This window comes from Pseudomonas koreensis (assembly GCF_025447595.1).
Lineage (GTDB): Bacteria > Pseudomonadota > Gammaproteobacteria > Pseudomonadales > Pseudomonadaceae > Aquipseudomonas > Aquipseudomonas koreensis_H.
On the sequence record NZ_JAOEJU010000004.1, the window covers coordinates 1 to 226,971 of the forward strand.

The following is a 226,971-nucleotide window of genomic DNA, read 5'->3' on the forward strand; positions in this document are numbered from 1 at the left end:
TGCGGGAATAGCTCAGTTGGTAGAGCACGACCTTGCCAAGGTCGGGGTCGCGAGTTCGAGTCTCGTTTCCCGCTCCATATTCAACAAAAACGCCGCTCAGTGATGAGCGGCGTTTTTGTTTGTGCGTTTTTTGTCGCGCAATAAAAAAGGACCGCGAGGTCCTTTTTTGTGGGCCCGCCAATGTGGCGGACCCGATACATGATCAGAGCTTCGGCAATTGCCCGATGCGTCCCATCATTTCGGTCACGATCTGCAGGTCCAGCAGGAACTGGTCAACGGTCTTGAACTCGCCGTCGGTGTGACCGGTGTACTTGACCTCAGGTCGCGCCAGGCCGAATTGCACACCGTTCGGCAGTTCATGCACCGAGGTGGCGCCGGCCGAGGTGCCGAATTCGTGTTTCATGCCGAGGTTTTCGGTGGCCACGGCCAGCAGCGCCTTGACCCATTCGCCTTCAGGGTTGCGGTACATCGGTTCGGCGATCGAATAGTCGAAGTTCACCGCGACATGGTTTTTCTTGCTCCAGGCTGCCAGTTTGTCGGCGATTTCTGTCTTGAGCGCTTCCGGCGACTTGCCCTTCGGCACGCGCAGGTTGACCGCGAGTTTGAAGGTTGTGTCGTCCATGCCAACGTAGGTCAGCGACGTGGTCAGCGGGCCCATGAAATCGTCGGCGAAACCGACGCCCAGCTTGCCACCCTTGTAATCCAGACCCCAGTTGTCAGCGGCGTAGTGCGCAGCGTCGGTGATGTGGTTGTGCTTGAAGGCGATTTTGCCGTCCACGCTGTGGATGAAGTCGAGCATGCGAGCGACCGGGTTGACGCCGGACTCTGGTTCGGATGAGTGCGCAGAAACACCGGTGACGGTGAGTTTGACGTCTTTGCCATCGACCTTGGCGTTCACTTCGAAATCGCCGCCATTGCGCTTGGCATATTCAGCGCCGGCCTTTTGCAGGCTGGCCGCCAGCTCGGCGGGTTTGTCGGTCACCAGGGTGACGACCGACACCGATGGAATCTGGTTGGTCGCCAGGCCGCCGGTCATCGAGGTGATTTCCGCGCCTTTGCCCTCGGCCTTGCGCTTGGCGAACTTGGCCATGACGGTGCCGTAGCCTTTCTCGGCAATCACCACCGGGTAGCCGCCGTCCAGTGCCAGGTTGTACTCCGGCGTCGGGTTGCGTTCGAAGTAGTAAGGAATTGCGTCGCCGGTGGTTTCTTCGGTGGTGTCCACCAGCAGTTTGAAATTGCGCGCCAGTGGCAGTTTCTCTTCCTTGATCACCTTCATGGCATACAGCGTCACGACGATGCCGTTTTTGTCGTCCTCGGTGCCACGGCCGTACATGCGGTCGCCGATCAGCGTGACCTTGAACGGATCAAGTTTGGTGCCGTCTTTCAGCACCCAGTTCTCCGGCGTTACCGGCACCACGTCGGCGTGTGCATGAATGCCGACGACGTCCTTGCCGCTGCCGTCGAGGGAGATTTCGTAAACGCGGTTGTCGATGTTGCGGTAGTTCAGGCCGAAAGACTCGGCCAGATCCTTGATCTTGGCGGCGATCTTGATGAATTCGGGGTTGTCGTGCTGATCGACACCGTCCTTGCGGAAGGTCGGGATTTCCACCAGTTCGCGCAGGGTTTCCAGAGCGGCTTTGCCGTACTTCACGCGGGTATAGAGGCCGAGCAGGCGATGGATTTCGTTCTGTTGTTCGGCGGTCAGCGTCTTGTTGTCGAGGAAGGCGCTGATGGCCGGACGCAGATCGTCGGCCTTGCTCAGGTCGTTCTTGGCCAGATCGCCGAGAAACGCTCTGAAATCACTGACCTTTGCCTCATTGAATGTCTTGAGGATGGTCGCGCTCTGCTGCTCGGTGAGGTTGGCGTGGGCTGGCAGTGTGACGGACGAAAGGCTGGCCAGAATCAGCGTCGAGGCGGCCAGTTGCTTGAGTGAAAAGTCCATTGCTAAGGGCATTCCTTTGCAGGCAGTGAGTAGGAAGTGTCTGATCGAAGCGTCAGACGGTTTCGCAAACTAACACCACCAGCGAGTGATAGGGGAGCCCCCGAAGTGGGACGCGTCGCACAGAAATGCAAAAGCGGCGCAGAATCGAAAAAGCCCGCCCAATCGGTCTGGGTCGGGCTTCTCCGAACAGCGTGCTTACATCGACAGCACCAGACGCCCGGCAAACAGGATCAGAATCACCCCCATGCTGCGCTCGAACCAGTGCCCCATGTGCATGAACAGCACGCGCACTTTGTTGCTGGAAAAGAACAGTGCGACGATCACGAACCACAACGCATTCACCCCGCACATCCACAACCCGTACAGGGCCTGGATTTGCAGCGGCGTGCTGGCGCTGATGATCGTGGTGAAGATCGCCAGGAAAAACAGCGTGGCCTTGGGGTTGGTGGCGTTGGTCAGGAAACCGGTGGAAAACGCCTTGAACAGCGATTGCTCGACCAGCGGTTCGTCGCTGCTCTTTTCACCTTCCATTGTCGTCTTGGGTTTGCTGCGGATCAGGCTGACGCCCAGGTAAAGGATGTAAGCACCGCCGACCACTTTGGCGACGGTCAGCAGCCAGGGCGTGGTGTGCATCAAGGCGCCGACACCCAGCAGGGTGTACAGCACGTGCACGGAAATTCCCGCGCCGATGCCCAACGCCGTGCAGATGCCGACCAATCGGCCGAAACGCACACTCTGGCGGATGGTCACGGCGAAGTCCGGTCCGGGAGCGACCACGGCCAGAAAGTGGATGGTGGCCAGCGCCAGAAACTCGCCCAGGTAATTCGATGTCATTTCAGCTCCAGAAAGTCAGGGGTGAAGCATTGCCGCGATAGCCGACAAAAAACGAAAGGCTCAAGCGCGGATCGGCCACGCCCGGTGTCACCGAGTGCATGCGACGCGAATTGAACATGATGAAATCCCCCGGTTCAGGGCGTACTTCGAGGGCGGGCGGGCCGAGCAGCACCGGGTCGATGCCGTAGCTGTCGCCGCGCATTTCGTCGAACCGGTCCGGGGAAATGTCGTCTTCCCACATCTGCAACGCGCCGCCCTCGGTCGGCATGTTCAGGTAGACGTTGCAGGCGAACTGCGCCTCGAGGCTGCGTGCCTGAAAACTCTCCGGGGCGTCCTTGGCGAAGATGTCGTGATGGGCCAGAAAGCACACCCCCGGTTTCACTACCCGGGACAGGCCGACATACATCTTGCGACCGTAGAGGTTTTCCAGATGGGCGCCTGCGGGCCAGGATTCGTCGAGCATGCAGCGCAATGTGTCGACCGGCGACGAGTAGGGCGCGCAGCGGTTGCGCAGTTCGGCGATGTTGCTGGTGGCGCGCTCGAAGTAGTCTTCGATCAGCAACGGCTGGTTTTCCGCCTCGTAGAACGCCATGCCGATGCGGCCGATGCTGGGGGCGTTGATGTAGCCCTCGAAGCCGGGGGCGAGAATCTTGTCGCCAATCTGGATCGCCTGCGCCTGGGGCAGAAAGCCCTTGACGCGGATGGCGAGGACTTCTTCGTTGGCCAGTTTTTTTATGCACGTCTCATCGAGACGCTCGACGTCAAGCATCATGGTTTCAGGTCCATCTATCGAATAGTCAACGGAACCGGCGAGCGCGGTTCCCCCGGCGTCGGACGCTGCATCTGGCAGCGCCCGAAATCCTCAATCCACGCTGTAGTGGACGGACAACGTGCCTTTCTTCTGCGAAAGGGACGCGATCGTGACTGTGCCCAGATCCTTCAGGCTGCGTACATGGGTGCCACCGCAGCCATAGGCTGGCAGTTCACCGAAACCGATTTCCCGCGCGCCTTCGCGCAGGGATGTCAGGCGTGGCAGATCGTGTTCGATCCATTGCCCGATGCCGTATTGAACGGTTTGCGCATCGACTTCCTGGGCCGAATCTCCGGGCTTGAATTGCACTCGGCCTTCGTCCGGCCAGTGGTGGGCCTTGATCGGCATCCAGCCCATGGCCTGGACAAAGTGGCCGATCAAATGCCCGGCAGAGTGCATGCGGGTGTTGAAGCGGCGGCGTTCTTCGTCGACGCGAATCTGGGTCATGCCCAGCGGAACCGGTTGATCGACGAAATGAATGATCCGGTCCGGTTCCTGGATGACGCGAAGAACCTGGCTGTCGCCAATCCAGCCGGTATCACAGGGTTGGCCACCGCCCTGAGGATGAAAAAGTGTGGCGCGCAACACAACGGCGAATTCGTTCTCGTGGGGCGTGCAGTCGAGGACTTCCACATTGGCCTTGAGGTCATCACTATGGAAAAAGAGGCGAAGCGTCATATTCCATGCCCTTATTAAAGTTTCTTTTTTAATTATATGAATCGTGCAATAACGTGATAATCCGTTCAAACATCAAAGGACTGTTGCGCTGTGAGCATAAATCTTCCCCTGCCGCTGCTCGGTGAAATGGCGATTTTCGTCAAGGTCGTCGAGACCGGCAGCTTCTCCGAAGCCGCTCGCCAATTGGGCTCATCGCCGTCGGCAGTCAGCCGCAGCATTTCCCGGCTGGAGAAGGCGCTGGCCACGCGGCTGCTGCAACGCACCACGCGCAAGCTGCGCTTGAGTGATGGCGGAGAAGAGGTGTTCAAGCGCTGTCAGGAAATGGTCAGCGCAGCGAAGTCGGTGATGGAGATCAGTGGCCAGTTCACTCACGAAGCCGAAGGTCTGGTGCGGGTGAGCGTGCCGAAAGCGGTGGGGCGCTTCGTGATTCATCCGCACATGCCGGAGTTTCTGCGGCGCTATCCGAAGGTCGATGTGGAGCTGTTGCTGGAAGACCGCCAGGTGGACTTGATCGACGACCATGTCGACCTGGCGATTCGCATCACGGATCGTCCACCGGCCGGACTGGTGGGGCGACAACTGCTGACCATCGACCATTTGCTCTGCGCGACGCCGCAATACCTGGCCGAACACGGGACGCCGACTCATCCCCACGACTTGCTCAACCACAGTTGCATTTACCTGGGCGAAAACCCGAGCGATGCGCGCTGGAAATTCAAGAAAGGCACGAAAGCCGTCACCGTCGGCGTGCGCGGTCGGTATGCCGCCAATCACACCGGCGTGCGTCTGGGCGCGGTGTTGCAGCACATCGGTATTGGCAGCCTGCCGTATTTCACCGCGCGCTATGCCCTGGAACAGGGGCTGATCGTGCAGGTCTTGCCGGACTGGACATTTCTGGCGTCGTACCACGGCGGATTGTGGCTGCTGCACTCGCCGACGCGCTATCTGCCGCCGAAGCTGCGGGTGTTCATCGACTATCTGGTGGAGTGCCTGGAGAAAGAGCCGACATTGAGTAAACCGGGAAAAACCACCGGTTCAAAAGCGTTGGCTGAATATGAATTGCCCGAGAGTGAAGGGCTGCTTTAACAGATCAAAAAAAGGCCCGCATGGATCACCATGCGGGCCTTTTCCTTACCGGGCGAAAATCAGTGCTTGCTGTCCTGGGCGGACATCGCCATCAACTGCTTTTCCTGATTCCAGTCGAACGGTTCGTCGTTCTGTTCGGCTTCGTAGCGACGTTCTTCCAGTGCCTGATACATGTCGATTTCTTCATCGGACAGGTAATGCAGGCAGTCGCCGGCGAAGAACCACAGCAGATCCCGCGGGATCAGGTGGGCAATTTGCGGGTAACGGGTAATCACTTGAGTCAGGATGTCCTGGCCCAGATATTGGCTTTCGATCGGCTCGATCGGCAGTGACGCCAGCAGTTCGTCGAAACGCTCCAGGAACAGGGCATGGCTTTCTTCGGGAACCTGATCGGCCTCACCTACGGCGACCAGGATACTGCGCAGGTGGTCGAGCAAAACCAGATGATCGGCAACGACGTTGGACACGAGATAAGTCCTCAAGAGCAAAACGGGCGCGGGAGTATAAAGCCCCTGCGCCCGTTTTTCACTGATTGAAGGGATCAGCGGATTTTGCCGTCCGCCGGTTTCAGTTGCTCCTTGTCGAAATCATCGACATCGATCACCTTGCGCCGCGCCGCTTCGGCATCACGCAGGGCCTGGGCTTCCACGGCTTGCAACACTCCGGCCTCCAGTGCGGCATCGATGGCGTGTTCGCCGGCAACCGGTTTGACCTGACCGCTCTTGAGCGACGTGTGCAGTTTCTTGTGCAGCGGTTGCGCAGCGTTCAGTTGATCGCAGGCGTGTTGCAGCGCACCGACCGCATCGTCCGCCGATTGCGGGCGATAGCAGCCGGCAAGCAGTTCTTCCAGCGCCGGATCGCCCTTGGCCCGGCCGATGACTGCTGCCACTTCGGCGCCGAGTCTGTCCGACGGGCCTTTGTGACGGCGACCGAACGGGAACACGATCACTCGCAGCAGGCAGCCGAAGAGCCGGTTCGGGAAGTTGGTCAGCAGTTCATCCAGCGCTTTTTCCGACTGGCCGAGGCTTTCTTCCATGGCCCACCTGAACAGCGGTTCCATGTAGGCCGGAGAATCGAGGTCGTGATAACGCTTGAGCGCCGCCGAGGCCAGATACAGGTTGCTCAGCACATCACCCAGACGCGCCGACAGACGCTCGCGGCGCTTCAGTTCGCCGCCCAGCAGCATCATGCTCAGGTCGGCGAGCATGGCAAACGCGGCAGCCTGTCGGTTGAGGGCGCGGAAGTAACCCTGGCTGAGTTTATCTCCCGGCGCATGTTCGAAATGGCCGAAGCCAAGGTTCAGCACCAGCGTGCTGGCGGCGTTGCTCACGGCAAATCCGATGTGCTTGAGCAGCAGGCCATCGAATTCCTTGAGTGCCTGATCCTTGTCCTCGCGCCCGGCGAGGGCCATTTCCTTGAGCACGAACGGATGGCAGCGGATCGCGCCCTGGCCAAAGATCATCAGGTTGCGCGAAAGAATGTTTGCGCCTTCTACGGTGATGAAGATCGGTGCGCCGTTCCAGCTGCGGCCCAGGTAGTTGTTCGGGCCCATGATGATCGCCTTGCCGCCGTGCACGTCCATCGCGTGGCTGATGCACTCGCGACCGCGTTCGGTGAGGTGATACTTGAGGATCGCCGACAGCACCGATGGCTTCTCGCCCAGATCCACTGCATTGGCGGTCAGCATCCGTGCGGCGTCCATCATCCACGCGTTGCCGCCGATCCGCGCCATCGCTTCCTGAATGCCTTCGAACGCTGACAGCGGCACGTTGAACTGCTCGCGAATCTGCGCGTATTGCCCGGTCACCAGACTGGTGAACTTGGCCGCGCCGGAACCCACCGCGGGCAGGGAGATCGAACGCCCGACCGACAGGCAGTTCATCAACATCATCCAGCCTTTGCCGAGCATGTCCTGGCCGCCGATGAGGAAGTCCAGCGGGATGAACACGTCCTTGCCGGAGTTCGGGCCATTCATGAACGCGGCGCCCAGCGGCAGGTGGCGTCGACCGATTTCCACGCCGGGAGTATCGGTCGGGATCAGCGCGAGGCTGATGCCGAGGTCTTCCTTGTCGCCGAGCAGGTGATCCGGGTCATAGGCCTTGAAGGCCAGGCCAAGCAAGGTCGCGACCGGGCCGAGGGTGATGTAGCGTTTTTCCCAGTTCAGGCGCAGTCCCAGGGTTTCCTGGCCTTCCCATTCGCCCTTGCAGATGATCCCGGTGTCGGGCATGGCGCCGGCGTCGGAACCGGCGAGCGGGCCGGTCAGCGCGAAGCACGGAATGTCGTCGCCCCGTGCCAGCCGTGGCAGGTAATGATTGCGTTGTTCGTCAGTGCCGTAATGCAGCAGCAGTTCGGCCGGGCCGAGGGAGTTGGGCACCATCACGGTGGAGGCGAGGTCGCCGCTGCGGGTCGCCAGTTTCATCGCCACCTGGGAGTGCGCATAGGCGGAGAAGCCCTTGCCACCGAACTCCTTGGGAATGATCAGGGCGAAGAAACCGTATTCCTTGATGTGGGTCCAGGCTTCGGGCGGCAGATCCATCGACTGGCCGATCTGCCAGTCGGTGACCATGGCGCAGAGCTCTTCTGTCGGGCCGTCGATGAATGCCTGTTCTTCTTCGCTCAGTTGCACCTTGGGATAGGACAGCAGTTTGTCCCAGTCCGGGCGACCGCTGAACAGTTCGCCGTCCCACCACACGGTGCCTGCGTCGATCGCGTCGCGTTCGGTCTGCGACATCGGTGGCAGGGTTTTCTGGAACCAGCTGAACAGCGGCGCGGTGAAGTGTTTGCGGCGCAGGTCAGGCAACAGCAGCGGGGCGGCCACCAGCGCCAGCACGACCCAGAAAATCAGCAGCAACCAGCCCGGTGCATGGCTGAAAATCCCCATCGCCAACAGGTAAGCGGCAACGATGCCCAGTGCCGGCAGCGGGGCGATGCGCCGGTGAGCCAGATACGCCACGCCGACGATCAGAACCAGTATCCACAACAACAGCATATTTAATCCTCCGTGAACCAGGGCGAACCGACCCAACAGAGCTTAGACGGCATCTGCAAAACGGGCAGGTCAGAGCAAGGTGATTGAAATCGTGGGAAACCCTGGATGTCTTTTGTAGGTTCGGTGGGCAACACGCGTGGGAAATCGTTCGGTGATCCCGCATCTTTGCGTGCATGTTTGGCCGAAACGTCGTTATCTCTGTGCTGAACCTCTCGCTAGACTCGGGGCTCAATCAGGAGAATGTCGTCATGCACGAGTATCTGAGCCCCGGCCGCTTCATCGATAGTGACCACCCCTCGGTGGTGGAGTTCGCCGAGCAGCACCGTGGTGCCAGCCGCGACCCGCGCGCGCAGGCGATCAGTCTTTATTACGCCGTGCGCGAGGCGGTGCGTTACAACATGTACACCTTCAGCCGCGACCCGCAGACCTTGCGCGGCAGCTACGCGCTGGCGGCGGGTGAAAGTTATTGCGTGCCCAAGGCCACGTTGCTCGCCGGTTGCGCGCGCCATTGCGGGATCCCCGCACGCATCGGTCTGGCGGATGTGAAAAATCATCTGTCGACGCCGCGTCTGCTTGAACTGCTGAGAAGCGAAGTGTTCGCCATGCATGGTTATACCGAGCTGTTTCTCAATGATCGCTGGGTGAAAGCCACACCCGCGTTCAACCAGAAACTCTGCGAAATGTTCAACGTTGCGCCGCTGGAATTCGACGGCGTAAACGACAGTGTTTTCCACCCGTACAACAGCGATGGCGCGCTGCTGATGGAGTACCTGGTCGATCACGGCCAGTTCGCCGATGTACCGGAATCTTTTTTCTTCGAACATCTGCAGAAATGTTATCCGCACCTGTTCAACGACCAGCAGACGCCACTGTCCAGTGGCATGCGCGGTGATTTCGGCAACCTCTGATCCGGCGTATGCTGCCTGCCCATTTACTGGAAAAGAGGCAGTCATGCTGAAGATCTGGGGTCGCAAGAATTCGTCGAATGTCAGAAAACCGTTGTGGGCTGCCGAAGAGCTCGGACTGGCCTACGAGGCCATCGATGCCGGTGGCGCGTTTGGAGTGGTCGACACGCCGGAGTACCGGGCAATGAATCCGAATGGACGAGTGCCGGTCATTCAGGACGACAGTTTCGTGCTGTGGGAATCCAATGCCATCGTGCGTTACCTGCTGGCAAAACATGCAGCTAATACCTCGTGGTACCCGGCGGATCCGCAGACCCGCGCCATCGCTGACAAGTGGATGGACTGGACGACTTCCAGTTTTGCAGGACCGTTTCGCACGGTGTTCTGGGGCGTTCTGCGTACTCCGGCAGACAAGCAGGACTGGCCGGCGATCCATGCGGCGATCAAGGAATGTGACGGCTTGCTGGCGATGGCCGATCAGGCGTTGAAGGATCAGCCGTATCTGTCCGGCAATGAAATCGGCATGGGCGATGTCCCGCTTGGCAGTTTCATTTATGCCTGGTTCGAGATGCCGATCGAGCGCGCGTCACAACCGAATCTTGAGGCCTGGTACGCGCGGTTGAAGCAGCGTCCGGCGTATCAGAAAGCTGTCATGACCGCGTTGACTTAATACCTACTATCGACACACTTGACTGTACTTGTGCGGCGACGGCAAGCACCATTGCGCTCGAGCGCTGCGGTTGTCTTCCTCGCCGCCGGCCTTTTATCAGTCCTTTTTTCTTCACTGGGTGCGTAAATCCGATATGAGTTCCGCTCTGTCCATCCGGCAGCTAACCAAAACCTACGGCAACGGGTTCCAGGCCTTGAGTGGTATCGATCTGGACGTCGCCGAAGGTGACTTCTTCGCCTTGCTCGGCCCCAACGGCGCCGGCAAATCCACGACCATCGGCATTCTCTCGACCCTGGTCAACAAGACCAGCGGCACTGTGAATATCTTTGGCCACGACCTGGACAAGAACCCGGCGGCGCTCAAGCGCTCCATCGGCGTGGTGCCCCAGGAGTTCAACTTCAACCAGTTCGAAAAGACCTTCGACATCGTCGTGACCCAGGCCGGTTACTACGGCATTCCGGCGAAGGTCGCCAAGGAACGCGCCGAGCAGTACCTGACCCAGCTCGGCCTGTGGGACAAGCGCGATGTGCCGTCGCGTTCGCTGTCCGGCGGCATGAAGCGTCGTCTGATGATCGCCCGTGCGCTGGTGCATGAACCGCGTCTGTTGATCCTCGACGAACCGACGGCCGGGGTGGATATCGAGCTGCGTCGTTCGATGTGGACGTTCCTCACCGAACTGAACCAGAAAGGCATCACCATCATCCTCACCACCCACTACCTCGAAGAGGCTGAGCAGTTGTGCCGCAACATCGGCATCATCGACCACGGCACCATCGTCGAGAACACCAGCATGCGTCAGTTGCTCGGGCAACTGCATGTGGAAACTTTCCTGCTCGATCTGAAGGGCGATCTGGCGGTCGCGCCGCAACTGGTCGGTTACCCGGCCCGTCTGGTGGATGCGCATACGCTGGAAGTCCAGGTCGACAAGTCCATGGGCATCACTGCGCTGTTCGGCCAACTGGCCCTGCAGAACATCGAAGTGCTGAGCCTGCGCAATAAAACCAATCGCCTCGAGGAGCTGTTCGTGTCCCTGGTGGAGAAAAATCTGTCGAAGGTGGCGGTATGAGTTCCGAGCTGCGCCCCAACCTCGTTGCCCTCAACACCATCGTTTACCGCGAAGTCAGACGCTTCACCCGGATCTGGCCGCAAACCCTGCTGCCGCCGGCGATCACCATGGTTCTGTACTTCGTGATCTTCGGTAACCTGATCGGTCGGCAGATCGGCGACATGGGTGGCTTCACCTACATGGAATACATCGTGCCGGGTCTGATCATGATGTCGGTGATCACCAACTCCTACGGCAACGTGGTGTCGAGCTTCTTCGGCAGCAAGTTCCAGCGCTCCATCGAAGAACTGATGGTCTCGCCGGTGTCGCCGCACACGATTCTGATCGGTTACACCATTGGTGGCGTCCTGCGAGGCCTGATGGTGGGTGTGATCGTGACGATCCTGTCGCTGTTCTTCACCCATTTGCAGGTACACCATCTCGGAGTGACGGTGCTGGTGGTGGTGCTGACCGCGACGATCTTCTCGCTGCTGGGCTTCATCAACGCGGTGTTTGCGCGCAACTTCGATGACATCTCGATCATCCCGACTTTCGTGCTGACCCCGCTGACCTACCTCGGTGGCGTGTTCTACTCGATCACCTTGCTACCGCCGTTCTGGCAGACCGTGTCGCTGGCCAACCCGGTGCTGCACATGGTCAACGCCTTCCGTTACGGCATCCTCGGTGTGTCGGATATCCGTATCGGTATCGCGATCACCTTCATGCTGGTGGCGACTGTGGTGTTGTATATCGGTTGTTCGCGTTTGCTGGTAAGCGGGCGCGGAATGCGCACCTGATCCCTTCGATACTGCAATAAAAAACGGCCTCCCACAGTGGGGGCCGTTTTGCATTCACGCCTGACGTCTTTTCTTGCGCCGCGCCCATTGCCTCGCCACCCACCAGCGCCAGTACATCATCACCAGGCAATAGGCGAGGGCGCCCAGTGCCAGCCCGACCACCACGGAGCCCAGCAGAAACGGTTGCCACAAGGTCGAGAGCTCGCCGCTGATCCATTCCCAGGTCAATTCGTCGGGGAGCGTGCGTGCGGGCACATCCATCAGCCAGGCCCCGGCCTGATACGTGCAGAAGAACACCGCCGGCATGGTGATCGGGTTGGTCAGCCAGACCAGGCTGACGGCAATCGGCATGTTGCCGCGCACGGTGATCGCGAGGACGGCGGCCACCAGCATTTGCGCGGGAATCGGCAGGAACGCGGCGAACAGGCCAACGGCCATGGCGCGGGCTACCGAATGACGGTTTAGGTGCCAAAGGTTCGGGTCATGCAGCAACGTGCCGAGAAAGCGTAAGGATTTGTGTTCCCTGATGCTCGTCGGGTCGGGCATGTAACGTTTGAATAAGCGCCGGGGCATAAGGCTTCTCGGTCGATTAAGGCGGCAAGTATGTCTGGATTCTACGAACCGCCCATTCAGACTTTGTGACAATTGATAACGACGGTCGTGCCCCGCAACCGCTATGCCTGAAGGTGGGACTCTCAAGGACGGGCTTATGCGCACAGGGATGATGGCGCTGGCGGTCGGTCTGCTGGCTCCGGTTTTTTTACCGGCCTTGCCGCCGGTCGGGTTATTGCTGGTGTTGCCGTGGGTGGCGCTGATGCTGCTACCGTTTCGCAGCTATCCACTGGCGTTTTTGCTGTTTGGATTTACATGGGCGGGATTCAGCGCGCAGTTGGCGTTGGATGATCGACTGCCTTCCCGGCTGGATGGCGAAACGCGCTGGGTGGAAGGGCGGGTCGTCGGCTTGCCGCAGAATGCCGAGGGCGTCGTGCGGTTCGAACTGGCCGATGCACGCTCGCGTCGCGAGAAACTGCCATCGCTGATGCGTCTGGCCTGGTACGCCGGGCCCGAGGTCAACAGTGGCGAACGCTGGCGACTGGCGGTCAAGCTCAAGCGCCCCGGCGGGCTGCTCAATCCGGATGCGTTCGATTACGAAGCCTGGCTGCTGGCGCAACGCATCGGCGCTACCGGGACGGTGAAGGATGGCCAGCGTCTGGCGCCGGCGCAGTGGGCCTGGCGCGACAGTATTCGCCAGCGCCTGCTTGCAGTGGATGCACAGGGGCGTAACGGCGCACTGGCTGCGTTGGTACTCGGCGATGGTTCGGGACTCAGTCGTGAGGACTGGCAGATCTTGCAGGACACCGGCACCGTGCACCTGCTGGTGATTTCCGGTCAGCACATCGGGCTGTTGGCGGCGCTGATGTACGCGATGGTCGCCGGACTGGCACGGGTCGGTATTTGGCCATTACGTTGGCCCTGGCTGCCCTGGGCGTGCGGTCTGGCATTCGCGGCGGCGCTGGGTTACGGCCTGCTGGCCGGATTCGACGTGCCGGTGCGGCGGGCCTGCGTGATGGTGGCGCTGGTGTTGTTGTGGCGATTACGTTTCCGTCATCTTGGTGCCTGGTGGCCGTTGCTGCTGGCCTTCAACGGCGTGTTGTTGATGGAGCCGCTGGCCAGTCTGCGTCCGGGGTTGTGGCTTTCATTTGCGGCGGTGGCTGTGTTGATCTTCACCTTCGGCGGCCGTCTGGGGCCGTGGCGCTGGTGGCAGACCTGGACGCGTGCGCAGTGGCTGATCGCGATCGGATTGTGCCCGGTGCTGGTGGCGTTGAGCCTGCCGATCAGCCTCAGCGGGCCACTGGCCAATCTGCTGGCGGTGCCGTGGGTCAGTTTTGCGGTGCTGCCGCCGGCGCTAGTGGGCACATTGCTGCTGCCGATCCCCTATGTCGGGGAAGGGCTGCTGTGGCTGGCCGGTGGACTGATCGATGGATTGTTCCGGGCACTGGCCCTGATCGCCGGGCGCTGGCCAGCGTGGGTGTCGACGACGATGGAGTGGTGGGTCTGGGCGCTGGGAGGTCATGGTGCAGTGCTATTATTACTGCCACGAGGTGTTCCCTTGCGTCCTTTGGGCTGGCCGTTGCTGCTGGTGCTGGCATTTCCACCCCGGGAACGACTGGCCGAAGGCGTGGCCGATGTCTGGCAACTGGATGTCGGCCAAGGGCTGGCGATTCTGATCCGTACCCGGCATCACACCTTGCTGTACGACAGCGGCCCGCGGTTCGGCGATTTTGACCTCGGTGAGCGAGTGGTGCTGCCGGCATTGCGCAAACTGGGGGTGGAAAACCTCGATCTGATGCTACTCAGCCATGCCGATGCCGATCACGCGGGTGGCGCACTCGCGGTGGCGAAAGGATTGCCGGTCAGCCGGGTCATCAGTGGCGATCCGCCGGGCCTGCCCGAAGAACTGAACGCCGAGGCCTGTGAAAGCGGCCGGCAATGGCAGTGGGACGGCGTTGCCTTTCATCTATGGCAGTGGACCGACGCCCATGACAGCAACCAGCGTTCCTGCGTGTTGCAGATCGAAGCCAACGGCGAACGGTTGTTGCTGACCGGCGACATCGACAGCGCTGCCGAACGGGATCTGCTAAACAGCGCGCTGGCAGTTCAAACCCAGTGGCTTCAAGCCCCGCATCACGGCAGCCGCAGTTCCTCATCGATGGCCTTGCTCAAGGTTTTGCAGCCACAGGCCGTGCTGATTTCCCGAGGGCAGGGCAATTCATTCGGCCATCCGCACCCGACGGTCATTGCCCGCTACCGCAAACAGGGAATGCACATCCATGACAGCGCCGAACAGGGCGCCATTCATCTGCAACTGGGGCGGTTTCAGACGGCCCGGTCGATGCGTCAACAACGCCGCTTCTGGCGCGACCCGCCGTTGCCGGGGGCGGAGTACCGTTGAGCACGGTCGTCGGGGCGACGGGTCTTTATCGCGAACCGGTATGGTAAAGTGGCGCACTTTTTCGAGGGGGCTGTCACTGTGTGGGAATTGGTCAAATCCGGCGGCTGGATGATGTTGCCGATCATTCTGAGTTCCATCGCCGCCATGGCGATCGTCGCCGAACGCCTGTGGACGCTGCGCGCCAGTCGCGTCACCCCTGAGCATCTGCTGGGTCAGGTCTGGGTCTGGATCAAGGACAAGCAGCTCAACAAGGAAAAACTCAAGGAATTGCGCGCCAACTCGCCGCTGGGTGAAATCCTCGCCGCGGGCCTGGCCAACTCCAAGCATGGTCGCGAGATCATGAAAGAGTGCATTGAAGAAGCGGCCGCACGGGTCATCCACGAGCTGGAACGCTACGTCAACGCGTTGGGCACCATCGCTGCCATGTCGCCGCTGCTCGGTCTGCTGGGTACGGTGCTGGGCATGATCGACATTTTCAGCGCCTTCACCGGTTCCGGCATGACCACCAACGCTTCGGTGCTGGCCGGCGGTATTTCCAAGGCACTGATCACCACTGCTGCGGGCCTGATGGTCGGTATTCCGGCGGTGTTCTTCCACCGTTTCCTGCAACGCCGCATTGATGAGCTGGTGGTAGGTATGGAGCAAGAAGCGATCAAACTGGTGGAAGTGGTGCAGGGCGACCGTGACGTCGATCTGGCCGGGGGCAAAGCGTGAAATTCCGTCGCAAGCCTCGGGAAACGATCGACATCAACCTCGCGTCGCTGATCGACGTGGTGTTCATTCTGCTGCTGTTTTTCGTCGTGACCACCACCTTCACCCGCGAAACCCAGTTACGTGTCGACCTGCCGGAAGCGGTCAGCGGCTCGCCGGCCGAGGATCAGCAGGTCAAGCAACTGGACGTGGCCATCAGTGCTGAAGGCGTGTTCTCGGTGAACAACAAGATTCTGCCGAAGAACGACCTGGCGACCCTGATGGAAGCCATGCAGAAAGAAGCCAACGGCGACACCAACATGCCGTTGTCGATCAGTGCTGACGGCAAGACTCAGCACCAATCCGTGATCACCGCCATGGACGCGGCCGGCAAGCTCGGTTTCAGCCATCTGCGCATGACCACGGTCGAGGCGGCGCCCAAATCCTGATGGCCATGTCCGATCGTCTGCTCGCCGCGTGGTATCAGGGGCACCCGGCCCTGACGCTTTTGCGGCCGCTGGAGTGGCTGTACCGCCGCGTCGTGGCCGGCAAGCGCCAACGTTTCCTCGATGGCGAGGGCGAGATCTATCAGTCGCCTGTGCCGTTGATCGTGGTCGGCAATATTACCGTCGGTGGTACTGGAAAAACGCCGATGATCCTCTGGCTGATCGAACACTGTCGGCGTCGCGGACTGCGGGTCGGTGTGGTCAGTCGTGGTTATGGCGCCAAGCCACCGCAACTGCCGTGGCGGGTCGAAGCCTATCAAGGCGCCGGCATTGCCGGTGACGAACCACTGCTGATCGTGCAACGCACCGACGTCCCGCTGATGATCGACCCCAACCGCAGCGCTGCCGTCAAAGCCTTGCTGGAAAGCGAGCCGCTGGACCTGATCCTGTCCGATGACGGCATGCAGCATTACCGCCTCGCGCGGGATCTGGAACTGGTGCTGATCGACGCCGCTCGTGGTCTTGGCAATCAGCGTTGCCTGCCCGCCGGCCCCCTGCGTGAACCGGCCGAGCGCCTGCAAAGCGTTGACGGTGTGCTGTTCAACGGCGCCCTTGAGGATCGCGAGGGCGGATTCGCTTTCCGCCTCAAGCCGTCGGCGCTGGTCAATCTGCGCAGCGGCGAACGCCGGTCGCTCGATCATTTCCCGCCCGGTCAGTCCGTGCACGCGGTCGCCGGGATCGGCAACCCGCAACGTTTCTTCAATACCCTCGAAGCGCTAGACTGGCGGCCTGTGCCCCACGCGTTTGCCGACCACGCCGAATACAGCGTGCAGGCCTTGAGTTTCAAGCCGTCATTGCCAGTGGTGATGACTGAAAAGGACGCGGTGAAGTGCCGTGCCTTCGCCGCCGCCGACTGGTGGTACCTGGCGGTCGATGCGGTGCCGTCGCCGGCCTTCGTGGCCTGGTTCGACACACAGTTGATGCGCCTGTTGCCGGATCGTCTTTTGCCTTAATCCGTTTTTATCCAGGGAATGTTCATGGACACCAAATTGCTCGACATCCTCGCCTGCCCGATCTGCAAAGGCCCGCTCAAGCTCAGCGCCGACAAGACCGAACTGATCAGCAAGGGCGCCGGCCTGGCGTACCCGATCCGCGACGGCATCCCGGTGATGCTGGAAAGCGAAGCCCGCACCCTGACCACCGACGAGCGTCTGGATAAATGACCACCGCCTTCACCGTTGTCATCCCGTCGCGTTTCGCCTCGACCCGTCTTCCGGGCAAGCCGCTGCTGGACATCGCCGGCAAGCCGATGATCCAGCACGTCTGGGAACAGGCCAGCAAAAGCAGCGCCAGCCGTGTGGTCGTGGCGACCGACGATGCGCGCATTGTCGAGGCCTGCAAGGCTTTCGGCGCCGAAGTGGTGCTGACCCGTGAAGATCACAACTCCGGCACCGATCGTCTGGCTGAAGTGGCTGCGAAGCTGGGTCTGGAACCGGATGCCATCGTGGTCAACGTGCAGGGTGACGAACCATTGATCCCGCCGAGCGTGATCGATCAGGTCGCCGCCAACCTCGCGACCCACACCGAAGCGCGCATGGCCACCCTGGCCGAGCCGATCGAAGACGTCGAAACCCTGTTCAATCCGAACGTGGTCAAGGTCGTCAGCGACCTCAACGGTCTGGCGCTGACCTTCAGTCGCGCGACCCTGCCATGGGCCCGCGACGCGTTCGCCAAGAACCGCGACGTGCTGCCGGAAGGCGTGCCGTATCGTCGCCACATCGGCATTTATGCCTACCGCGCAGGCTTTCTTCAAGACTTCGTGAGCTGGGGGCCGTGCTGGCTGGAAAACACCGAATCCCTCGAGCAACTGCGTGCCCTGTGGCACGGCGTGCGGATTCACGTGGCTGACGCGTTGATCGCGCCGCCGACCGGTGTCGACACCGCCGAAGACCTCGAGCGCGTCCGTCGCCTGCTGGAGGCCTGATGCGCGTTCTGTTCGTGTGCCTGGGCAACATCTGCCGTTCGCCCACCGCCGAAGGCGTGTTGCGCCACAAGTTGCGCGAAGCGGGGCTGGCGGATCAGGTCGAAGTGGCCTCCGCCGGCACTGGCGACTGGCACGTCGGCAACCCGCCGGACAAGCGCAGCCAGGCTGCGGCCAAACTGCGCGGTTATGACCTGTCGGCGCAACGCGCCCAGCAGGTCAGCCGCGCCGATTTCGCCAGCTACGACCTGATCCTCGCCATGGACAACAGCAACCTGCGCAACCTCAAGGCCTTGCAACCGTCCACCGGCAGGGCCGAACTGGACTTGTTCCTGCGTCGTTATGAAGGCGTGGTCGACGAGGTGCCGGATCCGTATTACGACGGCGACCAAGGCTTCGAGCAGGTGCTGGATCTGATCGAGCGTGCCTGCGATCAGCTGTTGATCGAAGTGAAGGGGCGGTTATGAGTTTGCAGGTGCAACCGCAGGTTTCCCTGAAACCCTTCAATACCTTCGGCGTTGATGTTCGCGCGCAGTTGTTTGCCGAAGCCCACAGTGACGCCGACGTGCGCGAAGCTCTGGCTTACGCGACTTCCCACGATGTGCCGTTGCTGGTGATCGGTGGCGGCAGCAATCTGTTGCTCACGGCGGACATCCCGGCGCTGGTGCTGCGCATGGCCACTCGTGGCATTCGCGTCCTCAGCGACGACGGTAATCGTGTGGTGATTGAAGCCGAAGCCGGTGAGCCATGGCATCCGTTCGTGCAGCACACGTTGGCGCAGGGTTTTTCCGGTTTGGAGAATCTCAGTCTGATCCCCGGCACTGTCGGCGCCGCGCCGATGCAGAACATCGGTGCCTACGGGGTCGAGATCAAGGATGTGTTCGCCGGCCTGACGGCGCTGGATCGTCAGAGCGGTGAGTTGCGCGACTTCAGTCTGGAGGAGTGCGACTTCGCTTACCGCGACAGCGTGTTCAAGCAACAACCGGGTCGTTGGCTGATCCTGCGGGTGCGCTTCGCACTGGACCGTGTCGCGCATCTGCACCTTGAATACGGCCCGGTGCGTCAGCGCCTGACCGAGCAGGGCATCGAGCAGCCGACGCCGACGGATGTCAGTCGAGCGATTTGCAGCATCCGCAGCGAAAAGTTGCCTGACCCGGCGGTGCTCGGCAACGCCGGCAGCTTCTTCAAGAACCCGCTGGTGTCGGCGGCCGTGGTCGCCCAGATCAAGGCGCAACATCCGGATCTGGTGGCCTACGCGCAACCGGACGGGCAGATGAAACTGGCGGCCGGCTGGTTGATCGAGCGCGCCGGTTGGAAAGGTTTCCGTGAGGCCGATGCCGGCGTGCATAAATTGCAGGCGCTGGTGCTGGTCAACTACGGCGCGGCGACCGGGCTGCAATTGCTCGATCTGGCCCAGCGCATCCAGAAAGACATTTCAGAACGTTTCAATGTCGAGCTGGAAATGGAGCCCAATCGCTATTGAGGCTACGCTTTCAAGGCTGAACCCAAAGCCCTGCACTATTTAAAAAGTGCAGGGCTTTTTTGTTAATCGCGGGTTAACGTAGCCAGCTAACGATACCAGTCATTTGCTCCACCAAAGGCCCGGTGCAGACGTTCCCGTCGGCACAAGAGAGCCTGATTAGCCTGAGCCGATCTGCGCGAACCACCACCGTCCCTGCGGTGGCAGATGGCTCGACCCCATAACCTCCATGAATATGCGGGCGTGCCCATGATTACCCTGAAACTCAATGGTCAAGACCATCCACTCGATGTCACCGAAGACATGCCGCTGTTGTGGGCGATCCGTGACGTTGCCGGTTACAACGGCACCAAGTTCGGCTGCGGCATGGGCTTGTGTGGTGCGTGCACCATTCATATCGACGGCGCTCCGGCGCGCAGTTGCATCACCCCGATCGGTTCGGTGGTCGGACAGAACGTGACCACCATCGACAACCTGCACGCCGATCCGGTCGGTCAGATCGTCCAGCAAGCCTGGCTCGATACCGCTGTGGCCCAATGCGGTTACTGCCAGGGCGGGCAGATCATGTCCGCCACTGCGTTGCTCAAGACCAACCCGAACCCGAGCGACGAGCAGATCGAAGAGGCGATGGTCGGCAACATCTGCCGCTGCGGCACCTACAACCGGATCAAGACCGCGATCCGTCAGGCCTCCACTCACCTGAAGGAGGCCAAGGCATGAGCCGTCTACCGAACGATTTCGCCCTGAGCAACCTGAGTCGCCGGGGCTTTCTCAAGGGCGTCGGCGCCACCGGCGCGTTGGTGCTGGCGGCGAGCTGGGGCTGGCAGGATGCGCTGGCCGAAGACAAACCGAAACAGTTCGGCGCCGACGGCATGCCCAACGGCTGGATCGACGATCCGAAGGTTTACGTCAGCATTGCCGCCGACGGCACGGTGACTGTGGTCTGCAACCGTTCGGAAATGGGCCAGGGCGTGCGCACCAGCCTGACCATGGTGGTCGCCGATGAGCTGGAAGCCGACTGGGCGCACGTCAAGGTTCAGCAGGCGCCGGGTGATGAAGTGCGCTTCGGCAACCAGGACACAGATGGCTCGCGCAGCATGCGTCACTGGTACGAACCGATGCGCCGTTGCGGTGCTGCCGCGCGGACCATGCTGGAGCAGGCCGCCGCTGCGCAGTGGAAGGTGCCGGTCGGTGAATGCCGCGCGCAACTGCATAAAGTCATTCACACGTCGTCCGGGCGCGAGCTGGGTTACGGTGAGTTGGCCGCTGCGGCCAGTGCGCTGACAGTGCCGGCCCGTGACAGCCTGCGGCTCAAGCAACCGTCGAAATTCCGCTACATCGGCAAGGAAGGCACCAAAGCCATCGACGGTGCCGACATCGTCAATGGCCGCGCGGTGTACGGTGCCGATGTGCATTTCGACGGTATGCTGTTCGCGGTCATTGCGCGTCCGGCGGTTTACGGCGGCAAGGTCAAATCGGTGGACGACAGCGCCGCGCTGAAAGTGCCGGGCGTGCTCAAAGTCATCCAGATCGAACCTCGACCATTACCTTCGGAATTCCAGCCACTGGGCGGCGTGGCCGTGGTGGCCAGCAACACCTGGGCGGCATTGAAGGGCCGTGAAGCGCTGAAAATCGAGTGGGACGATGGCCCGAACGCCACTTATGACTCGGTCGCCTATCGCAAGGAGATCGATGCCGCCTCGCTGAAGCCGGGCAAAGTCGTGCGCAACACCGGCGACATCGAGAAAGCCATCGGCATTGCCGCCAGCACGCTCGAGGCCTCTTATTACTTGCCGCATCTGGCTCAGGCACCGATGGAGCCTATGGTCGCCATCGCCCGTTACAAGGATGGCACCTGCGAAGCCTGGGCGCCGAGCCAGGCGCCACAGGTCACCCGCGAGCGGATCGCCGAACGCCTGGGGTTGCCGTTCGATAACGTCACTTTCAACGTCACGCTGTTGGGCGGTGGTTTCGGCCGCAAGTCCAAACCGGACTTCGTCGTTGAAGCTGCCGTTCTTGCCAAGGAATTTCCTGGCAAAGCCGTGCGCGTGCAGTGGACCCGGGAAGACGACATCCACAATTCGTATTTCCACACCGTGTCCGCCGAATACCTCAAGGCCGGCGTCGGTAAGGACGGCTTGCCTTCTGCCTGGCTGCACCGCACGGTGGCGCCGAGCATCACCGCGCTGTTTGCGCCGGGCATGAATCACGAAGCTGCGTTCGAACTGGGCATGGGCTTTACCAACATGGCCTATGCGATTCCCAACGTGCGTCTGGAAAACCCTGAAGCCACGGTGCATACGCGAGTCGGCTGGTATCGCTCGGTGTCGAACATTCCCCATGGCTTCGCAATCCAGAGCTTTGTCGACGAACTGGCGCACAAAGCCAAGGAAGACCCGCTCAAGTACCAGATCAAGCTGCTCGGCCCGGATCGGCAGATCGACCCGCGCACGCTCAGTGAAGAGTGGAACTACGGCGAATCCCCAGAGCGTTATCCGATCGACACCGGCCGTATGCGCACCGTACTCGAAACCGCGGCCAAGGCGGCGGGTTGGGGCCGTCAACTGCCCAAGGGTCGTGGCCTGGGGCTGGCCGTGCATTACAGCTTCGTCACCTACGTGGCGGCGGTGATCGAAGTCGAGGTCAAGGACGACGGCACGCTGATCGTGCACAAGGCCGATATCGCCGTGGATTGCGGCCCGCAGATCAACCCCGAGCGCATTCGTTCGCAGTTCGAAGGCGCCTGTGTGATGGGACTGGGCAACGCCGTGTGGGGTGAAATCAGCTTCAAGGACGGCAAGGTGCAGCAGGACAACTTCCATATGTATGAAGTGGCGCGCATGTCGCTGGCGCCGAAGGAGGTCGCGGTGCATCTGGTGACGCCGCCGGGCGAGGTGCCGCTGGGCGGTGTCGGTGAGCCGGGCGTGCCGCCGATTGCGCCGGCGCTGTGCAACGCGATCTTCGCCGCGACCGGTCAGCGCATCCGTAACCTGCCGGTGCGTTACCAGTTGCAGGGCTGGCAAAAGGCGCAAGCGTGATGGACAGCGCCGATCTCAATGTCCTGCGCAGCGTGCTCGAATGGCGCCGCGCGGGGCAGCGGGTAGTGTTGTTTTCGGTGGTGCAGACCTGGGGCACCGCACCCCGGGCGCCCGGCGCGATGCTGGCGCTGCGTGAAGATGGCGTGGTGATCGGCTCGGTGTCCGGCGGTTGCGTCGAGGACGATCTGATCGCCCGGTTGCACGATGGGCGGATTCCCGCCAACGGGCCGCCGGTGCAGTTGATCACCTACGGCGTGACGCAGGAAGAAGCCGCGCGCTTCGGCCTGCCTTGCGGCGGCACCCTGCGCCTGACCGAGGAGCGGGTCGGCGATCCGGCGTGGGTCGCCGAGTTGCTGGCCCGCTGCGAGGCTCACGAAATCATCGCTCGCGAGCTGAATATCGGTACCGGCGAAGTGGTGTTGCGACCGGCCGGCAAGACCGACGTCTTGAGCTTCGACGGCCAGACCCTGCGTGCCATTTACGGTCCGCGCTGGCGACTGCTGTTGATCGGCGCCGGGCAGTTGTCGCGGTACGTGGCCGAGATGGCGCGGCTGCTGGATTTCGAAGTGCTGATCTGTGATCCGCGCACCGAATTCGTCTATGGCTGGGAAGAGCAGCATGGGCGGTTTGTGCCCGGCATGCCGGACGAGGCGGTGCTGAATATCCAGACCGATGAGCGCACGGCGATTGTCGCGCTAACTCACGATCCACGGCTGGACGACATGGCGCTGCTCACGGCGCTCGACTCCAAAGCGTTCTATGTCGGTGCGCTCGGCTCTCGGGTCAACAGCATCAAGCGTCGGGAAAATCTCGCTGAGCTAGGCTTGTCAGAAGCGGCCATCGCCCGTTTGCACGGGCCGATCGGTTTGCATATTGGCAGCCATTCCCCGGCGGAAATCGCCTTGTCGCTGTTGGCGGAAATCGTCGCGATCAAGAATGGTGTCGAGCTCAAGCAGAAGAAAACAGTGGAGAGTGTATGAGCCGATCCATCGGAGTGATTGTGCTGGCGGCGGGCGAGGGCAGCCGCTTTCGCGAAGTGGCGGGCACCGACAAGGACAAGCTGCTGGCCGATTGCACCGGGCGCGACGGTGCGGTGCGTTCGGTGATCGAGCAGGTGCTGGTGAATCTGCCGGCGAGTCTCGACCAGCGAGTGCTGGTGACGACCGAGGCGCGACCGCAGGCGATGCGCATGGCGCAGGCTTATGGTTGTGACATTGTCTCGATCGAATCCACGGGAATGGGCGACAGCATCGCGGCGGGTGTGGCGGCTTGCCCGGATGCCGATGGCTGGCTGATTGTGCTGGGGGATATGCCGTTCATCCTGCCGTCGAGTATTGAGCGGATCGTGGCGGCGATTGCCGAGGATGCGGTCAGTGTGCCGGTGTTCAGTGGTGAATACGGGCATCCGGTTGGATTTGGTCGTTCGTTTGGACCGGGGTTGATGGCATTGTCCGGTGATCGTGGGGCCAGGCCTTTGTTCAAGCAGGGGCGGGTGGCGGAAGTGGCGGTAGATGATTCCGGCGTTCTGTGGGATATCGATGTGCCGGATGCGCTGGTTTTCCCTCAAGTTTGAAGTACGCGCAGATTCCTGTGGGAGCGGGCTTGCCCGCGATGGCGGAGTGTCAGGTAGTGGAACAGGTATAGACAGACCGCTATCGCGAGCAGGCTCGCTCCCACAATTGAGTTGTGTGAATTTTGAGGCATAAAAAAGCCCCGCCTGGATTACCAGGCGGGGCTTTTTATTGGCTTTTGGAATCAGACGAGGGGTTTAGGCTCGTGTTCTTTTTCCTGGGCCTCTTCGTGTTGCTCGACCGCTTCCTGAACGGAGCGTGGTGCTTCGGCAATCACGGCTTCAACAGCAACTTCTTCAGCGACCGGGGCAGGAGCTGCCTCGACCACTTCGGCAACCACTGGCTCGGCAGCGACTGGGGCAGCAGCGGCAGCCAGTTCGGCTTCCTTCTGCAGACGCTCTTCTTCGCGCTTGCGACGACGCACTTCACGCGGGTCGTTCGGTGCGCGGCCACTTGGGGTCAGGGCGCTGACCGGAGCAGCGTCAACCACTGGCGCTGGTGCTTCGGCTACTACAGGCGCTTCAACCACAGGGGCTTCAACGACCGGTGCCGATTCAGCAACAACTACTGGCTCGGCAGCCTTGGCTTCTTCAACGACAGGCGCTTCAACCACTGGCGCTGGTGTTTCAGCGACAGCCGGCTCGGCGACCCAGTTGAATGCGGTCTGTTCTTCGCGAACTTCACGCACGGTTTCGGTCACGGTTTCAGCGACGGTTTCGACAACCGACTCTTCAACTACGGCTGGTGCTTCGAAGGTCACCGCTGGTTCGGCAGCCGCTTCAACCTGAGGCTGAGCTTCGCGAACCGGAGCCACTTCGACTTCCGGAGCGGCAGCTACTTCTACCGGAGTGGTTGCTTCAACAACCGGCGCTTCAACCGGAGCAGTTTCCAGAGTGGCAGCAGTGGCGCGTTCAGCTTGCTCGTGGGCCTGAGCTTCGGCTGGAGCGCTGATCACGGTGCTGGCAACAGCAGCGGTCACAGCCAGGCCAGCGGCCAGATCGGCAGTGCTTGGCGCTTGAGCGTTTTCGCCGGACTCGGATTCTTCCGAACCTTCGATCACGTTGCCGTTGGCATCACGCTGACGCTCGCGACGGTTGCTGCGACGACGCTGACCACGGGAGCGGCGGCGTGGACGATCGCCTTCGGCGTTCTCCGAACCGTCTTCCGGCAGTTGCTCTTCGTTGGTGGTGATTTCTTCTTCAGCGACGGCAGCAGCGGCCTGTTCGGCACGCGGTTGACGCTCTTCACGCGGAGGACGTGGCGCACGTTCTTCACGCGGCTGACGGGCCGGACGCTCTTCAGCGGTGGCGGCGGCAGCAACGGCTGGAGCGGCATCCAGAGGTTCGCGCAGTTCACGTACGCGTTCTTCACGCTCGCCACGTGGCTTGCGATCTTCACGCGGAGCACGTGGTGCACGTTCTTCACGAGGAGCGCGTGGTGCGCGTTCTTCGCGGGCTACCGGTGCTTCGTCACGGGATTCGCGTGGCTCGCGGACTTCACGTGGTTCGCGCGGTTGACGCTCTTCACGCGGCTCACGCGGGGCGCGCTCTTCACGCGGTGCACGTTCTTCGCGCGGCTTGCGTTCTTCATCGCGGCGACCGTTACGGTTGCGGCTCTGCTGACGACCGTTGCGACGCTCTTCGTTGCGGGCCGGACGCTCGGTGGCTGGTTTTTCAACCACAACCGGAGCTACAGGCTCTTCCTTGGTGGCGAACAGGCTGACCAGCGACTTCACCAGGCCTTTGAACAGGCTTGGCTCTGGCGCGGCAACCGGAGCAGGTGCCGGGGCCGGCGCGGCGATTTCGGTCGGAACCGGAGCGTTGGCGCGGGCCGGAGCAGTCTTGACGGCGGCTTCCTGGCGAACCAGGGTGCGGGTCGCGGCGGCTGGCTGAACGTCTTCGACGTCGGCGGCAGCGGCAGCGATTTCGTAGCTGGACTGGTTGGTCGCGGCTTCCGGGCTGTCGTCACGCAGACGCTGAACTTCGAAATGCGGGGTTTCGAGGTGATCGTTCGGCAGGATGACGATGCGGGCGCGGGTGCGCAGTTCGATCTTGGTGATCGAGTTGCGTTTTTCGTTGAGCAGGAACGCGGCCACCGGGATCGGCACTTGAGCGCGAACTTCGGCGGTGCGGTCTTTCAGGGCTTCTTCTTCGATCAGGCGCAGGATCGCCAGGGACAGCGATTCGACGTCACGAATGATGCCGGTGCCGCTGCAGCGCGGGCAGACAATGCCGCTGCTTTCGCCGAGCGAAGGACGCAGACGCTGACGGGACATTTCCAGCAGGCCGAAGCGCGAGATGCGACCGATCTGCACGCGGGCGCGGTCGGCTTCCAGGCATTCGCGGACTTTCTCTTCCACGGCGCGCTGGTTCTTGGCAGGGGTCATGTCGATGAAGTCGATGACGATCAGGCCGCCGATGTCGCGCAGGCGCAACTGACGGGCGATTTCTTCGGCCGCTTCAAGGTTGGTCTGCAGGGCGGTTTCTTCGATGTCGCTGCCTTTGGTGGCACGCGCCGAGTTGATGTCGATGGACACCAGGGCTTCGGTCGGATCGATGACGATGGAGCCGCCGGAAGGCAGTTCGACGACGCGCTGGAAAGCGGTCTCGATCTGGCTTTCGATCTGGAAACGGTTGAACAGCGGAACGCTGTCTTCGTACAGCTTGATCTTGCTGGCGTACTGCGGCATCACCTGACGGATGAAGGTCAGGGCTTCGTCCTGGGCTTCAACGCTGTCGATCAGCACTTCGCCGATGTCCTGGCGCAGGTAATCGCGGATGGCGCGGATGATCACGTTGCTTTCCTGGTAGATCAGGAACGGCGCGGAGCGATCCAGCGAGGCTTCTTTGATGGCGGTCCAGAGTTGCAGCAGGTAATCGAGGTCCCACTGCATTTCTTCGCTGCTGCGGCCAAGGCCTGCAGTGCGCACGATCAGGCCCATGTCGGCCGGAGCGACCAGACCGTTCAGCGCTTCACGCAGTTCGTTGCGCTCTTCGCCTTCGATGCGACGGGAGATGCCGCCGGCACGCGGGTTGTTCGGCATCAGAACGAGGTAGCGACCGGCCAGGCTGATGAAGGTGGTCAGGGCTGCGCCCTTGTTGCCACGTTCTTCTTTTTCGACCTGAACGATGACTTCCTGGCCTTCGCTCAGGACGTCCTTGATGTTGACGCGGCCTTCAGGGGCTTTCTTGAAGTATTCGCGGGAGATTTCTTTGAGGGGCAGGAAGCCGTGGCGCTCGGAGCCGAAATCGACAAAGGCAGCCTCAAGGCTCGGTTCGATGCGAGTGATGCGGCCTTTATAGATGTTGGCCTTTTTCTGCTCGCGTGCACCGGATTCGATGTCCAGGTCGTAGAGGCGTTGGCCATCTACCAGTGCAACACGCAACTCTTCGGGTTGAGTTGCGTTAATCAGCATTCTTTTCATGTAGTACCGTCGGTTTCCGGGCTGCCGGAAACGGCGTTCGGCACACACGACTTCTCACGGTCGGTGTCAGGTGCGTCGGGAGTGGTTGGCCATTCCCGTGTCCAGCGATGTCCGGCCAATTGGGCCGTTATCGCGACGTACGCGTCCTGCTTGCTGTGGCTACTTAAGCACTCAGTCAGGAGGAGGAATCAACCGCGGCTGTGGACGAGATGAAGCGTCTTGATAAAGCCTGTTGCTACACAGTCCAGCGGTTGTGCATCTCCACCCTACACGTATCCCTGATAATTCGGGTGCTGCCGCGCGCAGAATCCGCAGCGGGTTGGCATTTACCGTGAGCTCCGAAAGGGGAAGTCACGCATCATGGCTAATTCAGGCGGTGTTTCCGGCGCTTTCGCTCGGGGTCATCTGCGGCTGACTGCACTTTGTGAACTGGCCGTGAATATGGCTCGCGTGGCGAGTGAAAACTCTGCTTTGCGGCGTGATTCAGGCCTCATGTCACCTGCGCTTGTTACAGCTGCAAACTCCACCGTTACGTAGCAAAAGCCCCGTAGGACGGCCTCGCGTCCTGGTGAATTGCGTTGGTCAGGGCCGGTTTTTGACCGTGGTTCCGCTGTCCAGGCCGCTTTTGGCGGCGTTCGCGACTATAGCAGCAATGATTAAGTGCTTCAATTCCATAAAAAATTGTTATTATCCGCGCCATGACGACTACTGCCCCTACGACTCCAGGCGTTCAACTGCTTGAGGTCTCGCCGGAATATGCCGGCCAACGAATCGACAATTTTCTCCTCGCCCGGCTCAAAGGCGTGCCCAAGACCTTGATTTATCGCATTTTGCGCAAAGGCGAAGTGCGGGTGAACAAAGGTCGGATCAAGCCCGAATACAAGCTGCAGGCCGGCGATATCGTGCGCGTGCCGCCGGTTCGCGTGCCTGAGCGTGACGAACCGGTGCCTTTGGCCCAAGGCCTGTTGCAGCGCCTGGAGGCCTCGATTGTCTACGAAGACAAGGCCCTGATCGTGATCAACAAGCCCGCCGGCATTGCGGTTCATGGTGGCAGCGGCCTGAATTACGGCGTTATCGAAGCCTTTCGTCAGTTGCGCCCCGATGCCAAGGAGCTCGAGCTGGTTCACCGTCTCGATCGCGATACCTCCGGCCTGCTGATGATCGCCAAGAAGCGCAGCATGTTGCGTCACTTGCATGCCGCGTTGCGCGGTGATGGTGTCGATAAGCGCTACATGGCGCTGGTTCGCGGCAACTGGGCGACCTCGATCAAGCAAGTCCGTGCAGCGCTCGGCAAGAGCAATCTGCGCTCCGGTGAACGCATGGTCGAGGTCGACGAGGAAGAGGGCAAGGAGTCTGTGACCGTGTTCAAGGTCCTGCGTCGCTTTGGCGATTTTGCCACTCTGATCGAAGCCAGGCCGATCACCGGTCGCACGCACCAGATCCGCGTCCACACGTTGCATGCCGGGCACTGCATTGCGGGTGACACCAAATACGGCGATGACAGTTTCAGTAAGGAAATCCGTGATCTGGGCGGCAAGCGCCTGTTCCTGCACGCCTACATGCTGACCGTGCCGCTGCCCGATGGCGGTGAACTCAAGTTGCAGGCACCGGTCGATGAAATGTGGGCCAAGACTGTGGAGCGATTGAGTGCGCCCATCTGATTACAAACTGCTGATTTTCGATTGGGACGGCACGCTCGCCGATTCCATTCATCGGATTGTCGAGGCGATGCACTCGGCGTCCGGGCGCTCCGGTTTCGAGTTGCGTGATGATTTTGCCGTCAAAGGCATCATCGGTCTGGGCTTGCCCGAGGCGATCCGCACCTTGTATCCGGAAATCAGCGATGCCGAAATGACCTTGTTTCGCGAGTATTACGCCGATCACTACATCGCTGCGGAAGCCGTGCCTTCGCCGTTGTTCGAAGGCGTAGTCGAGTCGATGGCGTCCTTTCGCGAGCAGGGCTATCACCTGGCTGTCGCGACCGGCAAGAACCGTCGCGGGCTGGATCGGGTGCTCAAGGCTAATGGCTGGGAAGATTATTTCGATATCACCCGCGCTGCCGATGAAACTGCAAGCAAGCCGCACCCTCTGATGCTGGAACAGATCCTCGCGCATTGTGGTGTGCGTGCCGAACAAGCGCTGATGGTCGGCGATTCGTCCTTCGATCTGCTGATGGCGCGTAACGCGGGGATGGATTCGGTGGCGGTCAGTTATGGTGCGCAATCGATCGAATCGCTCCAGCAGTTCGAGCCGCGACTGTCGATCGACCATTTTTCCGAATTGCACGCCTGGCTGGGGAAGCAGGCTTAATACGTTTTTGCTGGGGTGGATGGCATGACCGACGAATGGAAAGCACCGGCCAAGGCAACTGCCGACGACGGTGATGCGAAAAGCTGGAAGCTGCTGGAAAAAACCCTGCTGGCCGGCGTACAGGAACAGCGTCGGTCGCGACGCTGGGGTATCTTCTTCAAGCTGCTGACCTTTGTTTATCTGTTTGTTGCGCTGATCCTGTTCACGCCGTTGATGGACATGGAAAAAAGCGCCACGCGCGGCCCGAACTACACCGCGCTGATCGACGTCACCGGCATGATTGCCGACAAAGAGCCTGCCAGCGCTGACAATATCGTCGGCAGCCTGCGCGCGGCGTTCGAGGACAAGAAAGTCAAAGGCGTAATCCTGCGCATCAACAGCCCGGGCGGCAGTCCGGTGCAGTCGGGTTATGTGTATGACGAGATCAAGCGTCTGCGCGGCCTGCACCCCGACACCAAGCTGTACGCGGTGATTTCCGATCTGGGCGCTTCCGGTGCCTATTACATCGCCAGCGCGGCGGATCAGATCTATGCCGATAAGGCGAGTCTGGTGGGCTCTATTGGTGTGACAGCGGCCGGTTACGGGTTTGTCGGCACCATGGAGAAGCTTGGTGTCGAGCGTCGCACTTACACCTCCGGCGAGCACAAGTCGTTCCTCGATCCGTTCCAGCCGCAGAAGCCGGAAGAAACCGCGTTCTGGCAAAGTGTGCTGGATACCACGCACAAGCAGTTCATCAACAGCGTCAAGCAGGGGCGTGGCGATCGCCTGAAAGACAAGGAGCATCCGGAGCTGTTCTCCGGGCTGGTCTGGTCTGGCGAGCAGGCTTTGCCGCTGGGGTTGATCGACGGTCTGGGCAATGCCAGTTCGGTGGCGCGTGATGTGATTGGCGAAAAGGAACTGGTGGACTTCACTGTTCAGGAATCGCCGTTCGACCGCTTCTCGAAGAAGCTAGGCGCCAGCGTTGCCGAGAAATTGGCAATGTGGATGGGTTTCAACGGCCCGTCGTTGCGCTGATCGATTGCTGCAAGAAAAACCGGCCTGAGGGCCGGTTTTTTGTGGGTCAGGGAATCTGTACGCCTTCGACCAGCAGCATGTCGATCAGGCGAATCAGCGGCAGGCCGATCAGGCTGGTGGCGTCCGGGCCTTCGGTGGATTGAAACAGGCTCACGCCCAGTCCTTCGGCCTTGAAGCTGCCGGCGCAGTCGTAGGGCTGCTCGGCGTGCAGGTAACGCTCGACGCGGGCCTGCTCCAGTACGCGCATGTGCACGGTAAAAGGCACGCAGTCGACCTGACAGTGGTCTGTCTGGCTGTTGAGCAGGGCCAGGCCGGTGAGGAAGGTCACGCTGGCGCCGCTGGCAGCCATCAGTTGTTCGCGGGCGTTTTCAAAAGTGTGTGGTTTGCCGATGATGCGCTCGCCGAGTACCGCAACCTGGTCGGAGCCGATGATCAGATGAGCGGGGTGGCTGTCGGCCAGGGCGCGGGCTTTCTGTTCGGCGAGGCGTTTGACCAGCTCGATTGCCGACTCGTCCGGGCGATGGCTTTCATCGATATCCGGCGAGCTGCAGACGAACGGCAGGCGCAGGCGGCTGAGCAATTCCCGACGATAGGTCGAGCTTGAAGCGAGTAATAAAGGCAGCATTCGCATCTCCAGAGGCAGGCGACAGATTCTAGCGGAGCCGCGCAAGTGACGGACAGGGCACAATTTCCTTTGACATGGGTGGGTGCATCCCTATAATGCTGCGCCTATGTTGAATGACCCGATTCCACCTCACGTTGACCCGCGCAAATTGGCTGACCGTGGCACCACCCTTCAAGGTGAACTGCTGCTGGCCGATTTGAAGAGACTCTGCGACCCGCTTTCCGACGATGTCGGTACGGTGCAGGCAAAATTCGTTTTTGAACGAGATGAACGTAAATCTGTGGTGATCCACAGCTTTATCGACACCGAAGTCAAAATGGTTTGCCAGCGTTGTCTTGAGCTGGTCACCCTGCCGATCCACAGCGAATGCAGTTACGCTGTAGTGAAGGAGGGTGCGAATACCCAGTCGTTACCGAAAGGTTATGACGTGCTGGAACTGGGCGAAGATCCATTGGATCTGCAGTCACTGATCGAGGAGGAGCTTCTGCTCGCCTTGCCCATTGTGCCTGCTCATCATCCGGAAGAATGCCAGCAGCCGGCGGGAGCAGATGAGCCCGAACCGAGCGAGGACGAGGTAACGCGGTCCAACCCGTTCAGTGTATTGGCGCAGTTAAAGCGTGACCCAAACGTTTAGGAGTTAATCAATTATGGCTGTTCAGCAGAACAAAAAATCCCGCTCTGCCCGTGACATGCGCCGTTCGCACGACGCTCTCGAGGCTAGCACCCTGTCTGTAGAAAAAACCACTGGTGAAGTTCACCTGCGTCACCACGTATCGCCAGAAGGCGTATACCGTGGCCGTAAAGTGATCGACAAGGGCGCTGACGAGTAATCACTTGTCCGCTCAAGTCATCGCGATTGACGCAATGGGCGGGGACTTCGGTCCCCGCAGCATTGTTCAGGCCAGCCTTGCTTGCCTTTCTGCTACACCCTCGCTGCACCTGACCCTCGTCGGTCAACCTTCCCTTCTTGAAGAACTGATCACCGGTCAATCGGCTGCCGATCGCGCGCGCCTGACGATTGTCCCGGCGTCCGAAGTCATCACCATGGACGAAAAACCTGCCCAGGCCCTGCGCGGCAAGCCGGACTCGTCGATGCGTGTCGCCCTCGAATTGCTGCGTGACGGCAAGGTTCAGGCCTGTGTCAGTGCCGGTAACACCGGTGCGTTGATGGCCCTGTCGCGATTTGTGCTAAAGACTTTGCCGGGGATTGATCGCCCGGCCATGGTCGCCGCGATCCCTACTCAGAAGGGCTACTGTCAGTTGCTCGATCTGGGCGCCAACGTCGATTGCAGTGCCGAGCACTTGTTGCAGTTCGCCGTGATGGGTTCCGTGGCGGCGCAAACCCTGGGCATTGCCCGTCCGCGCGTTGCGCTGCTGAATATCGGTACCGAAGACATCAAGGGCAATCAGCAGGTCAAACTGGCTGCGACGTTGCTGCAGGCTGCCCGGGGCATTAATTACATCGGATTCATCGAAGGTGATGGCTTGTATCGCGGTGAGGCGGATGTGGTGGTTTGCGACGGTTTTGTCGGCAACATCCTGCTCAAGTCCAGCGAAGGCCTGGCGACGATGATCGCTGCGCGCATTGAGGCCTTGTTCAAAAAGAATCTTGCTTCCCGCGCGGTCGGCGCACTGGCGCTGCCGTTGATGAAGCGTCTGCAGGCTGATCTGGCGCCGGCACGACACAACGGCGCAAGCTTTCTCGGTTTGCAGGGCATTGTCGTGAAAAGTCACGGTTCGGCCGGGGTACAGGGCTTTCAGAGTGCCATTCAGCGAGCGCTGATCGAGATTCAGGAGAATCTTCCCGAGCGCCTGCACGGCCGTCTGGAGGATTTGTTGTCTTAGGCGTTTTCGTCGGACAATGCTTAAATGTGACCGCCCGGTTCAAAGGGCCATCCAACTGTCAGTTTCTTGCGTCCCTCTAGCGGGATGCCATTTTTCCGACGACAAGATCATTAGGGGCTTGTTACATGTCTGCTTCCCTCGCATTCGTCTTTCCAGGACAGGGTTCGCAGTCCCTCGGCATGCTGGCCGAGCTGGGCGCGCAACATCCGCTGATCCTCGAAACCTTCAAAGAAGCATCCGATGCTCTGGGCTACGACCTGTGGGCGCTGACCCAGCAGGGTCCGGAAGAGCTGCTCAATCAAACCGATAAAACCCAGCCGGCCATTCTGACCGCCTCGATCGCCCTGTGGCGTCTGTGGCTGGCGGAAGGTGGTGCGCGTCCGGCCTTCGTTGCCGGTCACAGCCTGGGTGAATACAGCGCGCTGGTCGCTGCCGGCAGCCTGAGCCTGGCCGACGCGGTAAAGCTCGTCGAGCGCCGTGGCCAGCTGATGCAGGAAGCCGTTCCGGCCGGGCAGGGTGGCATGGCTGCCATCCTCGGTCTGGAAGATGCTGACGTGCTGGCAGCCTGTGCCGAAGCGGCGCAAGGCGAAGTGGTCAGCGCGGTGAACTTCAACTCCCCGGGTCAGATGGTGATCGCCGGTGCCAAGGCTGCCGTCGAGCGCGCCATCGAAGGCTGCAAGGCCCGTGGCGCCAAGCGTGCCATGCCGCTGCCGGTCAGCGTCCCGTCGCACTGCGAGCTGATGCGCCCGGCTGCCGAGCGCTTCGCGGAATCCATCGCTGCCATCGACTGGCAGGCGCCGCAGATTCCTGTGGTGCAGAACGTCAGCGCTCAGGTGCCGGCGGATCTGGAAACCCTCAAGCGTGATCTGCTGGAACAACTCTACAAGCCGGTACGCTGGGTCGAGTCCGTACAGACTCTGGCCGCCAAAGGCGCGACCAACCTGGTCGAGTGCGGCCCTGGCAAAGTGCTGGCCGGTCTGAACAAACGTTGCGCCGAAGGCGTTTCGACTTCCAACCTCAATACCCCAGACGCTTTCGCTGCTGCTCGCGCAGCAGCTGTCTGAATCAGGAGAAGCTTGCATGAGTCTGCAAGGTAAAGTTGCACTGGTCACCGGCGCAAGCCGTGGCATCGGCCAGGCTATCGCACTGGAGCTGGGTCGTCAGGGCGCCATCGTTGTTGGCACCGCGACTTCCGCTTCGGGCGCCGAGCGCATTGCTGCGACCCTGAAGGAAAACGGCATTCAGGGCGCAGGTTTCGAACTGAACGTCACCAGCGACGAATCCGTCACCCAAGTGCTGGCGAGCATCCAGGAGCAGTTCGGTGCGCCGGTGGCGATTCTGGTCAACAATGCCGGCATCACCCGCGATAACCTGATGATGCGCATGAAAGACGACGAGTGGTACGACGTGATCGATACCAACCTGAACAGTCTGTATCGCCTGTCCAAGGGCGTTCTGCGCGGCATGACCAAGGCGCGTTGGGGCCGAATTATCAGTATTGGCTCGGTGGTGGGTGCCATGGGCAACGCTGGCCAAGTAAACTATGCAGCCGCCAAGGCCGGTCTGGAAGGTTTCAGTCGTGCCATGGCGCGTGAAGTCGGTTCGCGTTCGATTACGGTCAACTCGGTAACCCCAGGGTTCATCGACACCGATATGACTCGCGAGCTGCCTGAAGCACAGCGTGAAGCCTTGCAGACGCAGATTCCGCTGGGCCGTCTGGGACAAGCTCAAGAGATCGCGTCCGTGGTCGCTTTTCTTGCATCCGACGGTGCGGCATACGTGACCGGGGCTACAATCCCGGTTAACGGCGGGATGTACATGTAATTCAAATGTGACGGATTGCTTCAAAAAAATGTCATACGAGCTGTCTAAAATCCGTTATAAAGCTGCAATCTATTTATAGGCAGAGGGCCGCAGGGTTTGAGGAGTGAAGCTTTCAGTTGAAAAGCTGAAAAGTCTTTCTATACACTTACCCACTGGCCAGCTGCCTGAATTTGTCCATTAGGAGTGAAAACAAGGTATGAGCACCATCGAAGAGCGCGTCAAGAAAATCGTTGCCGAGCAACTGGGTGTTAAAGAAGAAGAAGTGGTCAACACTGCTTCCTTCGTAGAAGACCTGGGTGCCGACTCCCTTGACACCGTTGAGCTGGTGATGGCTCTGGAAGAGGAATTCGAGACCGAAATCCCTGACGAAGAAGCTGAGAAGATCACTACTGTACAAGCTGCAATCGACTACGTTACTAGCCACCAGGCGTAATAGTTTGTAATCGTTGCTTGCTGTCATGGAAAAACCGCACTGCCATCATGGCGTGCGGTTTTTTCTTTAGGCCTGATGCAAAGTCGTCATTTGAAAAAGGAGAGTGCTGTGTCGCGTAGACGCGTCGTAGTCACCGGTATGGGTATGTTGTCGCCACTGGGCACGGATGTGCCGAGCAGCTGGCAGGGCATTCTGGCTGGCCGCAGTGGCATTGGTCTGATCGAACACACCGACCTTTCTGCCTATTCCACCCGCTTTGGCGGCTCGGTAAAGGGCTTCAATGTCGAGGAATACCTGTCGGTCAAGGAAGCGCGCAAGCTCGACCTGTTCATTCAGTACGGTCTGGCGGCCGGCTTTCAAGCCGTACGCAATGCCGGTCTGGAAGTCACCGATGCCAACCGTGAACGCATTGGCGTGGCCATGGGTTCGGGTATCGGCGGTCTGACCAACATCGAAGAAACCAGCCGCACCCTGCACGAGACTGGCCCGCGCCGGATTTCTCCGTTCTTTGTGCCTGGCTCGATCATCAATATGATTTCCGGTTTCCTGTCCATCCACCTGGGTGCACAGGGGCCTAACTATGCCATCGCCACAGCGTGTACTACCGGTACACACTGCATCGGCATGGCGGCGCGCAACATCATGTACGACGAAGCCGACGTGATGATTGCCGGCGGTGCCGAGATGGCTGCGTGCGGTCTGGGCATGGGCGGCTTTGGTGCTTCCCGTGCGCTGTCGACCCGCAACGACGAGCCGACCCGCGCCAGCCGTCCGTGGGACAAGGGCCGTGACGGCTTCGTGCTGTCCGACGGCGCCGGTGCCCTGGTGCTCGAAGAGCTTGAACACGCCAAGGCCCGTGGCGCGACCATCTACGCCGAGCTGATCGGTTTCGGCACCAGTGGCGACGCCTTCCACATGACGTCGCCACCTGCCGACGGCGCCGGTGCTGCACGCTGCATCACCAACGCGTTGCGCGATGCGAAGATCAACGTCGATCAAGTGCAATACATCAACGCCCACGGCACTTCGACCCCGGCCGGCGACCTTGCCGAAGCGAATGCGATCAAGTCGGTGTTCGGTGATCACGCCTACAAACTGGCGGTCAGCTCCACCAAGTCCATGACCGGTCACCTGCTGGGTGCGGCGGGCGCGGTCGAGGCGATCTTCAGCGTGCTGGCGATCAACAGCCAGGTGGCGCCACCGACCATCAACCTCGATGAGCCGGACGAAGGCTGCGACCTCGATTTCGTGCCGCACACTGCGCGCAACATGGACATCGATGTCGTGCTGTCCAACTCGTTCGGGTTTGGCGGCACCAACGGCACATTGGCGTTCCGTCGGTTCGCCGGTTGATGGACTGCTGGGTCGACGGTCTGCCGGCTGACGCTCTGTCGCTGAAAGATCGCGGCCTGGCCTACGGTGACGGTTTGTTCGAGACTATCGCCGTGCGTGGCGGTCAGCCGTTGCTGCTGGATCGGCATCTGACGCGTCTGGCCGACGGCTGTGCGCGTCTGGCCATTGCAGCCGACATCGAGCAGGTTCGCCATGAGCTGCAATCCTATGCCGCCGCGATGGGCGAGGGCGTGCTCAAACTCATCCTTACCCGTGGCGACGGATTGCGCGGTTATGCGCCGGATCCTTCGGCGCAGGGCCGACGCATTCTGCAAGGCAATCCTCCCGCCGCTTATCCAGCGACCCACGCCGAGCAGGGCGTTCGCCTGTTTCCGTGCAGCACGCGCCTGTCCAGGCAGCCGTTGCTCGCCGGGCTCAAACACCTCAATCGACTGGAGCAGGTCATTGCCCGCGCCGAATGGCAGGACAGTGAGCATGCCGAAGGTTTGATGCTCGACCAGGCCGGTCGGGTGATCGAAGGTGTGTTCAGCAATCTGTTCCTGGTGCGTGACGGTGTGTTGATCACGGCGGACTTGAAACGTTGCGGCGTGGCCGGTGTGATGCGCGCAGAAATATTGTTTCAGGCCGAGTCCCTGGGCATTCCCGTGCAAATCACCGACATCCCCCTCGAACAGCTGCAATGGGCTGATGAAGTCTTTGTCTGCAATAGCGTGTATGGCGTCTGGCCGGTACGCGCCTGTGCTGCTCTGAGCTGGCCGGTTGGCCCGCTCACCCGTAAACTGCAAACCATTGCCCGCGCGCTACTGGATGCCTGATTCGTGAGACGTAAACTTTTGCTGCTGCTGGAAACCGGACTGGTTCTGGCAGGGCTGCTGTTGGGCGCCAGCGCCTGGAAGATTCATTCGGCACTGGAACAGCCCCTGAACATCACGCAGGAAGAGCTGCTGGATGTGCCAAAGGGATCCACCCCGACCCGTACTTTTCTTGGACTCGAAGCCGATGGCGTCATCAAGGACGCGTTCTGGCTGCGGGTCTATTGGCGTTTCAACCTTGCCGGCACGCCGATTCACAGCGGTGAATACCGCATGCAGCCGGGCATGACCGTCAACGGCCTGATCGACCTGTGGAAGCGCGGCGATGTGGTTCAGTACAGCCTGACCCTGGTCGAAGGCTGGAATTTCCATCAAGTGCGCGCCGCGCTGGCCAAAGATGAAAAGATCGAGCAGACCCTTAACGGCCTGAGCGACAGTGATGTGATGGCCAAAATCGGTCACAAGGGCCTGTTTCCCGAAGGACGTTTCTTCCCCGATACCTACCGCTTCGTGCGCGGTGTGACCGATACCGAACTGCTGAAAAAGGCCTTCGACCGCCTCGACGAAGTGCTGGCCAAGGAGTGGGAAAAACGCTCCGCCGACGTGCCTTACACCGAGCCCTATCAGGCGCTGATCATGGCGTCGCTGGTAGAGAAGGAAACCGGTGTGCCTCAGGAGCGTGGCCAGATTGCCGGCGTCTTCGTGCGTCGCATGGCGCTGGGCATGCAGTTGCAGACCGATCCGACGGTGATCTACGGCCTGGGTGACCGCTACAACGGCAAACTGACCCGCGCCCACCTCAAGGAAGCCACGCCGTACAACACGTACATGATTCCAGGCCTGCCGCCGACGCCGATCGCCATGGTCGGACGCGAAGCCATTCATGCCGCGCTCAATCCGGTGGATGGCACCAGCCTCTACTTTGTTGCCCGGGGCGATGGCAGCCATGTGTTCTCCGATGATCTGGACGCGCACAACAACGCGGTGCGCGAGTACCAGCTCAAGCGGCGCGCGGATTACCGCTCCAGCCCTGCGCCGGCGACCGCGCCCGAGGCCGCTCCGGCAGCCGAGGAGGCGATACCTGCCGCCTCTCCCGACACCGCACCGGAGTCGTTGCCGCAGCCGCCTGCTCAAGAGCCTGCGCCGACGCCGGAACCGGAAGCCTCCGCTCCCCAAAACACGCAATGACTTTGATTAAGGACTGCCTGTGACTGGCTTGTTTATTACCCTGGAAGGCCCGGAAGGCGCCGGCAAAAGCACCAACCGCGAATACCTCGCCGAGCGCCTGCGCGCCGCTGGTATTGAAGTGGTGCTGACCCGCGAGCCCGGCGGTACACCGCTGGCCGAGCGCATTCGTGAGGTGTTGCTGGCCCCGGTCGACGAAGTGATGAACCCGGACACCGAGCTGTTGCTGGTGTTCGCCGCCCGTGCCCAGCATCTGGCTGAGGTCATTCGCCCGGCGCTGGCCCGTGGTGCGGTGGTGCTGTGTGACCGTTTCACCGATTCGACTTACGCCTATCAGGGTGGCGGTCGCGGCTTGTCACTGGAGCGCATCGCGGCGCTGGAAGCGTTCGTGCAGGGCGACCTGCGTCCCGACCTGACGCTGATTTTCGATCTGCCGGTGGAAATCGGCCTGGCCCGCGCGAGCGCCCGAGGTCGTCTGGATCGTTTCGAGCTGGAAGGTCGTGAGTTTTTTGAAGCCGTGCGCAGCGCGTTTCTCAAGCGCGCCGAAGCCGATCCGGCGCGTTACGTGCGAATTGATGCCGGTGAGCCACTGACCCAGGTTCAGCAGTCGCTGGACGGTTTGCTGCCGCGCTTGCTGGAGCTGAGCCGTGGCTGAGGCCTATCCGTGGCAGGACAGCCTCTGGCAGCAACTGGCCGGTCGCACTCAGCACGCCCACGCGTATCTGCTGCACGGGCCGGCCGGGATCGGCAAGCGTGCGCTGGCCGAGCGGCTGATGGCCAGCCTGCTGTGCCAGCGTCCGACGCCTGAAGCCTGCGGCGAGTGCAAATCCTGTCTGCTGCTAAAGGCCGGCAGCCACCCGGACAATTACATCCTCGAACCGGAAGAAGCGGACAAGGCGATCAAGGTCGACCAGGTGCGCGATCTGGTCAGTTTCGTGGTGCAGACCGCGCAACTGGGCGGGTGCAAAGTCGTGCTGATCGAACCGGTGGAGTCGATGAACATCAACGCCGCCAACGCCTTGCTCAAGAGTCTTGAAGAACCGTCCGGCGATACCGTGCTGTTGCTGGTCAGCCACCAGCCGAGCCGGTTGTTGCCGACGATCAAGAGCCGCTGCGTGCAGCAGGCCTGTCCGCTGCCGAGCGAATCCATGAGTCTGCAATGGCTGGCTCAGGCACTGCCGGAATGTTCCGAAGACGAACGGGTCGAACTGTTGACCCTGGCCGCCGGCTCGCCGTTGGCCGCCGTCACGTTGCAGGGGCAGGGCGTGCGTGAACAGCGCGCGCAGGTTGTTGAAGGCGTGAAGAAGCTGCTCAAACAGCAGCAATCGCCGACGCAACTGGCCGAGGAGTGGAAAAACATTCCGATGCTGCGGCTGTTCGACTGGTTCTGCGACTGGTCGAGCCTGATCCTGCGTTATCAATTGACTCAGGATGAAGCGGGCCTCGGCCTGACCGACATGCGCAAGGTCGTGCAGTACCTGGCGCAGAAAAGTGCCCAGCCTAAAGTGCTGGATATTCAGGACTGGATCCTCGCCCAGCGCCAGAAAGTCCTGAGCAAGGCCAACCTCAATGCGGCGTTGCTGCTGGAAGCGTTGTTGGTGCAATGGGCGAGCTTGCCTGGTCAAAGATAAGAATGTGTACCTAGACTCTGAACATCAGCAGTGGAGGTCAACATGAATGAACCTGTCAGCCCGGGGCCGCGCAACGGCATCTTGTCCCTGACCATCAAGGACAAATCGGTCCTTTACGCCGCCTACATGCCGTTCATCAAGAACGGTGGCCTGTTCATCCCGACCAACAAGAGCTACAAGTTGGGCGACGAGGTGTTCATGCTGCTGAATCTTATGGAAGAGGCAGAGAAGATTCCGGTGGCCGGCAAAGTGGCCTGGATCACCCCCAAAGGCGCCCAGGGCAACCGCGCAGCCGGCGTCGGCGTGCAATTCAACGATGGCGACAACACCGCGCGCAGTCGCATCGAAACTCATCTGGCCGGAGCCCTGAAGTCCGACCGTCCTACTCATACGATGTAAGTTGCAGTCCTTTTTATGCTCGTAGATTCCCATTGTCACCTTGATCGCCTTGACCTCGCCGCTCACGACGGTTCCCTGGATGCCGCACTCGATGCGGCTCGCCAACGCGGGGTCGGACACTTCCTGTGCATCGGCGTCAGTGCCGACAACGCGGCCGATGTCAAAGCCCTCGCCGAGCGTTACGACGATGTCGATTGTTCGGTCGGCGTGCATCCGCTGGATGTACAGCCGGGCGCGGCGCCGGCGCTGGACTGGCTGTTGCACGAGCTTAATCACCCGAAAGTGGTGGCGATCGGCGAAACCGGCCTGGACTACCACTACGAACCGGAAGCCGCAGAGTTGCAGCAGGAGTCTTTCCGTCTGCACTTGCAGGCCGCGCAGCAGACCGGCAAGCCGGTAATCATCCACACCCGTGGCGCCCGTGCCGACACACTCGAACTGTTGCGCGAAGCCGCTTTGCCTCAGGCCGGTGTGCTGCATTGCTTCACCGAAGACTGGGACATGGCCAAGGCGGCGCTGGACATGGGTTATTACATTTCCCTGTCGGGCATCGTCACCTTCCGCAATGCCGATGCGCTGCGCGATGTGGCGAGCAAGGTTCCGGCCGATCGCCTGCTGGTCGAAACCGATTCGCCGTACCTGGCGCCGATCCCGTATCGCGGCAAACCGAACCTGCCGCAATACGTGCGTGAAGTGGCAGAGTTTCTGGCGATGCTGCGCGGCGAGAATTACGAGCGCTTTGCCGAACAGACCACCGAGAACTTCAAGCGACTGTTTCCGCTGGCGAATGTAAAAGCCTGAATCGCAGGCAAAAAAAACCCGGGTTCTGGGGGGTGAATCCGGGTTAAGACCATTAGGAGTAAAACAAAGGCACGCGGTCCCTTGGTACCTTTACCGGCGCGACACTTGGGGGAGATGTCGCCCGACAGTTCAAGTATTGATCAGTCTGGCGCCGAGTCCAGTTGGTCGGTCGGGGTTTTTAAACAAATTTGGAATACGTTCGCTTCGGTTATGTTCTCATTCCCCCCGAAACGTTCGTGAAATGAACAAGAAACACAGATATGGTCGGATGATCCGTGCATTTTTGCGCAAGTTAGGCATAATACGCGGCTTCGAATTTTGACCCCTACAGACCTTTTCTTATGCACAAAGAACCTCGTAAGGTCCGTGAGTTTCGTCGCCGCGAGCAAGAAATTCTCGATACCGCGCTCAAGCTGTTCCTCGAACAAGGTGAAGACAGTGTCACCGTCGAGATGATTGCTGATGCCGTGGGTATCGGCAAAGGCACGATCTACAAGCACTTCAAGTCCAAGGCCGAAATCTATCTGCGCCTGATGCTCGATTACGAGCGCGACTTGAACGAGCTGTTGCACTCGGCCGATGTCGACAAGGACAAGGAAGCGCTGTCCCGTGCCTACTTTGAATTCCGCATGCGCGATCCGCAGCGCTATCGCCTGTTCGATCGCCTGGAAGAGAAGGTGGTCAAGGGCAATCAGGTCCCGGAGATGGTCGAGGAGCTGCACAAGATCCGTGCCTCGAACTTCGAACGCCTGACCCTGCTCATCAAGGGCCGAATCAGCGAAGGCAAGCTCGAAGACGTGCCGCCGTACTTCCACTACTGCGCATCTTGGGCGCTGGTGCACGGCGCGGTGGCGCTGTATCACTCGCCGTTCTGGAGCAATGTGCTGGAAGATCAGGAAGGTTTCTTCCAGTTCCTGATGGATATCGGCGTGCGCATGGGCAACAAGCGCAAGCGCGACCCTGAAACCCCAAGCAGCTGAATCATTCAGTCGCTTTATGCGCCGTGTTTTTCGCTACATGGCGCAGTACCGCAGGAATATACTCAGGCATAGGGCTTGCTAAAACTTGAATTGTGAGTCAAGTTTTAGTCGCTCGATTTTCCATCGCCGGAGTGCTTCATGATCGTTGACCGTCAAGGCAGGCGTTTTCGCAATTTGCGGATCAGTCTGACTTCAGCCTGCAATTACGCCTGTACCTACTGCGTGCCCAACGGCAAGCGGCTGGTGGCTGCGCAGGATGAGCTGTCGGCCGAGGCCATGGCGCGTGGCGTGGCTTATCTGATCGAAGCCGCCGGCATCGAGCGCCTGCGCATCACTGGCGGCGAGCCGCTGGTCAGCCCCAAACTCGAATCTTTCATGAGCGCCGTCGGCAAGATGGGCCTGGAAGACATCAGCCTGACCACCAACGGCCAGCTCCTGGCGAAAAAACTCCCGCTGCTGGTCGATGCCGGCCTGCGACGCATCAACGTTTCTCTCGATACCCTGGATGCCGGCGCGTTCCGCAGCATTGCCCGTGGCGGCGATCTGGCCACCGTGCTGGATGGCATGGATCAGGCGGCCGCGGCGGGGATGAAGATCAAGGTCAACATGGTGCCGTTACGCGGGCAGAATCTCGATCAGGTGATGCCACTGCTCGATTATTGCCTCGAACGCGGCTTCGAATTGCGCTTCATCGAACTGATGCGCATGGGCCACCTGGCCACGGATTCCAACGCCTTCCTGCAACAGTTCGTCAGCCTGCAACAGCTGCTGAGCCTGATCGGCGAACATTACGAGTACGCGCAAACCGACGCGCCGGTGGACGCCACGGCGGTTCGCTATGCGATTCCCGGTCGGGGCAACTTCGGCGTGATCGCCAACGAGAGCGTGCCGTTCTGCAGAACCTGCTCGCGCCTGCGTCTGTCGTCCACCGGATGGCTGCATGGCTGCCTGTCGTCGAGCAACCGCCACTACGTCGGTGACCTGCTGGACAAGCCGCGTCACGAAGCGCTGCCGGCGTTGCAGCGACTGCTGGTCAAGGCGTTGGGCGACAAGCAGGAAGTCGCATTCTCCGGCGGCGCAACCGTCATGAAGATCATCGGCGGCTGAAAATCCTCATTGCGAACAGGCTCGCTCTCACAGACAAATGCTGACTCCTGTGGGAGCGAGCTTGCTCGCGATTATGATCGAACAATCGACGAAGATCAGGAAATGGCGCAAAAGCTGCATCCTACGGCCATTCGCCGGTTTTCCGTCACCGGCTTCTGGAGGATTAGGATGCGTAGCCTGGTTTTGCTGCTGGCCGTTTTGGCGCTGGGCGGCTGTATGACTGTCAGTGACATGGCCGAAGGGACTCGCTACCAGATGAGCGACGCGGGGCTGCTGGACCACAGCGACAGCCGTCGCGTAAACAATTTCCGCATTCAGCCGGATTCGTTCATCTACATCGCGCAAGGCTCGTTCGCGCCGCCGGGTGGTTCCTACCCGCGTCCAAACGTCGTCGCTGAAGAAGCCTTCAAAGGCTTCGTCGAATACTTTCCGATGGTCCGCCGCGCCCGTGCGCCGGAAGGCCTCGATCAGGCGATGGGCGAAGCCCGCGACGCAGGTGCCCACTACCTGCTGTACACCCGTTTCGCCAAGGCCGACGACCGCATCGGTAACTCCGATGAATGGCTGGATCAGGAAGCCGTGGATCGTCTCGGTATCGACGGTGGCGTGATTCAGATCATGTTGATCGAGACCAGCACCCAGTATTTGATTGATACTGCACGGATCAAGAGTCGTGGCGGTTTACTGACGTTCCACGACAACAAGCCCGAAGACCTGATCGGCCCACCGCTTGCGCAGTACGCGCGCAGCCTGCTGGGCGTCGGGGACCAGTAATTCAAGGAGTACGCCATGAGTGGCCCGCAAAAAGCCAATGACCTGCTGGGGCAAATCCCCAAAACCAAAGGCTTGCCGCCGGTGCACTTGTGGAACCCGGATTTCTGCGGCGACATCGACATGCGCATCGCCCGTGACGGCACCTGGTACTACCTGGGTACGCCGATCGGGCGCAAGCCGATGGTCAAGCTGTTCTCCACGATCATCCGCCGCGATGGCGATGATTATTTCCTGATAACCCCGGTGGAGAAGGTCGGAATCACGGTCGATGACGCGCCATTCGTGGCGATTGCCGTCGAGGTGGAAGGCGAGGGTGAGGCGCAAGTGCTGCGCTTCACCACCAACGTCGATGAAACCACCGAGGCCGGCGCGGAACATCCGATCCGCGTCGAGATTGATCCGACAACGCAAGAACCCGCGCCCTACGTGCATGTGCGCACCAACCTCGAGGCGCTGATCCACCGCAACGTGTTCTACCAATTGGTCGAGCTGGCAGTCAGCCGTGAAATCGATGGCCAGCGCTGGCTTGGTGTCTGGAGCAGCGGCGAGTTCTTTCGCATCGGCCTCGAACCTTAAAAAAACCGCAGTCTGTGAAAGCAGGCTGCGGTTTTTTGTCGTTGACTCTTAATCGTATGATGATTAGCGTGGACACCCACAGCGAACGGCGTCGGGGTGTCCATGTCGAGCAGTTTTCATGCATCAACGGTTGACTGGCTGGGCGCCTGGATTGCCACTGGCCAGGTCAAACCGGGGCAGGCGATCAAGGTCGAGGCCGATCTGGGCGAGCAGCTCGGTGTCAGTCGCACCGTGATCCGCGAAGCCATCAAGACCCTCGTCGCCAAAGGCATGCTCGAAGTCGGGCCGAAGGTCGGCACGCGGGTGCTGCCGATCAAGCGCTGGAACCTGTTCGATCCGCAAGTCGTGGGCTGGCTGTCACGCAGCGGCCTGCCGGAAAACTTCGTCGATGACCTGCTCGACCTGCGCCGGACCATCGAACCGATGGCAGTGCGCTGGGCCTGCGAGCGGGCAACCGTGGAACAGGTGCAAGCCGTGCAGCAGGCCTACAACGCGCTCGAGCGGGCAGTGGACAGCGGCATCGATTACAACCGCGCCGACCAGTTCTTCCACGAGTGCATTCTCGCTGCCAGCCACAATCAATTCATCGAGCAAATGGTGCCGGCCCTCGGTGCACTGCTCGCCGTGTCCTTCGAAGTTTCTGCGGCCGACCCCGATGAGTTACGCCGTACTCTACCCATCCACAAAGACATGGCCGACGCCATCGCCGCCCGGGATGCCGCGCGCGGGGTGTGGGCCTGCATGACCCTGATCGACAATGCCGACCTGGCCATCAAGCGGTTCTACCCGCAGGTAATGGCCGATAAAAAAGCCAGCTGAAAAAAACAACAAGACAGGAGGTTGCATGACGTGGACTGCGGTGACAGAGCATCGGGCGCAACTGGGCGAAGGCCCGTTCTGGGACGCCCCGACCCAGGTGCTGTACTGGGTGGACATCGCCGGCAAACAGGCGCTGCGCCTGATCGGGCAGAACGTGCAGATCTGGCAGATGCCGGAGCACGTCTCGGCGTTCATTCCCTGCGCGAGCGGCGACGCGCTGGTGACCCTGAGCAGCGGCGTCTACCGGCTCGATCTGGATTCACCCGGACTTGAGCCGAGACTGACGCTGTTCTGCGTCGCCGATCCGCAACCGGGCAACCGCGCCAACGAGGCACGTTGCGATGGCCAGGGCCGTTTGTGGCTCGGCACCATGCAAAACAACATCGGCGAGCAGGGCGAAGATCTGCCGATCACTCGTCGTTCCGGTGGGCTGTTCCGGGTTGATCCGGATAAAAGAGTCACGCCATTGCTGCGTGGCCTGGGCATTCCCAACACGTTGCTCTGGAGCGACGACGGCACCACGCTGCTGTTCGGCGACAGCCTCGACAGCACCCTGTACCGCTATTTCATCCACACCGACGGCAACCTCGACACGGCCCAACCTTGGTATGGCGCCGATCAGCACGGTGGCCCGGACGGTTCGGCGATGGACGCCGAGGGCTACATCTGGAACGCCCGCTGGGACGGCAGCTGCCTGCTGCGTCTGACACCGGATGGCCAGGTCGACCGCAAGATCGACTTGCCGATCAGTCGTCCGACCAGTTGCGTATTCGGCGGCGCGGACCTGAAAACCCTGTACATCACCAGCGCCAAAAGTCCGCTGAACCACCCGTTGGACGGTGCAGTGCTGTCGCTGCAGGTGGATGTCACCGGAAAGCTCTGCACGCGATTCGCCAGTTAAATCCCAAAATATGGGATGCAAAATTATATATTGAGATTATTCGGCGGTCGGGTTTATAGTCGGCTCCAGCAGTAACACGCACTCACACTTAAAAAGAACAAAACAGGTGAAGTGATGCAGCGAATTTCCATCGCACTCCACAGCGGAGTCAGCGCTTCGGGCCGTTTCGGTGCCGCGGCGTGCGCTCGCCTGTTTTGTTCCAGAAGCCTTCCAGACCGGACATCGTCAGATGCCCGGTTTTTTTATGCTTTCGAACAGGAGTCCTGATTCATGGCTGAACCCCTTTCCTTGCCGCCGGTGCCCGAGCCACCGAAAGGTGAGCGCCTTAAAAACAAGGTTGTGCTGCTGACCGGCGCCGCCCAAGGCATCGGCGAAGCAATCGTCGCGACCTTCGCCTCGCAGCAGGCCAAACTGGTGATCAGCGATATCCAGGCTGAAAAGGTCGAGAAAGTCGCCGCGCACTGGCGCGAGCAGGGCGCCGACGTGCAAGCGATCAAGGCCGACGTATCGCGTCAGCAGGATCTGCACGCGATGGCCAAACTGGCCATCGAGCTGCACGGTCGCATCGACGTGCTGGTCAATTGCGCCGGGGTCAACGTGTTCCGCGATCCGCTGCAAATGACCGAAGAAGACTGGCATCGCTGCTTCGCCATCGACCTCGATGGCGCCTGGTACGGCTGCAAAGCCGTGTTGCCACAGATGATCGAACAAGGCATCGGCAGCATCATCAACATTGCCTCGACCCATTCCACCCACATCATTCCCGGCTGCTTCCCGTACCCGGTGGCCAAGCATGGCCTGCTCGGGCTGACCCGCGCGTTGGGCATCGAGTACGCACCGAAAGGTATTCGCGTCAACGCGATTGCGCCGGGCTACATCGAAACCCAGCTCAACGTCGATTACTGGAACGGCTTCGCCGACCCGCATGCCGAACGCCAGCGCGCCTTCGATCTGCACCCACCGAAACGCATCGGCCAGCCGATTGAAGTGGCGATGACCGCCGTGTTCCTGGCCAGTGATGACGCGCCGTTCATCAACGCCTCGTGCATCACCATCGATGGTGGTCGCTCGGTGATGTACCACGACTGAAAAAGCGGATTTCAGGTGGCAAGGTCCGCCTGAAATCCAATCATCATACGATATGACTATTGTCGTCATGATTCGCGGGAAACGCTTCGACCGCTGTAACGCTTTTCAAATAACGCTCAAGAAAAATAACAAGGAGTCTGCTTATGAAACGTCGTTTCGGGATTCGTACCCTGTGCAGTACCGCGCTGGCGGTCACTGCGTTCAGCCTGAGCAGTTCGCTGCTGGCCGCTGACCCTGTGAAGATCGGTTTCCTGGTCAAGCAGGCCGAAGAGCCGTGGTTCCAGACTGAATGGGCCTTCGCCGAGAAAGCTGCCAAGGACAAAGGCTTCGAGCTGATCAAGATCGCCGTACCGGACGGCGAGAAAACCCTCTCGGCCATCGACAGCCTCGCGGCCAACGGCGCCAAGGGCTTCGTCATCTGCCCGCCGGACGTGTCCCTCGGCCCGGCGATCATGGCCAAGGCCAAACTCAATGACCTGAAAGTCATCGCCGTCGACGACCGCTTCGTCGACGCCAATGGCAAGTTCATGGAGGACGTGCCGTACCTCGGCATGGCCGCGTTCGAAGTCGGCCAGAAGCAGGGCGCCGCCATGGCCGCCGAGGCGAAAAAGCGTAACTGGGACTGGAAAGACACCTACGCGGTGGTCAACACCTACAACGAACTCGACACCGGCAAAAAGCGCACCGACGGCTCGATGAAGGCGCTCGAAGACGCGGGCATGCCGAAAGATCACATTCTGACTGCCGCTCTGAAAACCCTCGACGTACCGGGCAGCATGGACGCCACCAACTCGGCGCTGGTCAAGCTGCCGGGCGCGGCGAAGAACCTGATCATCGGCGGCATGAACGACAACACCGTGCTGGGCGGCGTGCGCGCCACCGAAGCCGCCGGGTTTGCCGCCGCCAATGTGATCGGCATCGGCATCAACGGTACCGACGCGATCGGCGAGCTGAAAAAGCCCAACAGCGGCTTCTACGGTTCGATGCTGCCAAGCCCGCACATCGAGGGCTACAACACCGCGAGCATGATGTACGAGTGGGTCACCACTGGCAAAGAACCACCGAAGTACACCGCGATGGACGACGTCACCCTGATCACCCGCGACGACTTCAAGCAGGAGCTGGAGAAGATCGGCCTGTGGAACTGACGGCAGCGGCGGCCCGGGCAGCCGGGCCGCTCGAACGGTGTGATGAGGTGGTTTAAATGCACGCGCAAGTACAGACACAAGAACACAGCGCCAGCGGGAGCCTGCGTTTCAACGGGATCGGCAAGACCTTCCCGGGCGTAAAGGCGCTGGACGGCATCAGTTTCGTCGCTCACCCCGGGCAGGTGCACGCCTTGATGGGCGAGAACGGCGCCGGCAAATCGACCCTGCTGAAGATCCTCGGCGGCGCCTACATTCCGAGCAGCGGCGAGCTGCAGATCGGCGAACGGACGATGGCCTTCAAGTCCACCGCCGACAGCATCGGCAGCGGCGTGGCGGTGATTCACCAAGAGCTGCATCTGGTGCCGGAAATGACCGTAGCCGAGAACCTGTTTCTCGGTCACCTGCCGGCCAGCTTCGGCTTGATCAATCGCGGCGCGCTGCGCCAGCAAGCTCTGGCTTGTCTTAAAGGTCTGGCCGATGAAATCGACCCGCAGACCAAGGTCGGACGCCTGTCCCTCGGCCAGCGGCAACTGGTGGAAATCGCCAAGGCGCTGTCCCGTGGCGCCCATGTGATTGCCTTCGATGAACCGACCAGCAGCCTCTCGGCGCGGGAAATCGATCGGCTGATGGCGATCATCGGTCGGCTGCGTGACGAGGGCAAAGTGGTGCTCTACGTCTCCCATCGCATGGAAGAAGTGTTCCGCATTTGCGACGCGGTGACGGTGTTCAAGGATGGTCGTTACGTGCGCACGTTCGATGACATGAGCCAGTTGACCCACGATCAACTGGTGACCTGCATGGTCGGGCGCGACATTCAGGATATCTACGACTATCGCGGTCGCCCCCGTGGCGCGGTGGCGCTGAGAGTCGATGGCTTGCTCGGCCCGGGCCTGCGCGAGCCGATCAGTTTCGATGCGCACAAAGGCGAGATTTTGGGCCTGTTTGGGCTGGTCGGAGCAGGGCGCACCGAGCTGTTCCGGTTGCTCAGTGGGCTGGAACGCAACACCGCCGGACGCCTGGAATTGCGCGGCCATGAACTGAAACTGCGTTCGCCTCGCGACGCGATTGCCGCCGGGATTCTGTTGTGTCCGGAGGATCGCAAGAAGGAAGGCATCATCCCGCTGGCCAGCGTTGCCGAGAACATCAACATCAGTGCACGGGGGGCGAACTCCGGGCTCGGTTGCCTGCTGCGCGGGATCTGGGAAAAGGGCAACGCCGACAAACAGATCAAGGCCCTGAAAGTGAAAACGCCCCACGCCGGGCAACAGATCAAGTTCCTCTCCGGTGGCAATCAGCAGAAGGCGATTCTCGGCCGCTGGCTGTCGATGCCGATGAAGGTCCTGCTGCTCGACGAACCGACCCGGGGCATCGACATCGGCGCCAAGGCCGAGATCTACCAGATCATTCATAACCTGGCCGCCGACGGTATTTCGGTGATCGTGGTGTCCAGCGATCTGATGGAAGTGATGGGCATTTCCGACCGCATTCTGGTGCTGTGCGAGGGCGCCCTGCGTGGCGAAGTCAGCCGCGACCAGGCCAATGAATCCAACCTGCTGCAACTGGCTTTGCCGCGCCACCGCGCTGACGGCGTGGCGAACTGAGAGGTGACTATGATGACAACCCAAAACGAAACCCTGCCGACCGCGCGCAAACCTCTGGATATGCGGCGCTTTCTTGATGACTGGGTGATGTTGCTGGCGGCGGTCGGCATTTTTCTCGCCTGCACCTTGTTGATCGACAACTTCCTCTCGCCGCTGAACATGCGCGGTCTGGGCCTGGCGATTTCCACCACCGGGATTGCCGCGTGCACCATGTTGTATTGCCTGGCGTCGGGGCATTTCGATTTGTCGGTGGGGTCGGTGATTGCCTGCGCCGGGGTGGTTGCGGCGGTGGTTATGCGCGACACCAACAGCGTGTTTCTCGGTGTCAGCGCCGCGCTGGTGATGGGCCTGATCGTCGGGCTGATCAACGGTATCGTGATCGCCAAGTTGCGGGTCAATGCGCTGATCACGACGTTGGCGACCATGCAGATCGTCCGTGGCCTGGCCTACATTTTTGCCAACGGCAAAGCGGTGGGCGTGTCCCAGGAATCGTTCTTCGTGTTCGGCAACGGCCAGCTGTTCGGCGTGCCGGTACCGATCCTGATCACCATCGTCTGCTTCCTGTTTTTCGGCTGGTTGCTGAACTACACGACTTACGGGCGCAACACCATGGCCATCGGTGGCAACCAGGAAGCGGCGTTGCTGGCGGGGGTGAATGTTGATCGCACGAAAATCATCATCTTTGCGGTGCATGGCGTGATCGGTGCGCTGGCGGGGGTGATTCTGGCTTCGCGGATGACTTCGGGTCAGCCGATGATCGGGCAGGGGTTCGAGCTGACGGTGATTTCGGCTTGCGTGCTGGGCGGGGTATCGCTGAGTGGCGGGATCGGGATGATTCGGCATGTGATTGCCGGGGTGCTGATTCTGGCGATCATCGAGAATGCAATGAACCTGAAGAATATCGACACGTTTTATCAGTACGTGATTCGGGGTTCGATTCTGCTGTTGGCTGTGGTTATCGACCGACTCAAGCAACGGTAATCCGCAATACCCTGTGGGAGCGAGCTTGCTCGCGATAGCGGTAGATCCGGCACTTTGATGTTGGATGTGCAGGCCTTATCGCGAGCAAGCTCGCTCCCACAGTTCATCCTGTCTGCCGAACCTTCCGTCACTTCCAGATAAATACTCCTTGCTCGTCCTGTCTTGTTTCGGTTATCACTTTGTACATGATTAGACAGGTACGATTTGACAAGAAACAACGGGTGGTCAACGAACTCATCCGGCGCATCGAAAGCGGCCTCCTGGAGGACGGCTTTCTGTTGCCCGGTGAGCATCAGTTGGCTCAGGAATTCAACGTCAGCCGTGGCACGTTGCGCGAAGCGCTGGCCGAACTTAAGCGGCGCAACTACATCGCCACGCAAAGTGGAGTCGGTTCTATTGTCACTTTCGACGGCGTGGTGCTCGACCAGCAAAGCGGCTGGGCCCAGGCGCTGGCCGATAGCGGGGCGCTGATCAACACTGAAGTGCTGTGTCTGGAAGCCGTGACTCGCGAGGATCTGCTGCCGCGTTTCGGTTCCGATCAATTCATTCTGCTCGAACGTCGCCGCCGTTCCAACGACGGCACGGCGGTGTCCCTTGAACGCTCTCTGATGCCCGCGAGCGGAGGCCTGGAAAGCCTGCCGCGAGTCGGCCTGATCGACAATTCACTGACCATCACCCTGGCCGCTTACGGCTACGTCGGCGAGCGCGGCGATCAATGGATCGGCGCCGAACCGCTCAACGCCGTGGACGCCGAACTGCTCGGCCGCGCTGAGGGCACGGTGTTCCTCAAGGCATTGCGCACCACCTACGACCGGCAAAACCGTTTCATGGAACAGGTCGAAAGCCTGCTCGACCCGGTGCATTTCCGTCTGCACCTGCAATTTGGAGAATCGAAATGACCGCCCTCGACCGTGCCCTGGGCGCGTTTTACGGCCTGGCACTCGGCGATGCGCTGGGTATGCCGACCCAATCCCTGAACCGCGAAACGATCAAGCAGCGCTTCGGCCAGATCACCGATCTGCAAGACGCCGGCCCCTTGCAACCGATTGCCGCGAATATGCCCAAGGGCTCGATCACCGATGACACCGAACAGGCGATTCTGGTCGGCGAGTTGCTGGTCGAAGGCAAAGGCCGGATCGAGCCCGCGGTGCTCGCGCAGCGGCTGATCGAATGGGAAGCCGAGATGCAGGCCAAGGGCTCGCAGGACTTGCTCGGCCCGTCGACCAAACGTGCGATCGAAATGATCCTCGCCGGCCATTCGCCGGAAGAGGCCGGGCGCTACGGCACCACCAACGGCGCAGCGATGCGCATCACCCCGGTGGGAATCGCCGCCGATGTCGCCGATCCCGAGCGCTTTATCGCGGCGGTGGTGCAGGCGTGTCAGGTCACTCACAACACCACGCTGGGGATTTCCAGTGCGGCGGCGGTGGCGGCGGTGGTCTCGGCCGGCATCAACGGTCTGGATCTGGGCGAGGCGCTGAACCTCGGCCAACAGATCGCCCAGCAAGCGGAGTCTCACGGTCACTGGGTGGCCGGTGGGCGCATCGCCTCGCGGATCAGTTGGGCGCGCAGCATCAGTGTCGAAAGCGACCCAGTGTTGCTCGCGGATCTGCTGTACGACGTGATCGGCACTTCGGTGGCCTCGCAGGAATCGGTGGTGGTGTCGTTCGCCCTTGCGCAGCAAGTCGCGGTCGGTGAAATGACGCCGTTCGATGCGCTGTGCATGGCCGCGAGCCTGGGTGGCGACACCGACACCATCGCCGCGATTCTCGGCGCCATGCTCGGGGCCTGCCTGGGCCTGCAGAGTTGGCCGGCGCCGATGATTGAAACGGTGAAGGCCGTCAACGATCTGGAGCTTGAGCCGTTGGTGACAGGGCTGTTGGCCTTGCGCTGATTGAACTGACGCCTTCGCGAGCAAGCTCGCTCCCACAGGGACAGTGCAATCTCAAGGTTCACTTCGAACCTGTGGGAGCGAGCTTGCTCGCGAAAGGCGCACCACAAAACCTGAATATTCACCCGCAATGGATCGCGCAGACAGGCCCAGGAAGGGCGGGATGTCTTGTCGTTCTGCGTCATTGCCACAACCACAATAAAGGCAAACAGGAGCATTTTTCATGAGTTCATCGAACGCCGGGCAAAGCGCCGGGCAACTGGAAACCCGGGGCATCGAACCGGTGCCGGAAGGCGAGTGCAACGGCCATCCGCTGCAACTGTTCTGGGTCTGGTTCGCTGCCAATATTTCCATCCTCGGCCTGCCACTGGGCGCCACGCTGGTTGCGTTTCGCGGCCTGGCGATCTGGCAGGCGATCATCGTCGCCATCCTCGGCGCTGCCGGTTCGTTCGCGGTGGTGGGGATCATCTCGATTGCCGGTCGTCGCGGTCGTGCGCCGAGCCTGACCCTGTCGCGAGCGATCTTCGGTGTGCGCGGCAATATCGGCCCGACGCTGGTGTCGCTGATGTCGCGCCTGGGCTGGGAAACCGTCAACACCACCACCGCCGCGTTCGTGCTGTTGTCGTTGTGCTCGATCCTGTTCGGCTCACCGGTGGAAGCCAAAAGCGCACCGGTGCTGACCCTGATCTTCATCGCGATTTTCGTGCTGCTGACCCTGTCGGTGTCCGGCCTCGGCCACGCCACCTTGCTGGTGATCCAGAAGTGGGCGACCTACGTGTTCGGCGCGCTGAACATTCTGGTCGGCGGCTTCCTCTGCGCGACCATCGACTGGAGCGCGGTGTTCAACGCCACGCCGGCGCCGATGAGCGCGATGATCATCGGTATCGGCACCATGGCCGCCGGCACCGGGATCGGCTGGGCCAACGCCGGCGCCGACATGTCGCGCTATCAGCATCGCAGCGTCAAAGCCGTGCGCCTGGTGGCTTCGGCAGCGTTCGGCGCAGGGATTCCGCTGGTGTTGCTGATCACCCTCGGCGGCCTGCTGTCGGTGGGCAACAACGATCTGGCGTCGGCGACTGACCCGATCGTGGCGATCCGCGACATGCTGCCGACCTGGATGGCCGTGCCGTACCTGATCACCGCATTCGGTGGCCTGTTGCTGTCGAACAACCTGTCGGTGTATTCCGCCGGCCTGACCACGCTGACCCTCGGCCTGAAGGTCAAGCGCGTGTACGCGGTGGTGGTCGACATCGTCGCGATCTTCGCCGGTTCGATCTACTTCATGCTGATCGCCGACAGCTTCTACGGCCCGTTCATCACCTTCATTTCCCTGCTGGCCGTGCCGATTACTGCGTGGGTCGGGATCTTCGTCGTCGACCTGATTCACCGTCACTACTACAGCCCGAAAGACCTGCTCGACGTCAGCCCGAGCAGCGCCTACTGGTACAGCGGGGGCATCGAGTGGCGCGCGTTCGGCGCGTGGGCGATTGCGATCGTGCTGGGTTTCAGTTTCACCACCATCGGCACCACCGCCGAGAACGTCTGGTTCAAGGGCTTTCTGTCCGATTCGTGGCTGGGCCACAACGGCCTTGGCTGGATCGTGACCTTTGTGGTCGCCGGCGGCATTTACTTCGTACTCGGCGGGGCGAGAGATCGCCGCGCTGCGCAATCCGAGAATGCTCATGCCTAAGATGTTGCACACCGGCCAGGTCATCATCGACCTGGTCATGGCCGTTGATGCGCTGCCCCAAATCGGCGGTGACGTGCTGGCGCAGTCCGCCAGTTTCGAAGCCGGCGGCGGCTTCAATGTGATGGCCGCCGCCGCGCGTAACGGCTTGCCGGTGGTCTACCTCGGTCGCCACGGCAACGGCCGTTTCGGCGATCTGGCGCGGCAGGCGATGAATGCTGAAGGCATCCGCATCGGCATCGAACAGCCTGCAGAGCGCGACACTGGTATCTGCGTGGCGCTGACCGATGCGTCGGCCGAGCGCAGTTTCATTTCCTACATCGGCGCCGAAGGCGAGGTGACGGCGGCGGAGCTGAATAGCGTCGCCGCCGAGGCGGGGGACTACGTCTACGTCAGCGGCTACAGCCTGTTGCACCGCGGCAAGGCCCAGGCGTTGCTGGACTGGATGCTGGCGTTGCCGAAGACAATCAACGTGGTGTTCGACCCGGGCCCACTGGTGGAGTCGCCGGACTCACCGATGATGCAGGCGTTGCTGCCGCGCATCGACGTGTGGACCAGCAACAGCGTCGAGGCGCTGCGTTTCACTGACGCGGCGGACATCGAAACCGCGTTGGACCGGCTAACCGTGCACCTGCCACAGGATGTGCTGATGGTCGTGCGCGACGGCCCGCAGGGTTGCTGGATTCATCAGCGCGGCGGACGTCGGCATGTGCCGGGTTTCAAGGTTCAGGCGGTCGACAGCAACGGTGCGGGTGATGCGCATGCCGGGGTGTTTGTGGCCGGTCTGGCGCAAGGTCTGGCGGCTGATGAAGCCGCGAGGCGCGCCAACGCCGCAGCCGCGTTGGCCGTCACCCGCTGGGGCCCGGCGACCTCACCGGGCACTGCCGAAGTCGATGCATTAATCCTTGAAACTTGCGATCACTGATCGATCGCTTTCGCGAGCAGGCTCGCTCCCACACAGGAACTGTTGTGTTCACCCATACCCTGTGGGAGCGAGCTTGCTCGCGAAGGGTCCAGAGATTCGGCACAAGGCCTGATTCAACTCGCCTTGCGCAACGCCGCAATCAACTCATCCTTACGCATCGAAGAGCGCCCGGGAATCTTCCGCTCCCGCGCCTCGGCTTCATCTTTCGATATGCCTTTCTTTTCGTAACTGTCTTCGATGTGCGCGGCCTTGCGCTTTTGCTCGGTGGTGTATTTGGCTTTGCTTCCACGAGGCATTGGATTTCTCCTTGCACCAGATTTTGAGTACGCGGGTCAGCTGTCGAGCTTGCGGGCCGCTTCCACGCCGGCGGCACTGAGTTTGATGGGCAGGTTCAATGAGTGCTCGCCTGCTTCGTTGCAGGTCACATGGCCATGGTGGATGAGTCCACGTTCCTGCAGTGCGGCGAGGGCGCTGGCCACGACTTTCTCGCCCCGATAATTGTCCAGCACTTCCTTGCCCAGTCCGTTTGGATGGGCGTGCAGCAAACGGGTGAGAACTTCTTTTTCCAGGTTTTTATCGTCGTTCATGGTTACCTCTTCCTGAATGTCGATCGGGCGTTGGAGTTGGCGATCTACTTTCCGGCACCTTCCGAGCCCGAGCCGCCCGTCGTGGTTTTCGAGTCGGTACCGGCTCCGGAGTTATCCGGCGGCAGGGGATTGCCGGAAGTACCACCCTGACGGCCAGGATCATTGCCCTGGGTGCGCGGGTCGGTGCCGGTAGCCGGTGGCAGGGCGCTTTCCACCCCTGAGCCGTCGGTGTTCATGCCAGGGGCACTCTGGATGGCTGGAGCTTTCGGTCGCTCGACCGGGTCGGTGGGACCGGTGCCGGCGGCGGTGGTGGCGGCAAACACCGCAGGACTGAGCAGTGTGGCGAATACGAGGGCAGTCAACCTTGACGAGATCATGGGGTGTCTCCAGTGATTGGAATCCTTACATGGTCTTGGTCTGCCCTCGCTCCGCAATGGTGCCTGATGGGCGACGAACGGTTCAGTTGGCCGGCGCGGTTTTGCCTTCGACCTGTCTCCACAGCAGGCGCCCGATCGTGATTAACCAGTTCGAAGTGGCCACCGCCAGCACGGTCAGCAGCAGCGTCGCCATGCCGTGCTCGACGATAATTTTCCCGGCCAGCAGCGGGAAGCCGAACACGCCGATGAAGTACGAAAGACTGAACAGCAGCAATGCCTGGGATGTGGCGCCGGCCGGCGCTTCGTTGGCCGCCAGTCCATTAATTACCGAGTAGGTAAGGCCGTAACCGACACCGAGCATCACCGCTGCCAGCAGATAGCTGAAACCACTTTGCACGCCGAACGCGAACAGCACGATCGAGCTGAGCATCAACCCCGACAACAGGCACGACGCGCGCAGCGGATCACGCTTGACCACATAGCCCGCGATCAACATCCGGCTGCTGATCGCAGCACTCATGAAGCCCAGGAAGAACAGCGAATAATCCAGCGAACGGGCGGCGGCATAGCTGGTCTGGAAACTCGACAGCCCGCCGAATACACAACCGCCGAGGCCGACCATGATGATCGGAAACACTGCGCGTGAACCGAGCACCTGTGTCGTCGCGTGCCAGCTGATTTTTGCCGCTGTCGGGGCTTGTGTACTTTTCAGGCGAGCACCGAGACGCCAGAACAACAGCACGCCGACCAGGCTCGCCGCAGCCGCCAGATAGAACGCCGACGTCACCGGCAACCCCAGCGCACTCGCCGCACGCCCGAGCAGCGGGCCGCTGCCGATCCCGGTCATCATGCTGCCGGATAGCAGCGCAAAGTATTTCGCCCGCTGCGCCGGGCTTACCAGACTGGCGACGATGATCGGCCCCAGCGTGTAGAACACGCCCCAGCCCAATCCGAGCAGCAAGCCGAAAAACAGCAGCCAATGGCCGAAGCCCGGCGTCATCGCAAACCCCAGACTCGCCGCCACCAGCAACAGCCCGAACAACGCGATCGAACGCGCCGCACCCAGCCAGTCGGACAGGTGTCCGGACACCAGCACCGCAACGAAGGTGCTGAGCATCGCCGCACTGATCACGCTGCCGGCATCGTGCTCGTTGCCGCCGCGAGAACCGATCAACAGCGAGAGCAAAAACGTCGAGCCGTAGGACAGCGACAACAGATAACTGGCGAGGCAGAACAGGCCGAACAGTTTGCCCGAGACCTGAGGTGTTGCTTGAGGCATGACGCGGTTCCTTGACCGAAAAAATTGAGCGTCATCTATCTATCACGTCATGCCTGCGGCTTAGGTCTGAGCTTGGTGATCTCAGGATCGTGAATGACCGGAGTAACACCTTCAGACCACGCCGATCTCTTCCTTGAACTGCTCCATGAAACCCTTCAGGCGTTGATGACGGATTTGCGCCAGACGCTGACCGGCAACGGTCTGGAAACCGTCGGCGAGGTGCAGCAGTTTGGTCTGGAAATGATCGAGGCAGAATCGCTTGTCGTCGTAGCCCCTTTCCCGGGCCTCGGGATCTTGCGGGTCGTACAGCGCGCTGCCCATGCGCCCGGCGGTGTAGAAGGTGCGGGCGACGCCGAGCATGCCGATGGAGTCGAGGCGGTCGGCGTCCTGCATCAGTCGCGCTTCGAGGGTAAGCGGGGTGATGTTGGCGGAAAAGCTGTGAGCTTCGATGGCGTGGATCACTGCACTGATTTTTTCTTCGGGCCAGCTCAGGTTTGCCAGCACCATTGATGCTTTTTCCGCTGCCAGACGCGATGCCTGTGAACGTAGCGGCGAGTTCTTTTCCACCGCGACGCAATCGTGCAGCAACACCGCCGCCAGCAGCACCTCAAGGTCGCCACCTTCCTCGACCTGCAAAGTGCGCACGTTGTGCCAGACCCGTTGCAGGTGCGATAGATCATGGGCGCCGTCCTCCGACGGTTCCAGCGCATGGGGCAGCAGTTCGGCGGCGAGTGAGGCCAGTGGTTCGAAAGCGATCGTGTTCATGCATGTCCTATAAAGCAGACAACAATCCTTGTGGGAGCGAGCTTGCTCGCGAAGACCTCGGCACAGGCAATACCTCCATCGACTGGCGGGACGCCTTCGTGAGCAAGCTCGCTCCCACACGGATCGCCGTGTTTCTGTGATTGAGTAGAGTAGTGTTTGCTTTGCCATGTGACGAGTGCCGCGCGCCGCCTTAGTATGGCGTTTTCCTTTTTCCGACAAGGCCCGTCCATGACGATCGAAATCCGCCCGGCGACCCCCAGCGATGCGCCGCAAATCCTCGCGTTCATCACTGAACTTGCAGACTTCGAAAAGGCCCGTCACGAAGTCATCGCCAGCGTCGCCGACATCGAACGCAGCCTGTTCAGCGAAGGCGCCACCGCCCATGGTCTGATCTGTCTGCGCGATGGCGTGCCGATCGGTTTCGCGGTGTTCTTCTTCAGCTATTCGACCTGGCTGGGCAGCAACTGCCTGTACCTCGAAGACCTCTACATAACCCCCGAACAACGCGGCGGCGGCGCCGGTAAAACCCTGCTGCGCCACCTCGCAAAAATTGCCTGCGCCAACGACTGCGGCCGCTTCGAATGGAGCGTGCTGGACTGGAACACCCCGGCCATCGAATTCTACAAATCCCTCGGCGCCCAGCCGCAGGAAGAGTGGGTGCGTTACCGCATGGACGGCAAGGTGTTGCGCGAGTTTGCCGAGGGCTGATCGTCAGGGCTTTTGCCTGGTTTTGGCCGTTTCCTCATCGGTCGATTCCCAATTGCCACTCAAAAGACCATCAAGTGCCTGACGTACGGAAATCTTGAAGGCTCCGGCCTTCCCTTCATCGAAGGCCGCTTTCCAATACTTGTAGCCCTGACTGAAATCCGGAATCTGCGCAGCCTCTCCCACGCGTCGGGTGAGGCTTTGTTGCAAGGCTTTGGCATGGAAGGGCAGATGAGGCATTTCATTGATTTCATTACCGGCCACCGGGTTGATCATGCGGATGCCGTCGACCCGGACGTGCACGACCTTGCCGTATGCCGGGTAGTCCTCGATTTTCAGGATGGTCAGCGTCGAGTGCTCTTCTCCCGACCGGGTCTTGTAGGCCCAGATATCACCTTCCTTCAATGATGGTGCAGCGCTGAGGACGGCGCTGAAGCAAAGTGCGCCCAGCAGCGCCAGCGTTTTCAGTATCTTCATTTTTCATCCTTGAGCATTCGAGAGCATGCGCCGCCGGGGGCGCGAGGCGGCATTTTAGAGCGTTGGTGGAGAAAATCTTGTCACACTTGTATATCCCACAATGTGGGAGTGATATTTATATATTGAGATTTTATCGTCACCGGGTTTATAGTCCGGCTCACTCACTGCCAATAACAAAACAGGTGAAGCGATGCTGGCGCAATTGATCGCGCTCGATTGGGGGACGACCTCACTCCGTGCTTACAAACTCGCGACGGGCGGGCAGGTGCTGGCGCAGCGGTCGCTGTCGTTCGGGATCATGCAGTTGCCGAAGACGCCGCGCGTCATCAACGGTCACGAATGCGCCGAGGGTTTTGAACTGGCGTTCGATGAGGCTTGCGGCGACTGGCTCGACGCGCAACCGGACTTGCCGGTGATTGCCTGCGGCATGGTCGGCAGCGCTCAGGGTTGGCGCGAAGCGTCCTACCGCGATACGCCGGCCAACGTGGCCGATCTCGGAAAATCCCTGCAAACCGTTCGCAGTCTTCGCGGTGTCGATGTGCACATCGTGCCGGGTGTGATTCAGCGCTCGGCGCTGCCGAACGTGATGCGCGGCGAGGAAACCCAGGTTCTCGGCGTCCTGCAGACTCTGCCGGTCGAGGCGGGCAATGATCTGCTGATCGGCCTGCCGGGCAGTCATTCGAAATGGGTGGAAGTGGCCGACGGCTGCATCACTCGTTTCGACACCTTCATGACCGGCGAAGTGTTCGCCGTGCTCAGCGAACACAGCATTCTCGGCCGTACCCAACAGCACAGCGCGACGTTCGACGCCGAGGCGTTTGATCGCGGCGTGCAGGTGGCGTTGTCGGCAGAAGGCGAAATCGGCGTGCTGTCGACTCTGTTCAGCGCCCGCAGCCTCGGCCTGACCGGTGAGCTTAGCGCTACCGCGCAACCGGACTACCTGTCCGGCCTGCTGATCGGCCATGAACTGACAGCGCTGGCCACCGTGCAACGATGCCGGCGCAACAGCGCACAACTTCCTTCGATCATCCTCATCGGCAACGCGCAGTTGTGCGCCCGCTACAGCCGGGCCCTCGACGCCTGCGGTTTCGCCCGGGTGACTTTGGCCGAACAGGCCACCGAGCGTGGTCTTTGGCAACTGGCGCTCGCCGCCGGGCTGATCGATTCCTCATCCCGTTAACTTTGACTGGAGGCCTGACATGCTCAAGCAAGCACTGGCGCAAAACGGTCTGATCGCGATCCTGCGCGGCCTGCATCCGCAGGAAGCCGCCGCTGTCGGAGAAGTCCTGTATGCAGCCGGATTTCGCGTCATCGAAGTACCGCTCAATTCCCCCGCGCCGTACGAAAGTATCCGCATTCTGCGTAATACGTTGCCCGCCGATTGCCTGATCGGTGCCGGTACGGTGCTGACCCCTGAACAGGTTGAACAGGTGAAAGAGGCCGGGGGCCAGGTCATCGTCATGCCCCACAGCGATGCCAAGGTGTTGCGGGCGGCGAAAGCGGCGGGGTTGTACCTGTCGCCGGGCGTTGCGACGCCGACCGAAGCCTTCGCGGCACTGGAGGCGGGCGCGGACATTCTTAAATTGTTCCCGGCCGAGCAGATGGGCCCGGCGGTGGTGAAAGCCTGGCTGGCGGTGTTGCCCGTCGGGACGATTCTGGCGCCGGTTGGCGGCATTACCCCGGACAACATGCAGGCGTTCATCGATGCCGGCGTCAAAGGCTTCGGCCTCGGTTCCGGGCTGTTCAAACCGGGCATGACGACTGAGCAAGTGGCGGCCAATGCCAAGGCCTACGTGGCGGCCTGGAAAGCCCTTCGCTAAGCCTTTTCCGGCGCTGCGTGCGCTGCATCTAACAAGAGAGACAAGCAGATGAAAATCACCAAACTCACCACCTTCATCGTCCCGCCGCGCTGGTGCTTCCTGAAAGTCGAAACCGACGAGGGCGTGACCGGTTGGGGCGAGCCCGTGGTCGAGGGCCGCGCCCACACGGTCGCTGCAGCGGTTGAGGAATTGTCCGACTACCTGATCGGAAAAGACCCACGCAATATCGAAGACATCTGGACCGTGCTGTATCGCGGCGGCTTTTACCGGGGCGGCGCGATACACATGAGCGCGCTGGCCGGCATCGACCAGGCGTTGTGGGACATCAAGGGCAAGGCGCTGGGCGTGTCGGTCAGCGATCTGCTCGGCGGTCAGGTGCGGGACAAGATCCGCGTGTATTCGTGGATCGGCGGCGACCGCCCGGCGGACACCGCGCGGGCCGCAAAGGAAGCGGTGGGCCGTGGTTTTACCGCAGTGAAAATGAACGGCACCGAAGAGCTGCAATTTCTCGATACCTTTGAAAAAGTCGATCTGGCGCTGGCCAACGTTGCCGCCGTGCGTGATGCGGTCGGGCCGAACGTCGGCATTGGCGTCGACTTCCATGGCCGGGTGCACAAACCCATGGCCAAGGTGCTGATGAAGGAGCTCGACCCGTACAAACTGATGTTCATCGAAGAGCCGGTGCTCAGCGAAAACTACGAAGCGCTCAAGGAGTTGGCGCCGCTGACCAGCACGCCGATTGCCCTCGGCGAGCGTCTGTTTTCGCGCTGGGACTTTAAACGGGTGTTGAGCGAAGGTTACGTCGACATCATCCAGCCGGATGCGTCCCACGCCGGTGGCATCACCGAGACCCGCAAGATCGCCAACATGGCCGAAGCCTACGACGTGGCGCTGGCGCTGCACTGCCCGCTGGGGCCGATCGCGCTGGCGGCGTGTCTGCAACTGGACGCCGCTTGTTACAACGCGTTTATCCAGGAGCAGAGCCTGGGCATCCATTACAACGAGAGCAATGACCTGCTCGACTATGTGAAGGATCCACGGGTATTCGACTACGACAAAGGCTTCGTGAGAATCCCCAACGGCCCGGGCCTGGGGATCGAGATCAACGAGGAATACGTGATCGAACGCGCGGCGGTCGGCCACCGCTGGCGCAATCCGATCTGGCGTCATGCCGATGGCAGTTTTGCCGAGTGGTGAGTCTTTCCTGACCCAACACCAAACACTGTGGGAGCGAGCTTGCTCGCGAAGAGGGCGGCACATTCGAAACCGATGTCGCCTGATAGATCGCTTCGCGAGCAAGCTCGCTCCCACAGGTTGATCTCCATGGAGCGGAGATCTGCATACCTCCCCGACCTCAATAAACATAAGAAGAGGCGCTCCCCATGCAACCGCAAACCCTCACCGGGCAAGCGACGTTAGTCACGCCCAGCCGCAAGCGATTTTTCATCATGGTGTTGCTGTTCATCACCGTGGTCATCAACTACCTGGACCGCAGCAACCTGTCGATTGCCGCACCGGCGCTGACGACGGATCTGGGCATCGATCCGGTGCACGTCGGGCTGATCTTCTCCGCCTTCGGCTGGACCTACGCCGCGATGCAGATCCCCGGCGGCTGGCTGGTGGATCGGGTGCCGCCGCGCATCCTTTATAGCGTCGCGCTGCTGTTGTGGTCACTGGCCACGGTGATGCTCGGTTTCGCCGCCAGTTTCATCGCGCTGTTCGTGCTGCGCATGGCGGTCGGTGCGCTGGAAGCACCGGCGTATCCGATCAACAGCCGCGTGGTGACAACCTGGTTCCCCGAGCGCGAGCGGGCCACAGCCATCGGTTTCTACACCTCCGGCCAGTTTGTCGGGCTGGCGTTTCTGACCCCGGTGCTGGCGTGGCTGCAACATGAGTTTGGCTGGCACATGGTGTTTGTCGTGACCGGCGCGGTGGGCATCATCTGGGCGGCGATCTGGTACGCGGTGTATCGCGAGCCGCGTGATTTCAAAGGCGCCAACGAAGCGGAAATCGACCTGATCCGCGAGGGCGGCGGGCTGGTGGATATCTCGGCCGAATCCGCCAAGGTGAAGGCGAAATTCAGTTGGACCGATCTCGGCATCGTCCTCAGCAAACGCAAGCTGTGGGGGATCTACCTCGGCCAGTTCTGCCTCAACTCGACGCTGTGGTTTTTCCTGACCTGGTTCCCGACCTACCTGGTGAAGTATCGCGGCATGGACTTCATCAAGTCCGGTCTGCTGGCGTCGCTGCCGTTTCTCGCCGCGTTCATCGGCGTGTTGTGCTCAGGGTTCTTTTCCGACTTCCTGATTCGCCGTGGTTGCACCGTCGGGTTTGCGCGCAAGTTGCCGATCATTGGCGGGCTGCTGATTTCCACCTCGATCATCGGCGCCAACTTCGTCGAATCGACGCCGTTGGTGATTGCTTTCCTGGCGCTGGCGTTTTTCGGCAACGGGTTGGCGTCGATCACCTGGTCGCTGGTCTCGACACTGGCGCCGGCGCGGTTGCTGGGCTTGACCGGTGGGGTGTTCAACTTCATCGGCAACCTGTCGGCGATTGCCACGCCGATTGTCATCGGCTTCCTGGCCAGCGGCGATTCGTTTGCACCGGCGATCACCTACATCGCGGTTCTGGCATTGATCGGTGCTTTGTCCTACGTGCTGCTGGTGGGCAAGGTCGAGCGCATCGAGTTGTAGTCGGCCATGCCGGGCGACCATAATGCCGCCCGTTCCCTCGCTCAACGCTAAAGGCTGGATATGCAGGAAGACGCCCCAAAAACCGCCAAGGACGCCGCGCCGACCGGCACCCAGACCCTGCTTCGCGGGTTGGGTGTGGTGCAGGCCGTCGCCAGTGGCGCCCGCGATCTCAAAGAGATTGCCCGCCTGATCGGTACCACGCGCAGTACCACTCATCGTCTGGCCAGTTGTCTGGTGGACGAGCGCTACCTGCGCGTCGTGCCGCAAGTCGGTTATCTGCTGGGGCCGAAGCTGATCGAACTGGGTTTCCAGGCGCGCGAAGAGTTGCCGTTGGTGACCCTGGCTGGGCCGTATCTGGACGAGTTGTCGGCGCTGACCGGCGACACCGTTCACCTGGGAATTCGTGAAGGCGACGAGGTGCTGTACCTGTTGAAGAATCCGGGGCGCAACGGCCCGGAAATGCGCTCGCGGGTCGGCCATCGCATGCCGCTGGCGCGGACCGGGATCGGCAAGGCGCTGATGCTGGATGACGCGCCGCAAGACTGGCAGCGTCTGTACGACATCAGTCTGCCGGCGGGTGGGAAAAGTCAGTTCTGGCCGCAACATCCCCAGCAGTCGTGGGAGCAGCTGGAGCAGCGGATGACCGAATACGTGGCCGGTGGCTACGCGTTCGATCTGGAAGACAACGAGCCGTCGATCCGTTGCGTGGCGGCACCGATCCGCGACGCGAGCAAGCGCATCGTCGCAGCGATCAGCATCGCCAGCACCGTGCCGTACATGCCGCTGGAAAAAATGGCCGAGCTGATTCCCCTGATCAAAGGGGTCACGGCCCGGCTCTCGGCAGAACTTGGCTTGAAGGTCTGAAGAATCAGAGCTTCAGAGTCGCCATGTCGATCACGAAGCGATACTTCACATCACCGGCGATCATGCGGGCGTAGGCTTCGTTGATCTGGCGGATGTCGAGCATTTCGATGTCGCAGCTGATGTTGTGTTCGGCGCAGAAATCCAGCACTTCCTGGGTTTCGGCGACGCCACCGATCAACGAACCGGCCAATACGCGACGACCCAGCACCAGTTTCGCGGCGTGGACCGGCGGATCGATCGGTTCGATCAGGCCCACCAGAATGTGCACGCCATCGAAGCGCAGGGTGTCGAGGTACGGGTTGAGATCGTGCTGCACCGGAATGGTGTCCAGCAGGAAATCGAAACGGCCGGCGGCGGCTTTCATTTGCTCTTCGTCGGTGGACACGATCACATGATCGGCGCCCTGACGACGACCTTCCTCAGCCTTGCTTGCCGAACGGGTGAACAGCGTCACTTCAGCGCCCATGGCTTTGGCGAACTTGATGCCCATGTGGCCGAGGCCGCCCATGCCGAGAATCCCGACCTTGTCGCCAGCCTTCACGCCGTAGTGCTTGAGCGGCGAGTAGGTGGTGATGCCGGCGCAGAGAATCGGTGCGGCAGCTGCCAGGTCCAGCTTCTCGGGGATGCGCACCACGAAGTGCTCGCTGACTACGATGCTGTCTGAATAGCCGCCCATGGTGTTGCTGCCATCGACCCGATCCGGGGTGGCGTAGGTCATGGTCGGACCTTCGAGGCAGTACTGCTCGAGGTTCGACTGGCAGGCTTCGCAGGTGCGGCAGGAGTCGACCATGCAGCCAACGCCGACCAGATCGCCTACCTTGTGCTTGGTGACATTCGCACCGACGGCGGTGACTTTTCCGACGATCTCGTGGCCGGGCATCAGCGGGTAAACGGCGATGCCCCATTCGTTGCGCGCCTGGTGGATGTCGGAGTGGCAGACGCCGCAGTAAAGGATTTCGATGGCGACGTCGTCCGCCCGTGGGCTGCGGCGTTCGAACTTCATCGGGGCGAGGGGAGTGGTGGCCGTTTGAGCGGCATAGCCGATGGCGGTGTACATGTGAAACCTCGCAAAAGCAGTGACAAGTGAGGCGGCGCATTCTGGGCGCCGTCCGGTCGTCCGGCCATGGCGATTCCTCCGGGTGTCATGCCTAATCCTCCGGCATGCAGGGTTGATCGGTCGCATTGGCAAAAGGATCTGCGATGATGCTTTTATCCCTTTTTCCGTGATTTTTCTGAAGAGCCACCCGATGCAATTGACCCGTCACCTTGATGCCAACGCCACCCTGGTTTCGCTGATCGAACCGCTGGCGCTGCGCGATGGTTACAGCCAGACCGGGCTGCCGGGCGTGCAGGTGTTGCGCGCCAGTTGCGACGTCGCCCGTGGCCCGCACATTTATGAACTGAGCCTGATGATCATCGCCCAGGGCAGCAAACTGGCGTATCTGGGGCCGCGCACCATGGAGTACGGCGCCGGGCATTACCTGATTCAGGCGTTGCCGGTGCCGTTCGAGTGCGAAACCTATGCGTTGCCGGACGCGCCGTTGCTCGGCGTGTCGGTGGCGATCGATCGGGTGCTGCTCGGTGAACTGGTGCTGGCCATGGGGCTGGCGCCGGGGCGGCATATTCCGGCGCAGACCCCGGAGTCGATGACTTCGGTGGTGCTCGATGATGAGATGCGCGGTTGTGTCGAACGCCTGCTGCGCTGTCTGCACGATCCGCTGGAATGCCAGATTCTCGGGCCAGCACGGGTGCGGGAGTTGTTGTTCGTGGCGTTGCGCGGACCTCAGGCTGATGTGTTGCGGGCATTGGTGGAGCAGCAGGGGCAGTTTGCCCGGGTGGCAGCTTCGATCAGCCATTTGCATGCGCACTACACCGAACCGTTGAATGTCGAGACATTGGCCAGTTGCGCGAACATGAGCGTGTCGACCTTTCATGAGCATTTCAAACGCAGCACGTTGCTGTCGCCGGTGCAGTATCTGAAGCGTTTACGTTTGTTGAAGGCGCAGACGTTGTTGATCGCCGAAGGACTGGGAGTGGCGCAGGTGGCGCATCGGGTGGGGTATCAGAGTACGTCGCAGTTCAGTCGCGAGTACAAACGTTATTTCGAGCGCAGTCCGGGGGATGAGCGAGCGGCTTGATTTTCACCAAATCGCAGGCAACAAAAAGGCCCCCATGAAGGGAGCCTTGATGTTCAGCGGGTCGACTTACATATTCGGGTAAGTAGGGCCGCCAGCGCCTTCCGGCGTCACCCAGGTGATGTTCTGCGAAGGGTCCTTGATGTCACAGGTCTTGCAGTGCACGCAGTTCTGGGCGTTGATCTGGAAGCGCTTCTCGCCGTCTTCCTTGGTGATCACTTCATACACGCCGGCCGGGCAGTAGCGCTGTGCCGGTTCGTCGTACAGCGGCAGGTTCTTGCTCAGCGGGATGGTCGGGTCGGTCAGTTTCAGGTGGCACGGCTGTTCTTCTTCATGGTTGGTACCGGAGATGAACACCGAGCTCAGCTTGTCGAAGCTGATCTTGCCGTCGGGTTTCGGGTAGTCGATCTTCTTGCAGTCGGCCGCGAGCTTGAGGCAGGCGTAGTCCGGCTTGGTATCGTGCAGGGTGAACGGCAGTTTGCCGCCGAAGATGTTCTGGTCCAGCCAGTTGAAACCGCCGCCGACGATGGCGCCGAACTTGTGGATCGCCGGGCCGAAGTTGCGGCTGGCGAACAGTTCTTCGTAGAGCCAGCTCTTCTTGAACGCGTCGACGTAGGTGTTCAGCTCTTCGGTGCCGTCCTTTTCAGCGAACAGCGCGTCGGCCACGGATTCAGCGGCGAGCATGCCGGACTTCATCGCGGTGTGGCTGCCCTTGATCTTGGCGAAGTTCAGAGTGCCCAGATCGCAACCGATCAGTGCGCCGCCCTTGAAGACCATTTTCGGCAGCGAGTTCAGGCCACCCTTGCAGATCGCACGTGCGCCGTAGCTGATGCGCTTGCCGCCTTCCAGATATTGTTTCAACACCGGGTGATGCTTGAGGCGCTGGAATTCGTCGAACGGCGACAGGTAGGTGTTGCTGTAGGACAGATCGACGATCAGACCGACCACCACCTGGTTGTTTTCCAGGTGATAGAGGAAGGAACCGCCGGTGTTCTCGGTGCCCATGATGTCCATCGGCCAACCGGCGGTGTGCACCACCAGGCCTGGCTGGTGTTTGGCCGGGTCGATTTCCCAGATTTCCTTCAGGCCGATGCCGTAGTGCTGGGCGTCGGCATCGCTGTCGAGGTTGTAGCGTTTGATCAGTTGCTTGCCGATGTGGCCACGGCAGCCTTCGGCGAACAGCGTGTATTTGCCACGCAGTTCCATGCCCGGGGTGTACAGGCCTTCCTTCGGGTGACCTTCGCGGTCGACGCCGAGGTCGCCGGTGATGATCCCGCGCACCACGCCGTTTTCATCGATCAGCGCTTCCTGAGCGGCGAAGCCCGGGTAGATTTCCACGCCCAGGTTCTCGGCCTGCTGGGCCAGCCAGCGGCACAGGTTGCCGAGGGAGATGATGTAGTTGCCTTCGTTGTGCATGGTCTTGGGCACAAAGAAGTCAGGAATTTTCTGCGCGCTGTCGGCGTTTTTCAGCACGAAAATGTCATCGCGGGTGACAGGCGTGTTCAGCGGAGCGCCGAGTTCTTTCCAGTCCGGGAACAGTTCGTTCAGCGCCCGTGGTTCGAATACGGCACCAGACAGGATGTGCGCGCCGACTTCGGAGCCTTTTTCGACCACGCAGACGCTGATTTCCTTACCGGCTTCGGCGGCCTTCTGCTTCAGACGGCAGGCGGCGGACAGGCCAGCGGGGCCGGCACCGACGATGACCACGTCGAATTCCATGTATTCGCGTTCCACAGGCTATCTCCTACTCAAGGCTCAACAGTTTTTTTTCTAATTTGGAGGTTCGGTGTCGCATCCGTTATTGCCTTTACGTTAACGTCAAGGCTAATAATGGGCAAACCACCTTTCTCTCTAGGCGGCGCATTATATCTACACCACTCTTAGCGTCCAATACAAACGTTTGTTTGAATCGGCTCCAGCCCAGAGAAATCAAAGAAGCGCGGCTTATGACGGGGCATTTTGGCGTATTGACCAGAATGGGCGTTCCGGTCAAGATACGGGCGGTTTTGCGCTCGCCGTAGGCTGAATGGTGGTTTCAAGAGCACCTCTAAAGACACTGCGTAGGCGGTAACCGGTGATGTGCAGCGCAGGTTCGGCGCGCAGTTTACACACCGCGAAGCGGCATGACTCGTCGGTCACGACTGACGAACGGTCATCCCGCTCAGCCGGCGTTTTTGGAGGTGCCCTTGTGCCCGATGAGCATCAACCGCCAGGTTCGCCTAGGCGACTTTCTTTTCACCGGAGAGTAACGAGGAATCCATGAAGGTTCTTGTAGCTGTCAAACGCGTTGTGGATTACAACGTCAAGGTTCGCGTCAAGGCGGACAATTCCGGCGTAGACCTCGCCAACGTCAAGATGTCGATGAACCCGTTCTGCGAAATCGCAGTGGAAGAAGCCGTACGCCTGAAAGAAAAAGGCGTTGCGACTGAAATCGTCGTCGTCTCCATCGGCCCGTCCACCGCTCAGGAACAGCTGCGTACCGCACTGGCTCTGGGTGCCGACCGCGCCATCCTCGTCGAATCCGCTGAAGACCTGACTTCCCTGGCCGTGGCCAAGCTGCTCAAGGCCGTGGTCGACAAGGAACAGCCTCAGCTGGTGATCCTGGGCAAACAGGCCATCGACAGCGACAACAACCAGACCGGCCAGATGCTCGCTGCACTGAGCGGCTACGGTCAGGGCACTTTCGCCTCGAAAGTCGAAGTCTCCGGCGACAGCGTTGCCGTGACCCGCGAAATCGACGGCGGCGCGCAGACCGTTTCCCTGAAACTGCCAGCGATTGTCACCACCGACCTGCGTTTGAACGAGCCGCGCTACGCGTCCCTGCCAAACATCATGAAAGCCAAGAAGAAGCCTCTCGAGACGCTGACTCCGGACGCTTTGGGCGTTTCCACCGCCTCCACCAACAAGACCCTGAAAGTCGAAGCGCCGGCTGCACGCAGCGCGGGCATCAAGGTCAAGTCGGTGGCTGAACTGGTCGAGAAACTGAAAAACGAAGCGAAGGTAATCTGATCATGACTATCTTGGTAATCGCCGAACACGACAACAAGGTGCTGGCTCCGGCCACCCTGAACACCGTGGCTGCCGCTGCCAAAATCGGCGGCGACATCCACGTTCTGGTTGCAGGCCAGGGCGCTGGCGCCGTGGCTGAAGCCGCCGCGAAAATCGCTGGCGTGAGCAAAGTCCTGAACGCTGACAATGCTGCCTACGCGCACCAGCTGCCGGAAAACGTTGCACCGCTGGTCGCTGAACTGGGCAAGGGCTACAGCCACATCCTGGCTGCCGCTACTTCCAACGGCAAAAACATCCTGCCGCGCGTTGCCGCCCAGCTGGACGTTGACCAGATCTCCGAGATCATCTCGGTAGAAAGCGCTGACACCTTCAAGCGCCCGATCTACGCCGGTAACGCCATCGCTACCGTGCAATCGACCGCTGCGATCAAAGTGATCACCGTGCGTGCCACCGGTTTCGACCCGGTTGCCGCTGAAGGCGGTTCCGCTTCGGTTGAGTCCGTTGCCGCTGCTCACAACGCCGGCACTTCCAGCTTCGTCAGCGAAGAACTGGCCAAGTCCGATCGTCCTGAGCTGACCGCTGCCAAGATCGTCGTTTCCGGCGGCCGCGGCATGCAGAACGGCGACAACTTCAAACACCTGTACGCTCTGGCCGACAAGCTGGGCGCTGCTGTGGGCGCTTCCCGCGCCGCGGTCGACGCAGGTTTCGTACCGAACGACATGCAGGTCGGTCAGACCGGCAAGATCGTTGCGCCACAGCTGTACATCGCCGTCGGTATCTCCGGCGCGATCCAGCACCTGGCCGGCATGAAAGACTCCAAAGTGATCGTTGCGATCAACAAGGACGAAGAAGCACCGATCTTCCAGGTGGCCGATTACGGCCTGGTGGCGGATCTGTTCGAAGCCGTACCTGAGCTGGAGAAGCTGGTCTAATCCGGCGGCTTCACTTATAAAGAGCCCGACCTTTTGGTCGGGCTTTTTTTTGTCCGGGATTTGAGTGGGAGCGTTTCGCCATGGATCTGCATCGTCGGTTGGGCTGCTCGTGGTTGCTGGGGCTGGCATTGTTGCCGGGCCTGTCGGTGGCGGCGGGCAAGTGCGAGCGGCTGGTCGTTACCGGCAGCCCGGATGCGCCGCCGTATCTCTGGCAGGATCCGCAAAACCCCAAACAACTGATCGGTGCCAGCGCCGACCTGTTACAACAGGTGGCCAAGGAGCTGGGGATCAAAGTCGATCTGCTGTACGCCGGCAAGCGTTCCCAGGCCCTCGACGAAGTGCGCAGCGGGCGCATGGACATGCTGGCCGACGCGCCGCTGACCTTCAATGAGCTGGAAAACCTCGATTACATTCACCCGCCGTTGCTGGAAAACGACTATTTGGTGTGGACGCGCAAGGGCTCGACCTTGGTCTACACCGAAGCCAAAGACCTGCACGGGCATACCGGCGGCCTGTCGGAAAAGTCTCGAATGACCCCGGCATTCGGCACTTTCGCCGAGCAGCAATTGACCCTGACCCGTACGGCAAACCTGACCCAGGCGTTTCAGAAACTTCTGCTGGGTGAGGTGGAATATGTACTCGCCGGTCGCTACTCGGGCATGGCGGCCGCACAGGCACTGGGCATGGCCAATGATCTGCTGGCCTTTGAACAACCCATCGACCGGCCCGGTCTGTTCCTGGCGGTTTCGCACAACTCGGCCTGCAACGATCCGTGGTTGCGCGGACAGCTGGCCAAAAAGATGACAGAATTGCCCGCGTCCGGCCTGACGGAAGCCGCGCTGCAACGCAACATCGAGCGCTGGAAGGCGCAGCAGCAACAGCCGCCACAACAACCTGTCAGCGCCCCAAAACAGTAGGGATTCTTAGTGAGTAATCGACTTCTTTTCGCGGCCCTGGCCGTTCTGGCCCTGGCCGGTTGCGCCAGCGATCCGGCACCCAATGAACAAATGCGTTTGACCGAGCAGGCGCTCGAGCAGGCCAAGGCCGTCGGCGCCACCGCCGACGAAGTGCCGGAAATGAAACTGGCAGAAGACAAGTTCAACCGGGCCAAAGGCAGCATGGCGGGTGAGTCGTACAAAAATGCTCGGATGCGATTCGAACAGGCCGAACTCGATGCACGTCTGGCGGAAGCCAAAGTGCTGACCCGCAAGAGCGAAGAGCAAGTGAACGTGCTCAACACCCGCATTGTCCGACTGCGCAAGCAACTGGGGGATGCCCAATGAGCCTGAAGTCCAAAGCCCTCGGTGCTCTGATCCTCGCCGGTTGTGCCAGCCTTTACGGCTGCGCAGGTCAACACAGCGAATCCGCATTGCAGCAGGCCGGCGCCGATTTCCAGAAGGTCAAGGAAGATTCCAACGTGCTGCGTATCGCGCCAAAAGACGTGATTCGCGCTGGTGAGTCCCTGGCCCGTGCCGATCGTCTGTCGACGTATTGGGGCAGCGGCTCGGACGTGGTGCATTACGCCTACCTGAGTCAGCGCTACAGCGAAATCGCCCGTGAGCACACCAACCAGGTGCTCAACGAAGAGCGTGTGGCGAAGCTGGAACTTGAACGCCAGCGCCTGCAACTGGCCCTGCGCGAGTCGAAACTGCTGAGCGTGCAACAGCAGGGCAAATGGCTGGAAGAGCAGATCGTTGCGCTGGCCACCACCCAAACCGATCGTGGTCTTGTGATGACCCTTGGTGACGTGCTGTTCGACACTGGTGAAGCCGAACTGAAAAACTCGGCCAACCGCGTGGTGCTGAAGATCGTGCAGTTCCTGCAACTCAACCCGAAACGCATCGTGCGTATCGAGGGCTACACCGACAGCACCGGCGGCAAGCAGGAAAACCTCAAGCTGTCCCGCGATCGCGCGCAGTCGGTAGCGGACGTGTTGACGGACCTGGGCATCGATGAAAAACGCATTCAGGTCGAAGGCTACGGCGACGAATACCCTGTGGACGCCAATGCTTCGGAGCGTGGGCGAGCGCAGAACCGTCGGGTGGAAATCGTGTTCTCCGACGAAAAAGGCCAGCTCGGCGCCGCCCGCTGAGGGTGGCGTTACTGGAAAGCCCGGGCTGTCAGGCAGCGCCGGGCTTTTTTACGTCTGTCGATTACCTCACAAAGCAGTACAGATTTAACCGACACTGCACTGTATGGTTGACTAATATGGCAACTGTCCCAGTACACTTCCAAACTGTTCCGGTATTGTTTCACACAAGAATAAAACGCCCGTGAAATCGAGTGCTGCGTCATGACCAATCTCTTGCTCTACCAACGTATTGCTCAACAGCTGGCCGAAGATATTCGCCGTGGCGTTTATCAACCGGGCGAGCGCGTGCCTTCGGTGCGCAAGATGAGTTCGCAGCTCAACGTCAGCCATGCCACGGTGTTACAGGCTTACGCCAACCTCGAAGATCAGGGCCTGATCCGTGCGCGGCCGCAGTCTGGCTACTACGTGCACCAGACGCCGGCGCTGACCGCGCCTACGCCGGATATCGCCCGGGTCGAACGACCAGGCCTGGTTACCCGCAGCAGCATCATCCAGCAGGTTTTGGTCGAGTCGCGTCGCGAAGGCGTGTTCCCCCTGGGAGCCGCAGTGCCGAGTGTCGACTATTTGCCGGTACGCGCCCTGCATCAGCAACTGGCCAAGGTCACCCGCTTTCACAGCCCTCGGGCGTTCAGCTACATGTTCAGCCCCGGTTTCGAGCCACTGCGCCGGCAGGTGGCGATTCGCATGCGCGATGCCGGTGTGGTGGTTGACCCGTCGGAAGTGGTGATCACCCACGGTTGTGTCGACGCGTTGCAGATGTCGTTACGGGTGCTGACCCGCCCTGGCGATCTGATCGCCGCGGAATCGCCAACCTATTACGGGCTGCTGCAACTGGCGGATCTGCTGGGTTTGAAAGTCATCGAGATTCCCAGCGATCCCGTCACGGGCATGAGCCTCGAAGCTCTGCAACTGGCAGCCAACCAATGGTCGATCAAGGCGCTGGTGCTGACCACCCGACTGAGCAATCCTCTGGGCGGCACCATGCCGGAAGAGCGGCAGAAACAACTGCTGCGACTGGCCTCTGACTTCGATATCCAGATCGTCGAAGACGACATCTATGGCGAGTTGATGTTCGAGCAGGGACGCACCAAGTCGCTCAAGGCCTACGACCGGCTCGATCGGGTGATCTATTGCTCCAGCTTTTCCAAAACGTTATCGCCCGGTGTGCGCATCGGCTGGATGATCGCCGGCAAGTACCAGCAGGAAATCCAGCGTTTGCAGACTTTCAGCACCCATTCGGCGTGCAGCGTTACGCAAATGGCTATCGCGGCGTACCTGGAAAACGGCGGCTATGACCGGCATTTACGGTACATCCGTCAGGAATACAGAAAAAATCTCAGCGCGTTCCAACTGGCTGTTCAGCAGTACTTTCCCGAAGGCACCCAGATGACCCGGCCGGCCGGAGGATTCATTCTGTGGGTCAGTCTGCCGGGGCGGGTCAATACTCAGGAATTGCACGTGCGGGCGCTGCAACAGGGCATCAGCATTGCGCCGGGCCTGATCTTCAGCAACACCGAGCAGTTCAACCACTGCATCCGGTTGAACTGCGGCATCCCGTGGAATCGCGAAGCGGAAAGGGCGTTGATGACGCTCGGAATGCTGGCGACCCAGCTCTGTCAGGAGATGGCCGGCGGTTTTTGAGGCGGCGGCAGTGCTTGTCATGTGGCGCTCGACAGGCGAGCATATGGCCCTCTGCCGTTAGCTTCGTTGGGTTCATGAAAGCGAATTTTTCTGCCGTCTGGGTTGTGCTCTGCCTGTTGATGATGGGCCATGTGCCTGGCGCAATGGCGGCCGCGGCTCAGGAAAAGACGCCGGCCGCTGCCACCGCGAAAAAACCGGTCACGGCCAAGAAGACCGTTCCAGCGAAAAAAGCACCGCAGAAAAAGGCTGCTCCAGCCAAGAAGCGCGCCCCGGTCGCTTCCAAGTCAAAATCAGCGAAAGAAGTGGCCAAGACGCCGTTGCCGTCTGCGAAGCTTGATTTGAGTCTGCCCAAAGACATGGTTCAGGAATTGAAACCTCCTGGCGCTGTGACGATGCCCAAGCGCGAACCGATCCTGCCGCAGATGTTCGGCGACAAGAACAGCGGGTTTCAACTCAATGGCCGTCTGCTCAGCAACGAAATGCAGTTGCAACTGCGCAATGAAGAGCGCCGGGAAGTCGAAGGCGCGGCGCTGGATTTCGAGTTCAAGCAATAAATCGCCCCAATGGTGACCCGCAGACCAGACGCTTTGTCGGAGACTGGTCAGTCATTTTTGTTTCTGCGTAAAAACCCCGGTTCAGGCAATTTAAAACAGCCGTTTTAGCGGTTACCCTGTCCGTGTCCATTTAACACATTGCCCGCTGCGAGGAACGCGTCGTCATGAAGTGCCGTGAAGGCTGTGGCGCCTGTTGCATTGCCCCTTCCATCAGTTCGCCGATTCCCGGCATGCCCGATGGCAAACCTGCCGGTGAACGTTGCGTTCAGCTGTCGGTCGATAACCTGTGCAACATCTTCGGTCGTCCGGAACGCCCGGCGGTCTGTTCAGGATTCAAGGCAGATGTCGAAGTCTGCGGAGACAACCAGGAAGACGCGATCAGGTTGCTCGGTTGGTGGGAGCAGATGACGGCGGCGTGATGTGTCAACGAACGGAACTTCAACAATAAGGAATAAAACCATGGGTTCGCTGCATCGTATCGCTGTGTTGTGTGGATTGACTGCCGTGCTGGCCACCTCGGCCGCTCAGGCTGAAGACTGGAAAGTCGCCAAGAACGAGGACGGCATCAAGGTCTCCCTGAGTGAAGTGCCGGGTTCCGATTACAAGTCATATCAGGGCGTGACCTTGATGAAGACCACCGTCGCCAAACTGCGCGCCTTGCAGGAAGACGTTTCCGGTGCGTGCGCCTGGATTCACGAGTGCAAGACCCAGAAACTGCTCAAGCACGAAGGCGACCAGAGCTGGACCTACACTCAGTTCAATACGCCGTGGCCAGTGACCCCGCGCGATTCCATCCTGCATGTGACCACCGTTGAAGGCGCCGACGGCAGCCTGACGCGCAATCTTGAGGGCGTGCCGAAGTATTTGCCTGAAGAAAAGGGCTTTGTGCGGGTTGCTCAAGTCAAAGGCTTCTGGAAGTTCGTGCCCAAAGGCGATCAGGTTGAAGTGACCTATCAGGTTCACACCGAGCCAGGCGGCAGCGTGCCGTCGATGATCGCCAACAAGTTTGTGGTCGACGCACCGTTCAACACCCTGAAAGCCTTGAAAGAACGCGCCGAGAAGTAAATATCGCGTTCATCTGTATACGCCCCGAAGAACTCGGGGCGTTTTGTTTTCCAGGTTTATTGTGTTTCTGGATATGCGTTGAACGAAATTTTCACAAAGTCTCCAAGACAATTCGCCCGCGTTGTTTGCACCTGTCCCGGTATGCCGTGTCTTCAAATGAAACAGTCCGGCGGTGGACAGTAATCAATGGCAATGCCATCGGTGATCGTGCAACATTTGCGCACCGCGCAATCCCCGGGGCCTGGAATGGCCAACAGAGGGCAGGGCGCAGCTGTATTTTTGCAACTTCAACTTCCAATGGGTCCTAAAACGACATGGCAAACCCGGACGCCCTGAATCAGCAGCGATCTTCCAGTCGCCTGCTGCAACCGACCGTCAAATCGCATCTGGCCTACACGCTGCTGTGCGCGCTGGTCATGATGGTGATGTTTTCCGTGCTGCGCCTCGCGCTGCTGGTCTACAACCGCGAGATGATCCTCGACACCCCGGCCTCGACTTTCCTCGAAGCTTTTGCAAACGGCCTGCGCTTTGACCTGCGCCTGGTCGTCTACCTCTGCATTCCACTGGTGCTGGCGCTGTTCAGTGCCCGGGCTATGGCCGCGCGCGGGTTCTTCCGTTTCTGGCTGACCATCGCTTCGAGCATCGCGCTGTTCCTCGGGCTGATGGAGATGGACTTCTACCGCGAGTTCCACCAGCGCCTCAACGGGCTGGTATTCCAGTACGTGAAGGAAGACCCGAAAACCGTGATGAGCATGCTCTGGTACGGTTTCCCGGTGGTGCGTTACCTGCTGGCCTGGGCCGTGGGCACGCTGATCCTGACCCTGGCGTTCAAGGGCGCCGACCGTCTGACCCGTCCGCGCGGTCCGTTCAGCGGAGGCAACGTCGGCACCCGACAGGTTGCGCCATGGTATGCGCGTCTGGCGGTGTTCGTAGTCTGCCTGCTGATTTGCGTGGTCGCCGCCCGTGGCACCCTGCGTCAAGGTCCTCCGCTGCGCTGGGGCGACGTCTACACCACCGAGTCGAACTTCGCCAACCAGCTCGGCCTCAACGGCACGCTGTCGCTGATCGCGGCGGCCAAGGACCGGATGGGCGAGGATCGCGACAACATCTGGAAAGCCACGCTGCCGCAGGATCAGGCGCAGAAAGTAGTGCGCGAGATGCTGGTGATGCCGGACGACAAACTGGTGGATGCCGATATCGCCGCCGTGCGTCGTGACTACACGCCACCCGCCGACAAGACGTTGCCGATCAAGAACGTCGTCGTGATCCTCATGGAAAGCATGGCCGGTCACTCGGTGGGTGCGCTGGGCGCACCGGGCAACATCACGCCGTACCTCGACAAGCTGTCGAAGGAAGGCCTGCTGTTCGATCGCTTCTTCTCTAACGGCACCCATACCCACCAGGGCATGTTCGCCACCATGGCCTGCTTCCCGAACCTGCCTGGCTTCGAATACCTGATGCAGACCCCGGAAGGCAGCCACAAACTGTCCGGCCTGCCGCAGCTGCTCAGCGCGCGCAAGTACGACGATGTCTACGTCTACAACGGCGACTTTGCCTGGGATAACCAGTCGGGTTTCTTCAGTAACCAGGGCATGACCAACTTCGTCGGTCGCAACGATTTCGTGAACCCGGTGTTCTCCGATCCGACCTGGGGCGTGTCCGACCAGGACATGTTCGACCGTGGTCTGGTGGAGCTCAAGGCGCGGGAAAACGGCAAGCCGTTCTACGCACTGCTGCAAACCCTGTCCAACCACACGCCGTACGCCCTGCCGACGCCGTTGCCGGTCGAGCGCGTGACGGATCGTGGCACGCTCAACGAACACCTGACTGCCATGCGTTACGCGGACTGGGCGCTGGGTCAGTTCTTCGAGAAGGCCCGCAAGGAGCCGTACTTCAAGGAAACCCTGTTTGTCATCGTCGGCGACCACGGTTTCGGCAACGAGCGTCAGATCACCGAAATGGACCTGGGCCGCTTCAATGTGCCGATGTTGATGATCGCACCGGGCATCCAGGAAAAATTCGGTACCCGTGACCACACCGTGGGTACGCAGATCGACATCGTGCCGACCATCATGGGTCGTCTGGGTGGCGAGGTACGCCATCAGTGCTGGGGTCGTGACCTGCTGAACCTGCCGCAAGGTGACACCGGTTTTGGTGTGATCAAGCCGTCGGGCAGCGAGCAGACCACTGCCATCGTTACAGCCGACCAGATCCTCGTACTGCCGAAGGAAAAGGAAATGGCACCGAAGATCTATCAGTACGAGCTGGGCGCGAACCCGCACGCCGAAGTGGTACCGGATGCACCGCGCACTGCCGAGCTGAAACTCAAGCTCGAAGCGTTCCTGCAAACGGCCACCAAGAGCCTGATCGACAACACCGCAGGTGTGGTTAACGGCAAGCCGGACTGATCAATCGGCGCAATAAAAAGAGGCCCTTTCGAGGGCCTCTTTTTTTGTCGGTCAAACAGTCATATCCGACCGAGTAACAGCAGCACCAACAGTACCACCAGCACCACACCGATAATGCCCGAAGGGCCATAACCCCAACTTCTGGAGTGCGGGAAGACCGGCAGACCACCGATCAGCAACAGGATCAGGATAATGATAAGAATTGTGCCCATGTCTATTTCCTTGTTGATAGTGTCTGAGAAGTCTTGGTGTTCAAGGGCCGCTGGAAGTTGAATTAAACCCGGCCGGCTTATAAATTCCGACTGGCGCCAGTGAAAGAAAATTCAATGTTTTTTTAATGTATTTGGATCACGCTCTTATTTCCTTTGATGCCGTGGTTTGCCCTCGCCATTCAGCAATCTGATGGAGCGTGGGTCGCTGCGGATCCTTCGCTACACTCCGCGCATCTTCCCCGGAACAACAAGGCTGTCTGCTATGCAAAATCGCATGATGATCACTGGTGCGGGCTCTGGCTTGGGTCGCGAAATCGCGCTGCGCTGGGCGCGTGAGGGCTGGCAACTGGCTTTGTCGGACGTCAGCGAGCCCGGCTTGCAAGAGACCCTGAAGCTCGTTCGCGAGGCTGGCGGCGACGGCTTCGTCCAGCGCTGCGACGTGCGCGATTACAGCCAGCTCACCGCATTCGCCCAGGCCTGCGAAGAGAAGTTCGGCGGCATCGACATCATCGTCAATAACGCCGGTGTGGCCTCGGGTGGGTTTTTCAGCGAGCTGTCGCTGGAAGACTGGGACTGGCAGATCGCGATCAACCTGATGGGCGTGGTCAAGGGCTGCAAGGCGTTCCTGCCGTTGCTGGAGCAAAGCAAAGGCAAGATCATCAACATCGCCTCGATGGCCGCGCTGATGCAAGGCCCGGCGATGAGCAACTACAACGTGGCCAAGGCCGGTGTAGTGGCGCTGTCCGAAAGCCTGTTGATCGAACTGGCGCAGCAGGAAGTCGGTGTTCATGTGGTCTGCCCGTCGTTCTTTCAGACCAATCTGCTGGATTCTTTCCGTGGCCCGACGCCGGCGATGAAAGCCCAGGTCGGCAAGTTGCTGGAAAGCTCGCCGATCACCGCCAGCGATATTGCCGACTACATCTACAAGCAAGTCGCGGCTGGCGAGTTCATGATCCTGCCCCACGAACAAGGGCGTATGGCCTGGGCGATCAAGCAGAAGGACCCGCAGTTGCTTTACAACGAAATGACCGCAATGGCTGAAAAGATGCGCGCCAAAGCCAGACAAAACAACGGCTGAACTTGCCCGGGGTTCGCCGCATCGTTAGGGTGGCCGCAACAGTCACCCTGACGAGATGTTTTACATGCTCAACTACCTGTGGTTTTTCCTCGCCGCGCTGTTCGAAATCGCCGGCTGTTTTGCGTTCTGGATGTGGTTGCGCCAAGGCAAGAGCGCCTTGTGGGTGATTCCGGCACTGCTCAGCCTGACTTTATTTGCACTGCTGTTGACGCGTGTCGAAGCTGTCTACGCCGGTCGCGCCTATGCCGCTTACGGCGGTATTTACATCATTGCATCGATAGGTTGGCTGGCGGTTGTCGAACGCATCCGCCCGCTGGGATCTGACTGGCTTGGCGTCGCACTGTGTGTGATCGGTGCGAGCGTGATTCTGTTCGGGCCACGCTTCAGCGCCACCTGAAACGCCGATTTGCAGGAAATGTCCGACGGCTTTGTCGCGGGGGCGCGTAGGGTATGACTGATTTGCCCGACGCACATTGTAGGGCGTCCGAAAGCCGCGCATCTTCAAGGCTCGCAAACCTTGAAAGGACACCCCCATGCTCGTACTCAGCCGTGTCGTCGGTGAACAGATTTCCATCGGCGACAACATCACTTTGCGGGTTCTGTCGGTCAACGGCTCCAGCGTACGGTTCGGCGTCGAGGCGCCGGAGCAAGTCGACGTGCACCGTGCCGAGGTCTACCAGCGGATCCAGCGCAAGCAGGTCAACAGCAAGGGCCGCTGATCTTCTCAGTCGAACAGGTGCTTGGGCACATCGTGCTTGAGCATCAACTGGCATTGCTCGCTTTCCGGATCGAAGACGATCATTGCCTGGCCTTTGGTCAGCGCCTGGCGAACCCGCAACACGCGGGTTTCCAGTGGCGTATCGTCACCGTTGTCGGTACCGTCGCGGGTGACGAAATCCTCGATCAGGCGGGTGAGGGTGTCGACTTCAAGCGCGTCGTAGGGAATCAGCATGGGCACCTCGGCTAAATCAATGTCGGGATGCTACGGCGAATGACCGCCGAGGGCCAGACTCAACTGTCCGAGCGTTGTCCCACCAGGCTATCCACCGACGGCACACGGGTGTCGCTCTCCATCTGCGTTTCGTGCTCGATCTGATGACTGAAGCGATCGAGTGAGCCGGTGGCCGGTTGCGCGTCGCTGGCAAACACCGGGGGACTCAGAATGTATGCGCCCAGCAGGCGACTGAGTGCAGCCAGACTGTCGATGTGCGTGCGTTCGTAGCCGTGGGTCGCATCGCAACCGAAGGCGAGCAGGGCGGTGCGAATGTCATGCCCGGCGGTGACCGCGGAATGGGCATCGCTGAAGTAATAGCGGAACAGGTCGCGCCGCACCGGCAACTCATGCTCACCCGCCAGCCGCAACAGATGTCGCGAAAGATGATAGTCGTAGGGGCCACCCGAATCCTGCATCGCCACACTCACCGCATGTTCGCTGGAGTGCTGACCTGGTGCGACCGGGGCGATGTCGATGCCGACGAATTCGCTGACGTCCCAAGGCAACGCGGCCGCCGCGCCGCTGCCGGTTTCCTCGGTGATGGTGAACAGCGGATGGCAGTCGATCATCAACTCCTGACCGCTGTCGACGATGGCTTTCAGCGCTGCCAGCAGTGCCGCGACACCGGCCTTGTCATCCAGATGACGAGCACTGATGTGTCCGCTTTCAGTGAACTCCGGGAGCGGGTCGAAGGCCACCACATCGCCAACACTGATGCCCAGCGAATCGCAATCGGCGCGGGTCGCGCAGTAGGCGTCCAGACGCAGCTCGACGTGATCCCAGCTGATCGGCATCTCGTCCACGGCGGTGTTGAAAGCATGCCCGGACGCCATCAACGGCAACACGCTGCCGCGGATCACGCCGTTGTCGGTGAACAGGCTGACGCGGCTGCCTTCGGCGAACCGGCTCGACCAGCAGCCAACGGGCGCCAGGGTCAGGCGCCCGTTGTCTTTCACCGCGCGTACGGCGGCGCCGATGGTGTCCAGGTGCGCCGAGACTGCACGGTCGGGGCTGTTTTTCTTGCCCTTGAGGGTGGCGCGGATGGTGCCGCGACGGGTCATCTCGAAGGGAATGCCGAGTTCTTCCAGACGCTCGGCGACGTAACGCACGATGGTGTCGGTGAATCCGGTGGGGCTGGGAATGGCGAGCATTTCCAGCAGGACTTTCTGCAGGTAGTTCAGATCCGGTTCGGGAATGTTCGTTGTCATGGAAACTCCTGATGAGTTGGGCGCATCGATGGTTTCGATGAGGGAAATTTGTGGTGTCTGGTTCGGCCTCTTCGCGAGCAAGCTCGCTCCCACATAAGCAGCGAGAACCTGTGGGAGCGAGCTTGCTCGCGAAGGCGTCAATACAGACACCGGGTGATCAAGAGACCGCCGGCTGACTGTGCGGAAACAACAGATCGACAAACCGCTCCGCCGTCGGTTGGGGCTCATGGTTGGCAAGACCCGCTCGCTCGTTGGCTTCGATGAACACGTACGCCGGTTGATCCGCCGCCGGAACCATCAGATCAAGTCCGACCATCGGAATCTCCAGCGCTCGCGCTGCCCGCACGGCTGCCTCGGCAAGCGTCGGATGCAGGATCGCCGTGACGTCTTCCAGCGTGCCGCCGGTGTGCAGGTTCGCCGTGCGCCGCACGAACAGATGCTCACCGGCCGGCAGGATACTGCTGTAGTCGTAACCGGCCGCGTGCAGGGTGCGTTGGGTTTCGTGATCCAGGGGGATTTTGCTTTCGCCACTGGTAGCCGCTTGTCGGCGCCGGCTCTGGGCTTCGATCAGTGCGCCGATGGAGTGATGGCCGTCGCCGACCACTTCTGCCGGCTTTCGGATGGCGGCTGCCACCACCTCGAATCCGATCACCAGAATCCGCAGGTCGAAGCCTTCGTGGAAGCTTTCGAGCAGCACGCGAGTGTCGAACTGCTTCGCCCCCTCAATGGCCTGTTGCACTTCTTCGATGGTTTGCAAATCCACCGCAACCCCATGGCCCTGCTCGCCATCCAGTGGTTTGACCACCACCCGCTGGTACTCATCGAGGAAGGCCAGATTGTCATCCGCGTTTCCCGCCAATTGCTGCGACGGCACATTCAACCCGGCGCTTTTCAACACTTTGTGGGTCAGGCTCTTGTCCTGGCACAGGTTCATGCTGATGGCGCTGGTCAGGTCGCTCAGGGATTCGCGACAGCGCACCCGGCGTCCGCCATGACTGAGAGTGAAGAGGCCGGCATCGGCGTCATCCACCTGCACGTCGATGCCACGCCGATGGGCTTCCTCGACGATGATCCGCGCGTAAGGGTTGAACTGCGCCTCTGGCCCCGGGCCGAGGAACAGCGGTTGATTGATGCCGTTCTTGCGCTTGATGGCGAACGTCGGCAGGTTGCGAAAGCCGAGTTTGGCGTAAAGGTTTTTCGCCAGGCGATTATCGTGCAGTACCGACAGATCGAGGTAGCTCAGGCCGCGGCTCATGAAGTGCTCGATGAGATGGCGCACCAGCACTTCGCCGACACCAGGGCGCGAGCACTGCGGATCGACTGCCAGGCACCACAGGCTGCTACCGTTTTCCGGATCGTTGTAGGCCTTTTGATGATTGAGTCCCATCACACTGCCAATCACGGCACCGCTGTCTTCGTCCTCGGCGAGCCAGTAAACCGGACCGCCCTGATGATGCGGGGTGAGCAGAGTGGCATCGATCGGTAACATGCCGCGCGCCTGATACAGCTGATTGATCGCCTGCCAGTCCGCGTCACTTTGCGCACGACGGATGCGGAAGCCACGAAATACTCGCGTGGACTGGCGGTAATCGCTGAACCACAGACGCAGGGTGTCGGACGGGTCGAGAAACAGCTGGGTCGGCTCGAGCCCCAGGATCTGTTGTGGGGCAGCGACATACAAAGCGATATCGCGTTCTCCCGGTTGTTCGTTGAGCAACTCCTGAGCAAGGCTCGCCGGATCGGGAAAGGTGTGGCCGATCAGCAACCGGCCCCAACCGCAATGCACCACAATCGGCTCGGCGGCCGGCTCGCTGCCGTCCTCGGCCAGACGCGCCTGCAAGCGTTCGTAGGACGGCGTCTGACCGCGCAGCAGCCGTTGGCTGTAAGCCGTGGCGTGAGGTTTCATTGGTCAGATTCCTTGTTCACTGAGCCACAGGTTCAGAGCCGCCAGTTGCCACAGCTTGGAGCCGCGCAGCGGGGTCAACTGGCCTTGTGGATCGGTCAGCAATTTGTCGAGCATGGCCGCGTTGAACAGACCGCGATCCTGACTCGGATCGAGCAGCAGTTCACGCACCCAGTTCAGCGTATCGCCCTGCAAATGCTTGAGGCCCGGCACCGGGAAGTAACCTTTCTTGCGGTCGATCACTTCGCTTGGGATGACCAGCCGCGCGGCTTCTTTCAACACCTGCTTGCCGCCGTCGGGCAGTTTGAATTTGCCCGGAACACGGGCCGACAACTCCACCAGGCGATAGTCGAGAAACGGCGTACGCGCTTCCAGGCCCCAGGCCATGGTCATGTTGTCGACGCGTTTGACCGGGTCGTCCACCAGCATCACCGTGCTGTCCAGGCGCAGGGCTTTGTCGACCGCCGCCTCGGCGCCGGGCTGTGCGAAATGTTCCTTCACGAAGTCACCGGCGGCGTCATTGGCGGTCAGCCATTTCGGCTGCACCGTGGCGGCGTAGTCGTCGTAGCTGCGGTCGAAAAACGCCTCGCGATAGGCCGCATACGGATCGGCTGCGCCGTCGACTTGCGGATACCAGTGATAACCGGCGAACAACTCGTCGGCGCCCTGGCCGCTCTGCACAACCTTGCAGTGCCTGGCCACTTCGCGGGACAGCAGATAGAAGGCGATGCAGTCGTGGCTGACCATCGGCTCGCTCATGGCGCGGAACGCGGCGGGTAATTGCTCGATGATCTCTTTTTCGTCGATGCGCAGTTGATGGTGCTGGGTGCCGTAGTGCTTGGCGATCAGGTCGGAATACTGAAACTCGTCACCGCGCTCGCCGCCGGCATCCTGGAAACCGATGGAAAAGGTCGACAGGTTCTCCACGCCGACTTCGCGCAGCAGGCCCACCAGCATGCTCGAATCGACGCCGCCGGAAAGCAGCACACCGACATCCACCGCCGCCCGTTGGCGAATCGCCACGGCTTCTCGGGTGCTGTCGAGCACGCGGTCGCGCCAGTCTTGCAGGGTCAGATTCTTCTCGTCGTCGTGTGGGCCGTAGGGCAGGGTCCACCAGGTTTTCTGCTCGGTGGTGCCGTCCGCTTCAATGCGCATCCAGCTCGCTGGCGGCAGCTTTTCGATGCCGGCCAGCAAGGTGCGCGGCGCAGGCACCACGGCGTGGAAATTCAGGTAATGGTTGAGCGCCACCGGATCGAGGATCGGGTTGATGTCACCGCCCTTGAGCAGCGCCGGCAGGGCCGAGGCAAAACGCAAACGCTGGCCGGTGCGCGACAGGTACAGCGGCTTCACACCGAGACGGTCGCGGGCAATGAACAGACGCTGGGCATCGCGCTCCCAGATGGCGAAGGCGAACATGCCGTTGAGTTTAGGCAGCAGCGCTTCGCCCCAGGCGTGATAACCCTTGAGCAGCACTTCAGTGTCGCCGCCGGAATAGAACGCGTAACCGAGCGCTTCGAGTTCCGCGCGCAGTTCCGGGAAGTTGTAGATCGCGCCATTGAAGGCCAGGGACAGGCCCAGTTGGCTGTCGATCATCGGCTGCGCCGAGCCGTCCGACAGGTCCATGATTTTCAGGCGTCGATGGCCCAGGGCAATCGGCCCCTGGGCATGAAAGCCCCACGCGTCGGGGCCGCGAGGGGCCAGGTGATGGGTGATTCGCTCGATGGCTGCAAGGTCTGCAGGTTGTTGATCAAAACGTAACTCGCCAGCTAATCCGCACATAAAGTCCTTACCGGTTTTTCCGTTGGGGAAGGTGTAGCCGTACCGCGCCGAAATGGGCGGTACTCAGAAACTGACCCCGGTAAGGATGTGGGAGTTTTAGATCGATCAGTTATATACCCGGCTTCTGAGGCGCTTTAGCCGTATCACACGAGCACGACGGCGGTGCGGTACATAGTTATGCGAAACATGGAATTTGCTGCTGGTTTCAGGGGCAGACTGAGCAGTTATTCATGTTTTTCATCCGTGATTTGGCTCGATAGGGTGTTGGCCTGAAAACGCAATAAAGGACTATTGCCCATGCCAAATGCTCAAACAACCTCGTCAAACCCTCTGAAGCCAAAACAGGTGCTGGCCTATTTACTGGAAGCCACTGGTGATCTGGAAACTGCCCGGGTGCTGCAAAAAAACTTGCCTCCCCGATTGCTGAACTCCTCGGCCACGACTCTGGCGGCGCTGGATCAGACCGCTCGTGAGCTGCATGTCATCCAGGCCAAGGTCGAAGTGGATCTGAGTCAACTGAGCCCGCTGCATAACTTTTGCTTCGTCAAGTTGAACAACGCCGTGGCCCTGCGATGGCCGGGGGACATTGATGTCGAAAAGGACTTTCTGGAACTGCCCGGAGCCGATTGTGGCTGCGAGCCCGCGACCCCGCCCGGTGGTGGTCCGCCTGTCATCGGGCCCGCCAGACTGACGCTGCTGGAGGCCGCGATGCAGAACTTTACGGCAGACGAGGCGTTGGAAAACGGTTTCCCCCAGGCAGTGTGATCCGTGTCGCCAATGAACCCGATGGTGTTCCGGGACTGACGCCGGCGGCGTTTGCCGCGCTTTGTCGCGAGCTGGATCTCGGGAAGCAGTATCAGCGGCATTTTCAGCATGTGTTCGGGTTGAAAGAGATCGATGGCAAGACCCTGGCCAGCAGCCCGATGATCCGTGACATCTCCACATTGAAGAAGCTCTTGCTGCAGTTCGATATGCACCTGGCTTTGGTCAAGAATCACATTACTCAGGAGGGTTTCGAGAGCGTCCGGCGTCTGATCGGTGCGGGAGGTGTCGTCGATACGCAGAGCCTGCAATATCAAGGTCGCCCCCTGATCATGCAGGGCATCGAAATACTGGGCTGCTGCATCTGGGGTGTCGTGGTGTTTTCCGAGCGCTCCGTCGAGCTGTACCCGGATGAGTGGTGTCTGGTTTACATGCCGGGCGAGCCGGATCAACCGCTTTACGAATATTCCAGTTTCACGGCGTTTGCGCAGTACCTGAGTTTCAAACTGGGTATCGCAAGCTACAGGACGTACTTCAGTCATTGCCTCGGCGAAGGCGACAAAGCGGATTTCTTCAAGGCATTTGCGGGGGATCCGGGTCTCGGGCACATCAGGCAATTGGCGATGGCCGGGTCGCTGTTCGACTATCTGCTCAAAAGTCATGTTGCCAAACTGGAGTTCGACGCCCGGGCGCTTGCTGTACCTACTGCTGATGTCGACGAGGAAGAGCGCGAAAAGCGGCTGCTTCACTATCTGGAAATCGGCATGACGGTCGCGAACCTGGCCGGACTGGTGGTTCCGGTGCTCGGGCAGTTGATGATGGGCGTCGCGGTGGGGCAATTGCTCGCCGAAGTCTATGAGGGGGTCGAGGACTGGCGTCGTGGCGACCGGCAGGAAGCGTTGACGCACCTGCTCAGCGTTGCAGAGAACATTGTGCTCATGGCCTCCGTCGGGGCCGGGATCAAGGGTTTGAAATCGCTGGCGATCAGGACGGTACGCAAGCATCCGGACTTCTTTGAACCGTTCACCTCGATTCTCGACCGGAAGGGGCAGGCCCGTCTGTGGAAACCCGAACTCGGCAGGTACGAGCAACCGTTGCCTGCAGGAGTGAATGTAGAACCCGACGCTGCGGGACTGTATCGCATCGATGGAAAAGCCTTCGTCTGCATGGACAGTCGGACGTTTCAGGTGGAGCAGGATCCGGTATCCGGAGCCTGGCACATCCGGCATCCCCTGCGAGCAAATGCTTATACCCCGAGACTTGAGCACAATCAGCAGGGTGGCTGGCGTCATTCATCGGAGCCCACCGAGCAATGGACTGGCGCCTATACGCTGAAACGCATTGATCCGGCGCTGGCCACTTTCGAGGACAGTCGCCTGGACATGATCCGTCGGTTGAGCGGCACGCGATTCGCGGAGCTGCATCGCTTGAGCGAAGACAATCGCCTGCTTCCGGCTCATGTACAAGACACCATCGAGCGCTTCAGGCTGGAGCGCAGACTGCGCGAATTCATCGTTGCGATGGAACGGGGCGAAGCGACCGGCACCCAACATGTCCAGGAACAATTGCATGCTTTGCCCCGGCTTGCGAACTGGCCGACGGATCGCTACATCAAGGTCATTGACGGTCGGGGCAACATCAAGGCGACCTATCCAGCCAACGCGGTTGACGATGACACTGTGAGTCTTGTCGTGAGCCAGGAACAACTGGATAAAGGCGAACTTCTCCAGTCGGTTCTTGACGGCATGTACCCGCAAGAAAAAGCGTCATTGCTGGGTGGCGGCACCTCCTCCGGTGATGAAGGCGTGCAACTGAGAAAAATCCTGGCTGCAGAGGTCAAGGCTGATCGCCGTCCTGTATTTGACCACTTGTATCAACAGTATGATCAGGGCGGCCCTGACAATCTTGCGCAGGTGCGCAGTGTTTATCCCGATCTGCCGGCACGTCATGTGCGAGAGCTGCTCAGGCGGGCACCCAGCGTGGAGCGGTCTCATCTGCGAGCTACCGGGCGAGTGCCGATGGGGCTGGCGCAAAAGCTTCGGCAGGCTTCGGTCACAGCACGGGTGGAGAGGGCGTTGACCGGTTTTTACCTGGCCGACATTGCCAGTCCCGATACCGAAAAACTGGCGATCCGGTTGTTGCCGCATCTCAGCGGCTGGGATCCGGAGATGCCGATGCAATTGCGGGAGCTGACGCTCAACGGTTCTGTGCTGGAATCCGTTGGCCCACATCCGTTCACGTCTTCTAAAGCCCGCACGCTGGTTAAACTGAAAAAGGGCTACGAAATATTCGACGACCATGCCAAGTCGCTCGGTCGGGTCGCGGAGGGACCCGACGCCCTCTATCAGGCCATCCTGAAAAGTCTTTCAACCAGGCAACGCAAGGCACTTGGATTTGCACAGGCGAAGGCAGAGGACGGCTGGCGCCTGCGTAGTGAACTCTTGAACACCGCTCTGGATGACCGTGAAGGCTGCGCCCGGCTGTTGGCGGGTGAGCCGTTCGAACTACCGGCCTATGAATCTGCATGTACTCTCGCCGATTCGCCGGTTGATCCAGAGGTTCATCCTCGGCGTTTGCTGCGCAAAGTGAAAAGACTTTTCCCGTTGTTCTCCGACCAGCAGGCAAGTGACTTTCTCGATCAGTCTGGCAGTGATCACCTGACCCGGGCGATCCGCGTCAGAGAGTTGCAGGATGATCTGGACAGGCTGCGCAATGTGTTGGATACCTGGTGCGAAGATGAAGTGTCCATGAAGGCTTTGGGAGGCGAGCTGAATGAAGTTCGCAATTGCCGGCAAATCGTGGCCGACGAGATCGAGGACTGCTTCAGGCACCTGGTTTTCCAGCGTGATGAATTTCAGCGTCAGGTCTATGGACTGAACCTTGATGGCATGCGATTCGGCAAACTGCCGACCCTGCCGGTCGGCCTGGCCTTTGACCATGTCAGGTACTTGTCTCTGCAAAACATGCAGCTCGACAACGATGTCGCTTACTTTCTCAAGGCCTTCACGCAGATCGAAACACTCACGCTGGACAGCAATCAGCTTACTTTGCTCCCTGAGGTCATCTCGCATATGCCGAACCTCAAGCATTTGAGCATGGGAAACAACCGGATCCAGCTGACTGAGCAATCGCTGCTGAAGTTGTCCCGGCTCAAAACGTTGCATAGCCTCAGCCTGAGCGGGAACCGTCTGGGGGCGACGGTGGATGTCGGCCAGCTGTTCGATCTGAACCACCTTTATCTGCGTAACACCCGTGCCACGGAAATGCCCAAGGGGTTGCAGTTTCTGCCGAACCTCAAACAGGTGGACCTGCGTGACAACGACATCAGTGATCTACCGGCATGGCTCTTTCAGACCTCCAGACGCTTCAGTGAAACGATCAACTTGCGACACAACCCGATTTCCGACGCCAGCAAACTTCACCTTGACTCTTATCGCGACTCGGTGGGTGTCGGAATGGGGATTCTGGATAACGATCACGCGCGGCTCGATGAAAACCTGGCGCGTTCGATCTGGTTGACCGAAACAGGAGGGGCGGTGGGCAGCCGGCATCTGCAGACATGGACCGCGATCAAGGACGATCCTATGGCCCAGGGGCTGTTTCAGTTGCTGGCAGAGCTGGGTAACTCCGCCGATTCTGAACATGTCCGCGAAGACATGTCGCGTCGGGTCTGGACCGTTCTGGAGGCCACGCAGGCCGATGCCGAACTGCGACAGCAGATTTTCGATCTGGCGGCCAATCCGATCAATTGCACGGATAACGCGGCGCTGAACTTCAGCCATCTGGAGGTGGCGGTGCATGTCCGTCGGGTAACCCGCGTTTCCGGTGGTCGGCAGCCGTCGGCCACTGCGCTGATGAAGCTGGCAAAAGGGCTGTTCCGTCTTGAACAACTGGACAGGATCGCAGCGGAGCATGCTGTGACACATACGGTACCCGATCCTCTGGAAGTGGCCCTCGCCTATCGCTCGGGACTGGCGGAAGCACTCGAGTTGCCCGGGCAACCTTCGCACATGCGTTATGCGTCAATTGCGAACGTAAAGGGGGCGGACCTGCTGGGGGCCATCAATCAAATCCAGTCCGCCGAACTTTCTCCCGAATGGCTGAAGTTTCTTGTCCGTCAGTCCTTCTGGAGCGATTACGTAAAAAGCGGTTTTGCACAGCAGTTCGACGATGCCCGGTTACCTCATCACGAGGACGCCCAGGCGTTGTTCGAGAGGTCCGAAGAACTCAGTTCGGCCGACTATCTGAGAGAAATGAACCTGTGTGCCGCACGGCTGGAACAAACCGAAGGTGCCTTGCTCGAGCGATTGACCGAGCAAGTCATGCGGCTGGTTGAGGGCAATGCCTGTGTATTGCCCTCAGGTTGATCCTGATTGAAGTCGTACGGTCATTTACCCCGGATCAGTCGACGCAAGGCAAACCGGTTCGGATGACAGGCTTCGGCCACAGTTCTGGGCAAGGGTAACGGTTCATTATCCAGCCAGGCCGCGAGCAGTTCGCCTGACAGTGGCGCGGTGATCAGCCCTCGGGATCCGTGACCGCTGTTGACGTACAGACCCTCGAGCCATGGGCAAGCAATATCCGGCACTTGTCGTGCATCTTTGCTCAGTGCGGCATAGGCGGTGGCAAAGGCTTCGCGGTCGGCGAGGGGGCCGACAATCGGCAGGTAGTCGGGACTGGTACAGCGGAATGCTGCCCGACCGTGAAGAGTGCCGGGATCCTTCTTGTCGATGTGCAGGCGTGAAACCAGATCGATGGAGATCTCTTCGAGCATCGCCAGGTTACCCAGGTGTTCGGCGGTGGTCGGTGTCAGGTCATCGCTGTTGAAGTCGAAACTGGCGCCGAGGGTGTGCTCACCCAGCCTTGCCGGTGCGACATAACCTTCGGCGCATACTACGGTGGTCAATGCCTGACTTTGCGTGGTTTGCGCCAGTCGGGTGATCTGCCCGCGAATGCGCTTGAGGGGAAGGTCTGCGCTTTGGGCAAAGCGCTTGATTTCGGCGGCACCGGCCAATACCACAACCGGTGCTGCAGCGATCAATCGTTCGCCGTCGAAGGCTTGCCACTGATCTTCCACCTTGCGCAGTTCCACGGCTTCCTGGTGGGTGAGCAATTCAATCCCCGACAGTGAGGCTTGCGCCTGACACAGGGCTGGCGGATGCACCCAGCCACCCTCGGGGTAATACAAACCGCCGTGGACCAGACCGATCCCGGCGCGGGCCTGGGCTTCGGGTTGATCGAGCCATTGCAGAAGGTCTTCGGGAAACGCGGCCGCCAGTTGCGCCTGACGTTCGCGTTCCTTTTCATTGAACGCCAGTTGCAGCACGCCGCAGTCATCCCAGTCGGTGCCGCGTTGCAGGGTTTCCAGCAGGCGTCGGGTGTAGCCGAAACCGCTGACGATCAACTGCGACAGTGCGGTGCCGTGGGCGGACAGTTTCAGGTACAGCACGCCTTGGGGATTGCCCGAGGCTTCCTGTGCAACTGCGTCATGTCTTTCCAGCAGACTGACCTGCCAACCCCGCGCCGCGAGGCTGGCCGCCGTGGCACAACCGGCCAGACCGGCGCCGATCACCAAGGCACGACGCTCTCCCGTGACGAGAGCCGGGCGGGCGAACCACGGTTTGTCCGCTGCGGGTAACGGCACATCCTCGGGCCAGCCGAGAAATTCGCCGCGCAGGATTTCCCATTTGTGGCCGATGCCCGGCGTACGCTTCATCTTGAAGCCGGCGGCATTCAGCAGGCGGCGCACCCAGCCGGTGCTGGTGAAGGTGCTGATGGTCGAGCCGGGCGCCGCCAATCTCGCCAGCTCGGCGAACAGTTCGGCAGTCCACATCTCCGGGTTTTTCGCCGGAGCGAAACCGTCGAGAAACCAGGCGTCGATCTGGCCGTCCAGTTGCGGCAACTGCTCCAGCGCATCGCCAATCAGCAGCGTCAGGGTCACACGACCGTTATCCAGAACAATGCGCTGAAAACCCTGATGGATTGCCACGTAATGTTTGAGCAACTGATCGGAGAATTGCTTCAAGTCGGGCCACAACGCCAGCGCCCGTTGCAGGTCGGCAGGGCTCAACGGAAATTTTTCGACGCTGACAAAGTGCAGCCGCGCACCGGCCACCGCGTGCTGTTCGAACAACTGCCAGGCGCAGAGAAAATTCAGCCCCGTGCCGAAGCCGGTTTCACCGATCACCAGTCGCCCGCCCGCCGGCAGTGCGGCAAAACGCTCAGCCAGGCGGTTCTGTTCGAGGAACACGTAGCGGGTTTCATCCAGCCCCGACTGGTCGGAAAAATACACATCGTCGAACACTCGCGAACGCGGGCGTCCCTGGTCATCCCAGTCGAGTTGGGCGTGGGGCATTACAGGTTTCATGGCAGGCTCGGCAACGACAAGGCGGCCATTCTAGCCGATCGCGCAGACGGCGCTTGATCCATGGCAAGCCTTGCCGACGATCACTCAAGGACAATCCGCCGCGGGCGGGAATTTCTGTGCCGCGTCAGAGCCCAATCCGCTAGTCTTGCTGAATCCTGGAAGGAGCCGTCCCTATGTTCGAATCCGCTGAAATCGGTCACGCCATCGACAAAGACACCTACGAAGCCGCCGTGCCCGCCCTGCGTGAAGCGTTGCTTGAAGCCCAGTTCGAGTTGCAGCAGCAGAAGCGTTTCCCGGTGATCATTTTGATCAACGGCATCGAAGGCGCCGGCAAGGGCGAGACGGTGAAGTTGCTCAACGAATGGATGGATCCGCGTCTGATCGAAGTACGCACCTTCGACCAACAGACCGATGAAGAGCTGGCGCGACCACCGGCCTGGCGTTACTGGCGGATGCTGCCGGCCAAGGGGCGGATGGGAATTTTCTTCGGCAATTGGTACAGCCAGATGCTGCAGGGCCGGGTGCATGGCTTGTTCAAGGATCCGCGTCTGGATCAGGCGATCGCCGGCGCCGAGCGCATGGAAAAGATGTTCTGTGATGAAGGCGCGCTGATCTTCAAGTTCTGGTTCCACCTGTCCAAGAAACAGATGAAGGCGCGGCTCAAGGCCCTGGCGGATGATCCGCTGCACAGCTGGCGCATCAGTCCGCTGGACTGGCAGCAGTCGCAAACCTACGACAAGTTCGTCAAGTACGGCGAGCGCGTGTTGCGCCGCACAAGTCGCGATTACGCGCCGTGGCATGTCATCGAAGGTGTCGATCCGTACTACCGCAGTCTGACGGTCGGCAAGATCCTGCTCGAAGGCCTGCAAAATGCGCTGAAGCGTCCTGATGTACATCCGCACGATGTCAGCGCCCAGCCGCTGGGCTCATCGGTGGATCAGTTGAACCTGCTCGATAGCCTCAACCTGAATCAGCGTCTGGAGAAGAAAGATTACGAAGAACAATTGATCACCGAACAGGCAAGGCTGTCTGGGCTGATGCGTGACAAACGCATGCGCCGTCATGCGTTGGTGGCAGTGTTCGAAGGCAATGATGCGGCGGGCAAGGGCGGCTCGATTCGTCGTGTGGCGGCGGCGCTCGATCCGCGTCAGTACAACATCGTGCCGATTGCTGCGCCGACCGAAGAGGAACGGGCGCAGCCGTATCTGTGGCGGTTCTGGCGGCACATTCCGGCGCGGGGCAAATTCACTGTGTTCGACCGCTCGTGGTACGGCCGGGTGCTGGTGGAGCGGGTCGAGGGCTTCTGCAGCACCGCCGACTGGATGCGTGCTTATGGCGAGATCAATGACTTCGAGGAGCAACTGGCCGATGCCGGGGTGATCGTGGTCAAGTTCTGGCTGGCCATCGACAAGGACACGCAGATGGAGCGCTTCCAGGAGCGCGAAGAAATCCCGTTCAAGCGTTTCAAGATCACCGAAGACGACTGGCGCAACCGCGACAAGTGGGACGCCTATCGCGCCGCTGTCGGCGACATGGTCGACCGCACCAGCACTGAAATCGCGCCGTGGACACTTGTCGAGGCCAATGACAAGCGCTGGGCCCGGGTCAAGGTGCTGCGCACGATCAACCGGGCGCTGGAAGAAGCTTTCGAGAAATCCGACAAGCGAGCCAAAAAGCACAAGGACTGAACCGATGGGCCCGCATACGCGAGGTGAATGATTGTCGCGGTCGGCGATTGGGTGGACTTATGCTCGGTCCACTCTCAACTGACTGCAATAATGAGGTATGCCATGCGTGAAGTGGTGATCGTCGACAGCGTACGGACCGGCCTGGCCAAGTCCTTTCGCGGCAAGTTCAACCAGACCCGTCCCGATGACATGGCGGCCCATTGCGTCAATGCGTTGCTTTCGCGCAACGACATCGACCCGGCCAGCGTCGAGGACTGCATCGTCGGCGCCGGCTCCAACGAAGGCGCCCAGGGCTACAACATCGGCCGCAACGTGGCGGTGCTCTCGCAATTGGGCACCGGCACCGCGGGCATGACCCTTAACCGCTTCTGCTCTTCGGGCTTGCAGGCGATTGCGATCGCCGCCAACCAGATCGCTTCGGGTTGCAGCGACATCATCGTCGCCGGAGGCGTCGAGTCGATCAGCCTGACCCTGAAAAGCGTCAACACCGATCACCTGATCAACCCGTTGCTCAAGCAGCAGACCCCGGGCATCTACTACACCATGGGCCAGACCGCCGAAGTAGTGGCGCGCCGTTATGGTGTCAGCCGCGAGGCGCAGGATCGTTACTCGCTGCAAAGCCAGATCCGCACCGCCCAGGCACAGGCAGCAGGGCTGTTCAACGATGAAATCGTGCCAATGGCGGTGAAGTACCGCGTTGAAGACAAGAACAGCGGTGAGGTGCAGATCCTCGACGGTGTCGTCGGTCACGATGACTGCAATCGCCCGGACACCACTTATGAAAGCCTTGCCGGATTGAAACCGGTGTTTGCCGAGGATGGTTCAGTGACTGCTGGCAACTCGTCGCAGTTGTCCGACGGTGCCTCGATGACGCTGGTGATGAGTCTGGAAAAAGCCCTGCAATTGGGGCTCAAGCCGAAGGCGTTTTTCCGTGGGTTCACCGTGGCCGGTTGCGAGCCGGACGAAATGGGCATCGGCCCGGTGTTCTCGGTGCCGAAACTGCTCAAGGCCAAAGGCTTGCAGGTGGCGGATATCGATCTGTGGGAATTGAACGAAGCATTTGCCTCGCAGTGCCTGTACGCCCGTGACCGGCTGGAAATCGACAACGAGAAGTACAACGTCAACGGCGGCTCGATTTCCATCGGTCACCCGTTCGGTATGACCGGGTCGCGGCAGGTCGGGCATCTGGTGCGCGAGTTGCAGCGGCGCAATCTGCGTTACGGGATCGTGACCATGTGTGTGGGCGGCGGGATGGGTGCGACCGGGTTGTTCGAAGCCGTGCGTTAAGTCCGGGAATTTGTTGTGCTCTCTCGATAGCTTTCGCGAGCAAGCTCGCTCCCACAGTTGACCTTATTCTTATTGAAGGAATGTGATCGAATGTGGGAGCGAGCTTGCTCGCGAATGGGGCGACCGGATCTACCTGTCGGAATCCAGCAACTGCATCCGCGCGATGTAGGCCTTTATCTGCTGCTCGGCTTTCTCGGGGCTGTCGAACGGCCCTTCGAGGGTGTTTTCCCGGGTGCTGAAATACAGTTCGCCGTTGACCCGGCACACGCGGTCGCTGCGAAAGTGCGTGGCGGGGGCGGTGTCCTGGGCGCGCATGCCTAACATGACGGGTCTCCTTGGTGAGTGATGTCCCGGGCTGGATCCAATCAGCTTATGCCTGAACCACTTACCTTGCCCGGCCAGCCGATCAACGGCCCATCGTCAATTTTCCGCTGCGACCTGCACAGTTTCATTTGCGGCTGGAGCGCAACTGTCCCTGTGTCGGGCAGGGTCTGTGCGCCTAGAATGAGCGCTCCTGTCTTTGGCGCTTGGGGTTCTCATGCACGTTTCATCGGGTCGTTGGGTGTACGGCATGTTCCTGGCGTTGTTGACGGCGTTTCTGTGGGGAATCCTGCCGATCAAGCTCAAGCAGGTGCTGGTGGTGATGGACCCGGTCACGGTGACCTGGTTTCGCCTGCTGGTGTCCGGCGGCTGTCTGTTCATTTATCTGGCGGCGACCAAGCGGTTGCCGAGCCGCAAGGTGCTCGGGCCGAAGGGCGGCTGGCTGGTGCTGATGGCGGTGCTCGGGCTGGTCGGCAATTACGTGCTGTATCTGATGGGCCTGAACCTGCTCAGCCCCGGCACCGCGCAACTGGTGGTGCAGATGGGGCCGATCATGTTGCTGATCGCCAGTCTGTTCGTGTTCAAGGAACGCTTCAGTATCGGTCAGGGCATTGGCCTGGCGGTGCTGTTGATCGGTTTTGCGTTGTTCTTCAATCAGCGTCTGGCTGAATTGCTCACCTCTTTATCTGATTACACCGCCGGCGTGTTGCTGGTGCTGCTGGCCTCGACCGTCTGGACCTTTTATGCGCTGGGGCAGAAGCAATTGCTGACGGTGTGGAATTCGCTGCAGGTGATGATGGTGATCTACCTGTTCTGCGCCCTGTTGCTGACGCCGTGGGTGCATCCGCTCGAAGCGCTGTCGCTGAATCCGTTGCAGGGCTGGCTGCTGCTGGCGTGCTGCATGAATACCCTGATCGCCTACGGCGCGTTTGCCGAGGCGCTGGCGCATTGGGAGGCCTCACGGGTCAGCGCGACACTCGCGATCACGCCGTTGGTGACGTTCGGTGCAGTGGCCGTGGCGGCCGGGGTGTGGCCTGAATATGTGCACGCCGAGCAAATCAATCTGCTGGGGTATGGCGGGGCGGTGCTGGTGGTGCTGGGCTCGGCGCTGGTGGCGCTGGGGCCTTCGTTGATTGCCGGGCTCAAGGCGCGGCGGATGAAGATGGCCGCCAGTTAAACCGCGTCAACCTCATTCGCGAGCAAGCTCGCTCCCACATTCAACCGCACTTCCTGACATGGGAATGCGGTCAACTGTGGGAGCGAGCTTGCTCGCGAAGACCTATTTTCAGGCGCTACAAAAACTAGCCCTTGGCACCGGCCTCGATCATGTTCTCCGGCCGCACCCAGGCATCAAACTCCTCATCGGTCAGATAACCCAGCTCCAGCGCCGCTTCGCGCAGGGTCTTGCCTTCGCTGTAGGCCTTCTTGGCGATTTCCGCCGACTTGTCGTAGCCGATATGCGGGTTCAGCGCTGTCACCAGCATCAGCCCGCGTTCCAGATGTTTCGCCATGACTTCGGCATCCGGCTCAAGCCCGGCAATGCAGTGCTGCTGGAAGTTGCTGCAGCCATCGGCCAGCAGGCGGATCGATTGCAGCAGGTTGTGGATGATCACCGGTTTGAACACGTTCAGTTGCAGGTGACCCTGGCTGGCGGCAAAACCGATCGCCACGTCGTTGCCCAGCACCTGACAAGCCAGCATCGACAGCGCCTCGCACTGGGTCGGGTTGACCTTGCCGGGCATGATCGAACTGCCTGGTTCGTTGGCCGGCAGGCGCACTTCGGCAAAACCGGCACGCGGACCGGAACCCAGCAGACGCAGATCGTTGGCGATTTTCATCAGCGCCACGGCGAGGGTTTTCAGGGCACCGGACAGCGTGGTCAGCGGCTCATGGCCGGCGAGGGCGGCGAACTTGTTCGGTGCGGTGACGAACGGCAGGCCCGACAGCGCCGCGAGTTCAGCGGCAATCGCTTCGCCGAAGCCGTGGGGCGAATTCAGCCCCGTGCCGACAGCGGTGCCGCCCTGAGCCAGTTCGCAGACTGCCGGCAGCGCCGCGCGAATCGCCCGTTCGGCGTAATCCAGCTGAGCTATGAAGCCGGAGATCTCCTGGCCGAAGGTGATCGGCGTGGCGTCCATCATGTGGGTGCGACCGGTTTTCACCAGCTTCATGTGCCGCGCCGACAGTTCGGCCAGTCCGCCCGACAGCTCGGCGATGGCCGGCAGCAGTTGGCCTTGCACCGCTTGCGCGGTGGCGATGCTCATGGCGGTGGGGAAGCAGTCGTTGGAGCTCTGCGAGCGGTTGACGTGATCGTTGGGGTGCACCGGCATCTTGCCGCCGCGCGGGTTGCCGGCCAGTTCGTTGGCGCGACCGGCGATCACTTCGTTGGCGTTCATGTTGCTTTGGGTGCCGCTGCCGGTCTGCCAGACCACCAGCGGGAACTGGTCGTCATGCTGGCCGTCGAGCACTTCGTCGGCGGCCTGTTCGATCAGGCGGGCGATGTCGGCAGGCAGGTCGCCGTTGCGGTCGTTGACCCGGGCCGCGGCTTTTTTAATCAGGGCCAGAGCGTGCAGTAGCGGCAATGGCATGCGTTCCTGACCGATGGCGAAGTTGATCAGCGAGCGTTGCGTCTGAGCGCCCCAGTAAGCGTCGTCCGGGACCTCGATCTGGCCCAGGCTGTCGGTTTCGATACGGCTCATCGTGCACACTCCTGTTGGTCTGTTTGCGCAGTTTAGGCCGGTGTCGGCCCGGGTGGTTCCCTCCAGTCGATTGTTGACCGGCAAATCCCCGCCAATCAAGCGCGGCAAGGCCCGGGGGTTGAGCCGCAGCGTTATTCAGGCGCAGAATGGTCGCCCTTGGGGTTTTACCTCGCCTAGCTGAAAAGGAAACTCGATGACTCGTCTTCGTGCCATCTGCACCGCGGTTGCCCTGGTTTGCGCCAGCGGCCAGGTGCTTGCCGATACCGCCAGCCACAACGCCAGTGCCGAAGCTTTCCTGACCCTGGCACACGCTGACAAGCTGGGCACTCCGGTGTACATGCAGGTTCAGCAGATGTTCGCCCAGCGTTTTGAACAGACCAAGGCGCCGGAATCCAAGAAAGCCGTTCTGGATACCTACCAGGCCAAGGCCAACGCCGCTCTGGATCAGGCCATTGGCTGGAACAAGCTGAAACCGGACATGGTCAAGCTCTACACCAGCAACTTCAGCGAATCCGAGCTCAAAGACCTGGTCGCGTTCTACCAGTCGCCACTGGGCAAGAAAGTCCTGGAAAAAATGCCGCAGCTGACCCAGCAATCGGCCCAGATGACCCAGGCCAAACTGGAAAGCGCCGTACCGGTGGTCAACAAGCTGCTGGACGACATGACCAACGAGCTGGCACCGAAAGGCGCGGCTCCGGCCAAGAAGAAGTAAGCGGAGTTCGTGATGACCATGCAACAACGCATCGAATCGACGCTGGCGCTGCTTCAGCCTGAACATCTGCAAGTGCTGGACGAAAGCCACATGCACAGTCGCGGGTTGCAGACCCACTTCAAGGCAGTGGTGGTCAGCGCGCAGTTCGAAGGCCTGAACCGGGTCAAGCGCCACCAGAAAGTCTACGGCACGCTCGGCGAGCTGATGGGCGAGTTCCATGCGTTGGCGCTGCACACCTACACCCCGCAGGAATGGGCAGAGACGGGCGTCGCTCCGGCGTCGCCGACCTGTGCCGGCGGCAGCAAGCATTGAGCCTTGCAGCAATGAACTGAGGTTTTTTGCTAGAATCCGCAACGCGCCGCTGACCCGGCGCGTTTTTTTTCGCATCCGGTTCACCCTTTACGAGGGTAGCCACCTGGAGAAATACCCATGACACAACCGATTGTCGTGGCGGCACTGTACAAGTTCGTCACCCTCGAAGATTACGTCAACCTGCGCGAGCCGCTGCTGCAAGCGATGGTCGACAACGGCATCAAAGGCACCCTGCTGATTGCCGAAGAAGGCATCAACGGCACGGTTTCCGGCAGCCGTGAAGGCATCGACGGCCTGCTGGCCTGGCTGCGCAACGATCCGCGCATGGTCGACATCGATCACAAGGAATCGTACTGCGACGAGCAGCCGTTCTACCGCACCAAGGTCAAGCTCAAGAAAGAGATCGTGACCCTGGGCGTCGAAGGCGTCGACCCGAACAAGAAGGTCGGCACCTACGTCGAGCCGCAGGACTGGAACGCGCTGATCAGCGACCCGGAAGTGCTGCTGATCGATACCCGCAACGATTACGAAGTCTCGATCGGCACCTTCGAAGGCGCCATCGATCCGAAAACCACCAGTTTTCGTGAATTCCCCGACTACATCAAAGAACACTTCGACCCGGCCGTGCACAAGAAGGTCGCGATGTTCTGCACCGGCGGCATTCGCTGCGAAAAAGCCTCGAGCTACATGCTCGGCGAAGGTTTCGAAGAGGTTTACCACCTCAAGGGCGGCATCCTGAAGTACCTCGAAGAGGTGCCGCAGGAAGAGACCAAATGGCAGGGCGACTGCTTCGTCTTCGACAACCGCGTGACCGTGCGCCATGACCTGAGCGAAGGCGACTACGATCAGTGCCATGCCTGCCGCACCCCGGTCAGCGTCGAGGATCGCGCCTCCGAGCATTACGTGGCCGGCATCAGTTGCCCGCACTGCTGGGACACCCTGAGCGAGAAGACTCGCCGCAGCGCCATCGACCGCCAGAAGCAGATCGAACTGGCAAAAGCGCGCAACATGCCTCACCCGATCGGCTACAACTATAAGCAAGCATCCACCGAGGCTTAATCATGTCTGCACGCCTGCTCTATGTGATGGATCCGATGTGTTCGTGGTGCTGGGGATTTGCCCCGGTGGCCAAGGCATTGGTGGAGCAGGCGCAGGCAGCCGGGGTGGAACTGCACCTGGTGGTCGGCGGGTTGCGCACCGGCAGTGGTGCGGCGCTGGAGCCGACCACCCGGCGCTACATTCTCGAACACTGGCAGGCGGTCACCGAGGCCACCGGCCAGCCGTTCAAGCTGGAAGGCGCGTTGCCGGACGGCTTTGTCTACGACACCGAGCCTGCCTGCCGGGCCATCGTCACCGCGCGCAGCCTGGCGCCGGATTGCGCGTGGAAACTGGTCGGGTTGATCCAGCACGCGTTTTACGCCGAAGGTCGTGATGTCACCCAGGCCAGCGTTCTGGTGGAGTTGGCGGAGCAGGCCGGCGTCCCGCGCATCGAGTTTGCTGCCCTGTTCGATCATGCCGATCAGCACAAGGCGACTCAGGCCGATTTCAGTTGGGTGCAGGATCTGGGCATCGCCGGATTCCCGACCCTGCTCGCCGAACGCAACGGCCAACTGGCGTTGCTGACCAACGGCTACCAGCCGCTCAGTGAACTGTCGCCGTTGCTCGGTCGATGGCTGGAGCGCGCGGCCTGTGTCTGACCCGGCCGATGACACGCCAGCCGTCAAGCGTGTCGACCGGCTGAGCTGGGCTGAAGTCCGGCGACTGGCGCTTCATCACAAAAAATCCTTGTGGATCGCCAACGGTGTGGCCGTACTGGCGACGCTGTGCAGCGTGCCGATTCCGTTGCTGCTGCCCTTGCTGGTGGACGAAGTCCTGCTCGGCCACGGCGATGCCGCGCTGAAAGTCATGAACCATGTGCTGCCATCGATGTGGCAGCAAGCGGCAGGCTACATCGGCCTGATGCTGGTGGTGACGCTGACCCTGCGTTGCAGCGCCCTGTGTTTTGGCGTGTTGCAGGCGCGGTTGTTTGCGCGGCTGGCCAAGGACATTGTTTATCGCATTCGCGTGCGTTTGATTGAACGACTCAAACGGATCTCCCTCGGCGAATACGAAAGCCTGGGCAGCGGCACGGTCACCACGCACCTGGTCACCGACCTCGACACCCTCGACAAGTTTGTCGGCGAAACCCTCAGCCGTTTTCTGGTGGCGATGCTGACGCTGGTCGGCACTGCCAGCATCCTGATGTGGATGCACTGGAAACTGGCGTTGCTGATCCTGCTGTTCAACCCGCTGGTGATCTACGCCACCGTGCAGTTGGGCAAACGGGTCAAGCACCTGAAGAAACTGGAGAACGACAGCACCTCGCGCTTCACCCAGGCGCTGAGCGAAACCCTCGATGCAATCCAGGAAGTGCGCGCGGGCAACCGGCAGGGCTTCTTCCTCGGACGTCTCGGCCTGCGGGCGCAGGAAGTGCGCAACTACGCAGTCAATTCGCAATGGAAGACCGACGCCTCGAACCGCGCCAGCGGCCTGTTGTTCCAGTTCGGCATCGATATTTTCCGCGCGGCGGCCATGTTGACGGTGTTGTTCTCCGACCTGTCGATCGGCCAGATGCTCGCGGTGTTCAGCTACCTGTGGTTCATGATCGGTCCGGTCGAACAACTGCTGAACCTGCAATACGCCTATTACGCGGCGGGCGGTGCGCTGTCGCGGATCAACGAACTGCTGGCCCGCGCCGACGAGCCGCAATACCCCGGCGGCGTCGACCCGTTCAAGGGCCGCGATACGGTCGGGATTCAGGTGCAGGGTCTGAGCTTCGGGTACGGCGACGAACTGGTGCTGGATCAGTTGAACCTGTCGATTGCCCCCGGCGAGAAAGTGGCGATTGTCGGCGCCAGCGGCGGCGGCAAAAGTACCCTCGTGCAATTGCTGCTGGGCCTGTACACACCGTTGGCCGGGACGATCCGTTTCGGTGGATCGACCCAGCAGGAAATCGGTTTGGAAACGGTTCGGGAAAATGTCGCGGTGGTGCTGCAGCATCCGGCACTGTTCAACGACACCGTGCGCGCCAACCTGACCATGGGCCGCACCCGTGGCGACGAAGCCTGCTGGCAGGCACTGGAAATCGCCCAGCTCGAACCGACCATCCGTGCCTTGCCGGACGGGCTGGACAGTATCGTCGGTCGCTCCGGCGTGCGCCTGTCCGGTGGTCAGCGGCAACGTCTGGCGATTGCGCGGATGATCCTCGCCGAGCCGAAAGTGGTGATTCTCGACGAGGCCACGTCAGCCCTCGATGCCGCCACCGAATACAACCTGCACCAGGCCATGGCGCGCTTTCTCCATGGCCGCACCACGCTGATCATCGCCCACCGCCTGTCAGCAGTGAAGCAGGCGGACCGGGTGCTGGTGTTCGACGGCGGGCAAGTGGCCGAGGATGGCGACCATCAGCAACTGATTGCCGATGGCGGGTTGTACGCCAAGCTGTATGGGCATTTGCAACGGTTGTAGGTTATTTCCACAGCACCTGTAGTGCGTCTGCTTCGCCTCTGTGACCAAACTCTTTCATGACCAATGAGCACGACTCGCAGGGTGGCATCGTGGTAGCGACGTCTACCGATTTCAGCTCAAGTGGATCGGTGTATTTCTCGCGAATCACGCGTATCAACTTGCTTTCGCTGTCCAGGGAGGTTGGTCGGGTAGCCAGTGCCGGTGTGTAGGTATCGATGTTCTTGATGGTCAGTGGGACTGCAACCAAGCGCCCTTTATCAGTCAACTCCAGGTTCGTCTTGGCAACAGTCAGGTTGAAGTCGACGTTGACGTAGGTCGTGTCGCCGATCTTTACATGATTCGCACCCAGGTGCCGAAACAGGGGCAGGTGTTTGGTTGTGCCATGAGCGCCGGAAACACTGACGTAAACTTCTCGCACGCCATTGGCGGTGATGACTTCGGCATAGGCAATGTTGCGAGCATTGTCTGTACGGTCAAATCGGCTCAGCAGATGTTGAAGTCTTTGCATTGTTTCATTGATGCGCAGCGCCGAATTGGTATTGGGTGGCGTGATCGTCGGCGATAGAAACAAGATGTCGAAAATTTCCGCCGCTCGCTGGCGCAACGCCTCTGGGGCATCGTTGCTCCGTGCCCAGGTTGTGGCACCTTCGGCGCGCTTGGCGATGATCATTCGCGTCGAGTGGTCGAACATCAGCGCTTCACTTGGGCTGGTATCTACTTTCAGCCACTTCATGCCGGCAGGCGGGTTGGCATGAGTGCCCAGAGGTATGGCGATGTCATCCATGGTTTTCAGGGCGCGCTCGACCTCCGGTATCGAATTGATCCGGGCCGTGTTGTTGGCATTAAGCGATCCGGTGTAAACCGTCTTCAGTTCATCGGCCAGTTCGATCGGTAAGGTTTGTGCCTTGCGTAAAACCAGAGGGTCGGAAAGGACCTGTCCTGGCAAACGTTCGGTGACGTAGAAGTCTCCGGCGTTCAGGCGGGTGAATACGTAGTGCTTCGAGTCATCTTTCGCTGGAACGATGATCGCGCCGACTTCAAGCGTATCGAACTTTTTTGAGCGATCGTAGGGGAGGCGAACCTTGATGCGCGCGTAGATTCCCTTTTGAAACTCCAAGGATGCATTGAGTTGCTTGTAGGTCTTGATGGCGCTGGTCAGTAACGGCTGAGATGAGATGGCCGGTGTGTAAATGGTATCGCCGAACCATTGCGCCCATCCCTTGCTTGTATCCTGGCTGTTCGGAGGAGGCGTCGGCGCTGGAGTCCGGGTGACATAACTCGTTTTGCAGACATCGCTACCCGGTGCCCGTCGCACCCGGCAAGGCAGGGATTTGAACATCGACTTTTCATTGATCAGGTCAGCACGGCGCAGTTGATCACCGTCCAGACGATAGGGAATGTCATCGATCAGCAGGGTGGTGCGCCCGTCGATTTCGAGCATTTCACGGATGCTGGCCTGTTCAGGGATTTCAGCGCGAACATGAAGTTTGCCGTGGGAGAGCGTGCTGAAGCTGGATCGACCTTGCATGAATTGCTTTCGATGGTTGAACAGGCGCGGTCCGTAGGGAAGGGCCGTCACCGGGTCGACGAGGTGGAACCGCTTCAGGTTTGTCGAGCTTGTGTGGCGTACCAGCACATCATCGATACCTCTGACGGATGCCAGCCGATCTCCCTGAGTCAGTGCTTTCCAGCTCCCCGGATCGATGGTCTGCGGCAAGTTGTTGACCAGTCGGTAGCCGTCTGCATGACCCGCCAGCTTTTTTACTCCGCCTATAGTCAGACGACCCACCCCGAGCAGCCCTCGGCCAACGCCGCTGACTGTCGTCTTGAGCAGCGTTGGAATGCCGCTCAACGGGTTCAGATTGCTCACCGTCGCCGTCAGGAGCTTGCGAGTCAGCGTTGAAAAGGAAGGCAGACTCGTTTTGACGGCAATGCGTGTAACAGTGTTTGCCGCTCTGATCAGGCGTACCGTCCCCGAGATAAATTTCCCGATGGGAAAGAGGAATGAAGCCAGATCCAGCAAGAGGCCGCCTGCACCCATGACCTTTTTGGTGGTGTCGTCTGACAGGAGGTCTTCAATGCTGCCCCAGAAGGGTACGAATCCTTTGACGATGGCTTTGAAGGTGTTCAGCCGTTGCTCGGTTTTTGCCCGATTGGCATCAAAAACGGTTTCGCCACGAGCCTGGATACGCAAATGGTCTTCATCGACGTAGAGGTATTTGCGGGCAATGAACTCGGCCAGCGTTTCAAGCCGGGAGGGCGCAGGGTCGGAGTCGTCGGTGGTTGCAGCCGCAGGCATGTTTCCCTTCGAATCGAGAAACCCTATGAAAGACTGCCGCTCCTCAGGGGATGTGCCGTGCAAGTGAGCCGACCAGTCGAGCAGCAGATTGGTGCTCAGATCCTTTTCAGGGTCATAGGTTTGTCCGGAGATCAAGGCGTGCAAAGGGAACTCGGTGCGTTCGCCCCCTGCGTACGAAAACCTCAGGCCGGTTCGGCGACGAATGAACCCGGCACTTGGAATGACTTCGTAGTAAGTGATGTCATCGACGTTGGTAACCTGTAAGACAAACCCCTTTCTCGCCCGGGTATGTTCGAACCTGTTGTCGTTTCTGACTTTCTGACGGAGACCGAGCAGGTTGATTGCACCTGTTTCGAGCGTTCGGCGTTCGGCCAGTGGCAGGGTGTTCAACAGACTCAGAATCAAGGTCTGATAGGCCGATCTGATGGTTGCGAGATGGCGCGTGAGTTCGGTTTCAAATCGAGCATTGATGTCCGGCAGAAACTTGCCCGACCAACTTTTATGATCTCGCTCATAGCCACCCCATTCCTGCTCGCGCTCTGCACAGAGGTTTCGCTGGTCATCAAGTCTGAGAAATGTAGTGGAGCGTGTCTTGCCATCGGGCATGGATACGTTCCATCTTCTTGCACCATCAAGTTGCCCGTCTGCATAGAGCTCCAGAAAGTCGTGCCCCTTGAGTTTCAAGTCAGGTGTGGATTTGAATCCGTTGTAGGCAGGTGTCGCATCCAGCAACGTGCGACCATCTCGCCCGAACGTATAGCCTTTGAACAAGTCATTCATGACTTCCCTGGCCATTTGCAGCCTGTCCGGGGGGCGTAACTCCAGCGATTGCACGGCCTTGTTCAGTCTTTCGCTCTGGTTTTCCAGTGCCGACAATGCTTGTTTGATTTCCTCCTCGCTGTAGTCGGATGCTGCCCGCACCTGGACGATACCTCTGCAAACCGCCCAATCGAGCGCCGGCCTCAATCTCAGTTGCGTAATCTTTTCAAGCTCCTCGCTTGAAGCATCGGCGCTGCGCTCCAGAGGCAAGTTGACCAGCTGTTGAAAGGAAAGTGGTTGCGCTCGATCGAGTCCCAGTTCGTCAGCCAGTAGCACGCCGTGCATGAAATTGACCCACACCACCGAGCTTTTATAGCGAAGATCGGGCGGGACATCAGCGACCTGGAAGTCTTTCGACAGCCGGGTCTGGTAAATATGTGCCAGTACTATCGACTCTTTGGTGGTGGCGACTTGTCTGGTTCGCAGCAGGTGCAGGGCGAAATCATCGCGCAGGGTCTGGTAGCTTTTGCCCCAATGCACCGGATCCTTCCAGCCGAAGCCGGCGAGTTCTTGAGACTCAACCGATGATGGGGCGTGCAGGTAAAGGCAGATGGCCTTGGTCAGCAACTGGTTACGTACTGAAGCAGGCGTTTGTTCTTCTGGGAGCGCGCCGTACCAATTGAGGGTCTTCAGCAGTCGGTCTGTCAGGTCCCGTGCCGGTGCCGAGTCCAGAATCCGCTGAAGGAATACCGAGGGTGTCGCGCGCACTTCTTCGGCGCTGGCAGGAAACAGTACCTCGGCGCCCAGGCGACGAATCAGCAGGAGGCTGCCAGACATGAAGCTTTTTACGGTGGCCGTGATTTGCGCATTGATGAGTTTTGCCTTGTAGGTTGCCAGGGTCTGGGTGGGGGCGGCACCGGGAGACGCAAGACGCAAGGCATTGAACCGTTTTCGGTCCTTGGCAGTGGGCTGCACGAATCCTTCTATATCCAGGTCGCTGTCGAGCCCCAGTGCCTGACGGGCACGCAGTTCCCTGACGGCTGATGTTTCGGTTGCATCAGTAGTAGTCTCTGTCACGTTGCACTCCTTCGCACGGGTTCCTGTTACGGAAATGGGAGTGCGCAGTAAAACGATCCGAAGCCCTGTGTTGGTGGTACATATCTATGCGTGGCACTTGTGCTGTACTGAGGCTGATCCGCCGCTTGCCGGAACCGGGATCGCCTCCTAGTCTTGGGGAGATGCTCACAAAGAGAAGGGCGATCAGGCAGTGCTCATGCAAGGAACCCCATGAAGCAAAAGCGGACTCTCGGAACGCCTCGGTTGTTGGGTATCGTCTGGCCATTCATCGCGGTCGTGTTGTTTCAGGCCCTGTTGGGCGGCGTGAGTCTTTACGTCCTGTCGGCCGTTCGCGGTTATGTGGCGGGCGAAAGTCTGTGGTCCAAGGGCCAGAAAGACGCCATCTATTACCTCAATCTGTACGCCGACAGTCGTGACGAGGCGATTTACCTCAAATACCAGAAGGCGATTGCCGTGCCTCAGGGCGGCCATCAGTTGCGCCTGGCACTGGACAAGCAACCGCCCGACCTGCAAGCGGCGCGCGAGGGTATCCTCAAGGGCGGCAACCATCCGGACGATGTCTCCAGCCTGATCTGGCTTTACCTGAATTTCCGGCACTTCAGCTATCTGGAAACCGCCATTGATCGCTGGACGTTGGGTGACGCCTATCTGGTGGAACTCGATGACGTGGCGCAGGAGATGCATCGGCGTATCACCACCAATGCCGCTACGGATGTCGATATCCGCCGCTGGAAGGACCGGATTTTTGCAATCAATGATGGCGTGAGCCCGGCGGCCCGGGCTTTCAGTGATGCGCTGGGCGAAGGTTCGCGGGTGATCCTGCGTCTGTTGCTGTTCACCAATCTCGCCACGGCGATGGGTCTGATCGTGCTGGCGTTGTTGCGTACCCGCAAACTGCTCAAGCAGCGGCATGCCTTCGCCGAGGCCCTGCAACTGGAAAAGGACAGGGCCCACGTTACCCTGCATTCGATTGGCGACGGGGTCATCACCACGGATGTGAGCGGGGCCATCGACTACATGAACCCCGCCGCCGAGGCGCTGACTCACTGGAAAGCCGAGCAGGCCGCCGGCCTGCCGCTGGCGGCTTTGTTCAATCTGCTCGACGACAACGACCAGACCGAGGGGCCGACCCTGATCGAGCATATTCTCAGCGGTCAGCTCACTGGCAGCAGCGAGCACTCGAAGCTGATTCAGAGGCTCGATGGCAGTACCGTGTCAGTGACGCTGGTCGGCGCACCGATCCGTAATGCGGGCAAAGTCAGTGGCGCGGTGCTGGTGTTGCATGACATGACTCAGGAGCGGCAATACATTGCCAATCTTTCATGGCAGGCCACCCACGATGCGTTGACCGGTCTGGCCAACCGTCGCGAGTTCGAATATCGCCTCGAGCAGGCCATCCATAACCTGACGCGGCAGTCCGCGCGGCATGCGTTGATGTTTCTCGATCTCGATCAGTTCAAGCTGGTCAATGACACCTGCGGGCATGCGGCCGGCGATGAATTGCTACGGCATATCTGTGCGCTGCTGCAGTCGGGTTTGCGCGAGGGCGATACGCTGGCACGGCTGGGTGGCGACGAGTTCGGCATTCTGTTGGAAAACTGTGCGCCAGAGGCGGCCGAAAAGATTGCCGAGAGCCTGCGCCAGACTGTGCAGAACCTGCACTTTGTCTGGAAAGGGCGGCCATTCCTGACCACCGTCAGCATTGGTCTGGTGCATGTCACCCAAAATCCGACGACTCTCGAAGCCTCTCTGCGCGCTGCTGACATGGCCTGCTACATGGCCAAGGAGAAAGGACGCAATCGGGTCCAGGTCTACCATGCCGATGACTCGGAACTGTCTCTGCGTTTTGGCGAGATGGCCTGGGTACAGCGTCTGCACCTGGCCCTTGAGGAAAGCCGGTTTTGTCTGTACGCCCAGGAAATCGCCCCGCTGGGTTCTGTACCTGCGGGCACTCGCGGGCATATCGAGATTCTGCTGCGTCTGCATGACGAGGCGGGCAGGATGATTCTGCCGGACAGTTTCATTCCCGCGGCGGAACGTTACGGTTTGATGACCTCGCTGGATCGCTGGGTAGTGCAGAACGTATTCAAGGTTATTGCCCAATGTATTAATGAACAGTGCGAACGGCCGCTTGCAATGTGTGCGATTAATCTTTCAGGCATTACTATCGGAGATGACGCGTTCTTGCACTTTCTTCGGGAACAGTTTGATAACTATTCCATACCGCCTGAAATGATTTGTTTTGAAATTACAGAAACCAGTGCCATTGCAAATCTCGGCAGTGCAATCCGATTTATTAATGAACTCAAAGGCTTGGGTTGTTATTTTTCGCTTGATGACTTTTGCGCCGGAATGTCTTCATTCGCTTATTTGAAACATTTGCCTGTAGACTTCCTGAAGATCGACGGGAGTTTCGTAAAGGATATGCTGGACGACCCGATTAACCACGCCATGGTCGAAGTGATCAATCACATCGGGCATGTCATGGGTAAGCAGACAATTGCCGAGTTTGTCGAAACAGCGCAGATCGAGCAGGCATTGCTTGAGATCGGTGTGGATTACGCTCAGGGTTATGTCATTGAACGCCCGCAATTGTTTACCTGTGACAGTTTGCAAAGTCGCCCCGCCAGACCGCAGCCGTTGTTATTCAAAGCGCCTGGCACGTTCCGTTGAAGTCTCTTGCCGATCCGTATAATCACAAATCAAAAGGAGCCGAACAGTGATCGACACATTCAACCGAACCGGACCACTCATGGAAGCTGCAAGTTATCCCGCCTGGGCACAACAGTTGATTCAGGATTGCAGCGAGAGCAAGCGCCGGGTTGTCGAACATGAACTTTATCTGCGCATGCGTGATAACAAGCTCAGCGCCAGAACCATGCGCCAGTACCTGATCGGAGGCTGGCCCGTGGTTGAGCAATTCGCGTTGTACATGGCGCAGAATCTCACCAAAACCAAGTTTGCCCGTCATCCAGGTGAAGACATGGCGCGGCGCTGGCTGATGCGCAATATCCGCGTCGAACTCAACCATGCCGATTACTGGGTGCACTGGAGCCGGGCCCATGGGGTGAGCCTGGAAGACCTGCAGGCGCAGCAAGTGCCACCGGAGTTGCACGCCCTGAGCCACTGGTGCTGGCACACCAGTTCGGCGGACTCACTGATCGTGGCCATCGCGGCCACCAACTACGCCATCGAAGGCGCGACCGGGGAGTGGTCGGCGGTGGTTTGTTCGACGGGTGTCTACGCTGCGGCCTTCCCTGAAGAGGATCGCAAGCGGGCCATGAAGTGGCTGAAGATGCACGCCCAGTACGATGATGCCCACCCGTGGGAAGCGCTGGAGATCATCTGCACCCTGGCCGGGATGAACCCGGGCAAAGCCTTGCAGGCGGAGCTGCGCCAGGCCATTTGCAAGAGCTACGACTACATGTACCTGTTCCTCGAGCGCTGCATGCAGCTCGAACTGTCGGAGCGGGTGATGGTCGGGCGTGAGCGTCGGGCGCTGGTCGAGAGCTGATTTCGGCAACATCCATAAAAAAACGGGAGCCTTGGCTCCCGTTTTTTGTTGGCTGCGAAAAATCAGCCCGCCATGGTCAGGCGATTGCGGCCCTCGCGCTTGGCGACATACAGCGCGCTGTCGGCGCGGCGCAGCAGGCTGTCGGCGGATTCGCCCGGCAACAGGGTCGAGCAGCCGAGGCTCACGGTCAGTTCGATCAATTGATTATTGGCGTAGTAATCCTGAGTCTGCGCTGCCTGACGCAGGCGCTCACCAACCATGGCGGCCGCATCGCGCCCGGTGTTGGACAGCAGGATCAGAAACTCTTCCCCGCCATAACGGAAGACCATGTCGACGTTGCGCAACTGGCCCTTGATCGAGGCAGCCACGGCTTTGAGCACGTCGTCGCCGGCGCTGTGACCATGGAGGTCGTTGACCTGTTTGAAATGGTCGATGTCCAGCATCAGTAACGACAACGGTTGCAGGTGCCGGCGTGACATCTCGATTTCCCGCAGCAGCGTCTGCTCCATGGCAATGCGGTTGCCGGCACCGGTCAGTGGATCACGCAGCGCGCTTTGCGTGGCGGCACGGTAAAGCAGCGCATTGCGCATCGGGTACAGCAGGGCCGACAGCAATGATTCGAGATTACCCAGCTCCTGTTCGCTGAAGCGCTGGTTGCGACGAAATACCAGCTCACCCATATGCTCGCCTTCGTGGCTGAGGCTGTAGCTGGCCGAGTGGTGCCCACGGGCACCGAACTCCAGGCGCAAGTCGCTGCCACTGTGCACATAGGTCAAGGCGTCCAGCGGTACCAGACGTTGAACTTCGCGGAAAAACAGACCGAGGATACGTTGAGGCTCAAGGCTGGTTTGCAGTTGCAGGCTCATTTGCTGGCGCAATTGCGCCAGGCTGACAGGTCGCGCCAGGAGAGGCGGCTGCTGACCAAAGCCCAGGCGTTGCAATTTGGCACTGTCGAAGTCAATTGCAGTGGTCTGGGAGGGTGATTTCATATGGCGTGAGCCCCTAAGCAGTAAGTCTGTCTTACAGGCTGGGTGAGAGCGGCTATGGGCTGCGCGTCATACTGATCCATCAGTCCCGTAGGACATTTGGTACAAGTTTAGTCTGCCCGATGACGATTAGTCAGCTATCGAATCAGGCCTTGCCCGACTGCCTTCACTCGGCGTGCTTTGAGGAAATGTAGAGCGAAAGTCGTGCCATACGGTTCATATTTTATTAAAACCGTTTTGAATCAATGGCTTGAGATATTTATGAAAGGAGGAGTGGTGGTTATTTGACTTGATTTACCGTGCTCAAAGCGGCAATTGAATGCCGCGACGGTATTCCGCCACGGCAACAAAAGCGACGTATGGCATTACTGGGCGTTGAAGGCCTGGCCATTGATACCCGTACTGTCCGGGCCCATCAGGTACAGATAGACCGGCATGATCTCTTCCGGTGTCGGGTTGTTCAGCGGGTTTTCACCCGGGTAAGCCTGGGCGCGCATGCTGGTGCGGGTGGCGCCCGGGTTGATGCTGTTTGAGCGCACTGGTGCGACGTTTTCGACTTCGTCGGCCAGCGTCTGCATCAGGCCTTCGGTGGCGAACTTCGACACACCATAGGCGCCCCAGTAAGCGCGGCCCTTGCGCCCGACACTGCTGGAGGTGAACACCACCGAGGCGTCCTGCGACAGTTTGAGCAACGGCAGCAGCGTGCTGGTCAGCATGAACGTCGCGTTGACGTTGATTTGCATGACGCGCATGAAGTTTTCGCCGGACAGTTGTTCGATCGGCGTGCGCGGGCCGATGATCGAGGCGTTGTGCAGCAGGCCGTCGAGGTGGCCGAACTCGGTCTCGATCATCGCCGCCAGCTCATCGTATTGATGGGGCAGGGCGGTTTCGAGGTTGAACGGGATTACGGCCGGCTGCGGATGCCCGGCTGCCTCGATCTCGTCGTAGACCTGGGTCAGGTTGGCTTCGGTCTTGCCCAGCAGCAGCACGGTCGCGCCGTGGGCGGCGTAGGTCTTGGCGGCGGCCGCACCGATGCCACGACCGGCACCGGTAACCAGAATGACCCGATCCTTGAGCAATTCGGGGCGAGCGGAGTAATCAAACATAAGAAACCTCTAATCCATTAACTTCTGATCGTTCCCGCGTCTTGCGCGGGAATGCAGCGATGGTCGCTTTGCAGCACCACTCAGCAACTGCACAGAGCGTTGTCGAGCACCTTGCGCAACTCCAGCGGATGATCCACCACCACGTCCGCGCCCCAATGCCGAGGGTTGTCGTCCGGGTGAATGTAGCCGTAGGTCACGGCGGCGGTTTTGGTACCGGCGTCGCGGCCGGATTCGATGTCGCGCAGATCATCGCCGATAAACAGAACGGTCGACGGATCCAGATCAAGCATCTTGCAGGCCAGGGTCAGCATCTCGGGATCCGGCTTGCTGTTCTTCACGTGATCCGGGCAGATCAGCAGGGCCGAGCGTTCGGCCAGCCCCAGTTGCTGCATGATCGGTTCGGCAAAGCGCAGCGGCTTGTTGGTGACCACACCCCAGACCAGATTGGCTTTCTCGATGTCGGCCAGCAATTCGCCCATGCCGTCGAACAGCTTGCTGTGTACGGCGCAGCCCACCAGATAGCGCTCGAGGAACTCCAGGCGCAACTCTTCGAAGCCCGGCGACTCCGGGTCCATCGAGAACGTCACCGCGACCATGGCCTTGGCGCCGCCGGAGATTTCATCGCGAATGTGTTTGTCGTTCATCGGCGGCAAGCCGCGATCCGCGCGCATCGCCTGGCAGATGGCGATGAAGTCTGGCGCGGTGTCGAGCAGAGTGCCGTCCATGTCGAAAAGGACTGCTCTGATGGCCATCGGCTTACTCCTCGCGCAGGGTCTGGATCATGTAGTTGACGTCAACGTCCGCCGCCAGCTTGTAGTGCTTGGTCAGCGGGTTGTAGGTCAGGCCGATGATGTCCTTGACGGTCAGGCCGGCCATACGGCTCCAGGCGCCGAGCTCGGACGGGCGGATGAATTTCTTGAAGTCGTGGGTGCCGCGCGGCAGCAGCTTCATGATGTATTCGGCGCCGACGATGGCGAACAGGTACGCCTTCGGGTTGCGGTTGATGGTGGAGAAGAACACCTGGCCGCCGGGCTTGACCATGCGGAAGCAGGCGCGGATCACCGAGGACGGGTCCGGTACGTGCTCGAGCATTTCCAGGCAGGTAACGACGTCGAACTGCTCGGGCATTTCTTCGGCCAGGGCTTCGGCGGTGATCTGGCGGTATTCGACGTTCACGCCGGATTCCAGCTGATGCAGTTGCGCGACCGCCAGTGGCGCTTCGCCCATGTCGATGCCGGTCACGGTCGCGCCGCGCTGGGCCATGGCTTCGCTGAGAATGCCGCCGCCGCAACCGACGTCGAGCACCTTCTTGCCGGCCAGGTTGACGCGCTCGTCAATCCAGTTGACCCGCAGCGGGTTGATGTCGTGCAGCGGTTTGAACTCGCTTTCGCGGTCCCACCAGCGATGGGCCAGGGCTTCGAATTTGGCGATTTCGGCGTGGTCGACGTTGCTCATGATTCAATCCTCTAAAACTTGAAAAAGGCTGTAGCCCCGGAGTTTGCCTCGGGGTGTTTACGATTCGGTGTGGCCGCTGATGCGTCGGCCCCAGGCCCGGGCGGTTTCGCCGAGCTGTTGTTCGTCCAGTCGGGTCAGGCGGCGGTCGTCGAGCAACTGCTTGCCTGCGACCCACAGGTGTTTCACGCAGTCCCGGCCGGTGGCGTAAATAAGTTGCGAGACCGGGTCATAGACCGGTTGTTGCGCGAGGCCGGACAGATCGAAGGCGACGATGTCGGCCGCCTTGCCGAGCTCCAGCGAGCCGGTCTCGGCTTCGATCCCCAAGGCTCGTGCGCCGTTCAGCGTGGCCATGCGCAGCGCCCGGTGGGCGTCCAGCGCGGTGGCCGAGCCAGCGACGGCTTTGGCCAGTAGCGCTGCGGTGCGGGTTTCACCCAGCAGGTCCAGGTCATTGTTGCTCGCCGCGCCATCGGTGCCGACCGCAACGTTGACCCCAGCCTGCCACAGGCGCTCCACCGGGCAGAAGCCGCTGGCCAGTTTCAGGTTCGACTCCGGGCAATGGATCACGCTGGTGTTGCTTTCTACCAGCAACGCCAGGTCGTCATCGCTGATCTGGGTCATGTGCACGGCCTGGAAACGCGGGCCGAGCAGGCCCAGTCGGCCAAGGCGTGCCAGCGGGCGTTCGCCGCGCTGTTCGACCGCTTGCTGCACTTCGAACGCGGTTTCGTGGACGTGCATGTGGATCGACGCGTCCAGCTCCTCGGCGATCACGCGGATTTTTTCCAGGTTCTCGTCGCCCACGGTGTAGGGTGCATGAGGGCCGAAGGTGATCTTGATGCGCTCGTGATGCTTCAGGTCGCCGAACAGTTCGACGCCCTGACGAATGGCTTCATCGGCGCTGGCGGCACCCGGAATCGGGAAGTCGAGGATCGGAATCGCGATCTGCGCGCGGATTCCGCTGTTGTGCACGCGCTCGCTGGCAACCTTCGGGAAGAAGTACATGTCCGAGAAACAGGTGATGCCACCTTTTATCTGCTCGGCGATGGCCAGGTCGGTGCCGTCACGCACAAAATCTTCATCGACCCATTTGCCCTCGGCCGGCCAGATGTGGTTTTCCAGCCAGGTCATCAATGGCAGATCGTCGGCCAGGCCACGGAACAGCGTCATCGCGGCGTGGCCGTGGGCGTTGATCAGGCCGGGGCTGAGCAGCACGTCCGGCAGTTCGCGGACTTCGGCAGCGTTACACTTCAGCGCTTCGGCACGCGGGCCGATAAATACAATGCGACCGTCGCGGATGCCCAGGCCATGCTCCTTGAGCACAACGCCTGCGGGTTCGACGGGTACCAGCCAGGTCGGCAGCAATAATAAGTCGAGCGCAATGGCAGGTTTCGGCATCGAGGGTCGGTTCCAGTGCTTTTGTAAAGGATGGCGAAGTATACCCGAGCGTCTTCGCGGGGGGATCGCTATAATCGGCGGCTTTTGTTCATGAGTGCGGGGTGAGGGATGCGCGATCGACTGTTGGCTGCGGAGAAAGTAAAGGCCATCGATTGGCGTGATGGCGCGCTCCACCTGCTGGATCAGCGCGTTTTGCCGTTCGAGGAAAACTGGATCGCCTACACCAGCGCCGCCGGTGTGGCCGAAGCGATTCGCTCGATGGTGGTGCGCGGTGCGCCGGCCATCGGCATCAGTGCCGCGTACGGCATCGTATTGGCGGCCCGTGCCCGGATTGCCGAAGGTGGCGACTGGTATGCGTCGCTGGAAGAGGACTTCATGCTCCTGGCCGATTCCCGTCCAACGGCGGTCAATCTGTTCTGGGCGTTGAACCGCATGCACGACCGGCTGGACCGTTTGAAAGAAAACGCCGATCCGCTGGCGGCGCTGGAAGCCGAAGCCATCGCCATTCATGAAAGCGATCGCGAAGCCAACCTGACCATGGCTCAGCTCGGCGTTGATCTGATTCGCAAACATCAGGGCAATGCCCAGGCAATTCTGACTCACTGCAACACCGGCGCCCTGGCCACCGGCGGTTTCGGCACGGCGCTCGGGGTGATTCGCGCGGCGTTCATCGAAGGCATGGTCGAGCGCGTCTACGCCGACGAAACCCGGCCGTGGCTGCAAGGCTCGCGCCTGACCGCGTGGGAGCTGGCCAACGAAGGCATTCCGGTGACTCTGAACGCTGACTCCGCTGCCGCGCACATCATGAAAACCAAAGGCGTGACCTGGGTGATCGTCGGCGCTGACCGGATCACCGCCAACGGCGATGTGGCGAACAAGATCGGCACCTATCAACTGGCGGTCAACGCCATGCACCACGGCGTGCGTTTCATGGTGGTGGCGCCGAGTTCGACCATCGACATGAATCTGGCCAGCGGTGATGACATTCCGATCGAAGAGCGCGACGGCGCCGAGTTGCTGGAGGTTGGCGGCAAGCGCGTCGGGGCCGACGTTGAAGCGTTCAATCCGGTGTTTGACGTGACCCCGGCAGATCTGATCGATGCGATCGTCACCGAAAAAGGCATCGTCGAACGGCCGGATACCGCGAAGATGGCGCAGTTGATGTGCCGCAAGCGCTTGCATTGATTGGCTGATCTCTGCGTTGTCTCCATCGCGAGCAGGCTCGCTCCCACAGGTTTTGTGATCGCCACAGGATCTTGTGGGAGCGAGCTTGCTCGCGATGGGGCCTTGAAAGTCAATAAACATCCGCAATTTCGTCCCGGAATTTGCATTCAGGGAAGCTCTGAGCCTCTCTCGTCCCCGTTAAGCCTGTCATCGGTCATCTAACTATGCTCCATGCGCATCTGGGGGATAGGTGCGTGGCGGCTCTTGTGATAACATCCGGCGTTTTCCGAGGCAGTCCCACGGGGTTGTCTTCACTGCGCAAATCCAGGGTCAACTTGTCGATTTGTCGTAAGTCGGCGCATGGCACTCGGCCTGCATCGACGAGCTTCGTGCGTCCCCTATGGATATGGCGAAGTTTCACCAGAAAAAGGAATCAGGCTTCTCATGGGCGAACTGGCCAAAGAAATCCTCCCGGTCAATATCGAAGACGAGCTGAAACAGTCCTATCTCGATTACGCGATGAGCGTGATCGTCGGCCGTGCACTGCCGGATGCGCGCGATGGCTTGAAGCCCGTGCACCGTCGCGTGCTGTTCGCGATGAGCGAGCTGGGCAACGACTTCAACAAGCCGTACAAGAAATCTGCCCGTGTCGTCGGTGACGTGATCGGTAAGTATCACCCGCACGGTGATACCGCTGTGTACGACACCATCGTCCGCATGGCGCAGCCTTTCTCCCTGCGTTACCTGCTGGTCGACGGCCAGGGCAACTTCGGTTCGGTGGACGGCGACAACGCCGCGGCCATGCGATACACCGAAGTGCGCATGACCAAGCTGGCGCACGAGCTGCTGGCCGACCTGCACAAGGAAACCGTGGACTGGGTGCCGAACTACGACGGCACCGAACTGATCCCGGCGGTCATGCCGACCCGCGTTCCGAACCTGCTGGTCAACGGTTCCAGCGGTATCGCCGTGGGCATGGCGACCAACATTCCGCCGCACAACCTCGGTGAAGTCATCGACGGTTGCCTGGCCCTCATCGACAACCCCGAGCTGACCGTCGATGAGCTGATGCAATACATTCCCGGTCCGGACTTCCCGACTGCCGCGATCATCAACGGTCGCGCCGGCATCATCGAAGCCTACCGCACCGGCCGTGGCCGCATTTACATGCGCGCCCGCTCAATCATCGAAGACATCGACAAGGTCGGTGGCCGTCAGCAGATCGTCATCACCGAACTCCCTTACCAGTTGAACAAGGCGCGTCTGATCGAGAAGATCGCCGAGCTGGTAAAAGAGAAGAAACTCGAAGGCATCACCGAACTGCGCGACGAGTCCGACAAGGACGGTATGCGCGTCGTGATCGAACTGCGTCGCGGCGAAGTGCCTGAGGTGATCCTCAACAACCTCTACGCCCAGACTCAGCTGCAAAGCGTGTTCGGCATCAACATCGTTGCGCTGATCGACGGCCGCCCACGGATCCTGAACCTCAAGGACCTGCTGGAAGCCTTCGTCCGTCACCGTCGCGAAGTGGTTACCCGCCGTACCGTGTTCGAACTGCGCAAGGCTCGCGAGCGTGGTCACATCCTCGAAGGTCAGGCCGTTGCCCTGTCGAACATCGACCCGGTCATCGCCCTGATCAAGGCTTCGCCGACGCCGTCGGAAGCCAAGGAAGCGCTGGTCAGCACGCCGTGGGAATCCTCGGCTGTGGTGGCGATGGTTGAACGTGCCGGCGCCGATTCGTGCCGTCCGGAAAACCTCGATCCGCAATACGGTCTACGTGAAGGCAAGTACTTCCTGTCGCCGGAACAGGCGCAAGCCATTCTGGAACTGCGTCTGCACCGTCTGACCGGTCTGGAACACGAAAAGCTGCTGGCCGAGTATCAAGAGATCCTCAACCAGATCGGCGAGCTGATCCGCATCCTCAACAGCGCCGTGCGCCTGATGGAAGTGATCCGCGAAGAGCTGGAAGTGATCCGTGTCGAATACGGCGACGTGCGCCGCACCGAGATTCTCGATGCACGCCTCGACCTGACCCTGGGCGACATGATCCCGGAAGAAGAGCGCGTCGTGACCATCTCCCACGGCGGTTATGCCAAGACCCAGCCGCTGGCTGCGTACCAGGCCCAGCGTCGTGGCGGTAAAGGCAAATCGGCTACCGGCGTGAAGGATGAGGACTACATCGCTCACCTGCTGGTCGCCAACAGCCACACCACGCTGCTGCTGTTCTCCAGCAAGGGCAAGGTGTACTGGCTGAAGACCTATGAAATTCCGGAAGCGTCCCGCGCCGCCCGTGGTCGTCCGCTGGTCAACCTGCTGCCGCTGGATGACGGTGAATACATCACCACCATGCTGCCGGTCGAGGAATACACCGAAGGTCACTACATCTTCATGGCCACCGCCAACGGCACCGTGAAGAAGACCCCGCTGGAATCCTTCAGCCGTCAGCGCAGCGTCGGTCTGATCGCGCTCGAGCTGGACGAAGGCGACGTGCTGATCTCCGCGGCCATCACCGATGGTGAGCGTGAAGTAATGCTGTTCTCCGACGGCGGCAAGGTGACCCGCTTCAAGGAATCCGACGTTCGTGCCATGGGCCGTACCGCCCGTGGTGTGCGCGGCATGCGTCTGCCGGAAGGGCAGAAGCTGATTTCGATGCTGATCCCGGAAGAAGGCAGCCAGATCCTCACCGCTTCCGAGCGTGGCTACGGCAAACGCACCGCGATCACCGAGTTCCCTGAGTACAAGCGTGGCGGCCAGGGCGTGATCGCCATGGTCAGCAACGAGCGTAACGGACGTCTGGTCGGTGCGGTTCAGGTGCTCGACGGCGAGGAAATCATGCTGATTTCCGACCAGGGCACGCTGGTGCGTACCCGTGTCGACGAAGTTTCCAGCCTGGGTCGTAACACCCAGGGCGTGACCCTGATCAAGCTGGCCAAGGATGAAACTCTGGTTGGTCTGGAGCGGGTTCAGGAGCCGTCGGAAGTCGAAGGTGAAGAGTTTGAAGGTGAAGAAGGTGTCGAACTGGAAGAAGGCGTGATCGGCGCCGAACCGGACGATGCGGTCGATAACCTGCAGGCGGACGCCGCAGACGAAGAAGAGTCGCAAGACTAACCAAATCGTAGCAGGGCAGAGTGTTTGCTCTGTCCGCTACCGTGATTGCATAGCGAGAGTGGATGTGAGCAAACGAGCCTATAACTTCTGCGCAGGTCCCGCTGCGCTGCCTGAAGCTGTCCTGTTGCGTGCGCAGTCCGAGATGCTCGACTGGCACGGCAAGGGTCTGTCGGTCATGGAAATGAGCCATCGCAGCGATGACTACGTGGCCATCGCCGAGAAGGCCGAACAAGACCTGCGCGACCTGCTGTCCATCCCCTCCAATTACAAAGTGCTGTTCCTGCAGGGCGGTGCGAGCCAGCAGTTCGCCGAGATTCCGCTGAACCTGCTGCCCGAGAACGGCACCGCCGATTATGTCGAAACCGGCATCTGGTCGAAGAAAGCCATCGAGGAAGCCCGTCGCTTCGGCAATGTCAACGTTGCCGCCAGCGCCAAGCCTTATGATTACCTGGCCATCCCTGGCCAGAACGAGTGGAAGCTGACTCCGGGTGCGGCCTATCTGCACTATGCGTCCAACGAAACCATTGGTGGCCTGCAGTTCGACTGGGTTCCCGAGGCCGGTGACGTTCCGCTGGTGGTCGACATGTCCTCCGATATCCTCTCGCGCCCGATCGATGTGTCGCAGTACGGTCTGATCTACGCCGGTGCGCAGAAGAACATCGGCCCGAGCGGTCTGGTCGTGGTGATCGTCCGTGAAGACCTGCTGGGTCGCGCCCGCAGTTCGTGCCCGACCATGCTCGACTACAAGGTCTCGGCCGATAACGGTTCGATGTACAACACCCCGGCCACCTATTCCTGGTACCTCTCGGGTTTGGTTTTCGAATGGCTGAAGGAGCAGGGCGGCGTCGCCGCGATGGAGCAGCGCAACAAGGCGAAGAAAGATCGTCTGTACGGCTTCATCGACAACAGCGACTTCTACACCAACCCGATCAGCGTCAACGCCCGCTCGTGGATGAACGTGCCGTTCCGTCTGGCTGACGAGCGTCTGGACAAAGCGTTCCTGGCGGGCGCCGACGCCCGTGGGTTGCTCAACCTCAAGGGCCATCGTTCGGTCGGCGGTATGCGTGCCTCGATCTACAACGCCCTGGGTCTGGACGCCGTCGAAGCGCTGGTTGGCTACATGGCTGAATTCGAGAAGGAGCATTCCTGATGTCCGAGCAGGAGCTCAAGGCGCTGCGCGTTCGCATCGATAACCTGGATGAGAAAATCCTCCAGCTGATCAGCGATCGCGCGCGCTGCGCCGAAGAAGTTGCCCGGGTCAAGATGGCCAGTCTGGCCGAAGGCGAACAGCCGGTGTTCTACCGTCCCGAGCGTGAGGCGCAGGTTCTCAAGCGTGTGATGGAGCGCAACAAGGGGCCGCTGGGCAACGAAGAGATGGCGCGCTTGTTCCGCGAAATCATGTCTTCGTGCCTGGCCCTTGAAAACCCGCTGAAAGTGGCTTATCTCGGTCCGGAAGGCACCTTCACCCAAGCGGCGGCCATGAAGCACTTCGGTCACGCGGTGATCAGCAAGCCGATGGCGGCGATCGACGAAGTGTTCCGTGAAGTGGCAGCCGGTGCGGTGAACTTCGGCGTGGTGCCGGTGGAGAACTCCACCGAAGGCGCAGTCAACCACACCCTCGACAGCTTCCTCGAGCACGACATGGTGATCTGCGGCGAAGTCGAGCTGCGGATACACCATCATCTGTTGGTCGGTGAAAACACCAAGACCGACAGTATCAGCCGCATCTATTCCCACGCCCAGTCGCTGGCCCAGTGCCGCAAATGGCTGGACGCCCATTACCCGAATGTCGAGCGCGTGGCGGTGTCCAGCAACGCCGAGGCGGCCAAGCGGGTCAAGGGTGAGTGGAATTCGGCGGCGATCGCCGGTGACATGGCGGCCGGGCTGTACGGCCTGACCCGTCTGGCCGAGAAGATCGAGGATCGTCCGGATAACTCCACGCGCTTCCTGATGATCGGTAACCAGGAAGTGCCGCCGACCGGCGACGACAAGACTTCGATCATCGTATCCATGAGCAACAAGCCCGGCGCGCTCCATGAGCTGCTGGTGCCGTTCCATGACAACGGGATCGACCTGACCCGGATCGAAACCCGTCCGTCGCGCAGCGGCAAATGGACCTACGTGTTCTTTATCGACTTCGTCGGTCATCACCGTGATCCGCTGATCAAAGGTGTACTGGAAAAGATCAGTCAGGAAGCAGTAGCACTCAAGGTGCTGGGTTCCTACCCGAAAGCAGTTCTTTAAGGGGTGGTAGCAATGAGTGGCAACTTCCTCGCTCTGGCACAGCCGGGCGTGCAACAACTTTCGCCATACGTGCCGGGCAAGCCCGTGGATGAACTGGCGCGCGAGCTGGACCTGGATCCGGCAGGCATCGTCAAACTGGCGAGCAACGAAAACCCGTTGGGCGCCAGCCCGAAAGCGCTGGCCGCGATCCGCGAAGCGCTGGACGAGCTGACCCGATATCCGGACGGCAACGGTTTTGCCCTGAAATCCCTGCTCGCCGAGCAGTGCCGTGTCGAGCTGAACCAGGTGACCCTGGGCAACGGCTCCAACGACATTCTGGAGCTGGTGGCGCGCGCTTATCTGGCGCCGGGCCTGAATGCGGTGTTCAGCGAGCATGCGTTTGCTGTGTATCCGATCGCGACCCAGGCGGTCGGCGCTCAGGCCAAGGTCGTTCCGGCCAAGGATTGGGGTCATGACCTGCCAGCCATGCTGGCGGCCATCGACGCCAACACGCGCGTCGTGTTCATCGCCAACCCGAACAACCCGACCGGCACCTGGTTCGGCGCCGAAGCGCTGGACGAGTTCCTGCAGGACGTGCCGGAGCATGTGCTGGTTGTACTGGACGAGGCCTATATCGAATACGCCGAAGGCAGCGATCTGCCGGACGGCCTGGATTTCCTCGCGGCTTATCCGAACCTGCTGGTCTCGCGCACGTTCTCCAAGGCCTACGGTCTGGCGGCGCTGCGTGTCGGTTATGGCTTGTCCACCCCGGTGGTGGCGGACGTGCTGAACCGTGTACGCCAGCCGTTCAACGTCAACAGCCTGGCCTTGGCCGCGGCGTGTGCGGCGCTGAAGGACGAGGAATATCTGGCTCAGAGTCGTCAGCTCAACGAATCCGGCATGCAACAGCTGGAAGCGGGTTTCCGCGAGCTGGGCCTGGGCTGGATTCCATCCAAGGGCAACTTTATCTGCGTCGACCTCGGTCAGGTGGCGGCTCCTGTGTTCCAGGGTCTGCTGCGCGAAGGCGTGATCGTGCGTCCGGTGGCCAACTACGGCATGCCGAACCATCTGCGGGTGACCATCGGTCTGCCGGCGGAAAACAGCCGCTTCCTCGAAGCGCTGCGCAAGGTTCTGGCTCGTGGGTGATGTCACTGCGCTGCAATCTGCTGCACCTATGATCGGGCGCCTGGTGGTGGTCGGTCTGGGGTTGATCGGTGGTTCGTTTGCCAAAGGCTTGCGTGAAAGCGGCGTGTGCCGCGAAGTGGTCGGGGTCGATCTCGACCCGCAATCGCGCAAGCTGGCGGTCGAGTTGGGTGTGGTGGATCGCTGCGAAGACGACCTGGTGGCGGCTTGCCAGGGCGCGGACGTGATTCAGTTGGCGGTGCCGATCCTGGCCATGGAGAAAGTGCTGGCCCGTCTGGCCAGCATGGATCTGGGGCAGGCGATCCTCACGGATGTCGGCAGCGCCAAGGGCAATGTGGTGCGCGCGGCGACCGAAGCGTTCGGCGGCATGCCGGCGCGTTTCGTGCCGGGCCATCCGATTGCCGGCTCCGAGCAGAGCGGGGTGGAAGCCTCCAACTCTGAGCTGTTCCGCCGTCATAAAGTGATTCTGACCCCGCTGGAGCAGACTGATCCGGCTGCCCTGGCGGTGGTTGATCGCTTGTGGCGCGAGCTGGGCGCCGACGTCGAGCACATGCAGGTCGAGCGTCACGATGAAGTGCTGGCTGCGACCAGTCATCTGCCGCACCTGCTGGCCTTCGGTCTGGTCGATTCGCTGGCCAAGCGCAATGAAAACCTTGAGATCTTCCGTTACGCTGCGGGCGGTTTCCGTGATTTCACAAGAATCGCCGGAAGCGACCCGGTCATGTGGCATGACATCTTTCTCGCCAACCGCGAGGCTGTCCTGCGCACACTCGATACATTTCGCAGCGACCTCGACGCCTTGCGCGACGCGGTCGATGCAGGGGATGGGCACCAATTGTTGGGCGTCTTCACGCGCGCCCGGGTTGCCCGCGAGCATTTCAGTAAAATCCTGGCCCGCAGGGCCTATGTGGACGCTATGAATTCCAACGATCTGATTTTCCTGGCTCAACCTGGTGGCCGCCTGTCCGGTCGGATTCGCGTACCGGGTGACAAATCGATTTCCCACCGTTCGATCATGCTCGGCTCCCTGGCTGAAGGCGTCACCGAAGTCGAAGGCTTCCTTGAGGGCGAAGATGCCCTGGCGACCTTGCAGGCGTTCCGCGACATGGGCGTGGTCATCGAAGGCCCGCATCACGGGCGCGTGACCATCCACGGTGTCGGCTTGCACGGCCTGAAGCCTGCGCCGGGCCCGATCTATCTGGGTAACTCCGGTACTTCGATGCGCCTGCTGTCCGGCCTGCTGGCCGCGCAGGACTTCGACAGCACCCTGACCGGCGATGCGTCGCTGTCCAAGCGCCCAATGAATCGCGTCGCCAACCCGCTGCGGGAAATGGGCGCCGTGATCGAAACCGCCGCCGAGGGGCGTCCGCCGATGACCATTCGTGGCGGTCACAAGCTCAAAGGCCTGACCTACACCATGCCGATGGCCAGTGCTCAGGTTAAGTCCTGCCTGCTGCTGGCGGGTCTGTACGCCGAAGGCAAGACCACCGTCACCGAGCCGGCTCCGACTCGCGATCATACCGAGCGCATGCTGCGCGGCTTCGGCTATCCGGTGAGCGTCAACGGTGCCACGGCATCGGTTGAGTCCGGCGGCAAGCTGACCGCGACCCACATCGAAGTGCCGGGCGATATCTCGTCGTCGGCGTTCTTCCTGGTGGCGGCGTCGATTGCTGAAGGCTCGGAACTGGTACTCGAGCACGTCGGCATCAACCCGACCCGTACCGGTGTGATCGACATCCTGCGCCTGATGGGCGCCGACATCACCCTGGAAAACCAACGTGAAGTGGGTGGCGAACCGGTTGCCGACTTGCGTGTGCGAGCAGCTAAACTCAAGGGTATCGAGATTCCGGAAGCGCTGGTTCCGCTGGCCATTGACGAGTTCCCGGTGCTGTTCGTGGCCGCGGCCTGCGCCGAAGGGCGCACCGTGCTGACTGGCGCCGAAGAGCTGCGGGTCAAGGAATCAGACCGGATCCAGGTCATGGCGGACGGTTTGCTGGCGCTAGGCGTCAAGTGCGAACCGACCCCGGACGGCATCATCATCGACGGCGGCCAGATCGGCGGCGGTGAAGTGCATGGTCATGGCGATCACCGCATCGCGATGGCTTTCAGCGTGGCTTCGCTGCGCGCCACTGCACCGATCCGCATCCATGACTGTGCCAACGTCGCGACATCGTTCCCGAACTTCCTGGCGCTGTGCGCGCAGGTCGGCATCCGTGTGGCGCAAGAGGCTCAGTCGTGAACAACATTGCTCCGGTCATCACCATCGATGGGCCAAGCGGCTCGGGCAAAGGCACCGTAGCCGGGATTCTGGCCAAGCGTCTGGGCTGGAACCTGCTGGATTCCGGTGCGCTGTATCGCCTGCTGGCATTTGCTGCGCACAACCATGGTGTCGACCTGACCAATGAAGAGTTGCTGAAAAAACTGGCCGCTCATCTGGATGTGCAGTTTATCGCGGCGACCGACGGTCAACTGCAACGCATTATTCTGGAAGGTGACGAAGTCAGCGATGTCATCCGCACTGAAAGCGTCGGTTCCGGCGCATCCCAGGTGGCTGCATTGCCGGCCGTGCGCGAGGCGCTGCTGCAGCGCCAGCGCGCTTTCCAGGAAGCGCCCGGTCTGGTGGCCGATGGCCGCGACATGGGTACGGTGGTTTTTCCGAACGCACCCTTGAAGATTTTCCTGACCGCCAGTGCCGAGGAGCGGGCGCGCCGCCGATATTTGCAGTTGAAGGGCAAGGGTGAGGATGTTAGTCTGTCGAGTCTGCTAGATGAGATCCGTGCGCGCGATGAGCGTGACACCCAGCGAGCTGTAGCCCCGCTCAAGCCGGCGGCTGACGCTATACAGCTGGATTCCACGGAGTTGTCCATCGATCAGGTGCTTGAACGCATCATGAGCGAGATCGCCATTCGCGATATCGCCGGGTGACCAGGAAGGCCGCAGGGGACCAGTCATAGTCCTGCGGTGGCTTCCTTTAAATGAAACTGACCCGCATCGTCTGGGATGTGGAGACGGGCGTATTTTTCGCCCTAATCAACAGGAATTAAAATGAGCGAAAGCTTTGCGGAACTCTTTGAAGAAAGCCTAAAGACCCTGAACCTTCAGGCAGGCTCCATCATCACCGGTGTTATCGTTGATATCGATTACCAAGCTCGCTGGGTAACCGTTCACGCTGGCCTGAAGTCCGAAGCACTGATCCCTCTGGAGCAGTTCTACAACGACGCTGGCGAACTGAACATCAACGTCGGTGACGAAGTTCACGTTGCTCTGGACTCGGTTGAAGACGGTTTCGGTGAAACCAAGCTGTCCCGTGAAAAAGCCAAGCGCGCTGAATGCTGGATCGTTCTGGAAGCAGCCTTCGCAGCTGAGGAAGTGGTCAAGGGCGTTATCAACGGTAAGGTTAAAGGCGGCTTCACTGTCGACGTTAACGGCATCCGTGCGTTCCTGCCAGGTTCCCTGGTTGACGTCCGTCCAGTGCGCGACACCACGCACCTGGAAGGCAAAGAGCTGGAATTCAAGGTCATCAAGCTGGACCAGAAGCGCAACAACGTTGTCGTTTCCCGTCGCAGCGTCCTGGAAGCCGAGAACTCCGCCGAGCGTGAAGCTCTGCTGGAATCCCTGCAGGAAGGCCAGCAAGTCAAAGGTATCGTCAAAAACCTCACCGATTACGGCGCATTCGTCGATCTGGGTGGCGTGGACGGCCTGCTGCACATCACCGACATGGCGTGGAAGCGTATCAAGCACCCTTCCGAGATCGTCAATGTTGGCGACGAGATCGACGTCAAGGTTCTGAAGTACGATCGCGAGCGCAATCGTGTTTCCCTGGGCCTGAAGCAACTGGGCGAAGATCCATGGGTTGCTATCAAAGCTCGTTACCCAGAAAGCACTCGCGTTACCGCTCGTGTAACCAACCTGACCGACTACGGCTGCTTCGCTGAGCTGGAAGAAGGCGTTGAAGGTCTGGTACACGTTTCGGAAATGGACTGGACCAACAAGAACATCCACCCTTCGAAAGTCGTACAAGTCGGCGACGAAGTGGAAGTCATGGTTCTGGACATCGACGAAGAGCGTCGTCGTATCTCCCTGGGCATCAAGCAGTGCAAGTCGAACCCATGGGAAGACTTCTCTGGCCAGTTCAACAAGGGCGACAAGATCTCCGGCACCATCAAGTCGATCACCGATTTCGGTATCTTCATTGGTCTGGACGGCGGCATCGACGGTCTGGTTCACCTGTCCGACATCTCCTGGAACGAAGTGGGCGAAGAAGCCGTACGTCGTTTCAAGAAGGGCGACGAGCTGGACACCGTTATCCTGTCGGTTGACCCGGAGCGTGAGCGTATCTCCCTGGGTATCAAGCAACTGGAAAGCGATCCGTTCTCCGAGTACGTCTCGGTTAACGACAAGGGCGCAATCGTTACTGGCACCGTGAAAGAAGTTGACGCCAAAGGCGCCATCATCGTTCTGGCCGACGATATCGAAGCGACTCTGAAAGCCTCTGAAATCAGCCGTGACCGCGTTGAAGACGCGCGCAACGTTCTGAAAGAAGGCCAGCAAGTAGAAGCCAAGATCATCAGCGTTGATCGTAAGAGCCGCGTAATCCAGCTGTCGATCAAATCGAAAGACGATGCTGAAGAGAAAGAAGCCATCCAGAGCCTGAAAGCAGCTCCGGAAGGTGAAGCAGCTGACACCACTATGGCGGCACTGCTGCGTCAAGCAATGGCCAAACAGAACTGAGTTCTGTCTGATCATTAAAAAGGGCGACTTCGGTCGCCCTTTTTTGTGCCTGCGATTTGGTGGGTGTCGCGCTCTGGTTGTGCGAGTGAAACCATTCCCTTTGCCGGGTGGTCTGTTTCTTTAATCGGATCAATCGTCTATTCGCGTCTAGGCTTAGTCTGAAGATCGCAGTAGTCGGGCAGGCGCCTGGCATAAGGATGTGAATGAACAAGTTTATAGTTCTGTTGGGTATGTTGGTGTTGGCAGGCTGTACTACCAGCGCCAAGACCCATGCGGTGCGTGGAGTCAGTGGTATCGAGGTTGACTGCTCCGGTTTGGGTTCGGGCTGGGAGAGGTGTCAGAAGCGTGCAGCCAAGGAATGCAAGGGGGCGGGTTATAAGGTGATCACGCGATCTGATGATGCGCGGGATGAGGATGAGTTTCCCTTTGGCTTCAATCCTGCCGGCTATGTCACTCGAACCATGCTGGTGATTTGTCGGTGAGTGAGCGTTGGCGTGCATGCGATCCGATGCCCTGAAAATGGGCGTTTTGGCGAGCGGAAAGATATGTCAAGCCCTGGGCTGTTCAAAATCTTCCGGGCGTGCTAAAACCTTTCAAGCGCTGATCTAGCTGCTTGAAAAAGAAGGGAAAAATATGACGAAGTCGGAGTTGATCGAACGAATTGTCACCCATCAGGGGCTGCTCTCATCCAAGGATGTGGAGCTGGCCATCAAGACCATGCTTGAGCAAATGTCCCAGTGTCTGGCCACGGGGGATCGTATCGAGATCCGTGGTTTTGGCAGCTTTTCCTTGCACTATCGTGCGCCGCGTGTCGGTCGAAATCCAAAGACCGGCCAGTCCGTCAGCCTTGACGGTAAATTCGTTCCGCATTTCAAGCCAGGCAAAGAGCTGCGCGATCGCGTGAATGAAGAAGAGGAGGAGGGGGCTTGACGGTCACCGTTACGCAAGGAGTTGCTCATGAATAATCTCAAGCGCATTCTGCTTTCCGTTCTAATTCTATTGCTTGTGTTGGCGATCCTTGCGTTCGTTCTCGAAAATCAGCAATCGGTTTCCCTGTTGTTTCTTGGTTGGGAGGGGCCGCAACTTCCGGTATCAGTTATTACAATCGGTGCATTGCTGGCAGGTATGTTGATGGGGCCGGTTTTAGGCTGGTTTCTGGGACGTGCGTCCAGAGCTTCGCGCAAGCGTCTTGTCTGATTGCGACATGGAAGGAAAGGCGAACTAAACTTTAGCCACAGCTTGTCTATCTCCATTAGTAAAACGTTCATTAAGCTGTAAAATGCAGCGCTTGTCCGATAGTGGCATATTCCCACGTCGGTACAGACTGACTCTGTCGGAAGCCCCGGCTGAATTGATGGCTTTTGCATTTATGGATTAGACAGTGCTCGGTTGGCAGCCCTGTCAGCAACTCAAGGGTATGGTTTCGCGTGAAAATTCTAGTAACCGGCGGCGCCGGGTTTATCGGCTCAGCTGTTATCCGTCATATTATCTCCAACACTACCGACGCAGTGATCAACGTCGACAAGCTGACGTATGCCGGTAACCTTGAGTCGTTGGCCGAAGTCAGCGGAAGCTCGCGTTACACGTTCGAGCGCGTCGACATCTGCGACCGTGAACAGATCGATCGAGTCCTGCGTGAGCACCAACCGGATGCGATCATGCATCTGGCCGCAGAGTCTCACGTTGATCGTTCCATCTCGGGTCCTTCCGAGTTCATTCAGACCAACATCATTGGTACTTACACGCTCCTGGAAGCCGCACGCCATTATTGGGCTGCGCTTGATGAAGCGCGCAAGGCGGCTTTCCGCTTTCACCATATCTCGACGGACGAAGTTTACGGCGACCTCGAAGGTCCGGAAGATCTCTTCACCGAAACGACGCCCTATCAGCCAAGTTCGCCGTATTCGGCAAGCAAGGCCAGCTCCGACCATCTGGTTCGCGCCTGGGCTCGCACCTATGGTTTGCCTACGCTTGTGACTAATTGCTCGAACAACTACGGTCCTTGCCACTTCCCTGAAAAGTTGATCCCGCTGATCATTCTCAATGCGCTGGAAGGCAAGCCGTTGCCGGTCTATGGCAAAGGAAACCAGGTCCGTGACTGGCTTTATGTTGAAGATCATGCACGTGCGCTTTACAAGGTCGTGACCGAAGGCGTTATAGGCGAGACGTACAACATTGGCGGTCACAACGAAAAACAGAATATTGAAGTCGTGAACACTCTGTGTGCTCTTCTCGACGAATTGCGCCCTGACTCTGCACATCGCCCACATGCGAGCCTGATCACTTACGTTCAGGATCGTCCAGGTCATGATCAGCGTTATGCCATCGACGCCAGCAAGATCCAGCGCGAACTGGGTTGGACTCCGCAAGAAACCTTTGAAACCGGCATTCGCAAGACCGTCGAGTGGTATCTGAACAACACTGAATGGGTCGCTCACGTCAAAAGCGGAAGCTACCAGCAGTGGATCGACCAGAACTACGCAGATCGCTCGAACAAAGCATGAAAATCCTCCTACTGGGTAAAAATGGCCAGGTGGGCTGGGAGCTGCAACGCTCCCTCGCGCCGCTTGGTGAGTTGGTCGCGCTGGATCGTCATGCTGTTGATGGCCTGTGTGGTGACTTGTCGGATCTGGACACCCTGCGTGCGACAATCCGAGCGCTCAAGCCCGATGTCATTGTCAACGCGGCTGCCTACACCGCGGTCGACAAGGCCGAATCCGAAGTCGAGCTGGCCAGTCGTGTCAACGACCATGCCAGTCGAGTCATGGCCGAAGAGGCGGCTTTGCTGGGTGCCTGGCTGATTCATTACTCAACCGATTACGTGTTCAGTGGTGAAGGTTGCGAACCATGGCAGGAGACCGATGCTGTCGCACCGGTCAATCATTACGGCGCGAGCAAGCTCGCCGGTGAGCAGGCAATCGCTGCGTCGGGCTGCAAGCATCTGATCTTCCGAACAAGTTGGGTCTATGGTGCTCGCGGCAATAACTTCGCCAAGACCATGCTCCGGCTGGCAAAAGATCGCGAAACACTCAATGTAATTGCCGATCAGATTGGAGCACCGACAGGTGCTGACCTGATAGCGGATATCACGGCAATCGCGATTTGCAAGGTGCAGCAGCAGCCGGAACTGGCGGGGCTATATCACCTCGCAGCGAGTGGCGAAGTATCGTGGCACGGCTATGCAAGCCATGTGATCGCGTTTGCCCGGGACAATGGCGAGCAGCTTGCTGTTACTGCGATCAATCCGATCGATACGACTGCGTATCCGACACCCGCTCGTCGGCCTCTGAATTCACGTTTGAATACTCGGAAGCTGCGCGACAATTTTTCTCTACACTTGCCGGATTGGCAAAGTGGTGTAACCCGAATGCTTAGGGAAGTTCTTAATAAATGACCACGACAAATCGTAAAGGCATCATTCTCGCCGGTGGCTCGGGTACACGCCTGCACCCGTTAACCCTTGGTGTTTCCAAGCAGATGCTGCCGATCTACGACAAGCCGATGATCTTTTATCCGCTGTCGGTGCTGATGCTTGCCGGGATGCGTGAAATTCTGATTATTTCAACCCCGGAAGATTTGCCATGTTTCCGTAAACTGTTGGGCGATGGCAGCCTTTACGGAATCAAGCTGACTTACGCCGAACAACCGAGTCCGGACGGTCTGGCACAGGCTTTCATCATTGGTGAGGAGTTCATCGGGAAAGATCCTTGCTGCCTGATCCTGGGCGATAACATTTTTTATGGTCAGCACTTCTCCGACAATTTGCGTTCCGCCAGCTCTCAACAGCACGGCGCGACTGTATTCGGTTATCACGTTTCCGACCCGGAGCGTTTTGGTGTCGTGGAGTTCGATGCGTCCGGTCGCGCGTTGAGTATTGAAGAGAAGCCACTGAAGCCAAAATCCAGCTATGCGGTTACAGGTCTTTATTTCTATGACAATCAAGTCGTGGAGATCGCCAAGAACATCAAGCCCTCCGAGCGAGGTGAGCTGGAAATCACCGATGTGAACCGCGCCTACCTGGAGCAAAAATCGCTGAATGTCGAGATGCTCGGTCGTGGCTTTGCGTGGCTCGATACGGGTACTCACGACTCTTTGCTTGAAGCCAGTCACTTCGTTCATACCATCGAGCAGCGTCAGGGTTTGAAAGTGGCCTGCCTGGAAGAAATTGCGTATCACAATGGCTGGATCACCGCCGATCAGCTGGCTGAGCAGGCTGATGCCTTGAAAAAGACGGGCTACGGACAATACCTGCAGAAGTTGCTGGACTCGCCTTCTCACTGATTCGAATACCAAAGCGTTTTCGAGTGAGAAAGTTAAAATCGGTGCAAGCAGGAAAGCTATGCCAGTAAAACATCCCAAGGTTGCGGTTTTGCTGGCGGCCTTCAATGGAATGCAGTGGATCGAAGAACAGCTCGACTCGATTCTTCGACAGTCCAATGTAGACCTGAGTGTCTATATCAGTATTGATCCCTCGACTGATGGTACCGAAGCCTGGTGCCTGGCCTATGCGGCCAGGCACCAGAGTGTTCACGTGCTCCCTGACGTGGGTGCCTTCGGTGGTGCTGCGCGCAATTTTTTCAGATTGATCCGTGATGTATCCCTCGAAGAATACGACTACATCGCGTTCTCCGATCAGGATGATGTCTGGTATCAGGACAAGCTCGAGAGGGCGATCGGCGAAATTCAGGCGCGAGGCGTGAATGCCTACTCCAGCAATGTTGTCGCATTCTGGCCGGATGGCCGCACGCAACTGCTGGACAAGGCTCAGTCCCAGACCTCCTGGGATTTCCTGTTCGAAGCTGCCGGGCCGGGATGTACATACGTCTTCACTCGTGAGCTGGTGCGTCCGCTCAAGGCTGCCATGCTGGAGTCCTGGAGCGACTTGCAGAATGTCAGCCTCCACGACTGGTATTTTTACGCTTTCGCACGCAGTCGGGGATTTCGCTGGTTCATCGACGCGCGTCCCTCCATGGATTATCGCCAGCATGAAAGTAATCAGGTAGGTGCGAACGCCGGCATCGGTTCTCTGGTCATGCGTTACAAGACCATTCATGACGGCTGGTGGTTTTCTCAGGTCAGGCAGATCGTTCGGCTGGTGGGGCTTGAGCGCAATTCATTTGTCGAGCCTTGGCTGCCTTTGGGGCGCCGGCAACTGATAAAGCTCTCGTTCAGTGCCAGAGACTGTCGGCGCAGGGCGCGGGACAAGCTGTTTTTCTTTTGCATCTGTTGGGCGACGGCGTTGGTTGGAAGCAAAGCTAAATGATCGGTTCTCAAGTTTTGGTGACTGGCGCGACCGGGTTTGTGGGTGAGGCGCTCGTGTTTCGACTGTTGCGTGACAAGGTGTTCAGTCCTGTTGCCGCTGTGCGCGGCGAAACGAGGTTGAGTGGGCTGTGCCAGGTTGTGACAGTTGACATGGGTGACAGGGCTCTGCTGCCTTCTCTGGTCGGCATTGACGTGGTTGTTCATTGTGCCGCCCGGGTACATGTCATGAATGAGTCCGCAGAGGGGGCTCTTGAGCGGTTTCGCAAAATCAATGTCGAAGGGACTGTTCGTCTGGCTCGCAGTGCGGCCGAGGCAGGCGTCAAGAGATTCATTTTCGTCAGTTCGATCAAGGTCAATGGAGAAATGACTCTTCCCGGAGTTGTTTTCAAGGCGGACGATGTGCCGGCTCCGCTTGATCCTTACGGCATATCGAAGCGCGAAGCAGAGGATGCCTTGAGAGCAATCAGTGTCGAAACGGGTATGGAGCTCGTCGTCATCCGGCCGCCATTGGTCTACGGTCCCGGTGTCGGGGCCAACTTCCTGAGCATGATGCGCTGGCTTGAGCGAGGTACTCCGTTACCGCTTGGTGCGATACATAACCATCGCAGCCTTGTTGCGCTTGAGAATCTGGTGGATTTGCTCAATATCTGCATAAGTCATCCAGAGGCGGCGGGAAACACCTTTCTGGTCAGTGATGGAGAAGACTTGTCCACCACTCAATTGCTCAGGCGCATGGCGATTGCCCTGGGTGTGAAGCCTCGCTTGCTGGCGGTTCCTTCCTGGATATTGAAGGCGGGTGCATCGCTGATCGGCCGTGCTGATCTGGCGCAGCGATTGTGTGGCTCGTTGCAGGTCGATATCAGTAAAACCATCGATAGGCTGGGTTGGTCGCCTGTCATTGGCGTCGACGATGCGTTGAGGCGGACGGCGTGCCAGTATCACTCGCGGCAGCTTACTTGAGTCGAGGTGTTTGATCGTTGCCGACCTGTGCTTGGTACTTCGGCATTGGCAAACTGCCACCCTTTTTCTAACGATGGTGGCTTGATACCCTACGCGCCGCCACCGCGGCGCTCATCTGTAATATTCAGGTCAACCATGTCTTGTCGGGGCTGACAGTCCTGCTTCTAGCGTTTGCAAAGCGATAATGTCACTGGGCTATCAAATGACAATGTTTCGTCGTTATAATTGCAAATTTTGCGCAGCTGGAAGTGGCGCATGAGTCGATCCGATGGCGCTTTCCTTGCCCGTCGAATGCTCGCTCGTGTTGAACGAATCGGCACAGGTGAAGTTTTCTCCTTTCAGCAACGGAGTGCTCGGTGGTAGCCCCTCTTTTCCCGGTTGTTCAAAACGGCAGTCCGGATCATCGCGATGTCGACAGGCTTCAGCAGGAACCAGACGGTCCTTTCGCACGTGTTGCCGTCCTGTTGTGTACCTTCAATGGTGAGCGTTTTTTGGCCCAGCAACTGGACTCCATTGCGCGCCAAAGCTACCCCCACTGGTTTGTCGTGGTGTCGGATGATAGCTCTGACGACTCTACCCTGGAATTGTTACGCGAATACGCCGGGCGTTGGGGAGAAGGCAAGCTGTCGATTCGCCAGGGGCCTGGACGTGGTTATGCCGCAAACTTTCTTTCGCTGACCTGTGACCCATCAATCGAGTCCGATTTCTATGCCTGGGCCGATCAGGATGATATCTGGCAAGAAAACAAGCTGGAGCGCGCCCTGTGCGAGCTTCAGGGGGCTCCCCCAAAGGAGCCAGCTCTCTACTGTGGCAGGACCGAACTGATCGATGAGGAGGGCAGGTCTATAGGTTTGTCTCCTCTGTTCGAGCGTCCCGTCGGATTTGCCAATGCGCTAGTGCAAAGCGTGGGAGGGGGCAACACAATGGTCTTCAATCAGGCTGCCCGTAAGCTGTTCCTGCAGGCAGGCTCCAGTCTGGATATCGTTTCGCACGACTGGTGGGCCTACCTCCTCGTTTCAGGTGCCGGGGGACGGGTCACTTACGACGTTTGTCCGACCATTCTCTACAGGCAACACGAAGCAAACCTTATCGGTTCTACGTCGGGCCTGATGGTGCAATTGAATCGGGTGCGAATGCAGTTTCGCGGACGTTTTCGTGGGTGGAATCAAAAGAATATTGCGGCGCTGGAGTCGACCAGATTCCAGTTGAATGAAGAAAGCCGGAGGAGGCTGGATCTGTTTCAGCGGGCACGAAGTTCTCGCGGATTGGCCCGGATCATCTGGTTACGGCGATCCGGCGTTTACCGGCAATCCTTATGGGGCAACCTTGGACTGCTTTTGGCGACGGTATTCAATGGAATCTGATACGCAGTCGGACTTGGCCCCTTTCAGGAAGAGTTTTGTGGTTATTCAAGTGATGGCAGGACGAGAGAGTTTGCTGAGGAATTTAAACTCCCTCGGATTTATTGAGGTTTTGGGACAATGCTGAACTTTTCTGCTTCGCCAAAGGAGATGCTCAATAGCATCTGGCGCAACAAAGGTCTCATCCGGGCGCTGGTGCAGCGGGAGATCGTCGGGCGTTATCGCGGTTCGATCATGGGCATGCTGTGGTCTCTGTTCAATCCGATTGTGATGCTCGTTATTTACACATTCGTTTTCAGCGTCGTGTTCAAAGCCCGATGGAGCGTCGATAGCAGTTCGAAAACCGAGTTTGCGCTCATGCTGTTTGCGGGGCTGATCGTTTTCAATCTGTTTGCCGAGTGCATAAACAGAGCCCCGGGACTGATTATCGGCAACGTCAACTATGTGAAGAAAGTGGTGTTCCCGCTGGAAATACTTCCATGGGTCACGCTTGGCGCGGCTATGTTTCACTTCCTGGTCAGCCTGAGCGTCTGGCTGATTGCTTATCTGATTTTCTTCGGAAAGCTTCAGTACACCATTTTGTTGCTGCCGGTATTTCTGGCTCCTCTGATCATTTTCGTTGTCGGTCTGGTGTGGTTTCTCGCCTCAATGGGCGTGTACCTGCGAGACGTCAGTCAGATCATCGGTGTGTGCACTTCGGTCCTGATGTTTCTGTCACCGATTTTTTATCCGATCACGGCGCTGCCTGAAGAGTACCGGCATCTGCTCTTTTTGAATCCCCTGACCCCGGCAATTGAAGACACCCGGGCTCTGCTCTTCAGGGGCGAACTGCCGAGTCTGATTCACCTGGGTTTCTACTATATCGCTGCAGCTCTTGTCTTTTGGCTAGGATTTGCGTGGTTCCAAAAAACGCGTAAAGGGTTCGCCGATGTCCTCTAATACCGCCATTGCCGTCAACAACCTGAGCAAGTGTTTCCATATTTACGACAAGCCGAGAGATCGGCTGATGCAGATGTTCGCGCGCGGGCGCAAGCAATATTTTCGTGAATTCTGGGCGCTGCAGGGTGTTTCTTTCACCATCGACCGAGGCGAAACCGTTGGTATCCTCGGGCGAAACGGTAGCGGTAAATCGACACTGTTGCAGATGATTTGCGGCACGCTCAATCAGACGCACGGCGATATCATGACCCACGGTCGTGTCGCAGCCTTGCTGGAGCTGGGTTCCGGATTCAACCCTGAATTCAGTGGCCGCGAAAACGTGTACATGAACGCTGCAGTGCTTGGCCTGACACGCGAAGAGACCGAGGCGCGTTTTGCCGAGATCGAGGCCTTTGCGGAAATCGGCGAATTCATCGATCAGCCGGTCAAGACTTACTCCAGCGGCATGATGGTGCGCCTGGCTTTTGCCGTGGCAATCAACGTTGATCCGCAAATCCTGATTGTTGATGAAGCGCTGTCGGTCGGCGATGAATTGTTCCAGCGCAAGTGCTTCGCGCGGATCGAAGCGATCAAGGCGAGTGGCGCGACCATTCTGTTTGTGTCGCACTCCGGGAGCGCCGTCATCGAACTGTGTACGCGGGCGATTCTGCTGGATAAGGGAGAGAAGCTCGCCGAAGGTGTGCCCAAGGTCATTGTCGGCCAGTATCAGAAGCTGCTGTATGCGCCTGCGGACAAAGTTGCGGAGATCCGCGAATCGATCAAGACCGGTGTACTCGAACGCCTTGAACTCCAGCGAGAGGCCAAGCGCACCGAGGTCGCCGTCGTGGCGTCACAGGCGAAGGACAACGGGCTCGAGGAATACTTCGATCCTCATATCGTTTCCAAAAGCGTGATGTCCTACGAATCGCACGGCGTTCTGATCAGCGAGCCGCGCATCCTCAATGCGGCCGGCAAACAGGTCAACTGCCTCAAGCGCGGTGACAGCTACCGCTATACCTATCGCGTAGCGTTTTCGACGGGGGCTGTAGCGGTTCGCTTTGGCATGATGATCAAAACGCTTGCCGGTATCGAGATCGGTGGGGCGGCCAGCGCGGCCAGCACTCAGGACGCCATCGCCTACGTGGCGGCCGACGCTGAGGTCGATGTTGAATTCAAGTTCGAGTGCAATTTGAACCCCGGAACGTACTTCCTCAACTCAGGGGTGGTCGGTGCCGTAGGGGAAGGGGAAACCTATCTGCATCGTTTGATCGACGCCTGCCTGTTTCGTGTTCTGCCGGAAACTGCGATCACAGCAACCGGGACAGTAGATTTCAAATGTATCCCAGCTTTTACCATTTCAAGTGTTGAGCATAATTAATCTTATGGATCATAAACAAATAGTCGTAGTTTTAGGCATGCACCGAAGCGGTACCAGTGCCATTACGCGTGGTTTGAAAGTCCTTGGTGTCGATCTGGGCGATAACCTGTTGCCTGCCGAATCGGGCAATAACGAAAAGGGCTTTTTTGAAGACGCAACGATTACCGCTTACAACGAAGAGTTGCTGGCCGACCTCGGGCACTCCTGGGACAGTCTTCTTCCTATTCGCCGGGAAGAGCTAGATTCAGCGGTCGCGCAGCGCCACAAGGCGCGTGCAATCGAGCATCTGCGCGAAAAGCTCGATGAGATCAAATGTTTCGGCGTAAAAGACCCGCGGATGTCCCGGTTGCTGCCATTCTGGCAGGAGATCTTTGCCGAACTGGGTCTGCAGGTCAGCTATGTCATTGCTTTCCGTAATCCGATCAACGTTGCGCATTCGTTGGTCAAACGGAACGAGTTCGAAGTTGAGAAAGGTTACTTTCTCTGGCTTGAGCACATGCTGTTCAGCATGAAATACAGCCAGGGCGCATCGCGCGTTTTTGTGAATTACGAGTTGATGCTTGAGGAACCCGAGAAGCAGCTGCGACGCATGTCCGAGTCGCTGGGGTTGCCGTTTGATCCGCAGGGTCCCGAGTTCCTGGAATATCAGAGCAACTTTCTCCAGCAGTCGCTGCAGCACAACAGCTTTACGCTGGAAGAGCTCAAAAAGGATTCCGCTGTACCGGCCGATGTCTTGAATCTCAGCCTCCTGCTTCTGGAACTCTCGCGTGATGAGCGTGCAGATGACCAAGCGGTTGTCAGCACTGTCGACAGCCTCTGCGAGGCGATGGACGAGCGTTTGCCTGCCTATCGACTCATGCGTCGATTCGATCTGAACAACGCTGAACTGGCCGGGAAACTGACTCAGAAGGAACAGACCATCAAAGGCCTCGAAGCTGAACACAGTTCACTCGCTACCGATCATAGTGCTCTGGCTTCCGATTACAGCAAACTTGAGGCCCGGTTTGGCGAGCTGGAGTCGAATTACTCGCTGATCGACGGCCACCGCCGTTGGCTTGAAACCGAATATGGTGCTTCCCAGGCGAGCCTTTCAGACACGGAACAATTGGTTCAAATGCTTGAGGCTGATCTGCGCCGGTATGGTTCCGGACGTTTTTTGATCAAGTCTCTGGTCTCGCATGTTGCCGATCGATTCGGGATTCGCTACCGAGGTGATGAACCGGCCCAGAGTGAGCTATTCAGCGCCGACTATTACCTCACAACTTATGAAGATGTTCGGGCGGCAGGTGTCGACCCGTTGCAACACTATCTTGTGCAGGGCTGGCGCGAGGGGCGTGACCCGTCGGCAGGATTTTCCACCAAAGCCTATCTCGACAGCTATCCGGACGTACGGTTGCGTCGTATCAATCCACTGATCCACTACTTGCGCTACGGGTATTATGAAGGGCGGTCGATTTTCGACACCAAAGGTCGTAATTACCATCTGTCCCGCAAGGTCGGTCGGCATCGCCTCGCCATACAGCTGTTGAATCTGGTTGCGCAACAGCCGCAACTGCTCAGCCGTTTTGTCCGTGAAGCACGCCGTGGCGGTCTGCGTCATGCACTGGCTATTGCAGTTCGCAAGCTCAAGCTCAGTCAGAAACGACTGGCGTTGAAACAGGTCTCCAATCCGATTGGCGATGCAGCATTGACTGAGTACGAAGTACTGAAGGTCGTGCCTTACTATCTGGATCCTTATCTGCCAGATGTCCCGAAAGTGACGCCTGGGATGGTTGCCGTACATCTTCATTTAAACGGCGAGCAATTGTCAGGAAACTGGCTGGACAACCTGAAAAATATCCCTGTCGAGTTCGATCTGTTCATTTCCCGCAACAAGGGCAATGGCTCGAAGTTCGACGACAAGACCCTGCGCACTGCTGTACCTCTGCTGCGCAGGTTGGTGGTTGAAGCCCTGCCCGCACAGGTGGGTGCGGTTGCTGCGCTGATTGTCCAGTTTGGTGGTCTTCTGAGTGAGTATGACGTTGTTGCGCACTTCCATGATGAAGTTGATGGTGCCGATAACATTGAAGGTTCGGGCTACAAGGAGCGTGTGGATCTGCTGTGTGGTTCACCGGCCAACGTCGGGCAGATTCTTCAGTTGCTCGCTGACGATGCAAAAGTGGTGTATCCCGCCGATATCCGACCTGAAGCTGCCATCTACCATCAGGCTGGCTGGAGTGATGCCGGAAACGTGATTGCCACGGCTCTGGAAAAATTCAGCGGGGTCGATGCCAAGGCATTCCCTGGCGTGCAATTCCCTCGCGCCGGGTCGTTCTGGGCGCGCGTGCGCACGATCCAGGACTTCTTGCGCCTGCCATTGAAACTCGAAGACTTCACGCGACAGGAGAACGGTGTCGCGGGTGATCTGCTGAGCCGTTCGCTGGAGCGTCTGGTGCTGGTGAGCACGACCACCAGTGAAGGGCGTAACTATCAGCTGGAAGCTCCGCAAATTTCCCATGAGCCTCGGGCTTATTACGAGCCACAGGGTGATTACTCTGCGAGCATCACGCACGACACCATCAAGGTGCTGGCGTACTACCTGCCGCAATTCCACCCGACACCCGAGAATGATGAATGGCACGGCACCGGATTTACCGAGTGGTATAAGGTTCGCTCTGCCAATCCGTTGTTCCACGGGCATTACCAGCAACATGTCCCGCACGAGGACATCGGTTACTACCATCTGTCCGGCCCGGACAAGTTGCAACAACAGGCCGAAATGATGCAGAAGTCAGGTGTTCATGGCCTGATTTTCTATCATTACTGGTTCACCGGCAGAATGATCCTCGAGAAGCCGGCACAAATGCTGCTGGATAATCCGCAGATTGATATGCCGTTCTGTTTCTGCTGGGCGAACGAGAACTGGACTCGCCGCTGGGATGGCAACGAAGCGGAAATTTTGCTGGGGCAGGTCTATTCGAAAGAAGACGCTCGTGGCTTTATTCGCTATCTCATCCCGTTCTTCAAAGACGAGCGCTATATCAAAGTAGATGGCCGTCCGATGCTGCACGTGTATCGACCGTCCTCGATCGAGCATATCGATGATTACCTGGCTGTGTGGCGCGAAGAGTGTGAGCGCGAGGGGCTCAAGGCGCCATACATGGTGGCGACGCTGACGCGTGGTGCGACAAATCCGCAAGACCATGGCATGGACTCTGCCGTCGAGCGGGTACTGCATGACTGGACTGCCGATGCGGTACAGGACACTCGCAGCCAGCTGCGTCCGTACTGGCCTCTGGAAGGCAACATCATTAACTACCCTGAAGTTGCCGACCACTACATGGGGCAGGATCTGGGCAAGGATTTCACGCTGTTCCGATCGCTGGTTCCAACTTGGGATAACACCGCTCGTTACGGTAATCGGGCGTATGCGCTCAACAACTTCACTACGGAAAAATTCCAGAGCTGGTTCGAGTTTCTGGTGGATTACTCCGAGCAGAACCTGCCGGAGGATCGCCGCTACGTCGTGGTGAACGCCTGGAACGAATGGGCTGAGGGTGCGCACCTTGAGCCCGATACCCGCTTCGGTTACGGCTACCTCAACTCCATCGGACGTGCGTTGTCCGGCCAGCCGTTTTCGGCGACCGCCGACTGTGTCCTGCCAGCAGATTTGAAGCTGAATGTGGTGCTGACGCCTGAAGCAGAGGCTCGCCTGAAGGCTGAACCGGAGTCGCGTCGCAAGTTCCTGGCATGCCTTGCCAATTCAGATGCGTTCAAGGTTTGCTCGGTTTCTACCGAAAACGCAGAACTTCAGCAGGCATTGCAGGCGCAAGGTGTGAAAATCTCCGGGCACGAGCCTGCTGAATCCGACTTCACGCTGCGCTTCAGTGATATTTGCCTGTTCCCCGCAACGGCCATCGAGTCGTTGCTGAAAATGGCCAAGCGGCACGAGGGTTATTCCGTGTCGGCCAGTCTGCGAAACGATCCGTCGTTTGTGCAGGGCGAAAATACTGTCAACTTCAGTATCGAGCCTGATCAGGTTGCCTGCATGGAGTTGCGCCCGAATGCACCGACGATCGGATACAAGGTCTGCTGTGAGGCTTCATGTTTCCGACTGCTGCCGGACAACGGCATCCACGGTTCCGCGCTCGACACGGTGTCGACCATCGTGCGTTATCACCGTCGTGGTGACCGTGCATCGCTGATCAATGCACTTCTTTCGTTGATCGCTCAGTCCGGTTGTCAGGTTTTGCCTGTTCTGGCTATTCAGGACATGGATGACGAGGAAATCGCAATACTCGAAACGCAACTCGCTCAATTGCCGTGGAACGAGCATTGTGCGCCGGTTATTCGTCGTTACTTCTCGACAGAGCAAACGCCGGATCTGCGTTCGTTGATGCTCAATGATGCGCTCAAGGCTGTCGGTAGTGGTTATGCAGCATTTCTTGATTACGATGACATGCTGTTTCCTAAGGCTTACAGCTCGCAGCTCGAGCAACTCAAGGCGAGTGGCAAGAATGCAACCTTTGCGCGTGTTTACTCCACCATGGTGGACTCGGCGACCGGCTGCATCATCAAGCGTGAAAAGATCTACGATTACGGCGACAACTACCGTGACTTCGTCGAACATAACCACGCGCCGCTGCACAGTTTTCTGCTTGATCTGAACAAGTGCGATCTGGAAGCCGTTACCTACTTCAATGATATGAAGTACATGGAAGACTATTATCTGACCCTGCAGCTATTCACTCGCGACGGGACGGATTGGGCGTCACTGCGTACCTGCGATTTTATCGGCGATTACATTCACAGGGTCGGCTGCGATTCTCATACGCTTGCGCTGACTGACGAGCAGCAGCGTGTTGATTTGCTGAGCAGCGAGTCCTACCGGATCTGCGAGGCTCGCATCAAGGCCATGCGTGATCGCCTGCTACCCCACGCGTAGCATGCAGGAGACCCGCCAGCCCAAGGCTGGCGGGTCTCGTTAGTCTGATTCGACCAAGGTTAATCGTATGAGCAAGAATCTGGTTTTTCACACGACTGCCATCAGTGCGTCGGCAAGAGCTCAGGTGAAGGGGCAAAAGGCTGCCGTGATCTGGTTGACGGGGTTGAGTGGCTCGGGCAAATCGACGATCGCCAATGCTCTGGAGCAGGCGCTCGTGGCAAGGGCGCGGCACACATTCCTGCTGGACGGCGACAACCTGCGCATGGGGTTGTGCAAGGATCTGGGTTTTACTGACACTGATCGGGTCGAGAATATTCGGCGTGTCGCGGAAGTATCGAAGTTATTCATCGATGCCGGGTTGATCGTGATCACTGCCTTCATCTCACCCTTCCACCGTGATCGCGCGATGGCGCGTGATGTGATCGGCGATGCAGCTTTTGTCGAAGTGTTTATCGATACTTCGCTGGAAGAATGTGAGCGCCGTGACCCGAAAGGTCTCTACAGCAAGGCAAGAAAAGGCGAAATCAAGAATTTCACCGGGATCGACTCTGCCTATGAGGCGCCGCAGGATCCGGACATTCGGATCAACACAATGACCGAGGATTTATCCGGGTCGATTGCAAGAGTGCTGGAATACCTGGATAAAAGGTTTGGTCAATGAAAACCCTCGTCATCATTGGCGCGGGTTTCAGCGGCGCAGTCACGGCAGCGCAGTTCATGCGTCACAGCCCTCCCGGTGTCCGAATCGTACTGGTCAACCGTTCAGGGGCCATGGCGCGGGGGCTGGCCTATGGGACCAACAGTTCACTGCACTTGTTGAATGTGCCTGCCGGCAACATGAGCGCCGATCTGGATGATCCCGATCATTTTCTGCGTTTTTGCAACGGGCAGGACTCCCTCTACACCGCGTCTTCCTTTGTTCCGCGTAAAACCTATGGTGAGTATCTGGCGTCTGTTCTGGATGACGCGGAGAAGCATTGCGCCAGCGGAGTCGTGCTCGAGCGGGTAGTTGCAGAGGTTCGCAGTCTGCGGCCTGAGGGCAACGGGGCGGTTCTTGAACTGGTCGATGGACAGCGCATCAGGGCTGATCAGGTGGTGCTGGCATTCGGGAATTTTTCCCCTCTGGATCCTCCGGGGTTCAGTGCATCCCTGGGGGCTGAGCGGTATCAGTCAGATCCATGGGGCAGCACTTCGGCAGAGACGGTAGAGGCAAACAGTCCGGTCCTGCTGGTGGGGGCGGGACTTACAGCGCTGGACGTTTCGCTGAGTCTGCTGCAGCAAGGGCATCGCGGACCCATTTACATGGTTTCTCGTCGTGGCCTCAGGCCTCTGCCTCATCGTCCACAGCGGTCAGCGTACACGGGCCCTCTGGACATCGCTGAAAAGCTGTTGCGCGAGCGTCCCTCCGTCCGTGGGTACATGAGATTGATCCGTCGGGAAATCTCTGAAGTTCAGCCCAAGGGGCTGGATTGGCGGGATCTGTTGGCGGCCATGCGCTCAATCACGCCGGATTTGTGGGTGAGGCTGCCGGATATTGAACGCCGGCGATTTCTTCGTCATGCCCAGCCTTACTGGGATGCTCACCGTCATCGTGTGGCGCCGGCGGCCTATCAGCGCTTTGAGGAAGCTGTTTTAAACGGACAGATCCATTCGCTGGCCGGCCGTGTGCAAAAGGTGGTCGGGAGTTCTGAAGCCGTGGCGGTCGATATTCAATTGCGAAGCAGTGGTCGACTGGAGCAAATCAAGGTGGCGCGAGTCATTAATTGCACCGGACCGAATACAAACCTGCGTCGAGTCGATGACAAACTGATATCACAGTTGAGAGAGGATGGCCTGGTTCAACTGGATCCGCTTGGGCTTGGTTTGAATGTCGATCAGTGGCTCGCGGTGAAGGGGAAGGATGGCAATACTGTGCCATGGCTGCATTACGTCGGGCCGATGCTCAAGGCCGACTTATGGGAGGCCACGGCAGTTCCTGAGTTGCGACAGCATGCCAAGCATCTGGCCTTGCGGCTGGCGGATCAGTTCGGCTGAAAGGCTCCGACAGTCAATGCCGAAAAAAGGGGTGAGCGTGTAGCCCCTTTTTCTTGTGCTGCCGGGAAGGGCTGTCTGTTGTGTCCGTTGGGCTGCGAGAGGGCGACACCTCGGGTGTATCAGTGCTCAGTCGACGTTCAGGGGGTTCGCAGGTAAGATGGCTGACCGTTTGGTAGCTGTGTCCGCCTACAAAAGTGCGGCAGATCGAAGTCAATCTGACGTATGGATATGTTCAATGTACTGATTGATCCATTATCTGGATTGAACTTGTACCAGATATAGAAAGTGCCTCCAGGAAAACTATTTGCCAATGAATATAAGATACCCGAATTTTGACTTGCTCCGCTTATTGCTAGCGGTAGAAGTTGCCTTTGTTCACGGTTGGGCGATGACCGATGTCACGTTCAATTGGGCAGGATACATTATGGCCGTACCTGCATTTCTGGCCATCAGTGGCTTTCTGGTGCTGAAAAGTTATGAAGAGTCCGGCACCTGGGGAGTATTCATTCGCAAACGGGCACTTCGTCTATTACCGGCACTCGCTGTTTCGATGATTCTATGTTGGGTGTTGTTTGACGGTTTTGCAGTCTACAACTCGTTTCTCAACTGGATTACCGGTGGGTTGTATACGCTGCCCGGTGTTGCCAACGGTCCTCTGTGGTCACTGATGTGGGAAGAAATCGCCTATATCTGCCTCGCACTGCTCTGGATGGCAGGCGCCTACAAGCATCGTATGGTCATCTGGCTGCTGCTGGCCGCGTCCTTCGCAGTGGTCTACTGGGGACGTACCCTTGATGGGCATACACAAATGATCCTGTTTCTACTGCCGTCTTTCTTCATAGGAAACCTGGCTTATTTACATCGCAGGATCCTCCTCAAGGTAAATCCGTTCATTCCATGGATTTTCCTGATTGCTGTAATTTTCTCTTACCGCATCCCGTATTTCGATCAGCTTGTCCGCCTCAGTCCGGTGGGCTTTCAGGCATTTGCCGTCGTATGGGTTGGCATGGCGGGGTTGAATGCAACACCGTTCCGCTTCCCTGATATCAGCTATGGTGCCTACATTTACCACATGCCCATCATTATCTACTTGATACGGCATGATATCGCGACGACGACGAGCGGAATGGCTCTTTGGCTTCCGCTGCCATTGTTGGCGGTATGTCTTGCAAGTTGGTATCTGGTCGAGAAACCGGCGCTCAAGTTGAAACCGCTTCGAAACAAGGGGCTCGTCAGGGCAGACTCATCGCAAGCTACAGTTTGACAAGGACGATACAGGCTCCCACTTGAGCGTTTCGCCAGTTGCGCCAGCCTGACGATGTAGAGCTGGCGCAATGGTTGGTGTAAGACTGTTTTTTCGAACTTTCAGTATTGGCGCAGAACACCGTTGATGGATGTCGTTTCAATGAGTGCTGCAAGTTTCTCTACCGAAAGTTTCTTGCAAGGCTTGGGGACGGGTGTTTTTTCCGCTCCCCACATTTTCCCTGAGGTGGCTTTCGCTGTCTCCGATGGCAGTTTCAAGATTGCGCTCCTCCGCTACAAAATCTCATGAAGCAGGTCGAAAGCGCTGGGTCATGACGTATGTACCGCTCGTATCAAATTGCGTTCTGGAGTGATGTAAAAATGAGTTTCTGGTTATTCGTGCCAGCAATCTGTGCTCTTTCTTTCGCTCTCACAGCGATATTGCGTCGATACGCAATGGCCAGCAGCATGCTCGATGTGCCGAATCACCGCAGTTCCCATACGGTGCCGACTCCGAGAGGCGGAGGGGTATCGATTGTCGTGACCTTTGTGCTGTCTCTTGTGGTGATGAAAATAGGTGGAGTCATTGACTCCAGTTTTTTTCTTGGCGCCGCCGGTGCAGGTTTGCTGGTCGCGGTGATCGGTTTCATGGACGATCACGGCCACATTCCCGCGCGTTGGCGTCTGCTTGGGCATTTTGCAGCGGCAGCGTGGTTGTTGGTATGGATGGGCGGTCTCGCTCCGATCGCAGTATTCGGGTTCACTTTCGACCTGAGCTGGGCAGGTAATCTGCTCGCGCTGCTCTATCTGGTGTGGTTGTTGAATCTGTACAACTTCATGGATGGCATTGACGGTATTGCCAGTGTGGAGGCGATCAGCGTCTGTGCGGGAGGTTGCCTGATCTATTGGGTTGACGGCCATCATGCATTGATCTGGGGCCCGTTACTGTTGGCGATGTCGGTGCTGGGATTTCTGTTCTGGAATTTTCCACCCGCAAAGATATTCATGGGGGATGCGGGCAGCGGCTTTCTGGGGATCATCCTGGGAGCTCTGTCGCTTCAGGCGGCTTCGGTCGATCCGCGCTACCTTTGGGTATGGCTGATCCTGCTCGGTGTATTCATTGTCGATGCCACATTTACTTTGTTGAGGCGTTTGCTGCGTGGTGACAAAGTCTATGAAGCCCATCGAAGTCATGCCTATCAATATGCGTCACGTCAGTACGGGCAACATTTGCCAGTGACGGTTGTCACGGCGCTGATCAACGTATTCTGGTTACTCCCCGTCGCACTTTGCGTGGTATTTCAGGGGCTCGACGGGATGTCGGGCGTGTTGATCGCTTATATTCCGCTGGTGCTGGTAGCCGTGAAGTTTCATGCCGGAGAGCTGGAGGTCTAAACTGCTGGGCCGTGACTGATGGACAAATTCAGTACGGTTTCGGATTATTTTCGTACAATGAGGTCGGATTTACGGGCGAACAAGTCTGGTCGGTTGAGGTTTATGGATAAAATACGCGCCTTTTTGTTAGGTTTGCCACGCAGGCAAAAACGACTGATTCAAGTTGCCACAGATGTGTTTCTGGTCTGGGGTTCTCTTTGGCTTGCGTTCATCGTCCGGCTCGGCATCGATGATATGTACAACCCGCTCAAAGTACATTTCTGGTTGTTCGTCAGTGCCCCGATCGTTGCAATCCCGCTTTTCATCCGCTTCGGAATGTACCGCGCAGTCATGCGTTACTTTGGTAACGATGCGCTGATCGCGATCGTCAAGGCTGTCAGTCTTTCATCGCTGATCCTGGCGCTTGTGGTTTATTGGTACAGCAATCACGAAGCCGTGGTTCCCCGTTCCATCATCTTCAACTATTGGTGGCTCAGCCTTGTCATTATTGGCGGTCTGCGCCTGTGCATGCGTCAATACTTCATGGGCGACTGGTTTACCGCAGCCCAGCACGTGCCCTTCACCAACCGCGACGACGGCCTGACCAAAGTAGCGGTGTACGGTGCCGGTGTGGCGGGCAACCAACTGGTCGCGGCACTGCGTATGGGCCGCGTGCTGCGTCCCGTGGCATTCATCGACGATGATCCGGGTATCTCGGACCGTTCCATTTCCGGTCTGCAAGTCTACAAGCCCAAACATATCCAGCAGATGATCGACGTGACCGGCGCCCAGGAAATTCTATTGGCGCTGCCTTCCTCGACACGTGCCCGCCGTCGGGAAATTCTCAATCTGCTGGAAGGTTTTCCGCTGCATGTTCGCAGCGTTCCCAACTTTACCGACCTGGCCAGTGGCCGGGTGAAAGTCGAAGACATTCAGGAAGTCGATATCGCCGACCTGCTGGGGCGTGACGCCGTACCGGCTCAGCCGGACCTGCTCGAACGCTGTATCAAAGGCAAGACTGTGATGGTCACCGGGGCCGGTGGATCTATCGGATCCGAGCTGTGCAGGCAGATATTTTCGTTGCAGCCGACGACCCTTCTGCTGTTCGAACATAGCGAGTTCAATCTCTACAGCATTCTGTCTGAACTCGAGCAGCGTGGCAGTCGTGAATCGACGCCTGTTCGTTTGCTGCCGATCCTCGGCTCGATCCGCCATCAGGACAAGCTGCTGGATGTGATGAAAACCTGGAAGGTCGACACCGTTTACCACGCGGCGGCCTACAAGCATGTGCCGATGGTTGAGCACAACATCGCCGAGGGCGTGTTGAATAACGTGATCGGCACGCTCAACACCGCGCAGGCAGCATTGCAGTCAGGCGTTTCCAATTTCGTGCTGATCTCGACCGACAAGGCAGTCCGTCCGACTAACATCATGGGCAGCACCAAGCGCCTGGCGGAGCTCACGCTTCAAGCGTTGAGTCGTGAAGTCGCACCGGTGTTGTTCGGTGACAAGGCCAACGTTTCACGCGTCAACAAGACTCGCTTCACCATGGTCCGTTTCGGTAACGTACTGGGTTCGTCCGGCTCGGTGATCCCGCTGTTTCACAGTCAGATCAAATCCGGCGGGCCGCTGACGGTCACTCACCCGAAAATCACCCGCTACTTCATGACGATTCCGGAAGCCGCGCAACTGGTGATTCAGGCGGGCTCCATGGGACAGGGCGGTGATGTGTTCGTGCTGGATATGGGCGAACCGGTGAGAATCGTGGAACTGGCCGAGAAGATGATTCATCTTTCCGGTTTGAGCATTCGTTCCGAGCGCAATCCTCAGGGTGATATTTCAATCGAGTTCACGGGGTTACGGCCCGGTGAAAAGCTTTATGAAGAGTTGCTGATTGGCGACAACGTTGCCGCGACACCGCATCCGATGATCATGACCGCCAGCGAGGATCACTTGCCTTGGGATGTGCTGAAGACGCGGCTGGATGAATTGCTCGTTGCCGTTGAAGCGGATGATTATTCTCGCGTTCGCCAGCTTCTGCGCGAAACCGTTAGTGGTTATACCCCTGACGGTGAGATCGTCGACTGGATTCATCAACAGCGACGCCTCGAACCCTGATTGTTTCACATCCTGTAACGGACACGTTTTTGACAGGCTTCCATCATCGCCTAAGTTAGGAGAGCAGCTTCGGAAAAGCTGCTTTCTCAATTGATGATGGAGCGTCACTCATGCGTACCGGTTATTTCTACTCCCTGATTTTTGCCCTGCTGACAAGCGCCTCGATCGCCGCTATTGCTGCGCCTCTGGCTTCTTCCAAAGTGAACAAGGCGCCCGTGGTGATGGACGCCTCAGCCACTTCTGAATCTCAGAAGGTCGATTTGAACGGTGCCGACGCGGTCACCCTGCAAAAGGAGCTGGCAGGAGTGGGCGAGGCCAAGGCGAAAGCAATTGTTGCTTATCGTGAAACAAATGGACCGTTTGCATCCGTGGATGAATTGCTGGAAGTGAAAGGCATCGGCAAGGCGATCCTGGATCGCAATCGCGACAAGCTGGAAGTGAACTAAGCTGATTGTTCAACGCCATGGGGCCGGTCATTGACCGGCCCTTTTTGCTTTCGGGTTCCTTGAGACGTCGAAGGAGGGCAATGTCTTTCCGTCGGATAATGGAAAATTACGACTATCATATTGTCTTGAGATTATGCCTATAATAATTTCGTTCGCCACTGAAGCCCGCTGCTTCAAGCGGTCGCTCATTCCTTACGCATCTCAGGAGTATCGTCATGAATTCCCCGAAATCCCAAGGTACGGCTCTGGTCACCGGCGCTTCTTCCGGCATCGGTGCGGTGTACGCCGAGCGGTTGGCGGCGCGTGGTTTTGATTTGTTGCTGGTGGCTCGCGATCAGGAGCGCCTGGAGTCTGCTGCCAGCAAGTTGCGTGACGCACATGGCGTCCAGGTTGAAGTACTGAAGGCCGATCTGACGCAAAAGGATGAAGTGCTCAAGCTTGAGCAGCGCCTGCGCAGCGACTCCAGCATCAGCCTGTTGGTCAACAATGCGGGCGTGGCAGTCAACGGTTTGCTGGCCAATGCCGATCCCGAGGTACTGGAGCAACTGATTCAGTTGAACGTCACAACCCTGACACGGCTGGCAGCCGCAGCCGCCTCGGCGTTCACCCGCGCCGGGCGTGGCACGATCATCAACATTGCGTCGGTGGTCGCCTTGTTCCCCGAGCGTTTCAACGCCACCTACAGCGCCAGCAAGGCCTACGTGTTGAGCCTCACGCAATCGCTCAATACCGAGCTCGAAGGCACCGGCGTCAAGGTGCAAGCGGTATTGCCCGGTGTGACACGCACCGAAATCTGGGAGCGTTCCGGTTTTGATGCCAGCGGTATTCCGGCAGAAATGGTCATGGAGGCTGGCGAGATGGTCGATGCCGCACTGTCCGGTCTGGATCAGGGCGAACTGGTCACCATTCCTTCGCTACCTGATGCGGGCGAGTGGCAGGCCTTTGTTGCCGCGCGTCTGGTGATGGCGCCCAACCTGTCCCACAGTTCGGCGGCCAGCCGCTACAAGTAAAAGATTCTTGAGTCACGAGAGGTCAACCCGATATGGATCAGCGTCGAGTAGTTGTCACGGGTATGGGCCTGGTATCGCCCTTGGGAAGCGGTGTCGAAGTTGTCTGGCAGCGTCTGCTGGCTGGACGTTCGGGATTGCGAAATCTGCCGGAGGCGGTGGTTGCCGATCTGCCGGCCAGGGTCGGCGGCGCGGTGCCGACGATTGAAGAAGACCCGGACGCCGGTTTCGATCCGGATCGCGCCACGCCTCCCAAAGAGCAGAAGAAAATGGATCGTTTCATTCTGTTCGCGATGGAGGCAGCACGTCAGGCGCTTGAACAGGCCGGCTGGCATCCGACCGCCCCCGACGCTCAGGAACGCACAGCCACTATCATCGGTTCTGGTGTCGGCGGGTTCGGCGCCATCGCCGATGCCGTGCGCACCACCGACAGTCGCGGCCCGCGGCGCTTGTCGCCGTTCACCATTCCATCGTTTCTGGTCAACCTGGCGGCGGGACACGTTTCGATCCAGCACAGCTTGAAAGGCCCGCTGGGTGCTCCGGTGACGGCGTGTGCAGCAGGCGTCCAGGCCATTGGTGATGCGGCACGCCTGATCAGGGCCGGCGAAGCCGATATCGCAGTGTGCGGCGGCGCGGAAGCTTGCATCGATCGGGTCAGCCTCGCCGGATTCGCGGCGGCGCGGGCCTTGTCCAGCGCCTACAACGACACGCCTGAGCGCGCCTCACGCCCGTTCGACAGCGGGCGTGACGGTTTCGTAATGGGGGAGGGCGCGGGGCTGCTGGTGGTTGAGTCTCTGGAGCATGCCCTGGCACGCGGTGCGCAACCGTTGGCCGAACTGGTCGGATATGGCACCAGTGCCGACGCTTATCATCTGACCGCCGGGCCGGAAGATGGCAGCGGTGCACGACGGGCAATGGAACTGGCGCTAGCACAGGCCGGCGTTACTGCAGCTCAGGTACAGCATTTGAATGCTCACGCAACCTCCACCCCGGTTGGAGACTTGGGGGAGTTGGCCGCAATCAAGTCTTTGTTCGGAACGGAAAACAAAATTGCGGTGACCTCGACCAAGTCTGCCACCGGGCATTTGCTCGGAGCGGCCGGTGGTCTCGAAGCGATTTTCACGTTGCTGGCGATCCGCGATCAGATCGTGCCTCCAACGCTCAACTTCGACAATCCTGATCCGGCGAGCGAGGGTGTGGACATTGTTCATGGCCAAGCGCGGTCGATGCCGATCGAGTATGCGCTGTCCAACGGGTTCGGCTTCGGCGGGGTCAATGCCAGCGTGCTTTTCAAGCGCTGGCAGGCTTAGTCTTCGGAGCGTTTGAGGTGTTCGCGGGTGACTTCCAGGATGCGTTGTGCAAAATCGGGATCCGCGACACTGCGTGACAGCAGGAGCGCACCGGCGAGTGTCGCCATGATGACGATGCTGCGCTCGGCGGCGTTCTCGCCTTGGAGGGTGCCTTCAATCTGATCCAGGCGAGCCTTGAGCACTTCATCGCTGGTCGGGCTTGGCTGGCCACGCAATCCAAGCTCCGAAGAAATGGTCAGCAACGGGCAACCTTCGTGGGGACTGGTCTGGTGCCACTCGGACAGGTAGGTGTCGATGAAGACTTCCAGCGGTTTTTCCTGAGCAAAGATTTCCGCGCACAAACCCGCTACCTGCTCGCCGGCGGCTTGCAGCGCTTTTTCCACCAACTCGTCCTTGGAGGCGAAGTGCGAATAGAAGCCGCCGTGCGTCAGGCCCAGCGCCTTCATCAGTGGCTGCAGGCCAGTCGCACCAATGCCGTCCTTTCGAAACCGCTCGGACGCTTCCTTGATAATGCGCTGATGGGTCTGGGCTTTATGATCCTGCGAGTAACGCATTTAAACTCTCCGCAACAAGACCGCCATCTTAACCAATGGAAATTGGATGGTGACTGTACTTCTACTTCTAAAAAACCTGGTGGTGACTTCGACATGTTCGTAACAGGCATCGACGGTTGGCACGGATAGTGGTTGCAGCTCAGAAAGTTGCCATCACCGAAGGAGCAGGAGAATCATGTACAAAGACTACCCGGCCGCCTATCAGGTCAGCAAAGGCTCGGCGTTACAGGTCAATACACCGTTCTACGAACGCATCCGCGACCGCAAGGACGGGCGCACGCTGATCGAACAATTCGAAGTGCCGATCCGCACCGGGCGTGCCTGGCACGTGCCGGCGGGGCATGTGTTTCGTGTCACCACACCGGTCGGGCCTCAGGTGGGCGATTTCAATGTGTGGAACGCACACGATCCACGGGAACGGATGTGGGCTGCGCGCACCCGGCAACTGCAGGGCGCGCATGTCAGCACCCATGACCGGTTGTGGTCGAACCTGCCTTTTCTGCGACCTCTGGTGACCATCACCGATGACAGCCTGGCCGACTATGGGATCGACGAGCACGGCGGGCGCCTGCACGATTTGCTCGGCACGCGCTGCGATCCTTATGTGAACAAAATGCTCACCGGCGAGGATTTCCATCATCACTGCCATTCCAACCTGACCCGCGCCGTGTTGCCCCATGGCCTGACCGAGTTCGATGTGCATGACGTGTTGAACATCTTCCAGTGCACCGGCCTGAATCACGATGATCTGTATTTCATGAAGGCCTGTCCGGCGCAGAAGGGCGATTACCTGGAGTTCTTCGCCGAAATCGACTTGCTATGCGCGTTGTCGACCTGTCCGGGTGGTGACTTGTCTTTGGCGATGTGGGGGCCGGACGCGCAGGATCCGCTGACCGTGTGCCGCCCGCTCGGTGTGGAAATCTATCGTCTGGACGATGCGCTGCTCGAAGGCTGGAGCCAGCCGGAACGTGCGGCGTACAAAGGCCTGCATGGCTTGCACATTGCCAAGGCTGACTGGGAAAAGTAGCCGCGATAAAAACAAACCCCGCCGATTCAGGCGGGGTTTTTCGTTCAGCGGTCCTGCGCGTCCTTGATGTCCGCTTCGGCATTGCGTTCAGCGACGCGCTTGCGTTGTTCATCAGTCAGTTCGACCTTGTTGGCGGTGTCACGCAACATCATCAGACCGCCGACGATCGAGCCGATTGCAACGACCAGAATCAACCAGGCATACCAGGGCATAACGGCTCTCCTTAAAAACAGGTCGACGGGCGAGGGTTTCGCCGTGCAACGCTGCTTACCACTTTGAGCGAAGTGCATTCGCAGTGGTTCCATTCTAGGCCGGTTATGCCCGTTGCGGTTTACAGTCCGGTGAGCATGGCGTCTGCCGGGGCATTGGCACGCAACTGGCCGGTCAACAGGAAGTAGCCGAAACCGACCGCCATGAAACCGAGAAAGATCAGCCCGATCAACGCATTGAACCAGGCCATCGCCACCAGGCACACCACGGCCAGCACCAGTGCAATCATTGGAACGAGCGGATAGCACGGAGCCCGGAAGGTACGTTCGAGATTCGGTTCGCTGCGGCGCAGTTTGAACAGGCTGAGCATGCTCATGATGTACATCACGATCGCGCCGAACACCGCCATGGTGATCATCGCGGCAGTGAGGGTCATGCCGCCGAGGTTGATCAGGCCGTCGCTGTAGATCGCCGCGATGCCGATCACACCGCCGGCGATGATGGCGCGGTGCGGGGTCTGGAAGCGCGACAGCTTCGCCAGCGAAGCGGGCAGGTAACCGGCTCGGGCGAGGGCGAAGAACTGCCGCGAGTAGCCAAGAATGATCCCGTGGAAACTCGCCACCAGACCGAACAGACCGATCCAGACCAGCATGTGCAGCCAGCCGGAGTTGTCGCCGACCACGGTTTTCATCGCTTGTGGCAACGGGTCGTTGATGTTCGACAGGGTGCGCCAGTCGCCGACGCCGCCGGCGAAGAACATCACGCCCATGGCCAGCAATACCAGGGTCAGAATGCCGCTGATGTAGGCCTTGGGAATCGTGCGTTTCGGGTCCTTGGCTTCTTCGGCCGCCATGGCTGCGCCTTCGATGGCGAGGAAGAACCAGATCGCGAACGGAATCGCCGCGAACATCCCGGCAATCGCCGGTGCACCGAAGATGTCCGAGCCGGCCCAGCCGTTGAGGGCGAAGTTGCTGAAGCTGAAGGCCGGTGCCACCACACCCATGAACACCAGCAACTCGGCCACCGCCAGCACGCAGACCACCAGTTCGAAGGTCGCGGCCAGTTTCACACCGAGAATGTTCAGACCCATGAACACGATGTACGCGCCGACCGCCGCGTGTTTCGGATCAAGCGCCGGAAACTGCACGTTCAGGTACGCGCCAATCGCCAAGGCAATTGCCGGCGGAGCAAAGACGAATTCGATCAGCGTCGCCAGTCCGGCGATCAATCCGCCTTTTTCGCCGAAAGCCCGGCGGCTGTAGGCAAACGGCCCACCCGCGTGGGGAATCGCCGTGGTCAGTTCGGTGAAGCTGAAAATGAAGCAGGTGTACATGGTCGCGACCATGAATGACGTCACCAGAAAGCCCAGTGTCCCCGCGACGCCCCAGCCATAACTCCAGCCGAAATACTCCCCGGAAATCACCAGCCCCACCGCAATGCCCCACAGGTGCAACGTGCCCAGCGTGGGTTTGAGTTGTGTGTTCATGCGTTTGCTCCCTGAACGGTTTGGAAAGCTCGGGGAAGGGCGTGTGCAGTGGGCGTGCCATTTTGTATTGGCGGGTCGCAATGGGCTGAAAGCTGTCGTATCGGGGATGTTCGCGGTGAGATAGCTGCTTTTTGTGCGCCAGTTGGGTGCAATGTTGACGGTTATGCCGTCTTCGCGAGCAGGCTCGCTCCCACAGGGGAATTTATTTCAAATTGTGGGAGCGAGCCTGCTCGCGAAGAGGCCCGGCCTGACGGCGCAAAAGAGCTGCTGTAACGCCCGCGTAAACCCACTCTTTACGCTTTCTTTATGCCCCGATCGCACCCTCGGTCTCGTTCCTTTACAGCCTCCTTTCCGACAATGCCTCCACACGCGGCAATACGCCGTAACACGGAGATCTTCCATGAGCGTTCTGGACGGGGTGTCACTGCTGCTGGCAGTGGGGCTGTTCATTTATCTGTTGGTTGCGCTGTTGCGCGCGGATCGGACTTAGGAGCGGCTATGCACAGTTATGACTATTGGCTGATCCTCGCATTCTTCGCGGTGGTCTTGCTGCCGGCGCCGTTCCTCGGGCGCTTCTACTACAAGGTGATGGAAGGTCAGCGCACCTGGCTGACGCCGATTCTCGGCCCGGTCGAGCGCGGCTGTTACCGCATTGCCGGGGTCAATCCGCAGGACGAACAGAGCTGGCAGAAGTACACGCTTGCGCTGCTGGCGTTCAACCTCGCCGGTTTTCTGCTGCTGTTCGCGATCCTGTTGTTCCAGGATCACCTGCCGCTGAACCCGCAAAACCTGCCGGGCCAGGAGTGGACTCTCGCGTTCAACACCGCCGTCAGTTTCATGACCAACACCAACTGGCAGGCCTACAGCGGCGAAGCGTCGCTCAGCTACCTGAGCCAGATGGTCGGCCTCACCGTGCAGAACTTCGTCAGTGCCGCCACCGGCCTCGCTGTGCTGGTTGCGCTGTGCCGTGGCATCGGTCGCAAATCCACCAAGACACTGGGCAACTTCTGGGTCGACATGACCCGCGCCACCCTCTACGGCCTGCTGCCGCTGTGCCTGCTGCTGGCGCTGTACCTGGTGTGGCAGGGCGTGCCGCAAACCTTCGCCCAATATGTGAATGCTGTGACGATGCAGGGCGTTGACCAAGTCATTCCGCTCGGCCCGGCCGCCAGCCAGATTGCGATCAAGCAACTGGGCACCAACGGCGGTGGTTTCTTCGGCGTCAACTCGGCGCACCCGTTCGAGAACCCGACCGCGTGGAGCAACCTGTTCGAAGTCGCGTCGATCATCCTGATCCCGGTGGCGCTGGTGTTCACCTTCGGTCACTACGTGAAGGACCTGCGTCAGAGCCGCGCCATCATCGGCTGCATGCTCGCGCTGTTCATCATCGGTGGGGCGACGTCGCTGTGGGCCGAGTACCAGCCGAATCCGGCGCTGAACAACGTCGCCGTCGAACAAACCGCGCCGCTGGAAGGCAAGGAAGCGCGCTTCGGCACCACCGCCACCGTGCTCTGGTCGGTGACCACTACCGCGGCGTCGAACGGTTCGGTCAACGGCATGCACGACAGCCTCAATCCACTCAGCGGCATGGTCGCGCTGGTCAACATGATGGTCGGCGAAGTGATCTTCGGCGGCGTCGGTGCGGGGCTCTACGGCATGTTGCTGAACGTGCTGATCGCCGTGTTCCTCGCCGGCCTGATGATCGGCCGCACGCCGGAATACCTCGGCAAGAAACTCCAGGCCCGTGAAGTGCAGCTGCTGGTCGTCACCCTGCTGGTGATGCCGGTCGGCGTGCTGGTGCTCGCCGCGATTGCCGCGAGCCTGCCGGGCCCGGTGGCGGCGGTGAGCAACCCCGGCCCGCACGGTTTCAGTCAGTTGCTCTACGCCTACACCTCGGCCAGTGCCAACAACGGTTCGGCGTTCGGCGGCTTCGGCGCCAACACCGCGTTCCACAACCTGATGCTGGGCCTTGGCATGTTGATCGGCCGCTTCGGTTACATCCTCCCGGTACTGGCTTTGGCCGGCAGCCTGGCGATGAAGAAAACTGCACCGATCGGCCAGAACAGCTTCCCGACCCACGGCCCGCTGTTCGTGACTCTGTTGACCGTGACCATTTTGCTGGTGGGCGGCCTGACCTTTTTGCCGACCCTGGCGCTCGGCCCGATTGCCGAACACCTGAGCATGGGCTTCTAAGGAATCCATCATGAATATGCATGTTCCAGCTTCAAAACCAGCGGCAGCTGCCAAGTCGGCTGAAGCTCCGAAAACCGCGATCAGCGCCCTGTGGCGTCCGGCGCTGGTGCAAGCGTTCGTCAAGCTCGACCCGCGACAGTTACAGCGCTCGCCAGTGATGCTGGTGGTCGAACTCACGGCGATCCTGACCACCGTGCTGTGCTTCATTCCCGACAGCAGCGTGCCGACCTTCGTCGCGGCGCAAATCGCCCTGTGGCTGTGGTTCACCGTGCTGTTCGCCAACTTCGCCGAAGCGCTGGCCGAAGGTCGCGGCAAGGCCCGCGCCGACAGCCTCAAGGCTGGCAGCGAAGGCCTCAGCGCCCGACGCAAACTGGCCAACGGCAGTTTCCAGGTCGTACCGGCCACCAGCCTGCGCAAAGGCGATGTGGTGCGCGTCGAAGCCGGGGAAATGATCCCCGGTGACGGCGAAGTCATCGAAGGCATCGCGGCCGTTAACGAAGCCGCGATCACCGGCGAATCGGCTCCGGTAATTCGCGAGTCCGGCGGCGATCGTTCCGCCGTCACTGGCAACACCCGGCTGGTGTCCGACTGGCTGCTGGTGAAGATCACCGCCAACCCCGGTGAATCGACCCTCGACCGGATGATCGCGCTGGTCGAAGGCGCCAAACGCCAGAAGACCCCGAACGAAGTGGCGCTGGACATCCTGCTGATCGGCCTGACCCTGATCTTCCTGTTGGTGGTCGTGACCCTGCAACCGTTCGCCCACTTCGCCAACGGCAGCCTGCCGCTGGTGTTCCTGGTGGCGTTATTGGTCACACTGATTCCGACCACCATCGGCGGTCTGCTGTCGGCGATCGGTATTGCCGGGATGGATCGTCTGGTGCGCCTGAACGTGATCGCCAAGTCCGGTCGCGCGGTGGAAGCGGCGGGTGACGTGCACGTGCTGCTGCTGGACAAGACCGGCACCATCACGTTCGGCAACCGTCGTTGCAGCGCGGTATATGCGGCGCCGGGCGTAAATGCCCGTGAGCTGGCCGAAGGCGCGCTGTTCGCTTCGCTGGCGGATGAAACCGCTGAAGGCAAGTCCATCGTCGAGTACCTGCGCGGCACCAATCCACAGCCGGAACCTTCGCCGGAAACCCTGACCGCCGTGCCGTTCAGTGCGGAAACCCGCCTGTCCGGTGTCGACTATCAGGGCCGTGTATTCCGCAAGGGCGCGGTGGATTCGCTGCTGGCCTTCCTCGGTCAACAACGCAAGGATCTGGCCCCGGCGCTGTCCCGGGAAATCGACAAGATCGCCCAGAGCGGCGGGACCCCGTTGCTGGTCTGCGCCGACGGCAAACTGCTCGGTGCGATCCACCTGAAAGACGTGGTCAAGCCGGGCATCCGCGAGCGTTTCGCCGAGCTGCGCAAGCTGGGGATTCGCACGGTGATGGTCACCGGCGACAACCCGCTGACCGCTGCCGCGATTGCCGCTGAAGCAGGCGTCGACGATGTGCTGGCCGAAGCCACACCGGAGAAAAAACTCGCCCGTATCCGTCACGAGCAGAACGACGGTCGTCTGGTCGCGATGTGTGGCGACGGTGCCAACGACGCACCGGCGCTGGCTCAGGCTGACGTCGGCATGGCAATGAACGACGGCACGCAAGCCGCGCGTGAAGCGGCGAACATGGTCGACCTCGACAGCGACCCGACCAAGCTGCTGGACGTGGTGCAGATCGGCAAGGAATTGCTGGTGACCCGTGGCGCGCTGACGACCTTTTCCATCGCCAACGACGTGGCCAAGTACTTCGCGATCCTGCCGGCTCTTTTCGCGGCGATCTACCCGCAACTGGGCGTGCTGAACATCATGCATTTGAGCAGTCCGCAGAGCGCGATCCTGTCGGCCATCGTCTTCAATGCTCTGATCATCGTCGTGCTGATCCCGCTGGCCCTGCGCGGTGTACGGGTGCAGGCGGCGAGTGCGGCGGCGCTGCTGCGACGCAATCTGCTGATCTATGGCCTGGGCGGGATTCTGGTGCCGTTTGTGGGGATCAAGGCGATCGACATGCTGTTGACGGCGTTGCATCTGGTTTGAATCTGAACAGCGGTGTGCCGGGCACACCGCTTCAAGCACGAATTCGAGGATTTCGAAATGTCCACAATGATCCGTCCGGCCCTGAGCCTGCTGGTGCTGATGACCCTGGTCACCGGCGTTGCCTATCCACTGGTGGTGACCGGGGTTGCCCAGGTCGCCTTCCCCGAGCAGGCCAACGGCAGTCTGGTGCGCGATGCCGAAGGCAAGGTGCGCGGCTCGTCGTTGATCGCCCAGGATTTTGTCGGCGATGCCTGGTTTCATCCGCGTCCTTCGGCCGGTGCCTTTGCCACCGTGTCGAGCAGTGCGAGCAACCTGTCGCCAAGCAACCCGGCGCTTGCCACTCGGGTGATCGATGACGCCAACAAGCTGCAGGTTCCCGGTCAGGGCCCGGTGCCGCTCGCGCTGGTGACCACCTCCGGCAGCGGTCTCGATCCGCACTTGCCACCGGCGGCGATTGCCTATCAACTGGCGCGTGTTGCGGCAGCGCGCAATGTGCCGGTGTCGACCTTGCAGCAACTGCTCGACGCGCATATCGAACAGCCGCTGGTAGGCCCGCCGGTGGTGAATGTGCTGGCGCTGAACATGGCGCTGGAAAAGCTGTGAATCGCGATGACATCAGGAAGAGAGAGCTTCAAGCATGAGTGACTCCGGCCGCGCCGACGCGCTGTTAGCAGACTTGCCCCGCGATGGACGCGGCCGGCTCAAGGTTTTCCTCGGCGCAGCGCCAGGCGTGGGCAAGACCTACGCGATGTTGCAGGCGGCCCACAGCCAGTTGCGTCAGGGCGTGAAAGTCATCGCCGGTGTGGTAGAAACCCACGGCCGCGCCGAAACCGAAGCGCTGCTCGGCGGCCTGCCGCAACTGCCGCTGGTGCGCTCGGAATATCGCGGCGTGACGCTTGAAGAAATGGACCTCGACGGCCTGCTCGCCGCCAAGCCGAAGCTTGTGCTGGTGGATGAGCTGGCCCACAGCAATGCCCCCGGCAGTCGCCACGCCAAACGCTGGCAGGACATTCAGGAACTGCTCGCCGCCGGCATCGACGTGTACACCACGGTCAACGTCCAGCACCTGGAAAGTCTCAACGATCAGGTGCGCGGCATCACCGGCGTGCAGGTTCGCGAAACCCTTCCGGACTGGGTACTGCAGGAAGCCTACGAACTGCTGCTGATTGACCTGCCGCCCCGTGAATTGCTGGAGCGCCTGCGCGAAGGCAAGGTCTACGTGCCGGAACAGGCGCGGGCGGCGATCGATGCATTTTTCACCCAGACCAACCTCACCGCGCTACGCGAACTGGCGATGCAGACCGCTGCCGCGCAGGTGGATAACGATCTCGCTCAGGGCTATCGCCAGCTCGGTCAGGCCGCGCCAGCGGTGCGCGGACGCTTGCTGGTCGGGGTCGATGGCAACGCCGATGCCGAACGGCTGGTACGGCATGCCAGTCGGGTCGCCCAGCGTCGGCATTTGCCCTGGAGCCTGGTGCACGTCGACAACGGCAGCGTGCGTGACGAGCAATCGCGTCTGCGCCTGCAAAGCGCCCAGCAACTGGCCGAGCGCCTCGGCGGCGAAGTGGTGCTGTTACGGGCCGGCGAAGTGGCGAAAACCCTGATCCAGCATGCCGCTGAACGTCGGGCGAGCCTGGTACTGGTTGGCCAGTCGCGGCCGAGTTTGCGCCGACGTTTGTTTGGTGGGGGGCTGGCGGCGCGTTTGCTGCGCCAGTCCCACGGTCTGGAAATCAACGTGCTGGACAGCGATCACGAACAGCATCCGCCGCGACTGCGGTCGGCGCCGACGCTGGTCTGGTTCGATTATGCGCTGGCGCTGGTGGCGACCATTCTGGCCAGTGCGCTGGCATGGGCGGTGTCCAGCGTGCTGCCGTTGCCGAATATCTCGCTGGTGTTCCTTGCGGCGGTGTTGCTGGTGGCGGTGCGCAGCAGCCTCGGCCCGGCGCTGGCCTGTGCGGCGCTGTCGTTTCTGACGTATGACTTTCTGTTCATCCCGCCGAATTTCTCCTTCAGCATCCAGCGCGAAGAAGACGTGCTGACCTTGCTGTTCTTCCTGCTGATGGCGGCGCTCACCGGTAACCTCGCGGCGCGTCAGCGGCGGCAATTGCAAGCGCTGCGCGATACCCAGGAAGAGACCACCGAACTGCTCGACCTGTCGCGCAAACTCACCGCCGCAACAGATCGCCAGGCCGTGGTCAGCGCCGCCGCGCAGCACCTCAATGGCTGGAGCGATCTGCAACTGTGCCTGCTCAATCGCGACGGGCAGGGCGGCTGGAAAGTCGAGACCGGCGGGCCGTTGCAGTTCACTGAATCCGAACGCGCCGCCGCCGACTGGGCGTGGCAACACGATCAACCGGCGGGTATGGGCACCGGCACGTTGCCGTTCGGGCGATGGTGGTGGTGGCCGCTGTCGGTGGAGGACGGGCCGCTGGCGCTGCTCGGCGTGTGTGCCAAAGAAGGCCAGACCTTGAGCGGCCAACGCCGTCGTTTGCTGACCGCGTTGAGCCAGCCGCTGGCCCAGGCTCTGGCCCGGGCGCAACTGGCCGATGACCTGGAAGCCGCACGCCTGCACGGCGAAACCGAACAACTGCGCAGCGCCTTGCTGGCCTCGGTGTCCCACGATTTGCGTACGCCGCTGACCTCGATGCGCGGCAGCATCGACAGCCTGCTGGCCCTCGGCGAAGCGATCCCGCTGGAGGATCGCCGCGAGCTGCTCGAAGGCACTCGCGATGAAGCTGAACGTCTCGACCGTTACATCCAGAACCTGCTGGACATGACCCGTCTCGGCCACGGCGCCCTGAAGCTGGCGCGGGACTGGGTGTCGCCGGCGGACATCGTCGGCAGTGCGCTCAATCGTCTGCGTGCGGTGTTGTCGTCATTGCAGGTCGCGACCGATGTGCCAGCCGAATTGCCGCTGCTGTTCGTGCATGCGGCGCTGATCGAGCAGGCGCTGGTCAACGTGCTGGAAAACGCCGCCCGATTCTCGCCGTCCCACGGCCGTTTGCAATTGCGCGCCGGGGCGGATGACAGCGAAGTGTTTTTCTCGGTCAGTGATGAAGGGCCGGGGATTCCGGTCGATGAGCGAGCGAAGATTTTCGATATGTTCTACACCGCCGCCCGAGGTGATCGGGGCGGGCAGGGCACGGGGCTGGGGCTGGCGATCTGTCAGGGCATGGTTGGCGCCCATGGCGGGCGGATCAGTGTCGGCGACGGCATCGATGGGCGTGGCACGTGCATCACCTTGCACCTGCCGCTGCAGACTCAACCGGGGATGGACGGTGAAGCCTGATCCGCGCTGCGCTACTCTCTTGCCACTCTTTTGTGTTGATGTGAATTCATGAGCCAGACCGCAACCATTTTGGTCATCGATGACGAACCGCAGATCCGCAAGTTCCTGCGCATCAGCCTCGCGTCCCAAGGCTACAAAGTGCTGGAGGCCGGCACCGGCGCCGAGGGCCTGGCCCAGGCGGCGCTGAACAAACCCGATCTGCTGGTGCTCGACCTCGGCCTGCCGGACATGGACGGCCAGCAAGTGCTGCGCGAGTTTCGCGAATGGGCCACGGCGCCGGTGCTGGTTTTGTCGGTGCGTGCCAGCGAAGGGCAGAAAGTCCAGGCGCTGGATGGCGGCGCCAATGACTACGTGACCAAGCCGTTCGGCATTCAGGAATTTCTCGCTCGGGTGCGCGCGTTGCTGCGTCAGGCGCCGGCTGGCGAAGCGCAGCAGGCCGCGTTGAATTTCGGCCCGCTGACCGTGGACCTGGCGTATCGCCGGGTGCTGCTCGACGGCGTCGAAGTCGCCCTGACCCGCAAGGAGTACGCGGTGCTGGCGCAACTGGCGCGGCATCCGGGGCGGGTGATCACTCAGCAGCAATTACTCAAGGACATCTGGGGCCCGACTCACACCGAGGACAGTCATTATCTGCGGATCGTGGTCGGTCATCTGCGGCAGAAACTGGCGGACGATCCGACTCGGCCACGGTTCATCGTGACCGAGGCCGGCGTCGGTTATCGCTTGTTGAGCGAGAGCAGCCTTTAGTTCTGTTCGCTCTCATAGCGGTCGAGGGTGTCCCGGGCGATCTCGCGACCCAGTGCGATCAGCTCCGGCGCCTTGTAGAACTCGAAGAACCGGCACACCCGTTTCGGCACGTTGATCAGGATGTCCGGCGGATAGCCTGCGATCTTGTACTGCGCCAGCGAGGTCTGCATCACCTCGAAACTCTGGTTGATCAGGTCGAGCAATGACGCGGGCCCGACGTTATCAATGATGAACGAGCCGGTGGCGGACTTCGGTGCTCCGTCGCGTTCCGGTGCGGCGGCAGGTTGCTGGGTTTCCGGTTCGGCGCCTTCGACCCACGGATTGATGTCCGCCGCTTCGGCACGCAGCGCTTCCTGTTCCAGCATCAGCAGTTGCTCGGCCTGTTTGCGACGGAATGGCATCTTCGAACCGAGCGAACTGATCAGGCTGTCGAAGCGCGTGCGGAACGCGGCAGGGCGCTGGATCACCGGCAGTTTGTAATGACGCTGGTTGGTCGAGTTGAGATTGACCGCGATGATCAGGTCGCAGTGGCTCGACACCACCGGCACGATCGGCAACGGGTTGAGAATGCCGCCATCCACCAGCATCCGGTTGCCTTGCATCACCGGGGTGAACAGGCTGGGAATCGCTGCGGAGGCGCGCATCGCTTGATGCAGGCAGCCTTCCTGGAACCAGATTTCCTGCTGGTTGGTGAGATCGGCAGCGACCGCGGTGTAGGGTATGCGCAGATCTTCGATATTGATTTCGCCGACGATCTTGCGGATCTGGCCGAAGACTTTTTCGCCACGGATCGCGCCGAGACGGAAGCTGACGTCCACCAGGCGCAGCACGTCGAGGTAATCCAGGCTTTCGATCCAGTTGCGGTATTCGTCGAGCTTGCCGGCGGCGTAGATTCCGCCGACCACGGCTCCCATTGAACAGCCGGCAATACAACTGATGTCATAGCCCCGTCGTTCGATCTCTTCAATGACCCCGATATGGGCATAGCCCCGGGCGCCACCGGAGCCCAGCACCAGTGCGACACGCTTTTTCATCCGACTTCCTCCCGGCAAGGTTCCACAATGCACCCAACGAGGGCGGGGCTACAATCGTCAGGGTCGCTCGGGGCGGCAGGAGCGTCGTTTTTTCGATACTTCATGACCCGTCGGCGTTATCTTTTGCAGTGCGGTGGAATCACGGGACGCAAGGCACTTTTTCGCTGCCGCACCGTCTTACCTGCACGACTGTTGACCTATCTTTGAGGTGTGAGTGATGAAAGCCTGGATCTGTGTGCCGTTGATGGCGCTGGCATTGGCCGGTTGCGCCGGCAAGACCGCTTACCGCGACAGCTGCGGCAGCCAGCTCGACGCGGCGTGGCATGAACTGGATCTGGCGAAGGCCGAAGGGTTTGCCGGCACCGTCAGCTATTCCAAGGCGCTGTCGCTGTTGACGGCGGCCAAGACCCAGCAGCAATTCGAAGGTTTCGAAGGCTGCACCAAGAAAGCCGAAAAGGCGCGTTTCTACATTCGCGAATCCCGCGCCGGACGCTAAGCTGCTGACGTGGCGCAAGGGCAGGGCGTTTGCGTCAGTGCACACTCGGGCAAAGCCATTGAATTCAGGAGCAAACGATGTCTGCGTTGGTTGATCGGCTGGTGGCCCACGTCCTGAGCCTCGAAGTGCGGCTGCTGGCCTGTCAGGCCCGTTTGACCGGGCGAACCGATCCTGAAGCGCTGCACGATCTGCGCACCACCGTGCGGCGCTTGCGCAGTCTGCTGCGACCGTTGCGCGGTTTGCCCGGTGTCGAACAACTGGAAAGCGCGGCAGCCAGCGTCGGGCAACTGACCACGCCGTGGCGCGACCGCGAGGTGCTGGCAGCCTGGCTGATCAAACATGATCAGCCCGAAGCCGCGCAGCGCCGCATGGCGCAAATGGCCGAGGCGTACCCGACACTGGCGGCCAGCGCCGAGGTGGCGTCGCTGCTGATGATCCTCGATGCCTTTCCACGTTTTCTGCGCGCGTCCCAGCGCCAGGGATTGCTCAATCGCCTGGACAAACGCATCGAAAAACGTCTGGGCAAACAATGGAAAAACCTCGACGTGGCGCTGCACGACCCGGCCCACGACCGCCATCGCCTGCGACTGCTGATCAAGCGTGTGCGTTACGGCATCGAGGCCTACCCGGAACTGGATCGTCTGCCCGAAGCCGCATTGCCCCGTTTGAAATCCGCACAAAGCGCTCTGGGTGACTGGCACGATTGCTGGCAATGGCTGGCCCGCGCCGAGCTGGAGCCGGATCTGCAATCCTGCGTCGCCACCTGGCAGGCGACCATGGCCAAGGCCGAAATCAAGGCCGACCGGGTGCTGGAAAAACTCAGCGCGACCTGCTTCAAGTCCTGAATTTTCCACAAGACCGCATGTGGGAGCGAGCCTGCTCGCGATTAGGGCTGAACAGTCACCAATGAAGTGACTGACACACCGCTATCGCGAGCAGGCTCGCTCCCACACTAAACGGCCTATCTGTCAGTCTCTTTGACCGGAATGGACGCTGCGCCGCTCTGCCGCGCTGGTTAAGATCCGGTCATTCCCTTTTTCGTGTCCGAGGTTTCCATGCGCTTTTGCGATCTGATCGATGCTGTCCGTCGTCAACCGGAGGTCACGATTCCGGCGGAGTGGGGCCAGGGCCGGGCCAGTTTTGGCGGGTTGGTGGCTGCACTGCAATTTGAAGTGATGCGCACCCAAGTGCCAGCCGATCGGCCGGTGCGTTCGCTGGCGATCACCTTTGTCGGCCCGGTCGAGCCCGAAGTGCCGGTGAGCTTTGAAGTCGAAGTGCTGCGCGAAGGCAAGGCGGTCAGCCAGGTGCTGGGGCGCGCCGTGCAGAACGGTCAGGTGGTGACGATGGTACAAGGCAGCTTCGGGGCTTCGCGGCCGTCGGAAGTGGCGGTTGAAGCCTATCCGGCACCGGAGATGAAACACTGGGATGACTGCCAGGAACTGCCGTATATCAAAGGCGTAACCCCGGAGTTCATGCGTCATCTGGCGATGCGCTGGAGTGTCGGCGGCATGCCGTTTACCGGTACTCAATCGCGGCTGATGGGCGGCTGGGTGCGTTTGCGTGGGGATGTGAAGGAAGAACCGGTCAACGAGGCACACCTGTTGGCGCTGGTCGATGCCTGGCCGCCTGCGCTGTTGCCGTACCTAAAGAAACCGGCACCGGGCAGCACGCTGACCTGGACCATCGAATTCGTTCAGCCGTTACGGGATTTGAGCACGCTGGATTTTTGCCAATACCTGGCGGACATCGAGTATGCGGCTGACGGTTACGGCCATGTCGCCGCCAAGCTGTGGAGCGCGAAGGGTGAACTGATTGCCATGAGTCGGCAGACGGTGACGATCTTCGCCTGACTCAGTGCCGGCGATGGCGTTCACGCCAGGCGCGAAACCAGCCGCCACTGAGGAAAAACCGCGGAAACGTCAGGAACTGCTCGACCAGCAGGCGCGAGACGGCGTCCTTGCGATCACTGAACGGCTCGGAGGCTTGCGCCTCCAGGCTGTGACCATGGCGCTGCAGACCCAGCGCCGCGATGATGCCGATCACGCCGATCGCCACGCTGGCCAGACTCAGGCTGAACACCCCCGAGACGATCAGCAAAAAAGCGACGATGAACAGCGGCACGGCAATCAGGTGCAGCACCAGATTGGTCGGGTGCTGATGGTTGTTCGGGTACGCGCGCCATTGCCACGCGGGAAGGTTGGGGTGACGTTTGCCCATGTTGCTGCTCCTCGATCCATGTTTGGTACATGGTTGAAGAATAGGCCCGGGCAGCCGGGGCGGCGAATCAAGGTTGGCTATTGAACTGATAGGCGTCATCGCTCGGTTCGATATTGTCTGGACTGACGTCTTCGCGAGCAAGCTCGCTCCCACAGACTTTTTGGTTGAATCCCGATTTTGTGAGCGCCGGTAGGCCCTGTGGGAGCGAGCTTGCTCGCGAACGGGGTTTCAGAGTTTCAGTTGACCTATCGCCTTGTTCAGTTCCCCGGCCAGCGTCGCCAACTCGTTACTGGTGGTCGCCGAATCCACGGTCTGTTGCACGGTGTTTTCGGTCACGTCGCGAATGCTCACCACTGCGCGATTCATCTCTTCGGCCACCTGACTTTGCTGTTCCGCCGCCACCGCAATCTGCGTGTTGCTCTCGCGCATCTGCGCTACCGCTCCGGTGATTTCCGCCAGTGCTTCGCCGGCCTCCTGCGCCTGTTGCACGCAGTCATCGGCCTTGTACGAACTCTCCTGCATGAAGTCCACCGCGTCGCGGGTGCCGGCCTGCAGTGCCGACACCATGGTGGTGATTTCATCGGTGGAGGTCTGCACGCGTTTGGCGAGGTTGCGCACCTCGTCGGCGACCACCGCGAACCCGCGACCCATTTCCCCGGCACGGGCCGCTTCGATGGCGGCGTTAAGTGCCAGCAAATTGGTTTGCTCGGCGATGCTGTGGATCACGCTGACTACGCCGTTGATCTTCTGGCTGTCCTCGGCCAGACGCTGGATCATCTCGGCGGTCTGCTGCACGCCGCTGGACAGCCCGGCAATCGAAGTCTGTACCCGGCTCACCACTTGCTGGCCGCTGCCAGCCAGGCCGTCGGCGGTCTGCGAAAGGTCGCGAGTGGCGCCGGCGTGCTGGGCGATGTGGTAGACGGTGGCGGTCATTTCGTTGATCGCCGTGGCAGCCTGATCGGTTTCGCTCTGCTGGCCGAGCATGCCGTGACGCACTTCGTTCATGCTCGACGCCAGTCGCGCGGCACCGACGTCGAGTTGCCGGGCGGTGTTGGCCACGGTGGTCACCACTCGCTGGTAACCGGCCTGCATCGCATTGAACGCGTTGGCCATCTGACCGACTTCATCTTTGCAGGCCAGCGGCACACGTGCGGCGAGGTCACCGGTTTTCTCCACGTGCAGCATCACGTCCTTGAGAGTGTTGAGCTGGCTGAGCAGAAAGCGGATCAGCAATTGTGAAGCGCCGAGCATCGCCAGCATCAGAATGAACACCGCTACCGCATAGTTGGCGAAGCGCTCGCTGAATACCTGGCTGAGGCTGGGGGCGTAGGCGATCACGGCGACCTGCTGACCATCGGCACGGCTGAAAACCTCGGCGCCGAGCAGCGGGTTTTCGCCGAACAACGGCAAGTGACTGATCTCGATCCAGCCGCTGCTGTCGGTGATCTCCAGCAGCGGCTGATCGTTGAGGCGCGGCGCTTCGCCGCGTTTGAAGGTCAGCACCTGATCGGATTTGGGCAGCGCCTGCCCGGCCGGCCAGGCCTTGAGCAATTGCGCCTGGGCCAGGGACGAGGTTTGCGCGGCGTGGCTACGGGCCTGTTGCTCGAGCTGCACGGCATACAGCACCAGCAACAGTGTTGTGACAAAGGCGACCGCGTTGACCGCCCAGAATTTGTATTTCAGCGAGATATTGCTAAGCCAGGCACCCATGGAGGTCTTCTCTGATAGCGGAAACAGTTTTGGCAAGGTGCCATTATTGTGCCGCTACGCAGGTGCCCGGATCTTGATGTGCATCAACAAGTGATGCATCAGCCTCGTTCAGGGCAGTGTAGGTAAACCGTAGAAAGCCCGTGCGCAAGCGGTGGTGTGGGCCGCCAGATCTTCTTCGGTTTCGCCTCGATGCAACGCCACTTCGCGCAACAACTCAGTCAAGAATGCCGGTTCGTTGCGCCCGTTCTTCGGCTTCGGCCGCAATGTGCGTGGCAGCAGATACGGCGCATCACTTTCCAGCATCAGGCGACCGCGCTTGATCTCCTTCACCAGCGGATGCAAATGGGTGCCGCGACGCTCGTCGCAGATCCAGCCGGTGATGCCGATGTGCAGGTCCATATCGAGGTAGCTGAACAGCGCTTTCTGCTCGCCGGTAAAGCAATGCACCACGGCGGCGGGCAATCGGTCGCGGAAGTCACGGAGGATTTCCAGCAGGCGCTGGCTCGCATCACGTTCATGCAGGAACACTGGCAATTGCAGTTCGGCAGCCAGCGCCAGATGTTCTTCGAGGACTTTTTCCTGCTGCGGGCGCGGCGAGAAATCGCGGTTGAAATCCAGCCCGCATTCGCCCACCGCCACCACGTTCGATTCCTGCAGCAGGCTGCGCAGACGCTTTGCGCTGTCGGCATTCCAGTCGCTGGCCGAATGCGGGTGAATGCCGGCGGTGGCGAACAGTCGCTGGCCGTCCGGATCCAGTTGCTGGCACAGCTCCAGCGCCTGTTCGCTGCCTTCGACGCTGGTGCCGGTCAGCACCAGTTGGCAGACCCCGGCAGCATAGGCGCGGTCGAGCACGGCCTGGTGTTTGTCGGCGAAACTGGGGTTGGTCAGGTTGACGCCGATATCGATGAGTTGCATGGTGCTACCTCGGGCCGAAGGCCGGAAAGCATATCAGAGCTGTAGATTTATAAGAAAAGCCAAGAACTACAACGGCTTATGGCTGTCTGTTGAGGCCGCGAGGCAGGCTGGGGTGGCAGAGTTGCCATCACTGTGCCAGTCTCTCGCACTTTATCAGCGCTCCAGGCGCTCTGTTTTCGTTGGTGTTTTGCGACCGCTCAGCGGTGAAAACGCCCCGTATCCTTTCCGGAGAGTGGATGGTTCGTCCCTCGGTTTTGCTCCTGCTGTGTGGTTCGTTGCTGCTGCCGATGACGGCGGTCGCGCGCCTGCCCGGGCCGCTGCAAGCCGTGCCGGCCGCCAAGGTTCGCGACCTGACCGAAATCCGCAGCAGCCGTGTGTTGCGGGTGCTGGTCAACCAAAGCCGTAACAGCTCCGGCGAAGTCCAGGGCCAGGCGATCGGCATCGAATACCACCGTCTGCGTGCCTTCGAGCAATACCTCAATGGCCACGCTCGCGACGGCCAGGAAATCTCCCTCAAGATCATCCCCAAAGCCAAGGATCAATTGCTCGGTGCGTTGCAACGTGGCGAAGGCGATCTTGTTGCGCCCGGCGAACTGCTCGAGTTGCAACCGGGCCACGCGGTCGCCAGCAGCGAGCCGATTGCCAGCAACGTGCCGCTGGTGCTGGTCGGCATCAAGGGTGAAAAACGCTACACCAAGGTCGAGCAACTGGCCGGCAAAACCCTGGCGCTGCCCACCGGCAGTGCGGCGGGGGAGGCGGTCAGCCAGCTCAACCAGAAACTGGCGCTGCACAAACTGGCGCCGATCAAGATCGAATGGGTCGATCCGACGTTGGCGGTCGAGGATGTGCTGGAAATGGTCCAGGGCGGGATCTTCCACCTGACCATCGTCGAGCAACCGATTGCCGAGCGTTGGGGCAAGATCCTGCCCAAGCTGCGTTTCGACCGGCAGGTGATGATCAGCGAGCCGGGTGAGGAATACTGGTTCGTGCGTCGTGATGCCTCGATGTTGCGGGCGAGCATCGACCGCTTCCTGACCGGCTACAAAAAACCATCGAACGAAGATGCGGCGTTCCTGCGGATCTACCGCCGTCTCTATCAAGTGCACTATCCGTTGGCCAAGGCTGACCGTCAGCGCCTGGAGAAACTGCGCCCGACCCTGCAGAAGCACGCCGAAGCGCAAAACATGGACTGGCTCAACCTGGCTGCATTGGCCTTCAAGGAGTCGGCGCTACAGCCCAACGCGCGCAGCGGCAGCGGTCCGACCGGCCTGATGCAGATCACCCCGTCCGCTGCTCAGCGGGTTGGCGTCAACAATATCCAGAATCTCGATGCGAATGTGCAGGCCGGTGCCAAGTACCTGGCGATGATTCGTCGCAAGTTCTTCAACAGTCCGAAACTCAACGAGCGCGAACGCATGGCGTTCACCCTGGCGGCCTACAACATCGGCCCGGAGCGGGTGCAAGGCATGCGCGCCGAGGCTCGGCGTCGCGGCTTGAACCCCAACCAGTGGTTCTTCCAGGTCGAGCGTATCGCTATGGAGCAGGTGGGAATGGGCGCCGTCAGCTATGTTAATAGCGTGAACAAATATTACTTGGCGTTCGACCGGGAGCGGGAGTCGTTGGAGCCCCGGGGACAGAAGGTTGTCTCACGCAAATAATCGAATAAACTGATTGTTATGGCGGAATTTTTGAGCTTTTAACATGAAATTAACTGATTAATATAGCGGCCAACCAACAAGCACTTCTGCTAACAAGGAAACGCAACATGAGCTCTCTGATCAACAAGGTACTGTTCACCCGCGCTGGCTACGGTCTGACTATCCTGCGCATTGCCGTCGGTGTGATCTTCGCCGCCCACGGTTCGCAGAAACTCTTCGGCCTGTTCGGTGGTTACGGTCTGGCGGGCACCGCGCAGTACATGGAAAGCATCGGCCTGACTCCGGGTTACCTGATGGCCACCCTGGCCGGCGGTACCGAGTTCTTCGCCGGTCTGGCGCTGATCATCGGCCTGCTGGTTCGCCCGGCGGCACTGGGTCTGACCTTCCTGTCGCTGGTAGCCATCTTCACTGTGCACATCAGCAACGGTCTGTTCATGGCCAACAACGGTTACGAGTTCGCTCTGGCCCTGCTCGGCGGCAGCCTCGCGGTGCTGATCGAAGGCGCCGGCAAGCTCTCGGTGGATCGCGCCATCGCCGGTTGAAGGCTCTGGCTCAAGCAAAAGGCCCGCATTGTGCGGGCCTTTTTTGTTGCGGCTGATTCTTGACACTGGCCGGTCACGTTCTCTAGGATGCCGCTCATGCGCCGATTTAAACAGCTACTTGCGGGGCGCCAGGTGACTATTCTTCAGTTGCCGTCAGAAGCCGGAACAGGGCTTCGAAATACCGCTAAAGCGCTGGTTCGGTGTTGCCTCTCACCTGCCATGCAGACTTTTGAGGCAGAGACACGACACGATGAATGCACTACGCCCTCCAGCACGTCCCGCGCCGATCACGGCACACATTACCCAGCGCAATCCGAAAATCCTGCTTGGCGGCAAACATCAGCCGACGCTGTTGCGTTATCTCGATGGCTGGCCACGTCGCAGCGGCGGCCCTGCCGCCTTCCTGATCCAGTTCGTTGAAGACGGTGAGTCGTTGGCGCGTTTTGCCGATGACAGTTTCGATCTGGCCGTCATTCAGGCGCCGAGCCTTGAAGAGGCGCCGGAAATGATTCGCCAATTGACCCGCGTCGCACGTCAGGGCCTGATCACCCGGCGCTGAGCGTCAGGGATATTCGATCGCCACGATGTAGACGAACTGTTCGCCGGTCGGCGTCTGAACCCGCACTTCAGCATCCAGCGCCTTGCCGATCAGGGCGCGGGCCAGCGGTGAGTCGATGCTGATCAGGCCGAGTTTCAGATCCAGTTCGTCCGGGCCGACGATGCGGTAGCGCGACTGTTTTCCGTCTTCATCCTCGATGGTCACCCAGGCGCCGAAGTAGACCTTGTTCGGATCGCTGGGCTTTTCGCTGACCACTTTCAGCGCCTCAAGGCGTTTGGTGAGAAAACGCACGCGACTGTCGATTTCGCGCAGCATTTTCTTGCCGTAGGTGTACTCGGCATTTTCCGAACGATCACCCTGAGCCGCTGCCTCGCTGACCGACTGCGTCACCTGGGGGCGGCGCACATGCCAAAGCTCGTGGAATTCGGCACGCATCCGCGCTTCACCTTCGGGGGTGATCAGCGCGGTGCCGGCGGTGCGGGGAGGGCGATAACGGCTCATGGCAACTTCTTTTGATGGAGACGGCCGGAGTCTATCAACCCTCGCGCAACACTGTCAGCGGGCTGGCGTTGAGCGCACGCCGCGTGCCAAACACCCCGGCGCCACCAATCAGCGCCGCGCCGATCAACGGCAACAGCAGCAACCATGGATGTGGATGCCATGGCAGGTCGAAGGCGAAGCGATACAGCACCAGACTCACCACTTCCGAACCGATCGCCGCGAGCAATCCACTGACCGCGCCGAGCAAGCCGAACTCGATCCGTCGTGCCTTGATCAGCAACTGCCGCTCGGCTCCCAGCGCCCGCAACAACGCGCCCTGGCGAATGCGTTCATCCAGGGTTGCCTGCAACCCGGAAAACAGCACCGCCATTCCCGCCGCCAATACAAACAACAACACATATTCCACCGCCAGGGTAACCTGGGCGAGGATGCTGCGTAGCTGTTCGAGCAAGGCTTCGACCTGCAGGATGGTCACCGCCGGGAACGCTCGCGACAGCTCGACAATCTGCTGATCGTGACCGGGCGCCAGATAGAAGCTGGTCAGGTAGGTCGCCGGCAGGTCCTTCAGGGTGCCGGGCTGGAAGATCATGAAGAAGTTCGGCTGGAAGTTGTCCCAGTTGATCTCCCGCAGGCTGGTGACCTTCGCTTCGCGATTGACCCCGCCCACGCTGAACACCATGTGATCGCCCAGCTTGAGCTTGAGGCTTTCGGCGACTTTGCCTTCCACCGATACGCCTGGAACGTCATCCGAAGGTTGCCCGGTCCACCACGAACCCGCGGTGATCTTGTTGCCCGCCGGCAGATCGGCCGCCCAGGTCAGGCTCAGGTCGCGCTGGATTGCACGGTCGCCGGCCGAATCCTTGCTGACAATCTGCTGCACCGCTTCGCCATTGATGCTGATCAGCCGCCCCGGCACCACCGGATACAGCGGCGCGGCCTGGGCCGAGACATTGATCAGGTGATCGGTGAAGGCTTGTTTGTCGGCCGGCAGGATGTTCAGGGCGAAATAGTTGGGTGCGTTTTTCGGCAACTGGTTCTGCCAGGTGTCTAGCAGTTCGCCGCGCAGCAAGGCAATCAACGCCATGGACAGCAGAATCAGCCCGAATGCCAATGACTGGCCGGCGGCCGCCAAAGGGTGGCGCAACAACTGACCCAGCCCGAGACGCCACGGCAGGGACGCGCGTGCGAGCAGGCGACGCAGGCTTTGCAGCAGCAACAGCAGCAAGCCGCCGAGCACCAGCGCGGCGACCACACCGCCGCCGAGCAGGGCGAACGTCAGCAGCAGGTCTAGGCTCAGGCGCCACATGATCAGCCCGAGCGCACCGAGTGCCGCGCCATAGACCATCCAGGTGCTCGATGGAATCGGCAGCATGTCCCGACGTAATACGCGCAACGGCGGAACCCGGCCCAGTGCGGCGAGCGGTGGCAGGGCGAAACCGGCCAGCGCCACCAGCCCGGTACCGATGCCGGCCAGCGCCGGCAGCAAGCCACCCGGCGGTACGTCGGTCGGCAGCAGATCATGCAGCAGCGCGAACAATCCCAATTGCGCGAGCCAGCCGAGCAGGGCTCCGCTGAGGCTGGCGAGCAGGCCGAGCACCGTCAGTTGCAGACTGAACAGCACCAGGGTTTCCCGGCGCGACAGACCCAGGCAACGGAGCAGCGCGCTGGCATCGAAACGCCGACTGGCAAAGCGGTTGGCCGACAGCGCCACCGCCACCCCGGCCAGAAGCACGGCGACCAGACTGGCCATGTTCAGATAGCGCTCGGCCTTGCCCAGTGCGCCGCCGATCTGCCGGTTGCCGTCGCGGGCATCCTGAATCCGTTGGTTGGCAGCGAGGCCCGGTTTGAGCAGTTGGCGATAGGTTTCCAGCGCCTGCGGCTCACCGCGCCACAGTTCGCGGTAACTCACCCGGCTGCCGGGTTGCACCACGCCGGTCGCGGCGAGGTCGTCGAGGTTGATCATTACGCGTGGCGTGAGGCTGTAGAAGTTGCCGGCGCGATCCGGTTCGTAAGTCAGCACTCGCGTCAGTTTCAGCGTCTTCATGCCGACGTCGATGCTGTCGCCGATCTTCAGGTCCAGCGCTGTCAGCAGGCGCGCTTCGACCCAGGCTTCGCCGGGCTGCGGCTCGCCCCCGGCTTCCTCTGTGGCGTAAGGGGCAGATGCGCTTTTCAGCTCACCGCGCAGCGGATAGGCGCGGTCTACGGCCTTGATGCTCGACAGTTGAATGCCGTTGTCCGTGGCGATGACGCTGGAGAATTCGACGATCTGCGCATGATCGAGGCGCAGCTCGGTGCCGCTCTTGATCTGCTCCTCGCGTGCCGGGGAGCTACCTTCGAGCACCAGATCGGCACCGAGAAACTCAGTGGCGCGCAGCATCATTGCCCCATTGAGACGGGCACCGAAATAGCCGATTGCCGTGCTTGCCGCAACGGCAACCACAAGCGCGAAAAACAGCACCCGCAGTTCACCGGCGCGGGCATCGCGCATCAGTTGGCGCAGGGCGAGACTGAACAGACGCAACAGCGGCAGACGTGCCATCAAGGCTCCAGAGGGGCGACCAACAGGCCGGCTTCAAGACGGATCAGACGCCGGCAGCGATGGGCCAGGCGTTCGTCGTGGGTCACCAGCACCAGGGTGGTGCCGCGTTCCTTGTTCAATTCGAACAGCAAGTCGCTGATGCGCTCGCCGGTGTGGCTGTCGAGGTTGCCGGTGGGTTCGTCGGCGAACAGCACGTCCGGCTCGGCGGCGAAGGCCCGGGCAATCGCGACGCGCTGTTGTTCGCCACCGGAGAGCTGCCGTGGCGAGTGGGTCAGGCGCTGGCCGAGGCCGACCCGTTGCAGCAGTTCGGTGGCGCGGCTTCGGGCGTCTTTGCGGCCGTCGAGCTCCAGCGGCAGCATGACGTTTTCCAGCGCGTTGAGGCTGTCGAGCAACTGGAACGACTGAAAGACGAAACCCACATGCTCGGCGCGAATGCGCGCGCGCTGGTCTTCATCGAGATTGCTCAGACCTTGCCCGGCCAGAGTCACTTCGCCGCTGCTCGGCAGATCAAGGCCGGCGAGCAGGCCGAGCAGGGTGGATTTGCCGGAACCGGACGCGCCGACGATGGCCAGGCTGTCGCCCTTGTTCAGTTCCAGGCTGAGTTCGTGCAGGATGGTCAGTTCACCTTCCGCGCTGGGAACCACTTTGCTAAGGTTCTTCGCGGTGAGAATGCTTGCGCCCATGGAGAATCCGATGCGTGTGTGGTTTTTGAGTGCTGGCCTGGCCTTGATGTGCATGGCCCAGAACGCAGCGGCGGGTACAGTCCTGATCGTTGGCGATAGTATCAGCGCCGGTTTCGGGCTGGATACCCGGTTGGGGTGGGTGTCGTTGCTCGAGCAGCGGCTCAAGACCGAAGGTTTTGACGATAAGGTGGTCAATGCCTCCATCAGCGGCGATACCAGTGCAGGAGGCCGGGCGCGGCTGCCGGCGCTGCTTGCAGAGCATAAGCCGGAACTGGTGATCCTCGAATTGGGGGGCAACGATGGCCTGCGTGGAATGCCGCCGACGCAATTGCAACAAAATCTTGCTTCGATGATCGACAGCTCCCGGCAGAGCGGTGCCAAGGTCTTGTTGCTCGGCATGCAACTGCCGCCCAATTACGGCAAGCGATACACCGATGCCTTTGCCGAGGTCTACGGCAAGCTTGCGGGGGAGAAAAAAATCCCGCTGGTGCCGTTTTTCCTCGACGGTGTGGGAGGGCATCCGGACTTGATGCAGGCGGACGGTCTGCACCCGGCAGCCGGGGCTCAGGGCAAGTTGCTGGAAAATGTCTGGCCGACGCTAAAACCGCTGCTATGAGGCTTTTCTAGTGGCAGGCTTTCGGCTAATGTGGCGCCCCCCTAATTGGAGCCCCCGATGCCGCGTTCTGCCTGGTCCCTGTTTGCCTACCAACTGATCGAGCCTGACGAACAGCTGGATCTGTTCGCCTGCCAGGAAGTGCGGGTGCATCTGGTGACCCGTCAACTGGAACTCGGTGGTTCGGCAGACCGTACCCTGTGCGGCAGCCTTCTGCCGGCGCAACCGCGCTGGTCGAGCGTGGATCGCCGGGTGTTCCAGGATCAACGCCTGTGTTCGCTGTGCCGGGCGATTCTGGAATCGCAGAAACGCGGCACCTCGCCGATCTGGCCTGAGTTGCGTTTCGAACTCTGATCCCTTTTTCGCCGATATCGCGGTCCATCGGCGCATCTCCCCGATTTCCCTGGGCGCGGTGTACAATCGCGTTCTTATTACCCTTGTCGATCTTGCGAAGGATTCTCCGGATGTTGCCGCGTTTTCCTGCCGTCACCCGCTGCCTGTCTCTTGCCGCCCTGTGTGTGGCCGGCCCCGTTGCCGCACTGGAGTTTCCCCTGCCACCGCCCGGTGAGGACATCATCGGCCAGGTGCAGGTGATCAAGGCCAAGTACGAAGACACCTTTGCCGATCTGGGCACCACCTACGATCTGGGCTATTCGGAAATGGTCGCGGCCAACCCGGGCGTCGATGCCTGGTTGCCGGGCGCCGGCACCGAAATCGTTCTGCCGACCCGCTTCATCCTGCCGCCGGGACCGCGCGAGGGGATCGTGATCAACCTGGCCGAATACCGTCTCTACTACTACCCGAAAGGCCGGAACGTGGTGTACACCTTCCCGCTGGGTATCGGTCGTGAAGGCTGGGGCTCGCCAATCGCCCACACCACGATCACCGCCAAGACGCCGAATCCGACCTGGACACCGCCAGCCTCGATCAAGGCCGAACACGCTGCCGATGGCGATCCACTGCCGAACGTAGTGCCGGCCGGCCCGGACAACCCGCTGGGTCCGTTCAAGTTCACTCTGGGCACGCCGGGCTACCTGATCCACGGTTCGAACAAGAAGTTCGGCATCGGCATGCGCACCAGCCACGGCTGCTTCCGCATGTTCAATAACAACGTGCTGGAAATGGCCAGCATGGTACCGGTGGGCACTTCGGTACGGATTCTCAACGACGCGTACAAGTTCGGTCGCAGTGGCGGCAAGATCTACCTGGAAGCGCATACGCCGATCGACGACAAGGGTAATCCGTCGGTCGTCGACAAGCACACGTCTGTGATCAACGCGATGCTCAAGCGTGAAGACATCACTAACAACCTGCGCATGAACTGGGATGTGGTGCGTGATGTGGTGGCGGCCGAAGATGGCCTGCCAACCGAAATCGGCACGCCGGGTACGGCGGCACCGATGGTCTCCAGCACGCCAGTAGACCTTCAGCAGTAAGCTGGAATAAAAAGCCCGCCGATGCTTGTGCGTCGGCGGGCTTTTTATTGCCTGGGAAAAACCGCAGGCACAAAAAAAGCCGACCCGAAAAACGGGTCGGCTTGATAACAATCCCGAAGGACTATTACTTGCGGCTAGCTTTTTCCAGCATGCGCAGAGCACGCTCGTTAGCTTCGTCAGCAGTCTGTTGTGCTTTTTGAGCAGCAGCCAGAGCTTCATCAGCTTTACGGTAAGCTTCGTCTGCACGAGCCTGGGAGCGAGCAGCTGCGTCTTCAGTAGCGGTCAGACGTGCTTCGGTTTCTTTCGATGCGCTGCTGCAACCGGTAGCCAGAACTGCGGCCAGAGCCAGAGCAGAGAATTTCAGAACGTTGTTCATCGTGTTCCCCTTCAAGGACTTTCAATTAAGTGGCTGTCTCCTCCGATTGAGGAAATAGCCGGCGTACATACTACCCATTACTTGTAGTAAGTAAACTGACGTGAGGCAAGAAGCAAAAAAAATTGTAGGCGTTGATTCTTTTTCGAGCAACTTTTAACTGGTTTGTATAAAAAATATTCAGCTGTAAGGCCCGAGATGAGCGAGTTAATGAGAAAAAGTTCCCGTTGTCGGGCGCTGTTTTTCGGGGCTTGGCTAAAGTCTGTCTATATGGATTCGTCCACACTTTTGTTCCGATTTTGCGCAGCGCCTCGCATATCTTTGTCCATGTTGAGGTGACTTTAAAACAGGGGACTCGTCTTAAGTCTCAACATCCGGCGATGTTCAGCCTTTCGGCTCGGGAAGATCGTCTCCCGAACCGGCCCTGACTCCACCGGAACTGCCCCGTCAATCCGCATGATGACGAGCGTACCTTGAGCATTTTCGCCAATGGTGCCTACTATTTGATACGTGCTCGGGTTGCGCGAGATCGGTGCAGTTCTTCTCGGTGTCCATCAGGCACGGGGTGGCGTAGTTGTTCCTTCGCCGGGAAAACATCGGTAAGGTAGGGGTCAGAATTCGAGACCCGCGAGGAGTAGTGATGAGCGAGGCGTTGTCCATCCACCATGACCAGGCTGGTCATCAGTTCGAGACCAATGTGGACGGTCATCGTGCCTACCTGACCTATATGGATCTGGGGAAACAGACCCTGGATATCTACCGCACCTTCGTGCCCAACGCCTTGCGTGGCCGAGGCATCGCGGCAGCCCTGACCGAGCGGGCGCTACAGTACGCCGATGAAATGGGCTACACGGTCATTCCTTCGTGCTCCTACGTGGAGCGTTACATGGAGCGTCATCAGCGGCGCACCGCCAAGATCTGACTGACCTTACCGCACACACAAAAACGCCGGGCAATGCCCGGCGTTTTTTATGCCTGCGAAACGGCTGTCAGCCGCGCTGACGTTTCGGCAATACATCCTTGAGCTTGGCGTGCATGCTGCGCAAGGTGTTTTCGGTAGCGGACCAGTCGATGCAGGCATCGGTGATCGACACGCCGTATTGCAGGTCGGCGAGGTCTTTCGGGATGGCCTGGCAGCCCCAGTTCAGGTGACTTTCGACCATCAGGCCGATGATCGACTGGTTGCCTTCGAGGATCTGGTTGGCAACGTTCTCCATCACCAGCGGTTGCAGGGCCGGATCCTTGTTGGAGTTGGCGTGGCTGCAATCGACCATGATGTTCGGCTTGATCTTCGCCTTGTTCAGCGCCTGCTCGCACAGGGCGACGCTGACCGAATCGTAGTTCGGCTTGCCGTTGCCACCGCGCAGCACCACGTGACCGTAGGCGTTGCCCTTGGTGGTGACGATCGACACGCCACCTTCCTGGTTGATGCCCAGGAAACGGTGCGGGCTGGAGACCGACTGCAAGGCGTTGATCGCCACGGTCAGGCCGCCGTCGGTGCCGTTCTTGAAGCCGACCGCCGAGGACAGGCCGGAAGCCATCTCGCGGTGGGTCTGGGATTCGGTGGTCCGTGCGCCAATGGCCGACCAGCTGATCAGGTCCTGCAGGTACTGCGGGGAGATCGGGTCGAGGGCTTCGGTCGCGGTCGGCAGGCCTTTTTCGGCCAGGTCCAGCAGCAACTGGCGACCGATGTGCAGACCGTCCTGGATCTTGAACGAGTCATCCAGGTACGGGTCGTTGATCAGACCTTTCCAGCCGACGGTGGTCCGTGGCTTTTCGAAATACACGCGCATGACCAGATACAGGGTGTCCGAGACTTCTGCCGCCAGCACTTTCAGGCGATCGGCGTATTCGTGGGCAGCCTTGATATCGTGGATCGAGCAGGGGCCGATCACCACGAACAGACGATGGTCGGTGCCATCGAGAATGTTGCGGATGACTTCGCGCCCCTTGGTGACGGTGCGCAGGGCAGCGTCGCTCAGAGGGATATCACGCTTGAGCTGATCGGGAGTGATCAGGGTCTCGTTGGAGGCGACGTTCAGGTCGTTGATCGGTAAATCAGCCATCGTTTACTCGTCAGGTCACGGGTGCCGGCCGCCAGCGATCCCCGCGCGGCGGACGGAGCACAGCAGATTTAAGCGCGTCGGGGAGCGGAACCTTATCGCGTTCGGCGCCTGCTAGACAATGGGCAAGTAACTGTTCAGTCCAGCACTGGCTGCGCAAAAGCTTTGCGAACGGAGTCGTGGGAGAACTCGTCGGCGTGTTGTTCGACCCATTGCAGGGCCAGGGCCTGAATATCCTGGAGATCGTCGTGGGCGTCGTTGAGTCGGCAATAGCGCTCGATCTGACACACCTGCTCACCCATTCGCGCGCTGAACAGCGTCTGTTCGTCGGTGAACGCGATGCCCACCAGATAGCCTTTTTTGCGTCGCAGGCACCAGGCCACGTAGCCCGGATAACAGATGTCGGCGTTGAGGGTCGGCATGCGCACCTGCAATGCGGTGCCATGGCGCCAGGCACGGTGGTAATTGCAAGCGATGCCGCCGAGGCTGATAGTGTGCAGCCGTTGACGCGAAATACACTCCGGTGTGAGCAAGGTCAATTCAACGGGCACATCATCCGGATGAGGAATAAACCGTCCCATGAGCACAGACTCCCTGTGTCGGCCATTTGACATTGTTTCCCCCAGTATAGTGGTCGAATCGCAGCTGACCGATTTTGACGCCGACCAACGGCTGCTGGCGATGAACGGCGTTTCTCTGGTGATCTTCACCAGCGTCGGCTGTGCCAGTTGCCGCTATGCCCGCGAAGTGTTGCCGGGGCTCGATCTTGCGGTCGATCGCGTGTGCTGGATCGATGCCGGTGACAACGGCGGGCTGGTCGAGCGTTATCAGGTCTTTCATTTGCCGGCGCTGTTTGTGGTGCGCGACGGCGAGTTCTTTGGGGCAGTGCACTCGCGCCTGAACGTCGATGAGCTGAACGCAGCCGTGGCGCAGGCGCTGGGTCGAATTGCAGAGGAGTTGCCGTGATGGGAGCAGTGAACAAACCGGTGGTGGGGATTATCGGCACCGGCGCCATCGGAGGGTTCTACGGGGTGATGCTGGCCCGGGCCGGGTTCGATGTGCACTTTCTGTTGCGCAGTGAATTTTCCGCAGTCGCCGAGCGCGGCTTGCAGGTGGACAGTGCCGTGCATGGCGCATTGACGCTGAACCCGGTGCAGGCTTATTCGTCGGCAGAAGACATGCCGCCCTGCGACTGGCTGCTGGTCGGCGCCAAGACCACCAGCAATGCCGGGCTGGCGCCGTCGATCATTCAGGCGGCCAAACCCGACGCGAAAGTGCTGGTGCTGCAAAACGGCCTCGACGTTGAAGACAGTTTGCGGGCGTTGCTGCCCGACTCCCTGCACTTGCTGGGCGGTTTGTGCCTGATCTGCGTCCACCGCGAAGGGCCGGGGCAGATCACGCACCAGGCGCTGGGGGCGGTGAATGTCGGTTATCACAGCGGCCCGGCGCCGGATGACGCGGCGCGCATGGCAATCGTCGAGGAGGGCGCCGGCCTGTTCCGCGCCGCCGGTCTCGACTCCCAGGCGATGCCGAACCTGCATCAGGCGCGCTGGCAGAAGCTGGTGTGGAACATTCCCTACAACGGGCTTTCGGTGTTGCTCGGTGCCAGCACCACGCCGTTGATGGCGGACACCGACAGTCGCGCATTGATTCAGGCACTGATGGCTGAAGTGGTGCAGGGCGCCAAGGCCTGCGGTCACGACATGCCGCCCGGTTACGCCGAATACCTGTTCATGATAACCGAGAAAATGCCCGACTATTGGCCGAGCATGTACCACGACTTTTTGCACAAGCGACCGCTGGAGCTGGAGGCGATCTACGCTCGTCCTTTGGCGGCTGCAAAAGCGGCAGGCTGCGAGTTGCCGCGAATCGAATCGTTGTATCGCACATTGAGCTTTATCGACCGGCGTAACGTTTAAACCGGTCGCACTGGGGGAAAGGCATGGCCAAGAACATCGATGACAAGCTGGTGCTGGCGATCTCGTCCCGTGCCCTGTTCGACCTGAGCGAAAGCCACAAGGTGTATGAGTCGAGTGGCGTGGAAGCCTACCGGCAATATCAGATCGATCACGAAGACGAAATCCTCGCGCCGGGCGATGCCTTTCCGCTGGTGGAAAAACTGCTGAACCTGAACAGTCGCCTCGGCCGCGCCCGGGTCGAGGTGATTCTGGTGTCGCGCAACAGTGCCGACACCGGCCTGCGCGTTTTCAACTCCATTGGTCATTACGGCCTGGCGATTTCCCGTGCGGCGTTCGTCGGCGGGCGCAGTCCTTATCCGTATCTGAAGGCTTTTGGTTGCGACCTGTTTCTCTCCACCCACGCCGAAGACGTGCGTGCTGCCCTGGATGCCGGTTTCGCGGCGGCGACCATTCTGTCCGGCGGTGCCAGTCGTGCGGCCAGCGATGAATTGCGCATCGCCTTCGACGGTGACGCCGTGCTGTTTTCCGACGAATCGGAGCGGGTCTATCAATCCGGTGGGCTCGAAGCCTTCCAGGCCAAGGAGCGTGAATCCGCTCGCGAACCGTTGCGCGGCGGGCCGTTCAAGGGCTTTCTCGCGGCGCTCAATCTGTTGCAGCGAGAGTTCTCCGATGAGGAATGCCCGATTCGCACCGCCTTGGTCACTGCGCGTTCGGCCCCGGCCCATGAGCGGGTGATCCGCACTTTGCGCGAGTGGGATATCCGGCTTGACGAATCGCTGTTTCTCGGTGGCCTGACCAAATCGGCGTTCCTCGAAGCCTTCGCCGCCGACGTGTTTTTCGACGATCAGGCCGGTCACTGCGAGCTGGCCCGGGAAGTCGTGGCGACCGGTCACGTGCCCCACGGCATCAGCAACGAACCGGCGGTCTAAAGCCCACGTGGTTCAAGACGTTGCGTCGCACGTCGTACTCGCCAAGGCACTGCTAAGCTGAATCAAATCTCCGCCATGTTGGCACGCGAGGAGGTCATATGATTCGTTCGATGCTGTATGCCACTGACCTCGGTCTGTACGCACCGTTAGTGATGCAGCATGCCCTGGCGATGGCGCGAACGTTCAATGCCGATCTGTATGTGGTGCATGCGGTGGAACCCATGGGGCTGTTTGCCGAATCGGTGTTGCAGAGCTATCTCGACGAACAGGCATTGAACGAATTTCACAGTCAGGGTCTGAAAACAGTCATCGCCAATATCGAGCAACGGGTGCTCGACAGTTTTCGTGAAGAGCTGGGGGACGAGGGCGAGCAGGATCTGCAGCGGATACGCGCGGTGCGGGTGCTGCAGGGCGATCCGTCACAGGTGATTCTCGATCAGGTGCAGAAACTCTCTGTCGATTTGCTGATCGTAGGAAGTCACAGCCACGGGGTCGGGGCGGAAACACCGTTGGGGCGAACGGCGGCACGGCTGCTGCAATTGTCCAAGGTGCCGGTTTATCTGGTGCCGCTGGTGGAGCGTCGGCGTCGGGAGGATCGCTGAAGCGGGAATAATGGCACTTTGATAAAAAAGTTCTAGATTTATTCTTCAAACCATTAATATAGTTATATACCGTCGCTGATGCTCGTGGCGTCTACCTGCTTTGAGGGATTCATATGAAGCTTCAACAATTGCGCTACATCTGGGAAGTGGCGCACCACGACCTCAACGTTTCCGCTACAGCCCAAAGCCTCTACACCTCGCAACCGGGCATCAGTAAACAGATCCGTCTGCTGGAAGACGAACTGGGCGTCGAAGTGTTCGCCCGCAGCGGCAAGCACCTGACCCGCGTCACTCCGGCCGGCGAGCGCATCATCACCACCGCCGGTGAAATTCTACGCAAGGTCGAAAGCATCAAGCAGATCGCCCAGGAATTCTCCAACGAGAAGAAGGGCACCCTGTCGATCGCCACCACCCACACCCAGGCGCGTTATGCACTGCCGCCGGTGATCAGCAATTTCATCAAGCAATACCCGGACGTGGCGCTGCACATGCACCAGGGTTCGCCGATGCAGATCGCCGAAATGGCCGCTGACGGTACCGTCGATTTCGCCATCGCCACCGAAGCGCTGGAGCTGTTCGGCGATCTGGTAATGATGCCGTGCTACCGCTGGAACCGTTGCGTGGTCGTGCCTCAGGGCCACCCGCTGACCAAGCTGCCGAAGCTCACCCTCGAAGCCCTGGCCGAATACCCGATCGTGACTTACGTCTTCGGTTTCACTGGTCGCTCGAAACTCGACGAAGCCTTCAGCCATCGCGGCCTGACGCCGAAAGTGGTGTTCACCGCTGCCGACGCCGACGTGATCAAAACCTACGTGCGTCTGGGCCTGGGTGTTGGCATCGTGGCGAAAATGGCGGTCGACACCAAACTGGATAACGATCTGGTGGTGCTCGATGCCAGCGAACTGTTCGAGTCCAGCGTGACCAAGATCGGTTTCCGTCGCGGGACCTTCCTGCGCGGCTTCATGTGCGACTTCATCGAGAAGTTCGCGCCGCACCTGACCCGCGAAGTCATGGCCAAGGCCATTCAGTGCCACAACAAGCAGGAGCTGGAAGAGCTGTTCGAAGGCGTCGAACTACCGGTTCACTAAGCCCCTGTCTACAGCACCTCGGTGACAGCAAACTGTTGCCGGGTGCCCGCCACCAGAATCTCCACCTCGTCACCCTCGAACTTGCCCAGCAGGCTTTTGCCCAGCGGCGAGCGCGGGGTGATGACGGTAATTGGCTGACCCACCACGTCGACTTTCAGGCCTGCCGCATCCGGCGCCAGAAACAGCCATTGCTCGCGACCCTTTTCGTCTTCCAGACCCAGCAGGGCGCCGACTTCAATCCCTCGCTGATCGTCATACGCGCGCAGCGTCAGGTTCTGGCACAGCGCCAGTGACTGACGAATTTCCTCGACCCGTTTCGCCTGGCCCGCTGCCAGATACGACGCCTCAAGACCCAGGGTGTCGTACTTGTTTTCGGCGATGTTCTCTTCGTGGGTCGCGGTTTCGTAGGCGGTTTGCGCCGCGCGTTCGGCGATGTCGAGGTCGACGCGCAGCTTGTCGAGAATCAGTTGGTGAACCGTCTGTTTATTCATGATCAATCGCAGAATTGCAGGACGTTGGCGCGGCTTTTTTCGCTCGGGGCCGTCTGATCCTGTTGCAGCCAGAACTGGCATTTGGGGTTCGACAGATTGCGCGTGCTGCCACGGGCCTGGTCCAGGCGCGCCTGTTGCTCGTTTTTGCGCAGGTTTTCTTCGTACTGCTCGAACAACGGGCTCTGCGGCGGAATGTCCGGTACCACTCGGACGGCGGGCGGGTTGGCCAGTTGCTGCACGGCCTGAGCAACCGGCGCCAATTGTTCATTGAAGAAAAAGCGTGAAGCGAGCCAGCACGTCAGCGCAATGGCCAGGAAACCCAGCCATAGACCCAGGGCAATGCTGCCGGTCAATTGCAGCGCGCTAAGCTGAACAGGCAAGGGGCGACGCGGGTTGGGACGATAGGGCATGGCTGCCTCCTGGCGGATGAATGCGGGCAAGTCGCGATTGTCGCACGAAGATTAATTGCCGTCGGCTCTTCTGCACGGAGACATTTATGCGGACAATCGGCGCTTTTGCCAACGGGAGCCTTGAATGCCGGAACTGAACACCCGCTGGGACATTTTCTGCACGGTCGTCGATAACTACGGCGACATCGGCGTGACATGGCGCCTGGCCCGGCAACTGGTGAGCGAGCACGGCCTGGCGGTGCGGTTGTGGGTCGATGATCTGCGGGCATTCGAGCGTATCTGCCCCGAAATCGACATCGGCCTCGATCAGCAATGGCAGCAGGGCGTCGAAGTCCGGCACTGGCCGGCCGAATGGAAGGAGGCGGAAGCGGCCGACGTGGTAATCGCCGCGTTTGCCTGCCAGTTGCCGAGCGTCTACATGGACGCCATGGCCGCTCGGGAGAAACCGCCGTTGTGGATGAACCTCGACTACCTCAGCGCTGAAGACTGGGTGGTCGGTTGCCATGGTTTGCCTTCGGTGAAGTACAAGTCGGTGCAGAAGTACTTTTTCTTTCCGGGGTTCCTGCCGGGCACCGGCGGCTTGTTGCGTGAAAGCGGTTTGCTGGAGCGGCGTCAGCAGTTTCAGCAGGATCCCGAGGCGCAGCGACAATTCCTGCACGGTCTGGGGATCGTTCCTGCGCCCGGTGCGCAGTTGATTTCGCTGTTTGCCTACGAGAATGCCGGACTCGCCAGCTGGCTGGATGTGCTGGCGGCGGACTCGACACCCACTCATCTGCTGGTGCCGGAAGGGCGGATTCTCGGCGATGTCGCCCGTTGGCTCGGGGTCGAGTCGCTGGCGGTCGGAGCATTGCATGTACGCCAGTCGCTGACTGTGCAGGTGCTGCCGTTCGTCCACCAGGATCAATACGATCAATTGCTCTGGTGCTGCGATTTCAACGCTGTGCGCGGTGAAGACTCCTTCGTCCGCGCACAATGGGCGGGGCGTCCGATGCTGTGGCACATCTATCAGCAGGACGAAGATATCCATCTGGACAAGCTCGATGCCTTTCTGGCGCTGTACACAAAAGGTCTTTCGCCAGCGGCAGCCGAAGCGATGAACGGTCTTTGGCGCGCTTGGAGCGCCGGGCAACCTATTGGAGAACAATGGCTTGAAGCCCGTAAACACTGGCCGCAACTGCAGGAAAACGCCCGGACGTGGTGTCTGGAACAGGCCTTGCAGGCGGATCTTGCGACGGCGCTGGTACAGTTTTACCGAAATTGGATATGATACGCGGCCTAGATTTTTGTAAATCCCATCCAAATTCGGATATTCGCAATGAAAACTGGTAAAGAACTCAAACCCGGTACAGTGATCCGTATCGACAACGATCCTTGGCTGGTTCAGAAAGCTGAATTCACCAAGTCGGGCCGTAACAGCGCGATCATGAAGACCAAGCTGAAGAACCTGCTGACCGGTTACAAGACCGAAACCGTTTACGGTGCGGACGACAAGCTGGACGACGTGATCCTGGATCGCAAAGAAGCGACCCTGTCCTTCATCAGCGGTGACACCTACACGTTCATGGACACCACTGACTACACCATGTACGAGCTGAACGCTGAAGACATCGAAAGCGTTCTGCCATTCGTGGAAGAAGGCATGACCGACGTTTGCGAAGCCGTGTTCTTCGAAGAGCGTCTGGTTTCCGTAGAGCTGCCGACCACCATCGTGCGTCAGGTTGACTACACCGAAGGTTCCGCTCGCGGCGACACTTCCGGCAAGGTGATGAAGCCTGCCAAACTGAAGAACGGTACCGAGCTGTCGGTTGCTGACTTCATCGAAATCGGCGACATGATCGAGATCGATACCCGCGAAGGCGGTTCCTACAAAGGCCGTGCCAAATAAGCACTGCTTTTTGCGGAAAGAAAAAGCCCGACCATTGAGTCGGGCTTTTTTGTGCCTGATGAAAATTACTGCTTCAGGTGCTGTTTCAGTTCTTCCGAGGCCTGCAACATCGCCGAGCGCACCGCCGGTACCTGGCTGACCACGTTGAGCAAACCGTAGTCGTGGATCATGCCGTTGTAGCGCACCGAGGTCACCGGCACACCGGCTTCGTCGAGTTTGCGGGCGTAGGCTTCACCTTCGTCACGCAGCACGTCGGCCCCGGCGGTCTGCACCAGTGCAGGCGGCAGACCTTTCAATTGCGCGGTCGTGGCCCGCAACGGCGAGGCGTAGATCTCGTTCCGCTGGTTGGCGTCGGTGGTGTAGTTGTCCCAGAACCACTTCATCATGTTGCGGGTGAGGAAGTGCCCCTCGGCGTACTGGTTATACGAACCGGTGTCGAAATTGGCATCGGTCACTGGCCACAGCAGCACCTGGAACTTGATCGCCGGGGTGCCTTTGTCTTTGGCCATCAAGGCGACGACCGCCGCCATATTGCCGCCGACGCTGTTGCCCGCCACCGCCAGACGCTTGCCGTCGACGTTGATCTCTTTGCCGTGTTCGGCCACCCATTTGGTCGCGGCGTAAGCCTGGTTGATCGCCACCGGGTAATGCGCTTCCGGCGAAGGGGTGTAGTTGACGAACACCGCCGCCGCGCCCGATCCGACCACCAGATCCCGCACCAGACGTTCGTGGGTCGGGAAATCCCCCAGCACCCAGCCGCCGCCGTGGAAGAACATGAACACCGGCAGCTCGCCCTTGACCCCGGCAGGCCGGACGATGGTCAGGCTCAACGGTTGGCCATCGACCTGGATGGTCTTCTCACTGACGTCCGCTTTGGGCAGCGTCAGTTTGACCCCGGACTGCGCGCCCGTCAGCACGGCGCGGGCATCCTTGGGTGTCAGCTGTTCCATCGGTTTGCCGGTGCCGGCATTCAACACATCGAGGAACGCCTGGGTGTTGTGTTCAACCTCCCCGGCGAATGCGCTGTGGATGGACAGGGCGAGAAGGGTACCGGTCAAGACTTTGCTGAAAGTGTTCATGTTCATTTCCTGTACGGGCCTGAGTGTCAGTGATTACACGGTGACGTGCAGACGCACATCGACATTGCCGCGAGTGGCGTTGGAGTACGGGCAGACCTGGTGGGCAGCGTCGACCAGGCTTTGTGCATCAGCCTGTTCCAGGCCCGGCAGACTGATGTGCAGGTCGATGTCCAGACCGAAACCGCCAGGAATCTGACCGATGCCGACGTGAGCAGTGATCGACGCGTCGTCCGGGATTTTGCGTTTGGTCTGGCTGGCAACGAATTTCAGCGCGCCGATGAAGCAGGCCGAGTAGCCGGCGGCAAACAGTTGCTCAGGGTTGGTAGCCGCGCCGCCGGCACCGCCGAGTTCTTTCGGGGTGGCCAGTTTGACGTCGAGGATGTTGTCGCTGGATATCGCACGACCGTCACGGCCGCCAGTGGAGGTTGCGATTGCGGTATAGAGAGTTTGCATGGTGTGAGCCTCATCAAGTGTGGTTTGTTGCGCTAATTATTTGCGCGCTAACTAGGTGCGAAGTAAATGTACTGCGCAAATATTTAGCGCGCAAGACAAATTTTTGAAGAAAGCTGAAATCTGCACTTGGATCGGGCGGATTCGTGATCTCAAGCTTTTGATATAGAAGGTTTTTTTAACGTAAAACGAGAGAAAAAAATTTCGGGGATAAGCGGGGACGGTGCGATTTGCCTGCAGGCGCAAGGCTGCGCCCACAGGAAAGGGGGGAGTCTTAAGCGAGGCTGTCCTGCAAATGACCACGCAAGGCCTGCAACTCGGCTTGCAGATTTTGCAGGCGCTCCAGCGTAAAGCCACTGGCCCCCAGGATGCATTGCGGAACGGTTCGGGCCTTGTCTTTCAAGGCGCGTCCCTGGGCAGTCAGTTCAACGATCACCACGCGCTCATCCTCACGGCTGCGGGTTCGGCTGAGCAAGCCTTCACCTTCCAGCCGCTTGAGCAGCGGGGTCAGCGAGCCAGGATCGGTCAGCAGGCGCGTGCTGATTTCTCCGACGGTCAAACCATCCTTCTCCCACAGCACCATCATCGCCAGGTATTGCGGATACGTCAGGCCAAGCGCTTGCAACAGCGGCTTGTAGACCTTGGTCATCATCAGCGAAGTGGAATGCAGGGCGAAGCAGGCCTGATTGTCGAGCAGCAGGTCTTCGCAGTGATCGGTGGTGTCGCGGTCGGTGGTCATGTCGGTGCCTTGAACGGTGATGCAGATGAATCTAGCGCTCGAATCTTTAATGCGCCAGACAATTGTGCCCGGTGGCGAATCGGTCAGTGCCGGCCCAACTCTCGTTGCAGGGCCAGATCCCACGGCGGCACGGGGCTGAACCGGGTCTTGAGGTATTCCAGCAGCAAGCGGCTGCGGGAGCTGGCCTGTTGCTCCAGTCGCAAAGCATAGATGCCGGTGCTTTCCGGTTTTGGCAGACCGTTTTCACAGAACAGCGGCAGCAACTCGCCACGCAGAAGGTATTCGCTGGCCAGCCAGGTCGGCAAATGCGCGATCCCGAGTCCTGCGAGTGCACCGCAAACCAACGCCTCTGCATTGTTGGCGCTCATGCGCACCCGCGCCGGACGGTGCAATTGCATCTGCCCGTTCTGTTCGAACCGCCAGGCGAAGGGCGGGGCGAGGCCGTCCCAATCGAGGCCGTCATGCTCGCTCAATTGCGCGGGCTCGCTCGGCACGCCCCGGCGCTTGAGATAGTCGGGGCTGGCGCAGGCGATGCGCACCATGCTCGCCAACGGTGTGGCGACCAACCGGGTGTCAGCCATTTGCCCTGCGCGCAACACGAGATCGACCTTGCCCAGGTTCGAGCCGTCCATATCGACAAAGCTGTCGATCAGATGCAGTTGCACATCCAGCCCCGGATACAGCACCAGAAAATCAGCAATCACCGGCGCCAGATGCCGACGCCCGAATGCTGCCGGCGCATCCACCCGAATCAGACCTTCCGGCGCGCTGCTCAGGGAAACCGCTTCGGCCCGGGCCAGTTGCAACTCCGCGACGATACGCCGCGCCCGTTCGGCAAACGCCAGACCCGCCGGCGTGGCGCGCACCGCGTGAGTACTGCGGATGAATAACTGGCTGCCGACAGCGCTTTCCAGACTGTCGATGCGCCGGGCAACGGCGGATGGCGTCAGCGGGTGTCGACGCGAAGCTGCAGAAAAACTGCCGCTCTCCAGCACGTCGAGAAACAGCCCGAGTTGTTCGGTCAATTGATTGGGATTCATGAATCAGTTCAGTGCCTATGCGGATTTGGCACAGCCATTGTGCGTTGCTGTGCGTTTCCGTGCCAGTGCCGACTGCGTAGGATGGATCGCCTGACGTATGAGGAATTCTGCTGTGATCGAGTTTTTGCTGTACCTGTTGTTTGGCGCCGCCCTTGGCACTCTGGGTGGGATATTCGGCATCGGTGGCGGCTTGATCGCCATTCCGCTGCTGGGCGTGTGGTTCGGGCTCGATCAGCAGATCGCCCAAGGCACGGCGCTGGTGATGGTGGTGCCGAACGTGATGCTGGCGCTGTGGCGTTATCACCAGCGCAATCGCATCGAACTCCGGCATGCGTTGCCGCTGGCGGTGATGGGATTCTGCTTTGCGTGGATCGGCTCGATCTGGGCCGTGGGCATCGATGCGCAAACCATGCGCATCGGCTTTGTCGCATTCCTCGTGGCGTTGTCGGCCTATAACCTGGTGCGCATGTTTGGCGCGCGCCCGTCGGCGACTTCCGAGATGCGTTATTCATGGCCGTGGCTGGGCGTGCTCGGTGCAGCGTCGGGCACCATGGGCGGTTTGTTCGGTGTCGGCGGGGCGGTGGTGGCGACGCCGGTGCTGACCAGCCTGTTCGGCACGACTCAGGTGGTTGCTCAAGGCCTGTCGCTGGCGCTGGCATTGCCGAGCACCGGTGTCACGCTGGTGACTTACGCGGTGCACCACGAAGTGGACTGGATGATCGGTCTGCCGCTGGCTATCGGCGGTCTTGCGAGCATCAGCTGGGGCGTGAAAGTAGCCCACGCGATGCCGGAAAAACTCCTGCGCGGGCTGTTCTGCGGGTTCCTGGTGCTGTGCGCGGTGATGCTCGCCTTTAAAGTTTGAAGCCTTCGACGATGTGCTCGGCCAGGCATTCGGTGATCGGCGACGGATTGTTGAGGTTGCGGATCAGCATGATGCTGGCCTCGGGCAACAGCGGCAGATCTTCGGCGGCCCCGAGAATGCGCAGGTCCGGGGTGATCAGGCTTTCCAGTTGCGCGGTGATCGCCAGACCCGCGCTCACCACCGCCATCAACGCCGACAGGCTGGTGCTGTTGTAGGCAATCCGGTATTCACGGCCCATGGCGTCCAGCGCATTGCAGGCCCACAGGCGACAGAAGCAATCACTGTTGAACATCGCCAGCGGCAACGGCGTCTGTTCGTGGGCGCTGAAATTCTGCGCCTCGGCCCAGACGAAACGCTCCTTGCGCAGCAGTTGGCCAATCTCGTTGCCCGGCTCGCGGGTGACGATCGACAAATCCAGGTCCGTGCGTTGCAGCAACTGTTTGGTCGACTCGCAATGCACTTCGATCTGGATCAGCGGATAGAACTGGGCGAAGCGTGACAGGATCCCCGGTAGAAACCGCATCACGTAATCGTCTGGCGTGCCGATCCGCACCGTGCCGACCATGTGCGGCTCGCGCAGGGTGTTGAACACCTCGCTATGCAACTTCAGGATGCGCCGCGCGTAGCCGAGCAACACCTGCCCTTCGGCGGTGAGGCGCACCTGACGCCCGTCGCGTTCGAACAACTGGCGCTGCAACACGTCCTCTTCCAGACGCTTCATCTGCATGCTCACCGCCGACTGGGTGCGGTTGACCATTTCGCCAGCGCGGGTGAAACCGCCCTGATCGGCAATCGCGACAAAGGTGCGAAGGACATCGGTATCGATACTGGGGTACGCCGACAATTGATGAATCTCCGTGATGCATGCCATCAGAAACATTCGTTGGATTGATCGTAGCGCCAGCGCGAGACTTGAGCCATCCCTAAAGGAGGGCAACACGATGAAAGGTCAGAAAGAGTATGTAACCGAAGCCGGGCATTCGATCCACGTGGTATCCGATCTGCTGCACAAATTTACCCGCTGGTACGAACTTCACCGCGAACGCGAGTTGCTTGCCAGTCTGAGCGACGAAGCGTTGAAGGACATCGGGGTCAGTCGTGCCGATGTCGAACATGAGTCGGTGCGGCCGTTCTGGGACGATCCGATGCATAAATGATGAGGCCATCGCTACACAAACCCCTTTGTAGTGAGGTAGGTTGCGAGCAGACATGGAGGTACACATGCCCGCGACATTGTCCTTTTCCCTTAAACAGGCTCGACGTCTGGCACTGGTTGCCCAAGGGTTTCATGGGCGCCAGCCGCCGGCTGTCAAAGCCATGCACCTCAACCGGCTGATCGAACGCCTCGGCCTGTTGCAGATCGACTCCGTCAACGCCGTGGTGCGCTCGCACTACCTGCCGCTGTTCTCCCGTCTCGGTTCCTATTCTGCTGACTTGCTCGACCAGGCTGCCTGGAGTTCGGGGCGACGTCGTTCGCTGTTCGAATACTGGGGCCATGAAGCGTCGTTGCTGCCGCTGTCGATGTACCCGTTGATGGGCTGGCGCATGCAGCGGGCCAGGCGCGGTGAGGACATCTATCAGCAACTGGCGCGATTCGGCCGCGAGCAACAGGAGACCATTCGCCGGGTGCTGGCGTCGGTGGAGGAGCAGGGCGCACTGGGCGCCGGCAGCCTTTCGACCCGCGAGGAAAAGGCCGGGCCGTGGTGGGACTGGAGCGCGGAAAAGCACGCGCTGGAATGGTTGTTCGCCGCTGGCGAGGTCACCGTGGCCGGGCGCCGTGGCTTCGAGCGATTGTATGACTTGCCGGAGCGGGTGATCCCGGCTTCCGTGCTGCAACGGCCATTGCTCGACGAGGCCGAGGCGCAGCGCGGTTTGCTGTTGCATGCAGCGCAGGCGCTGGGTGTCGGCACAGAAAAAGACCTGCGTGATTACTTCCGACTGAACCCCTCTGATGCCCGCCCGCGTCTGGCCGAACTGGTCGAGGACGGGCAACTGCTGACCTGCGAAGTCGCCGGTTGGCGCCAGATCGCTTATTGCCTGCCCGAGCCGAAAATCCCGCGCAAGATCGAGGCCGGTGCATTGCTGTCGCCGTTCGACTCACTGATCTGGGAGCGCAGCCGGACCGAGCGGCTGTTCGACTTCCGCTATCGGCTGGAGATTTATACGCCGCAGGATAAACGCGTTTACGGCTATTACGTGCTGCCGTTCCTGCACAACGAACGGATTGCTGCGCGAGTTGACCTGCGCGCCGAACGGGCGGCGGGGCGATTGGCAGTGCATGCGGTACACGAGGAAGAAACCGGACTGGATGACGCGGGGATGCTGGCACTGGCGCTGAACTTGCGGCGCATGGCGGACTGGTTGGGGCTTGAGCAGGTGCAGCTCAATTGTCAGCGGGAAAGCGCGGGTCGGCTCCGGATGGCTATGGTTCAGATTGGCTGCGACTGAACCGGCCTCATCGCTGGCAAGCCAGCTCCCACAGTGACCGAGTCGTTCACAAACTAAATGTACGACATCGATCCTGTGGGAGCCGGGCTTGCCCGCGATGAGGCCTGATCAAACAATGAAGGTGTCCGAACTTAGCGGCGAACCTGCTTCAGCGTCTCGGCGATCAAGAACGCCAGTTCCAGCGACTGATCGGCATTCATCCGTGGGTCGCAGTGGGTGTGATAACGATCCGACAAGCCATCTTCAGTGATCGGCCGCGCGCCACCGATGCACTCGGTGACGTTTTGCCCGGTCATCTCGATGTGGATGCCGCCGGCGTAGCTGCCTTCCGCTTCATGAACCTGGAAGAACTGCTTCACCTCGCCAAGGATCTGCGCGAAGTCGCGGGTCTTGTAGCCGCTGCTGGCCTTGATGGTGTTGCCGTGCATCGGGTCGGAACTCCACAGCACCTGCTTGCCTTCGCGCTGCACCGCACGGATCAGCGCCGGCAGGTGATCGCCGACCTTGTTCGCGCCCATCCGGGCGATCAGGTTGAGGCGGCCCGGATCGTTGTCCGGGTTGAGCACGTCAATCAGGCGGATCAGGTCGTCGGGGTTCATGCTCGGGCCGACTTTGACGCCGATAGGGTTGTTCACCCCGCGCAGGAATTCGACGTGGGCGCCGTCGAGCTGACGGGTGCGGTCGCCGATCCACAGCATGTGCGCCGAGCAATCGTAGTAATCGTTGGTCAGGCTGTCGCGGCGCACGAAGGCTTCTTCGTAGTTCAACAGCAGCGCTTCGTGGGCAGTGAAGAAACTGGTTTCGCGCAGTTGCGGCGAGCTGTCCATGCCGCAGGCACGCATGAACGCCAGGGTTTCATCGATACGGTCGGCGAGGTGGCTGTATTTCTCGGCCAACGCCGAGTTGGCGATGAAATCGAGGTTCCACTTGTGCACCTGATGCAGGTCGGCAAAGCCGCCCTGAGCGAAGGCGCGCAGCAGGTTGAGGGTGGCGGTGGACTGGTGATAGGACTGCAGCAGACGCTCCGGATCCGGTACGCGGCTGGCCGAGTCGAAACCGATGCCGTTGACGATATCGCCCCGGTAGGCCGGCAGGGTCACGTCGTCGATGGTCTCGTCGTTTGCCGAACGCGGCTTGGCGAACTGGCCGGCCATGCGCCCGACTTTGACCACCGGGCAACCGGCGGCGAAGGTCATGACGATCGCCATCTGCAGCAACACTTTGAAGGTGTCGCGGATCTTCGCGGCGGAGAATTCTGCGAAGCTTTCCGCGCAGTCGCCGCCCTGCAGCAGGAACGCCCGGCCCTGGGTGACTTCGGCAAACTGACGACGCAGCTCGCGCGCTTCGCCGGCAAACACCAGCGGCGGATAGCTGGCCAGCGTCTGCTCGACCTGGCGCAGATGCGCGGCGTCAGGGTATTGGGGTTGTTGCTGGATCGGCAGGGCGCGCCAGCTGTCAGGGCTCCAGGGTTGGCTCATCACGGTCTCTAAGGTTCTACGCACGGACGGCCATGTTAGCAGCAATTAGTGCGTGACCTGCTCCCGCCGCTTCGCCGACAATCGCCGCTTTGCCACGGCGCCACAGCGGTGCCATCGCGTCACCGCGCCCGGTGACCACCAGGAGACGAAATGACTGAGGAGCGCGTCGAGCTGTTGCTCGCCGAGGTACAGGATGAGTTCGGCGTGATTCGCGTGCTGGAAGTGGCCGACTACCGCTTTCTGGAGTTCGGCGATGCGATCGAGCAAAGCTGCGTGTTTACCGCTGACCCGAGCTGGCTGGAGTACGACTACACCCGGGCGATGCTGATCGGCGCGTTGTGCCATGAGCAACCGGAGAGTGCGCTGTTTCTCGGGCTGGGCGCGGGAACGCTGACCCAGGCCTGCCTCAAGTTCCTGCCGCTGGAAGATGTCGAAGCCATCGAGCTGCGCCCGGACGTACCGCGTCTGGCCATCGAATACCTCGGGCTGGATGACGATCCACGGCTATACATCCGTGTCGGCGATGCCCTTGAGCTGTTGCCGACCGCTGAACCTGCGGATCTGATCTTCGTTGACCTGTACACCGATGTCGGCCCCGGTGCCGGGCACCTTGCGTGGAATTTCCTGGGGGACTGTCAGAAACGTCTGAATCCTGGCGGCTGGCTGGTGATCAACCAGTGGGCCACCGATGACGGCAAACCCTTGGGCGCGGCGCTGCTGCGCGGGCTCTATCACCGGCATTACTGGGAACTGCCGGTGAAGGAGGGCAACGTGATTCTGATCGTGCCGGCGGATCTCGATCAGGTGCTGGACATGCAGGCGCTGACTGCCCGGGCTGAAGCGCTGGCGCCGAAGCTGGGTTATTCGCTGGCGTCGTTGATCAAGGCGATTCGCCCGGCGACATGATTCGCTGAATGTACCGGCCTCTTCGCGGGCAAGCCCGCTCCCACACTGATCGAGTCGTTCATAGGTTCTGTGTACGGCGCGAAACCTGTGGGAGCGGGCTTGCCCGCGAAGGCGGCGCTATGACCGCCACCCATTTCAGATCCCTTTGAATATACCGGGTCGCCGCTCCACCAGCGAACGCACACCTTCCTTGGCGTCCTCAGTGGACAGCAACTTCTTCACCAGCGGCGGCAATCCCTGCGCCGCTGCGGTCTCGCCTTCATAGCGCGCCTGGCGCGCTGACATCAGCGTCGCCTGCACGCCAAGCGGCGCCTGTCGGGCGATCCGTTCGGCCAACTCGATGGCGCGCGGCAACAAATCTTCACTGGCCATGACTTCCTGCACCAGACCCAGGCGCAAGGCATCGTGGGCATCGAACTCGTCACCGGTCAGCAGCCAGCGCATCGCGTTGCCCCAGCCGGCTATCTGATGAAAGCGCAACGTCGCACCGCCGAACGGAAAGATCCCGCGCTGCACTTCCATCTGCGCGAATCGAGTGTTGCTCGCGCACAGGTTGATGTCAGCAGCGAGCATCAATTCGATGCCGATGGTCAGGCAATAACCCTGCGCCGCGACGATCACCGGTTTGCTGACCCGTGGCCCGACGAACACGCCCCATGGATCGCAACCGCCGGGCGGCACCTGCCAGCCTTGGGCGAGGGCAGAACTGGCGTTGACCAGATCGAGCCCGGCGGTGAAATGCTCACCATGCCCGAACACCACCGCCACCCGGGCGTCGCTGTCGGCCTCGAATTCGCCGTAGGCCAGAGCCAGATCGTTGAGCAGGTCGAGGTCGAAGGCATTGCGCTTGGCGGCGCGGTCCAGGCCGATCAAATGCACGTGACCGTGACGCGCACGGCTCACGCGGCCGGGGCAGGGCTGATTCATGGGTGTTTCCTCGCAGGGGAAGAAAGGGTGCAGCGACCAGATGCCGCACGTCGGTGAATCGTTTAAGCGCCATCGCCCGCAGGGCCGGGGTCTTTGAAAAATAGACCTTTGCCCGATTATCCGCAAAACCCCGTTACACAGCGGTGACAACTGCATTTCACCGATAAAAAAAGCTCCCTTTTTGGGCAAATTCCGGTATAGTGCGCGCCGGCCTTTAACCGGGCCGCGTTTAGGTAGCGCAATTCCCCGAAGTCAGCTTCGGCTGCACGTCCGCACTGCGGGCTCTTCCTTGACGATTCTTTTTCATTCATTCGTTTTCGCAAATCCCCGCCGACAAAGCTGCCAGGGCGACTCTTGAGTCTCAACACGGCATGTGCAGCTTTGGAGCATGGGTCTTTGCGGATGCACTTAGAGGCAGACCCATGACCCAGGAAATCGGCGGCTTCGCCGCTCTTGAACTTCATCCCAATATTGTCGCTGCAGTAGTCGCTACCGGCTATGAAGAGCCTTCGGCCATTCAGCAGCAGTCGATCCCGATCATCCTCGCCGGTCACGATATGATTGGTCAGGCGCAAACCGGTACCGGTAAAACCGCTGCCTTTGCCCTGCCTATCCTGCACCGCATTGATCCGTCCAAGCGCGAGCCGCAAGCTCTGATCCTGGCCCCAACTCGTGAGTTGGCGCTGCAAGTTGCAACCGCTTTCGAAACCTACGCCAAGCAAATGCCGGGCGTGACTGTTGTGGCTGTCTACGGCGGCGCGCCGATGGGCCCACAATTGAAAGCAATCCGTAATGGCGCACAGATCGTTGTCGCCACTCCGGGCCGTCTGTGCGACCACCTGCGTCGCGACGAAAAAGTACTGCAGACCGTGAACCACCTGGTTCTCGACGAAGCAGACGAAATGCTCAAACTGGGCTTCATGGACGACCTCGAAGTCATCTTCAAGGCCATGCCGGAAACCCGTCAGACCGTATTGTTCTCGGCGACCCTGCCGCAATCGATCCGTGCCATCGCCGAGCGTCACCTGCGCGATCCAAAGCACGTGAAGATCCAGAGCAAAACCCAGACCGTTACCGCGATCGAACAGGCTCACCTGTTGGTTCACGCTGACCAGAAGACTTCTGCCGTTCTCAGCTTGCTGGAAGTGGAAGACTTCGACGCTCTGATCATGTTCGTGCGCACCAAGCAAGCGACCCTGGATCTGGCCAGCGCCCTCGACGCCAAAGGCTACAAAGCCGCTGCGTTGAACGGCGACATCGCCCAGAACCAGCGTGAGCGCGTGATCGACTCGCTGAAAGATGGCCGTCTGGACATCGTTGTAGCGACCGACGTAGCCGCCCGTGGTCTGGACGTTCCGCGCATCACCCACGTGTTCAACGTGGACATGCCGTACGATCCGGAATCCTACGTGCACCGTATCGGCCGTACCGGCCGTGCCGGTCGCGAAGGCCGCGCGCTGTTGCTGGTGACGCCACGTGAGCGCCGCATGCTGCAGGTAATCGAGCGTGTAACCGGTCAGAAAGTTGCCGAAGTGCGTCTGCCGGACGCCCAGGCTGTTCTCGATGCCCGCATCAAGAAACTGACCAACAGCCTGTCGCCGCTGGTGGCTGACGCCGAATCGACTCACGGTGATCTGCTGGATCGCCTGACCGCCGACATCGGTTGCACCCCGCGTGCCCTGGCTGCCGCTCTGCTGCGCAAGGCCACCAATGGTCAGGCGCTGAACCTGGCAGCGATCGAGAAGGAACGTCCACTGGTGCCGAACAGCGCGCCACGTGGCGACCGTCCTGAGCGTTCCGGTGATCGTCCGGACCGTGGTGATCGTGAGCGTCGTGCGCCGATGCCGCTGGGCGAAGGCCGTGCCCGTTGCCGTACCGCGCTGGGCGCGCGTGACGGTATCGCCGCGAAAAACCTGCTGGGCGCCATCCTCAACGAAGGTGGTCTGGCACGTGAAGCCATCGGTCGCATCCAGGTGCGTGACAGCTTCAGCCTCGTCGAGCTCCCGGAAGATGGTCTGGACAAACTCCTGACCAAGCTGAAGGACACTCGCGTTGCCGGCAAGCAGCTGAAACTGCGTCGCTACCGCGAAGATTGATCCGCCCCTGGGCTGATTGATCGAACATAAAAAATCTCCGACTGGTTCGGGGATTTTTTTTGCCTTCGATTTGGGCATCAACCGAAACGGTAGATGTCCATGCCCAGCGCGCCCATGGTGAAACCTTGATGGGCAATGCTGAAGTCGCCGCCAGCGCCGCCAGCGCCGCGGGCGAAGTACAGCGGCAACAGGTGCTCGTCACTTGGATGGCTGCGCACGGCGTTCGGTGCCTGCTGACGGTAATCGTGCAGGGCGGCTTCGTCGTTGGCGGCGAGCTTGTCGACAATCCAGTCGCGGAAATCCCGGGCCCACGGCTCGACGCTTTCCGGGCCGGCGTGCCAGTCCAGTTCACGCAGGTTATGGGTGATGCTGCCGGAGCCGATCAACAGAATGCCCTGATCGCGCAGGCCGGCCAGTGCCTGGCCCACGCGGGTCTGCAACGCCGGGCCGCCACGGCTGGGCAGGGACACCTGAACCACCGGAATATCGGCCAGCGGGTACATCAGCGACAACGGCACCCAAACGCCGTGATCGAACGGTCGTTGTGGATCGAGGCTCGCCGGCAGGTTGTTGGCGGTCAACAGGTCGGCAACCTCGCGGGCCAGTTGCGGATTGCCCGGTGCCGGGTACTGAACTTCAAACAGCGCGCGAGGGAAACCGCCGAAGTCGTGCCAAGTTTCCGGTTGCGCATGGCTGCTGACCAGTAGCTCATGGCTTTCCCAGTGGGCAGAAACGATGACGATGGCTTTCGGGCGTGGCAGTTCGGCTGCCAGTTGCGCCAGAGCCGGGCCACTGGCACCGGGCTCCAGCGCCAGCATGGGCGAGCCGTGAGAGATAAACAAGCTGGGAAACATGGAAGGGTTCCTGAGCGTTAAGATGACTCATCTTCAGTCAGTTCATTGATCTAATTCCAATATAAGTTTTAGCGCCTTTTGATCGAATTCTTAGGAGGATGCATGCAGCCGGAGTCTTGGCACAAGAAGTGGGAATCGAACCAGATCGGCTTTCACCAGCCTGAGGTGAACCCGTATTTGCAGCGGCATTGGCCCGATCTGGCGATCCCGGCGCAAGCGCGTGTGTTGGTGCCGTTGTGCGGTAAAAGTCTGGATCTGCTGTGGCTCGCCGGCCGTGGTCATCAAGTACTCGGCGTCGAGCTGTCGGAGAAGGCCGTGGACGACTTCTTCCTTGAGCAGCAATTGCAGCCGCAGGTGAGCGAGCAGGGCGGTTTCAAGGTCTATCGCTCTGGCGCGATCGAGTTGTGGTGCGGGGATTTCTTCTCGCTGACGGCGGCTGACGTGGCGGGTTGCACTGCGCTGTATGACCGGGCGGCAGTGATTGCCTTGCCGCCGTCGATGCGCGAACGTTATGCGGCGCACCTGCAGAGCATTCTGCCGACGTGCCGAGGGCTCTTGGTGACGCTGGATTACGATCAGTCGCAGATGCCTGGGCCGCCATTTTCCGTAGACGATGCCGAAGTGCAGCGTTTGCTGGGCAGTGTCTGGCGGGTCGAGAGGCTGGAAGAGCAGGATGTACTCGGTGACAGCTGGAAGTTCGTGCAGGCCGGCGTTACTCGGCTGGAGGAACGGGTGTACCGGATTTCCGGGGTGTAATCGAAAGACAAAAAAAGGCCCGCATCACTGCGGGCCTTTTCGTTGGTGCGCCGGTTTGGTCAACCGCGACGACGCAGGGCGTCGATACGCTCTTCCAGCGGCGGGTGGCTCATGAACATGCGGGCGAACCCTTGTTTGATGCCACCGTTGATGCCGAAGGCGTTCAGGGTGTCAGGCATGTGAACCGGCAGGCCCTGTTCGGCGCGCAGGCGTTGCAAGGCGTTGATCATTGCGCCCGTACCGGCCAGGCGGGCACCGGCATCGTCGGCACGGAACTCGCGTTTACGCGAGAACCACATCACGATCGCGCTGGCCAGAATGCCCAGCACCAGTTCGGCGAAAATGGTCGCGATGTAGTAGGCCATGCCTTGGCCTTCTTCGTTCTTGAAAATCACCTTGTCGACGAAGTTGCCGATGATCCGCGCAAAGAACATCACGAAGGTGTTCACCACGCCCTGGATCAGCGCGAGAGTGACCATGTCGCCGTTGGCCACGTGACCGATCTCGTGGGCCAGCACGGCTCTCACTTCGTCTTCTTTAAAGCGTTCCAGCAAGCCCTGGCTGACCGCGACCAGCGCGTCGTTCTTGTTCCAGCCAGTGGCGAAGGCGTTTGCTTCATAGGCCGGGAAAATCCCGACTTCGGGCATCTTGATCCCGGCCTCACGGGACAGTTGCTCGACGGTTTGCAGCAGCCATTGCTCGTGGCGAGTGCGCGGCTGGGTAATGATCTGGGTGCTGGTGCTCATCTTCGCCATCCACTTGGAGATGAACAGCGAGAACAGGGAACCGGCGAAACCAAAGACTGCACAGAAGACCAGCAGCTGACTGAGGTTGAGATCAACCCCGTTGGCCGCCATGAACCCGTTGAAGCCGAAAAGGCTCAGGGTGATGCTGGCTATCAGCACGACCGCCAGGTTAGTGGCCAAAAACAGCAGGATGCGCATCATGGTTGTAGAAATCTCCTCAAGCTAAAGTTGTAGCGTTCTGCGGGGTATATAAGGTGCGGCACCGGGCGATTCAACCGAGTGACTATTTCAAACTGTGTCCTACACCGGATTCGCGCGGGTAAGAGATATTTCCCACTCGCGAAGACGATTGGGATGACAGGTACACGCTGCCCACGGCTGTTGCCTCAGGCGTGCGTGATCCGTATGAATCGCAAGTGTAGAAGGTGCTGGAGGAGGGGCTGAGCAGAAGTGTTGCTGAATCAGACAGTGCGCAACGTTCGGGCCGTTGCGCACTGAGCGCCGGTTACTGGCGGTAGGACTTGAGGAAGTTGCCGATACGACCGATGGCCATGTCCAGGTCATCGACGCGCGGCAGGGTGACCACGCGGAAGTGGTCAGGCCACGGCCAGTTGAACGCCGTGCCTTGCACCACCAGCAGCTTCTCGGAGAGCAGCAGATCGAGCACGAATTTCTCGTCGTTGTGGATCGGGCAGACTTTCGGGTCGATTTTCGGGAACGCGTACAGCGCGCCCATCGGCTTCACGCAGCTCACGCCGGGAATGTCGTTGAGCAACTCCCAGGTGCGGTTGCGCTGTTCCAGCAGGCGACCTTGCGGCAGAACCAGATCGTTGATGCTCTGATAGCCGCCCAGAGCGGTCTGGATCGCGTGCTGGCTCGGTACGTTGGCACACAGACGCATGTTCGCCAGCATGTCGATGCCTTCGATATAGCTATGGGCGTTGTGTTTCGGCCCGGAAATCGCGATCCAGCCGGAACGGAAACCGGCCACGCGATACGATTTCGATAGACCGTTGAAGGTCAGGCACAGCAGGTCCGGGGCCAGCGAAGCGGTGCAGATGTGCACGGCGTCGTCGTAGAGGATCTTGTCGTAGATTTCGTCGGAGAACACCACCAGGTTGTGCTGACGGGCCAGTTCCAGCATGCCCAGCAGTACTTCCTTCGAATACACCGCGCCGGTCGGGTTGTTCGGGTTGATGATCACCATCGCCTTGGTGTTCGGGGTGATCTTGGCCTTGATGTCGGCCAGGTCCGGGAACCAGTCGGCACCTTCGTCGCACAGGTAATGCACCGCGTTGCCGCCGGCCAGGCTCACGGCCGCAGTCCACAGCGGATAGTCGGGCGCCGGCACCAGCACTTCGTCGCCGTTGTTGAGCAGCGCCTGCAGCGACATCACGATCAGCTCGGACACGCCGTTACCCAGGTAGATGTCTTCGATGCCGACACCTTCGACCTGCTTCTGCTGGTAGTACTGCATCACCGCCTTGCGCGCGCTGAACAGGCCTTTGGAATCGCTGTAACCCTGGGCGGTCGGCAGGTTGCGGATCACGTCCTGGAGAATTTCGTCCGGCGCTTCGAAACCAAAGGGCGCCGGGTTGCCGATGTTCAGCTTGAGGATGCGATGGCCTTCCTCTTCCAAGCGTTTGGCGTGCTTGAGCACCGGGCCGCGAATGTCATAGCAGACGTTGGCGAGCTTGTTCGATTTGCTGAACTGCATGGCGATGTGATCCCGAAAATGAACGATCCAGGCGGCGAGTGGACAACCGTGCTGGGAATCCTGCGTCTTCACACAGGCAAGTGTCTCGAGCGGCGGTTTCCAACAATCCGTTTGAATGCGCAGGAACCCGCTGCCAGACTGGCGTGTGACGAGGCGCAATCATACGTGCCGCCCGATCCGTGGAAAAGGTACAGATCGGGCTTTTTCAGCCGCTGAGGTGTGATGATGGAAAAGATTGAAAAGACCCTGGAAGAATGGCGGGCGATGCTCGACCCCGAGCAATACAACGTGTGCCGTCTCAGTGCTACCGAGCGACCGTTTTCCGGTAAATACAACGGCACCAAGACCGATGGCGTTTACCACTGCGTCTGCTGCAACGAGCCGCTGTTTGATTCCAAGACCAAATTCGACTCCGGTTGTGGCTGGCCAAGCTTCTATGCGCCAATTGGCGAGAGCGCCATGACTGAAATCCGTGACACCAGCCACGGCATGATCCGCACCGAAGTGAAATGCGCCAAGTGCGATGCGCACCTGGGCCACGTCTTCCCCGACGGCCCGCCGCCGACCGGCCTGCGTTACTGCATCAACTCGGTGTGCCTGGACCTGGTGCCGCGCGAGTAACCGATACGGGCGATCCACGGGTCGCCTTTCGAATAATTAAATTGCACACAATTCAATTGCTCGCTACTTTTGCCATCTATCCATTTTCACAAGAGTGCGCACCATGAGCGACAACCTCCTGAACATCCCGTGCACCACCATCAAGGGCGAGCAGAAGACCCTCGCCGATTTCGCCGGCAAGGCGGTGCTGGTGGTCAATACCGCCAGCAAGTGCGGTTTCACGCCGCAGTACAAAGGCCTTGAGGAACTGTGGCAGACCTACAAGGATCAGGGTCTGGTGGTGCTGGGCTTCCCGTGCAATCAGTTCGGCAAGCAGGAGCCGGGCAATGAGGGCGCCATCAGCGAGTTCTGCGAGCTGAACTACGGTGTCAGCTTTCCGCTGTTCAAGAAAATCGAAGTCAACGGTACCGGCGCCCATCCGCTGTTCGTGCAGTTGAAGAAACGCGCACCGGGCGTGCTGGGCTCCCAGGGCATCAAATGGAACTTCACCAAGTTTCTGATCGGCAAGGACGGCCAGTTGGTCAAGCGCTTCGCCCCGGCCACCAAGCCGCAGGATCTGAGTCGCGAGATCGAAGCCCTGCTCAAATGAACAGCCTGTCCGCCGATTCGCTGAAGCTCGACAGTCAGTTGTGCTTCAAGTTGTATGCCGCGTCGCGGGCGGTAATCCGTGCCTACAAGCCGATGCTTGACCAGCTCGGCCTGACCTACCCGCAATACCTGGCGATGCTGGTGTTGTGGGAATGGCAGCAAGCCGCGCCGGAGCAGCCGACGGTCAAGGCGCTGGGCGAGCGTCTGGCACTGGATTCCGGCACGCTGACGCCGTTGCTCAAGCGTCTGGAGCAACTGCAACTGGTCCAGCGTCAGCGCTCGGCCCGGGATGAGCGCGAGGTTCATCTGAGCCTCACGCCGCAGGGGCAGGCGCTGCGTGAACAGGTCGGGCCGTTGAAGGCGCGGCTGTTGTGCGACAGCGGGGTGGATCTGGATCGGCTCAATGAGCTGCGTGAGGGGCTCGATCACTTGCTGGGGCAGATCAAAGCGCTGTCATAGTAGGAATCCACTGGTCCAGCAGGGCCGCCAGCTCTTCACGGCGAAACGGTTTGGCCAGATAGTCGCTCATGCCCGCTGCCCTGCAGCGTTCGCGTTCTTCGGACATGGCGTTGGCGGTCAGGGCGACAATCGGCAGGTGCGGCCATCGTCCGCTCTGGCGAATCTGGCGGCTGGCCTCGTAACCGTCCATCACGGGCATGTTGCAGTCCATCAGTACCAGATCGAATTCGGCGTGTTCCAGCTGATCCAGGGCCTCGGCGCCATGGGAGGCGACCACGACTTCGCAGCCGAGCTTGGCAAGCATTCCTTTGGCCACCAGTTGGTTGACCGGGTTGTCCTCCACCAGCAGCACTCGTCCGCGGCGTTGAGACGGTGCGCTCTCCAGGCGTGTGCTGTCGATTGTGATGACGTCCGGATGCAGCGTTCTGCGCAGGTTCTGATACAGCGCATTGCGCGCCAGCGGTCGAGCCTGTTGTTGCAACGGAGCAAGGGCCGTGGCTTCTTCCCCGGGCATGAAGCTGCCGTAGGCGGTCACAAGCAGAATCGGTGCGGTCATGGCCGGGCGCAGGCCGAACAGGCATTCAGGGCAATCGGTAATGATGACATCCGGAGCCAGGCCGAGCAGTGAATCGTCGAGCGTGCGTTGCTGATACGACAGCCCCCAGACCGGAACCAGACTTTCCAGCAACTCCGCCAGACCGCTGACCGCAGAGGTGATGGCCAGCACGTTGCCGCGTAGCGGCGGCGGAATCACGGCGCGAGTATGGCAGGGCAGTGGCAGATCTGCGCAAAACTGACTGCCGAATCCCACTTCCGAACTGATCGTAAGTCGTCCCTGCATGGCTTCGCACAAGTTATACGTCAATGCCAGGCCCAGCCCGGTGCCGCCATATTGTCGGGTGATGCCGGCACCGGCCTGGGTGAACGGCTGGAAAATCTTCACCTGCGCTTCGCGCGCGATACCTATTCCGGTATCGCAGACTTCAATGCGAACCCCGTCCTTCCAGGTGGACAACCGCACATCGACCCGACCGAAGCGGGTGAATTTCAGCGCATTGGATAACAGGTTGCTGACGATCTGCCTGACCCGGGTCGGATCCCCGAGTACCAGCGCCGGGAAGTACGGATCGATCAGGCAAGTCAGCTCGACGCTCGGCGCCGCGTTCTGCGACAGCAGGTTGGCGGTGTCTTCGATCAGCGAGCCGAGATCGAAGGGTATGTGTTCGAGCTCGAGTTGCCCGGCGTCGAATTTCGACAGGTCGAGAATGTCGTTCAGCAACTCCACCAAGACCTTGCCCGAGTCGTGGGCAATGGACAGTTGCTGCTGTTGTTCGGCGTTGAGCGGGCCGTCGAGCGACAGTGCGATCATCCCCAACAGGCCGTTAAGCGGGGTGCGGATCTCGTGGCTCATGTTGGCAAGAAATGCCGAACGTGCCTCGGCCATGTCCAGTGCCGTGCTACGGGCCACTTCCAGTTCCTGGTTGGACTGGCTGAGTCGAGTATTGATGGCTTTGAGCTCTGCGGTACGTGCCGAGACGATGTCCTCGAGTTGCGCGAGGTAGTCGGTGAGGCGGTTTTCCGCGTTGCGCCGCTGCTGGATTTCCGTGGCGATGTTCTGGAACTGCTGGTTGGCAACCTTGACCAGAACGCCGATCTCGTCATTGGCATGCCCGGCCGGGCATTCCAGAGTAGTCGGTTCGGCACTGCGCGGGTCGCGACCGCTCAGTTCGCGGATTACCCGCACCAGCGGCTTGGTCAGCATCACGTAGAACAGCGCGAGCAGGATCCCGGTGAGAATCAGGCTGCGGGCGAAACCGTTGAGCAGCGTGACTTCGGCCCGCCGCAGGAACCGGCTGCCGAACGCGTAGGTATCGACTTCCAGGCTCAGTGTGCCGAGGGATTCGTTGGGCAGGTGATCGAGATAGAGGCGGTCTTCGAACTGGCGTTTGGCGCCGAACAGGAAGTCGCTGATCATCCGGTAGCCGCTTTGCAACTCCGGCCGCTTGACGCTGGCCAGCACCGTTGCATTGTTGTCGGTCAACTGAGCGGAGATGATCGCCGGTGACCGCAGCAGGCCCAACGTGAGTTCCTGAGCCAGTTCGGCATCGATGTTGTAGGCGATGCGCGAAGCCGGGTTATGGCTGATTTCCAGCAAAGACAGGATTTCACGGTTGATGGACGCGTCTTCACTGGCATAATCGATGCCGATTTGCAGCAGGCTGAGCAGCGTACCCAGAATGAACCCGACCAGCACGGTAAGCCGGGCCTGTTTGTACGACAGCCGGTGGGTGAATTTGATATCCATGGGGTGTTGAACCACTTCCGTTTCCCTTCGCTGCTCAAGCATAGTCGATCATGCACGGATTCCGGAGTTCCCGAATCGCCTTGTAACAAGGGCCGGGACAGGTTTCGAACGCTGTCTGTCATCGCTGCACCGCCATCATCACTGTGAACGAGCCCGAGGAGAAGACGTGGATTCCCGATTGAATGCTTTTCTTGAGCGCGCCGAGTCGGTTCTGGCCCGGATCGAGCCGTTGCTGCCGGCGCCGCGCCCGGTTATCGACTGGAATACCTGCCTGGCCGCACGCTGGCAACGCGACGGTCGCAGCGGTTATTTGCTGCCGCTGGAAGTCAGCCTCGACATGCGCTTGTCGGACCTGATCGGTGTCGATCGGCAACTGGAGCAACTGGGCCGCAACACTCAGCAGTTTCTCGACGGCATGCCGGCCAACCATGCGTTGCTGTGGGGTTCGCGCGGCACTGGCAAATCGTCGCTGGTGCGGGCGCTGCTGGCCGAACACGCCAAGGCCGGTTTGCGTCTGATCGAAATCGAGCGCGATCACCTGGCGGATCTGCCACGGGTGGTAGAGCAGATCGCCAAGCTGCCGCAGCGCTTTGTGCTGTTCTGTGATGACCTGTCGTTCGAGTCCGGCGAAGGCGACTACCGCGTGCTGAAAAGCGTATTGGACGGTTCGCTCGAACAGGCGCCGGATAACGTGTTGCTGTACGCCACCTCCAACCGCCGTCATCTGGTGCCGGAAAAGGAAAGTGACAACGAAAACTGGAAGCGTGTCGATGGCGAACTGCATCCGAGCGAAGCGGTGGAAGACAAGATCGCGCTGTCGGATCGTTTTGGCCTGTGGCTGTCGTTCTATCCGTTTACCCAGGAACATTTCCTCAACGTCGTCGAGCACTGGATCGGCCAGTTGGCTGCCAAGGCCGGCCTGAGCTGGGAGCGCGACGAACAACTGGACATTCTCGCCGTGCGCTGGGCAACCGGGCGCGGCAACCGCAACGGACGTTGCGCGTACCAATTCGCCCGTTACTGGGTGGGACTGAAATTGCTGGAGCACAAGGCATGATTGATTTGCAACAGAGCGGCCAGGGCCTCGAAGGCTATGGCATGTTGGCCGCACAACTGGAGTCGCTGCTGGCGGATGAGCGCGATTTCATCGCCAACGCCGCACAATTTTCGGCGTTCCTGTTCAACCAGCTCGATGATCTGAACTGGGCCGGTTTCTACCTCAATCGCAACGAGGAGCTGGTGCTCGGCCCGTTCCAGGGCCAGATCGCCTGCGTGCGCATTCCGTTCGGTCGCGGTGTGTGCGGCGCGGCGGCGGCCAGCCTGCAGACGCAGCGGGTCGAAGACGTTCATGCGTTCCCCGGTCACATCGCCTGCGACAGCGCGTCGAACAGCGAACTGGTCGTGCCGTTGGTCAAGGATGGTCGCCTGATCGGCGTGCTCGACCTCGACAGCCCGAAGCTCGCGCGTTTCGGTGCCGACGATCAGGCCGGGATCGAACAACTGGCGGCGATCTTCCTGCGCCTGACCGAGTGCTGATCACGCTGTAAGGCCTGCCTTGAACAGCACGGCCGCCGGGTCCACGGCATCGATCTGCCGTGGATCGAGAAACCGTGTGGCGTACTGCATATACACGCCATCGCGTATGAACAGGCCGAACAGCTCGGCGTCAATGTGCGACTCACGACACATGGCCGACATGATTCCCAAGGCTTCGCTCAGGGTCTTGGCCTTCTTGTACGGGCGGTCGGCGGCGGTCAGCGCTTCGAAAATGTCGGCAATTGCCATCATCCGCGCCGGCAAGCTCATTTCATCGCGTTTCAGACGCTTGGGGTAACCGGTGCCGTCCATCTTTTCATGATGCCCGCCGGCAATTTCCGCAATGCTTTTCAGGTGTTCGGGGAAGGGCAGATGACTGAGCATCAGGATCGTCTGCACAATGTGATGGTTGATGATGTATCGCTCCTCCCGGGTAAGAGTGCCGCGAGGGATGCTGAGGTTGTACAGTTCGCCGCGATTGTATTTGTAGTGCGGAACGTCAAGCTTGAAACCCCATGGATTGTCTTCGGGAATCAGCTCCCCATCGGCGCGTTCGAGCAGATGTTCGGGCTTGTCGGCCAGCAGCGGCTCGCTGACCGGCAAGGTCGGTGCCGGAGTCTTTGCCTGACGCCGGTTCTCTTCCCATGACAGGCCCAGTCGATCATCCAGTGTGCGCACCCAGGTGCGCTGCGCGATGTCTTGCAGACGTTTTAGGTCCGCCTCCGCCATCGCTTCTGAGCCCAGATTGCAGCGGGCGACAAACGCGAAGTCATCGTCCAGGTCTGTGAGTGTCACATCGCGCAGCTTGGCAAGTTGTACCTCGTCACCGCCCATCGCCAAGGCTTGCCAGTAGTTGATCCAGGCGTCGCGTTTGAGCACCTCGAAGCGGGTGCGGATTTCGTGGAGACGATCGTTCAGGGTTTCCAGTTTGGTGGCCTTGTCGACCACATATTCCGGTGTCGTGACCTTGCCGCAATCGTGCAGCCACGCAGCGATGTGCAAGGCCTCCCATTCATCCTCGTTCGGCTGGTAGTCGCGAAAAGCCGGGGCCTGGCTGGCCGCCGCCGCATGGGCGAGCATCAGGGCCAGCTCCGGCACTCGTTGGCAATGCCCGCCGGTATAGGGGCTTTTGGCGTCGATGGCGCCGGCCAGGAGTTGAATGAATGCATCCATCAGTTGTTTCTGTCGGGCTTGCAGACGCTGGCTTTCGATACTCACTGCTGCCGCGCCGGACACCGCCTGCAGGAACGCAATGCGATCTGGGCGGAGTTTTTCCAGGTCGGCCGCAGTACCGCTGTCATTGATGAGCAAGACCAGCAAACCGACGGTCTCGTTGTGACGGTTATGCAGGCGTATACCGATCAAATGTACCCGTGGCGAGTCCAGTGCCAGCAGCACTTTCTGTAAATCGCTGGCCTCTTCGAAGCCGAGATTGCTCACGACGGTGTCGGCGTTTTCCAGTTTCCGAAACCATTCAGGATTCTGTGAGACATCGATACCGCGATCCTGAATTTCAAACGCGGCCAGCGTTTGTGATGTTCCATCGATCACCAGCCCACAGGGCTCCATGCGATTGCCATCGTTCTCGCGCAAATAGATCAATCCTGCCTGGGCCTGTGCGATCTGCACCGTTTCGAACAGTACCCGTTGCAGCAGCGGCGCGAAGCGGGTTTCGGCGGTGAGGCTATCAGTGATGCGGAAAAAACTGGCGAGGGTATCTTTCATGCGGGCCATCGAAAGGCTCAGTTGGTCCACCTCCAGCACCAGGGATCGACGGGTCACCGGGAAGTTGAAGTCGAAACTGCGGATCGCATCGGCTTCCTTGACCAGAGCATGCAGTGGTTTGACCAGAACTCGCGAGATCAGCCAGCCCAATGGCAGGCAAAGCAGCAGGGTGGCCAGCGTAATCAGCGCACCTTGCCAGCGTATGCGATAGGCATCGGCCAGCAACTCGTCCTCCGGCACCAGCAACGCCATTTGCAAGCCTTTCGGTCCGCCTTCCTGTAAGTGGCTGCGGGCGACAATCCATTGCCGACCGTCGGCCTTGAGCCGATTACCTTGATGTCCTGACAACAAGGCATGCAGACCTGGGCTCAGATCGGCGGCCTTGGCCAGACGAGCCGTTCGGTCATCGACGATCAGCCGGCGACTGTCGGGATAGGCGACGGCGTTACCGTCGGCATCGAACAGGACGATTTCCGTGGCCGGAGTCACTACGTGTTTGATCAGCGTCGCCGACAGCGTGTCCAGGGTAAGGTCGGCGGCGATGACAGCGTTTTCGCCGATTCGGCGGGCCAGAGTCGTGCCGACATTATGGGTGGAGAAAAATACATAAGGCTCGGTGGTGATCTGCTCGCCTTGCTGCTTCGCATTTATGTACCAGGCCCGGCTGCGGGGGTCGTAAGGATCGCCGGGGTTGTCCTGGCGGCCGATCGGGGAGAGTGCCTGATCGAAGAACAGCGACTGTGAATGCGCCAGTCCACTGGCGTCATGCTCGATGCTCCAGACCTGATACGCCGCTGCGTCCGGCGCATTGAGCAGGCTTTTCAGCGACGGTGTGCGCAACGGACGCACCATGAAGAAATCGCCGTTGCCATAGCCCAGGTACAGCGAAGCCAGATCCGGATTGTCCGTCAGGGACTGACTGAACGGCTCAAGCAGTGCCAGACGCTGTTCAAGGCGCAAGGCATGGGTGGCCGGGTTGTGTGTCAGCAGGCCAAGCAAATGCCGGATCGGTGCATAGGTGGATTGCAGATCCAGGCGAATATCCTGCTCTATACGGTTGAACAGCTTTTCGCTGCTCGAGAGGATGATCTGTGTGGTCTGCCGGTAGTTGAACAATCCCAGCACTACCCCGGTGAGCAACAACAGAAAGGTAAACATGACGCTGATGTGCACATGCAGCGGAAACCTGCGTTGATCCGGGCGCAGTGGGCTGGGCATTGCGGACTCTCCGTGTAGGTAAGCACACTGCTCAGCGTCCAAGCATAGTTAAGCTCCGGTCATTTTGCTTTGGTCGCTCTGCGCCAGTTGCTGCTCCAGTGCCTGCTCCAGTTCGATGATGGCGAGACAGCTGGCCGTGCAACGACGTTCGATTTCATCCTCCGGCAACGCCTGCAGACAGGCCTGCTCAAGTGCTTCGCAACTGTCGATCAGGCGCGAAGCCTGGGCAATGCGTGCGGCACCTATGATCTTGTGAGCGATCCCGGCCAGCGCAGAGTGATCGCGCGCACCTGAAAGTGTCTGCAGTTGCTGCCGGTCAGATCGGCTGCTGTTGAGCAATTCCGCCAGCAGACGCCGAGCCTGGGCAGGGTTCCCGCCGGTGAGCAGCGTCAGCCCCTGAAGGTTGAAAGCCGGGGTGCGGAACAACGGTTTGACGCTGTCTATCCATCGACTCAGGACGCTCAGACTCAGAGGTTTGAACAGGCATTCGTTCATGCCCGACTGTTTGCATCGCAAGATCTCCTCCGGCTGAGCATTGGCGGTGAACCCCAGGACTGTACAGGCCGGGCGACGAGTGATTTTTTCATGTTGGCGAATCGCTCGGGTCAGCTCGTAACCGTTCATGAGGGGCATGTTGCAATCGGCAATGACCAGATCGAAAGCACCGTTTTTCCACTGTTCAAGTCCTTGTCGGCCATCTTCGGCGATGCAGAACCGATGCCCCAGGTACTCCAGTTGCTGACACATCAGCAGGCGATTGGCCGGATGATCGTCCACTACCAGTACCATCAGCGGATTGAGCGAAACCTGAATTTGCGGTTCGTTTTCAGTTAGCGCTACTTGTGCGGGCAAGGTGGCAAGCGGCAGCGAGACACTGACCTGCGTGCCGATCCCGCAAAGGCTGCTCAATCGCAGTTTTCCCCCATCATTTCGCACAGGTTGCGACTGATGACCAGGCCAAGCCCTGCGCCACTGATCGTTCGTTGGCCACCGTTGCCGGCCTGGGCGAAAGGTTCGAACAGACGTAGCTGATCCTGTGTCGAGATGCCAATTCCGCTGTCCTGTACGGTCAGCTGCACCAGCGAGCATTCGGGGTCATCCGTGGGCTGAACGTCAAGCGCGATCCTGATGTGCCCCGCGTCGGTAAACTTGATGGCATTGCTGATCAGATTCGAGAGCACCTGTTTAAAGCGCAGGGGGTCAAGGTGCACATCGATGTTCAGTTCGGGTGGAGAGACCGTCACCACCAATGAAAGGCTTTTCTGTCGGGCCAGACCTTCGAAGATTCTGACCACCGAGCCAACGGTGTCGACCAGATTGATCCGTTCGGGACTCAGGCTCAGTCGTCCGGACTCGATGCGCGCGATGTCCAGTATGTCGCCGATCAGGCCAAGCAGATCCTTGGCCGAATGGTAGGCCGTTTCTATGCCGGAACGATCCGGGTAAGTGTGATCCATACGCTTGAGTGTGAGTTCGAGCATGCCGATCACGGCGTTCATCGGCGTGCGGATTTCGTGACTCATGGTCGCCAGAAAAGTGCTCTTGGCCCGATTGGCATCGTCTGCCCGCTCCTTGGCAGCATGAAGTTCGTCGAACAGCTCACGGCGTTCGCTGATGTCGATCCAGCCACCGATGATTCCACGTACTTCGCCACTGGAATCCCGGTACGGCAGAATCCAGTGATAAATCGTCAGTCGCCGGTTGCCGATATGCAGCGGCCGGTCGAGCACGAGCGGCTTTCCTTCGGCCACTACCCGCTGGTAGTCGGCCTGATAGGCCTGCGCCTCGAAAGCGTTGTTCAACGCACCTTGCATGACGCTTTTACCAATGACGTCTTCGCGCCTGGCATCGAATACCTCAAGGTAACTGTCATTGCAGCTTTGCAGCAGACCCTGCCGGTCCCGTACATAAATGGGATGGGGCGTTCCGTTGACCAGTGAACGCATGAACTCCAGCTGGTCGTTCAATGCCCGTTCGGCCGATTTGCGCTGCTTGATCATGTGTAGGCATTCCACAGCAGCGACAGCACCAACAGCAGACAGGCTCCACCGATCAGCTGGTAGAAAAAACGTTGATATTGATGCCAGGCCCCTTGCGAGACATTTGAGTAGCCCCGCCAGCGACCATTGATGATGCCCAGCTCTTCAGGCGTGATACTCATCAGCGTCTTGTTGATGATCGAACCCAGCTCCGTGTTGTCCCGGGACGTCGCCAGAGAAAAGGCCGCTTGTCGGGTGCCAATGGTGGTGGTGATCTGCAACGGGTGTTCGAAGATTTTCGACGAAATGAAGTAGTTCGCGATGACCAGAGAATTCACAGCGCCTTCGACCTGACCTTCGTCAAGCAGCGCGACTGCACTGAAGGTGTCCGGCGTTTCGACCAACTGGATGCGCGGAAACTCGCTCCGCAAATATTCGATCATGGGATTGCCCTGAGCGATCGCCAGCCGCTTGCGCTTCAATTGGCCAAGGTGCGTCGGGCTATCAGCGGTCTTTCTGGTCAACAGGACGTAAGAATTTTCCAGGTAGGGGCGGCTGAAACTCAGCGTTTCCTGACGTTGGGTGGTAGGGAGCAGGGCTGCGATCAGGTCAGCCTGATTGTTTTCAACCTGTTTTATCATCTCGGCATCGCTGCGGCTGCGATGGATTTCGAAGCGCAGGCCGGTACGCAAGCGGATCAGTTCGAGCAGATCGGCGCTGATGCCGCGAAAATTGCCGTTACTGTCAAAGAAAGTCAGAGGCGCGAAAGCCTCGTTGACCACCACGCTCACCACCGGGTGTTTTTTCAGCCACTGTTCTTCCCGCCGGGTCAGTTGCAACTTTTGATCGGTCAGCAGTGTGTCGCTGCCGGCGCTCCAGCGTTTGGCGATGTTGTCGCGCTCGCTGCCCGGAATGGCCTGCAGGACTGTGTTGATGACGGCGAGCAGTTGCGGATCGTTACGATGCACGGCGAAGCTGAAGCCGTGGGCTTCATGCTTGCCGAAATTGGCCATGCGTATGTTGTTCAGGTAACCCTTGCTGATCATGTAATGGGTGGAGATGCTGTCGCCGAGAAACACATCCGCCTGATCGAATGCCACTGCGTTGATTGCATTCTGGTAGGAGGGATAGGAAGTGATCAGGGCTTTGGGATACATCGCCTTGACCTCGTCCAGCGGCAAGTAGTGATACAGCATGCTCAGACGCAGGCCTGCCAGACCTTCAGTCAAAGAACGGGTTTCGCCTTCGCGTGCCACAAGGACCGGTTGATCGATGGCGTAAGACCTGGAAAGCAGGATATTGGCGTTTTCCGCTTCGAACCCATTGGCCGTACCGAGCATGTCGATGTTGCACTCGATCAACGCCCGTATGGCGGCATCCCGCGAGGCGAAACGTTTGACTCTGATCGGCAGTCCCACCGCCTGGCCGATGAGTACGGCGTAATCCGCCGTGAAACCTTCGTAATCCTGGCCGCTGGTCGTCATGTCAAAGGGTGGGTAGTCGGGCGCGGATGTACCCAGAATCAACTCATTGCGAGTGTGCACCCATGCTGTTTGTGATGGATCAAGCTCCACTGACACTGATCTGTCTGCCGAGCGACCTAGTACGGAAAAGTCTTGCGAGACGGGGGACGCGACCGTTGCAGAGGTGCACAAAACCAGGCATGCACTCAATGCAATCAGAAAACTCATTAAACGGCTGGGCATGTTGACTCTCACACGAGTGCGTTGCGTTTGGCCATTTCGATAAGTTCTACAAGAGACTTGGCTTTTAATTTTTGCATCAGGCGTTTTTTATAAGTACTGACGGTTTTATTGCTGAGGAACATGCCTTTGGCTATTTCCTTGTTTGTACGGCCTTGGGCGAATAACTGCAGCACCATCAATTCCCGATCATTGACGGATTTGAATAGTTCCAGTTCTGCATAGCGCCCATCATCATTGCGGACAGGGTTCAAGGCTTGGCTGGGGAAATAGTTATAGCCGGAAAGTACGGCTTTGATTGCACTGACAAGTTCGCTCAGATCCTCCTGCTTGCACACATAACCCGATGCGCCCGATTGCATGCAGCGAATGCCGAACAGAGTGGGGCATTGAGCAGTGAGGACCAGGGTCTTGAATGGCGAACTCATGGCGTTGAAGCGGGCCAGAACCTCCAGGCCGTCAAGCTTGGGAATGCTGATATCGAGAATGATGAGATCGGGCATGCATTCGCGAACCATCTGCATGGCATCGACACCGTTATCGGTTTCTCCGACGACCCTGTAACCCTCATGTTCCAGCAACATTCGAACGGCAAGGCGAATGACCGGGTGATCGTCGACAATAAAAACGGAGTTCATAATCAAGTCCCATACGAGCACAAATAAAGGGCGCACATTAGCTCAGATGAATGTGCACTCGCATGAACTGACTGGGGTTCAGCGGCAATCTAGGATAAGTCCTACAAGTAATGAGGAATCAGACTACGTATGAACTAGGTTTGGCGTAGGTAGATGAGTGAGAAGTTCGAAATGTTTATCGTCTGGGTTTTTTCTGTAGACGAAAAACTGCGCGTTTAAAGAGTAGAAAGGGATTCGTTGTTTCAGGTTTATCCTGCACCAGCATGAATATGAAGAAGAATTTAAATGTACGTTGCCAGCGTGTCTGCCCGAGCGATTCGGCACGAATCGCTCGGGCAGCGAATTTCAGTGGCTGGAGCGCCCCGTCATTTCCAGTGCCATGTCACTGGCGTAGCTGTCGGTCATGCCGGCGATGAAATCGATCATGCGCAGGAACGAAGTGTGCAAGGGGCCGTGCGGATCCGGTGCATTGTTCCCCAGCAAATCAAGGATCCGGCGGCTCTTGAAGGACGGCGTGCGGCCATTGTGTTGTTCCAGGGCGGCACCACAAAAGGCGTTAAGCAGAATCTCCAGCGTCGTGTAGGCGCCGATCTCATGCAGGGTCTTGCGCTTGTCCTGAAAAATCTTCTTGCGGGCAATGTCCTTGGCGTTCAGTACGCAACGTTTGGCCGGGCCATGCATGTGCTCGACCAGATCCCCCGGCAGCGTACCGGCCAGCAGCGCATCCTGTTGTTCGACGAATGCGCGGGCAGCGGCGTTGGTCAGGTGTTCGATGGCCTTGCCGCGAAGAATTGCCAGTTTGCGTCGGCGCGAATCCTGCGGGCCGAGCTGGCGGTAGGTTTCCGGCAGGTCGTCTCCGACCAGGCCGAGCAGCAGGGATTCGACTTCGGCGTATTCCAGCAGCTCCATTTCAAGGCCGTCTTCCAGATCGATCAGCGCATAGCAGATGTCGTCCGCAGCTTCCATCAGATACACCAGCGGATGACGTGCCCAGCGCTGCTCTTCGAGTTGAGGAAGACCGAGTTTGTGGGCGATCTGTTCCAGTATCGGCAGCTCACTCTGATAGCAGCCGAATTTGTGTTTCTTGTAACCAAGGGAGTCGGCGTGACGCGCGGTCCACGGGTACTTCAGATAAGTGCCGAGGGTGGCGTAGGTCAGTCGGGTTCCGCCGTCGAACTGGTGATACTCCAGTTGCGTCAGCACCCGGAAGCCCTGGGCATTGCCTTCGAAATTCAAAAAGTCGCCACGCTCGGCTTCGCTCATCGCATCCAGCCAGCCGCGCCCGGCCGCTTGCTGGAACCAGTGGCGAATCGCGTCTTCGCCGGAGTGGCCGAACGGCGGGTTACCGATGTCGTGTGCCAGACAGGCTGACTGAACCACCATGCCCAGATCGCTGGGTTCGCACCATTCGGGCAACGCACGGCGCAAGGTTTCACCGACACGCATGCCCAGCGAGCGACCGACGCAGCTGACTTCCAGCGAGTGGGTCAGGCGCGTGTGAATGTGGTCGTTGCTCGATACCGGATGCACCTGGGTCTTGCGCCCCAGGCGGCGGAAGGCGCCGGAGAAAATGATGCGGTCATGGTCTTTGTGGAACGGGCTGCGGCCAAGTTCCTGCGGGCTGTGCAACGGTTTGCCGAGACGTTCGCGGTTGAGCAGGGTATGCCAATCCAAGGCTGATTCTCTCCGTCTGGTGACTGATTCCCTAGCTTCCCGGTTCAGGCTGGTATCTGCAAGCGTAACTACAATCCTGCCGCATCGATGTCGATCAACAGCAGACGCTCACCATTGTCGAAAAACTGGCCGGCGGTCAGGCAATACTGGTTGCTGGTGGCGTCGCGATAGGTGTTGGAAAGCGTCAGGCGCCGCTCCTCCCAGCCCTCGGCCAGCAGGTGATAGAAGTACGGGCGCCACGACCAGTTGTGACCCAGGTAGCGATTGTCGGCGACCCATCCGCTTTTGCGCCATTCCAGATTGGGCGTCAGTTGGGTGCCGTGACGATCGCATTGATAAAAGCGCAGCAACCAGGGGAACGCGTCGAGCTGCGGCAAAGCACTGAGCGGAGAGCGCGACTGGGCCCAGGCTTGCAAAATGGTCATGAGTTCGCAGAGTTGCCGACGCATCGACATCCATTTACCACGCTCGGTCAGTTTTTGATCTACGTAGGACTGACGCAATCCGGCAAAGCGCTCGACGAAGTCATCGGTACCGAAAAACGCCTCCTGTGCCCGAGCGAACAGAAAACCCTGCACGTAACGCGATCCGCATTCCAGCGCGAAATTCAGTTGCGCCGCCGTTTCCACACCTTCTGCAATGATCCAGCAACCGGTTTTTTCGGCCATTTGCGCGAGGGCCTTGACCACGTCACTGCTCGGCCCGCCAAGTGCGGCGGCCTGGAACAGGCGCATGTCGAGTTTGAGAATGTCCGGTTGCAGCGCCAGCACGCGATCAAGCTGCGAATAACCGGCGCCGAAATCGTCGATGGCGATCCGGGCACCGGCATCGCGATAGCGCGCCACGACTTCGGTCAGGCGCTGACTGTTTCCGCCAAGTTCAGTGATTTCGAAAACGATCCGTTGCGGGTCTATACCGTGCCGTGCGAGTTGTTTCAGGCTGGGCAGCGCCTGATCGGCACGCAAACGACTGATCCAGCGCGGTGACATGTTCAGGCTGAGAAACCAGTCCGGTGGTGCTTCGTGCAGGCGGCTCAGCGCGTTGTCGCGGATCTGCCGGTCCATTCTGCGCAGCGCGATGGCCGGCGTACGCGGGTCGGCGAACAGCGGTCCGACCGACGCCAGTTGGCCATCGGCCTGGCGCAGACGACCCAGAGCCTCGACCCCTGCAATGCGTCCGGTGGCGGTATCGATGAAAGGTTGAAAGCAGGCGAGCGGTTGCCCGTCGATCACGGGGCCTCCTTATCGTTCTTGTTCTGGTCGAATTCTGCCGGCCGGATAGGCGAGCGGGATTGAATCTCTGGATAAGTGATTCAATCCCGCTGTCATTGCAAGAATGCAGCCAGATGAGAGGGGTCAGCGTTTGCTGGAGTTCTGCATCACCAGTTTGATCAGCGGGGCGAGGCTGGTACCCAGGCGGATCAGTCGGGTCAAGCCGCCGACGCCACCGCTTTTGGCCCCTTTACCCGTGATGAAACCCAGCAGCGTCACAGCCGCTACGCCCCACAACGGCGCGTGCTTGATGCCGAAACCGCCCTGCAGGTTTTGCGTCATGCCACGCATGCGTTGCAGAGGCTGCAGGACCTGGCCGGTTTCGTGGCGGATTTCCTGACGATGCATTTCCATGCGCAGACGGATCAGTGCCTTGCGCATTTCCCGGCGTGAGCTGTTGTGCGGAAGTTCAGGCAGGCTCATGGCAGCAGGCGCTCCCGGTCGTTGGCCAGTTCTTCCAGCGTGCCGTGGAAGGGCGAGGATTCATCGAAGATCGCGGCCTTGAGACGCAGCGCGCAAAAGATTGCCGCCAGGGTGTAGAACACGCACAGCCCAATGATTGCGGCCAGGCGATAGGTGTCCCAGAACACGATCAGTACGAGGGTCGACAGACCGACCAGCAATAGCAGCGCAAACACCAGCGCCAGGCCGGCGAACAGCAACAGGCTGACGGTACGTGCTTTCTGTTCCTGCAGTTCGATGCCGAACAGTTCGACGTGGCTGTGCAGCAGGCCGAGAACGGCAGCACCCAGACGACGCGTGGAGGAGGCGGTGCCCGAGTCCGGGCCGGATTCACCGATCGACATGATCAGCGCCGCGTGGCCAGCAGGCCGATCAGAAAGCCGACGCCGGCGGCGATGCCCACCGATTGCCAAGGGTTGGCGGACACATATTCCTCGGTGGCGTTGACCGCAGCCTGACCACGCTCGCGCAGGGTGTCCTCGGTCAGCTTAAGGGTTTCACGGGCGCGCAGCAGGCTTTCGTGGATCTGTTCGCGCAACTCGTCAGCCTGATCACCGGCCAGCGTGGCGGTGTGTTCCAGCAACCGTTCAGTGTCGCTGACCAGCGTCTGGAAGTCGTTCATCAGGATTTCTTGAGCAGTCTTTGCCTTGATGCTGGCCATGGGGGATCTCCGTAAGTGGCGTTCTGAAGCAGCGTTCTGAAGCGTTCGAGTATGAGCCAAGTGTGAAGGTTCAGTGCAAATGGCTGGTACAACTTTTGCTGTGTCGTGGTGCGTCGATCGGTGGCAGTGCGCTGTTGCCGGGCGCGAAACCGGGCACACCATGGCCCGGATGATGAGGGTTCATGTCAGCCCATCGACCTTGTGCGCCAAAGCGGTTCACCGGACCTCCGGATTAGTGATCGCGCAGTCGCAACTTGGTGCATGAAATGTGCGCATGAACCGCTTTGGTGCCTTTTTCAGCCTTGGGTCTGCCTCCTCATGGAAAATTTGCAAAGCGCTGTGGACACGCTGGTTCACAGTTCCAACACATTGTTCATTCTGATCGGTGCGGTCATGGTGCTGGCCATGCACGCCGGGTTCGCGTTTCTGGAGGTCGGAACAGTTCGCCAGAAAAACCAGGTCAACGCGCTGTCGAAAATTCTCAGCGACTTCGCGGTGTCGACCCTGGCCTATTTCTTTATAGGCTATTGGCTTTCGTACGGGGTGACCTTCCTGCAACCGGCGGCGGTGCTCAGTGCCGATCATGGTTATGGTCTGGTGAAGTTTTTCTTCTTGCTGACCTTTGCGGCGGCGATCCCGGCGATCATCTCCGGCGGCATCGCCGAGCGGGCGCGGTTTTTCCCGCAACTGTGCGCCACGGCGCTGATCGTAGCGTTCATCTACCCTTTTTTCGAAGGCATGATCTGGAACGGCAACTACGGTCTGCAAGCCTGGCTGACCGCGCAGTTCGGTGCCCCTTTCCATGACTTTGCGGGTTCGGTGGTGGTGCATGCCATGGGCGGCTGGCTGGCGCTGGCAGCGGTGTTGCTGCTCGGGCCGCGCAACGGGCGCTATCGCGATGGCAGGCTGGTGGCGTTCGCGCCGTCGAGCATTCCTTTTCTCGCCTTGGGTTCGTGGATCCTGATCGTTGGCTGGTTTGGCTTCAACGTGATGAGCGCGCAAACCCTGCAAGGGGTCAGCGGACTGGTGGCGGTCAACTCGCTGATGGCGATGGTCGGCGGCACGGTGGCGGCGTTGATCGTCGGGCGCAACGACCCGGGCTTTCTGCACAATGGTCCGTTGGCCGGACTGGTGGCGGTGTGTGCCGGTTCCGACCTGATGCACCCGGTCGGCGCGCTGGTGACCGGCGCGGTTGCCGGCGCCTTGTTTGTCTGGTGCTTCACGGCGGCGCAGGTCAAATGGCGCATCGACGATGTGCTGGGTGTCTGGCCGTTGCACGGTTTGTGCGGCGTGTGGGGCGGCATTGCCTGCGGAATCTTCGGCTCGACTGCATTGGGTGGACTCGGTGGCGTCAGCCTGATCAGCCAGTTGATCGGCACCACCCTTGGTGTGGTGGTGGCGCTGATCGGCGGTTTCGCCGTCTACGGTTCGATCAAGGCGTTGCATGGTCTGCGCCTGAGCCAGGAACAGGAGTACTACGGCGCCGACCTGTCGCTGCACAAGATCGGCGCGGTGAGCCAGGACTAGGTTTCCTCATCTTCAGCTCCGGGGTAAAAGCCGTGAAGCAGGCGATAACGATCAAAGCGCACCTGATCGACTTTCTCCTGCACCCGGTGCGCAGGAAACCCCAGCAGGATCAGGGCATGGGAACCGAGCATCAGGCTCGACTCCAGCAGTTCCGGCACCACTTCGCTGGCGCCGGCTGCCTTCAGCTCGGCCGACTGGCTGTCGTCCCGGGTGCGCACCAGGATCGGCACTGTCGGGTTGAGGCGTCGGGCCTCCTTGAGAACCCGCAAGGCCACGTCGGCTTGATCCACGGCAATCACCAGCAACCTGGCGCGCAGTAAACCGACGGCGATCAACAGATCGCCGCGGGTTGAATCGCCGTAGTGGACGTCGCGTTCGGCGGTGGCGGCTTCCTGAATTCGCACCGGATCGTTGTCCAGCGCGATGTAGGTTTGCCCGGCATTGCGCATGAAGCGCCCGATCGACTGACCGACACGGCCGTAGCCACAGATCACCACATGCCCGTCGAACCCGGCATTGAGCGCGCTGATTTCCTCGATCTGCGCTTCTTGATTGGGTTTGCGGTGCAGGGCGGCGGCGATGCGCGGTGCGGCGCGTAACAGCAAAGGGGTCAGCAGCATCGAGCAGAAGGTCGCGGCGAGCAGCAGGGCGCCCAGCTCTGCGGGGAGCAGCCGGGTCTGCTGCATCTGCGCCATCAGGGCGAAGCAGAATTCACCGCCCTGGGCGAGGGCGAGACCGCTGCGCCAGGCCGTTTCAATGTCGCTGCCGCGCCATTTCACCAATAGCGCCACCACCAGGCCTTTGATCACCAGCAAACCCAAGGTCATGCCGATAATCAGCAGGCTGTGGCTGGCGAACAGTTGCAGGTCGATCAGCATGCCGATGCTGACGAAAAACAGTCCCAGCAGAATGTCGCGAAACGGCCGGATATCGGCCTCGATCTGATGTCGGTAATGGCTCTCGCCCAACAGCATGCCCGCGAGGAACGCGCCCAGGGCCGGAGACAGGCCCAGCAAGTGGGTCAGCCAGGCCGTCAGCAACACGATTACCAGTGCCAGCAGCACGAACAATTCCGCCGAGCGGGATGCCGCGACCTCCTGGAACAGGCGTGGCAGCAGCCAGCGGCTGGCCAGCAATAAACCGAAGAACAGCAATACGGTCTTCAACAAGGTCAGGGGCAACGCCCAGTACCAGACCTGATCACTGCTGCCGGCGAATACCGGCACCAATGTCAGCAGCAACACCGCCACTACGTCCTGGAACAGCAGGACGCCCACCGCATTCTGGCCATGGCTGCTGAAGATTTCGCCGAGACTGCCCAGCTCTTTGGTCACAATCGCCGTGGATGACAGCGACAGGCCGGCGCCCATCAGCAAGGCCGGTGTGACGGGCATGCCCAGTAACATCAGCACGCTTCCCAGCAGCAGAGTGGTGATCAGCACCTGCTGGCTGCCCAGACGGAAAACCACCTTGCGCAGGGCAATCATTTTCGACAGGGAGAATTCCAGCCCCAGAGAAAACAGCAGAAACACCACGCCCAGCTCGGCAAGGTCCGGCAAGTGTTCACTTTCATTGATCCAGTCGAACGCCTTCGGCCCGACCATCAACCCCACGCACAGGTAGCCCAGCACAGGTGGCAGGCGCAGGCGTCGGAACAGGGCAATCATCACCAGGGACGACGCCAGAATGATCAGCAGATTGGCAAACACAAGACACTCCGGGACAGGTCAGGCTCTTCAAGCGTAGAGGTAAAAAACACCGGAGCATCGCGTAAATGGCGATTTTGTGGGCTGATTTACATCAGGGTTTTACGAGGGGCGGAATCGAACCCGGTGGGTGGGTCGACGGGCTTTGCGGGCAGGCCTAGAATGATCACTCGATTTTTGGGGTTGAGCGCACATGCTTCCTGAATGCCAGTTGTTCGGCACCCTGGGGTGCCATTTGTGTGAAGTCGCGGAGGCGGAACTGATGCCTTTTGTCGAGCATGGTCTGCTGGTGGAGCTGGTGGATATTGCTGACGACGAATCGTGGTTCGAGGCCTACAGCCTGCGGATCCCTGTCTTGCGCAGGGTCGATACCGGCGCGGAACTGGGGTGGCCGTTCAGCGCCGATCAGGTGGTGGCATTCCTGCGTTGATGGTCTTTCCTCTTTTGCGTTGATGGCGCTCGTCACCTTCGCTCAATCACGGCTTGGCACTTTTCGGGTTATTCGGTTACTGTATGCGCATACAGTAATTGAGTTGGCCTGCCATGCCGTTTCCGGGCATTCGTCAGGGCAAGCCGGATGTCAGAGGGAGCAACCGTGGTCAATGTCGAACAGTTGAAAAGCAGCGTGAACGGGATGTCGGTTGACGTGGTGCGCGAGGCCGTCCACGAATTGCGCCTGGACGGTCTGGTCACGGAAGGCAAGACCCCCTTCAACAAGCTTCATTTCAATACGTGCTTTGCCGAGATCGAGGCCTTGTTCCAGCGTGCCGGCTATCACAAGCAACTGGATGTGGTCGGTTATCAGGGATTGTTGTACGCCTTGTACGATCCGGGCCGTTGGGACGCCGTGGATGTGTTGCGCTGGCTCAAGGAATTCACCGAGGCGGCGGCGCTCAAATCGATCCCTGCCTGATTCTGCACTAGGTCCGCTGCGTCCGGTGTTGGATAATGCCGCTCTGCTTTGAAGGTTAGAGTTTCCGTAT

212 protein-coding genes, 1 tRNA gene and 1 pseudogene (1 of these 214 only partly in view) are annotated in these 226,971 nt (G+C 60.0%); 147 read left to right on the forward strand and 67 right to left on the reverse strand.

Translation table 11 applies throughout. The features are described from left to right. The first annotated feature begins 1 nt into the window (after position 1). A tRNA-Gly gene (locus tag N8H71_RS07455) sits at positions 2-77 on the forward strand. A 125-nt stretch (positions 78-202) separates the two neighbouring features. Here the strand turns inward: N8H71_RS07455 and N8H71_RS07460 are convergent. The 4 genes from N8H71_RS07460 to N8H71_RS07475 form a co-directional block, all read right to left on the reverse strand. Beyond that, on the reverse strand, positions 203-1,942 hold the full coding sequence (locus N8H71_RS07460; RefSeq protein WP_262193498.1) for a dipeptidase: 1,740 nt from the start codon (positions 1,940-1,942) through the stop codon (positions 203-205). Between the two features lie 195 nt (positions 1,943-2,137). After that, positions 2,138-2,776 (reverse strand): LysE family translocator, encoded by a 639-nt coding sequence (locus N8H71_RS07465; RefSeq protein ID WP_262193499.1) that lies wholly within the window; start codon positions 2,774-2,776, stop codon positions 2,138-2,140. A 1-nt stretch (position 2,777) separates the two neighbouring features. Beyond that, positions 2,778-3,548, reverse strand: a complete 771-nt coding sequence (locus tag N8H71_RS07470; protein ID WP_249482753.1) for a 2OG-Fe(II) oxygenase — start codon at positions 3,546-3,548, stop codon at positions 2,778-2,780. A 90-nt stretch (positions 3,549-3,638) separates the two neighbouring features. Then, entirely contained in the window at positions 3,639-4,265 is a 627-nt protein-coding gene (locus N8H71_RS07475; protein ID WP_262193500.1) for an alanyl-tRNA editing protein, read from the reverse strand. Between the two features lie 90 nt (positions 4,266-4,355). On the opposite strand from N8H71_RS07475, the gene N8H71_RS07480 reads away from it, so the two are divergent. After that, on the forward strand, positions 4,356-5,351 hold the full coding sequence (locus tag N8H71_RS07480) for a LysR family transcriptional regulator (protein WP_262193501.1): 996 nt from the start codon (positions 4,356-4,358) through the stop codon (positions 5,349-5,351). Between the two features lie 59 nt (positions 5,352-5,410). On the opposite strand, the gene N8H71_RS07485 is transcribed toward N8H71_RS07480, so the two are convergent. Further along, positions 5,411-5,818, reverse strand: a complete 408-nt coding sequence (locus N8H71_RS07485) for a PA2817 family protein (protein ID WP_262193502.1) — start codon at positions 5,816-5,818, stop codon at positions 5,411-5,413. Between the two features lie 74 nt (positions 5,819-5,892). Continuing rightward, positions 5,893-8,340, reverse strand: a complete 2,448-nt coding sequence (locus N8H71_RS07490; RefSeq protein ID WP_262193503.1) for an acyl-CoA dehydrogenase — start codon at positions 8,338-8,340, stop codon at positions 5,893-5,895. A 248-nt stretch (positions 8,341-8,588) separates the two neighbouring features. Between N8H71_RS07490 and N8H71_RS07495 the strand changes: the two genes are divergently transcribed. From N8H71_RS07495 to N8H71_RS07510, 4 genes are all read left to right on the forward strand, one after another. Continuing rightward, entirely contained in the window at positions 8,589-9,248 is a 660-nt protein-coding gene (locus tag N8H71_RS07495; RefSeq protein WP_262193504.1) for a transglutaminase-like domain-containing protein, read from the forward strand. A gap of 43 nt (positions 9,249-9,291) precedes the next feature. Next, entirely contained in the window at positions 9,292-9,915 is a 624-nt protein-coding gene (locus N8H71_RS07500) for a glutathione S-transferase family protein (protein WP_262193505.1), read from the forward strand. Positions 9,916-10,048: 133 nt separating this feature from the next. Next, positions 10,049-10,981, forward strand: a complete 933-nt coding sequence (locus N8H71_RS07505) for an ABC transporter ATP-binding protein (RefSeq protein ID WP_262193506.1) — start codon at positions 10,049-10,051, stop codon at positions 10,979-10,981. Beyond that, positions 10,978-11,757, forward strand: coding sequence for an ABC transporter permease (locus tag N8H71_RS07510; protein ID WP_007950763.1), 780 nt, complete (start codon positions 10,978-10,980; stop codon positions 11,755-11,757). The genes N8H71_RS07505 and N8H71_RS07510 overlap by 4 nt, the downstream gene beginning before the upstream one ends. Before the next feature lie 54 nt (positions 11,758-11,811). Here N8H71_RS07510 and N8H71_RS07515 read toward each other — a convergent pair whose 3' ends face one another. Then, the gene (locus N8H71_RS07515; protein ID WP_262193507.1) at positions 11,812-12,330 is read right to left on the reverse strand and encodes a DUF2062 domain-containing protein; all 519 of its coding nucleotides are present in this window, start codon (positions 12,328-12,330) and stop codon (positions 11,812-11,814) included. A 136-nt stretch (positions 12,331-12,466) separates the two neighbouring features. On the opposite strand from N8H71_RS07515, the gene N8H71_RS07520 reads away from it, so the two are divergent. From N8H71_RS07520 to N8H71_RS07575, 12 genes are all read left to right on the forward strand, one after another. After that, the gene (locus N8H71_RS07520; protein WP_262193508.1) at positions 12,467-14,710 is read left to right on the forward strand and encodes a DNA internalization-related competence protein ComEC/Rec2; all 2,244 of its coding nucleotides are present in this window, start codon (positions 12,467-12,469) and stop codon (positions 14,708-14,710) included. Between the two features lie 78 nt (positions 14,711-14,788). After that, complete coding sequence (locus N8H71_RS07525; protein WP_162803842.1) at positions 14,789-15,424, forward strand: MotA/TolQ/ExbB proton channel family protein; 636 nt, start codon at positions 14,789-14,791, stop codon at positions 15,422-15,424. Further along, positions 15,421-15,849 (forward strand): ExbD/TolR family protein, encoded by a 429-nt coding sequence (locus N8H71_RS07530; RefSeq protein ID WP_007950767.1) that lies wholly within the window; start codon positions 15,421-15,423, stop codon positions 15,847-15,849. The genes N8H71_RS07525 and N8H71_RS07530 overlap by 4 nt, the downstream gene beginning before the upstream one ends. Then, positions 15,849-16,859, forward strand: a complete 1,011-nt coding sequence (gene lpxK, locus N8H71_RS07535) for a tetraacyldisaccharide 4'-kinase (protein ID WP_262193509.1) — start codon at positions 15,849-15,851, stop codon at positions 16,857-16,859. The genes N8H71_RS07530 and lpxK overlap by 1 nt, the downstream gene beginning before the upstream one ends. 24 nt (positions 16,860-16,883) lie before the next feature. Continuing rightward, the gene (locus tag N8H71_RS07540) at positions 16,884-17,069 is read left to right on the forward strand and encodes a Trm112 family protein (RefSeq protein ID WP_003174668.1); all 186 of its coding nucleotides are present in this window, start codon (positions 16,884-16,886) and stop codon (positions 17,067-17,069) included. Further along, positions 17,066-17,830 carry a 3-deoxy-manno-octulosonate cytidylyltransferase gene (gene kdsB, locus N8H71_RS07545; protein WP_262193510.1) on the forward strand — a complete coding sequence of 255 codons (765 nt, stop codon included), beginning with the start codon at positions 17,066-17,068 and terminating at the stop codon, positions 17,828-17,830. Before N8H71_RS07540 ends, kdsB begins: the two co-directional genes overlap by 4 nt. Further along, positions 17,830-18,294 (forward strand): low molecular weight protein-tyrosine-phosphatase, encoded by a 465-nt coding sequence (locus N8H71_RS07550; protein ID WP_262193511.1) that lies wholly within the window; start codon positions 17,830-17,832, stop codon positions 18,292-18,294. The genes kdsB and N8H71_RS07550 overlap by 1 nt, the downstream gene beginning before the upstream one ends. Next, a complete protein-coding gene (murB, locus tag N8H71_RS07555) occupies positions 18,291-19,310 on the forward strand; it encodes a UDP-N-acetylmuramate dehydrogenase (RefSeq protein WP_262193512.1) in 1,020 nt (339 codons plus the stop codon). Before N8H71_RS07550 ends, murB begins: the two co-directional genes overlap by 4 nt. 246 nt (positions 19,311-19,556) lie before the next feature. Continuing rightward, entirely contained in the window at positions 19,557-20,027 is a 471-nt protein-coding gene (locus N8H71_RS07560) for a (2Fe-2S)-binding protein (protein WP_039770687.1), read from the forward strand. Continuing rightward, positions 20,024-22,345: a xanthine dehydrogenase family protein molybdopterin-binding subunit gene (locus tag N8H71_RS07565; RefSeq protein ID WP_262193513.1), complete on the forward strand. Its 2,322-nt coding sequence runs from the start codon at positions 20,024-20,026 to the stop codon at positions 22,343-22,345. The genes N8H71_RS07560 and N8H71_RS07565 overlap by 4 nt, the downstream gene beginning before the upstream one ends. Further along, on the forward strand, positions 22,345-23,325 hold the full coding sequence (locus N8H71_RS07570; RefSeq protein ID WP_262193514.1) for an XdhC family protein: 981 nt from the start codon (positions 22,345-22,347) through the stop codon (positions 23,323-23,325). Before N8H71_RS07565 ends, N8H71_RS07570 begins: the two co-directional genes overlap by 1 nt. Further along, complete coding sequence (locus N8H71_RS07575) at positions 23,322-23,918, forward strand: nucleotidyltransferase family protein (RefSeq protein ID WP_262193515.1); 597 nt, start codon at positions 23,322-23,324, stop codon at positions 23,916-23,918. The genes N8H71_RS07570 and N8H71_RS07575 overlap by 4 nt, the downstream gene beginning before the upstream one ends. A gap of 182 nt (positions 23,919-24,100) precedes the next feature. On the opposite strand, the gene rne is transcribed toward N8H71_RS07575, so the two are convergent. Then, positions 24,101-27,340: a ribonuclease E gene (rne, locus tag N8H71_RS07580; RefSeq protein WP_262193516.1), complete on the reverse strand. Its 3,240-nt coding sequence runs from the start codon at positions 27,338-27,340 to the stop codon at positions 24,101-24,103. Positions 27,341-28,038: 698 nt separating this feature from the next. Between rne and rluC the strand changes: the two genes are divergently transcribed. The 3 genes from rluC to sppA are packed head-to-tail and all read left to right on the forward strand — an operon-like array spanning position 28,039 to position 30,664. Continuing rightward, entirely contained in the window at positions 28,039-29,001 is a 963-nt protein-coding gene (gene rluC / locus N8H71_RS07585; protein WP_262193517.1) for a 23S rRNA pseudouridine(955/2504/2580) synthase RluC, read from the forward strand. After that, entirely contained in the window at positions 28,988-29,650 is a 663-nt protein-coding gene (locus N8H71_RS07590; RefSeq protein WP_134021312.1) for an HAD-IA family hydrolase, read from the forward strand. The genes rluC and N8H71_RS07590 overlap by 14 nt, the downstream gene beginning before the upstream one ends. Before the next feature lie 24 nt (positions 29,651-29,674). Next, complete coding sequence (gene sppA / locus N8H71_RS07595; protein WP_207983643.1) at positions 29,675-30,664, forward strand: signal peptide peptidase SppA; 990 nt, start codon at positions 29,675-29,677, stop codon at positions 30,662-30,664. Positions 30,665-30,710: 46 nt separating this feature from the next. On the opposite strand, the gene N8H71_RS07600 is transcribed toward sppA, so the two are convergent. Further along, the gene (locus tag N8H71_RS07600; protein ID WP_262193518.1) at positions 30,711-31,289 is read right to left on the reverse strand and encodes a Maf family protein; all 579 of its coding nucleotides are present in this window, start codon (positions 31,287-31,289) and stop codon (positions 30,711-30,713) included. 106 nt (positions 31,290-31,395) lie between these two features. Between N8H71_RS07600 and N8H71_RS07605 the strand changes: the two genes are divergently transcribed. The 27 genes from N8H71_RS07605 to N8H71_RS07735 all read left to right on the forward strand — a co-directional run bounded on the left by N8H71_RS07605 (position 31,396) and on the right by N8H71_RS07735 (position 56,051). Further along, on the forward strand, positions 31,396-31,923 hold the full coding sequence (locus N8H71_RS07605; protein WP_003204262.1) for a YceD family protein: 528 nt from the start codon (positions 31,396-31,398) through the stop codon (positions 31,921-31,923). A 13-nt stretch (positions 31,924-31,936) separates the two neighbouring features. After that, positions 31,937-32,119, forward strand: a complete 183-nt coding sequence (gene rpmF / locus N8H71_RS07610; RefSeq protein WP_003179396.1) for a 50S ribosomal protein L32 — start codon at positions 31,937-31,939, stop codon at positions 32,117-32,119. A 4-nt stretch (positions 32,120-32,123) separates the two neighbouring features. After that, complete coding sequence (gene plsX, locus N8H71_RS07615) at positions 32,124-33,134, forward strand: phosphate acyltransferase PlsX (protein WP_074688106.1); 1,011 nt, start codon at positions 32,124-32,126, stop codon at positions 33,132-33,134. 125 nt (positions 33,135-33,259) lie between these two features. Next, on the forward strand, positions 33,260-34,198 hold the full coding sequence (fabD, locus tag N8H71_RS07620; protein WP_262193519.1) for an ACP S-malonyltransferase: 939 nt from the start codon (positions 33,260-33,262) through the stop codon (positions 34,196-34,198). Positions 34,199-34,214: 16 nt separating this feature from the next. Beyond that, positions 34,215-34,958: a 3-oxoacyl-ACP reductase FabG gene (fabG, locus tag N8H71_RS07625; RefSeq protein ID WP_262193520.1), complete on the forward strand. Its 744-nt coding sequence runs from the start codon at positions 34,215-34,217 to the stop codon at positions 34,956-34,958. A 196-nt stretch (positions 34,959-35,154) separates the two neighbouring features. After that, complete coding sequence (gene acpP, locus N8H71_RS07630; RefSeq protein ID WP_003175607.1) at positions 35,155-35,391, forward strand: acyl carrier protein; 237 nt, start codon at positions 35,155-35,157, stop codon at positions 35,389-35,391. 108 nt (positions 35,392-35,499) lie between these two features. Continuing rightward, positions 35,500-36,744, forward strand: coding sequence for a beta-ketoacyl-ACP synthase II (gene fabF / locus N8H71_RS07635; RefSeq protein WP_007908259.1), 1,245 nt, complete (start codon positions 35,500-35,502; stop codon positions 36,742-36,744). Next, the gene (gene pabC / locus N8H71_RS07640) at positions 36,744-37,559 is read left to right on the forward strand and encodes an aminodeoxychorismate lyase (RefSeq protein WP_262193521.1); all 816 of its coding nucleotides are present in this window, start codon (positions 36,744-36,746) and stop codon (positions 37,557-37,559) included. Before fabF (N8H71_RS07635) ends, pabC begins: the two co-directional genes overlap by 1 nt. Before the next feature lie 3 nt (positions 37,560-37,562). Then, a complete protein-coding gene (gene mltG / locus N8H71_RS07645) occupies positions 37,563-38,744 on the forward strand; it encodes an endolytic transglycosylase MltG (RefSeq protein WP_262193522.1) in 1,182 nt (393 codons plus the stop codon). Between the two features lie 19 nt (positions 38,745-38,763). Continuing rightward, positions 38,764-39,396 carry a dTMP kinase gene (gene tmk, locus N8H71_RS07650; protein ID WP_262193523.1) on the forward strand — a complete coding sequence of 211 codons (633 nt, stop codon included), beginning with the start codon at positions 38,764-38,766 and terminating at the stop codon, positions 39,394-39,396. Beyond that, positions 39,389-40,372 carry a DNA polymerase III subunit delta' gene (locus N8H71_RS07655; protein WP_262193524.1) on the forward strand — a complete coding sequence of 328 codons (984 nt, stop codon included), beginning with the start codon at positions 39,389-39,391 and terminating at the stop codon, positions 40,370-40,372. Before tmk ends, N8H71_RS07655 begins: the two co-directional genes overlap by 8 nt. Positions 40,373-40,414: 42 nt before the next feature. Next, positions 40,415-40,771, forward strand: a complete 357-nt coding sequence (locus tag N8H71_RS07660) for a PilZ domain-containing protein (protein WP_262193525.1) — start codon at positions 40,415-40,417, stop codon at positions 40,769-40,771. A 15-nt stretch (positions 40,772-40,786) separates the two neighbouring features. Then, entirely contained in the window at positions 40,787-41,572 is a 786-nt protein-coding gene (locus N8H71_RS07665; RefSeq protein WP_236193989.1) for a TatD family hydrolase, read from the forward strand. A 341-nt stretch (positions 41,573-41,913) separates the two neighbouring features. Further along, positions 41,914-42,552 carry a TetR/AcrR family transcriptional regulator gene (locus N8H71_RS07670; protein WP_007950805.1) on the forward strand — a complete coding sequence of 213 codons (639 nt, stop codon included), beginning with the start codon at positions 41,914-41,916 and terminating at the stop codon, positions 42,550-42,552. A 138-nt stretch (positions 42,553-42,690) separates the two neighbouring features. Continuing rightward, complete coding sequence (locus N8H71_RS07675; protein WP_007950807.1) at positions 42,691-43,659, forward strand: GTP 3',8-cyclase MoaA; 969 nt, start codon at positions 42,691-42,693, stop codon at positions 43,657-43,659. A gap of 168 nt (positions 43,660-43,827) precedes the next feature. Beyond that, the gene (locus N8H71_RS07680; protein ID WP_007950810.1) at positions 43,828-44,433 is read left to right on the forward strand and encodes a DUF4823 domain-containing protein; all 606 of its coding nucleotides are present in this window, start codon (positions 43,828-43,830) and stop codon (positions 44,431-44,433) included. Positions 44,434-44,448: 15 nt separating this feature from the next. Continuing rightward, entirely contained in the window at positions 44,449-45,009 is a 561-nt protein-coding gene (locus tag N8H71_RS07685) for a DUF1285 domain-containing protein (protein WP_262193526.1), read from the forward strand. A gap of 102 nt (positions 45,010-45,111) precedes the next feature. After that, positions 45,112-45,828, forward strand: a complete 717-nt coding sequence (locus N8H71_RS07690; protein WP_262193527.1) for a FadR/GntR family transcriptional regulator — start codon at positions 45,112-45,114, stop codon at positions 45,826-45,828. A gap of 25 nt (positions 45,829-45,853) precedes the next feature. Further along, positions 45,854-46,729: an SMP-30/gluconolactonase/LRE family protein gene (locus N8H71_RS07695; RefSeq protein WP_262193528.1), complete on the forward strand. Its 876-nt coding sequence runs from the start codon at positions 45,854-45,856 to the stop codon at positions 46,727-46,729. A 270-nt stretch (positions 46,730-46,999) separates the two neighbouring features. Then, the gene (locus N8H71_RS07700; protein WP_262193529.1) at positions 47,000-47,818 is read left to right on the forward strand and encodes an SDR family oxidoreductase; all 819 of its coding nucleotides are present in this window, start codon (positions 47,000-47,002) and stop codon (positions 47,816-47,818) included. Positions 47,819-47,961: 143 nt separating this feature from the next. Beyond that, positions 47,962-48,966, forward strand: a complete 1,005-nt coding sequence (locus N8H71_RS07705) for a substrate-binding domain-containing protein (protein ID WP_262193530.1) — start codon at positions 47,962-47,964, stop codon at positions 48,964-48,966. Positions 48,967-49,022: 56 nt separating this feature from the next. Continuing rightward, entirely contained in the window at positions 49,023-50,567 is a 1,545-nt protein-coding gene (gene araG, locus N8H71_RS07710; RefSeq protein WP_007950823.1) for an L-arabinose ABC transporter ATP-binding protein AraG, read from the forward strand. Between the two features lie 12 nt (positions 50,568-50,579). Then, positions 50,580-51,548 (forward strand): L-arabinose ABC transporter permease AraH, encoded by a 969-nt coding sequence (gene araH, locus N8H71_RS07715; RefSeq protein WP_085697229.1) that lies wholly within the window; start codon positions 50,580-50,582, stop codon positions 51,546-51,548. Positions 51,549-51,733: 185 nt separating this feature from the next. Beyond that, positions 51,734-52,447: a GntR family transcriptional regulator gene (locus tag N8H71_RS07720; protein ID WP_262193531.1), complete on the forward strand. Its 714-nt coding sequence runs from the start codon at positions 51,734-51,736 to the stop codon at positions 52,445-52,447. Then, the gene (locus tag N8H71_RS07725) at positions 52,444-53,442 is read left to right on the forward strand and encodes an ADP-ribosylglycohydrolase family protein (protein ID WP_262193532.1); all 999 of its coding nucleotides are present in this window, start codon (positions 52,444-52,446) and stop codon (positions 53,440-53,442) included. Before N8H71_RS07720 ends, N8H71_RS07725 begins: the two co-directional genes overlap by 4 nt. 220 nt (positions 53,443-53,662) lie before the next feature. Next, on the forward strand, positions 53,663-55,129 hold the full coding sequence (locus N8H71_RS07730; protein ID WP_085683520.1) for a purine-cytosine permease family protein: 1,467 nt from the start codon (positions 53,663-53,665) through the stop codon (positions 55,127-55,129). Next, on the forward strand, positions 55,122-56,051 hold the full coding sequence (locus tag N8H71_RS07735; RefSeq protein ID WP_262193533.1) for a PfkB family carbohydrate kinase: 930 nt from the start codon (positions 55,122-55,124) through the stop codon (positions 56,049-56,051). Before N8H71_RS07730 ends, N8H71_RS07735 begins: the two co-directional genes overlap by 8 nt. Before the next feature lie 113 nt (positions 56,052-56,164). Here the strand turns inward: N8H71_RS07735 and N8H71_RS07740 are convergent, their stop codons facing one another. From N8H71_RS07740 to N8H71_RS07760, 5 genes are all read right to left on the reverse strand, one after another. Next, a complete protein-coding gene (locus tag N8H71_RS07740; RefSeq protein ID WP_262193534.1) occupies positions 56,165-56,347 on the reverse strand; it encodes a Rho termination factor N-terminal domain-containing protein in 183 nt (60 codons plus the stop codon). A 36-nt stretch (positions 56,348-56,383) separates the two neighbouring features. Continuing rightward, positions 56,384-56,638 carry a hypothetical protein gene (locus tag N8H71_RS07745; protein WP_262193535.1) on the reverse strand — a complete coding sequence of 85 codons (255 nt, stop codon included), beginning with the start codon at positions 56,636-56,638 and terminating at the stop codon, positions 56,384-56,386. A 44-nt stretch (positions 56,639-56,682) separates the two neighbouring features. Further along, complete coding sequence (locus tag N8H71_RS07750; RefSeq protein ID WP_262193536.1) at positions 56,683-57,015, reverse strand: hypothetical protein; 333 nt, start codon at positions 57,013-57,015, stop codon at positions 56,683-56,685. Between the two features lie 82 nt (positions 57,016-57,097). Further along, positions 57,098-58,294, reverse strand: coding sequence for an MFS transporter (locus tag N8H71_RS07755; protein ID WP_262193537.1), 1,197 nt, complete (start codon positions 58,292-58,294; stop codon positions 57,098-57,100). A gap of 111 nt (positions 58,295-58,405) precedes the next feature. Next, positions 58,406-59,059: an HD domain-containing protein gene (locus tag N8H71_RS07760; RefSeq protein WP_262193538.1), complete on the reverse strand. Its 654-nt coding sequence runs from the start codon at positions 59,057-59,059 to the stop codon at positions 58,406-58,408. A gap of 228 nt (positions 59,060-59,287) precedes the next feature. On the opposite strand from N8H71_RS07760, the gene N8H71_RS07765 reads away from it, so the two are divergent. Beyond that, positions 59,288-59,767 carry a GNAT family N-acetyltransferase gene (locus N8H71_RS07765; RefSeq protein ID WP_085607298.1) on the forward strand — a complete coding sequence of 160 codons (480 nt, stop codon included), beginning with the start codon at positions 59,288-59,290 and terminating at the stop codon, positions 59,765-59,767. 3 nt (positions 59,768-59,770) lie between these two features. Here N8H71_RS07765 and N8H71_RS07770 read toward each other — a convergent pair whose 3' ends face one another. Further along, the gene (locus tag N8H71_RS07770) at positions 59,771-60,241 is read right to left on the reverse strand and encodes a hypothetical protein (protein ID WP_262193539.1); all 471 of its coding nucleotides are present in this window, start codon (positions 60,239-60,241) and stop codon (positions 59,771-59,773) included. A gap of 190 nt (positions 60,242-60,431) precedes the next feature. Here N8H71_RS07770 and N8H71_RS07775 point away from each other — a divergent pair, with 190 nt between their 5' ends. The 5 genes from N8H71_RS07775 to N8H71_RS07795 all read left to right on the forward strand — a co-directional run bounded on the left by N8H71_RS07775 (position 60,432) and on the right by N8H71_RS07795 (position 65,618). Then, entirely contained in the window at positions 60,432-61,421 is a 990-nt protein-coding gene (locus N8H71_RS07775) for a 2-dehydro-3-deoxygalactonokinase (RefSeq protein WP_262193540.1), read from the forward strand. Positions 61,422-61,440: 19 nt separating this feature from the next. Then, positions 61,441-62,061, forward strand: coding sequence for a 2-dehydro-3-deoxy-6-phosphogalactonate aldolase (locus N8H71_RS07780; protein WP_262193541.1), 621 nt, complete (start codon positions 61,441-61,443; stop codon positions 62,059-62,061). A 48-nt stretch (positions 62,062-62,109) separates the two neighbouring features. Beyond that, entirely contained in the window at positions 62,110-63,258 is a 1,149-nt protein-coding gene (gene dgoD, locus N8H71_RS07785) for a galactonate dehydratase (RefSeq protein WP_262193542.1), read from the forward strand. A 185-nt stretch (positions 63,259-63,443) separates the two neighbouring features. Further along, positions 63,444-64,754 carry an MFS transporter gene (locus N8H71_RS07790; protein ID WP_262193543.1) on the forward strand — a complete coding sequence of 437 codons (1,311 nt, stop codon included), beginning with the start codon at positions 63,444-63,446 and terminating at the stop codon, positions 64,752-64,754. A 60-nt stretch (positions 64,755-64,814) separates the two neighbouring features. Further along, on the forward strand, positions 64,815-65,618 hold the full coding sequence (locus N8H71_RS07795; protein ID WP_007950852.1) for an IclR family transcriptional regulator: 804 nt from the start codon (positions 64,815-64,817) through the stop codon (positions 65,616-65,618). A 4-nt stretch (positions 65,619-65,622) separates the two neighbouring features. On the opposite strand, the gene N8H71_RS07800 is transcribed toward N8H71_RS07795, so the two are convergent. After that, positions 65,623-66,675 carry an NAD(P)-dependent alcohol dehydrogenase gene (locus N8H71_RS07800; RefSeq protein ID WP_011335405.1) on the reverse strand — a complete coding sequence of 351 codons (1,053 nt, stop codon included), beginning with the start codon at positions 66,673-66,675 and terminating at the stop codon, positions 65,623-65,625. Positions 66,676-66,865: 190 nt separating this feature from the next. On the opposite strand from N8H71_RS07800, the gene N8H71_RS07805 reads away from it, so the two are divergent. After that, entirely contained in the window at positions 66,866-67,756 is an 891-nt protein-coding gene (locus N8H71_RS07805) for an AraC family transcriptional regulator (RefSeq protein WP_262193544.1), read from the forward strand. A 66-nt stretch (positions 67,757-67,822) separates the two neighbouring features. Here the strand turns inward: N8H71_RS07805 and N8H71_RS07810 are convergent, their stop codons facing one another. Then, entirely contained in the window at positions 67,823-69,487 is a 1,665-nt protein-coding gene (locus N8H71_RS07810; protein ID WP_262193545.1) for an electron transfer flavoprotein-ubiquinone oxidoreductase, read from the reverse strand. A gap of 525 nt (positions 69,488-70,012) precedes the next feature. On the opposite strand from N8H71_RS07810, the gene N8H71_RS07815 reads away from it, so the two are divergent. The 10 genes from N8H71_RS07815 (at position 70,013) to N8H71_RS07860 (ending at position 79,454) form a co-directional block, all read left to right on the forward strand. Beyond that, a complete protein-coding gene (locus tag N8H71_RS07815; protein WP_007950859.1) occupies positions 70,013-70,762 on the forward strand; it encodes an electron transfer flavoprotein subunit beta/FixA family protein in 750 nt (249 codons plus the stop codon). 2 nt (positions 70,763-70,764) lie between these two features. After that, on the forward strand, positions 70,765-71,694 hold the full coding sequence (locus N8H71_RS07820; protein ID WP_262193546.1) for an electron transfer flavoprotein subunit alpha/FixB family protein: 930 nt from the start codon (positions 70,765-70,767) through the stop codon (positions 71,692-71,694). An 80-nt stretch (positions 71,695-71,774) separates the two neighbouring features. Continuing rightward, positions 71,775-72,611, forward strand: coding sequence for a substrate-binding periplasmic protein (locus N8H71_RS07825; RefSeq protein WP_262193547.1), 837 nt, complete (start codon positions 71,775-71,777; stop codon positions 72,609-72,611). A gap of 9 nt (positions 72,612-72,620) precedes the next feature. After that, positions 72,621-72,977: a DUF4398 domain-containing protein gene (locus tag N8H71_RS07830; protein ID WP_262193548.1), complete on the forward strand. Its 357-nt coding sequence runs from the start codon at positions 72,621-72,623 to the stop codon at positions 72,975-72,977. Further along, entirely contained in the window at positions 72,974-73,786 is an 813-nt protein-coding gene (locus N8H71_RS07835; protein ID WP_262193549.1) for an OmpA family protein, read from the forward strand. The genes N8H71_RS07830 and N8H71_RS07835 overlap by 4 nt, the downstream gene beginning before the upstream one ends. Positions 73,787-73,987: 201 nt before the next feature. Further along, on the forward strand, positions 73,988-75,427 hold the full coding sequence (locus N8H71_RS07840; RefSeq protein WP_262193550.1) for a PLP-dependent aminotransferase family protein: 1,440 nt from the start codon (positions 73,988-73,990) through the stop codon (positions 75,425-75,427). Positions 75,428-75,501: 74 nt separating this feature from the next. Continuing rightward, the gene (locus N8H71_RS07845) at positions 75,502-75,981 is read left to right on the forward strand and encodes a translation initiation factor 2 (RefSeq protein WP_262193551.1); all 480 of its coding nucleotides are present in this window, start codon (positions 75,502-75,504) and stop codon (positions 75,979-75,981) included. A gap of 164 nt (positions 75,982-76,145) precedes the next feature. After that, the gene (locus N8H71_RS07850; protein WP_262193552.1) at positions 76,146-76,400 is read left to right on the forward strand and encodes a YkgJ family cysteine cluster protein; all 255 of its coding nucleotides are present in this window, start codon (positions 76,146-76,148) and stop codon (positions 76,398-76,400) included. 40 nt (positions 76,401-76,440) lie between these two features. Beyond that, positions 76,441-77,046, forward strand: a complete 606-nt coding sequence (locus N8H71_RS07855) for an START domain-containing protein (RefSeq protein WP_085710898.1) — start codon at positions 76,441-76,443, stop codon at positions 77,044-77,046. Positions 77,047-77,360: 314 nt separating this feature from the next. After that, positions 77,361-79,454 carry an LTA synthase family protein gene (locus N8H71_RS07860; RefSeq protein ID WP_262193553.1) on the forward strand — a complete coding sequence of 698 codons (2,094 nt, stop codon included), beginning with the start codon at positions 77,361-77,363 and terminating at the stop codon, positions 79,452-79,454. A gap of 59 nt (positions 79,455-79,513) precedes the next feature. Here the strand turns inward: N8H71_RS07860 and N8H71_RS07865 are convergent, their stop codons facing one another. Continuing rightward, positions 79,514-79,672, reverse strand: a complete 159-nt coding sequence (locus N8H71_RS07865; protein ID WP_169432680.1) for a DUF3309 family protein — start codon at positions 79,670-79,672, stop codon at positions 79,514-79,516. Positions 79,673-79,928: 256 nt separating this feature from the next. On the opposite strand from N8H71_RS07865, the gene N8H71_RS07870 reads away from it, so the two are divergent. From N8H71_RS07870 to csrA, 3 genes are all read left to right on the forward strand, one after another. Then, on the forward strand, positions 79,929-80,744 hold the full coding sequence (locus N8H71_RS07870) for an SDR family oxidoreductase (protein ID WP_262193554.1): 816 nt from the start codon (positions 79,929-79,931) through the stop codon (positions 80,742-80,744). Between the two features lie 64 nt (positions 80,745-80,808). After that, complete coding sequence (locus tag N8H71_RS07875; protein ID WP_262193555.1) at positions 80,809-81,141, forward strand: YnfA family protein; 333 nt, start codon at positions 80,809-80,811, stop codon at positions 81,139-81,141. 136 nt (positions 81,142-81,277) lie between these two features. Further along, entirely contained in the window at positions 81,278-81,463 is a 186-nt protein-coding gene (gene csrA / locus N8H71_RS07880; RefSeq protein ID WP_262193556.1) for a carbon storage regulator CsrA, read from the forward strand. A 5-nt stretch (positions 81,464-81,468) separates the two neighbouring features. Here csrA and N8H71_RS07885 read toward each other — a convergent pair whose 3' ends face one another. The 4 genes from N8H71_RS07885 to N8H71_RS07900 all read right to left on the reverse strand — a co-directional run bounded on the left by N8H71_RS07885 (position 81,469) and on the right by N8H71_RS07900 (position 86,628). Further along, on the reverse strand, positions 81,469-81,696 hold the full coding sequence (locus tag N8H71_RS07885; RefSeq protein WP_230732716.1) for a YheU family protein: 228 nt from the start codon (positions 81,694-81,696) through the stop codon (positions 81,469-81,471). Positions 81,697-81,755: 59 nt separating this feature from the next. Beyond that, complete coding sequence (locus tag N8H71_RS07890; protein ID WP_085683500.1) at positions 81,756-82,946, reverse strand: osmoprotectant NAGGN system M42 family peptidase; 1,191 nt, start codon at positions 82,944-82,946, stop codon at positions 81,756-81,758. A gap of 157 nt (positions 82,947-83,103) precedes the next feature. Further along, a complete protein-coding gene (gene ngg / locus N8H71_RS07895; RefSeq protein WP_262193557.1) occupies positions 83,104-84,852 on the reverse strand; it encodes an N-acetylglutaminylglutamine synthetase in 1,749 nt (582 codons plus the stop codon). 3 nt (positions 84,853-84,855) lie between these two features. Beyond that, the gene (locus tag N8H71_RS07900; RefSeq protein WP_262193558.1) at positions 84,856-86,628 is read right to left on the reverse strand and encodes an N-acetylglutaminylglutamine amidotransferase; all 1,773 of its coding nucleotides are present in this window, start codon (positions 86,626-86,628) and stop codon (positions 84,856-84,858) included. A 297-nt stretch (positions 86,629-86,925) separates the two neighbouring features. On the opposite strand from N8H71_RS07900, the gene N8H71_RS07905 reads away from it, so the two are divergent. Next, on the forward strand, positions 86,926-87,393 hold the full coding sequence (locus tag N8H71_RS07905; RefSeq protein ID WP_262193559.1) for a DUF6543 domain-containing protein: 468 nt from the start codon (positions 86,926-86,928) through the stop codon (positions 87,391-87,393). Further along, positions 87,390-91,757, forward strand: a complete 4,368-nt coding sequence (locus N8H71_RS28800) for an NEL-type E3 ubiquitin ligase domain-containing protein (RefSeq protein ID WP_262193560.1) — start codon at positions 87,390-87,392, stop codon at positions 91,755-91,757. The genes N8H71_RS07905 and N8H71_RS28800 overlap by 4 nt, the downstream gene beginning before the upstream one ends. A 20-nt stretch (positions 91,758-91,777) precedes the next feature. Here the strand turns inward: N8H71_RS28800 and mnmC are convergent, their stop codons facing one another. Continuing rightward, positions 91,778-93,757, reverse strand: a complete 1,980-nt coding sequence (gene mnmC, locus N8H71_RS07915; RefSeq protein WP_262193561.1) for a bifunctional tRNA (5-methylaminomethyl-2-thiouridine)(34)-methyltransferase MnmD/FAD-dependent 5-carboxymethylaminomethyl-2-thiouridine(34) oxidoreductase MnmC — start codon at positions 93,755-93,757, stop codon at positions 91,778-91,780. 173 nt (positions 93,758-93,930) lie between these two features. Between mnmC and pap the strand changes: the two genes are divergently transcribed. Beyond that, positions 93,931-95,445: a polyphosphate:AMP phosphotransferase gene (pap, locus tag N8H71_RS07920; protein ID WP_262193562.1), complete on the forward strand. Its 1,515-nt coding sequence runs from the start codon at positions 93,931-93,933 to the stop codon at positions 95,443-95,445. A gap of 102 nt (positions 95,446-95,547) precedes the next feature. Further along, positions 95,548-96,732 (forward strand): thiolase family protein, encoded by a 1,185-nt coding sequence (locus tag N8H71_RS07925; protein ID WP_262193563.1) that lies wholly within the window; start codon positions 95,548-95,550, stop codon positions 96,730-96,732. A gap of 129 nt (positions 96,733-96,861) precedes the next feature. Here N8H71_RS07925 and N8H71_RS07930 read toward each other — a convergent pair whose 3' ends face one another. Further along, positions 96,862-97,056 carry a DUF6316 family protein gene (locus N8H71_RS07930; protein WP_262193564.1) on the reverse strand — a complete coding sequence of 65 codons (195 nt, stop codon included), beginning with the start codon at positions 97,054-97,056 and terminating at the stop codon, positions 96,862-96,864. A gap of 214 nt (positions 97,057-97,270) precedes the next feature. Here N8H71_RS07930 and N8H71_RS07935 point away from each other — a divergent pair, with 214 nt between their 5' ends. After that, on the forward strand, positions 97,271-98,230 hold the full coding sequence (locus N8H71_RS07935; RefSeq protein ID WP_262193565.1) for a DMT family transporter: 960 nt from the start codon (positions 97,271-97,273) through the stop codon (positions 98,228-98,230). Between the two features lie 124 nt (positions 98,231-98,354). Here the strand turns inward: N8H71_RS07935 and N8H71_RS07940 are convergent, their stop codons facing one another. After that, positions 98,355-99,749, reverse strand: a complete 1,395-nt coding sequence (locus tag N8H71_RS07940) for a class II fumarate hydratase (RefSeq protein ID WP_262193566.1) — start codon at positions 99,747-99,749, stop codon at positions 98,355-98,357. 193 nt (positions 99,750-99,942) lie between these two features. Between N8H71_RS07940 and N8H71_RS07945 the strand changes: the two genes are divergently transcribed. The 5 genes from N8H71_RS07945 (at position 99,943) to N8H71_RS07965 (ending at position 104,280) form a co-directional block, all read left to right on the forward strand. Beyond that, a complete protein-coding gene (locus N8H71_RS07945; RefSeq protein ID WP_007950895.1) occupies positions 99,943-100,461 on the forward strand; it encodes a DUF2059 domain-containing protein in 519 nt (172 codons plus the stop codon). A gap of 12 nt (positions 100,462-100,473) precedes the next feature. After that, the gene (locus tag N8H71_RS07950; protein WP_007950896.1) at positions 100,474-100,773 is read left to right on the forward strand and encodes a BolA family protein; all 300 of its coding nucleotides are present in this window, start codon (positions 100,474-100,476) and stop codon (positions 100,771-100,773) included. Between the two features lie 117 nt (positions 100,774-100,890). Beyond that, the gene (locus N8H71_RS07955; protein WP_007950897.1) at positions 100,891-101,832 is read left to right on the forward strand and encodes a rhodanese-related sulfurtransferase; all 942 of its coding nucleotides are present in this window, start codon (positions 100,891-100,893) and stop codon (positions 101,830-101,832) included. Positions 101,833-101,867: 35 nt separating this feature from the next. Continuing rightward, on the forward strand, positions 101,868-102,470 hold the full coding sequence (locus N8H71_RS07960; RefSeq protein WP_170929396.1) for a DsbA family protein: 603 nt from the start codon (positions 101,868-101,870) through the stop codon (positions 102,468-102,470). Beyond that, complete coding sequence (locus tag N8H71_RS07965; protein WP_262193567.1) at positions 102,463-104,280, forward strand: ABC transporter ATP-binding protein; 1,818 nt, start codon at positions 102,463-102,465, stop codon at positions 104,278-104,280. The genes N8H71_RS07960 and N8H71_RS07965 overlap by 8 nt, the downstream gene beginning before the upstream one ends. Position 104,281: 1 nt before the next feature. On the opposite strand, the gene N8H71_RS07970 is transcribed toward N8H71_RS07965, so the two are convergent. Further along, positions 104,282-108,415: a hypothetical protein gene (locus N8H71_RS07970; RefSeq protein WP_262193568.1), complete on the reverse strand. Its 4,134-nt coding sequence runs from the start codon at positions 108,413-108,415 to the stop codon at positions 104,282-104,284. A 210-nt stretch (positions 108,416-108,625) separates the two neighbouring features. On the opposite strand from N8H71_RS07970, the gene N8H71_RS07975 reads away from it, so the two are divergent. Together N8H71_RS07975 and N8H71_RS07980 are read left to right on the forward strand one after the other, a co-directional pair. Next, positions 108,626-111,088 carry an EAL domain-containing protein gene (locus N8H71_RS07975; protein ID WP_262193569.1) on the forward strand — a complete coding sequence of 821 codons (2,463 nt, stop codon included), beginning with the start codon at positions 108,626-108,628 and terminating at the stop codon, positions 111,086-111,088. A gap of 46 nt (positions 111,089-111,134) precedes the next feature. Further along, the gene (locus N8H71_RS07980; protein WP_262193570.1) at positions 111,135-111,929 is read left to right on the forward strand and encodes a TenA family transcriptional regulator; all 795 of its coding nucleotides are present in this window, start codon (positions 111,135-111,137) and stop codon (positions 111,927-111,929) included. A gap of 62 nt (positions 111,930-111,991) precedes the next feature. Here the strand turns inward: N8H71_RS07980 and N8H71_RS07985 are convergent, their stop codons facing one another. The 5 genes from N8H71_RS07985 to N8H71_RS08005 form a co-directional block, all read right to left on the reverse strand. Continuing rightward, positions 111,992-112,918 carry a GGDEF domain-containing protein gene (locus N8H71_RS07985; protein ID WP_262193571.1) on the reverse strand — a complete coding sequence of 309 codons (927 nt, stop codon included), beginning with the start codon at positions 112,916-112,918 and terminating at the stop codon, positions 111,992-111,994. 362 nt (positions 112,919-113,280) lie between these two features. Further along, positions 113,281-114,021 carry a YciK family oxidoreductase gene (locus N8H71_RS07990; protein ID WP_262193572.1) on the reverse strand — a complete coding sequence of 247 codons (741 nt, stop codon included), beginning with the start codon at positions 114,019-114,021 and terminating at the stop codon, positions 113,281-113,283. Positions 114,022-114,101: 80 nt separating this feature from the next. Then, entirely contained in the window at positions 114,102-114,773 is a 672-nt protein-coding gene (gene mupP / locus N8H71_RS07995) for an N-acetylmuramic acid 6-phosphate phosphatase MupP (RefSeq protein WP_074688036.1), read from the reverse strand. 4 nt (positions 114,774-114,777) lie between these two features. Then, positions 114,778-115,476, reverse strand: a complete 699-nt coding sequence (gene ubiG / locus N8H71_RS08000; RefSeq protein WP_007950906.1) for a bifunctional 2-polyprenyl-6-hydroxyphenol methylase/3-demethylubiquinol 3-O-methyltransferase UbiG — start codon at positions 115,474-115,476, stop codon at positions 114,778-114,780. Between the two features lie 57 nt (positions 115,477-115,533). Next, complete coding sequence (locus N8H71_RS08005; RefSeq protein WP_007950908.1) at positions 115,534-116,868, reverse strand: TRZ/ATZ family hydrolase; 1,335 nt, start codon at positions 116,866-116,868, stop codon at positions 115,534-115,536. A 108-nt stretch (positions 116,869-116,976) separates the two neighbouring features. Between N8H71_RS08005 and mtnA the strand changes: the two genes are divergently transcribed. The 23 genes from mtnA to N8H71_RS08120 all read left to right on the forward strand — a co-directional run bounded on the left by mtnA (position 116,977) and on the right by N8H71_RS08120 (position 147,338). Then, a complete protein-coding gene (mtnA, locus tag N8H71_RS08010) occupies positions 116,977-118,053 on the forward strand; it encodes an S-methyl-5-thioribose-1-phosphate isomerase (RefSeq protein ID WP_007950910.1) in 1,077 nt (358 codons plus the stop codon). 423 nt (positions 118,054-118,476) lie between these two features. Further along, a complete protein-coding gene (gene gyrA / locus N8H71_RS08015; RefSeq protein ID WP_262193573.1) occupies positions 118,477-121,140 on the forward strand; it encodes a DNA gyrase subunit A in 2,664 nt (887 codons plus the stop codon). Positions 121,141-121,204: 64 nt separating this feature from the next. Further along, positions 121,205-122,290 carry a 3-phosphoserine/phosphohydroxythreonine transaminase gene (gene serC / locus N8H71_RS08020; protein WP_085745010.1) on the forward strand — a complete coding sequence of 362 codons (1,086 nt, stop codon included), beginning with the start codon at positions 121,205-121,207 and terminating at the stop codon, positions 122,288-122,290. Beyond that, positions 122,290-123,384, forward strand: coding sequence for a prephenate dehydratase (gene pheA, locus N8H71_RS08025; RefSeq protein ID WP_007950913.1), 1,095 nt, complete (start codon positions 122,290-122,292; stop codon positions 123,382-123,384). The genes serC and pheA overlap by 1 nt, the downstream gene beginning before the upstream one ends. 12 nt (positions 123,385-123,396) lie before the next feature. Next, on the forward strand, positions 123,397-124,509 hold the full coding sequence (hisC, locus tag N8H71_RS08030; protein WP_262193574.1) for a histidinol-phosphate transaminase: 1,113 nt from the start codon (positions 123,397-123,399) through the stop codon (positions 124,507-124,509). Between the two features lie 28 nt (positions 124,510-124,537). After that, entirely contained in the window at positions 124,538-126,745 is a 2,208-nt protein-coding gene (locus N8H71_RS08035; protein ID WP_258713625.1) for a bifunctional prephenate dehydrogenase/3-phosphoshikimate 1-carboxyvinyltransferase, read from the forward strand. After that, complete coding sequence (gene cmk, locus N8H71_RS08040) at positions 126,742-127,431, forward strand: (d)CMP kinase (RefSeq protein ID WP_262193575.1); 690 nt, start codon at positions 126,742-126,744, stop codon at positions 127,429-127,431. Before N8H71_RS08035 ends, cmk begins: the two co-directional genes overlap by 4 nt. Before the next feature lie 120 nt (positions 127,432-127,551). After that, the gene (gene rpsA, locus N8H71_RS08045; protein ID WP_007950918.1) at positions 127,552-129,237 is read left to right on the forward strand and encodes a 30S ribosomal protein S1; all 1,686 of its coding nucleotides are present in this window, start codon (positions 127,552-127,554) and stop codon (positions 129,235-129,237) included. A gap of 203 nt (positions 129,238-129,440) precedes the next feature. Beyond that, positions 129,441-129,719, forward strand: coding sequence for a hypothetical protein (locus N8H71_RS08050; RefSeq protein WP_085745007.1), 279 nt, complete (start codon positions 129,441-129,443; stop codon positions 129,717-129,719). Positions 129,720-129,870: 151 nt separating this feature from the next. Beyond that, positions 129,871-130,167 (forward strand): integration host factor subunit beta, encoded by a 297-nt coding sequence (ihfB, locus tag N8H71_RS08055; RefSeq protein WP_007950920.1) that lies wholly within the window; start codon positions 129,871-129,873, stop codon positions 130,165-130,167. A 27-nt stretch (positions 130,168-130,194) separates the two neighbouring features. After that, complete coding sequence (locus tag N8H71_RS08060; RefSeq protein ID WP_262193576.1) at positions 130,195-130,434, forward strand: LapA family protein; 240 nt, start codon at positions 130,195-130,197, stop codon at positions 130,432-130,434. A 230-nt stretch (positions 130,435-130,664) separates the two neighbouring features. Continuing rightward, on the forward strand, positions 130,665-131,741 hold the full coding sequence (gene rfbB / locus N8H71_RS08065; protein WP_262193577.1) for a dTDP-glucose 4,6-dehydratase: 1,077 nt from the start codon (positions 130,665-130,667) through the stop codon (positions 131,739-131,741). Continuing rightward, entirely contained in the window at positions 131,738-132,631 is an 894-nt protein-coding gene (gene rfbD / locus N8H71_RS08070; protein ID WP_262193578.1) for a dTDP-4-dehydrorhamnose reductase, read from the forward strand. The genes rfbB and rfbD overlap by 4 nt, the downstream gene beginning before the upstream one ends. Next, entirely contained in the window at positions 132,628-133,518 is an 891-nt protein-coding gene (rfbA, locus tag N8H71_RS08075; protein ID WP_262193579.1) for a glucose-1-phosphate thymidylyltransferase RfbA, read from the forward strand. Before rfbD ends, rfbA begins: the two co-directional genes overlap by 4 nt. Before the next feature lie 58 nt (positions 133,519-133,576). Beyond that, on the forward strand, positions 133,577-134,500 hold the full coding sequence (locus N8H71_RS08080; protein WP_262193580.1) for a glycosyltransferase: 924 nt from the start codon (positions 133,577-133,579) through the stop codon (positions 134,498-134,500). After that, positions 134,497-135,459, forward strand: coding sequence for a UDP-glucose 4-epimerase family protein (locus N8H71_RS08085; RefSeq protein WP_262193581.1), 963 nt, complete (start codon positions 134,497-134,499; stop codon positions 135,457-135,459). The genes N8H71_RS08080 and N8H71_RS08085 overlap by 4 nt, the downstream gene beginning before the upstream one ends. Before the next feature lie 356 nt (positions 135,460-135,815). Further along, positions 135,816-136,823, forward strand: a complete 1,008-nt coding sequence (locus tag N8H71_RS08090; RefSeq protein ID WP_262193582.1) for a glycosyltransferase — start codon at positions 135,816-135,818, stop codon at positions 136,821-136,823. A gap of 117 nt (positions 136,824-136,940) precedes the next feature. Continuing rightward, positions 136,941-137,759, forward strand: coding sequence for an ABC transporter permease (locus N8H71_RS08095; protein WP_085612176.1), 819 nt, complete (start codon positions 136,941-136,943; stop codon positions 137,757-137,759). Beyond that, positions 137,749-139,116 carry an ABC transporter ATP-binding protein gene (locus N8H71_RS08100; RefSeq protein WP_262193583.1) on the forward strand — a complete coding sequence of 456 codons (1,368 nt, stop codon included), beginning with the start codon at positions 137,749-137,751 and terminating at the stop codon, positions 139,114-139,116. The genes N8H71_RS08095 and N8H71_RS08100 overlap by 11 nt, the downstream gene beginning before the upstream one ends. Positions 139,117-139,120: 4 nt before the next feature. Next, complete coding sequence (locus N8H71_RS08105; protein WP_262193584.1) at positions 139,121-144,040, forward strand: glycoside hydrolase family 99-like domain-containing protein; 4,920 nt, start codon at positions 139,121-139,123, stop codon at positions 144,038-144,040. A gap of 67 nt (positions 144,041-144,107) precedes the next feature. Further along, complete coding sequence (gene cysC / locus N8H71_RS08110; RefSeq protein WP_262193585.1) at positions 144,108-144,701, forward strand: adenylyl-sulfate kinase; 594 nt, start codon at positions 144,108-144,110, stop codon at positions 144,699-144,701. Beyond that, positions 144,698-146,074: an FAD/NAD(P)-binding protein gene (locus tag N8H71_RS08115; RefSeq protein ID WP_262193586.1), complete on the forward strand. Its 1,377-nt coding sequence runs from the start codon at positions 144,698-144,700 to the stop codon at positions 146,072-146,074. Before cysC ends, N8H71_RS08115 begins: the two co-directional genes overlap by 4 nt. A gap of 310 nt (positions 146,075-146,384) precedes the next feature. After that, entirely contained in the window at positions 146,385-147,338 is a 954-nt protein-coding gene (locus N8H71_RS08120; protein ID WP_262193587.1) for an acyltransferase family protein, read from the forward strand. A 101-nt stretch (positions 147,339-147,439) separates the two neighbouring features. Here the strand turns inward: N8H71_RS08120 and N8H71_RS08125 are convergent, their stop codons facing one another. After that, the gene (locus N8H71_RS08125) at positions 147,440-147,595 is read right to left on the reverse strand and encodes a hypothetical protein (protein ID WP_262193588.1); all 156 of its coding nucleotides are present in this window, start codon (positions 147,593-147,595) and stop codon (positions 147,440-147,442) included. Between the two features lie 102 nt (positions 147,596-147,697). Between N8H71_RS08125 and N8H71_RS08130 the strand changes: the two genes are divergently transcribed. The 5 genes from N8H71_RS08130 to fabF (N8H71_RS08150) all read left to right on the forward strand — a co-directional run bounded on the left by N8H71_RS08130 (position 147,698) and on the right by fabF (N8H71_RS08150) (position 153,571). Further along, positions 147,698-148,711 (forward strand): MraY family glycosyltransferase, encoded by a 1,014-nt coding sequence (locus N8H71_RS08130; protein ID WP_262193589.1) that lies wholly within the window; start codon positions 147,698-147,700, stop codon positions 148,709-148,711. Positions 148,712-148,813: 102 nt separating this feature from the next. Further along, on the forward strand, positions 148,814-150,808 hold the full coding sequence (locus tag N8H71_RS08135; RefSeq protein WP_262193673.1) for a polysaccharide biosynthesis protein: 1,995 nt from the start codon (positions 148,814-148,816) through the stop codon (positions 150,806-150,808). A 110-nt stretch (positions 150,809-150,918) separates the two neighbouring features. Beyond that, positions 150,919-151,254: a ComEA family DNA-binding protein gene (locus tag N8H71_RS08140; protein WP_262193590.1), complete on the forward strand. Its 336-nt coding sequence runs from the start codon at positions 150,919-150,921 to the stop codon at positions 151,252-151,254. Between the two features lie 215 nt (positions 151,255-151,469). Then, on the forward strand, positions 151,470-152,264 hold the full coding sequence (locus N8H71_RS08145; RefSeq protein ID WP_262193591.1) for an SDR family NAD(P)-dependent oxidoreductase: 795 nt from the start codon (positions 151,470-151,472) through the stop codon (positions 152,262-152,264). Between the two features lie 32 nt (positions 152,265-152,296). Further along, positions 152,297-153,571, forward strand: coding sequence for a beta-ketoacyl-ACP synthase II (gene fabF, locus N8H71_RS08150; protein WP_262193592.1), 1,275 nt, complete (start codon positions 152,297-152,299; stop codon positions 153,569-153,571). Here the strand turns inward: fabF (N8H71_RS08150) and N8H71_RS08155 are convergent. Beyond that, positions 153,568-154,125: a TetR/AcrR family transcriptional regulator gene (locus N8H71_RS08155; protein WP_262193593.1), complete on the reverse strand. Its 558-nt coding sequence runs from the start codon at positions 154,123-154,125 to the stop codon at positions 153,568-153,570. The two genes, fabF (N8H71_RS08150) and N8H71_RS08155, sit on opposite strands and share 4 nt — an antisense overlap. A 175-nt stretch (positions 154,126-154,300) precedes the next feature. On the opposite strand from N8H71_RS08155, the gene N8H71_RS08160 reads away from it, so the two are divergent. After that, on the forward strand, positions 154,301-155,152 hold the full coding sequence (locus tag N8H71_RS08160) for an urea carboxylase-associated family protein (RefSeq protein ID WP_085683455.1): 852 nt from the start codon (positions 154,301-154,303) through the stop codon (positions 155,150-155,152). 44 nt (positions 155,153-155,196) lie between these two features. Here the strand turns inward: N8H71_RS08160 and N8H71_RS08165 are convergent, their stop codons facing one another. Together N8H71_RS08165 and eat are read right to left on the reverse strand one after the other, a co-directional pair. Then, complete coding sequence (locus N8H71_RS08165; RefSeq protein WP_007950938.1) at positions 155,197-155,364, reverse strand: DUF2897 family protein; 168 nt, start codon at positions 155,362-155,364, stop codon at positions 155,197-155,199. Between the two features lie 119 nt (positions 155,365-155,483). Beyond that, entirely contained in the window at positions 155,484-156,848 is a 1,365-nt protein-coding gene (eat, locus tag N8H71_RS08170; RefSeq protein ID WP_262193594.1) for an ethanolamine permease, read from the reverse strand. Between the two features lie 400 nt (positions 156,849-157,248). Here eat and kdpF point away from each other — a divergent pair, with 400 nt between their 5' ends. Genes kdpF through N8H71_RS08200 form a run of 6 tightly spaced genes read left to right on the forward strand, consistent with a single transcriptional unit; the run spans position 157,249 to position 165,154 of the window. Then, complete coding sequence (gene kdpF, locus N8H71_RS08175) at positions 157,249-157,338, forward strand: K(+)-transporting ATPase subunit F (protein WP_007950940.1); 90 nt, start codon at positions 157,249-157,251, stop codon at positions 157,336-157,338. 8 nt (positions 157,339-157,346) lie between these two features. Further along, complete coding sequence (kdpA, locus tag N8H71_RS08180; RefSeq protein WP_262193595.1) at positions 157,347-159,041, forward strand: potassium-transporting ATPase subunit KdpA; 1,695 nt, start codon at positions 157,347-157,349, stop codon at positions 159,039-159,041. A gap of 10 nt (positions 159,042-159,051) precedes the next feature. Then, the gene (kdpB, locus tag N8H71_RS08185; protein ID WP_007950942.1) at positions 159,052-161,118 is read left to right on the forward strand and encodes a potassium-transporting ATPase subunit KdpB; all 2,067 of its coding nucleotides are present in this window, start codon (positions 159,052-159,054) and stop codon (positions 161,116-161,118) included. A gap of 57 nt (positions 161,119-161,175) precedes the next feature. Further along, positions 161,176-161,721, forward strand: coding sequence for a potassium-transporting ATPase subunit KdpC (gene kdpC, locus N8H71_RS08190; RefSeq protein ID WP_262193596.1), 546 nt, complete (start codon positions 161,176-161,178; stop codon positions 161,719-161,721). 34 nt (positions 161,722-161,755) lie between these two features. After that, positions 161,756-164,407 (forward strand): sensor histidine kinase, encoded by a 2,652-nt coding sequence (locus N8H71_RS08195; protein ID WP_262193597.1) that lies wholly within the window; start codon positions 161,756-161,758, stop codon positions 164,405-164,407. Positions 164,408-164,455: 48 nt separating this feature from the next. Beyond that, positions 164,456-165,154, forward strand: coding sequence for a response regulator (locus tag N8H71_RS08200; protein ID WP_039770498.1), 699 nt, complete (start codon positions 164,456-164,458; stop codon positions 165,152-165,154). Here the strand turns inward: N8H71_RS08200 and N8H71_RS08205 are convergent. Continuing rightward, positions 165,151-166,188, reverse strand: a complete 1,038-nt coding sequence (locus N8H71_RS08205) for a patatin-like phospholipase family protein (RefSeq protein WP_007950947.1) — start codon at positions 166,186-166,188, stop codon at positions 165,151-165,153. The two genes, N8H71_RS08200 and N8H71_RS08205, sit on opposite strands and share 4 nt — an antisense overlap. A gap of 217 nt (positions 166,189-166,405) precedes the next feature. Between N8H71_RS08205 and N8H71_RS08210 the strand changes: the two genes are divergently transcribed. The 3 genes from N8H71_RS08210 to N8H71_RS08220 all read left to right on the forward strand — a co-directional run bounded on the left by N8H71_RS08210 (position 166,406) and on the right by N8H71_RS08220 (position 168,534). Next, positions 166,406-166,684 carry a hypothetical protein gene (locus N8H71_RS08210; RefSeq protein ID WP_007950948.1) on the forward strand — a complete coding sequence of 93 codons (279 nt, stop codon included), beginning with the start codon at positions 166,406-166,408 and terminating at the stop codon, positions 166,682-166,684. Between the two features lie 77 nt (positions 166,685-166,761). Further along, complete coding sequence (locus tag N8H71_RS08215; RefSeq protein ID WP_262193598.1) at positions 166,762-167,529, forward strand: CHAD domain-containing protein; 768 nt, start codon at positions 166,762-166,764, stop codon at positions 167,527-167,529. Positions 167,530-167,739: 210 nt separating this feature from the next. Then, positions 167,740-168,534, forward strand: coding sequence for an acyl-CoA thioesterase (locus N8H71_RS08220; RefSeq protein WP_262193599.1), 795 nt, complete (start codon positions 167,740-167,742; stop codon positions 168,532-168,534). A gap of 1 nt (position 168,535) precedes the next feature. On the opposite strand, the gene N8H71_RS08225 is transcribed toward N8H71_RS08220, so the two are convergent. The 3 genes from N8H71_RS08225 to N8H71_RS08235 all read right to left on the reverse strand — a co-directional run bounded on the left by N8H71_RS08225 (position 168,536) and on the right by N8H71_RS08235 (position 171,526). Further along, positions 168,536-168,901 (reverse strand): Mpo1-like protein, encoded by a 366-nt coding sequence (locus tag N8H71_RS08225; RefSeq protein ID WP_007950951.1) that lies wholly within the window; start codon positions 168,899-168,901, stop codon positions 168,536-168,538. Positions 168,902-169,129: 228 nt separating this feature from the next. Next, complete coding sequence (locus N8H71_RS08230; protein ID WP_262193600.1) at positions 169,130-170,611, reverse strand: methyl-accepting chemotaxis protein; 1,482 nt, start codon at positions 170,609-170,611, stop codon at positions 169,130-169,132. A 108-nt stretch (positions 170,612-170,719) separates the two neighbouring features. Then, on the reverse strand, positions 170,720-171,526 hold the full coding sequence (locus N8H71_RS08235) for a TatD family hydrolase (RefSeq protein WP_262193601.1): 807 nt from the start codon (positions 171,524-171,526) through the stop codon (positions 170,720-170,722). 236 nt (positions 171,527-171,762) lie between these two features. Here N8H71_RS08235 and N8H71_RS08240 point away from each other — a divergent pair, with 236 nt between their 5' ends. The 3 genes from N8H71_RS08240 (at position 171,763) to N8H71_RS08250 (ending at position 174,285) form a co-directional block, all read left to right on the forward strand. Next, complete coding sequence (locus N8H71_RS08240) at positions 171,763-173,184, forward strand: transglycosylase SLT domain-containing protein (protein WP_262193602.1); 1,422 nt, start codon at positions 171,763-171,765, stop codon at positions 173,182-173,184. Between the two features lie 107 nt (positions 173,185-173,291). Then, positions 173,292-173,726 (forward strand): DoxX family protein, encoded by a 435-nt coding sequence (locus N8H71_RS08245; RefSeq protein ID WP_007950955.1) that lies wholly within the window; start codon positions 173,292-173,294, stop codon positions 173,724-173,726. Between the two features lie 250 nt (positions 173,727-173,976). Next, positions 173,977-174,285: a hypothetical protein gene (locus N8H71_RS08250; protein ID WP_085607170.1), complete on the forward strand. Its 309-nt coding sequence runs from the start codon at positions 173,977-173,979 to the stop codon at positions 174,283-174,285. 3 nt (positions 174,286-174,288) lie between these two features. On the opposite strand, the gene greB is transcribed toward N8H71_RS08250, so the two are convergent. Genes greB through N8H71_RS08265 form a run of 3 tightly spaced genes read right to left on the reverse strand, consistent with a single transcriptional unit; the run spans position 174,289 to position 178,008 of the window. After that, positions 174,289-174,786, reverse strand: a complete 498-nt coding sequence (greB, locus tag N8H71_RS08255) for a transcription elongation factor GreB (RefSeq protein ID WP_039770483.1) — start codon at positions 174,784-174,786, stop codon at positions 174,289-174,291. A 34-nt stretch (positions 174,787-174,820) separates the two neighbouring features. Further along, positions 174,821-177,325 (reverse strand): ABC transporter permease, encoded by a 2,505-nt coding sequence (locus N8H71_RS08260; protein WP_262193603.1) that lies wholly within the window; start codon positions 177,323-177,325, stop codon positions 174,821-174,823. Beyond that, complete coding sequence (locus N8H71_RS08265) at positions 177,325-178,008, reverse strand: ABC transporter ATP-binding protein (RefSeq protein ID WP_007955651.1); 684 nt, start codon at positions 178,006-178,008, stop codon at positions 177,325-177,327. The genes N8H71_RS08260 and N8H71_RS08265 overlap by 1 nt, the downstream gene beginning before the upstream one ends. A gap of 10 nt (positions 178,009-178,018) precedes the next feature. Between N8H71_RS08265 and N8H71_RS08270 the strand changes: the two genes are divergently transcribed. The 3 genes from N8H71_RS08270 to N8H71_RS08280 all read left to right on the forward strand — a co-directional run bounded on the left by N8H71_RS08270 (position 178,019) and on the right by N8H71_RS08280 (position 180,057). Beyond that, positions 178,019-178,624, forward strand: a complete 606-nt coding sequence (locus N8H71_RS08270) for an arylesterase (protein ID WP_262193604.1) — start codon at positions 178,019-178,021, stop codon at positions 178,622-178,624. A gap of 57 nt (positions 178,625-178,681) precedes the next feature. Continuing rightward, positions 178,682-178,975, forward strand: coding sequence for a hypothetical protein (locus tag N8H71_RS08275; protein ID WP_007955656.1), 294 nt, complete (start codon positions 178,682-178,684; stop codon positions 178,973-178,975). Between the two features lie 110 nt (positions 178,976-179,085). After that, a complete protein-coding gene (locus N8H71_RS08280; protein WP_085683438.1) occupies positions 179,086-180,057 on the forward strand; it encodes a L,D-transpeptidase family protein in 972 nt (323 codons plus the stop codon). A gap of 124 nt (positions 180,058-180,181) precedes the next feature. On the opposite strand, the gene oprI is transcribed toward N8H71_RS08280, so the two are convergent. Beyond that, positions 180,182-180,433, reverse strand: coding sequence for an outer membrane lipoprotei OprI (oprI, locus tag N8H71_RS08285; protein ID WP_003183784.1), 252 nt, complete (start codon positions 180,431-180,433; stop codon positions 180,182-180,184). Between the two features lie 637 nt (positions 180,434-181,070). Between oprI and N8H71_RS08290 the strand changes: the two genes are divergently transcribed. Next, positions 181,071-181,352, forward strand: a complete 282-nt coding sequence (locus N8H71_RS08290) for a GNAT family N-acetyltransferase (protein ID WP_007955658.1) — start codon at positions 181,071-181,073, stop codon at positions 181,350-181,352. A gap of 67 nt (positions 181,353-181,419) precedes the next feature. On the opposite strand, the gene N8H71_RS08295 is transcribed toward N8H71_RS08290, so the two are convergent. Both N8H71_RS08295 and N8H71_RS08300 read right to left on the reverse strand, forming a co-directional pair. Next, positions 181,420-182,496 (reverse strand): 3-deoxy-7-phosphoheptulonate synthase, encoded by a 1,077-nt coding sequence (locus N8H71_RS08295; RefSeq protein WP_011335309.1) that lies wholly within the window; start codon positions 182,494-182,496, stop codon positions 181,420-181,422. Positions 182,497-182,630: 134 nt separating this feature from the next. Continuing rightward, positions 182,631-183,074: a PilZ domain-containing protein gene (locus N8H71_RS08300; RefSeq protein ID WP_262193605.1), complete on the reverse strand. Its 444-nt coding sequence runs from the start codon at positions 183,072-183,074 to the stop codon at positions 182,631-182,633. Here N8H71_RS08300 and N8H71_RS08305 point away from each other — a divergent pair. The 5 genes from N8H71_RS08305 to cysB all read left to right on the forward strand — a co-directional run bounded on the left by N8H71_RS08305 (position 183,073) and on the right by cysB (position 187,031). Continuing rightward, positions 183,073-183,459 (forward strand): thioredoxin family protein, encoded by a 387-nt coding sequence (locus N8H71_RS08305; RefSeq protein ID WP_262193606.1) that lies wholly within the window; start codon positions 183,073-183,075, stop codon positions 183,457-183,459. The two genes, N8H71_RS08300 and N8H71_RS08305, sit on opposite strands and share 2 nt — an antisense overlap. After that, on the forward strand, positions 183,456-184,412 hold the full coding sequence (locus tag N8H71_RS08310; protein ID WP_262193607.1) for a putative 2-dehydropantoate 2-reductase: 957 nt from the start codon (positions 183,456-183,458) through the stop codon (positions 184,410-184,412). Before N8H71_RS08305 ends, N8H71_RS08310 begins: the two co-directional genes overlap by 4 nt. A gap of 23 nt (positions 184,413-184,435) precedes the next feature. Further along, positions 184,436-185,341 carry a 5'-nucleotidase gene (locus tag N8H71_RS08315; RefSeq protein WP_007955682.1) on the forward strand — a complete coding sequence of 302 codons (906 nt, stop codon included), beginning with the start codon at positions 184,436-184,438 and terminating at the stop codon, positions 185,339-185,341. 98 nt (positions 185,342-185,439) lie between these two features. Then, a complete protein-coding gene (locus N8H71_RS08320; RefSeq protein WP_007955683.1) occupies positions 185,440-185,943 on the forward strand; it encodes a universal stress protein in 504 nt (167 codons plus the stop codon). A gap of 113 nt (positions 185,944-186,056) precedes the next feature. Next, positions 186,057-187,031: an HTH-type transcriptional regulator CysB gene (cysB, locus tag N8H71_RS08325; RefSeq protein WP_007955684.1), complete on the forward strand. Its 975-nt coding sequence runs from the start codon at positions 186,057-186,059 to the stop codon at positions 187,029-187,031. A gap of 8 nt (positions 187,032-187,039) precedes the next feature. On the opposite strand, the gene N8H71_RS08330 is transcribed toward cysB, so the two are convergent. Then, complete coding sequence (locus N8H71_RS08330) at positions 187,040-187,522, reverse strand: GreA/GreB family elongation factor (RefSeq protein WP_221535297.1); 483 nt, start codon at positions 187,520-187,522, stop codon at positions 187,040-187,042. Positions 187,523-187,524: 2 nt separating this feature from the next. Then, positions 187,525-187,932 carry a hypothetical protein gene (locus tag N8H71_RS08335; RefSeq protein ID WP_007955686.1) on the reverse strand — a complete coding sequence of 136 codons (408 nt, stop codon included), beginning with the start codon at positions 187,930-187,932 and terminating at the stop codon, positions 187,525-187,527. Positions 187,933-188,056: 124 nt separating this feature from the next. On the opposite strand from N8H71_RS08335, the gene earP reads away from it, so the two are divergent. Together earP and N8H71_RS08345 are read left to right on the forward strand one after the other, a co-directional pair. Then, positions 188,057-189,199 (forward strand): elongation factor P maturation arginine rhamnosyltransferase EarP, encoded by a 1,143-nt coding sequence (earP, locus tag N8H71_RS08340; RefSeq protein WP_262193608.1) that lies wholly within the window; start codon positions 188,057-188,059, stop codon positions 189,197-189,199. Between the two features lie 48 nt (positions 189,200-189,247). Then, on the forward strand, positions 189,248-189,817 hold the full coding sequence (locus N8H71_RS08345) for an elongation factor P (protein ID WP_003226785.1): 570 nt from the start codon (positions 189,248-189,250) through the stop codon (positions 189,815-189,817). Between the two features lie 65 nt (positions 189,818-189,882). Here the strand turns inward: N8H71_RS08345 and N8H71_RS08350 are convergent, their stop codons facing one another. From N8H71_RS08350 to N8H71_RS08365, 4 genes are all read right to left on the reverse strand, one after another. Continuing rightward, positions 189,883-190,896 carry an alpha/beta hydrolase gene (locus tag N8H71_RS08350; protein WP_221535299.1) on the reverse strand — a complete coding sequence of 338 codons (1,014 nt, stop codon included), beginning with the start codon at positions 190,894-190,896 and terminating at the stop codon, positions 189,883-189,885. Positions 190,897-190,929: 33 nt separating this feature from the next. Next, positions 190,930-191,349, reverse strand: a complete 420-nt coding sequence (locus tag N8H71_RS08355; protein WP_034155242.1) for an organic hydroperoxide resistance protein — start codon at positions 191,347-191,349, stop codon at positions 190,930-190,932. Between the two features lie 271 nt (positions 191,350-191,620). Then, positions 191,621-192,085, reverse strand: coding sequence for a MarR family winged helix-turn-helix transcriptional regulator (locus tag N8H71_RS08360; protein ID WP_047295464.1), 465 nt, complete (start codon positions 192,083-192,085; stop codon positions 191,621-191,623). Between the two features lie 83 nt (positions 192,086-192,168). Then, positions 192,169-193,125: a LysR family transcriptional regulator gene (locus N8H71_RS08365; protein ID WP_039770458.1), complete on the reverse strand. Its 957-nt coding sequence runs from the start codon at positions 193,123-193,125 to the stop codon at positions 192,169-192,171. Between the two features lie 112 nt (positions 193,126-193,237). Between N8H71_RS08365 and N8H71_RS08370 the strand changes: the two genes are divergently transcribed. Beyond that, entirely contained in the window at positions 193,238-193,987 is a 750-nt protein-coding gene (locus tag N8H71_RS08370; RefSeq protein WP_262193674.1) for a sulfite exporter TauE/SafE family protein, read from the forward strand. Here N8H71_RS08370 and N8H71_RS08375 read toward each other — a convergent pair. Next, positions 193,977-194,831 (reverse strand): LysR substrate-binding domain-containing protein, encoded by an 855-nt coding sequence (locus N8H71_RS08375; protein ID WP_007955701.1) that lies wholly within the window; start codon positions 194,829-194,831, stop codon positions 193,977-193,979. The genes N8H71_RS08370 and N8H71_RS08375 overlap by 11 nt on opposite strands. A 97-nt stretch (positions 194,832-194,928) precedes the next feature. Here N8H71_RS08375 and N8H71_RS08380 point away from each other — a divergent pair, with 97 nt between their 5' ends. Together N8H71_RS08380 and N8H71_RS08385 are read left to right on the forward strand one after the other, a co-directional pair. Further along, the gene (locus N8H71_RS08380; RefSeq protein ID WP_262193609.1) at positions 194,929-195,144 is read left to right on the forward strand and encodes a DUF1127 domain-containing protein; all 216 of its coding nucleotides are present in this window, start codon (positions 194,929-194,931) and stop codon (positions 195,142-195,144) included. Positions 195,145-195,208: 64 nt separating this feature from the next. Further along, on the forward strand, positions 195,209-196,435 hold the full coding sequence (locus N8H71_RS08385) for a winged helix-turn-helix domain-containing protein (RefSeq protein WP_262193610.1): 1,227 nt from the start codon (positions 195,209-195,211) through the stop codon (positions 196,433-196,435). A 131-nt stretch (positions 196,436-196,566) separates the two neighbouring features. Here N8H71_RS08385 and N8H71_RS08390 read toward each other — a convergent pair whose 3' ends face one another. Further along, positions 196,567-197,913, reverse strand: coding sequence for a class II 3-deoxy-7-phosphoheptulonate synthase (locus N8H71_RS08390; protein WP_262193611.1), 1,347 nt, complete (start codon positions 197,911-197,913; stop codon positions 196,567-196,569). Between the two features lie 150 nt (positions 197,914-198,063). Here N8H71_RS08390 and N8H71_RS08395 point away from each other — a divergent pair, with 150 nt between their 5' ends. Beyond that, complete coding sequence (locus tag N8H71_RS08395; protein WP_262193612.1) at positions 198,064-198,819, forward strand: spermidine synthase; 756 nt, start codon at positions 198,064-198,066, stop codon at positions 198,817-198,819. 135 nt (positions 198,820-198,954) lie between these two features. Here the strand turns inward: N8H71_RS08395 and N8H71_RS08400 are convergent, their stop codons facing one another. Beyond that, entirely contained in the window at positions 198,955-199,746 is a 792-nt protein-coding gene (locus N8H71_RS08400) for a crotonase/enoyl-CoA hydratase family protein (protein WP_262193613.1), read from the reverse strand. Between the two features lie 422 nt (positions 199,747-200,168). Here N8H71_RS08400 and N8H71_RS08405 point away from each other — a divergent pair, with 422 nt between their 5' ends. Further along, positions 200,169-201,842 carry a DEAD/DEAH box helicase gene (locus N8H71_RS08405; protein WP_007955707.1) on the forward strand — a complete coding sequence of 558 codons (1,674 nt, stop codon included), beginning with the start codon at positions 200,169-200,171 and terminating at the stop codon, positions 201,840-201,842. Between the two features lie 77 nt (positions 201,843-201,919). Here the strand turns inward: N8H71_RS08405 and N8H71_RS08410 are convergent, their stop codons facing one another. Beyond that, positions 201,920-202,696 carry a DODA-type extradiol aromatic ring-opening family dioxygenase gene (locus N8H71_RS08410; protein WP_262193614.1) on the reverse strand — a complete coding sequence of 259 codons (777 nt, stop codon included), beginning with the start codon at positions 202,694-202,696 and terminating at the stop codon, positions 201,920-201,922. A gap of 102 nt (positions 202,697-202,798) precedes the next feature. Between N8H71_RS08410 and N8H71_RS08415 the strand changes: the two genes are divergently transcribed. Next, complete coding sequence (locus N8H71_RS08415) at positions 202,799-203,452, forward strand: thiopurine S-methyltransferase (protein WP_262193615.1); 654 nt, start codon at positions 202,799-202,801, stop codon at positions 203,450-203,452. A 59-nt stretch (positions 203,453-203,511) separates the two neighbouring features. Here N8H71_RS08415 and htpX read toward each other — a convergent pair whose 3' ends face one another. Continuing rightward, the gene (gene htpX / locus N8H71_RS08420) at positions 203,512-204,399 is read right to left on the reverse strand and encodes a protease HtpX (protein WP_007955710.1); all 888 of its coding nucleotides are present in this window, start codon (positions 204,397-204,399) and stop codon (positions 203,512-203,514) included. A gap of 304 nt (positions 204,400-204,703) precedes the next feature. Continuing rightward, complete coding sequence (locus N8H71_RS08425) at positions 204,704-205,915, reverse strand: pyridoxal phosphate-dependent aminotransferase (RefSeq protein WP_007955711.1); 1,212 nt, start codon at positions 205,913-205,915, stop codon at positions 204,704-204,706. 225 nt (positions 205,916-206,140) lie between these two features. Here N8H71_RS08425 and msrB point away from each other — a divergent pair, with 225 nt between their 5' ends. The 3 genes from msrB (at position 206,141) to N8H71_RS08440 (ending at position 207,583) form a co-directional block, all read left to right on the forward strand. Then, entirely contained in the window at positions 206,141-206,536 is a 396-nt protein-coding gene (gene msrB, locus N8H71_RS08430; RefSeq protein ID WP_129972559.1) for a peptide-methionine (R)-S-oxide reductase MsrB, read from the forward strand. Positions 206,537-206,639: 103 nt separating this feature from the next. After that, complete coding sequence (locus N8H71_RS08435) at positions 206,640-207,125, forward strand: glutathione peroxidase (protein ID WP_011335290.1); 486 nt, start codon at positions 206,640-206,642, stop codon at positions 207,123-207,125. Continuing rightward, on the forward strand, positions 207,122-207,583 hold the full coding sequence (locus tag N8H71_RS08440) for a MarR family winged helix-turn-helix transcriptional regulator (protein ID WP_262193616.1): 462 nt from the start codon (positions 207,122-207,124) through the stop codon (positions 207,581-207,583). Before N8H71_RS08435 ends, N8H71_RS08440 begins: the two co-directional genes overlap by 4 nt. Here the strand turns inward: N8H71_RS08440 and N8H71_RS08445 are convergent. Beyond that, positions 207,567-209,888, reverse strand: coding sequence for a hybrid sensor histidine kinase/response regulator (locus N8H71_RS08445; RefSeq protein WP_262193617.1), 2,322 nt, complete (start codon positions 209,886-209,888; stop codon positions 207,567-207,569). The genes N8H71_RS08440 and N8H71_RS08445 overlap by 17 nt on opposite strands. Before the next feature lie 166 nt (positions 209,889-210,054). Between N8H71_RS08445 and N8H71_RS08450 the strand changes: the two genes are divergently transcribed. Next, positions 210,055-210,945 carry an ATP-binding protein gene (locus N8H71_RS08450; protein WP_262193618.1) on the forward strand — a complete coding sequence of 297 codons (891 nt, stop codon included), beginning with the start codon at positions 210,055-210,057 and terminating at the stop codon, positions 210,943-210,945. Continuing rightward, positions 210,942-211,424: a GAF domain-containing protein gene (locus N8H71_RS08455; RefSeq protein ID WP_262193619.1), complete on the forward strand. Its 483-nt coding sequence runs from the start codon at positions 210,942-210,944 to the stop codon at positions 211,422-211,424. Before N8H71_RS08450 ends, N8H71_RS08455 begins: the two co-directional genes overlap by 4 nt. Here the strand turns inward: N8H71_RS08455 and N8H71_RS08460 are convergent, their stop codons facing one another. The 8 genes and pseudogenes from N8H71_RS08460 to N8H71_RS08495 all read right to left on the reverse strand — a co-directional run bounded on the left by N8H71_RS08460 (position 211,425) and on the right by N8H71_RS08495 (position 222,755). Further along, a complete protein-coding gene (locus N8H71_RS08460; protein WP_262193620.1) occupies positions 211,425-214,367 on the reverse strand; it encodes an HD domain-containing phosphohydrolase in 2,943 nt (980 codons plus the stop codon). A 48-nt stretch (positions 214,368-214,415) separates the two neighbouring features. Further along, positions 214,416-218,052, reverse strand: a pseudogene (locus N8H71_RS08465) (transporter substrate-binding domain-containing protein). 8 nt (positions 218,053-218,060) lie between these two features. After that, positions 218,061-218,687, reverse strand: a complete 627-nt coding sequence (locus N8H71_RS08470; RefSeq protein WP_262193621.1) for a response regulator transcription factor — start codon at positions 218,685-218,687, stop codon at positions 218,061-218,063. A gap of 345 nt (positions 218,688-219,032) precedes the next feature. Continuing rightward, on the reverse strand, positions 219,033-220,361 hold the full coding sequence (locus N8H71_RS08475; protein WP_262193622.1) for a deoxyguanosinetriphosphate triphosphohydrolase: 1,329 nt from the start codon (positions 220,359-220,361) through the stop codon (positions 219,033-219,035). A 68-nt stretch (positions 220,362-220,429) separates the two neighbouring features. Beyond that, positions 220,430-221,593, reverse strand: coding sequence for an EAL domain-containing protein (locus N8H71_RS08480; RefSeq protein WP_262193623.1), 1,164 nt, complete (start codon positions 221,591-221,593; stop codon positions 220,430-220,432). A 123-nt stretch (positions 221,594-221,716) separates the two neighbouring features. Then, on the reverse strand, positions 221,717-222,055 hold the full coding sequence (locus tag N8H71_RS08485) for a hypothetical protein (RefSeq protein WP_262193624.1): 339 nt from the start codon (positions 222,053-222,055) through the stop codon (positions 221,717-221,719). Continuing rightward, entirely contained in the window at positions 222,052-222,438 is a 387-nt protein-coding gene (locus N8H71_RS08490; protein WP_007955728.1) for a phage holin family protein, read from the reverse strand. Before N8H71_RS08490 ends, N8H71_RS08485 begins: the two co-directional genes overlap by 4 nt. A gap of 2 nt (positions 222,439-222,440) precedes the next feature. Further along, on the reverse strand, positions 222,441-222,755 hold the full coding sequence (locus N8H71_RS08495) for a DUF883 family protein (RefSeq protein WP_115078734.1): 315 nt from the start codon (positions 222,753-222,755) through the stop codon (positions 222,441-222,443). 318 nt (positions 222,756-223,073) lie between these two features. On the opposite strand from N8H71_RS08495, the gene N8H71_RS08500 reads away from it, so the two are divergent. After that, the gene (locus N8H71_RS08500; RefSeq protein WP_262193625.1) at positions 223,074-224,282 is read left to right on the forward strand and encodes an ammonium transporter; all 1,209 of its coding nucleotides are present in this window, start codon (positions 223,074-223,076) and stop codon (positions 224,280-224,282) included. Here the strand turns inward: N8H71_RS08500 and N8H71_RS08505 are convergent. After that, a complete protein-coding gene (locus tag N8H71_RS08505) occupies positions 224,279-225,991 on the reverse strand; it encodes a cation:proton antiporter (RefSeq protein ID WP_262193626.1) in 1,713 nt (570 codons plus the stop codon). The genes N8H71_RS08500 and N8H71_RS08505 overlap by 4 nt on opposite strands. Before the next feature lie 190 nt (positions 225,992-226,181). Here N8H71_RS08505 and N8H71_RS08510 point away from each other — a divergent pair, with 190 nt between their 5' ends. The 3 genes from N8H71_RS08510 to N8H71_RS08520 all read left to right on the forward strand — a co-directional run. Next, complete coding sequence (locus N8H71_RS08510) at positions 226,182-226,418, forward strand: glutaredoxin family protein (RefSeq protein WP_007955734.1); 237 nt, start codon at positions 226,182-226,184, stop codon at positions 226,416-226,418. A 165-nt stretch (positions 226,419-226,583) separates the two neighbouring features. After that, entirely contained in the window at positions 226,584-226,901 is a 318-nt protein-coding gene (locus N8H71_RS08515) for a hypothetical protein (RefSeq protein WP_007955735.1), read from the forward strand. 68 nt (positions 226,902-226,969) lie between these two features. Next, on the forward strand, positions 226,970-226,971 hold a 2-nt sliver of the coding sequence (locus N8H71_RS08520) for a pseudouridine synthase (RefSeq protein ID WP_262193627.1). 892 nt of this gene lie beyond the right edge of the window; a 2-nt sliver of its 894-nt coding sequence is all that appears in the window; its start codon straddles the right edge of the window (only 2 of its three bases are visible, at positions 226,970-226,971); its stop codon lies beyond the right edge, outside the window.

Coding starts and splice junctions, on each gene's coding strand:
- N8H71_RS07540 (WP_003174668.1), top strand. CDS start 16,884: ATGGACACCAAATTGCTCGACATCCTCGCCTGCCCGATCTGCAAAGGC.
- rluC (WP_262193517.1), top strand. CDS start 28,039: ATGACGACTACTGCCCCTACGACTCCAGGCGTTCAACTGCTTGAGGTC.
- acpP (WP_003175607.1), top strand. CDS start 35,155: ATGAGCACCATCGAAGAGCGCGTCAAGAAAATCGTTGCCGAGCAACTG.
- N8H71_RS07820 (WP_262193546.1), top strand. CDS start 70,765: ATGACTATCTTGGTAATCGCCGAACACGACAACAAGGTGCTGGCTCCG.
- N8H71_RS08050 (WP_085745007.1), top strand. CDS start 129,441: ATGAACAAGTTTATAGTTCTGTTGGGTATGTTGGTGTTGGCAGGCTGT.
- rpsA (WP_007950918.1), top strand. CDS start 127,552: ATGAGCGAAAGCTTTGCGGAACTCTTTGAAGAAAGCCTAAAGACCCTG.
- cysB (WP_007955684.1), top strand. CDS start 186,057: ATGAAGCTTCAACAATTGCGCTACATCTGGGAAGTGGCGCACCACGAC.
- N8H71_RS08120 (WP_262193587.1), top strand. CDS start 146,385: ATGAATATAAGATACCCGAATTTTGACTTGCTCCGCTTATTGCTAGCG.
- N8H71_RS08135 (WP_262193673.1), top strand. CDS start 148,814: ATGGATAAAATACGCGCCTTTTTGTTAGGTTTGCCACGCAGGCAAAAA.
- N8H71_RS08470 (WP_262193621.1), bottom strand. CDS start 218,687: ATGAACTCCGTTTTTATTGTCGACGATCACCCGGTCATTCGCCTTGCC.
- N8H71_RS07755 (WP_262193537.1), bottom strand. CDS start 58,294: ATGCCTCAAGCAACACCTCAGGTCTCGGGCAAACTGTTCGGCCTGTTC.
- N8H71_RS08500 (WP_262193625.1), top strand. CDS start 223,074: ATGGAAAATTTGCAAAGCGCTGTGGACACGCTGGTTCACAGTTCCAAC.
- N8H71_RS08410 (WP_262193614.1), bottom strand. CDS start 202,696: ATGTTTCCCAGCTTGTTTATCTCTCACGGCTCGCCCATGCTGGCGCTG.
- kdpA (WP_262193595.1), top strand. CDS start 157,347: ATGCACAGTTATGACTATTGGCTGATCCTCGCATTCTTCGCGGTGGTC.
- N8H71_RS07560 (WP_039770687.1), top strand. CDS start 19,557: ATGATTACCCTGAAACTCAATGGTCAAGACCATCCACTCGATGTCACC.
- N8H71_RS08455 (WP_262193619.1), top strand. CDS start 210,942: ATGATTGATTTGCAACAGAGCGGCCAGGGCCTCGAAGGCTATGGCATG.
- N8H71_RS08235 (WP_262193601.1), bottom strand. CDS start 171,526: ATGCAACTCATCGATATCGGCGTCAACCTGACCAACCCCAGTTTCGCC.
- cysC (WP_262193585.1), top strand. CDS start 144,108: ATGAGCAAGAATCTGGTTTTTCACACGACTGCCATCAGTGCGTCGGCA.
- N8H71_RS07730 (WP_085683520.1), top strand. CDS start 53,663: ATGAGTTCATCGAACGCCGGGCAAAGCGCCGGGCAACTGGAAACCCGG.
- fabG (WP_262193520.1), top strand. CDS start 34,215: ATGAGTCTGCAAGGTAAAGTTGCACTGGTCACCGGCGCAAGCCGTGGC.
- htpX (WP_007955710.1), bottom strand. CDS start 204,399: ATGATGCGCATCCTGCTGTTTTTGGCCACTAACCTGGCGGTCGTGCTG.
- N8H71_RS08100 (WP_262193583.1), top strand. CDS start 137,749: ATGTCCTCTAATACCGCCATTGCCGTCAACAACCTGAGCAAGTGTTTC.
- N8H71_RS08435 (WP_011335290.1), top strand. CDS start 206,640: ATGAGCGACAACCTCCTGAACATCCCGTGCACCACCATCAAGGGCGAG.
- N8H71_RS08440 (WP_262193616.1), top strand. CDS start 207,122: ATGAACAGCCTGTCCGCCGATTCGCTGAAGCTCGACAGTCAGTTGTGC.
- N8H71_RS08085 (WP_262193581.1), top strand. CDS start 134,497: ATGATCGGTTCTCAAGTTTTGGTGACTGGCGCGACCGGGTTTGTGGGT.
- N8H71_RS07825 (WP_262193547.1), top strand. CDS start 71,775: ATGGATCTGCATCGTCGGTTGGGCTGCTCGTGGTTGCTGGGGCTGGCA.
- N8H71_RS08160 (WP_085683455.1), top strand. CDS start 154,301: ATGTACAAAGACTACCCGGCCGCCTATCAGGTCAGCAAAGGCTCGGCG.
- N8H71_RS07835 (WP_262193549.1), top strand. CDS start 72,974: ATGAGCCTGAAGTCCAAAGCCCTCGGTGCTCTGATCCTCGCCGGTTGT.
- N8H71_RS07465 (WP_262193499.1), bottom strand. CDS start 2,776: ATGACATCGAATTACCTGGGCGAGTTTCTGGCGCTGGCCACCATCCAC.
- N8H71_RS07890 (WP_085683500.1), bottom strand. CDS start 82,946: ATGACAACGAACATTCCCGAACCGGATCTGAACTACCTGCAGAAAGTC.
- kdpC (WP_262193596.1), top strand. CDS start 161,176: ATGTCCACAATGATCCGTCCGGCCCTGAGCCTGCTGGTGCTGATGACC.
- N8H71_RS07860 (WP_262193553.1), top strand. CDS start 77,361: ATGGCAAACCCGGACGCCCTGAATCAGCAGCGATCTTCCAGTCGCCTG.
- araH (WP_085697229.1), top strand. CDS start 50,580: ATGACAACCCAAAACGAAACCCTGCCGACCGCGCGCAAACCTCTGGAT.
- N8H71_RS07495 (WP_262193504.1), top strand. CDS start 8,589: ATGCACGAGTATCTGAGCCCCGGCCGCTTCATCGATAGTGACCACCCC.
- N8H71_RS08225 (WP_007950951.1), bottom strand. CDS start 168,901: ATGGGCAAACGTCACCCCAACCTTCCCGCGTGGCAATGGCGCGCGTAC.
- N8H71_RS08445 (WP_262193617.1), bottom strand. CDS start 209,888: ATGGATATCAAATTCACCCACCGGCTGTCGTACAAACAGGCCCGGCTT.
- N8H71_RS08260 (WP_262193603.1), bottom strand. CDS start 177,325: ATGGCACGTCTGCCGCTGTTGCGTCTGTTCAGTCTCGCCCTGCGCCAA.
- N8H71_RS08290 (WP_007955658.1), top strand. CDS start 181,071: ATGAGCGAGGCGTTGTCCATCCACCATGACCAGGCTGGTCATCAGTTC.
- kdpB (WP_007950942.1), top strand. CDS start 159,052: ATGAATATGCATGTTCCAGCTTCAAAACCAGCGGCAGCTGCCAAGTCG.
- csrA (WP_262193556.1), top strand. CDS start 81,278: ATGCTCGTACTCAGCCGTGTCGTCGGTGAACAGATTTCCATCGGCGAC.
- N8H71_RS07735 (WP_262193533.1), top strand. CDS start 55,122: ATGCCTAAGATGTTGCACACCGGCCAGGTCATCATCGACCTGGTCATG.
- greB (WP_039770483.1), bottom strand. CDS start 174,786: ATGAGCCGTTATCGCCCTCCCCGCACCGCCGGCACCGCGCTGATCACC.
- pheA (WP_007950913.1), top strand. CDS start 122,290: ATGTCCGAGCAGGAGCTCAAGGCGCTGCGCGTTCGCATCGATAACCTG.
- N8H71_RS08165 (WP_007950938.1), bottom strand. CDS start 155,364: ATGCCCTGGTATGCCTGGTTGATTCTGGTCGTTGCAATCGGCTCGATC.
- N8H71_RS07700 (WP_262193529.1), top strand. CDS start 47,000: ATGGCTGAACCCCTTTCCTTGCCGCCGGTGCCCGAGCCACCGAAAGGT.
- N8H71_RS07720 (WP_262193531.1), top strand. CDS start 51,734: ATGATTAGACAGGTACGATTTGACAAGAAACAACGGGTGGTCAACGAA.
- rfbA (WP_262193579.1), top strand. CDS start 132,628: ATGACCACGACAAATCGTAAAGGCATCATTCTCGCCGGTGGCTCGGGT.
- N8H71_RS07795 (WP_007950852.1), top strand. CDS start 64,815: ATGCAGGAAGACGCCCCAAAAACCGCCAAGGACGCCGCGCCGACCGGC.
- N8H71_RS08295 (WP_011335309.1), bottom strand. CDS start 182,496: ATGGCTGATTTACCGATCAACGACCTGAACGTCGCCTCCAACGAGACC.
- N8H71_RS07790 (WP_262193543.1), top strand. CDS start 63,444: ATGCAACCGCAAACCCTCACCGGGCAAGCGACGTTAGTCACGCCCAGC.
- N8H71_RS07760 (WP_262193538.1), bottom strand. CDS start 59,059: ATGAACACGATCGCTTTCGAACCACTGGCCTCACTCGCCGCCGAACTG.
- N8H71_RS08265 (WP_007955651.1), bottom strand. CDS start 178,008: ATGGGCGCAAGCATTCTCACCGCGAAGAACCTTAGCAAAGTGGTTCCC.
- N8H71_RS08510 (WP_007955734.1), top strand. CDS start 226,182: ATGCTTCCTGAATGCCAGTTGTTCGGCACCCTGGGGTGCCATTTGTGT.
- N8H71_RS07925 (WP_262193563.1), top strand. CDS start 95,548: ATGCGTGAAGTGGTGATCGTCGACAGCGTACGGACCGGCCTGGCCAAG.
- fabD (WP_262193519.1), top strand. CDS start 33,260: ATGTCTGCTTCCCTCGCATTCGTCTTTCCAGGACAGGGTTCGCAGTCC.
- N8H71_RS07900 (WP_262193558.1), bottom strand. CDS start 86,628: ATGTGCGGATTAGCTGGCGAGTTACGTTTTGATCAACAACCTGCAGAC.
- N8H71_RS08415 (WP_262193615.1), top strand. CDS start 202,799: ATGCAGCCGGAGTCTTGGCACAAGAAGTGGGAATCGAACCAGATCGGC.
- N8H71_RS07565 (WP_262193513.1), top strand. CDS start 20,024: ATGAGCCGTCTACCGAACGATTTCGCCCTGAGCAACCTGAGTCGCCGG.
- N8H71_RS07490 (WP_262193503.1), bottom strand. CDS start 8,340: ATGCTGTTGTTGTGGATACTGGTTCTGATCGTCGGCGTGGCGTATCTG.
- N8H71_RS08425 (WP_007955711.1), bottom strand. CDS start 205,915: ATGCAGTTCAGCAAATCGAACAAGCTCGCCAACGTCTGCTATGACATT.
- N8H71_RS08280 (WP_085683438.1), top strand. CDS start 179,086: ATGTTGCCGCGTTTTCCTGCCGTCACCCGCTGCCTGTCTCTTGCCGCC.
- oprI (WP_003183784.1), bottom strand. CDS start 180,433: ATGAACAACGTTCTGAAATTCTCTGCTCTGGCTCTGGCCGCAGTTCTG.
- N8H71_RS08035 (WP_258713625.1), top strand. CDS start 124,538: ATGATCGGGCGCCTGGTGGTGGTCGGTCTGGGGTTGATCGGTGGTTCG.
- N8H71_RS08315 (WP_007955682.1), top strand. CDS start 184,436: ATGGCCAAGAACATCGATGACAAGCTGGTGCTGGCGATCTCGTCCCGT.
- N8H71_RS07745 (WP_262193535.1), bottom strand. CDS start 56,638: ATGAACGACGATAAAAACCTGGAAAAAGAAGTTCTCACCCGTTTGCTG.
- N8H71_RS08400 (WP_262193613.1), bottom strand. CDS start 199,746: ATGAATCAGCCCTGCCCCGGCCGCGTGAGCCGTGCGCGTCACGGTCAC.
- N8H71_RS08250 (WP_085607170.1), top strand. CDS start 173,977: ATGAATGCACTACGCCCTCCAGCACGTCCCGCGCCGATCACGGCACAC.
- N8H71_RS07520 (WP_262193508.1), top strand. CDS start 12,467: ATGCGCACAGGGATGATGGCGCTGGCGGTCGGTCTGCTGGCTCCGGTT.
- N8H71_RS07765 (WP_085607298.1), top strand. CDS start 59,288: ATGACGATCGAAATCCGCCCGGCGACCCCCAGCGATGCGCCGCAAATC.
- N8H71_RS07840 (WP_262193550.1), top strand. CDS start 73,988: ATGACCAATCTCTTGCTCTACCAACGTATTGCTCAACAGCTGGCCGAA.
- mupP (WP_074688036.1), bottom strand. CDS start 114,773: ATGGCCATCAGAGCAGTCCTTTTCGACATGGACGGCACTCTGCTCGAC.
- N8H71_RS07775 (WP_262193540.1), top strand. CDS start 60,432: ATGCTGGCGCAATTGATCGCGCTCGATTGGGGGACGACCTCACTCCGT.
- lpxK (WP_262193509.1), top strand. CDS start 15,849: ATGGCCATGTCCGATCGTCTGCTCGCCGCGTGGTATCAGGGGCACCCG.
- N8H71_RS07975 (WP_262193569.1), top strand. CDS start 108,626: ATGAAGCAAAAGCGGACTCTCGGAACGCCTCGGTTGTTGGGTATCGTC.
- rfbD (WP_262193578.1), top strand. CDS start 131,738: ATGAAAATCCTCCTACTGGGTAAAAATGGCCAGGTGGGCTGGGAGCTG.
- earP (WP_262193608.1), top strand. CDS start 188,057: ATGCCGGAACTGAACACCCGCTGGGACATTTTCTGCACGGTCGTCGAT.
- N8H71_RS07770 (WP_262193539.1), bottom strand. CDS start 60,241: ATGAAGATACTGAAAACGCTGGCGCTGCTGGGCGCACTTTGCTTCAGC.
- N8H71_RS07780 (WP_262193541.1), top strand. CDS start 61,441: ATGCTCAAGCAAGCACTGGCGCAAAACGGTCTGATCGCGATCCTGCGC.
- N8H71_RS08320 (WP_007955683.1), top strand. CDS start 185,440: ATGATTCGTTCGATGCTGTATGCCACTGACCTCGGTCTGTACGCACCG.
- N8H71_RS07670 (WP_007950805.1), top strand. CDS start 41,914: ATGCACAAAGAACCTCGTAAGGTCCGTGAGTTTCGTCGCCGCGAGCAA.
- N8H71_RS07510 (WP_007950763.1), top strand. CDS start 10,978: ATGAGTTCCGAGCTGCGCCCCAACCTCGTTGCCCTCAACACCATCGTT.
- N8H71_RS08240 (WP_262193602.1), top strand. CDS start 171,763: ATGGTTCGTCCCTCGGTTTTGCTCCTGCTGTGTGGTTCGTTGCTGCTG.
- N8H71_RS08115 (WP_262193586.1), top strand. CDS start 144,698: ATGAAAACCCTCGTCATCATTGGCGCGGGTTTCAGCGGCGCAGTCACG.
- N8H71_RS08300 (WP_262193605.1), bottom strand. CDS start 183,074: ATGGGACGGTTTATTCCTCATCCGGATGATGTGCCCGTTGAATTGACC.
- N8H71_RS07475 (WP_262193500.1), bottom strand. CDS start 4,265: ATGACGCTTCGCCTCTTTTTCCATAGTGATGACCTCAAGGCCAATGTG.
- N8H71_RS08215 (WP_262193598.1), top strand. CDS start 166,762: ATGTCTGCGTTGGTTGATCGGCTGGTGGCCCACGTCCTGAGCCTCGAA.
- sppA (WP_207983643.1), top strand. CDS start 29,675: ATGACCGACGAATGGAAAGCACCGGCCAAGGCAACTGCCGACGACGGT.
- N8H71_RS07950 (WP_007950896.1), top strand. CDS start 100,474: ATGACCATGCAACAACGCATCGAATCGACGCTGGCGCTGCTTCAGCCT.
- ngg (WP_262193557.1), bottom strand. CDS start 84,852: ATGAAACCTCACGCCACGGCTTACAGCCAACGGCTGCTGCGCGGTCAG.
- N8H71_RS08345 (WP_003226785.1), top strand. CDS start 189,248: ATGAAAACTGGTAAAGAACTCAAACCCGGTACAGTGATCCGTATCGAC.
- N8H71_RS07940 (WP_262193566.1), bottom strand. CDS start 99,749: ATGAGCCGTATCGAAACCGACAGCCTGGGCCAGATCGAGGTCCCGGAC.
- N8H71_RS07600 (WP_262193518.1), bottom strand. CDS start 31,289: ATGCTGCCTTTATTACTCGCTTCAAGCTCGACCTATCGTCGGGAATTG.
- N8H71_RS08405 (WP_007955707.1), top strand. CDS start 200,169: ATGACCCAGGAAATCGGCGGCTTCGCCGCTCTTGAACTTCATCCCAAT.
- N8H71_RS07675 (WP_007950807.1), top strand. CDS start 42,691: ATGATCGTTGACCGTCAAGGCAGGCGTTTTCGCAATTTGCGGATCAGT.
- N8H71_RS08365 (WP_039770458.1), bottom strand. CDS start 193,125: ATGAATCCCAATCAATTGACCGAACAACTCGGGCTGTTTCTCGACGTG.
- N8H71_RS07575 (WP_262193515.1), top strand. CDS start 23,322: ATGAGCCGATCCATCGGAGTGATTGTGCTGGCGGCGGGCGAGGGCAGC.
- murB (WP_262193512.1), top strand. CDS start 18,291: ATGAGTTTGCAGGTGCAACCGCAGGTTTCCCTGAAACCCTTCAATACC.
- N8H71_RS07680 (WP_007950810.1), top strand. CDS start 43,828: ATGCGTAGCCTGGTTTTGCTGCTGGCCGTTTTGGCGCTGGGCGGCTGT.
- N8H71_RS07805 (WP_262193544.1), top strand. CDS start 66,866: ATGCAATTGACCCGTCACCTTGATGCCAACGCCACCCTGGTTTCGCTG.
- N8H71_RS07815 (WP_007950859.1), top strand. CDS start 70,013: ATGAAGGTTCTTGTAGCTGTCAAACGCGTTGTGGATTACAACGTCAAG.
- N8H71_RS08155 (WP_262193593.1), bottom strand. CDS start 154,125: ATGCGTTACTCGCAGGATCATAAAGCCCAGACCCATCAGCGCATTATC.
- rpmF (WP_003179396.1), top strand. CDS start 31,937: ATGGCTGTTCAGCAGAACAAAAAATCCCGCTCTGCCCGTGACATGCGC.
- N8H71_RS07885 (WP_230732716.1), bottom strand. CDS start 81,696: ATGCTGATTCCCTACGACGCGCTTGAAGTCGACACCCTCACCCGCCTG.
- araG (WP_007950823.1), top strand. CDS start 49,023: ATGCACGCGCAAGTACAGACACAAGAACACAGCGCCAGCGGGAGCCTG.
- N8H71_RS07690 (WP_262193527.1), top strand. CDS start 45,112: ATGTCGAGCAGTTTTCATGCATCAACGGTTGACTGGCTGGGCGCCTGG.
- pap (WP_262193562.1), top strand. CDS start 93,931: ATGTTCGAATCCGCTGAAATCGGTCACGCCATCGACAAAGACACCTAC.
- N8H71_RS07570 (WP_262193514.1), top strand. CDS start 22,345: ATGGACAGCGCCGATCTCAATGTCCTGCGCAGCGTGCTCGAATGGCGC.
- N8H71_RS08245 (WP_007950955.1), top strand. CDS start 173,292: ATGAGCTCTCTGATCAACAAGGTACTGTTCACCCGCGCTGGCTACGGT.
- N8H71_RS07605 (WP_003204262.1), top strand. CDS start 31,396: ATGTTGAATGACCCGATTCCACCTCACGTTGACCCGCGCAAATTGGCT.
- kdpF (WP_007950940.1), top strand. CDS start 157,249: ATGAGCGTTCTGGACGGGGTGTCACTGCTGCTGGCAGTGGGGCTGTTC.
- N8H71_RS07855 (WP_085710898.1), top strand. CDS start 76,441: ATGGGTTCGCTGCATCGTATCGCTGTGTTGTGTGGATTGACTGCCGTG.
- ihfB (WP_007950920.1), top strand. CDS start 129,871: ATGACGAAGTCGGAGTTGATCGAACGAATTGTCACCCATCAGGGGCTG.
- N8H71_RS07725 (WP_262193532.1), top strand. CDS start 52,444: ATGACCGCCCTCGACCGTGCCCTGGGCGCGTTTTACGGCCTGGCACTC.
- N8H71_RS08490 (WP_007955728.1), bottom strand. CDS start 222,438: ATGTCGATCGGTGAATCCGGCCCGGACTCGGGCACCGCCTCCTCCACG.
- N8H71_RS08395 (WP_262193612.1), top strand. CDS start 198,064: ATGACTGAGGAGCGCGTCGAGCTGTTGCTCGCCGAGGTACAGGATGAG.
- N8H71_RS07985 (WP_262193571.1), bottom strand. CDS start 112,918: ATGAAATCACCCTCCCAGACCACTGCAATTGACTTCGACAGTGCCAAA.
- hisC (WP_262193574.1), top strand. CDS start 123,397: ATGAGTGGCAACTTCCTCGCTCTGGCACAGCCGGGCGTGCAACAACTT.
- N8H71_RS08230 (WP_262193600.1), bottom strand. CDS start 170,611: ATGGGTGCCTGGCTTAGCAATATCTCGCTGAAATACAAATTCTGGGCG.
- N8H71_RS08275 (WP_007955656.1), top strand. CDS start 178,682: ATGCCGCGTTCTGCCTGGTCCCTGTTTGCCTACCAACTGATCGAGCCT.
- N8H71_RS08195 (WP_262193597.1), top strand. CDS start 161,756: ATGAGTGACTCCGGCCGCGCCGACGCGCTGTTAGCAGACTTGCCCCGC.
- N8H71_RS08350 (WP_221535299.1), bottom strand. CDS start 190,896: ATGAACACTTTCAGCAAAGTCTTGACCGGTACCCTTCTCGCCCTGTCC.
- N8H71_RS07930 (WP_262193564.1), bottom strand. CDS start 97,056: ATGTTAGGCATGCGCGCCCAGGACACCGCCCCCGCCACGCACTTTCGC.
- N8H71_RS07460 (WP_262193498.1), bottom strand. CDS start 1,942: ATGGACTTTTCACTCAAGCAACTGGCCGCCTCGACGCTGATTCTGGCC.
- msrB (WP_129972559.1), top strand. CDS start 206,141: ATGGAAAAGATTGAAAAGACCCTGGAAGAATGGCGGGCGATGCTCGAC.
- N8H71_RS08140 (WP_262193590.1), top strand. CDS start 150,919: ATGCGTACCGGTTATTTCTACTCCCTGATTTTTGCCCTGCTGACAAGC.
- N8H71_RS07505 (WP_262193506.1), top strand. CDS start 10,049: ATGAGTTCCGCTCTGTCCATCCGGCAGCTAACCAAAACCTACGGCAAC.
- N8H71_RS07550 (WP_262193511.1), top strand. CDS start 17,830: ATGCGCGTTCTGTTCGTGTGCCTGGGCAACATCTGCCGTTCGCCCACC.
- N8H71_RS08335 (WP_007955686.1), bottom strand. CDS start 187,932: ATGCCCTATCGTCCCAACCCGCGTCGCCCCTTGCCTGTTCAGCTTAGC.
- N8H71_RS07870 (WP_262193554.1), top strand. CDS start 79,929: ATGCAAAATCGCATGATGATCACTGGTGCGGGCTCTGGCTTGGGTCGC.
- N8H71_RS08080 (WP_262193580.1), top strand. CDS start 133,577: ATGCCAGTAAAACATCCCAAGGTTGCGGTTTTGCTGGCGGCCTTCAAT.
- N8H71_RS08495 (WP_115078734.1), bottom strand. CDS start 222,755: ATGGCCAGCATCAAGGCAAAGACTGCTCAAGAAATCCTGATGAACGAC.
- N8H71_RS08205 (WP_007950947.1), bottom strand. CDS start 166,188: ATGAAAAAGCGTGTCGCACTGGTGCTGGGCTCCGGTGGCGCCCGGGGC.
- N8H71_RS07875 (WP_262193555.1), top strand. CDS start 80,809: ATGCTCAACTACCTGTGGTTTTTCCTCGCCGCGCTGTTCGAAATCGCC.
- gyrA (WP_262193573.1), top strand. CDS start 118,477: ATGGGCGAACTGGCCAAAGAAATCCTCCCGGTCAATATCGAAGACGAG.
- N8H71_RS07960 (WP_170929396.1), top strand. CDS start 101,868: ATGTGTTCGTGGTGCTGGGGATTTGCCCCGGTGGCCAAGGCATTGGTG.
- N8H71_RS07705 (WP_262193530.1), top strand. CDS start 47,962: ATGAAACGTCGTTTCGGGATTCGTACCCTGTGCAGTACCGCGCTGGCG.
- N8H71_RS08380 (WP_262193609.1), top strand. CDS start 194,929: ATGAAAGGTCAGAAAGAGTATGTAACCGAAGCCGGGCATTCGATCCAC.
- N8H71_RS08270 (WP_262193604.1), top strand. CDS start 178,019: ATGCGTGTGTGGTTTTTGAGTGCTGGCCTGGCCTTGATGTGCATGGCC.
- N8H71_RS08360 (WP_047295464.1), bottom strand. CDS start 192,085: ATGACCACCGACCGCGACACCACCGATCACTGCGAAGACCTGCTGCTC.
- N8H71_RS08060 (WP_262193576.1), top strand. CDS start 130,195: ATGAATAATCTCAAGCGCATTCTGCTTTCCGTTCTAATTCTATTGCTT.
- N8H71_RS08145 (WP_262193591.1), top strand. CDS start 151,470: ATGAATTCCCCGAAATCCCAAGGTACGGCTCTGGTCACCGGCGCTTCT.
- N8H71_RS08220 (WP_262193599.1), top strand. CDS start 167,740: ATGCGCTTTTGCGATCTGATCGATGCTGTCCGTCGTCAACCGGAGGTC.
- N8H71_RS08460 (WP_262193620.1), bottom strand. CDS start 214,367: ATGCCCAGCCCACTGCGCCCGGATCAACGCAGGTTTCCGCTGCATGTG.
- kdsB (WP_262193510.1), top strand. CDS start 17,066: ATGACCACCGCCTTCACCGTTGTCATCCCGTCGCGTTTCGCCTCGACC.
- N8H71_RS07685 (WP_262193526.1), top strand. CDS start 44,449: ATGAGTGGCCCGCAAAAAGCCAATGACCTGCTGGGGCAAATCCCCAAA.
- mtnA (WP_007950910.1), top strand. CDS start 116,977: ATGCGCGATCGACTGTTGGCTGCGGAGAAAGTAAAGGCCATCGATTGG.
- N8H71_RS08330 (WP_221535297.1), bottom strand. CDS start 187,522: ATGAATAAACAGACGGTTCACCAACTGATTCTCGACAAGCTGCGCGTC.
- N8H71_RS08200 (WP_039770498.1), top strand. CDS start 164,456: ATGAGCCAGACCGCAACCATTTTGGTCATCGATGACGAACCGCAGATC.
- N8H71_RS08485 (WP_262193624.1), bottom strand. CDS start 222,055: ATGAGCCTGCCTGAACTTCCGCACAACAGCTCACGCCGGGAAATGCGC.
- N8H71_RS08210 (WP_007950948.1), top strand. CDS start 166,406: ATGAAAGCCTGGATCTGTGTGCCGTTGATGGCGCTGGCATTGGCCGGT.
- N8H71_RS08105 (WP_262193584.1), top strand. CDS start 139,121: ATGGATCATAAACAAATAGTCGTAGTTTTAGGCATGCACCGAAGCGGT.
- N8H71_RS07695 (WP_262193528.1), top strand. CDS start 45,854: ATGACGTGGACTGCGGTGACAGAGCATCGGGCGCAACTGGGCGAAGGC.
- N8H71_RS07905 (WP_262193559.1), top strand. CDS start 86,926: ATGCCAAATGCTCAAACAACCTCGTCAAACCCTCTGAAGCCAAAACAG.
- N8H71_RS08305 (WP_262193606.1), top strand. CDS start 183,073: ATGAGCACAGACTCCCTGTGTCGGCCATTTGACATTGTTTCCCCCAGT.
- N8H71_RS07800 (WP_011335405.1), bottom strand. CDS start 66,675: ATGTACACCGCCATCGGCTATGCCGCTCAAACGGCCACCACTCCCCTC.
- eat (WP_262193594.1), bottom strand. CDS start 156,848: ATGAACACACAACTCAAACCCACGCTGGGCACGTTGCACCTGTGGGGC.
- N8H71_RS08385 (WP_262193610.1), top strand. CDS start 195,209: ATGCCCGCGACATTGTCCTTTTCCCTTAAACAGGCTCGACGTCTGGCA.
- N8H71_RS07740 (WP_262193534.1), bottom strand. CDS start 56,347: ATGCCTCGTGGAAGCAAAGCCAAATACACCACCGAGCAAAAGCGCAAG.
- fabF (WP_262193592.1), top strand. CDS start 152,297: ATGGATCAGCGTCGAGTAGTTGTCACGGGTATGGGCCTGGTATCGCCC.
- N8H71_RS07515 (WP_262193507.1), bottom strand. CDS start 12,330: ATGCCCCGGCGCTTATTCAAACGTTACATGCCCGACCCGACGAGCATC.
- N8H71_RS08355 (WP_034155242.1), bottom strand. CDS start 191,349: ATGCAAACTCTCTATACCGCAATCGCAACCTCCACTGGCGGCCGTGAC.
- N8H71_RS08005 (WP_007950908.1), bottom strand. CDS start 116,868: ATGCCGAAACCTGCCATTGCGCTCGACTTATTATTGCTGCCGACCTGG.
- N8H71_RS08130 (WP_262193589.1), top strand. CDS start 147,698: ATGAGTTTCTGGTTATTCGTGCCAGCAATCTGTGCTCTTTCTTTCGCT.
- N8H71_RS07660 (WP_262193525.1), top strand. CDS start 40,415: ATGAATGAACCTGTCAGCCCGGGGCCGCGCAACGGCATCTTGTCCCTG.
- N8H71_RS08390 (WP_262193611.1), bottom strand. CDS start 197,913: ATGAGCCAACCCTGGAGCCCTGACAGCTGGCGCGCCCTGCCGATCCAG.
- N8H71_RS08095 (WP_085612176.1), top strand. CDS start 136,941: ATGCTGAACTTTTCTGCTTCGCCAAAGGAGATGCTCAATAGCATCTGG.
- rne (WP_262193516.1), bottom strand. CDS start 27,340: ATGAAAAGAATGCTGATTAACGCAACTCAACCCGAAGAGTTGCGTGTT.
- N8H71_RS07845 (WP_262193551.1), top strand. CDS start 75,502: ATGAAAGCGAATTTTTCTGCCGTCTGGGTTGTGCTCTGCCTGTTGATG.
- N8H71_RS07470 (WP_249482753.1), bottom strand. CDS start 3,548: ATGATGCTTGACGTCGAGCGTCTCGATGAGACGTGCATAAAAAAACTG.
- N8H71_RS07750 (WP_262193536.1), bottom strand. CDS start 57,015: ATGATCTCGTCAAGGTTGACTGCCCTCGTATTCGCCACACTGCTCAGT.
- N8H71_RS07935 (WP_262193565.1), top strand. CDS start 97,271: ATGCACGTTTCATCGGGTCGTTGGGTGTACGGCATGTTCCTGGCGTTG.
- N8H71_RS07665 (WP_236193989.1), top strand. CDS start 40,787: ATGCTCGTAGATTCCCATTGTCACCTTGATCGCCTTGACCTCGCCGCT.
- N8H71_RS07850 (WP_262193552.1), top strand. CDS start 76,146: ATGAAGTGCCGTGAAGGCTGTGGCGCCTGTTGCATTGCCCCTTCCATC.
- dgoD (WP_262193542.1), top strand. CDS start 62,110: ATGAAAATCACCAAACTCACCACCTTCATCGTCCCGCCGCGCTGGTGC.
- pabC (WP_262193521.1), top strand. CDS start 36,744: ATGGACTGCTGGGTCGACGGTCTGCCGGCTGACGCTCTGTCGCTGAAA.
- ubiG (WP_007950906.1), bottom strand. CDS start 115,476: ATGAGCAACGTCGACCACGCCGAAATCGCCAAATTCGAAGCCCTGGCC.
- mnmC (WP_262193561.1), bottom strand. CDS start 93,757: ATGAAACCTGTAATGCCCCACGCCCAACTCGACTGGGATGACCAGGGA.
- N8H71_RS07500 (WP_262193505.1), top strand. CDS start 9,292: ATGCTGAAGATCTGGGGTCGCAAGAATTCGTCGAATGTCAGAAAACCG.
- N8H71_RS07990 (WP_262193572.1), bottom strand. CDS start 114,021: ATGTTTGATTACTCCGCTCGCCCCGAATTGCTCAAGGATCGGGTCATT.
- N8H71_RS07955 (WP_007950897.1), top strand. CDS start 100,891: ATGACACAACCGATTGTCGTGGCGGCACTGTACAAGTTCGTCACCCTC.
- N8H71_RS07945 (WP_007950895.1), top strand. CDS start 99,943: ATGACTCGTCTTCGTGCCATCTGCACCGCGGTTGCCCTGGTTTGCGCC.